Source organism: Corynebacterium sp. c25Ua_89 (assembly GCF_047459735.1).
GTDB lineage: Bacteria > Actinomycetota > Actinomycetes > Mycobacteriales > Mycobacteriaceae > Corynebacterium > Corynebacterium simulans.
The window spans coordinates 344,505-573,715 of sequence record NZ_JASBOD010000001.1 but is presented as its reverse complement, the minus strand read 5'-3'; the positions used below and the strand labels follow the sequence as shown (position 1 = coordinate 573,715).

Here is a 229,211-nt window from a genome sequence, read left to right as displayed (position 1 = left end):
TTGGCAGACGTCGAGCGCCGTGATGCCGCGGATTCTTCCCGCGCCACCTCGCCGCTGCGTCCAGCTGAAGACGCCACCCTCGTCGATACCTCTTTCATGAGCCTGGAAGAGGTCCTCGACGCTCTCACCGAAATTGTGAAGGAGTCTGCACATGTCTAAGGGTTTTGCAGGTCAAGAAGACAATAACGCCGCAGGCGACTTCGATACCCAGTTCCACTATCCAGTGGGAAAGCTCGAAGAAGAAGTAGCCCGTGACCCGCACGGCGGCTGGGCCCCGAGCGATTTCGATGCCGAAGAATTCGACTACGAATTCGACGAGTCGGAGCTCGAGAACGGTGAGTTTGATGATTCCGAGTTCGGCGACGCCGACTTCGGTGAAGACTATGAGTCTGACGGCGAAGAGCCAATGAGCGAGGAGGAGTGGGAAGAACTTTCCCGTGCCTTCGGCGTGCAGGATTCCCACACCGAGGAAAACCTCTGCACCGTGGCTGTTGTTGGTCGCCCAAACGTGGGCAAGTCCTCCCTCGTAAACCGTTTCTTGGGCCGCCGTGAGGCAGTGGTGGAGGATCACCCAGGCGTTACCCGTGACCGCGTTTCCTATATCGCGGACTGGAACGGCCAGCGCTTCCTCGTCCAGGACACTGGCGGCTGGGACCCGAACGTCAAGGGCATCCACGCTGCTATTGCTCGCCAGGCAGAGCAGGCCATGGCAACTGCAGATGTCATCGTCTTCGTGGTCGACACGAAGGTCGGCATCACCGAGACCGACTCTGTTATGGCACGCAAGCTGCAAAAGTCCGAGGTTCCGGTCATCTTGGTCTCCAACAAGTTCGATTCTGAGACCATGTACGCCGATATGGCCGAGTTCTACGCTTTGGGCTTGGGCGATCCTTGGCCGGTTTCTGCGCAGCATGGCCGCGGTGGCGCGGACGTTCTCGATGAGATCCTGCGTCTTTTCCCCGAGGAGCCGCGCCATTCTTCGATTACTTCCGGACCGCGTCGCGTGGCGCTGGTGGGTAAGCCGAACGTTGGTAAGTCCTCGCTGCTGAATAAGCTGACCTCCGAGGAACGCTCCGTCGTGGACAATGTGGCGGGTACTACGGTCGACCCAGTTGACTCACTGGTGCAGCTTGATCAGCGTCTCTGGAAGTTCATCGATACTGCTGGCCTGCGCAAGAAAGTCAAGAACGCGCAAGGGCACGAGTATTACGCTTCGCTGCGTACCCGCGGCGTAATTGACGCTGCTGAGGTGTGCATCATGCTTATCGACGCCTCCGAGGAGGTCTCTGAACAGGACCAGCGTGTGCTCAACATGGTTCTCGAATCCGGCAAGGCTCTAGTCATCGCGTTCAACAAGTGGGACCTGATGGACGAGGACCGCCGCTACTACCTGGATCGCGAGATCGACGAGCAGCTGCGCCACCTGCCATGGGTTACCCGCGTCAACATCTCCGCGCAGACCGGCCGCGCCCTGCAGCGCCTGGAGCCGGCGATGATCGAGGCCCTGGAGAGCTGGGATCAGCGTGTATCCACCGGCCAGCTTAACAACTGGCTGCGTGAGGCTATCGCTGCGAACCCGCCGCCGATGAAGAACAACCGCCTGCCGCGCGTGCTCTTTGCTACGCAGGCATCGACGCAGCCGCCAACAATAGTGCTGTTTACTACTGGCTTCTTGGACGCTGGTTATCGTCGCTATCTGGAGCGCAAGTTCCGCGAGCGTTTCGGCTTCCACGGTTCTCCGGTGCGCATCGCGGTGCGCGTACGCGAGCGCCGCGGAAAGAACTCAAAGCGCTAACGCGAACAAAAGGCGAGCTATTTTCCGCACCCGCTACGGCGGCCTCGGCTTGGACCTTATCTCCGGTATCGGCCTTATCATCATGGTCTTCGTCTTCGGCCTGGCTCCGGGCGAGCCACCGGTGGACGTGATGCTGACCATCATTGCCGTCATCGGCTGTGCGGCTACGCTGCAGCAGGCGAGGGGCCTCGAAGTGATGATGCAGTTCGCGGAGAAATTCCTGCGTGCGCATCCAGAGCGCATCACCATCTTGGCTCCGCTTACCACCTGGTTCCTGACCGTTCTGTGCGGTACCGGCCACGTGGTCTACACGATGTTTCCCATCATCGAGGACATCGCCCTGAAGAAGGGCATCCGCCCCGAATGAGGACGGTGAGTTGAAGGCCCTGTCGATGAACCTGGTCATTCAAATGGTCATGCTGGTCGCCGGTGCAATCTTCCTGATTTTCTGCGACGTCGACAACAAGAAGATCGCCTCCACGCCAGTGTTCAAGGCGGGCATGACTGCAGTGTTCTCGGTCTTCGGCGTGGCCTGGATGGCCGATACCTTCTTCGAAGCCCACATCGACTCTCTGGAATCTAATCTGGGCGGAATTGTGGAGACCGCTCCGTGGGCTTATGCCATCATCGTTGGCTTCTACGGTGCCGCCTATGGCTACTTTATCCTGCCGACCTACCCTTCGGACCTTGCCTGCATCGGGTTCGACCGCACCGGCACCACGCACATCGGCAAGTTCGTGGTAAACCATTCCTTCATCATCCCCGGCGCGATCTCGGTGTTTACCTCCTGCGCCGTGGGCTCCCTGCTGGCGACAGTACTTCTCTAGTTCTAGACTCTTCTGGTTCTAGTGTGCTCGGCACAGCAAGAAGGCATCCGTGCGATACGGAATGTCGATTGCCTGGCCGGGCGCAAAGCCCATGTGCTCGAAGAGGTACCAATTAAGGTTATAGGTCATGCGCTCATGGATCTTTTCTCCGTTGCGCAGCCAATAAGAGCGGGTATGCATCAATTGATGTAGCTGTTCCGGGGAGAGCGTATGCGCCCAGTTAAGCCGCAGTTCGTGCTCGATTTCCCAGGGGGAGGAAAGCTCCGGTAGGAAACCAGCGCGTTGAATATCGCCGGAGTGCATGATGCGGGCAAGCCGCAGGATCCAGGGGTTGGCGCCCACGTCGAGGGTGTTCCACACTAGAAGCACCTTGCCGCCTGGTCGCACGATGCGATCTAATTCTCTACAGGCTTTTTCCACATCGACCCAGTGCCAGGTCTGGGCGCAGGCAATGGCGTCCACGGAGGCGTCGGCAAGCGCAGTGCTCTCCGCCACCGCCCGCCAGGCTGGAATACCAAGCTGGGTGCGCAGCACGCGCGTCATGTCGGGGGAAGGGTCGCAGGCCAGAACGACGGGATTGTGCAGGGTCTGCGTGAGCTTGCCGGTGCCAGCGCCGATATCGACCACTGTGTGGGCATCCGCTATTAGTGCGGCTACTTCGGCAGGGTAGCTGGGGCGCACGTCATGGTAGTTATCGGCGCCCTGCACGAAAGCACGTGCGGAGGCTGTACGATGTTCCGCCCCCTTGAAGGTAGGGGTTTGCTTCTCCGAGGCCTTGCGGTAACTCGGAAAGTGCGCGGGGTTGGGCAGTTGAGAAGTCATATGGACTTATAACCTACCGTGTTAGGCGTTTCCGGAAAATTATCCTGGTTGAAATAGAATGGGTCACCATGTCGAGACTTCCCGTACCTCAGGATTCACGGTGGCTTTTAAAGACCGTGTTTTCTCGGCGCGAAAAGACGATCCCTGCGGCCGTATTGATGTCTGTTTCATTCTTGTGCAACGGCATGACCCCAGTTGTTGTAGGAAACGCTATCGATGGAGCGATTGCTAATCAGTCCTTTTCCTCTTTGCTGCGCTGGTTAGGGATTTTGCTCGCTATCTTTTGCGTTAATGCGTCGGTGGCATGGTGCGCGCGCGGAATGTTTTCCCGAGCCATGCTGGAGGTTGGCCATGACTTGCGCATGGCGGTGACGGATCGCATTCAGGATCCGCGGGGGATTACTGGCGTGAAACATACAGCGGGCGGGCTGTTGTCGATTGCCTCCTCAGATACCAAGCGCGTGTCTGATGCGGTCATCATGACTGTCTTTCCCGTGGCGGAAATCAGCGCCATTGTCTACGTCGCGGTGATGACTTCGCGCGTTAATTGGGCGCTGGGCATTGCCATTTTGCTCGGGGGACCGCTGGTGGTTTGGTTTTCTCTGCGTGCGGCGAAGCCTTTGCGGCGGCGCTCGGGCGCGCGCCAGGCTGCCCTGGCACAAGCTTCCGCGATGGCCACCGATGTGGTTCAGGGTCTACGCATTCTGAAAGGCCTAGGCGCTATCGCGACGGTGCGGGGCCGTTATTCGCAGGTATCGGACACAGCCTATACAAAGACGGTTTCTGCCAACGGCGCCCGCGCGCGGCTGAATGCCACGACCGAAGCTGTCGGTTCTATTTACGTCATTGTGGTGGCTCTGGCCGCCGGCGCGATGGCGGTAAAGGGCGCGATGAGCGTTGGACAACTCATCACAGTGGTCGGCCTAACGCAGTTCGTCATCACGCCGATGACGATGATGGGCAAGAATATTGCCTCGCGGTGGGCCGCGGCTCAAGCTAGTGGTCGCCGCATTGCGGCTGTGCTCAACGCGCCTTTCCGTGAGGCGGCGGATGCTAAAGATCCTGGCTGGCAGCCTGGCCTGCACGTCATCAAGGGAGTGGCGCCGCAAGAGCTGATTGACCTGCCGCGAGACCGCTTCCTTGTGGCCCCGCATGCGGCGGACCTTTTTGCAGGTTCCGTTGCGTCCAACATTGCTGCGGATACGGCTGCGGCGCAACGAGCGCTGCATGTCGCGGCGGCGGAGGATATTCCCGGCGGTCTGGAAAAGGAAGTCGGCGAAAACGGCGGTGCGCTGTCTGGTGGTCAGCGTCAGCGCGTTGCGTTGGCGCGCGCGATCGCTGCCGACGCCGAGGTGCTCATCCTTCAGGATCCGACCACTGCGCTCGACTCGGTGACGGAACAGGTCGTCGCTGAGCGCGTGCGTGACGCCCGCCGCGGGATGAGCACCGTGGTATATACCAATGCGCCGGCGTGGACCACAGTGGCCGATAGCGTGAGCGAGCATGCTGCAGCCGCGCGCGCGAGCGAAGGGGAGGACATCTAATGCGTTTTCCTACTGCAACCTGGCCGCAGGTCCGCCGCAAGGTGGGCGAACACGTGAAGGCGTTGCCGAATGCGGGCAAGGTCTGTTTCCTGGCGCTGGCATTGCTTACCGGTGGTGCGGTGGCCAATGTCTATATCCCGGTGCTGCTGGGCAAGATTGTCGATGCGGTGGTTGAGGGGAGCGGGCAGCTGCGCAGTCTCAGCGGCATTGGCATTGGGCTCATCGTGGTTGCGATTGCCTCGGCAGGGCTTTCTGCGGCCGGTTTTTATCTGCTTTCGCGCATTACTGAGCGAGTGATTGCGAACCTGCGCGAGGAGACTGTCGGCACGGCCTTGGGCCTGCCGGTCCACCGCGTGGAGGAGGCCGGATCGGGTGACTTGGTCTCCCGTTCCACGGATGACGTGGCTGAGCTTTCCTCGGCCGTAACGGAGACAGCGCCGGTCCTAACGAGCTCGCTGTTTGCCATCTGTACTACCGCCATCGCCCTGGTAACCCTGGACTGGCAGTTCCTGCTGGTGGTGGTTTGCGCAGCGCCAATCTATTTCTTTGCCGCGCGCGACTACCTGCGCCATGCGCCGCAGCGCTACGCCGACGAGCGCGCCTCCATGGCAGAGCGTGCGCGCCGCATCTTGGAGACGATCCACGGACGCGCCACGGTGCGCGCTTATCAGATGGAGCCGCAGATGCGAGGGCGTATTAGTGCCGCTTCCCGTGAGGTGGTTGAGCATGGCTTCGCCGCAAGGCGCACGATGATGGTCTTGCAGCTGTGGATCACCACTGTGGAGCTGGTGATGTTGAGCGTCGGCCTTTTGGTGGGCTTTTGGGTCACAACGCAGGGTGCGATGACGGTGGGTTCAGTAACGGCGGCGATGCTGATGCTTATCCGCCTGCGTGGCCCGCTGCTCGGGCTTATGCGCGTGCTGGATACGGTCCAGTCGGGCTATGCCTCTCTCGCACGCATCGTTGGCGTTACTACAGATCCGCCCGCGGCAATTCCGTCCGCAGGAGCTCCGGCTCCGCGTGGTGAGGTCGCGATGGAGGACGTTAGCTTTAGCTACGGCGATAACGCGTGGGCGGTGCGTGACGTCAACGTCCGGATTCAGCCCGGGCAGTCCATCGCACTGGTGGGTGCTTCCGGCGCGGGAAAGACTACAGTTGCGGCGCTGTTGGCTGGCCTGCGCGTGCCGAGTGCTGGCAGCGTCAAGGTTGATGGGGTAGAGGTCTCGCGGCTTTCCGACGCCGAACGAGTTACTCGCCTGGCCATGGTCTCCCAGGAAGTCCACGTCTTTTCCGGCACGCTGCGCGATGACCTGTCCCTGGGTAACCCCGATGCCAGTGACGAAGAGATTTGGCAGGCATTACGCGCAGTCCAGGCGCACTGGGTTGAGGACTTGGCCGATGGCCTTGATACAGTCGTGGGCGCTTGGGGCATTCAGCTAGACCCCGTTGCAGCGCAACAACTGGCGCTGGCTCGTATTATGTTGCTGGATCCGGCAATCGTGGTTCTCGATGAGGCAACTGCGGAGGCCGGTTCGCGTGGTGCGGGCGCACTCGACGCGGCTGCCGATGCCGTCACAAAAGGGCGCACGTCACTTATGGTTGCCCACCGTCTTGACCAAGCCGCCAAGGCTGATTGTGTGCTGGTTATGGAAGATGGCCGGGTAATTGAACAGGGCAGTCATGCGCAGCTGCTAGATTCTAAAGGCCGATATCAACAATTGTGGAACGCGTGGCAGAAAGGACGTGACTGAGAAGGTGTCCCTTAATGCTCGTTGTTCTAACTTGCGGTGGGCTTTTGCCGTCTCTACTCGGAGCAGCCTAAAGAAATCACTGCTTGTGCTGTTTTGTCTAAATTTGGCTTTTGCCACAGCTTGTTCGGCAACACCAACGCAGGAGCCTTCGCCAGAGTCCGGCAAGCTCTGGGATAAGGACTCTGATCTCGGCATCCCTGTCTCGGCGCCTTTGGATGGCCCGGAGCCAGGTCAAACCAAGCAGATTAATATGCCAAATGGCCGCAACTTCCTGCTGCACGTGCCGGAAGACTATGACGCGGATAAACGCTGGCCAGTGGTGATGGTCTTCCACGGTTGGGGCGAGAAGCCCAAGACCATTGAGGGCTATACGGAGTTCAATTCCGCGAAGGCCATTCTGGTTTATCCAGAAGGTGAGGATAATGCTTGGACGCCGGCGCCTTATGCGAAAACGAGCGAGGAGGAAGACCTTAAATTCGTTGCAGACATGGTTGATAGCTTGCGTGCTACCTATGCGGTAGATGATGACCGTATCTTTGCCGCGGGCCTATCCAACGGCGGTGGATTTGCTGCCTTTTTGGCGTGCCGTATGCCGGAGACTTTCCGCTCTATCGCAACGGTGTCTGCGGCCTATTATGAGGGCATTCACAAGGGCTGTTCGGAAGCCCCAGTCGGCCGTCTCGATATGCACGGCACCGATGACCCCGTGGTGGAGTACTACGGCGGAACCCGCCATGACACTAAGTACGATTCGGTAGCGGAAGTCATGGAGCAAAACCGGCGCCGGAATGAATGCACCACGCAAATCTCAACGACGCAGCTGGTTAACAACGCTCTGCAGCAAACGTGGATTGGATGTAAGGCTCCGCTGCAGCACATCCGTATCGGCGGCGGCTCGCATATCTGGCCGGGCGGGCTTGCCGACGACCGCGCGGAGGTGGGCAAGGGCTTTGCCACCGACCGCGTTCTCGACTTCTTCGGTATTCCAGGTCGCCCCGCAGGCACCATTGACCCAGAATCTGGCAAGAAAACGAAGTAGTCTTGCTAATCCTGCAGGACGTAGTGTGCAAACTTAGCGTTTGGTACGGCGGCGACGCGGGCGATGCAAATGTCTGCGACCGTTTTGTACCCCGCGGCAAAAGCAGGGCCTTTGCTATCGGTAGGCTGCGGCATCTGGACCAAGTGAAAGCTGCGGGAGCCGCCGTCGCTGTCGTTGAGTTCTAAGACCGCCTGGGCGGTAGTGCCGGATCCGGCGAAGAAATCAAGCACCACGGCGTCGGGACCGCCGGCGATGGCGATGAGGTGCTTGATAAGGCGCACTGGCTTCGGGAAATCGAAGACGCCCTGAACTCCCATGACGTCCTCCGCGTCGCGGCGTCCAGCGCGTGTCACGCCAAAGCGCTCACCGTCCAGGATGGAACGCGGCCGCGCGCCCTTTTTCTGATAGTTCTTCGTGTAGACAAAACCGCGTCGAAAGACCAATTGTTCATAGTTGGCCTCGACCTTGTCTTTGCCCCAGCGCCAGCGCGCGACCTTGTCTTTGCCGGCAGGCTGGTGGGGCCAGTATTCGCGGCCTTGGGGATCAGCGATGGGAAAGTCTAGGGAAGGAAGATAACCCAGTGTTTTGGAGTCCAGGCGGACTAGCGAATAGTTTCCCTTCTCGTCGCTGAAGTTGTACTTGGTCGTGGTATGCGCTTCAGAATCGGCGTTGAAACCTGGATTAGCTGGGGACTTGGCGTAAACCAAAATGTACTCGTGCTCGACTACAGCGTATTTGGAATCGTTCTTTCCGGTTCCGCCCTTTTTCCAGATCAATTGTCCGGCGAAACAGTTCTCACCGAATATTTCATCCAACACTTTGCGTACGTTGGCACTTTCATCTTCGCCGATGGAGACATAGATAAAACCGGTGTCTTTGAGGACTTGTCGCGCCAGGATGAGCCGGGGGAGCATCATAGACAGCCACTGCGCATGCCAGGCGCTATAGCTGCCCGAGTTCATTTTGCGGCGGCTGCGGTAATTGTCCTTATAAACAAAGTCTTTGCCGGTGTTATACGGAGGGTCGATGTAGATGACATCCGCAGCAAAGCCATCTGCCACCATCAGCTTGAGCGCGTCGAGGTTGTCGCCTTCGATGATGGAATTGGAACAAGTTGCCGGCGTTGATACTGCAATCTTTTGCTTGGTGGTCGCAATTCTTGCTTGTTCTGCTGCTTGCGCCTTGCCTGGCCAGACAAGGCCAAAGAATTCCTCTTGGAGTTGGGAATCGGCAGTTGGGGCGCTCGCGGGATCGCTGTGGGGTGAGGTCATGACTGAAAAGCGGATGAGTTTTGGTGGTGGGGGAAATGATGGGGCTGGGTCATCCTCCCATGCCTCGGCTATCATTTTTGCAAGTTTGCGCGAGTACCGATGGAATACGCCAGAAAACGACCGCCAGGATCATTTGAGTGATGTTCTGCTACGCTAGCATCCCCTAACTTTACTTAATTTATTGACTCTTATATTGCTGGAATTAATACTTAAAATCGGGGGTAGACTCGGGGGTGTTATCGCAGGTGAAACCTTAGAAATCTGAAAATTTTAAGGAACGGCGGATGGACTGCGATTGCCCGAAAATGGCGAGCCTATTCCCGTCTATAAAAAGTTCTTTATGGCATGAACCGGCAAATGTATGTAGCGTGGGAAACGCGTTCGCGATGAAGGGGTTTAGCCTTCATTCGGGAGTGCGGTGAAAGATATATCGAAAGTATTTTAGAAAGGTTGGGATGCTAAATGGGTATCTTCGACAAGGCAAAGGACGCACTGAACTCCGACAAGGGCGAGCAGATCTCCGATAAGGGCCTCGATAAGGCTGCTGAGGTGGCAGAGCAGAAGTTCGGCGAGGACAAGGCTGACAAGATTCAGCAGGGTCGCGACAAGCTCGATGACCAGATCGGCAACGCTGGCGCCTAAAGCTTATTGCTTGATTGGGACCTAGCCAGTGTCCCAATCTCGGTGAATTAGTCCAAAGCTCCCGGCAACTTGGTTTGCTGGGAGCTTTGCGGGTTTTAGGGCAGCACCTCCATCGGTTGGCAAAGCTCGGACATGTTGACTATGTCATATGTGGTCATATGTGTTTGCTTAATTGATGCTGAGCGCATGAATTTTCCCGGAACGGATACCTAGACCACAGTAGGGTGGATTGCGTGAAGACACCTGTAGATGCTCGCTTGGCTACGTGCTCGCCACGACAGTGCATGCTAGATCTGGCAGTTCGCGTCATTGCGCGCGCCGGACGCGATGCCGTTGCAGTGTGTACTATCGCCGAACAGACCGATGTTGAGGTCAATGAGGCGAAGCAGCTTTTTGCATCTGATGAGCAATTGGCTGATGAGGCTAAAGCTTACCTCGACAAACTGGTCATCCACTATCTAGATGAGCAAGAAAAGTACTTAAGCCCTGATGCCACAGCGCTCGATCGTATGCGCGCCATAGCTACTGGCTTTTTCGAGTTCGCTCAGAAGCATCCGGTCTATTTCGACGCCTTCACGTTTACACAAGCAGCTCCGAGCCTGCATTCTTTTGAGCTGAGCTTCGATGATTATCTCCAGCGCTCTGGCAAGCGCCCCACGCTGGATATTCTGCTCAACATCGCACGCGATTGCATAGAGGAAGCTGGCGGACCGCGCGATGCAGACTTGGTCCGTATCCAAGCCGTGAGCCTTTTGGTTGGTGTCCACGGTATCTCCCATCTGTGTACCACGGGCGTGCTGCGACATCTCTCGCCGACCGCGAAGAAACAGACTTTCAATGCCTGTTTGGACTACCTAAGTGCTGGGTTGGCAGTAGGTTTCGCGCACGGTGCTATCCCGCCGCAGGATCCAGTTGCGATGGGAGGTAGCCTCCCAGCTGATAAAAGAATTCGCGCCAAAGATTTGCCACGAGGCAACGACGGGGAAGTAGTTAGGGCTCTACTGCGCGGCGCGGTGGAGGACATCGTCGACTCCGGCCTTAGCAATATGCATCTCGGCACTGCCGCCGAACGTGCTGGTATCGATTTCGACCAGGCGACGCATTATATAGAAGGAGATCAAAAGCTCCTTTCCTTGTTGGAAAAGCATATCGATGCCATCGCACACGAGCATCTCCGCGAACAGATGCGTTACGCGGGCGGGAAGAGTCTCGGTTTTAGCACGATGAAGGCGTGTGCTTTCGGATATTTAGGCTTTGCGCACCATGACCCAGTCGGCTTCTTAGGCCTGACGATGATTACCTCAGGTTCCATCGTGCCCGCGTCTTTTGAACGCGGAGACCTAATCAATTCGCGTTTCGAGATGGGCGAGACCTTCGGCTATTTCATGATGATTGCGCGCGATGCCCTCGACGAGGCCGGTGGCCCTCGTACTCCATGGGCGCTGTACACGATGGTCATGTCGATGTGGTCCACCATCCACGGTTTCGCGCACCTGACAACCTTTGGCGCGCTGCGCGACCAACCCCGTGAATTCCTCTTTGACCTGGCCTCACGCATTTTCGACATCGAGCTTGTGGGCATCGCGGAGCACTTGGGAATTAAGGGCCAGATTCAAGGACTTTAGTGGTCGAAAAGAAGAAACCGGCTTTAAGCGGTAGGTGATTACTGCTTAAAGCCGGGTTCTTTTCCGGTTTGGTCGGACTAACAGGATTTGAACCTGCGACCCCTACACCCCCAGTGTAGTGCGCTACCAAACTGCGCCATAGTCCGCCGTCACATCTCGAGGATGCGACCTGACTAGATTACATCAGTAGTATTCACTGATTCCAATCGATGGTGTGAGCTGGGTATTGCTTAAAAATCGCCGGTGCTATATACCCACTGACTCTGTGTGCGCCGGAACTGGGAGCGCTCACGCTGGGAGCCTGCGGCCGCGCCTTTGTAGAAAGCTTCGAACTCCACGATTCCCGTATCATCGAGCGGGCCGCCGTCGACGGTATCGATGATGTCCAGGCGATAAAAGTGGATACCGTTGTCTTCCAGGTGTAGGCGCTCTGGCCGGGTTTCCGGGTCCCAGGTGCGCAGCAGGTAATCCTCATCGCCGGTCACGAAGGCCGAAAAGCGTGAGCGCATGAGGGCCTCTGCGGTCGGGGCGGGCTTGCCGCCGTGGTACTTGCCGCAGCATTCGCCGAAGCTAAGACCGAGCCCACAAGGGCAGCGGGCTTCGGGGCTCAAGGGGTTGAGCACGATCATGCTTCGACGTCCACGATTTGGGCGGCACCCAGCAACAGCTCAATAGGAGAGGACTTCGCGGCTTCGAGCAAGGTCGACTTCTGCTGCGCGGAAAGATCGCCCACAAGCTTTATGCGGCGCTCGAATGTCGTGTCCCCCATATGGGTAACGTTGACCTGGACGTCGTCGAGCTGCATGCCTTTGGAAGCTTCCTTGATTGTTTGCGTGGTCGATGCAGCCAGCGCGGACATCAGCAGGCCCTCCGCGGTGAAACCTTGGCCCTTTCCGCCCTGCTTCTTGGGGCGGTCAGCCGTGACGCTGCGCTCATTGTGGCGAACCACCACTCCGAACTTAGTGCCGACTGCAGGCTGCGCTTCAGCTGCGGTTTCATCGATGTGGGCTGGTACATTCTCCGGCACGATGAACTGCTCGAACCAAGCGCCAATGAGGTCTGCGGCGCGGGCAGCGGCACCCTGCTTGGTGACGAGGTGGTCTGCCTTGTCCAGGGTCACCAAGGACTTGGGGTAGCGCGTCTTTAAGAAGATGTTCTGGGCATTGTCGATGCCAACGGTTTGGTCGATCGGGGAGTGCAAGATCATCAGCGGCTTGCGCAGCAGGCGCAGGTAATCCTCTGGGTTGGTATCCGCCAAGTCTTCGAGGAAGTGGCGGGAGATGGTCAGCGCGCGACCGCCGAGGATGACCTCGACCTCGCCATTTGCGTCGACCTCACCAATCTTGTCGGCGTAGTGCAAAACAGAGTGGGCAGGATCAAATGGTGCGCCGATGGTTGCCACTGCCTTGAGTGAGCGAATACCGCTTGCCGCTGCCAGGGAGGCGGCGCCGCCCAAGGAGTGGCCCATCAGAAGCTGCGGAGCGGAGTAGTTTTCAGCCAGCCAGTTTGCTGCAGCCTGAATATCAGCAACATTTTGGCTGAAGTTGGTCTCGCCGAAATTGCCCTCGGACTGGCCGAGGCCCGGGAAATCGAAGCGCAGGGTAGCTAGGCCGAAATTGGTGAGCTGCTTAGATACGCGAGCCGCACCGGGAGTGTGGCGCGATCCAGCAAAGCAGTGCGCGAAGATCGCAAAGGCTTGTGGCGCGGAGTCAGGAAAGTCAATGGTACCCGCCATCATGGTTCCAGTGGAGGACGGGAGCTTCACGTTCACAGATTGCATAAAGACTAGAATATAGAGCCGTCGCTACATAGGCCACAGAGGGTTAGCTAGAGTCGGTAGAGTTAAAGATTTACTAAGAAACATTCAACAGTAACGGAGACGAACATGGGTGCATTTGGCTGGTTCTGGAAGGCCATGGGTGCGCAGAGCGAGCGGAACGATAAAAAGTCGAAAGCCATCGTGGATAGCTCCGGTGCTGCGACTGAGGAACTTTCCGCGCTTGACGACGCCGCCGTGGCACAAGCCGCCCGCGACTCTGTGCGTGAGGGTGAAATCGCAGATAAAGCGCGATTTTTGGCAGCCCTTGCCGTGGCCAGCGAGCGTACGCTTGGCATGCAACCTTTCCATGTCCAGTCCCAAGCGGTGTTGCGCCTACTTTCCGGAGACGTCATTCAGATGGCCACTGGTGAGGGCAAGACCCTCGTCGGAGCCATGGCCGCAACCGGCTTTGCGCTGACCGGTAAGCGCGTCCACCTTGTGACGGTAAACAATTACTTGGCCGATCGTGATGCTGAATGGATGCGCCCGCTGGTCGAATTTTTTGGCCTCACCGTAGACTCCGTGACGGAGAAGAAGGACGCCGCGCAGCGTCGCAAAGCGTATTCCAGCGACATTATTTATGCCCCAGTCAATGAGCTCGGCTTCGACGTGCTGCGCGATAACCAGATCACTAGTCGCGAGCAGACCGTGCAGGCACGAGCCGACGTCGCTTTGGTAGACGAGGCTGACTCTGTTTTGGTCGACGAAGCCCTGGTTCCGTTGGTACTGGCAGGAAACCGTCCAGGGGAGGCTCCCACGGGTCACATCACCAATGTGGTTTCGCGACTTCGCGAGGACTTGGACTATATCATCGCCGAAGATGGCCGTACCGTTGCTTTGACCGATGATGGCGCGGCACGCGTCGAGCGCGAGTTGGGCATTGACTCGCTGTATTCCGAGGACAACATCGGAACGATTCTGGTCAAAGTGAATCTGGCTTTGCACGCCAAGGCCTTGCTGATTCGCGATATCCACTACATCGTTGTAGATGGCAAGTTGCAGCTAATCGACGCCTCCCGCGGCCGCGTTGCTGACTTGCAGCGCTGGCCGGACGGCCTGCAGGCTGCGGTGGAAGCTAAGGAAGGCCTTGAAGTCTCCGAGGGTGGCCGCATCCTCGACACGATCACTCTGCAGGAGCTGATGCGCCGTTACCCAACGGTGTGCGGAATGACCGGCACCGCGGTTGAGGCGACTGACCAGTTGCGTCAGTTCTATGATCTGCGCGTTTCTGTAATCGAGCGCAATAAACAACTCCAGCGTTTCGACGAGGCCGACCGCATTTATGTCACGGTCGAGGAGAAATCGAAGGCTATTGTCGACGAAATCGTGGCCCTTAACGCTACTGGCCAGCCGGTTCTCGTGGGCACGCACGATGTCGCGGAGTCGGAGGATTTAGCCGAGGCACTTCGCGAACGCGGCGTCGAAGTCAGCGTGCTCAATGCCAAGAACGATGCTGAGGAAGCCCGCATCGTCGCCGAAGCCGGCGATATCGCACGCGTGACTGTCTCGACGCAGATGGCCGGCCGCGGTACAGACATCAAGCTGGGCGGTGCTACTGAGGCTGACCGCGAGAAGGTTGCGCAGCTGGGCGGTCTCGCCGTCATCGGTACTTCGCGCCATCGCACCTCCCGCCTGGATAATCAGCTGCGTGGGCGTGCTGGACGCCAAGGAGACCCAGGCCTGTCGTTGTTCTTCGTGTCTTTGGAAGACGACGTCGTCAAGCAAGGTGGGGAGGACGAAGCCCTCTCGGCGCAACCGGACGAAACTGGCCGTATTGAATCCAAGCGCGTGACAGACTTTGTGGCGCATTGTCAGCGCGTAACCGAAGGCCAGCTGCTGGAAATTCACGCACAGACATGGAAGTACAACCAGCTGCTGGCGGATCAACGCGTCATCATCGATGAACGCCGAGCGAAGCTGCTCGACACCGCACAGGCCTGGGAGGAATTAGCTGAGCGCGCTCCCGAACGTGCCGCGGAGCTTGCCGAACTTCCCGCAGAGGTAAAGGAAAAAGCTGCCCGCGAAATCATGCTCTACCATCTCGATCTGGCGTGGGCCGACCACCTAGAGCTGATGGACGATGTCCGCGAGTCGATACACCTGCGCGCGATCGCCCGTGAGACGCCGATTGACGAATATCACCGCATTGCGGTCCGCGAGTTCAAGGAATTGGCGCAACGCGCCGTGGAGGAGTCGGTGGCTACCTTCAAGTCGGTGGACATTGATGAAAAAGGTGCTCACATGGAAGATTTGGGGCTTGCGCGGCCGAGTGCCACTTGGACCTATATGGTCTCTGATAACCCCTTGTCTGGCGGAGGAAATTCCGTACTTAAAGGAATCGGTAATATCTTCCGTTAACGTAATTTATGAAACAAATCTGGTGAGGATGCTCGCGGAGGCGGGCGAGTCGCTAGTATGGAATAAGTCAACATTAATCCGACACTTCGGAGGTAAAAATGAGCGAGCATACCGGTACGCCGGAACCGCAGGTAGAAACCACTTCTGTATTCCGTGCAGACCTTCTCAAGGAGATGGAAAACGGCGCTGCCGCCGGTAATGACACCTCCGTTGCAGGTGCGGAAAACCTTTCCGAGGGCCAGGCTCTCCTCGTTGTAAAGCGTGGTCCGAATGCAGGTGCCCGCTTCTTGTTGGACCGCCCAACCACCACCGCGGGCCGTCATCCAGAGGCAGACATCTTCTTGGATGATGTCACCGTTTCCCGTCGCCACGCTGAGTTCCGCGTGAACGAGGGCGAGTTTGAGGTCGTCGATGTCGGATCCCTGAACGGCACATACGTTAACCGCGAGCCGCGTAACTCCCAGGTTCTTCACGTGGGTGACGAGATCCAGATCGGAAAGTTCCGTCTGGTCTTCATCGCCAATCAATAAACACGTTTCGAGTCTTTAGAGAAATTCAAGAGAAGTATAGTGAGCGCAGCACAGTCTAAGGCCGCGGCCCTGTGGAAAGGGGCCGCTAAGGCCAAAAAAGCCAAGACCATGTCGATCGGCGTCGTCCTGGAGCAACTGAATCAGCAGTTCCCAGACGTCACCGTGTCGAAGATTCGATTCCTTGAATCTGAAGGTCTAATCACGCCGCAGCGTACTGCCTCTGGTTATCGTCGTTTCACTCAGGAAGACGTTGACCGTCTTCTCTACATTCTCACCACTCAGCGTGACAACTACACCCCGCTGAAGGTCATCCGTGAGCAGCTGGAAGCTATGGATTCCGGCCAGGTCACTGCAATCGTTTCTGCTGGCAAGGCTGAAACGTTGCTGAGCCCGGACCAGTTCCGTGCTCCGGTTATTACGCGTCTTACTGACGCAGAGGTTGCTGAGCAAGCAGGCTCCACTGAGGCGGAGGTTGCCGGCCTCGTCAAAATTGGCCTGATTACCCCGGACGCATCGGGATTCTTCGATGCGGATGACGTCTCCGTAGTATCTGCCGCAGTGGCTCTTAAGGCATTCGGTTTTGAAGAGCGTCAGCTGAAGTCGCTGCGCAACAATGCCCGCCGCCAGGCAGATCTCATCGCGCAGGTTGCCTCCCCGGTGGCCAACTCCAACTCGGATACTGCCGTGCAGCAGGCCGAGGAATTGTCACAGCAGATGACCGCTCTGGTTGTCTCGCTGCACGCGACCATGGTCAAGACTGACCTGCGTCACGAATACAACTCCTAGATTTCCCGATTTCGCCGCTTGCGCCTGGTGCTAGCGGCCCACATTAAGCTCTCTGTCACCACGCAGCGGGCAAATGTGGGAGAGTGGAGAGCATGGGAAAAATTAGTCTTGAGTTCCATGGCATCCACGTTATGGAGCCGGAAAGCGAACTATGCGCTCTTATGCGCTGGGTAGAAGGAAACCGCATCCTTCCCGTTTGGCTCTCGCAACTAGAAGGCGCGCGCGTTATGCAGCGCCTCGACGGTTATAGCGAAACCCGCCCCACCACACACGACCTTCTTATCGAGCTCATTGAGCAACTCGGTGGCGTAGGCTCCATTGAGATTGTTAATTATTACGAAGGCACCTTTATGGTCGACATCGTCGATGCGGCGGGTGAGGCGCACGACGCAAAGCTTAGCGATGCTCTGGTGGTTTCGGAACACTTCAATGTGCCAATCACTGTAGAAAAGGAGCTGTTGTCTAAAGTTGCCGTCTTTGTCTCGGATGACGATATGGATGCTTACTTTGATTTCCATTTCGATCCGCCCGCCGACGATGCTGGTGAGGAAGTGGTGAAAACGTCCAGCTCAGATAGCTCCGCTTCGGGTAATCCGCAGGCAGATGCTGACTTCGAGGCGATGATGCGTTCGTTGGGTGTCTCTGAAGAGGACTTTTTTGAAACGGAAGATAAAAAAGATTCTAATGACACGCGTGTGACTAATGATGACAATGGGGACGAAGAAGTCTAAAGTAAAGCTAGAGAGTTTGGCCAAGCCTTAGCCTCTAGCCTTGACGGGGTTAGGGCCGTGGCCTTTAATTAAGCCTTAGAGGCTTCCAACAAACCCCATTGGAGTAATTACGTGAGCATCAACGAGAACCTAGACGAGTACAACGCCTCCCACGGAGCAGGCGAGGGCTACGTGCAAGAGTCACTCTTCGACGTCGGACCGGACGAGGAGCTCGGCTACCGTGTGCCAATTGCCTGCCAGGTAGCCGGCATTACCTATCGCCAGTTGGACTACTGGGCACGCACTAATCTGGTCAACCCGTCCATTCGCACCGCTCGTGGCTCCGGCTCCCAGCGTTTGTACTCCTTCAAGGACGTTCTGGTTCTCAAGATTGTCAAGCGTCTGCTCGATACCGGTATCTCCCTGCAGAACATTCGCCTGGCAGTTGAGTCTCTGCGTGACCGCGGCGTTAACGACCTTGCAGAGCTGACCCTCGTCTCCGACGGAACCACCGTTTACGAGTGCCGCTCCAACGATGAGGTCATTGACCTCCTGGCAGGCGGCCAGGGCGTTTTCGGCATCGCGGTCCCAGGCATCCTGAAGGAGCTTTCCGGCACTATCTCTTCTTTCCCGGCAGAGCGCTTGGACGAATTCAAGGACGAGACCGTCATTGGCATCGACGAGCTGGCTGCACGCCGCAACCGCAAGTCCTCCTAGGTTCTTGGCCGCGTAAAGCGGCCTTGCTACCGCGGGAACCCGCGGGTCAGTTTTAAAACGCTTACAGTCCCCAACTCGAGCTCACGTGAGTTGGGGACTGTAAGCGTTTTAGCGTTTTCACTTATCTGGAGAACGGGCTAGTAAAGCATTAGCTCTAGGCGCACCGCAGCCGGATTTCTAAATGGTGAGGACGCGACGTAAAAGCTGCGCTTAATGTATAGCGCTGATGTTGGTGTTGCGCGACCTCACCATTTGGACCTCACCATTTGCAGCGAAAGACGGAAACGCTACGGCGGAGAGGCCCCCCGAGGCGGCACAAGGCCAGCAGTGGCGATTAAACGCCTGCGGCTTGATTTAGGGCCTTCTCGAGGGCGGCCTGGTCGGCAGGGTCGGTGACTTCGGTGAAGGAATCGGCGGCGTCGTCAAGCACTGCGTCTTTTTCGTCAGGGCCAATATGCACGACGGAAAGCGAGACGTTGTCGCTCTTGGCATCGGCGAGAGCTTGTTGGAAAGTTGGATCATCCATGTCTTGGGCCGTACCGGTGGTAACGAGCAGAACCTTGGCCTTTTGCTCGGTGCCTGCGGCTTGGTCGGCTGCGTTTGCCACCGCTGCGGTCACGGCGCTGCGGGTCTGCGGAACGCCGCCGGTTCCAAACTGCTGCAGGGCGAAGGCCACGGGGCCGGCCTCCCCATAGCCGATGTTCTGGCGGTAGCCCACCGTCGCGGTCTCAGACAGTGGGGAAGAGTAGTTCCACAGGCCTACCAAACCAGACTTTTCGCCCAGTGCGTTGGCGGTGTTGCCCAAGGCCTGCGTTACCTGGTTGAAATACGGTGCCAGGCCCTCGGAGGTATCGAGGAGAACCAGGGTATTTTCGGCGAACGCGGCAGGCTTATTTTCCTCTGGTTGCTTCTCCGCGGAAGAAGGAGCGCTTTCTGAAGACTCAGGCGCAGAGCTTTCGGCGGCGCTGCTTTCAGCTTGCCCATCGCGGGCGGCAGCATCAGAAATTGCTGCGTCTGTTTCCTCGGCTGGCTCTACTGCGGAAGACGCTGCTGCAGTGGTGGTCGAGGCGTCATCGTTGCCGCGGAAAAGGAAATAGGCGCCGACGGCGAGAGCGAGGATCAATGCTGCCAGGAGGGCCAATACCCAGCCTGCCACTGCGAATGTGTTTTTGCCGTTGGAATGTCTTGCCACGAAAGTTCCTTCCACACTGGGGCGGTAATAGCCGTTCTCACAACCGGATATCGAGCCTTAAGGAGGCCACATTAATGGTTGCTAATTGTAGCCGCCATGGCTTCGTCAACGATGGCGACAAGCCGTTGGCGCAATGGTTTGGCTTTCTGGGCCAGCCCGCGCTGGCGCTCCACATATTCCGCCTTGCCTGCCGCGGTTTCGATTGGGACCACGCCGAAGCCCCACCCACGGCAATCATAAGGTGAGGCTTCCATGTCGAGAGTTCTGGCTTCGATGGCAAGTTCCAGCGTTTCGATGAACAGTTCGCCTGGAACCAGTGGGCCGAGTTTCCACGCCCACTTATAAAGGTCCATTGTGGCGTGGACGCAGCCGGCCTGGTCGCTGTCTGGCTGGCCCTCACGGGTCAAGACCGTGAGGTTGAGCGGGCGCGCAGGCTCCGTGAAAAAGCGGAAAGCATCATAATGCGTGCAGCGAATGCGATGGGATTCCACCACCTCGTTGGTGCGTTGGGCACCAAGGCGTAGCGGCAGGTCGTGGCGCGGTGAGTCCGTCTTGTATACCATGGCCCACTCATGCAGCCCGAAGCAATCGAACTGAGCCGGATTGGTGGTTGTTTTTGCCATCAGGTTGCGGATATAGGTGATGGAATCGCCCCGTCGTGCCCAGAAGGTTTCCAGGTCAAGGGTTACGCCTTGCTCTGTGCGATGGTAGTCCCGCCAATCCTCATGCGGGATCGTGCCCGGCGTGCCGGCGAGCGTGACGTTAAAGCCAGGGTGCCAACGGCGCAAATGCGAGGGACGCACCGGATAGTACTCGAAGAGGAAGTCATAAACCGGGTGATAGTCACCGGGATGGCGGAACTGGGATAGCAGCTCGTTGGCGCGGGCGACGTGGGCGTCATGACGTGGACGCCACTCCTGCTCAGTCAGCAGCATCAGCGCTGACCACCACCTCGGCGGCGAGAGCCACCTGGCTTTCCGTTGCGGGAGCGGTAGCCCTTGCCGTTGCCGGAGGCTCTGCGGTTGGTGGAGTTGCGGCCCGAGCCCTTCTTCGGCTGATTAGGCGTACCCTGCGAGCCATTCCGGGATCCGGCCGGCCTTTTCTTCCTGCCTTGCTGGGAAGATGCATTCTGATTCGGTGGAGGAAGGGGAGTACCGCTTGGCTTACGCGCGCCGGTGATCTTGGCTAGCTCTGGGGCACCGGCGGGGTTGCGGCGATCGCTGAGATCGAATTCTGCTGCCGCTACGCCGGCCTTCTTGATGAGCTTGGCAACTTCCTCACGCTGTTGGTCCATAACTAGTGTCACCACGGCACCTGATGCGCCGCCGCGCGCGGTACGACCAGCACGGTGCAGATAAGCCTTGTGCTCAGCTGGTGGGTCAACGTGGACGACGAGGGAAACGTTCGCGATGTCGATGCCGCGGGCAGCAATATCGGTAGCCACGAGCACCGGCACGGATCCGTCGGCGAAGCCCTCAATCGCCTTGGTGCGTGCGCCCTGGCCCTTATCGCCGTGCAGTGGCAATGCATTGATGCCCACACGGCGCAGCTTCTTGGCTTGGCGGTCGACGCCATGCTTGGTGCGCATGAACATGATGGTCTTGCCATCACGTGCGGCGATTCGCACGACGACGTCGTTGCGCGCGTCGCGGTCGCCCACGAATACGAGGTGGTGTTCCATCGTGTCCACGGCAGCCTCAACAGGCGCGGTGGAGTGTGTTACTGGGGAGTGCATGAACTGGCGCACCAGCTTGTCCACATCACCGTCGAGGGTGGCAGAAAACAGCAAGCGTTGGCCGTCGGCAGGCGTGAGCTTTAAGAGCTTGCGTACCTGCGGCAGGAAGCCCATGTCCGCCATGTGGTCAGCCTCATCGAGCGCTGTGACAGAGACATCCTCCAAGGAGAGCTTGCCCTGGTTAATGAGGTCCTGTGCACGGCCCGGCGTGGCAACCAAAAGGTCGACGGGACGTGCCAGCGAACGGATGTGATGATTGATGTTCACGCCGCCGACCACAGAAAGCACGCGCAGGCCCAAGGCATTAGCTGGGTCGTTGAGGCGCTCGTGGATCTGGGTGGCAAGCTCGCGGGTGGGCGCGAGCACTAGGCCGCGTGGCCGGCCAGGTTTCGAGGCGCCGGATTTAGCCAGGCGCGCGAGCATCGGCAGGCCAAAGGTGAAGGTCTTGCCGGAGCCTGTCGGGCCGCGGCCCAGCACGTCTTTGCCAGCGAGCGCGTCAGGGATAGCCGCCTGCTGGATGGGAAAAGGTTCCGTGATGCCCTGCTTGTTGAGGACACGCACGATTTCTTGAGGTAAGCCGAGTTCGGCGAAAGTAGTCATTGCCTTAAAGCTTAGTGGCCAACGCTTCTTAGACCGCAATCCAGGCAAAGCAAAAGCGCTAGGCGCCCTCCACGGAAGAAGAGAACCTAGCGCCTTGGAAGAAGGCTGAAAAAGCCTTTTTACATCTCAGTCAGGCTGCGGTCGCCGGACCACTCGATGTGGAAGGTGCCTTCCTTGTCTACGCGCTTGAAGGTGTGCGCACCGAAGAAGTCACGCTGACCCTGAATCAGAGCAGCCGGCAGGCGCTCAGCGCGCAGGCTGTCGTAGTAGGACAGGGAAGAGGCGAATACCGGCACCGGCAGGCCCATCTGGGTTGCGGCGACAACCACGCGGCGCCACGGCGCGATGAGTTCGGCGAGCTCGCCCTTGAAGTATGGGTCGAGGATGAGAGCAGGCAGCTGCGGGTTGGTGTCATAAGCCTCCCGGATGCGATCCAGGAACTTCGCGCGGATGATGCAACCGCCACGCCAGATGGTGGCGAGATCGCGCGGGTCAACGTCCCAACCGAACTGCTCGGAACCGGCCTTGATCTCATCGAAGCCCTGGGAGTAGGCGATGAGCTTGGAAGCATAGAGAGCGCGGCGTACGTCCTCAATGAACTCGTCTGGGTCGACTCCGCCGAAGTCGATGATGCCCGCGGGCAGGCCGCCTTCCTGAGCGGCGGCGCGCTGTGCGGTGGCGGAGGAGAGGCCACGGGCGAAGACTGCCTCTGCGATGGCGGTGACTGGTACGCCGAGCTCCAGGCCGTTGATGGCGGTCCAGCGGCCGGTGCCCTTTTGGCCAGCGGCGTCCAGGATGACGTCGACAAGCGGCTTGCCCGTTTCTGGATCGTTCTGTGCGAGCACCTCAGCGGTGATCTCAATCAGGTAGGAATCGAGGTCGCCGGAGTTCCACTCCTTGAAGACCTCTGCGATTTCTGCCGGCTCCAGGCCCGCGCCGTAGCGCAGCAGCTGGTATGCCTCGCCGATGACCTGCATGTCGGCGTACTCGATGCCGTTGTGGACCATCTTGACGAAGTGGCCAGCACCATCCGGGCCGATGTGGGTAACGCACGGGCTGCCGTCGACTTCAGCGGCGATGGACTCGAGAATTGGGCCCAGAGTCTCCCAAGATTCAGCCGGACCACCCGGCATAATGGACGGACCGTTGAGCGCGCCCTCTTCGCCGCCGGAGATGCCCGCGCCGACGAAATGCTTGCCCTTGGCAGCTACTTCCTTCTCACGGCGCATGGTGTCCGTGTAGAGGGCGTTGCCGCCGTCGATGATGATGTCGCCCTCATCCATCGCTTCTGCGAGCTGGTCGATGACTGCATCGGTAGCCTTGCCCGCCTGAACCATGATGATGGCCTTGCGTGGGCGCTCGAGAGAAGCGACGAAGTCCTCGATGGTCTCGGAAGGGATAAAGTTGCCTTCGGAGCCGTGCTCTTCGATGAGCTTGTGGGTCTTTTCCGGGCTGCGGTTGTAGACGGCTACGGTGTTGCCGTTGTGGGCAAAGTTGCGGGCCAGGTTGGAGCCCATAACAGCCAAGCCGACAACGCCGATGTGGGCGAGTTCAGTCTTTTCAGTCATGGGCTCTATCCTACGTCAGAGTTTGCAGCTACTCTGTCATGGCATGAGCGAAGAAAACTTAAACATCTACGAACTGATGAACAAGCTGGCACAGACTGCGCAGGAGCGTGCTTTAACTGCAGAAGAAGTCGCGCTTTTTAATAGCCATAACAGTGGCTTGGGCGCGCTGCTCGGTATCGAATTTACCGCGGTATCCAAGGACGAGGTGCGCGCGCAGCTTGAGGTAAAGCCTCAGCACCACCAGCCGTGGGGCGTGGCCAACGGTGGGCTGTATTGCTCTATCGGCGAGTCCGTAGGCTCGATCGCGTCATTCATCAACGCCGCCGCACTGGTCGTGGGCGTTAACAACAGCACGGATTTTCTCCGCCCAGTCTCAGAGGGGCTGATTGAGGCCGTGGCCACGCCGGTCCAGGTCGGCCGGCGTACCCATGTGTGGTGCATTGAAATGCACCACGCCGGAAAACTTGTCGCGCGCACCAATCTGCGCACGATGATTACTGGCTAACCAGGTTTAGAGCCAGTGGTTGCGGCGGAACCACCACCACATGACCGCGACCACGAGTACCATCAGGCCTAGCGCTATGAAGTAGCCGCCGGCCCAGTGCAGTTCCGGCATGACATCGAAGTTCATGCCGTAGATGCCGGCGACCAGGGTAGGAGCAGCCCACATGCCGACCACCGCGGAGATGGTGCGCATGTCGCTGTTTTGCTGCATGGTCACCTTGGCAACGGAGGCGTCGATAAGCGAGGTTAAGCGCTCGTCGAACCCCGCAACCTGGTCCTTGACCACGAGCTCGTGGTCGTTGACGTCGCGCAGGTAGGAACGGATCTGCTTGGAGATGAGATCCTTGTGGTCATTGGTCATGGCCTTTAGCGCTACCGAAAGCGGGTCAATGGCGTGCTTCATCTCCAAGATCTCACGCTTAAACATGTAGATCCTGTCGATGTTGAACTTGGTCTGTGGGGTAAAGACCTCTTCCTCGATCTCATCGATCTCTATTGCGATGAGGCGCACGATCTCGGAATAGCGGTCCACCAGCATATCCAGAATCTTCCAGGCCATGGCTACCGGGCCGAGCTCAACCAAGTCCTGCTCGTCCTGCACGGTGTAGGCGAGGTTGGGCAGCTTAGCCGAGTGGCGCACCGTAATGATGAAGTTATTGCCCAAAATCATCTGGACCTCACCAGTGGAGATGATCTGGCGCTTATCGGCAACCTCATCATGGTCGCGGTAGTTAACCGAGCGAGCGACAACGAAGAGCTGATCATCATAGCGCTCCAGCTTGGGGCGCTGGTGCGCCTGAACGGCGTCTTCCACAATCAGTTCGTGAATACCGAACTCGGAAGCGACCTTCGTCATCTGGGATTCATAAGGCTCATGCAGACCCACCCACACGAATCCGCGGCCGTATTCCTCAACGGTCTGGAGTGCGGAGTGCGGGGTGAACTCGCCCGGTAGAGCCTCGCCGTCGACGAAGACACGGCAGTGTTCGATGGCGCGCTCAGCTGGAACGGAGAAAGTGCGGGAGGAACTGGGAGGATCGTTTCTCTTGCGTGGCCTAAAGGGCGACGGGACAGACGGCATCGTTTCAGCCTCCTTCACTTCTAATGATGGGGCGCGCGCCAAAACAGGTTCGGCAGGCAATTTTTCTTAGCGGCTAAATCCTACACTGCTTAGGGGCATATACTAGTTTTCATGCCTACCTGGAAAGAAGTAACCGCAGCTAACCCTGCGCACTCGGAGAATTTTGCACGCAAATGGAAGATGCTTGCTGCACAGGGCAAAGACATCCACGGTGAAGCACGGCTTGCCGACGCCATGGTGGAGCGCGGATCCCGCATCCTCGACGCCGGCTGTGGCACCGGTCGCCTAGGCGGGGAGTTGGTGGGCCGCGGCCACACGGTGGTGGGCGTGGACGTGGACCCGATCCTGATTTCGCATGCCGAGCATGACTTTCCAGATGGCCAGTGGGTAGTCGGCGACTTGTCTGAAGACGAGATTCCCGAAGGCGACTTCGACCTAGCGGTATCTGCAGGTAACGTCATGACCTTCCTGGCAGTAGATGGCCGTGAGGCCGCCCTGCGCAATATCTACAACTCGCTGCATTCCGACGGCCGTTTTGTCGTCGGTTTTGGTGAGGGCCGCGGCTGGGCATTCGATGACTTCCTGACCTTGGCTAAGGAGGTGGGCTTCCGCGTTGACTTCCTTTTCTCCTCGTGGGATATGAAGGTCTTCAAGGAAAGCTCCACCTTTCTGGTGGCGGTTCTCACGCGCCCGGGCGCTGACCTTCTCTAAACGCGCTTGAGTAGCCGATACGAGCTGCTAGGAAAGCCCTGCGAGGCGTCGCAGCATATGGCCATGGTCCACTGGGCCGTGGCCTTTTCCTACGTTTAGGGCATCCGCATTGGCAATCGCCTCGTGCAGCCAAACGGTGGACCATTCCAGGGCATCTGCTAAATCTTCGCCGGCGCCTAATCGTGCTGCCAGTGCTGAAGACAGTGAGCAGCCGGTGCCGTGGGTGTTCTTGGTCTCCACGCGCGGGCTCGATACCTGCACTAAGACGCCGTCCGCGCTTACAGCAGCGTTTCCTGCATCGTCGGATGACAGGTGGCCGCCTTTGACGATGACGGCGGTGCCGGTAAAAGCAGCCCAGCGCTGGGCGATGTCCGTAGCCTCCTCGAAGGTCTGGGCCTGCGGAGTGTCGGTGAGCACCGCGAGCTCCTTCAAGTTCGGCGTAATCACGGTCGCCTTGCGGCACAGCTGCCGCACTGCGGCCTCAGCTTGTTCGTCCAAGAGGCGATCGCCACTCGTTGCGACCATGACTGGGTCGAGAACAACCGGCGTGGAAGGTGCTAGCTGGTCTAGAAACTTATCCACGGTGGCGGTGATTTCCGCATTGCCGAGCATACCGATCTTGACGGCGTCAACCGTGACGTCATCAAGCACTGCGTCCAACTGTGCCTGTAGGAACTCCAGCGGCGGCGTGTGCACCGAGCGCACGCCCTGCGTATTCTGCGCCACCAGCGCCGTTACCACGGACATGCCATAAGCCCCTGCGGCCATAAATGCTTTCAAGTCTGCCTGGACGCCGGCTCCACCGGTCGGATCGGTGCCCGCAATGGTCAATACGCGCGGCAAACTACCCCGTGGATGAGAATTCTCCACAACTATCCCTTCGCTAGTGCTAACTAAGTGCAGGTTCTAAGGGTCTAATCTCAGCCGCAGGCCTGCGGCACCCCTTGTTGTAGAAGTGAGATTAACAAAGACTTTGGTCCCGCGTTAAACAATTCTCTGAAGTCGCCGAGGTGAATACAAAATTCCCCCGTACACCAGCATGTATGTCAGGTGTACGGGGGGAATGACTGCAACCTAAAGAACAGCGGCTATTTAGGCTTACTTGTTCTTGTTGATGAAATTGCGAGCGATGCGCTGCTGCTCGGTGATTTCGAGGTTGCCGCGGTCGCGGGAGATCATGTTCTGGATCCAGTTCACCGCGACGGTGGTGCGGTTGCGGAAGCCAAGGACGTACATGATGTGCAGTCCCATCCAGGAAACCCAAGCCGGGAAGCCGTCGAACTCGGTCTTGCCCATCTTCACAACCGCGTTGAAACGGGAGATGACGGCCATGGAGCCCTTGTCGAAGTACTCGAATGCCTCGCGCTCGTTGGCGGTGGACTCCTCGTCGACCTTTGCCTTGATGAGCTTGGCCACGTGTGCGCCACCCTGGATCGCAACCTGTGCCACGCCAGGCAGGCGGTTTAGGGAGATCATGTCGCCGACCATGTAGACGTTGGAGTGCTGGCCCACGGTCAGATCATCATTAACGGAGACACGGCCAGCGCGGTCTGCTTCGACGCCTGCCTGGTCAGCAACCATCTTGCCCAGTGGGGAAGCGGCCACACCAGCGGACCAAATCTTGGTTGCGCCCTCAATGGTGACGACTTCGTCGTTCTTCATGTTCTTGTAAGTGACGGCGTCCTCGGTGACGTCAGTGACCATGGCGTTCAGACGCACATCGACGCCGAGACGCTCCAGGGTGCGCTGCGCCTTGCGGCCCAGGCGCTTGCCGAATGGTGGTAGAACCTGCGGTGCGCCATCAAGCAGGTAGATCTTGGCGCTAGTGATGCCGTAGTTGGAGTACTGGTCACGCAGAGTGCGGTTAGCCAGCTCGGCGATCTGGCCGGTCAACTCAACGCCGGTTGGGCCGGCGCCGACGATGACGAAGGTCAGGAGACGCTCGCGCTCAGCTGGGTCGTCAACGAACTCGGCCTTTTCGAAGGCGGAGACGATTCGGGAACGCAGCTCCAGTGCGTCATCCAGGGTCTTCATACCCGGAGCGAACTCAGCGAAGTGATCGTTGCCGAAGTAGGACTGTCCAGCGCCAGCGGCGACGACGAGGGAATCGTAGGCGAAGGTACGCTGGAAGCCCTCGAGCTCAGCGGTAACGGTCTGGCCTTCCAGGTTGATGTCGGTGACTTCGCCGTTGACGAAGTGAGCGTTGGCCTGGTTGCGCAGAAGCTGACGGGTGGAAGGAGCAATCTCGCCGGCGGAAATCATGCCGGTGGCTACCTGGTACAGCATCGGCTGGAAAAGGTGATGGTTCTTCTTATCAATCAGGGTGATCTCAACGTCAGCGTTCTTCAGCTGCTGAACTGCATTGAGGCCGCCGAAGCCGGCGCCGATGACGACTACATGGTGGCGTCCGCCTGCAGGGCGGTAAGGGGTTTCAGCCATAGTGGGGAGATACCTTCCTAAGAAAGCGAAAAATTTTGTACCGAATCAGTCTAAACCCTAGTCACCGTACATGCATACTTTATGTAGGTTAAACAGCTTCTTTTTCGGCATGGCGGCGCATCTAGGTGGGCTTTTCACACTAGGGTTAATTGGAAGCCTTTGTGCACGTAGACGTTTGCCAAGGAGATAACCGGACCAATGGGTGATTTTCCACATCTAGCCACCATCGATGCCAATCAGTGGCCGAGCGTAGCGACGCTTCCGGCGGTGAGCTTTGCACGTTTTAAAGCCCGGCGTGCGGAGGCGGAATTCGCCAAGGCCTGTGATCTCGCGGAGTTGGATCTGGATCCTGAATCTAAGGCTGAAGGCGGACCAGACCTTTCCGTGTTGCATGACGCCCTCTTCATTCGCATCGCAGCCACCGGCTGGCTTGGCTTTGCGGAGTCTTATCTGGCGGGCGAGTGGACCACCGCTGACTCTGACAAGCTGGTCAAGGTATTGCGTGGACTGCTGCGTGCGAATTATCGTCCGAAGGCGCGCGTGCTCGAGGTCGAGCATTCCACCCCGGGTGAGCTACCCGTGGAATTGGTGCGTCTTTATGCCGGTGATGGCTATACCCATTCGGGCGGCATCTTTGCCAGCGGCGTTCCCACGACAGTTCGGGAGGCTGTGCCTAGCTTTAGTCCACAGGCTGGCCGCAAGGAACCTAAGGAGCACTTCGTTGACGTCACGCACGTTAGTGAGCCGACTGCGGTGGACCGTACCGACCTAAAGGATGGCCAAAAGCGTGCTGCGCAATGGCTTCTCGACGCCACGCGCACCGGCGCCGGCACTCATCTGCTGGTTTATCCCGCAGCCGGAATGAATGTGGCTGTCGAAGCAGTCAACAGGCGGGCGACGGTGGATGTGCTGACTGCCGACGCCGAGCAAGTCGAGGACTTCAACGAAACCCTAGTGCTCGAGGGCGCAGCAGATTCGGTACAGATTCAGCAGATCGACGACACCGTGCCGCATCCGAAACAATGGCGTGGTCGCTACGACGCGATCGTAAGCGTGGAAAAGCTAGAACTGCTTACGCCCGCAGAGCGTAAGCGCTTCGTGGGGATGCTGGATCGCTCTCTGATCCCAGAGGGCAGGGTCGCGCTCGCCTCGACTTTCGCTACCGAGACGATGACCCCGGCTGCCCGTTCGGCGTTACAGGTACTGCGCGCCTATGTCTGGCCCGGACTGGATTACCCAACGCTCGAGGAAACGCACAAGCTCTTCGACCGCAACTCGAATCTGCGCATCGTCGCGCAGACGCACGTGGGCGGTCACTACGTGGAATCGCTACGCGAGCAGCGCAGCTACTTCGATGGTCATCTACGCGAAGCCGCGGCGGCAGGTTTCGATCCTGTGTTCCGCCGCCTGTGGACTTTCCAGTTTGCGCTGCGCCAGGCTTTGCTGGAGCTTGGCCAGGTGGATGCCGTGCAGCTCACGGCCACCCGCCGCCACCGTGGTGGCCGCCGTTAAGGGGTGACCACTGGGCGCGAAGCCCGCTCGAGCAGTACCGCGATTGAGTCGGATTGAGTCGTAGGCCTTGCCGGAGATCATCTCCAGGCCCATCTCACAGGCTTGCCCATAGAGTGCACGATCGGCAGGTGAGTGGCCACTCCATCGCGCAGCCATTCCACAACATCCATGATGCGCAGCTGATTCCACAGTTTTAGCTCGGCGTCGGAAAGCGCCTCTGGCACGTTGCCGAGCAAGCCATGAGTGCAGCTGGCGGCGTCGACAATGATCGGCAGCGCGCCTTCGTCGGACCACTGCCATAGATCGCGCACGATCTTGGTGGCTTGGTAGGCAAAACCTTCCTTATAGCTCTTGGATGACCACGGGGTCTGGCTTCAGCATTGGCGCTTCAGTTCTTTACGCCGGAGGCTGCGTTGCCTGGCGTCGTTGCTGCGGTGTGGTCGAACATTACTGGCGCTGTGTTCGCGGCGCTGGTTCGCCGCAAGCCTTTGGCGGGAGAAAGTGTGCTTGCCAGTAGGTGGGAGATTGGCCAGCCCTGTCCGAAATGACATAATGTACATTATCGGACAATTATCGATATAGTTAAACGGGATCGCCCGCCATTTTCGCGGTTGTCCGGCATGCACTTACGCCACCGTTTAAAGTAACTGTGACTTTAAACGGTGGTGCTTCCGTTACTGACGTTTGTATGCGTTAAACAATTGGAACCCCGTCAGACATCCCAATAAGACCGCAAGGCCGAGCAACAACCACATCTGTTGGATGCCGACGAATATGGCAAAGCCAATCAGCACTACGAGCCTGAACCAGATGATCGGAATCAGATGCTTGGAGTTCATCACTATCTGATTTTCTACTTCTCGAGCGTTACGCGGATATTAACTTCGCCTTCTTCGGCGATCTTTGCGGCGATTAGTTCTGGGGTCTCAATTCCATAATCCAGTCGGTTCACCGGAATGTTGCCGCCCAGGACAATCGTCTTGTCGTCACGGACAACGTCAAAGTCTTCGCTAACCTTCTTCGTCTTGTCCTTAATAGTAAGCTCGCCCGTCAGCTTCACCTTGGCCAACGAGCCGTCCTCAGGAACCTTCGACAAGTCAGCGGGCTCCGTCAGTTTGAAGCTGGCCTCCGGGTACTCGCGCGTGATGAAGAGCTTGTCCTTCATATTCTGGTCGCGGACCTTCTTATCCGTGGTCAGACTGGTCATATCGACACTGATTGTGCCTTCTTCAACCTTTTGGTCCTTGATTACTGCCTGTCCTTCAACTTCCTTGGTGGAACCCGAGGTGCGGGTTTTCTCAGCAGGTAGGATTTCGTCGATGCTGAAGCCAACTGAGGTGAAATTATGTGGCGTACCAGCTATAACGTGCCAATTGCCGTCTAGTTCAGTGCTTGCTGGCTTCGTATGTGCGGCGTCGACAGGCTTGGTCTCTACGCCACGGCCCATGTAGATCGAGTAAAACAGCGGGCCAAGCGCCACCAAGGTTGCAATGAGGATCAGCACCACGAAAATGGAGATGACCAGCTTGCGGTTACGTAGAAGTTTCTGCATTTGTCCTTACCTCAATTCCTCGAGCCGGCGTGCCAGAGTGACAAGCTCCGTGCACAGCTGTTGAAGCTCTTTAGCGTCCGCGCCTTCCTGTGCGGCAATCCCGATGTCCTCTGCGGAGCAACGCAGCTCAAACAGGCCGTCGCGAAGCGCGTCAGCGCGTTCGGGCGTCATGATGACAGCGTCTTTCGGAATCGAGGTTCCAGAGACGTTGTTGCGCTGCTCGTATGCTCGTTGTTTGCAAGATGGGCTGCAGAATTTACGAGGGCGTCCGCGCCCTCCTTGCGGGATCTCCTTGCCGCACCATTGGCATGTGGCTTGGGCGCGGTCGCGGGTAGCTTGACGGATCACCTGATACACCTTAGTCCATTTATTCCGGGGTGGGAACAAACCCGCGGAGCACTTCGTTATACTGTTAGTTTCTTGGGTGATGTATGTCTACCCTTCCAAGCACACTTTATGAAAAGGATGATGTTGCATGGCAGATCGCGTACTCCGTGGTAGCCGCATGGGCGCCGTCAGCTACGAGACGGACCGTGACCACGATCTCGCACCACGCCAGATGGTCAAGTACCGTACCGAAGACGGTGACATCTACGAAGTTCCTTTCGCAGATGATGCGGAAATTCCTGAGGAGTGGATGTGCAAGAACGGTAAGCTTGGCACCCTGATTGAGGGCGAAGGCGTTGAGTCCAAGCCAGCTAAGCCGCCACGCACACACTGGGATATGCTGCGTGAGCGCCGCTCCATTGAGGAGCTGGATGAGCTTCTCAGCGAGCGCATTGAGAACCTGCGCTCCCGTCGTCGTTCTGCCGCTCGCCTGCTCAAGGAACAGCAGGAGAACCAGGGCTAGTGCGGCCTTCCGCAGCGGATGAACGCAGCTAAATAAGATTAAGAAAGCGGCCTGTCAGCTCTCCTAGATGTTAAATCTAAGTGATAAAGGAGAAGCTCACAGGCCGCTTTTGCGGGCTTGGCCCGACGAAGTACTTGGTGTACTACTTGGAGTTGCCGAACTGGTGCTTAAGCAGAGACTTGATCTCGTCTGCGAAGTCACCGGTCCAGGCAAAGCCTTCCTTGACCTTGGCACCCAAGCCCGGGATGTTGCTGTGGCGGTAGGTGTAGGATGCGATGTTTCCTACCTCACCGGCAAAGTCCTTGACCTGCTCAGAGCGATGCGCGATGCCCCACTTGGTTACCTCCATCAGTGAATCCTTGACGAAGGAGCCGTCCAGCTTAGACTCGCCGTACTCGCGCTCGGTGAAGGTGATTGGCACCTCGCGTACATCCCAGCCGTCCTTGACGGCGCGGAAAGCAAGATCCACCTGGAAGATGTAGCCAGCCTTAGACAAGTCTTCGAAGTCGATGGACTCGAGCAGCTCGCGGCTGAATGCGCGGTAGCCTGCAGTCATATCAGACAGGCCTGCACCCAGAGCCACTGAGATGTAGATATTGCCTAGGCGAGACAGGTACTCGCGGGAAGCCGGCCAGTTGACGGTCTCGCCGCCTGGGATGTAGCGGGAGCCGATTACCAGATCAGCGCCCTTGTCGATCTCAGCGAGCAGCAGGTGCAGTTGCTCCGGTGCGTGAGAGCCGTCAGCGTCCATCTCACAGAGAACCTGGTAGTCGCGCTCTAGGCCCCACTTAAAGCCGGCGATATAGGCACCCAGCAGGCCGCCTTTGCCTTCACGGTGCAAGACGTGCAGCTTTTCGTCTTCAGCTGCGAGCTTATCTGCTGCTTCACCGGTGCCGTCGGGAGAATTATCGTCAACGATGAGGATGTTGACCTCTGGCGTTGCCTTGCGGACGCGTCCGGTGATTAGCGGAAGGTTTTCGATCTCGTTATAAGTCGGGATGATAACCAAGGTGGAAGCGTGGGTGTTGCTCACGTTTTTAAAGCTCCTCTTTGTTTGCTGCCGCTAAGACGGCAGAGTTTCTGTGTGGCGCGCCTAAACAAGGTTTCTTCCGCAATGAGCGAAGAGCCCACAACGCGCTGACTGTACCAATGATAACCATCAGCCATTGCAGGAGCGAACCAAACCTTACAGCGATCGTCGTCCCCTCGCGCAGCGGAAGCGTCTCAATCAGATACTTGGGCTCAAAAATTTCGCTCTGTTGGCTCACCGTGCCATCTGGGGCGACGATGGCGGAGACGCCGGAGGTCGCCGCCACCACAACCGCGCGGTCGGTCTCCATGGCGCGCAGGCGGCTCATGGCCAACTGCTGATAGGTCATGTCGGAGTATCCGAAGGTGGCGTTATTCGTCGGCGTCGTAAGAATCTGCGCCCCATTGCGAATCGAGCTGCGGAAGGCTTGGTCGAAAGAAACCTCGTAACAGGTAGCCACCCCAACCAATACATTGTTCATGTGGACCACGCCGGGGCCATCGCCGGCCTTGAAATCACCGGCCAAATCCACCAAGTCGGTGATCTTGCGGAAGAAAGTACGCATCGGCATGGTCTCGCCGAAAGGCTGCAGATACTTTTTGTAGTGGTGCTCTCCTACTTCCCCATCCGCCTTAAAGACCTGCATGGTATTACGCGAGCCCACTGCGTCCTCGGTCAGCGTGCCCACAAGAATGGGGGCCTTGATGGTGTGCACTGCGGCGTCGATAAGCGCGCTAGCTTGGGCGTCCTCAAATGGGTTTACGTCGGAAGAATTCTCCGGCCAAATAACCATGTCCACTGGTTTGCCTGCCGCGGCGGCCTCTTTCGTTACCCGCACGTGGTTTTCCAACACCGCACGACGCTGAGCGGCAAAGTCCAGCCCCATGCGCGGAACGTTGCCTTGGATCGCTGCAACGTTGACCTCACCTACTGTTTTGCTTGGGCGATTAACTAGACTGCCTGCAGCGAACCCAACGATAAGCGGAAGGATGACAGCAGCGGCAGCCCCCGCACGCAACTTACCGCGCGATCGAATCATTACTACGAGGCCGGACGCCGTTAGCACCGTGGCGAAGGTGATAAGCGCAGGCCCGCCTAGCGGTGCGAGGTTCGCAAGCGGCCCGTCGATCTGCCCCCAAGCCAGACGCACCCAGGAAAAACCGCCGAAGGGAACGCTCGAACGCAGCATCTCAACGGCGACGTAGAAGAACGCAAAGAAGATAAACCCAGTTTTATGTCGCGCTAACGCGGTGCCGCCCATGCCCAGCAGCAGGCTGTATAGTGCTAACCAAAACGCCAAGGCGACGTAGGGAAAACTGCCCACCAATTCGCCGATCCATGGCAGCGTGAGCAGATAGAGCACGAATCCATGTGCAAACGCGGTACTCGCGCCGACGCGCAAAGTAGGGGAATTACTCCCCCACGGCGTGAGCACGCCATAGAGCAACGCAATGCCTAGGATTCCCATTGGCCACCAGCCGAGTGGCTGGACGGCTAGAAAAGTAAGACCGCCCGACAGACAGGCTAGCGTCAGGCGGATTAAAAGGTGTTTCATTACTTCGCGGAATCCCCTGCAGAACCAGATCCACCGCCTGTGAAATCATCCGGACTGAGATTCTCGCTCCACTCACGGATTTCTTCCTCATCAAGGACCTCTGCCGAGCCGTCCTGGAAAGGACTCCGCACGTTAGAGCCACTATTTGTTTCGAAGCCATCGAATCCGCCGAAGCTGCCATAAGAATCGTGGTGCTGTGCCATGGGGCTAGCTTCGAAGATGCGGGTACCCATGTGCTCAATCTTGCGCACCATCGACGCTGCGAGGATAGTGCGCGCCAGGGAACGGGTAGGCGCGAAGATCAGCAACGCGCCCACAATGGTGGACACAAAGCCTGGCATCGATAAGAGCATGCCACCTGCCAGCGTGAGTCCCACGTTGCCTGCGGTCTTTCCCGCCTGCTTGCCGTCCATGTAATAGATGCCATCTTCGCCGCGGACCACCTGACGACGCATGATGCGGCGAACTTCCCATGCGGCAATGGTCATGCCGAAGAACATGGTGATAAAAAGCGCCAGCACCGCGCCCAAGATGCCTAGCCATTTAGCCACGGCCCAAAAGGCGACGGACTCGAGCAAAACAAAGGCGATAAACAGAACAAAAGGCATGGCTTCTACCCTACCTATCTGCAAACTTCGCGGGTGCGGCCAACACCCCTTGGCAGACGCGAATATTGGCGGTGGGGCGAGCAAAGTTAAGATCGCAGCCATGACTGATTTGCCCCACACCCCGCCCCAAGAATCACCGCAGGGCGCTCCTCATGGCGCGCCGCTGCTGCTTGACGACGCCACCTTCGGCACCATCGCACGCTTTGTTCCGGTCGCAGGCTCGACCACCGCGGCCGACTGGGTAGAGATTGCAGCCCTGGCTCAAGATTTGGCCGATGGGAATGTGTACTTGGCAGAAGGCGCCGCACTGGAGCTACGCGGCGTGCATGATCAGCAAGAGCTGTTGGCGCGCGTTAGCGCCCCGGGATTACTGGCAGGTACTCAGCCGGTGCTGGCCTCTCCTCTATCTGCCGCTGCTCGTGCCGTAGCACGCGATATCGCAGCAGTAGTAGAAAGCTTGGATGTTGCGGCAAACCTGCGCCTCGGCGTCGACGGCGGCTACGGCGACATCCTGCATGAGGGGCTGGACTTTGGTGCGATGCTGGAGGGCGATAATCGCGCGCGCCTGATTAAAGGCGGCGCACTAGATAAAGATGTTTTTAGCATCGAGGAGCTAGTGCCAGCCCTAGTCCAGGCGCTGGAAGAAAGCGATACCCTTTCAGCTACCGCGGCACATGGCTCCGGCGAGGCCCAACACGACCGTGGGGCTTTTGAAGGCGAGCGCCCGGCGCTGCCAATCGGTTGGCTGGCTGAGCATACTCGAGAAGGCATCGTGGACCTTGGCGCGGGTCTACACAAAGGAATCATTCCGGCAGAGTTTGCGGATCTGATTGGTCGTCTCGATGTCCCGATTACCGTCACCCCGTGGCAGGGACTTATCTTCCACGACATCGCGGAAGGCGATGCCGAAGTGGTCCTGCGCGTTCTTGCGCCACGCGGGTTCATCTTCGACATCAATTCGCCGCATCTCTACAGCTTTTAAGCGCGCCTATTGGCCACGCAGTGTAGCTTGGCTACAAGCTAAACTCGGCAGCGAATTCTTAACGCTGCGTCTAACGCGGCATATGCCGCCAGATAGGACGCGGTACAAGCCGCATGACCCATGCCAGAGCCTGCAGAGCGCGAGGAATCCAAAGCGTGCGGCTGCGGGGCATGCGGCCTTCATCTGCCGTGATGGAATCCACGACGGCGTCTGCCACGACGTCGGGAGTCACTGATAACGGTGCCGGCTTCATACCAGTGGTCATGGAGCCAATGACGAAGCCGGGGCGAGCAGTGATTAGCGCGAGCGGACCACCGTGCAAGCGATCTGCCAGTCCCTGGCAAAAGGCGTCTAGACCAGCCTTGGTGGAACCATAAACATAGTTTGCGCGGCGCGCGCGCCATCCGGCAATCGAAGAAAAAGCGACGATGTGTCCGGACTTCATCTCATCAGCTAAGACCGTAAGCATGGACACCTGAGCGGCATAGTCCACCAGTGCGATATCGAATGCGTGTGCTTCGTCATGCTCCGCGCGTTCTTGCTCGCCCAAGATGCCGAACGCGACTACCGCCGTTTTGAGTTCTTCGCCCTCGCCAAGGCAGCGCTGCGCCGCGTGTACGAGGTCGCGGTGCTTTTCTACCTGGGTGGCGTCGAAATCTAGCGTATGCACTTCGGTGGCACCCGCGGCGCGAAGCGTGGCGACGCGCTCGTCAAGGCCGTGCAGGCCACGGGCGGCCAGCACCAGTTCATTTCCCGGCGCAAGGCGCAGCGCAATCTCGCCGGCGATGTCGCTGCGACCGCCCAAGATCAAAACCCCTGCCATCTAGCGCAGCTCCCGCGGAGCCTTGTTCAGGGACTCGTAACCATCCGCAGTGGTGTAAACGATGTCCTCCAAGCGCATGCCCCACTTGCCCGGAATGTAGATGCCCGGCTCAATGGAAAAGGCCATGCCTTCCTCCAGCACGAGTTCGTTGCCTGCCATGATGAAAGGCTCCTCGTGAGTGGAAAGCCCAATGCCATGACCGGTGCGATGGGTGTAGTACTCGCCATAGCCCGCCTCTTCGATGATGGAGCGGGTGGCGCGGTCTACATCCTGCGCGGTGGCACCGGGCTTGGCTGCAGCGCGGCCGGCAGCCTGGGCACGCTCCAGCACTGAATAAGCTTTCTGGAAGTCCTGCGGTGCCGCGGTAACGTCGCCGCCGACGACGTAGGTGCGGGTGGTGTCGGAGTGGTAACCGGAAGGCAAGGTTCCTCCGATGTCGACGACCACCGGCTCGCCTTCGGCGAGCACGCGGTCGCCGTAGTCATAATGCGGGTTCGCGCCATTCGGGCCAGAACCAACGATGATGAAGTCGATCTCGACATGCTCGCGCAGGATCAGCTCACGCAGATCAGCAGCGACGTCGGCCTCGGTGCGGCCAGGCTTAAGCAGCTCCGGCACGGCGTTATGCACGGCGTCAATAGCGGAGCCCGCCTTAGCCAGCTCCTTGATCTCGGCGTCATCCTTGCGGGTGAAAAGCTCAGCCAATGCGTAGGTGGCCAGTACGTACTGCGGTTGCGCAGAAGAATTGGCGCGCAGCTCATCCTGCAAACGCAGCACATGATCGGCGGTCAGGGAGGCACCCAGCGTAATAGTGGGCGCCTCGTTCCCTTTGTCCCCTGTGCCCTCAGTGCCTTCCTGCTGCTGTGCAAAGGAATCGCAGGCCAGCTCATAAGGATTTTCGCCATCTTGCCAGCCGCGCAGTTCGATGCCCAGCTCCGCGACAGGAGAAGCATTCAGCGTCTCAATATCGGTTGCAGGGGCAACGATAAAAGGAGCAGCGTCCGGGCGCAAGACCAGTGCGGTCAGGCGTTCGTGGGAAGAAACCCACGAGCCGGTGAGGTAGGCAAAGTCTGCGCCGGTACCGAGAATAAGGAGGTCAATCCCCTTTTCTGCGGCAACTTCTTGCGCATGCTTAAGACGCTGCGCGTAGACCGAAACGGGAAAAGCGATTTGTGAATCAGACATGCCCTCGAGCCTACCTTTTTGGATTAAGCTCCGATTGCCACAACGCCGCGCTGGATCGCATCCATAGCCCTGCGGGCATTGCGGCAAATATCTTCCTCGTAGCCCGTCTTCGCAATCTGCTGGAGCATATCGACCACCTGGCGGCACCAGCGCACGAAATCACCTGGAGTAAGCTCCGCACCGGCCTCGTTGGCCGCTGCCATGCAGTAGCCCAGCGGTGCGCCCGCGGCCCACTGGTGGATGGCGAGCGCAAAACCGGCCTCAGGCTCGCGAGTGCGCGGCAGGTTGTGGCGCGCTTCGTCTGCGATGAGCTCAGTGTAGATGCGGTAGGTTGCCTCCATCGCATCGGCCATCGCTTCCGTTGCAGCCTCCGGCTCACCACGGGTCTCCTTGCGGTTTTCGAAGACACACAGCGAAGCCACGCCCGCGAGCTCCGCGGGATCCAACTCGTTCCAAATACCGCGCTTGAGGCACTGCGCGACTAGTAGGTCGGATTCGCTGTGGATTTGTGCAAGGCGCTCGCCCTCGTCGGTGATGACGGGGGTACGTTCCGCGCCAAGGCCTTCGAACTCCACATAGTCCATCTCTGAAAGTAGGTCTACGATGCGGCTGAAGGTCTTGCCCAAGGTGTCGGTGGCGCGCTCGATACGAGCGTTGACCTTCTCGAGGTCACGCTCACGGCGGGCAAGCTTCTGAGCCAGGCCTGCGAGCTGCTCGCGGTCCGTGGCCGGCCACGCATGCGCTGGGTGTTGGCGAATAGCGTCGCGCAACTGGCCGACCTTTTTATTTGGTCGGTTGCGCGGCTCCAAGCGCATCTTTTTCGGGCGGTCATAGTGGTTGCGCTTGAAGGAATCCTGCACGAACTTGGTGTTGCGACGGCGATTCTTCTGCACTGGGCGCGGCAGCTTCATGCGCCCGACCACAATCGGCGGGTTGTTGATCCCCGAGGCGTCGATGCGACCGGACCAGCCGGTTTCAGTAGTCACCCAAGGGCGCGGATCGGCAGCCTGGTTTGCCGGGGTGACCACCACGGCCAAGATTGGGCGCTTTTTGCCTGCGATAGCAATGACTTCACCGACCTGCAGGCGGGCGAGCACCACCGCGACTTCTTGGTTGCGTTGTGCGGTGTTGTTCGCGTGCGCGGCTTTTTCTTCTTCGGTGAGCTTGCGGCGCAAACGGATATAGTCCATGAGCACCTCAGCCGGATCCTCCCCGTCACGCGCCGGCGGTGCTAGAGCATCGATGGCGTCGTCAAGCTGTTTGCGCAGCTCGCGTACGCGGTGCTCTGCCTTTTCTACCTCGCGGGTCTCCTCCACCACTGAGCCGTCTGCCTGGAACTGTGCAAAGGACTTTTCCAGCAGGCGCAGCGATTCCTCGAAGCCCAGCATGCCGAGCAGGTTGATGGCCATGTTGTAGCCCGGCGTAAAGGTGGAGATGAGTGGGTAGGTACGCGTGGAGGCAAGACCTGCGACGGCGTGCGGATCCATCGCTGGCGCCCATTGCACCACCGCATTGCCGATGGTGTCGATGCCGCGACGGCCCGCGCGGCCGGTTAGCTGCGTGTACTGGCCCGGGGTGAGATCGACGTGCGCCTCGCCGTTGAATTTGATTAGTTTTTCTAGCACCACGGTACGGGCCGGCATGTTGATGCCCAGCGCCAGGGTTTCCGTGGCGAAGACCGCGCGCACGAGACCTTTAACGAAGAGCTCTTCAACGATGTGGCGGAAAGCCGGCAGCATGCCCGCATGGTGAGCGGCAAATCCTCGCGACAGCGCTTCGCGCCAGCGCTTGAAGTCAAGCACCTGGAGATCTTCTTCCGGAATGCCTTCTACGCCGGCATCGATGATCGCCTTGATCTCCTCTGACTCTTCCTGAGTGGTCAGAACCATGCGGCTGCGCAGGCATTGATAGAGCGCGCCGTCGCAGCCAGCACGGGAAAAGATGAAGGTAATTGCCGGCAGCATGTCCATTCCCTGGAGCACCTGAAGGGTTTCCGGTCTGCCGAGCGGACGATACCGGTCTTGGGATCGGGCATTGCCAGAGCGGCCGCGCTTATCGCGGCTTCCGCCGTGTCTGCCACCCTTGTGGCGCGCGCGGCTGCGAAAACCTGTCCGGTCGTTGCCAGCCGTCTTGCCATCGTCACTATCGCCGGCTTCAAGACGTCGGATGCGGCGCGCCAGTTCGGCGTTTACCTGTCCCCCAGTCTCTGGCTCGAAGAGCGGATAGACCTTGCGGCCAATCATCATCCATTGGTCGAGCGGAACCGGACGGTGCTCAGAGACGATGACGGTGGTGTCTCCGCGTACGGTAGACAGCCACTCACCGAACTCCTCGGAGTTAGAAACCGTGGCTGACAGACCGATGATGGATACGCTTTCATCAAGGTTGAGGATGACTTCTTCCCAGACCGCACCACGAGAGGCATCGGCCAGGAAGTGGATCTCATCCATGACAACGTGGCTAAGCCGCTCCAAGGCTCCAGACTCGGCGTAGATCATGTTGCGCAGAACTTCGGTGGTCATCACCAAGATTTCCGCGCCGGAATTGATGGAGACATCGCCAGTCAGAAGCCCCACAGCATCCTCGCCGTGGGCAGCTACGAGATCGTGGTATTTCTGATTGCTTAGTGCCTTAATCGGCGTGGTGTAGAAACAGCGAGTGCCGCGCGAAAGCGCCAGGGAAACTGCAAACTCACCGACGATGGTCTTACCCGCGCCAGTAGGCGCGCAGACCAGCACGCCGTGGCCATCTTCAACCGCACGGCAACCTTCCACCTGGAAGTCATCGAGGGGGTGGCTAAGTTCTGCGCGAAAGGTATCCAGGTGCATGGAAGTCATAAACACCAAGGCTACCTGTTGCTACAACACATCGTCGAAGAAGCTCGCGTTATTGTTCGGTGCCGGCTGAGAGTTAGGAATTGCTGGCTGTGAAGCCTGCGCGGGAGAAGTCTGCTGCGGTGTGGCAATCGGGGTCGGAGCCGCAACTGCGGAGGCGCCGCCAATGCCACTGGTCTGGTTATTAAGCGGTGAGGCTGTCTCTTCGTCCAAGTCCAACCACTCGGGGCGTTCGCGCTTGCGGCGCTTATCGTTGATGCGGCAGAACTGGAATGCAAGCTCTACGAGCAAGCACAGCGAGCCAGCGAGCACCAGCATCGAGAACGGATCCTGGCCAGGCGTCATAAACGCGGCAAAAATCATAATTACCACGATGATGATGCGGCGCTTGTTCTTAACGTGCTCGTAGCGCAGGATGCCCAACAGGTTCAAGGCAACAACGAGCAATGGGATTTCGAAGCTGACACCGAAGATAATGAGCAAACCGAGCAAGAAACGATAATAGTCCCCACCAGTCAACGCTGCGGTCTGGAATTCCTCACCAATGCCCATGAGGAACTCAAGGCCGACCGACAGAATGAGGTAAGCAAGAACTGCACCGGCAACGAAAAGAACCACCGCAATCGTGACGAAGCTAAAAGTAAAGCGGCGCTCATTCTTATGCAGGCCAGGGACAATGAAGGCCCAGATTTGGTAGAGCCACACCGGCGAAGACAGCACGGCACCCGCCAGGGCGCCCACCTTAACTCGCAGCATCAGCATCTCGAACGGGGTGGTTGCCAAAAGGCGGCACTCTCCGTCCGCGGTAAAGGACACGCGCTTTTCTTCTGGAAGCGAGCAATAAGGTCCGCGCAGAATCTCACCGAGCGGTGGCATGTTAAACGGTGCCTGTTGATACCAAATGAAACCGATGATGGTTCCAACCACCAGCGCAAGCAAGGAGATGACGATGCGGCGGCGCAACTCTTGCAGGTGCTGGACGAGCGTCATCTCCCCCAGCGGGTTCTTTTTTGCCTTGCGTTGCGCGCGCAAACGCGCAAGCGCGCTCGCGGGCTTCGCGGCATTCGCAGGAGAATTCTTCGGCATTGTCTAAAAGGATGCTTTCACATAAAAGGCGAACACCGAACCTCAGCTGAGGCTGGAGTTCGCCGTGGTTGCTAGGCCTAGTGATTAGTTAACGTTGCCGCCGTTTGGCTGGGCTTGGCCTGGCTGCGAAGAGGTACCGTTCCAGAACTCCTCGTCGGACTGCTTAGCGGCAGAGATCTGGTTTGGCTCCTGCTTTGGCTGGTTTTCCTGGTGCATCTCGTTTACTTCAGACTTGAAGATGCGCATGGAGCGGCCCATCGAACGCGCCAGCTCCGGCAGCTTAGTAGCGCCGAACAGGAGTAAAACGACAAGCAGAATAGCTAGAATTTCCCAAGGTCCCAGGCTCATGGGTTCCTCTTTCTCTTCAGATTATTGGTGTGGGGCGGCAGTTTTAAAAAGCAACCGCCTTCTGAACTTACGAACGGCTATTTAGTATAACTGCCCAGTGCCGCTAGACGGCGATCTGTAATCGCCTTCACGAGCGAATCCGGGCTGGTGACCCGCACTCTATCAGCTTGGCTTAACGCGAAACGAATAAACCACTCCTCCGAACCGATTGGCATCGTTGCAGCTACGTGGCCATTTTTTAACGTCTCGCCCAAGTCGATGTCGTGTTGTTCTGCTAACCATGTGAATTCTGGGTGAATCTCTAATGTCGCCTTTTTGGCGTGTCGCATGGCAAAGGGCTGCTCGGGATCGAAGTCAAGCTCCCGCAGGTGGGGGTAGGCCTTTTCAGCAAGCGTCTCGACCTCCTGAATGCGGTCCAAGCGAAAGGTGCGATGCGCTTTTAGCGATTCCTCCCACGCAACGAGGTATGGCTCGGATTCATAGATAAAGATGCGCGCAGGATCCACGGTGCGTTCTTTTTCCTGGTTGCTGGAGGCGGACCAGTATTTGAAGCGCACGCGGTGCCGCTTATCGACGGCGCTTGCTAGCGTGGCCTGGACTTGAGACTCATGTGGATCGGTATCCGCGAGAGAGTCATAGATAGCTGCTGTCTTTTCATCCATGATCTCCCGCAGCTTTGCGGCTGCTGACTTAACGGCCTCGGTATCGATGAGCCCAGGCATGGCCTCGAGGCTTTCGAGGGTGAGCAAAAGCGCACCGGCTTCCGTCGGAGTAAGCCGCAGCGCCTGCGTCAAGCCTTGGTCATTGTAGATTTGGATGCCGTCGCGATAGTCGAAGGAAAGGTCGATCAGGTCTTCGGTATGACGGCCTACGCCTGAGCAAAAGAGGCGATCCACCGCGTCTTTAAGCTCCGCCGGCGTCATACCGAGGTCGGTAGCGGCTTCCATCGGGGTTTGTCCCGGGTGATTGCGAAAGTACGGGATCAGGTTTAAAGAGCGTACTAGCGCTTGCAACTTCTGCGAACCATCAGCCATGGCTACTCCCCTCCTTCCAGTGCGGCTTCATCTGTGACGCCGAGTGGAGCACTCAGCAGCTTAATTATTGCCTCGCGTACCTCAGCAGGTTCCTTGACCTCCACCTCGGGCGCATAACTTGCTGCTATTCGCACGAGCCAATCCTTATCCACGCCGCGCATCTCCACGATTCCATCATCGTGTCGTACCCCTGCTGCTTCCAGCTCCCGGGCACCGCCTTCAGGGATCGCCACCAGCGCATCGACGCGCTGACCGCGCTTAAGCGTGTCTATCACCAGCTCTTGCAGTGGTTTGGGGGCAACAAGGTGGGTTGCCTCCTGCCGGGAACGTTTCACATTATCGATGCGAGTGGCGCGAAATACGCGAGGGGCTTGTCTGTCGACGTCCCAGCCCACGAGGTAAACGCGGCTGTCATGGTTGACCAATCCCCACGGATCCATAGTGCGCCGGACTACCGGCGCGGAAGGCCGCGCGTAGTAATCGAAGCTGATACGCAACCCCTTACGCACGGCCGTCAGCACTGCGGTGGTTACCTCAGGGCTAATGCGGGTGATGTCGTTAACCGCAACGTAGACCGGCGCGCCGCTGAGATCTCTTGAGGCGCCCGAGGCGGCAATCTTGGTCCAAGCAGACAGCGTGAAATCGCTGAGTCCGCCCGGCTTGCCGATGCCGCCGGCTACGCCCAACACCATCGCTTCCTCTGGGGTGAAGTGAACCGGAGGAAGTTGGTACTCCTCCTGGTTAAGACGATAGGTCGAGCCAAATTCACCACTGGTATGGACCACTGGCACGCCTGCGCGCTGCAGCGTGACGACGTCGCGCGCAAGCTGTTTTAGAAAGGCCTCGTCTCCGCGATCTTGGTAGCCTTCCACGTTCTTGCGGATCCAGGCCGCGCTGCGATCGGGGCTGCCACCGCCGTGGGCTGCGCCCTGCAGCGCAAAGGAAAGATTAGTCAACCTTTCAACGGCGGGGTCGCGTTTGCCTGGTTGAGGCTTCGCCATAGGCCCGTGTGCTCCTTAAAGGAAATAGGTGAATTTACGCGTTGTGCTCCATGTAGTCTAACAACGCTTGCAGCCTGGCATCCTCGAAGACAAACGGGTCTGAGAACTCCTCGGTGTGCGGTTCAGGTCGGTTTACCTTCAGACGCGTCCAATCCACGGTAACGTTGGCGCCCAAGCGGCGCGCCGTCTGCAGGAATTCTCCGCGCAGGCGCGCACGCGTAGTCTGCGGCGGAGTATCGACGCAGGCCGCGATAGCCGCGTCGGTGGTCCAACGCTCAACCATCTTGCGCGATTCCAGCACGTTAAACAGGCCGCGGCCAGGGCGAATATCGTGGTAGGTCAAGTCAATCTGCGCCAGCTTGGGGTGGGCCCAATCGCCACCGAGGCGCTCACGATAGCGATCCAGCAGGCTGCGCTTGATTACCCAATCGATCTCGCGGTCGACGCCGCTGAAATCTTGGGTGTCAATGGCATGCAGCGTGCGCTGCCAGAGGTCTACTACCTTGCGCATCTCGGCATTCGGAGTGCCCTCATCCGGGCGTTCCTCTAGCCAGCGTTGGGCGGCCTCGCACAGGGCGTACTGCACTTCCAATGCTGTGATGGTCGAGCCGTCCTTCAACCCTAATTCGGTACGGCCAGTGGTATCGCGGGCGATGTCACGGATGCGATGAATAGGATCAACGACATCGAAACGCGGTACGTCGAAGCCTGCCTCTAGCATTTCCAGCATCAACAACGTTGAACCGATCTTCAACGCCAGCGTGGTCTCCGACATGTTGGAATCGCCGACGATGACGTGCATGCGGCGGAAGCGTTTAGAGTCACCATGCGGCTCGTCACGGGTGTTGATGATAGGCCGCGAACGAGTCGTGGCCGAGGACACGCCTTCCCAAACTTGATCCGCGCGTTGGGAAAGCAAAAAGCGAGCAGGCTCGTTTGCCTTAGCCGGTTGAATCTTGCCGGCGCCGCAGATGAGTTGGCGGGTGATCATGAAAGGCAGCAAGGCCAGGCCTAAGTCTTTGAGCACCGCGTGACGGCTAATGAGGTAGTTCTCGTGGCAGCCATAAGAATTGCCTGCTGAGTCGACGTTATTTTTAAACAAGTAGACGGAAGCTGGGCGATTTTCGGCAGCCATCGTTCCTTCAGCCTTGCGGGCGAGCTCGTCTACGATGCGGTCACCCGCGCGCTCATAGTTGATGAGCTGGGTGAGGCTATCGCACTCGGCAGTGGCGATCTCCGGGTGTGAGCCCACGTCAAGGTAGAGCCTTGAGGCATTAGGGCTAAAAATATTCGAGGAAGAAAATTGCTCCACGACGGGCCGGAACAAGATGCGCGCCACTTCATCGGGCGTAAGCGCGCGCTGATTGCCATCGGCCCGTGAGGTCACGCCATATTCGGTCTCGATGCCCATGATGCGGCGGGCATAGACATGATCCGTGTGCGCCTCGCTCACGCCTATTCGCCGCCCTTTTGCACATATGCGCGTACGAATTCTTCAGCATTGTTTTCGAGCAGGCCGTCGATCTCATCAAGCAGATCATCCGTGCCCGTGCTATTGATGCTCACCTGGCCCGCGGAGAACTCCGCTGCCTCGTCACCGTTGCTACCGCCGTTGCCGGCGTTTACCTGGGATTGGTTTCCGCTCATCGTCTCTAAACCTTCTTTCTTTCCTACTATCTTTCTATCTTTTCGGCGAATTGCTTCCTAAAGATTCTTCGCGCTAACTGCGCCGAATCGCTACCCCGGCCTTATCGAGCTCAACGAGTAGGGTTTCGACGTCGTCAGCCCGCTCGATGAGCTCCGCAGCATCAGCTGCGCCTAGCTCTAGCGTGTCATCGAGAGTGACGGTCGCGATACCGGAACCACTGTGCAGGGAGACAGACTGCCAGCTGGCGGCAACGACTGCCTCACCGTATTTTTCTATGACTCGGCCGCGGAAGAATGCACGCGTATCCCGCGGCGGGTTCTGCGCTGCCCTGGCAATCTCCTCCTCACTGACGAGCACGCGCATGCGCCCCTTTCGCACCAACGCATGGTAAAGCGATTTGGCGGGATCGACGTCAGTGTATTGGAGATCGATAAGCGCCAGTTTGGGATCGTCGACGGCCACGCCGCGATCCATGTATCCCTTGAGCAACTGGTATTTGGCTACCCAGTCCACCAGATGTGCCGCGGAAAGCGGCTCTGCCGCGAGCAGGCCGACGACCTCGTCCCACGCCGCCAGGACCTTCTCATCCACGTCATTCGTCGGAGTGACCCTCTTGCGATATTCAGCTAGCAAATCAAGTGCTGAGAGCTCGCGGCCGTCCTTAAGCTTCAGCTTGTGCTGTAGCTGCAGGTCCCGGCTAACCAAGGAAACCTCGGCCACCGCATCGCGGAGCTGTAGGTCGCTGAAATCGACGCCCGCTTCAATGGCATCAAGCACCAAGGAGGTCATGCCAAGCTTCAACAGGTTTGCTGTCTGCGACATGTTGGCATCGCCAATGATGACGTGTAGGCGGCCAAAGTCCTCAGCTACCGCGTGCGGCTCGTCTCGAGTGTTGATGATGCCGCGGTTGAGCGTTGTCTCCAGCGAGATTTCCTGCTCGATGTAGTCGGCGCGCTGGGAGATCTGAAATCCTGGCTCTTCCCCTTCTTGTCCAAGGCCAACGCGGCCAGCGCCAACCACTACCTGGCGTGCCACGAAGAACGGGATGAGGCCCGCGGCAATCGCGGAAAATTCGGTAGAGCGTCGGTACTGGTAATTTTCGTGCGAACCGTAGGATGCTCCTTTGCCATCCACATTGTTCTTGTAGAACTTCAGTGGCGGGCACGGATCATGATTTGCCAGCACAGATGTGCCCTGCGCGGATAGGCGCGCTACCGCTTCGGCGGCTTGTCGCAAAACTACGTCACCGGCGGCGTCGTAAAGCATGGCGTCCCAAGCATTCGTGCATTCCGGGGAGGAATACTCCGGGTGCGCGTGATCGACGTAGAAGCGCGCACCGTTTGCGGTCACCACGTTGGCCACGCCGATTGCATTCGGATCGACCACGGGAACGGTTTGATAGCGCTTCAAATCAAAACCGCGAGAGTCACGCAGTGGATGTTCCTCGCGGAAGTCCCAGCGCGAACGCGCCAAAGTATGCAGCGCCGCATAAGCCACGACCGCATGGGTCGAGGTGACAATGGGCGAAAGCTCTGGACTCGTGGGAGTGGAAATCCCGTACTCAGTCTCTGTTCCTAGGACGCGTGCCATGAGGTACTCCTAAAGCCCATTAGCTCAACTCGGGTTACTTCTGCGCCAGCCTGGGTGCCGGCAACAATCTTGGTCCACTCCTCAGGGCTAGCCGAGGTTGGTACGTATTCTGACTCCGCCTGCTCCGCGGCAATGGCCTGGCGCAAGTGATCCGAAGTAATACCGTGCGTGCTCATCTCGCTATCAGCAAGCGCTTCCTTGATCGCAAGCTTCTTTGCACGCGCTACGATGTTGGCAATCATCGCGCCGGAGACAAAGTCGCGGTAGAACAACGTCTGCGGCTCATCATTGCGGTAATGCAGACGTACGAAGGGCCGCTCCGAATAGAGCTCTTCGACTGCTGAGTCAATGAGCCCCTCGAGGTCCGCCTGGTGCGGTACCTTCTGACCCAGATGCCGGCTAAAGATCTCGCGGGCGCCTTGCTTGCTGGGGCGATTGACGCGAATCTTGATGTCGAGCCGGCCCGGGCGCATGATGGCAGGATCGATGAGCTCCTCGCGGTTGGTGGCGCCGATGACGATGACGTTGCCCAGCTTTTCGACGCCATCGAGCTCCGTCAACAGCTGCGGAACCACCGTTGTCTCCATGTCTGAGGAAACTCCGGAACCACGGGTACGGAAGATGGATTCCATCTCGTCGAAGAAAACGATGACTGGGCGGCGCGAGTCCTGGGCTGCGAGTTCGCGAGCGCGTTCAAAGATAAGGCGAATGCGGCGCTCGGTCTCACCCACGTACTTGTTTAAGAGTTCAGGGCCCTTGACATTCAAAAAGAAGCTCGGGCCGCCGCTACCCATCTTGGTAGCAAGGGAGTTTGCCACGGCCTTAGCAATCAAGGTTTTGCCGCAGCCCGGCGGGCCATAGAGCAACACGCCCTTCGGCGGCTCCAAGTCATATTGCCGGTAAAGATCCGGATGAAGGAAAGGCAGCTCGACGGAATCGCGGATTTGGGAGATCTGAGCATCCAGACCGCCGATGTCGTCGTAGCTAAGCTCTGGGACCTCCTCCAACGAAAGTTGCGCCACCTCGGACTTTTCAATCTTTTCGAGCGCGACACCTGCCTTGCCATCGACAAGGACGGTATCACCAGCGCGAATGCCCTCGCGTAGACGCGCAGCCAAAAGCACCACCTGCTCCTCGCCGGAGGAGTTCGCCACGATGACGCGGGTGCTGCCTAAAGTCTCTTGCACGGTGGCAAGGCTTCCCATTTGCGGGTGTCCACAAGCTTCTACAACGACGAAGCCCTCGCCTAAACGCACGAGTTGACCGGCTTCAAGGCTGCCTGGCTCTAGGTTGGGCGAGACCTTCACCCGCATGGGGCGGCCGTTGGTATAGACCTCGGCGTCGCGCCGGGAATCATGCGGCTTTCCTGAGTATCCGAGGAATACACCATAGGTTGAGGCAGGCTCTGACAGTTCGTTGACCTCGGCCAACATCTGCTGCAGCTTGTTGCGGGAATCCTGCAGCAGCGAAGCGAGCTTGGTGTTGCGCTCGGCTAGCTGATCAATCTGCCTTTTGAGGGCGGCTGTGTGACTTGCGTCGGTCATAGCTACACACTAGCGCGTGAACCATGCCGACAAGTCAGGTTGGCCTAAAATCCCCCGCGGACTCTTTGGCTCCGCCTCGTTTTGGACTTACTTGCGGGCGCGGCGCTGTGGGCGGGGTGGAGTCACGCCGTCGGCAAGGCGGCGCGTCCAGATGAGGAACGCAGTGTGCGCGTTCATGCGGTGCTCTGGACGGGTGGCAAGGCCTTCCACCTTCCATTCACGCACGAGGGACTCCCAGGCCTTCGGCTCGGTAAAGCACTTCAGCTCGCGGATCCCCTCCATGACCTTCATCAGCTGCGGCACGGTAGCCACGTAGGTCATGAAAACGCCGCCCGGGATCAGGATGTCGCGAACCTTCTCCAGGTGCTCCCACGGCTCAAGCATGTCGAGGATGACGCGGTCAACCGGACCGCCGAGTTCTTCCACGGTGACGTCCGCCAAATCACCCAAGCGCGGGGTCCACCACTCAGGCTGCTCGCCGAAGTATTCCTTGACGTTGTCCACGGCGTACTCCAGGTGGTCATCGCGCACCTCGTAGGAGAAGACGTGTCCCTGCGGGCCAACGGCGCGCAGCAGCGTCATGGACAACGCACCGGAGCCGGCGCCAGCCTCCAGGACGCGTGCGCCCATGAAAATATCGCCTTCGACCAGGATCTGCGCGGAGTCCTTCGGGTAGATGACCGCCGCGCCACGCGGCATGGAAAGCACGTGGTCCACCATCAAGTGACGGAAGAGCAGGAAGTCGCTGCCCAGCGTGGAGCGCACCACGGAGCCCTCATCCAGACCGATGATTTCGTCGTGGCGGATGATGCCCTTGTGCGAGTGAAACTCGCCACCTTCCTCAAGTATCACCGTGTAGTGGCGGCGCTTAGCATCGGTCAGTTGGACGCGATCGCCATAGTGAAAAGGTCCGGAATAAGGCATGGTGTGTGCTTCCTATGCTTTCTCGTGGATTTAAAGGAGGTTTAATTAACCTAACAAGTATGCCTCAATGGCCTTGGCCATCCATACTTGGTCACGCTCGCCGACCATCTCGCGTGCGGAGTGCATAGAAAGCATCGGCACGCCGACGTCGACGGTGTCGATACCTAAGCGGGTCGCGGTGATGGGACCGATGGTGGAGCCACAGGGCACGTCGTTGTTGCCCACGAAGCGCTGGAAAGGAACCTTGGCCCGCTCGCATGCGCGCTCCCACAGGGAGACGGTCGTTGCGTCGGACGCGTAGCGCTGATTGCCGTTGATCTTGGTGACGGGGCCCTTACCGATAATCGGGTGATGCGTGGGATCGTGCTTGCCTGCGTAATTAGGGTGGACCGAATGCGCGGCGTCGGCCGACACGCAGCAAGAACGCGCATACATTTGATACCGCTCCTCTTCGTTGGCCCCCAGCGCGCGACCAGTGCGCCCCAGGACATCGGCGAGAATCGGGCCGGCAGCACCGAAACGAGAAGCCGAGCCCACCTCTTCGTGGTCGAAGGCAGCCATGACCAAAATGTCTTCGTGGCCATAGTCCTTCTGCTGGGCGGCATTGCGCATTGCGACGACGCTGGCAAACACGGAAGAAAGATTATCCATGCGGCCGGCCGCGATGAAGCGCTCACCGGTGCCGAATACGGCGCCCCGCTGGGCATCGGCAGTAATGAGATTGAATGCAGAGATCTCATCCTGAGCCACGCCGATGGACTCCGCTACCACGCGCAATACCGAGGCATCGGGAGTGCCCACGGAAAGCACCGGCTGCATGTTGTGCTGGCGATCCGGCTTGAACTCGTCCTTACGGTAGAGATGGATAGCTAGCGAAGGCAGGCGCAGAATCGGGCCGGTGTTGACCAAATGATGCGCGCCATCCTTCGTCACCACTTGACCGGCAACGGTCAGCTCACGGTCGAACCAGGTATGCAGCAACGGGCCGCCGTAAATTTCTACCGCGACCTGCTGCCAGCCCGCAGCATCAAAATCGGGGGTCGGCTTGAGCACAAGGCCTGGCGAATCTGTATGAGAACCGATGATCCTAAACGCGGAGTGTTTGCCCGCGCCCTCCGGCACGAACCAAGCCATGATGGCGCCGCCGCGAATCATGTAGTGGCCGCCTGGGGCTGCTGACCATTCCGCGGCCTCATCCTGGCGGACAAAGCCCACCTCTTTTAGCTGCCGCGCCACCTCATGGGCCGCGTGATAGGAAGAAGGAGAAGAGGCTATGAAATCAAGGAACTCATCCGAAATACTCATGCCTCCTACTTTGCCATGAATTGCACCGCGCTAGGCTAAAAGGACCATGGCTGATGCACGAAAACCTCGCCCGTTGGCGCTTTCGCCTTCTCGGGCCTCAGACTATAAACAGTGCCCACTTCTCTACCGCTTTCGGGCAATCGACAAGCTCCCCGAGCCGAAGACCGTAGCGCAGGTAAAAGGAACGCTGGTCCACGCAGTTTTAGAAAACACCCACAAGCTGCCGCGCGAAGAGCGTGACTACCCCGCTGCGGTGAAAATGATTAAGCCGGAATGGGCCAAGATGGTCGCTGCCGACGCCGCGCTTAAAGAGCTCGTGCCCGAGGAAGAAACCCTCGATTTCTTCGTAGCGGCCCGCGAATTGCTCAAGGGCTATTTCCAGATGGAAAACCCGCAGGGCTTCGATGCTAAAGAATGCGAGATGTACGTCAATACCGTCTTGCCAAACGGCGTGCCGGTCCGCGGCTTCATCGACCGCGTGGACGTTGCCCCAACCGGTGAGGTCCGCGTCGTGGACTATAAGACCGGCAAGAAGCCAATCCCCCGCTTTAGCCAAGACGCCCAGTTCCAGATGCGTTTCTACGCTCTTGTCTATTGGCGAATGCTGGGCGTCATCCCCGCCCAGCTGCGCCTGATGTATCTCAAGGTCATTGACTCGATGTTCCTTACCCCAACCCGCGAAGAGCTGGAGTACTTCGAGCGTGACCTAGGCGAGCTCTGGGCAAAGATCGAGGGCGATGGTAAGGAAGGTCTCTTCCGCCCGAAGACCTCGAAGCTTTGCAGCTGGTGCTCTTTCCAAGAGCTTTGTCCTGAATTCGGCGGAACCCCGCCCGAGTATCCGGGTTGGCCGGGCTCCGCCGCAGATAGCTAGAACAGGCCGGAAATGGTGCCGTCGGCGGCAACATCGATGTTGTTGGCCGCCGGTTTCTTTGGCAGACCCGGCATGGTCATGACGTCGCCAGTCAGCACCACGATGAAGCCCGCGCCAGTACGCGGCAGCAGCTCGCGCACGTGGAGGGTATGGCCCTCTGGAGCGCCCAAGGAAGCCGGGCTATCGGAGAAGGAGTACTGCGTCTTTGAGATGACCACTGGGAAGTTATCCCAGCCATTGTCCTTGATGTACTGCAGGTCCTTCTTGGCCTTCGGGCCGTACTCGATAGAGGTTGCGCGGTAGACCTCGGTGGCGATCTTTTCGATGGACTTTTCCACGCCCTCTGCTGGATCGTAGAGCTGATGTGCCTGACCCTCGGAGAGGTTTTCTAAGAGAGTTTCTGCCAACTCCTTGGCTCCTTCGCCGCCCTTTGCCCAGACATCTGCCTCAGCCAGGGCGACGCCAAAGTCCTTCGCCCAGGTCCGCATGAATTCGCGCTCGGCCTCGGTATCGCTGTAGAAGGAGTTGAGCGCAACTACTGGTTGCAGACCAAACTTGCGGATGTTTTCAACGTGGCGCTCGAGGTTGACGATACCCTTGCGCAGTGCATCAAGATTTTCCGTGGTCAGGTCCTCACGGGCCTGGCCGCCGTTGTACTTCTGGGAGCGGATGGTGGCAACGACCACAGCGCCCGCGACGTCGAGCTCGCCAAAGCGAGCCTTGATATCCATGAACTTCTCGCCGCCCAAGTCAGCGCCAAAGCCAGCCTCGGTGAGCACAATGTCGCCGAACTTCATCGCAGTCTGTGTTGCAAGCAAGGTGTTGCAGCCATGCGCAATGTTGGCAAAAGGTCCACCATGTACGAATGCCGGGGTGCCGCCCAGAGTCTGCACGAGGTTCGGGTTGAGGGCGTCGCGCATCAAAGCGGTTAGTGCGCCCTCAGCACCAAGCTCGCGTGCCGTGACTGGTTCTTGGTCGAAGGCATAGCCAACGGTGATATCACCCAAGCGCTTCTTAAGGTCTTCGAGGTCAGTAGCCAGGCCCAAGATAGCCATGATCTCAGAAGCTGCGGTGATGGTGAATCCAGTTTCCGCAGGCACTCCGTGTGCCGGGCCGCCGAGGCCGGTGACGACGCCGCGCAGCGCACGGTCATTGACATCGAGGCAGCGCTGCCAGGTCACGCGGCGCGGGTCGATGCCGAGCTGATTTCCTTGGTGGATGTGGTTATCGATGATGGCAGCCAAGGTGTTGGTGGCCGCTGCGATGGCATGGAAATCACCGGTGAAATGAAGGTTGATATCCTCCATCGGGACAATTTGGGAATAACCACCGCCGGCGGCACCACCCTTGATGCCCATGACTGGACCTTGGGAAGGCTCACGCAAAGCGACGATGGCCTTGTGCCCCAGTAGTGCCAAAGCATCGGTTAGGCCAATCAGCGTTGTGGACTTGCCTTCACCAGCCGGTGTTGGAGAAACACCAGTGACGAGCACCAGCTTGCCTTTAGTGGGAAGGTGCTCGAGCTTCGTGATATCGACCTTGGCTTTGGTGTTGCCATAAGGAATGAGCGCTTCCTCCGGGATTCCCGCACGAGAAGCAATATCGGTAATTGGCTCCAGTTTGTGAGCCTGTGCGATTTCGACGTCTGAGAGTTGGGTAGCCATGGCCTTATGCTACAGAGAAAAGCCGCCCGATCTGCCTGTTTCGGAGAAAAGGACAGTGGGCGGCTAAATTGTCAAATCGCGGGCTCTAGGCGATGACAGCACCGAGTGCGTAGCTCAGCAGAACAGCGACCACGATGGAGACCGTTCCTGGGATGAGGAATGGGTGGTTGAACACGGCCTTTCCGATGCGGGTGGAGCCGGTATCGTCCATCTCAACTGCGGCCAGCAAGGTTGGGTAGGTCGGGAGGATGAACAGAGCGGAAACGGCTGGGAATGCGGCCAGTGCGGTCAGCGGGCTTACGCCCAGGGCCAGTGCGGCTGGCAGCAGCGCCTTGGTGGTAGCAGCCTGGGAGTACAGCAGTGCGGCGGCGAAGAAAAGAACGACGGCCAGCATCCACGGAGCGGACTTGACGACGTCGCCCGCCATGGTCTGGATGTTGTCCATATAGTGGTTGATGAGCGTTGTGCCCAGCCAAGCGACGCCGAGAACACACATGGAAGCAGACATACCAGATTTGAATACCGGGGTGTTGAGGATGTCGGCGGCTGGAATCTTGGTGATCATGACGATGAGCGTTGCCGCGGTGAGCATGACCGTCATGATGGCCTCGTTGCGTGGCAGGGTCGGCTCGGTGATGAGGCCAACCTGCTCCGAGGTTAGCGTTGCCCAAATCATGACGATGATGATGGCAGCCAGGAAGATGTAGATGGAGGCCTTTGCGCCCTTTTGCGTGCTTTGGTCGGTGTGTCCCTTCGGCATTGCGACGAGGCCCTGTGCGAGGCGCTCCTGATAGACCGGATCGTCTTCTAGTTCCTTACCCGCGTGGTTTGCCAGCCAAGCAGCCGGGAAGATGCTGAGGAAGGTTGCTGGAATAAGAACGCCGAGCAGCTGGAGGTAACCGATGCCGGTTGGCTCCAGAAGCGAGGCCAGCAGGACCACAGCGGCGGAAATCGGCGAGGCACAGATTGCCATCTGGGAGGCTACAACGGCGATGGAAAGCGGACGCGATGGGCGGACCTTGCCTTCCTTTGCTACCTCGACGATGACGGGCAGCGTAGAGAATGCGGTGTGGCCAGTACCTGCTAGAACGGTCATCAGCCAGGTGACGATCGGTGCATAGTAGGTGATACGGCGCGGGTTCTTACGCAGGAAGCGCTCGGCCACCTGGACCAGGTAGTCCATACCGCCCGCGCGCTGCATGGCGGCGATGGCGGCAATAACGGTCATGATGATGCCGATGACGTCGAAAGGAATATCTTCACGGGTAACCGGCACGCCTGTTAGGCCCAGCAAGAGGACGCCGAGACCGCCAGCGACACCGATGCCGATTGAGCCAATGCGGGCACCTAAGTAAATCGCGGCGAGGACAATGAGGATATGGACTACAGCCATGGGAATCTCCACAAGGTCGAAAAATTAAATGGCTTCCTCAGCCGAAAATAAACGAGTCAGCCATGCTCTGTCCTCTCCATTGTCCCCCAAATCGTGTGGCTTTGGTTAATTAAAACGCCCGTTTGTGCTTGTTCCCACAAAATTAACCTATTGCATTACGGTTGGTTGATTGAAAACCAAAGAAATTCCTGCACAACAACAAAACGACGAAAGGCCATGTGGTAAAACCACATGGCCTAAAACCCGTACCTAATAGCTCGCGGGGGCGCTGATACATTTAGGGCTTAGGTCGGATTTAGTCCTCGTCGATGTAGAGCTGGCCGCGGAACTCTGGGTGCATCAGGTTCTCAACGGACAGAACCTTGGACAGGGTTGCCTCGTCCATAAGGCCCTTCTCCAGAACGAGTTCCTTGACGCCCTTGCCGGTCTTCAGGGACTCCTTAGCGATTTCGTCACCGTTGTGGTGACCGATGAACGGGTTCAGGTAGGTGACGATACCGATGGAGTTTTCAACGTATGCGCGGCAGACATCAGCGTTGGCGGTGATGCCGGTGACGCACTTCTCGCGCAGGGTGTCAACAGCGTTGCCCATGATACGGATGGACTGGAACAGTGCCTCACCGATGACCGGCTCCATGACGTTGAGCTGGAGCTGGCCAGCTTCAGCAGCCATGGTGACAACGTGGTCATTGCCGAAGATCTTGAAGCAGACCTGGTTGACAACCTCTGGGATAACCGGGTTGACCTTACCCGGCATGATGGAGGAACCAGCCTGGCGAGCAGGCAGGTTGATCTCGCCCAGGCCAGCGCGTGGGCCGGAAGCCAGCAGGCGCAGATCGTTACAGATCTTGGCCAACTTCATAGCGGTGCGCTTGATGACGGAGTGCAGCAGAACGTATGCGCCGCAGTCGGAGGTTGCTTCGATGAGGTCGCGAGCGGTCTTGATCTCCAGGCCAGTGACCTCGGATAGAGCTGCGGTGACCTGGTGGCGGTAGCCAGCTGGGGTGTTAACGCCGGTACCGATTGCGGTGGCACCGAGGTTGATCTCCAGCAGGCGCTTCTGAGCGTCGCGCAGTACAGCCTGCTCCTCAGCCAGGTTATGAGCGAATGCCTTGAACTCATCACCCAGGGTCATAGGAACAGCGTCCTGCAGCTGGGTGCGGCCCATCTTCAGGATGTCCTGGAACTCGTTGCCCTTGTCGTGGAAAGCGTTCTGCAGGGAATCGATACGCTCGATCAGGGTGTCCAGGGAGTAGTACAGACCCAGGCGGAAACCGGTTGGGTATGCGTCGTTGGTGGACTGGGACATGTTGACATCATCGTTCGGGTTGATGATGTCGTATGCGCCCTTTTCCTCGCCGAGGTACTCAAGAGCGAGGTTGGCAACAACCTCGTTGGTGTTCATATTTAGCGAGGTGCCCGCGCCGCCCTGGAAGACGTCGAGCGGGAATTGGTCCATGCAGCGACCCTCGTCCAGGATCTGGTCACATGCCCAGATGATTGCCTCTGCCTTCTGCTTAGGCAGAACGTGCAGACGACGGTTGGCCATTGCGGTGGCCTTCTTGACCATCACCATGCCGCGGATGAAGTCTGGAATGGTGTTGATAGTGACGTAGGAGATCTGGAAGTTGTCGATGGCGCGCAGGGTGTGGACACCGTAGTACGCGTCATTCGGGATCTCCATGGAGCCGAGAAGGTCGGTCTCGGTGCGAGACTTCTTAGAAGAAGACTTCTTAGCCTTGGCAGCGTCCTTGGCCTCGTTAGCAGAAGGTTTTACGCCCTCCTGCTTAGCGTCGATTTCTGCATCCTTCTTAGTGGTCTTAGCCATTTGGCGGGACTCCTTAAGTGGTCAATACTCGCTGAAAAATCCACGAGCATTTCGAACGATGATTGTTTGAGTAAACTCAATGCCCATCGTAACTAGAGCAGACATTCCGGCGTTCAATCTCCGCAAGATCTCTAAAATTTACCCCTAAAAGCGGGCGATCCGTAGCTCTGATGCCAGGATAGCTTCCGCTCCCAACGCCGAAAGGTGGTCCATAATTCGATTCGCATCCTGCCGTGGGACCATCGCGCGCACCGCTACCCAATTGTCCCTTGCGAGAGGGGCAACCGTGGGCCCGGTAAGCCCCGGTGTTACTGCCGAAGCCGCCTCCAAGTCTTCTTTGGCCACGTTGTAATCGAGCATCAAATAGTTACGCGCATTTAGGATGCCCTGGATGCGTTGGAGGACTACTTGCTCTTCATCGCTCAATCCCACGCCAGCGCGCTTGACGAGGACCGCCGTGGACTCGGTGATGGCTTCCCCAAACGGTGCAAGCCCCTGCTGACGCAGCGTCGCACCGGTAGAGACCACGTCTGCGATCGCATCGGCAACGCCTAAGTGGATGGAAATTTCCACCGCACCATCGAGGCGGATAACTTCAGCTTCAATCCCTCGCTGCCGCAGATCCGCGCGCACGAGATTGGGATAAGAAGTAGCGATCTTTTTGCCCTGCAGCTTCTCAATGGTCCAGTCTTCACCTTGGCGGGCGGCGTAGCGGAAAGTGGATGCGCCAAAGCCTAGATCTAGAACCTCGTTGAATGATGCGCGGGAGTCACGCGCGAGATCGCGGCCAGTAATGCCTAAGTCCAAGACGCCTTGGGCGACGTAGATGGCGATGTCTTTGGGGCGCAAAAAGAAAAACTCGACACCGTTAGCCTCGTCAACGATGTTGAGTGCCTTGGAGTGCCCGCGGCCTTTGTAGCCGGCTTCTGCCAAGATGCTAAGGGCAGCCTCGGACAATGATCCCTTGTTGGGAACGGCAACTTTAATCATCTTAAGGCTCCTTCCCTTTAGAGATACTTGTAGATATCTTCTGGCCTAAGGCCCCGCTTTAGCATCATGACCTGTAGCCAGTAGATAAGTTGCGACATTTCCTCGGCGAGCTCTTCGTCGGATTGATACTCGGCAGCAATCCAGACCTCACCGGCTTCCTCGATGATCTTCTTGCCAAGATGATGAGCGCCCTTATCGAATGCAGCCACGGTTCCAGAGCCCGTCGCACGGGCCTGAACCTTCTCGGACAATTCTGCAAAAAGGGACTCGAAATTCTTCACGGATTCTATTGTTGCATAGAAACTCGGCTCCGAGGGCTAAAATTGATAACTAAATAGATTTGGACGAATTAGAGCTGATCTCGCCAAACCACGCATAGACATCTGCCGCGTTAACGCCGTCTAAGTGACGCGCAGGCCGTAGCGTAGAAATTTCAGTTACTTCCGCTGGAACCTCTACCCTGTCATCCTCCGGTAGGCCAATGACGTGGCAGCCGGCGTCGACAGCCGCACGCATGCCCGCAGCAGAATCCTCAAAGACCAAGCAATCAGCGGGATGAAGATCGAGGCGACGTGCTGCCTCCAAGTACATATCGGGTGCAGGCTTTCCGGCTGGTACTTCGTCACCGCAGATTGTATCGACGAAGAATTCTTCGCCTATCTCCGGAATTGCCGAAGAAGCGACATAGCGCTCCGTATTCGTGGTGACCATCATCGGCACACCATCCGCATGCAGTTCACGCAGAAGTTCCGGGATACCTGGGAAGATTTCTAGGTTGCCGTGGAAGAGATTTTTGACGTAGTCAAAAGTAACCTCCTGGTAACGCTGATAGTCACCGGGCATAAGCTCGACTCCAGCCAACTCAGCGCAGACTGAAAGAGTCTTTTCAAAAGTGCCGCCAACCGTAGCAAGCCGCTCCTTCGGGGTCATTGAATGGCCCATAAGGCTAGACAGATGCAATGTGGCTTGGGTCCACAAGGGCTCAGAGTTGGTCAGCGTGCCGTCCATGTCCCAAAAGATGGCTGCGGGCCGTTTGGGTATAGCTTGACTGGATGCGGAACTTGCAGATTCGAAAGATGAGCTCATCAAAAGATAAGGGGGTTACGTTTAGAAGTCGAGCTCAGGCAGTTGTGCCAAGGCTTCGTCATCGGCGCCGGTGGCTGCGGAGGCATTGTAGATAAGCTCAGAGAGCTCTTCCTTTTCCTCCGGCTCCAAAACTGCATCCGCGTTCTTGCGGTTGAACGCAGCCAGCTTCTCTACTGACTTGTTCACGCTCGCGGCAAGAGATTGCCCGTCTGGATCATCAGGGAGTGCATCAAGATCGTCAAGAAGCTTTTCCACAATGGAACGCAGCTCTGGAAGAACGCCGGCGTCGAAGGGCGCCTCCCAGAATTCTTTCTCTTCTTCTTTGAGGTAGCTGCCGGTGGCAAAAGACTCGAGATTGCTGATGAACTCATCGACGGTGGGCTGAAAATCTGCGCGAATGCTCATGAAGTGAATTCTGCCTGATATTTCTTAAACGCGCACGCCAAGTAGCGAATAAAAAGCGGTACGCAGCAATTCGGCCGCCTGCTCGTCATCTGCGCCGCGCTCGCCCGCTGCCCACTCGTCGACAGCCTGAAAAGCTGCCGGCGTATCCAGGTCATTGGAAAGCGCGAGACGCATTGCGTCGACAAGCGCCTGTGCGGCCTCTACGCTGCCCGGATTCTCCAGAGCCTTACGCCAGTTTGCCAGGCGTTCGTTGGCCGCATGCAGAACCTCATCGGACCAATCGCGCTCGCTGCGGTAGTGGCCTGCGAAGACGCCCAGGCGAATGGCGGAGGGATCAACGCCCGCCTCAACCAGCTTGTGCACGAAAACGAGGTTGCCCAGAGACTTCGACATCTTGACGCCGTCGAGGCCAATCATGCCGGTGTGCACGTAAACCTGCGCCATACGCTCCACACCCAAGGCTGCCTCCGCATGCGCTGCTGAGAACTCGTGGTGTGGGAACTTAAGATCGCTGCCGCCGCCCTGGATATCAAACGAGGCGCCCAGGCGATTGGTGGCGATAGCAGAACACTCAATGTGCCAACCAGGTCGGCCCGGGCCAAATGGAGAATCCCATGCCGGCTCGCCTTCACGGTGAGCGCGCCAAATCAAGGCATCCAGCGGGTTGCGCTTTCCTGGACGCTCAGGGTCCCCACCGCGTTCGGCGAAGAACTCCTCCATCTCCGCTGCGGAGTAGTTGGACTCGTAGCCGAAGGCTTCCGTGGCTTCGATGGAAGCATAGACGTCGGGGAATTCGGGGTCGTCAACGATGTAGGCGGCGCCGGCATCGAGAAGCTTGCCCACCATCTCGGTGACCTCATCGATGGCTTCCATCGCGCCCACGTAATCCTGGGGTGGCAAAACAGAGAGCAGCTCCATATCGGAGCGGAAAAGATCAATCTGGGAGGTGCCGAGCTCACGCCAATCGACGCCGTCGCGCTCTGCACGCTCAAAGAGCGGGTCATCCACATCGGTGATGTTTTGGACGTAATGAACCTTGTAGCCGTTATCCAGGAGCTGGCGATAGGCCAGGTCAAAGGTCAAATATGTTGCCGCGTGGCCCAGGTGGGTCGAATCATAGGGAGTAATACCGCACACGTACATGGTGGCGGTGTCCCCCGTTACCTCTACCTTCCGGATCTGCTGATCCGCGGAGTCGTAGAGATGGAGTGCGTGGGGTTTCCCTGGAACTAATTCAACATGGGGTTCAGGCCAAGAATGCATGCGGCCTATCGTAGCGCCCTTTTCATGCCTAATGCACTTTGTGCAGCATTAGGCATCAGGCAGGACTCAGGCAGGGCTAATGGCCAGTTATGAGAAAGCTGGCCTAAGGCTGAAGGTAGCCGAAAGCGATGAGCGCCATGATGATAATGCCCACTGGGATGCGGTATGCGGCAAACCATTCGAAGGAATGGTTGCCCACGAACTTCAGCAGCCATGCAATGGAGGCATAGCCAATCGCAAAGGCGATGAGGGTGCCCACCAGCAGCTGCGCGCCGGTTGCGGACTGGCCGACAGTCGGGCCGAAGGCATCCCCCAAAGAAAACAACCCGGACGCCAGCACGGCTGGGATTGCGAGCAAGAAGCTAAAACGAGTTGCTACCTCGCGGTCGAGGCCCAAGAAGAGACCACCAGAGATCGTACCGCCGGAACGAGAAACGCCAGGCACCAGCGCCAAGCACTGGCATAGGCCCATGACGATGGCATCCTTCATGTTCAATTCTTCGAAGCCGCGCTCTTTTTTGCCGGTGCGCTCAGCCGCGATGAAGACAAAAGAGAAAAGGATGAGCATCGCAGCGGTAATCCACAGGTTGCGCAGATTGTCACGGATGAAATCCTTGCCCAGCACACCCAAGATGCCAATCGGAATGGAACCGACAATGACCATCCAGCCCATTCGATAGTCTTGACCGCGCTTTTCCTTATTGAAAAGACCGGAAAACCAGCCTTTAAGGATCTGCCAAATCATTCCGGCGAAGTAGACCAATACGGCTGCTTCCGTACCAAGCTGAATCACGGCAGTAAAGGAAGCACCAGCGTCTTGGCCCCAAAAAAGCTCGGAGACGATCCGCAGGTGGCCGGAAGAGCTAACCGGCAGAAACTCGGTGAGGCCTTGGACAATGGATAGGACGATGACCTGAAGCCAGGACATTGCGTCTGTTGCTGCTGCAGTATTCACTTGGGTGAGCATACATAGTCTGGCGCGCTTCGGGATCTACCCACGCTGGCTGCTAGGATAAACAACCGTGAAACCACTGGCCAGAACAAAGATATTGATGCCACTGACGCTTCTTGCAAGCGCCCTAGCACTTAGTGCATGCCAGCCGGAGGTAGGCGTTGGCGGTGATCCAGATTCAGCCCTGAAGGTAAACGCCACGCCTGCTCCTACCTCCAACGATGGGGTAAAGCCTGCAGGCAAGGTCGCGAAATTTGCGGAGAAGGTAACGGACCTCGCGGCCCACGGCAATACCATCGCCGTCCGCACCAAGGACGCACTCTACGTCGGTCAGCAGAGCGAGTTCCTCGGCGGCGACGCAAAGAAGATAGACATCGACGAAAAGTGCGGCGATTTGAACGCCTCTGAGCAGGGCTTCGTACTTGCTTGCGGCGATAAGGTCTATCTCATTGACCCAACCAAGCCCGATGCCCCGACCGAGGTAGCCATGGAGGAAGAAGGTCCGGTCACCGTCGCCACGCAACTTTCTAGCGGCGAGATCTTCGCAGGCTCCATGGACTCGCGCACGGTTGGCATCTATGAGGACGGCAAGCGCGACCGCGACATTGAGGTCGAGGAAGGCTCCGATCAGCTCCTGGCTGTGCCTAACGACGCCGGTGCCGACAACGTCGTGCGCATCCTGCGCGCTGATTCCACGATCCAGAACATCGATTGGCAAAACGATCGCGCCGGCGGCCGCCTTCGCGCAGGTCAAGGCATCGGCCAGATCTCTGTTGGTGACGGCGCCCTCGTCCTCGCCTCCGATACCTCTGGCGAGCGTCTTGCGGTATATACCGCCGACGACGTAATCCGTCTGCACCAATACGGCAACGTCGACGGCTCGCCATGGGGCGTGGCATGGGACCCACAGCGCCAGCTGGCATGGGTTACGACCACCGACAACGGCAAGGCACATGCCTTTTCCATCGCCTCGGGCGTCCCAGAGAACAAAGGTAGTGTTGACACGGTCGCAGATGCTCAAAATATCGCCGTGCTTGACGACGCCACCGTGGTCACCGCCTCTGCGAGTGGCAGCGGCATCCAGTTTATTTCCGAACCGAATCTGAAGTAAGGGCCCTTTAAAACCATGCAAGAAACTCGCGTCGACGCACTGCGCAAAAACGCCTATCAATTAGCGCTCAAAGGCATGTTTAAGCTCGCGCCCGAGCGCATTCACCTCATTATGATGGGCGCTTTATCCGGCTTGCAGAAAGCACCCCTGCTGCACCGCGGCCTACACAAGGTGGTGCCAGTCAATGATTCAGTACTGGAGCAAGAGGTATTCGGTGTAAAGTTCCCGCGCCCGCTGGGACTTGCAGCTGGTTTTGATAAGAATGCCGCAGCCGCCGATACTTGGTCTGCTGTTGGCTTTGGCTATGCGGAACTGGGCACCGTCACGGCAAAGGCGCAACCGGGAAACCCTGCCCCACGCCTTTTCCGCTTGAAGGCGGATCGCGCAATCTTAAACCGCATGGGCTTTAACAACGAGGGCGCAGCCGCTGCAGCCCGCAACCTGCGGGCACGTCGGACTTCCGACGTCATCGGCATCAACATTGGCAAGACTAAAGTCACCCCTGCCGAAGAAGCGGTCCAGGACTACCGCCAGTCAGCTTCGGTTTTGGGCGACCTAGCTGACTACCTCGTAGTTAACGTCTCCTCGCCAAACACCCCGGGCTTGCGTGACCTCCAAGCCGTTGAGTCCCTGCGCCCGATCATGGCCGCTGTGCAGGAATCCACCAGCTCTCCAGTCCTGGTCAAGATCGCTCCAGATCTCTCTGACGAGGACGTTGACGCCGTTGCCGATATGGCGGTCGAGCTGGGCCTTGCGGGCATCGTGGCCACCAACACCACTATTTCACGGGAGGGACTCAAGACCCCCGCCGACGAGGTTACTGCAATGGGCGCTGGTGGAATTTCGGGCGCACCGGTTGCGGCGCGCTCCTTGGAGGTCCTCCACCGCCTCCACGCACGGGTGGGTGACAAGCTTGTACTCATCTCCGTTGGTGGCATCGAAACCCCGGAGCAGGCGTGGGAGCGCATTGCTGCAGGAGCCAGCCTCCTGCAGGGCTACACGGGCCTGATTTACGGCGGCCCGGACTGGATTCGCGATATTCACCGCGGCATCGCCGAGCAAATTCGTGCTCACGGCCTTCGCAGCATCTCTGAGGCTGTAGGCTCCGGCCTTCCTTGGAAGTAGAAAGCTGCCAAGACAAAACCACGAAACGCCCGTCCCACCACCTCAACCTACAAGGTGGTGGGACGGGCGTTTTAACACGTCTTTAACGAGCCTTAGGTGGTCTCGTACCAACCCCAAGTGATCGCACGCCCCAGGGCGTGGAAATGAAGATTAAAGCCTAGGACAGTCGGCGTGGATTCTGGGTCGATGTCGAGCTTTTCCACATCTACCGCATGCACTACGTAGAGGTAACGGTGCGGGGCATGCTCTGCGGGCGGATTCGGGCCGTAGTAGGTCTTCTTGCCGGAATCCCCGCGCAAGCTAACCACGCCTTCGATGCCTAGGTCCTCAGCCGAACCTGCGCCGGTTGGAAGTTCTGTAACGGTGGCTGGGATGTTAAAGGCCGCCCAGTGCCAGAAACCCGATGCCGTAGGCGCGTCTGGGTCGAAGCAGGTAACCGCATAGGATTTCGTGCCTGCGGGCGCACCGCTCCACTTCAGCTGTGGAGAGACATCAGAGGGAGCGCGGAAACGCTCAGCGATCTCCTCGCCCTCTACAATGTCTGCGGAGGCCAGCTCGAAGCTCGGCAGATCCTTTAGCGGCGCATACGGATCGTGGCCGGGGAAACGGGAATCTTGTGCATATGAAGTCATATTTCAGTTGTACCTGAGGCCACACCATGCTGTCGATGAGTCTGGCATCTCAATTGGCAGGCCCCACGCCATACCGCAGGCATAACTGCCAACTTACAACGATGTACTTATACGCGCTTTAAAGACCTCAAAACTAGGCCATTTTCCGCCACTACCTGCTGATTTGTTTAATCTACGCGTTTCGCGCTACAGTATTCGAGTGCCCAGCCGAGAGGCTGAAAACACCCAGCCCGGGTGGCGGAATGGCAGACGCGCTAGCTTGAGGTGCTAGTGTCCTATTAACGGACGTGGGGGTTCAAGTCCCCCCTCGGGCACAAATCGAAAGTCTCGGGACATCGTTCACACGGTGGCCCGAGACTTTTTCCGTATTATCTATTGCCCTCCCTGCCTCGAGCTAAGATGAGGGCAATTATCCACATGGTAAAACAAGGCGCACAACTCTCGCCTGCCTCGGAAGCGCGACCGCTGCCAAGGTAGCCGCCTAGACCACAGCCTCAGAACCCTTAAGCTTTTTCGCTTTACGGCGTTCGATGAAGTACTTGATAATGATAGGTAGTACCGAAAGGAAGATGATGAGCAACATGATCTTCTCAATCGAGTCCGCGATACCCGGAATATTGCCTAGGAAGACGCCCACCAGATTCATCGACACTACCCACGCGATGGCGCCAGAGACATTCCACCCCACGAAGTTCTTATAAGGCATCTTCGCTGTACCAGCGGCAACCGGGATGTAGGTACGAACAATCGGTACGAAGCGGCCGAGCACAAGCGCAACCGGGCCATGCTTGGCAAAGAATTCTTCTGCCGCGACGAGGTGCTCAGTCTTCAAGATGCGTGCATCATCTTTGAATAGGCGGCGGCCGAAGCGATGGCCCAGGTAGTAACCAACTTGATCGCCCAGCACTGCAGCCACAATACCCACGCCGAGAAGCGTCCAGATATTCACGTGCAGCTGGTCGCGCAAGATCGCCGCTGTAACCAGCAGCGAGTCACCCGGCAGGAACGGGAACAAAACGCCCGACTCAATGAATACAACGACGGCAATGCCGGCGATTACCCATGGCCCAAATGATTCCAATAGGGTCGCAGCGTCCATGTAGGACAAAAGGTTAGAAATTGCGTCCACTCGATACTCCAAAAAATTCTTAAAGCGCCTCAACCAAAAGGAGGCGCAGGTGATTGCATTTAAGTATCTCCCCTGTCTTGCCACTTAGTACAGCTCGACATGGCCTTTCACGGCAAATTGTCGCGATCGACACAGCATACGTTCAGCCACCGCGATTCCACATCCAAAGATTGGCCCACTACTGTTTTATCCATGACTCGACTTCTTGGATGGCTGCGTAGCTTGGGCGGCTTCGCAAAAGACGTCTGTGCCTCTGCAGTCGCCGCCGTGCAAGGTTGGTCAGCCACGCGATGGTTGGTCGTCCTCACTACGGCCATTTGCCTAGGCGTTGCCGCAGCGCTTGTCGATGTCCCCGACATCACCGCCCTTCGCTCCTGGGCCGAGAATATGGGCACCTGGTTCATCATCGCCTTCTTTCTAGGTTATGTCATATTTACGCAGTTTCCGCTGCCCCGCACCTTTTGGACCGTGGCTGCCGGCATCCTCTTCGGCCCTTGGCTCGGTCTTAGCATCTCTCTTGCGGCATTGACTGCATCTGCAGTGCTTTCGCTTTTCATCGTTCGTCTTCTCCTCGGCGACTGGATTCGCCCGCACTTAACCCACCCTGCGGTCTTCAAAATCAACACGAGGTTAGAAAGGCGCGGGTGGCTTGCCATCGCAAGCTTGCGAATGGTGGCAGGCGTGCCCTTTTCCCTCCTCAATTATGTCGCCGCGCTCACCCCTATCCCAGTCGGCCAATTCACCGTGGCCACACTTGTGGGCTCCATTCCCACTACCGCCATCGGCGTATTCTTCGGTGATACCCTGACCGGCCAATCCGAGCCTTGGATCTTCGTCGCCATCGCCGTCCTCGCGGCCATAGGCGTCGCAGGCTTGGTTCTCGACGCCAAGTTGCCGATGCGCCCCTAGTTAAACCCTCAAACGCCATGAAAGCCAAAGACCAGCGAGTCAAGTTTCATCTATAGACTTTATGGGCGCTATGCTGATTAGCACTTCGCTTTGAATATTCTTCGCCCCTAGGAGGAACAATGCTCGCTGTACACGCACGTTATCGCGGCCGTTCGGTACGCCGCGCGGAACTGGTGCAGCGATCCGCCACCGCCCTTTCCACGCTCGACGGAGTCGGTGAGTTCCACGTTCTGGGTGTCGAGGACATCTGCGCGGTGGCGCACTCTGCGTCCTCCGTGTGTGACGTTGTCATGGCGCTGCTTGCCGACGGTGACTGGGCCATCGGCATCGGCGTATCCCCCGGAGCAAGCGGCGACGAAGACGCTGCCCGCCAGGTGGCCACTGCCGCGCTGAAAGGCTCGGCGCGCGCGGGCCAGGTATACGCCAAGATCAGCAAGCGAGGGCGCGCTTCGGAAGCTAACGATATCGCCGCCACCTTTGCCTTGCTTGGATTCGTGCTCCACAAGCGCACGATTGAGGGCCGCGAGGCAACCTCGCTAGTGCGCGCTGGCCTAAATCAGAATGAGGCAGCCGAGGAACTCGGCATCTCCAAGCAGGCAATGTCGCAGCGTCTGCAGGCCGCTGGTTGGGCCGCCGAGATGGCGGGTTGGCAGCTGGCGGTCAACATCATTGAACGCGCCGATACCCTTTAATATCCGAGGTCAGCTTTCGAAAGCTCGGGCGTGGTCACGAAATCGACCAGCCTTTCCACCGCTCCAATCAGCGTCGGATCTAAATCCCGGAACGTTTTGACGGCGGTATAAACTCGGCTCCAGCCTTCCTTCGGGTCAGACCAACCCACGCGCTTAGCGATTCCCGTCTTCCAATCCTCACCGTATGGCACCTCCGGCCATTCGCGAAGACCTAAACGCTCGGGCTTTACTGCCGCCCAAATATCGATAAAAGGATGGCCCGTTACCAGCACGTGCTCGCCCACACTCTGGGTAAGGCGGGTTTCCTTAGAACCTTCGACTAGATGGTCTGCCAGAACGCCGACGCGCCTGCCGGGGCCAGGCTGGAACTCAGCGAGACGTTCTTCCAAGTTGTCTAGACCCTCCAGGTATTCCACGACGACGCCCTCAACGCGCAGGTCATGACCCCAGACCTTCTCCACAATCGCGGCGTCGTGAATGCCCTCAACCCAGATGCGCGAGGGTGCCGCAACCTTTGCTTCAACATTGGCCACCCGCCGCGAACCGGAGTTGGACTTCTGCGGGGCCTGCTTTTCGACGTAGCGCGTCAGGGTGACCGGCTGCCCCTCCAGCAGGAAGCCACCTTCCACCAAGTTGAAAACACGCTCATTTCCGTAACGATCCTCGAGGCGGACTACTTGACCAAACACGGTCTTGTCCACGCCCATCACTGCGCCGACAAAGTCATCGCCACGTACCTCAACAACCATTCCAGGTTCTGCTGGAACCTTTGGGTACTCCTTCTTCTGTGCGCGCTTATGGCCTGCAAAGATGTCGCCGCCGTATGGATCGATACTCATGGGCCAAAAGTCTATCTACTAAACTTTACCGTCATGGATATGCGCGCCGAGGTTTGGTCTCCTTTACAAAACACCGCAGTCTGGCTGGGCGCCTGGCTGTGGGGACACGAATCCACGGACGATCTCTTGGATGCGATGCAGGAGCTCGGTGGGTTGCAGGTGATGGAGGATGAAGCACCCTTTGTGGATTTGCTAGCTTACCTGCGGGCAGAAACTTCCGAGATTGTGCAAAACGGCGAGCGCGAACCTGTGCTGCGTCTTGTCCTTTCCGGGCCGGGCGAGTCCCCGTTATTGCCGGCAGGCTCGAAGTCTTGGAAGGCGGCGGCCGCAAGCGATGCGGGCGCAATCGTTGTGCGCACCAATAATCGCATCCGTCACTTAGTGCTCGTGCCCCACTATGGAAACTCCAGTACCACTTGGCGCGTGTTCGAGGAGGAACTGCCCTTGCCTGCACCTGCGTGGCTGAGCCCGGGCGAGGCTGACGAGCTGCTCAGCAAGGCAACCAACCAAGCCGCACTACTCATCGAAGCTGCGGGCTATAAATCGGATGCTTTGCATAATCCACGGTTAACCGTAGGCAGTCTCAGTGATTTTTATGACACTCCGGGACTTCCACGATCCGTATTACCGCGGGCCGCAAAGCTTTTCGCCCGTGCAGACCGCGTGGGCGCAATTATCGAAACCGTGACGGAAAGAATGAACGATCACAGCCTCGATCATCACCTTTTAGGGCTGTGGCGACATATCCGTCAAGCGCGTATGGCGGGCGTTGCACACGCGCTTTCGGATTTCAGCCGCTAAGCGCCATTATTTACGCAGCGACCAAATATCGCAGCAGCCCTCAGCACAGGGGTCGCCGTTAGTAGTACAGCCTTGAACGGTGACGTTGCCAAGGCTCTCCCACTGCTTATCGTGCTCGAGCTCCTCGATAAGATCCACGATCATCGATGCAAAGGAATCGGTCGGGCCAGCGGTACGGGTACGTTCAACGAGCACGCCCATCTCATCGGCCGCTTTTTTAAGTTCCGTATCAAGGTCCCATACAACCTCCATATGATCGGAGATGAAGCCGATCGGGCAAACGACGACCGCCTCAACGCCATCCTTGTCATGAATTTCGGTGGTGTGGTCGACGATATCGGGCTCGAGCCATGGGGTCTTTGGGTTGCCGGAGCGCGACTGCCAGACCAAGTCATAGTCAGCTACACCTGCGGCTTCTGCCACGAGACGGGAGGCTTCGGCGACCTGGCGGGAGTAGATATTTTTATCGCCTTCGCCGCCACAGACGTTATCGTGCGCGGTAGGTACGGAGTGCGCAGTAAAGAGCATGCGTGCCTGCTTGCCCTCGGGGATCTTGGCATAGGCATCCTTTACCGCCTGTGTCATCTCTGCGATGAACTTCGGGTGATCGTAGAACTGACGGATCTTGGTGAACTCAATCTCAGGCAGGCCTTTTTCCGCGAGATGCTCGCGCAGCTGGCGAATATCCTCGTCGTACTGGCGGCAGGCAGAGTAACCGCCCCACGCAGAGGTTGCGAGAACGGCGGCGTTACGCACGCCGTCGGCAGCCATCTGCTCCACTGTCTCGGTGCCGAATGGGTGCCAACTACGGTTACCGAAGTAGACAGGTAGATTATGTCCGCGTTTTTTCAGCTCCTGCTCGACGTGGTCGATGATTTCGCGGTTGAGCTTGTTTAGCGGGCTTACGCCGCCGAAATGGAAATAGTGCTCGCCCACTACCTCAAGGCGCTCACGTGGAATGCCGCGCCCGCGGGTAACGTTCTCCAAAAACGGAACGACCTCCTCGTTTCCTTCCGGGCCACCGAAAGAAAGAACGAGGAGGGCGTCGTAATTGCGGGCAAGCTGTTGTGCGTCAGTCATACCGCAATTTTACCAACCAAAGGTTGGGGCTTAGAGGAGGCGCACGACATTAGGCGTCATTCCAGACCAACGGACTGGAGAAATCTGAACGTTAGATCCAGACTGAGGGGCCTCAATCATAGTGCCGTCGCCAAGATAGATAGCTACGTGCTCGCTTGCGCCGGGCCCGTAGAAGATAAGGTCGCCGCGCTGCATCTCGCTAGCTGGGACCTGAGTACCCTTCTGGTACTGGTAGCCGGTGTAGTGCGGCAAGGAGATGCCGGCACCGGCAAAGGCGTACATCGTAAGGCCAGAGCAGTCGAACCCGACCTTGTTGTAGTCGCCGAAGGAGTCAGCCACGCCGCCGTCGCGGATGCCCTTGGTGGGGCCGTTCGCGTTGCCACCGCCCCATGCATAGGGCATGCCGATCTGGGACTTTGCGCGGGCAATGACCGCTTCAATCTTCGCGCTGCGGTCGGCATCGCCAAGCGCGTTCGTTGCTTCTTCCGTGACATCATCCGTGGTGTCCAACTCGCCCAGGACGTCAGAGACCTCATTGGTCAATTCATCATCCTCGGTGTTGCTGGTGGTGCTGCCGCCCTGGAGTGCTGCGAGCTGCGAGGAACCCTGCGCCAGCGAGTCCAGTTCCTCCTGTGTCAAGCCCGTATGATTTGGTTGGGCCGCACCAACAATCGCGGCAGCCGCACCGATTGCGGTGCCCGCGAGCGCCAGCGTCGAGGAGTCGACGGAAGAACCCTGCATGCCGAAACCTTCGGAGGAAAGCTTTTGCACGTTCGGATCCGAAGACAGCTCCTGGGCCGCCTCCGCTGCCTTCTGGACGTCGCTCGCGCTAAGCTGCGAGCCAGACTTATCCGCACGGAAGTCCCGGGTTACGGAATCCGGCTCGCCGCCCTGCATCATCGAATCAGACTCGGTAGCAGATGTAGATGACTCCGCCGCGGAAGCGCCAGAAGCAGTCGCCGCTTCGCCACCGTTGGCATTAGCATTCGCAGAAGCGCTTTCCGACGCCGACTGCGTTGCGCCCGCAGCAGTGCTTGCCGCCGCGTTAGCGGTGTTGGATGCGGACGCGTCCTGCTCAGTGGAAGCCGCCGCGGACTCCTGGGAGCCTGCCGCCGGCGCCTGCGAAGTAGCCGCGCTATCGGTCTGAGCTTCCTTCTTTGTCAAGTCATTTGACTTGACGTTTGAATCAGGCGCTTCAGTCTTAGATCCTTTTGAATCTAGCCCCTTGGCTTGATTTAGCACATCTTGCACCTGGGAGCGCTGCTTTAGCAAGCTCTCGCGCTCGGAGGAAAACTCGGCCACGTTCGACTGGCTTTCTTCCAGGGTTTGACGCGCTTGAGCCTCAGCCTCGGTAGCTTTCTCCTCGCGCAGCTGTGCCAACTCCTGGGTCTTGCGAAGCTGCGATTCCTTGTTCGCCTTCTCGGTGCGCTCTCGCTCCAACCGATCCAAAACCGCCTGCTGATCCTTAGCTTGCGTATGCAGATAGGTCTGGCGCTCCAGCATGTCGCCGCGCGCATCATTTCCCGCAGCCGTGGAGACGGCGTCAGAAGTATTGGCACGGCGGTAAGCAGTACGCGAAAGCTCATTGAGCTTCTTCTGAGCCTTTTCGACTTCCGACTGTGCAGAATCGAGTTCATCACGCGCCGCAGTGGTGCCACGGCGAGCCTGAGCGGCTTCCGTACGCGCGTCCTGGAGGTCGACCAAGGCACGGTTTACTGCCTCACGTCGCATTCCAATTTCTCCCTCGAGCTTCGCAATCTGCTCTTCAATGGTGGCAATGGCGCCAGCAAGGTCAGCGACAGATGCATCTTCCGAGGAAAGCAAGGACTGGATGTTGACCGGTTCTTCCGCCTGGGCGGCAACCGGAGCAAGGGTGGAAACGGTAGATAGCGTCGCGGTGGTTGCGACGGTGGCTAGCAGCGTCTTCAGACGCCGGGAGCCGTACTTAAAGATGGTGGCCACGAGAAGTATCTCCTAGACACCCACACTTCGCCGAATCGTTTCACTGCATGCAAAAGCCCATCCCTACACAATCGGCCTCAATCAGCCCAGCCAAACCCGATGGCAGCTACGAGAGCCCTCACCTTCGACCAGCGAGGTAGACATCGAGCATCTACCTCGGCACAAGATACAGATGTGCCTGTCAGAGAACTGGCTGGCAGAAAGCTAGCGGGTTTGCACTGTTGATTTAGATATAGGAATGCCCGGGGCTTAACTTAAGCCAGCTTAAAAGCGCATGGCTTAACTAGCGCACCCCTTTAAACTCTTTTGCCTAACCGCACAATGGCAAAAGCTAGGGGCACGTTACCCGGCACCAGGCCGCCTGGAATAGGTGCAGATATACGCGTTAGATACGTACACCGCCCTGACAGTACGACCTTTAGGCAGGTTGTGCCTACGGTGAAAATGCGTGACGTTTATGCGCCAATTACGGGCGCGGGAGAAGCAATGCTTTGTTGAACTCGCGTCTTAACCCCCGTATGAACCGCTCTAAAATCCGTGGCCTGCTGACGCCGCAATACCGTTGCGCTTGCGCGCGACCGGGAGGGCGGAAAGCAAAATCCACGAACCTTGAACGGGCCGCACGAAGCTAGCCCTACGAGTAACTCGCTATGCGGATCGCATTGCCATCCCCTCACCGAGAACCCGCAGTAGCTTCTCGCCCAGAAGGCTGAAGTTGCACCGGCACCCGGTGAGGCGACGACAAGACCATCCGGCTTGCTTGTCCCCAATCGGAATGTGGGTGTGTCAATTCTTAAAAAATTCGAACACTGGAATCGGCTTCAACGAATCGTTCTTGGGGTGCCAGGTGTGTTCGAAATAAGCCAGCGCTGCTTTACGACGCCGCCGCCTCTGACACACAACAGAGTTAAAGGCTCGCGCCTTAATGCATTGTGCGTCAGGGCTTCAAACAATTAGGCCCCATCCCATCTGCTCATCGTGAGCCAGGCGGCGAACCTCAATCCCGCGATTTCCACTCGTGGCGTGCTTCCCCACATACCCGTGTGTCATCTCGATTGAGAGTCAAGGCTTGGCCCATGAACGTATGGAACAAGAGTCAACCCGTGAGTCGATATTCGAACCATACGTCACCGACACACCGTCGCGCACACTTTTCTCAAAGTTCACTCCAGTCAAGTCGCGCCACATGACGTTACAAAGGCATCCAACCTGCAATGATTTTGTTACCGTCTCGTGATTGTGCGCTTCGTCACACTACTGGCGAAATCTCCATACAAACCCCCTTTTGCAGCCCCTCCCCCACCGCTTGTCAAGCCAGGGTGGTTGACTAAATCCCCTACCCCGCTCTTGGAATTTGGCACTCGATAGCTCAATTTCGACGGCCGTCGGCACCCAGATGCCCATAATCTCACAGCCGCCAGATGGGCATGGATTGGTTTCCGCTTTAACTAAAGGGCGCAAAATGATCGCCTCGCCCAGCGTTAAATGGGAGGCAAATTCCCAACGGATTGAGGTCTGAATCCGCGCGAGATCGATGACTCGGGTGTAGCCAGATCGGCAAATTTGATGGCCAACTTTCGGGTTGATGGCAACCGCGCGGTTACCCTCATACGGCACCCGGTGACCTCAACGGTTCACCCAGGTTCTGGGGATAGTTTTTCGAACAAACCTAATTCTAAGAGTTTCCAAAACGCTGAAAACGAGAGAAATCTTCGAGCTTCGGTTGAACCGAGTCTCGGCGGGCAATCGTCCCGCCGTTGGGCCTAGCCCATTTTCCCGGAACGCGTTTCACGCTTTGATGCGGACCTGAAAGCTATCCAAGCAACGGCGAGTGCGAGCACCATCATCAAGGCGGTGAGAATCACCGAATGGACGTCAAACCGATCTATGCCGTCATAAAAGCGTTCAAGGAGTTCAACCTGATCGATGCCCCTAGGAATCTGGCGTTGCACTGCTTCGAGTTCCGCACGCGTCAGCGAGCCACTCACGGCAGAGACATGCGAAGGCACTTGAACAATGACGGTGTCTAATCCCGTGGCATTTTGAAGATCGACGGCAAGGTTGCGGCTTTCTGCCGCAGTGGCGGTGTAGTCATCCACAACAGCAACGCCATGGCCGGCATGCAACGCCGCAGAAATGGAGTCCTGGACGGATTGATCGTGGGCCAGGTCCGTATTAGTAAAGGCGGAGCCATCCGCGCGTAACTGCGCGGCGAGGTCAGCGATATCAATCACCGGAGACTCAGTACTTTCCACACTCATTGCTCCCCTCCTCCACTTCGGTTGCTAATGCTGCCTTGCCGTAACCCACCCTATAAATAGCAACCCATGGGCACCCGTGAGCGAGCAGCTTCGATTCATAAAGTATCGCTGCCATCATCGGGATCGCCTATGTGACGCGCGGAACTTTCCAAAAAGATGAAACAGAACGCTCGTACTATTATAGTTGACACGGTCGTCGGTCGAAACCATTAGACTGGTTTCCGAACCTTCGCGTTCTTCTTGTTTCCAGCACCTTAGCCTTAGAAGCAAGCGCCTTATTCCTCATATATATAAACAAGGAAAGTGGCGGCTTACTTTTAAGGCGGTAGAGCTGGAAACCATGAACTTTTGTTCTAACAAACAAGGAATGGAGCTCCCTGTGACTGAAAGCCTAAACTCCTTCGGTGCCAAGAAGACTCTTGACGTCAACGGCAAGTCCTATGACTACTTTGACATCAACGCAGTCGCTGGCCTGGAGAAGCTGCCTTACTCCCTGAAGGTGCTTGCTGAGAACCAGCTGCGCTACGAGGACGGCAAGAATGTAACCAAGGATCACATCAACGCACTTGCTAACTGGGATCCGTCCGCTGAGCCGGACACCGAGATCCAGTTCACTCCGGCACGTGTTCTGATGCAGGACTTCACCGGTGTTCCGTGTGTAGTCGACCTCGCCACCATGCGTGAGGCAATCTCCGCTCTGGGCGGCAAGCCAGAGCAGGTTAACCCGCTGAACCCGGCAGAGATGGTCATCGACCACTCCGTTATCGTTGAGGCCTTCGGTTCCGCAGAAGCGCTCGAGAAGAACGTTGAAATTGAGTACGAGCGCAACCAGGAGCGCTACCAGTTCCTGCGTTGGGGTGCTGAGAACTTCTCCAACTTCCGCGTTGTCCCACCGGGAACCGGCATTGTCCACCAGGTCAACATCGAGTACCTGTCCCGCGTCGTCTTCGACAACGACGGTGTCGCATACCCAGATACCTGTATCGGTACCGACTCCCACACCACCATGGAAAACGGCCTGGGCATCCTGGGCTGGGGTGTTGGCGGCATCGAGGCTGAGGCTGCAATGCTCGGCCAGCCGGTCTCCATGCTTATCCCGCGCGTTGTCGGCTTCAAGCTGACCGGCGAGATCCCAGTCGGCGTTACTGCAACCGACGTCGTTCTAACCATCACCGAGATGCTCCGCGAACACGGTGTTGTCCAGAAGTTCGTTGAGTTCTACGGCAATGGCGTTAAGTCCATTCCGCTGGCTAACCGCGCCACCATCGGCAACATGTCCCCAGAGTTCGGCTCCACCGCCGCAATCTTCCCGATTGACGAGGAAACCATCAAGTACCTCGAGCTCACCGGTCGCCCAATGGAGCAGATCGAGCGCGTCGAGGCTTACGCAAAGGCACAGGGCATGTGGCTCGAGCAGGACGCTCCAGAAGCAGAGTACTCCGAGTACCTCGAGCTGGACCTGTCCACCGTTGTTCCTTCCATCGCTGGTCCGAAGCGCCCACAGGATCGCATCCTGCTGTCCGAGGCTAAGGAGCAGTTCCGTAAGGATCTGCCTACCTACGCAACTGGCGACGTCGTCGTTGACGAGTCCTCCCTTGAGGCAAAGCGCATGACCTCCGAGGGCGACGCTGACGAGTCCTTCGTTGACGTCACCGGCGGTCTGAACAACTCCCGTGAGGGTCACGGCGAGTCCGCAGCTAAGGGTGGCTCCGGCCGTCAGTCCAACCCAGTTACCGTCACCTCCCCTAACGGCGGCGAGTACACCCTGGACCACGGCATGGTTGCAATCGCTTCTATCACCTCTTGCACCAACACCTCTAACCCATCCGTCATGGTTGGCGCTGGCCTCATCGCCCGCAAGGCTGCTGAAAAGGGCCTGACCTCCAAGCCATGGGTTAAGACCATCTGTGCACCGGGTTCCCAGGTTGTTGACGGTTACTTCCAGCGTGCAGACCTCTGGAAGGACCTTGAAGCTCTGGGCTTCTACCTCTCCGGCTTCGGCTGCACCTCCTGTATCGGCAACTCCGGTCCGCTGCCGGAGGAGATCTCCGCTGCCATCAACGAGCATGACTTGGCTGCAACCGCAGTCCTGTCCGGTAACCGTAACTTCGAGGGACGTATCTCCCCGGACGTCAAGATGAACTACTTGGCTTCCCCAATCATGGTTATCGCTTATGCTATTGCCGGCACCATGGACTTCGACTTCGACACCCAGGCTCTGGGTCAGGATCAGGACGGCAATGATGTCTTCCTGAAGGACATCTGGCCTTCCTCCGAGGAGATCGAGGACACCATCCAGAAGGCAATCTCCCGCGAGCTCTACGAGGCTGACTACGCTGACGTCTTCAAGGGCGACGATGCATGGCGCTCCCTCGATGTGCCAGAGGGCGAGACCTTCGACTGGAACGACGACTCCACCTACATCCGCAAGGCACCGTACTTCGACGGCATGCCGGCAGAGCCGACCCCAGTCGAGGACATCAAGGGCGCTCGCGTTCTTGCCAAGCTGGGCGATTCCGTCACCACCGACCACATCTCCCCTGCTTCCTCCATTAAGCCGGGCACCCCTGCTGCTCAGTACCTGGATGAAAACGGCGTTGAGCGTCAGGACTACAACTCCCTCGGTTCCCGTCGTGGTAACCACGAGGTCATGATGCGTGGTACCTTCGCCAACATCCGTCTGCAGAACCAGCTGGTCGACGTTGCTGGTGGCTACACCCGCGACTTCACCCAGGAAGGCGCACCGCAGTCCTTCATCTTCGACGCTTGCGAGAACTACAAGGCAGCTGGCATTCCGCTGGTTGTTATCGCTGGCAAGGAGTACGGCACCGGTTCTTCCCGTGACTGGGCTGCTAAGGGCACCAACCTGCTTGGTGTCAAGGCTGTCATTACCGAGTCCTTCGAGCGTATTCACCGCTCCAACCTCATCGGTATGGGCGTTATCCCGCTGCAGTTCCCGGAGGGCGAGTCCCACGAGTCCCTCGGCCTGGATGGCACCGAGACCTTCGACATCGAAGGCATCTCTGCTCTCAACGAGGGTGGCATCCCGAAGTCGGTTCACGTGACCGCTACCAAGGAGTCTGGCGAGACCGTCGAGTTCGACGCTAAGGTCCGCATCGATACCCCGGGTGAAGCCGACTACTACCGCCACGGCGGCATCCTGCAGTACGTGCTGCGCCAGATGGTTAAGGCTTAAGGTCTTCACACCATCTAATTCCTAGGTAAAACCCTAGGTAGAGCGGGGACCGCAAGATAACTTGCGGTCCCCCTTTTAGACTTGACCGGGGAATCCAAGCTCCGGTTAGAACTAAATATTTCTAACTTGCAATCTAGAAGAAACGGATTTTCTATGCCCATCGTGAGTGATGCTGAGCTCAACCGACGTCGACATGACATCCTCGTCGGTGCACGCAAGTGTTTTGCCGAGCATGGCTACGAGGGAGCCACTGTCCGCCTTCTAGAAGAGGCCACGGGCAAGTCCCGCGGCGCCATCTTCCACCACTTCGGCGACAAAGAGTCATTGTTCTTGGCGCTGGCGCGTGAAGACGCTGCCCGCCAAGCGGAGGTCGTTGCGAATAACGGCTTGGTCGAAGTAATGAGTGAGATGCTCCGCCACCCAGAGCGCCACGATTGGCTGGCTACTCGGTTGGAGATCTCATCACTGCTGCGGACCGATCCTTCGTTCCGCGCGCGGTGGGTGGACCAACAATCGGTGCTTTCCGACGCAGTCCGTGCCCGCCTACAGTCCAACGCTGAGGAAGGTCGCATGCGCGACGACGTCAGCGTGGACACGTTGGTGCTCTACCTCGAGACCTTCATGGATGGCTTCATCTCCCGCCTAGCTCTCGGTGACCACGCTGGTCTTAGCGCTGTGCTAGACCTCGTAGAGCAAACCATCCGTAAAGATAAAGCGGGTGCCTAGCCGGCTTAAATACTGCTGACTGGATTCTCGCCATCGATGAAAGCCAACGGGCTAGCCGGAAGGCTCTCGCGACCAACAACTTCAGTAATCACCTCGGCAACCAGCTCACGGCTAGTCTGGCCGTGAGGATTCGTATCCTCGATTACCTCGATGCCGCCCGCTGGCTCTTCCGTAAGCGCAGATGGGCCGAGGATGACATAGTTCAGTTCAGAAGAATTCAGGCGGTTGTCTACTGCCTTCTTCGACTCAACGTAGGCGTACCAAGACTCATCATTGGGATCGGTCTCGTTGTGCGTTGCGCCAACGTAGGAGATCATCACGTAATCAGGTACCTTTTTGCCCTCTGCTTTGAGCAGCTCCAGGGCGTCGATAGTTGCCATTGCGCCATCGCGATCTACAGCCCAGGTAAGGTCCGCGCCGCCACGGCCGCCGTTACCGGCACCCCACACCACGGCGTCGAAGTCCGCGAAAAGCTCAGCCCATTCTTGGGCGCTGGTTTTTGTGATGTCCTTCAGCACTGCGGTAGCGCCTAGGTTTTCGATCTCTTCCACTTGGGACTCGGAGCGGATCAGCGAATGAACGCTGTGGCCCGCTTTGACCATCTTCGGGGTGGCAAGCAGACCGACCTTTCCGTGTCCGCCAATGTAAAGTACTTTCTTTTTCGTCAAAGTCATGGCCCCACCGTACGTGAAAGGCGATAGAATTTAATCCATGATTGCCATCATGACTGTTACCGGTGCGGATAGCACCGGAATTATCGCTTCTGTTACAACCAGTCTCGCTGAACTTGGAGTCAACATCGTGGACGTCTCCCAGACCTTGATGTCTGGCTTCTTCACGATGATTCTGCGCGTGGAATTCGATGAATCGCAGGTTACGATTCAGCAGATTCAGGAGGCCATGAACAAGGTGGGTGAAGACATCAACCAGTCCATCCGCGTTCAATCCGAGGCGCTGTTTACAGCAATGAACGAGATCTAAATATGCTCAATCGATTCAATACTGCAAGCATCCTCGACACGATCGAGATGATCGATAAGTACCGTCTCGATATCCGTACCGTCACCATGGGTATCTCGCTGCTTAGCTGCACGCGCTCTTCTATGGACGCTACAGCACAGGCTGTCTATGACTTGGTCACCGAGCGTGCCAAGCACTTGGTGGAAGTCTGCGAAGGCATCGAGCAAGAGCTCGGCATCCCGATCGTGAACAAGCGCATCTCGGTGACCCCGGTCAGCCTGATCGTTGCTGGGGTCGACGGCAACCCGGTCGAGGTAGCCAAGGCGCTCGATCGCGCAGCGGCTGAGACCGGTGTGAACTTCGTCGGTGGTTACTCTGCTCTCGTGGAAAAGGGCGCTACCACTGCGGAAAAGCGCCTTATCAATTCCATTCCCGAGGCGCTTTCCACGACTGAGTTGGTCTGTTCTTCGGTGAATATTGCCTCCTCCCGCGCGGGCATCAACATGAATGCCGCCAAGCACATGGGCGAGGTCATCAAGGAGGCTGCAGAGCTGACCAAGTATCAGTCGGCTATCGCCTGCGCCAAGCTGGTGGTCTTTGCAAACTCCGTGGGCGACAACCCGTTCATGGCGGGTGCCTTCCACGGCATCGAGGAACCGGATTGCGTGGTTTCCGTGGGCGTTTCCGGCCCCGGCGTGGTTGACCGTGCGTTGGGCAACCTCGAGGGCGCCACCCTGGATCAGGTTGCCGAGGAGGTCAAGAAGGCCGCTTTTAAGATCACGCGTGCTGGCCAGCTCGTGGGCAACATGGCCTCCGAGCGCCTTGGCGTTCCCTTCGGCATCATTGACCTTTCCCTGGCGCCAACCGCCGAGCTCGGCGATTCCGTGGCACACATTCTGGAGCACATGGGCCTGGATCAGGTAGGCACGCACGGTACTACCGCCGCGCTGGCGCTGCTTAACGACGCCGTGAAGAAGGGCGGCATGATGGCATGCTCGCGCGTCGGCGGCCTTTCGGGTTCCTTCATCCCGGTCTCCGAGGACAAGGGCATGATCGACGCAGTGCGTTCCGGTGCCATCACCATGGACAAGCTAGAAGCCATGACCGCAATCTGCTCGGTCGGCTTCGACATGATTGCGCTTCCTGGCGATACCTCTGCGGCAACGATTGCCGGCATGATCGCTGATGAAGCCGCCATCGGTGTGATGAACCATAAGACCACCGCGGTCCGCGTTATTCCAGTACCGGGTGCCAAGATTGGCGACGAAGTCAACTTCGGCGGCCTGCTCGGATACGCTCCGGTCATCCCGGTCAACACCGTGGGCAACTCCACGTTTGTCAACCGCGGCGGCTTCATCCCCGCCCCGGTCCACGGCTTCCGCAATTAATGGCGTGTGAGTAACGGTGAAGGTTTCACCCTTCACCGTTGCCCGTGCTCCACGGGTTCTCATCCTTGAGTTTTTGGGCGCCGCGTCAGTTCGCTAGATTTATTTCGTCTATCTTTGCGTAGGAGGCGACCTCGGCCACGAACGCGGGATCGTGGCAGGTCAATACTATTGACGCCGATGCGGAGAGCGCATTGTGAATGAGGCGATGGACCATCACTCTGCCACGGGCGTCGAGAAGCGTGTCCGGCTCATCAAGGATGAGAATATCGCGGCGCAGTGCCACCGCGTGCGCTACCTGCGCGACCCGCAATTGCGACGCCGAGACGTCCAGAGGGTGCTCTTCTAGAGGCAGGTCAGGTATGAGATCTGGCTCCTGCACCCACGCTCCAATGGTGGGTTCGAGCACTTGGTCCATGGGCGATTGCAGCGCCATCGCGATGCTGGGATGGGCGGGTTCATTGCTGTCAAGGCCAGCGGCTGCGCGCAGCAACGTGGTCTTGCCTGAACCGTTTCCGCCACGCAGCCACAGCACTCCCCCGGGCCGCAGTTTCAAGTCCACCGGGCCAACCTCGAAAGAGCTGGATTCCGGAGCTTTGAGGTGCCACCAGCGTCTGGGTTTCGCACCGCGCGTGGCGCGCAACTGGGATAAAGTGACGCTTTCCGGAGTCGGAGCCACGCGGGCAAGGTCTAGAATGCCGTCTGCGCTGGTGTCATGCTCGACGAGGATGACCGCGGTTTCCTTTAGTGTTCCGAGAAAGCTGGCGATGCGCTCGCGTGAATCGGGATCGAGGCCTGCCCACGGCTCGACCACGATGAGCACGGGTGGCTCGGCTATCGCGACCTGCGCGAGCGCAAGCCGGCGTGTTTGACCACCAGACAGGCCCGAGGGTTTGCGCGTGCCGTCGAGGGCGATGTCGCAAAGTGCCTGCTCTACTCTGGATTCCATGTCCTGCGGATCCATCCCAAGGTGTTCCAACGCAAGCGCGAGTTCTTCCCTGACTGTCTCGCGCAGGAGAGATACGTGTGCTGCCGCATCGGCGCCGATTACCGTGTCAACACCCAAAGTCTCTGCGAGTTGATGCGCAACATCGTCGGCATTTTCGCTAAAGCCCACGCGGATGGTCTTGCTTGTTCCTGGGACTAGATCCATAGCAGTACTCCAAAAACGCTGATGATGGGCAGCGCCCACCGTACGATGCGCTGAGCCAGACTGTCCGGAACGGGGACCAAAACTGTGCGCCGGCCTGGTCTGTCGAATCCGATCGCGGCTAAGGCTTGGCCCCGTTGCGCACCCTGGGTGAGCAGGCGTGCGATGACCGGGAAGATTACGCGGGAGGCAACGTTGCGTATGGAAACCTGCACGCCGCTGAGGCGGTTGGCGTCGCGTACCGCGGCGATGGCGCGCGCACCCTCGGGCAGGGATTGAAGGGAGGCACCCACCACGTAGGCGGCTTTGTGGCCGAGGCGGGAGGCTTGGAGCCACTTGGCGACGTCGCTGACCTTGACCATGGAGGCAGCCGCCACGATACAGCCCATCAAGGCGGCGAAACGTAGGGAGAGGTGGCCTGAAAGAAGCAGGCCATCACTGGTGAGCAAAGGGAAGAAACGGTCAGTGCCGTAGGGCGCGTGAATAAGCACCATCGATGCCGCGGCGGGAAGTGCAAGGACCGTGGTGGTGGCGACCACCGCTATCGAGCGTGATGCGATGGTGCCTAGTATGAGCCACATGATGAGCACAGCCGCATTGAGTAGGGGTGAGTTGACTGCCACAATGAGAAACCAGGTGGAGGCTGCGGCGCTAAAAACAGTGGCTGGGTGAATCATTAACGCGGGCGCAGGCTTTCGAGGGTGCGCTTCGGCAGTGCCTTGATTGCTGCCCACACGATGAGGAAGACGATGGCCTTATCGAGCGGATCGGAAATGAAGGACTGCAGGGTCACCGAAGCGATAAGCGAGTTTCCGAGCTCGCGGAAAAGCGAGACAACGGCGCCTGTTCCCAGGCCAGCGGTGCCGCCGTAAACGAATGCTGCGACGGGCGCGGCCAGCATGCCGGAGATGATTCCGATGATGGCGCCGGAAAGGATGACGGACCACCACTTCTTGAAGGCACCCTTGTTGATCGCCCACCCCGCAAGGAAACCGGTCGCAGCCGATGCAGCCGCAAATGGCAGGGCTGCCGGGTTGAGAAGACCCCACACCACGGAGGATAAAGTACCCGTAGCCAGGCCAGCGATAGGGCCGGCAATGGCGGCGACGAGGATGGTACCCACGGAGTCGATGTAGAGCGGTACACCAATGGAACCGATGATCTCGCCGACGACGATGTTGAGGACCAACGCGACAGGGATGATTGCGATGGTCCGGGCGGGAAGCGCTGGCAGCGCGCCTGCAAGCAGCAAGGCGGCACCGAGCAAGTAGCCGACCAAGGTGATGAGTGCTTCAGTGGAGCCCGCGACGGATTCCCAGGAAGTCGGACGGACCAAAACGAGATAGATCCAGGTGGCTACGACGATGAGCGCACCGGCGATTACCAGGCCTTTGCGGGCTGGCGTTAAAGAGATCTGTGACATGAAACTTTCACTTTGGGAAGTAGTAGATGTACAAAGTGTTGGCAAAATTCTGCCCTATGTCACCTCGGGCAGCCCATCAATAATAAGCGCACTAGACGCGACGAGCCAAAATCCTGGCAGCACGGGTGAGCTCCGCGTGCGCGCCTAAGATATCTACGGCGGTCACCACGTGTGCGTTGGCCGGCGCATCCCAATGTCCCCGTAGATCCGCCACGGATGTTCCGCGCAGCAACTGTGACTCAGCCTCCACATCCACGGTGGTGGTGTGCTTAAGGAAGTCCACCTTGCCAAGCGCGATCATGCAGGTGAGCAGGTCATGGATTTGAGCCTGGTAGCCCTCCCCTTGCTCTTGATGGAACTCGAAATAGAAGCGCAGGATCTCTGGAAGATGGCGGGCCACCGGATGCTCGCCAAGCTCCGCGATGAGTCGCTCCAAGCGCGGCGGCGCGATGAGAAACTGCTCGGTCACTTCCAGTGAGCACAGTGTCGCTTGGCTGTCGCTTTCGTGCAAGGCGCCAAAGACCTGCTTTGCGGCATGCGGGTCGACCCAGAAGTTCCATTCTGCAGTGGGCGTGGTGTTGCCGCGGTAGTTCACTGCGCCGCCCATCACCGTCACCTGGCTTAACTTGCTCACCCCGGCTAACGCTGCATTGGTGAGCGGACCGGTGACGATGAGCTGCGCGCCCTGTTCAGCGGCGTTGTTCCACAGGTCCCGCCAGTTGTGATCGGGGTGCCAGTCCGGGGCCGTGACGAAGCCCAGGCCAGCTGCACCATGGGTTTCCGGGGTCGTTACCAGTGGAACCTCCAAGGGTACTGGGTGGCCGGGTGCCACGGGGATCTCCCCTAGCCCGCATTCGCTGAGAATGAACGCCGCGTTGCGAGCAGTGGTGTCGACGTCGATATTGCCGGCCGTCGTGGTGACACCAACGAGTTCAATCTCGCCGGCGTGGTGAAGCGCCGCGAGATAGATAAGGGCAAGGGCGTCATCAATTCCGGGATCGCAATCAAGCAGGATGCGGGGCGTGGTCATCGACTAAAGGCTCCTAAAAGACGAGGGTATCGAGGAATTTCTGGGCGCGCTCCGTCTGCGGGTTGTCAAAGAACGCATTGGGCTCGCCGGTCTCTACGATACGTCCTGCGTCCATGAACACAATCTGGTCCGACACTGCAATGTTTAGGCCAGCTCAACAATCTCTAAGTATTCGTCGTTCCATAGATCCTCATCGCCATCAGGCATGATGATGACGCGCTCGGGCTTGAGTGCTTTCACTGCTCCCGGATCGTGGGTGACCAATACGACTGCTCCGGTGTAGGACCCCAGAGCGTCGAGGACCTGCTCACGCGATTGCGGGTCGAGGTTGTTGGTCGGCTCATCGAGGAGCAGTACGTTTGCGCGTGAGGAAACTAGAGCGGCAATGGAAAGTCGGGTCTTTTCACCACCGGAGAGCGTGCCTGCCGGTTGCTCCAGCTTGTCGCCGGAGAACATAAAGGCACCGAGGAGGCCACGGAGATCCTGCTGGCCTGCGTCCGGGCAGGCTTCAATGGTGTTCTCCCACACGGTCTTGTTCGGGTCGATGTTGTCGTGCTCCTGCGCGAAGTAGCCGATACGCAGACCATGGCCGGAAACAATTCCGCCCTCACCGTCGGTGCGTTCTACTCCCGCAAGCAGCTTCAGCAACGTGGTCTTACCGGCACCGTTGTAACCGAGAACAACCACGCGGGAACCCTTGTCGATGGCGAGATCGACGCCGGCAAAGACTTCCAAGGAACCGTACATCTTGGTAAGACCCTTAGCGTTCATCGGGGTCTTGCCGCACGGCGCGGGCTCAGGGAACTTAATGTGCGCGACCTTGTCAGCCACGCGCACTTCGTCCAGTTGGTTCATCATGCGGTCCGCGCGGGCAAGCATCTGCTTGGCAGCGGCCGCCTTGGTAGCCTTCGCACCGAGCTTGGCAGCCTGCTTCTGCAGGGCCGAAGCTTTCTTCTCCGCATTGGCACGCTCACGGCGGCGACGTGCCTCATCGGTAGCGCGCGCATCCAGGTACTTCTTAAAGCCCATGTTGTAGACGTCTGCTTCGGCGCGCACCGCGTCAAGGAACCATACCTTGTTGCACACGGCCTCAAGGAGGTCCACATCGTGGGAGATCATGATGAGACCGCCCTCGTGCTTGGACAAAAAGCTGCGCAGCCACGTAATGGAGTCAGCATCCAAGTGGTTGGTTGGCTCGTCCAGCAGCAGGGTGGTCTGGGATTTGCCCGAGCCAGCCGACGCTGCAAAGAGGATCTGTGCAAGCTCCACGCGGCGGCGCTGACCGCCGGAGAGAGTCTTCAATTGCTGGTCAAGGATGCGCTGCGGCAAGCCTAAGTTGTCGCAAATCTGCGCACACTCGGCGTCGGCCTCGTATCCGCCAAGAGCGTGGTACTCCTCCTCCAGGCGGGAATACTTGCGGATGGCTTTGTCGCGGAACTTCTCATCCGTGGCAGTCTCCATCAGCTCCTGCTGCTTTGCCATACGGCGCTTGATCTCGTCCAAACCGCGGGCGGAGAGAACTCGCTCACGAGCGGTGATCTCGATATTGCCTTCGCGGGAGTCCTGTGGCAGGTAACCAATGGGGCCGGAACGCGTGACAGAGCCGCCATAGGGCTCGGTCTCCCCTGCCAGGATGCGCATCGTGGTGGTTTTGCCGGCACCGTTGCGTCCGACCAGCCCGATGCGGTCGCCCGGCTGCACACGCAGGTGCTGGCCAGGGGCGTCGAGAAGCGTACGTGCGCCCACGCGCACCTCGAAATCATTGGTCACAATCACGAGGGATCAGTCTATCAACCGGCGCTAACAGGTCATAGCTGAGCCAAAACCAGAAAACAAGATAAGTCCCGCGGCCATTCGGCGGCGGGACTTATCAAGATGTGGAAGTTTAAGTTGCTCGCCTAGACTGCGAAGCCTAGGGCCTGCAGCATTTCGCGGCCTTCCTCGGTGATCATGTTCGGGCCCCATGGCGGCATCCAGACCCAGTTGATCTGGACGGCGTCGGCAAGCTTATTGCCCACAACAGCCGCCTCGACCTGCTCGCCGATGACATCGGTCAGCGGGCACGCCGGCGAGGTCAGCGTCATGTTGATCTTGGCGGTCTCCTTGCCGTCGACGTCCTCGAGCCAGACATCATAGACCAAGCCCAAGTCCACGACGTTGATGCCCAGCTCTGGGTCAATCACGTCGCGCATGTACTCGGTGATATCAAACGCCTTGGCAATCTGCTCCTCGGTCTGCGGTGGACGCTCGCCGCTGCCGGAAAAATTGGCGTTGGAATCCTGATATGGATCTACTGGTTCAGACATTTATTTCTCCAGTTCATTGAGTGCTTCCATGGATGCGGCCTGAAAGGCCTTCCATCCGAGCAAAGCGCATTTGACGCGGGCGGGGAACTTGGCGACGCCGCCGAAAGCAACACCGTCTCCAATGATCTCATCGTCGCCCTCGATTTCTCCGCGGGAGGTGACCATCTTTTCGAACTCGTCGAGCTTCGCGCGCGCTTCATCCAAAGACTTGCCCACGATCTCCTCCGCCATGACGGAGGTGGAGGCCTGCGAGATGGAGCAGCCCTCGGCATCGTAGGAAACATCCTTTACGGTCTTGCCGTCCTCCGAAAGCTTCACGCGCAAGGTGATCTCGTCACCGCAGGATGGGTTGACGTGGTGAACCTCGGCCTGGCCTTCACGCAAGCCCGCGAATTTCGGGTTCTTATAGTGGTCCAGGATGACGTCCTGATACATCGAATCTAGATTCATTACTCCACTCCAAAGAATTCGCGTGCTGCCTTGACGGCCTCGATGAGCTTATCTACTTCTTCCTCCGTGTTGTAGAGGTAGAAGCTGGCGCGCGCAGTCGAATTGACGTTGCCTGCACGGTGCAGCGGCCACGCGCAGTGATGGCCGGTGCGGATCGCGACGCCGTGGGAATCCAGGACCTGTCCCAGATCGTGCGGGTGCACGCCATCGACGACGAACGAGACCGCACCACCGCGGCTTTCGGTATCCTTCGGACCCACGATGTGCAGGCCAGGGATCTGCTGCAGGCCGTCCAGAGCGCGGGCGGTGAGTTTTTGCTCATGCGCATGGATATTGTCCATGCCGATTTCAGACAAAAACTTTACTGCTGCACCCAAGCCAACTACCTGGCTGGTCATCTGAGTGCCCGCCTCAAAGCGAGTCGGCGGCGCGGCGAAGGTGGTCTCATCCATCTTCACGATTTCGATCATCGAGCCACCCGTTAGGAAAGGCGGGAGCTTTTCCAGTAGCTCAGCCTTTCCGTACAGGGCACCGATGCCGGTCGGACCACACATCTTGTGGCCTGAGAACGCAGCGAAGTCGACGTCGAGCGCGTGAAAATCCACTGCCATGTGTGGCACGGACTGGCAGGCGTCGAGGACGACCAACGCGCCGACCTCACGGGCGCGGCGCACCAGCTCGTCGACGTCGGCCACCGCGCCGGTGACGTTGGACTGATGGGTGAAAGCCACTACCTTGACGGAATCATCGAGCTCGAGGGAGTCGAGATCGATGCGCCCGTCTTCGGTCATGGAATACCACTTCAGCTGCGCACCGGTGCGCTGACACAGTTCCTGCCATGGCACAAGATTCGCATGGTGCTCCAGCTCGGTAATGACCACGGTGTCGCTCTCGCCTACGTAGAGATCGCCTGCGCGTTCGTCGGAAAGCACGTAGGCAACCTCGTTGAGAGCCTCAGTTGCGTTCTTGGTGAAAGCAATCTCATCACGATCAGCGCCCACGAAAGCCGCGATGGCTTGGCGAGCGGACTCGTAAGCGTCGTCAGCCTCCTCCGCCAGCTGATAGGAACCGCGGTGGACCGGAGCATTCGTGCCCAGTACGAACTCCTCCTCCGCCTTCCACACTGGCAGCGGACGCTGGGACGTAGCTCCCGAATCGAGGTACACCAGCGGCTTATCGTCGCGCACGGTGCGGCTCAGGATCGGGAATTGCTCCCTGATGGCAGAAACGTCGAAGTTAGACATTGTCCTTCTTACTTAACGAATTGGTCGTAACCGGACTCTTCAAGCTGGTCAGCCAGCTCAGCGCCGCCGGTCTTGATGACCTGGCCGTTGGCGAAGACGTGGACGAAGTCCGGCTTCACGTAATTGAGGATGCGCTTGTAGTGGGTAATCATCAAGATGCCGCCGTTGGTCTCCTCTTGGAAGCGGTTGATGCCCTCGGAAACAACGCGCAGAGCATCGACGTCCAGGCCGGAGTCGGTCTCATCCATGATTGCGAACTTTGGCTTGAGCAGATCGAGCTGCATAACCTCGTGGCGCTTCTTCTCGCCACCAGAGAAGCCCTCGTTGACGGCACGGTGTGCGAAGGACTTATCGATGGAAAGCTTCTCACGTGCCTCGCTAAGCTCCTTGTTCCATTCGCGCAGCTTCGGAGCCTCGCCGCGCACAGCAGTGACGGCAGAGCGCATGAACTGCGCCATCTTCACGCCCGGAACCTCGGTTGGGTACTGCATGGCCAGGAAGAGGCCAGCGCGTGCGCGCTCATCGACTTCCATCTCGAGGACGTTTTCGCCATCGAGCAGGATCGCGCCCTCGGTTACTTCGTACTTCGGGTGGCCAGCGATGACGTAGGACAAGGTGGACTTGCCGGAGCCATTCGGGCCCATGACGGCGTGGGTCTCACCGGACTTGATGGTCAGGTTGACGCCCTTGAGGATTTCTTTGGCCTCGCCATCCTCCTCGTTCGGGAGGACCTGCGCGTGGAGATTCTTGATTTCCAGGGTAGACATTGAGTTAGACCTGCTTTCGGGGATTGTTTCTAGGCGTTGATTTTTTCGAGCTCGTCAATGACGCGGGTTTCTAGATCCTCGCGCAAGGACTCAACTGGAATGCGGGAGATGACCTCGGAGAAGAAGCCGCGGATGATAAGGCGGCGTGCCTCTGCAGCCGGGATACCGCGGGACATCAGGTAGAACAGCTCGAGGTCGTCGAAGCGGCCAACGGTTGCGGCGTGGCCAGCGCCCACGATTTCGCCGGTCTGGATCTCCAGGTTCGGGATCGCATCGGCGCGAGCACCCTCAGTCAGGATGAGGTTGTTGTTGGTCTCATAGGTATCGGTGTTGGTGGCGTCCTTGCGGATCAGTACGTCGCCAACCCAGCAGGTGCGCGCCTCAGCACGGCCAGACTCGGCGGAACCGTCAGCATGGGTTTCACCCTGCAGTGCACCCTTGTAGAACACGCGGGAGCGGCAGTTCGGTACCGAGTGGTCAACGAGCAGGCGGTTCTCGAAGTACTGGCCTGCATCGGCGAAGTATACGCCGAGCATCTCTGCGTCGCCGCCTGGAGCGGTAAAGGCAACGCGTGGAACGATTCGCACGATTTCGCCGCCGAAGATGGCGGTGTTGTGGCGCAGAACAGAATCTCGACCCATGGAGGCAACCTGGTGGCCCAGGTGTACCGCGTTGTCTTCCCAGTCAGCGTCGACAACAACGGTGACGTTGGCGCCGTCGCCGACGATGAACTCAACGTTGTCAGCGTGGGTGCCGGAACCGACATACTTGAGCACGACGGTGGCCTCTGCGTGGTGGCCCACCTGGATGGAGGTTGCACCGAAGGAGGTCACGCCCTCACCCGCGCCAGTGATGGTGATTTCCACTGGCTTATCCAGCTGAGCCTCAGCGTCGATGGTGACCAACTGCGCCTCTGGCATGGAAGACCATGCCTGGGCTGCAACGCGGTCTGCAGGAGCACCCGCCTTGCCTAGGCGGGAATCGTCGGCAGCGACGGTCTCGGAGCTAACGCCTTCCGGTGCGCTGACAGCAATCTTCTGCGCTACCGCCGGAGCGAACTCGCCGTTGTGCAAGCCACGCAAGTTACGCAGGGCGATAAAACGCCAAACCTCGTCGCGACCGTGCGGTACTGGGAAGTCCTCCACATTGAAAGACGTGAACTGATCGCCCTTGGTGACGTCAGCCGGATTGAATTCGTTAGATGCGACCACTTAGCCCACCGATCCTTCCATCTGCAGTTCAATAAGGCGGTTGAGCTCGAGGGCGTACTCCATCGGAAGCTCCTTCGCGATTGGCTCCACGAAGCCGCGCACGATCATCGCCATTGCTTCCTCTTCCGCGATGCCGCGGGACATGAGGTAGAACAGCTGCTCTTCGGAAACCTGGGACACCGTTGCCTCGTGGCCCAAGGTCACGTGGTCATTACGGATGTCGTTATACGGGTATGTATCGGAACGCGAATTGTTGTCCACGAGCAATGCGTCGCACTCGACGTTCGCGGTGGAGTTGGATGCGTTCGCGTTGACCTGCACCAGGCCGCGGTAAGCCGCGCGGCCACCGTTACGGGCGACGGATTTAGACACGATGTTGGAGGAGGTACGCGGAGCCATGTGCAGCATCTTGGAACCGGTGTCCTGGACCTGATCCTCGCCAGCGAAAGCCAGAGAGAGAACTTCGCCCTTGGCATGCTCGCCGGTCAGCCAACAAGACGGGTACTTCATGGTGACCTTGGAACCGATGTTGCCATCGACCCATTCCATGGTGCCGCCCTCTTCCACCTTTGCGCGCTGGGTAACCAGGTTGTAGACGTTGGTGGACCAGTTCTGGATCGTGGTGTAGCGGCAACGGCCGCCTTTCTTCACGACGATCTCGATAACGCCGGTGTGCAAAGAATCGGAGTTGTAGATAGGAGCGGTACAACCCTCGATGTAGTGAACATAAGCGTCCTCCTCAACGACGATGAGGGTGCGCTCGAACTGGCCCATGTTCTCGGTGTTGATGCGGAAGTATGCCTGCAGCGGAATATCCACGTGCACGCCCTTTGGAACATAGACAAAGGAGCCGCCGGACCAGCAGGCATTGTTCAGCGCGGAGAACTTATTATCGCCAGCAGGAATGACGGTGCCGAAGTACTCCTGGAGAATTTCCGGGTACTCGCGCACTGCGGTATCGGTATCGACGAAGATAACGCCTTGGGCCTCCAGGTCCTCGCGAATCTTGTGGTAGACAACCTCAGACTCGTACTGCGCAGCAACGCCGGAGACCAGGCGCTTCTTTTCTGCATCCGGAATACCCAGCTTGTCGTAGGTCTCCTTGATATCAGAAGGAAGATCGTCCCAGGTCTGCGCCTGCTTTTCAGTGGAGCGGACGAAGTACTTGATGTTGTCGAAGTCAATAGCGGAGAGATCCGGGCCCCACGTTGGAACCGGCTTCTTGTTAAAGATGCGCAGCGCCTTCAGACGGGATTCCAGCATCCACTCCGGCTCGTTCTTCTTCTCAGAGATATCGCGGACGACGTCCTCGCTGAGTCCTCGGTGAGCTGCCTGGCCCGCTTCGTCGGAATCGTGCCAGCCGTACTCGTAACCACCGATGGAAGAGATGATTTCGTCATCACTCATCTTGGTCTCGAGGCCCGGCGCCGGTTGTGCCTGAGTCATAACCCGCTCCTTTCGTCTAATGCTTTGTTTTCCGGTCTTTGTTAACCGGTGTCAAGGGGATGTTTGTGGTGCAGATTCCATGGCCATCTGCAATAGAAGCCAAGGGCTGCACGTGTTTACCTAACAGGGCAGAAAAGACTTCCTGTTCAGCCTCACATAGTTCCGGGTGCTCTGCAGCCACATGGGCGACTGGGCAATGGTGCTGGCAAATCTGCACACCAAAGCCGGCACTGTTGACGGTCGCGGCATAGCCATGTTCGTCCAAGACAGCAGCCAACCTTTGGGCCACTTCCTCTACGGACTCATCTTCCCCGATAAGCGGGTGCACGTCCTCAAGGAGCTTTTCAAAGCGGGCTTTTGCAAAATTGCGCACGGCCTCGGCTCCACCTGCCGCCCTAAGGGCGTTCAGGGCATCGGAAGCCAGTGCGTCGTAGGCATGCCCGAATTGTGCACGCCCGCGGTCTGTGAGACGGAAATGCTTGGCGGGGCGGCCGCGGCCAGCCGCGAGCGACTTACGCTGGACCACCTCCGTGAGCTCTTCTTCCACCAGAATGTCTAAGTGCCGGCGGATACCGGCGGCCGAAAGACCTAGGCGCTCACCAAGATAAGAGGCCGTGACCGGCCCATCCTTAAGGAGGAGAAGCATGACCTGGCGGCGGGTATCGCCTTCAGTGGTTCTGGTCTCCTTTTCTGGGACCATCTGCTACACCTCCCGTCTTGAATGCGAACGACTATTTTTAGACAACACTAGTGTTCCCTAATTCATTCCCAATTTCCACCAACGCAGGTACCCGGCGTGGCGAGCCCTCACCCCCAACCCAATTGGCGGCCCGCTAGAGTAAACATCTATGAAACAACGCCTCACTGCTTTCCTCACGGGTATCCGCCAGGATCTCCCGCGACTTGGCAGTGCGGGATCGCGTTCCGCGCAGCTGCATGCCGATGGAAATAGCGAAGATGCGGCCGGTTCCCTGCCCGGCGCACTCTACGATCTCCTGCCAGATGAAGACGCCGCTCGCCCGCGTACCACCATCGCCCAGCTGCGCGCCTTCTTCGTGCTGCGATGGATGGGCACGCTGGGCGCCATCCTCATCGCCGTCGGCGGCCTTGGGGCCGGCGCACTACCCGTAGTAGGCAACCCCTATGACAACGTGCCCTTCGGCTCATTGATGTCGCGCATGTTGCAATCGGCTTCTGCTCTCGTCTTCTGCGGCGTAGGCCTGATGGTCACCGCATGGGTGCTCATGGCCCCGTTTGTTGGAACGCCTCTGCGCAACACCGAAAGCAATGGCGAGCATTCGCGGCCGCGCCGATTGGTTACTGAAAGCCAGCTCTGGCGTACCTGGGCCGGTTGGGTTATCCCACTTGTTTTCACTGCGCCCCTTTTTACTCAGGACATCTATTCCTATCTGGCCAACGGCTCCATCGTCACCCAGGGCCTCGATCCATACTCTGGTGGCCCGGTGGAGCTTCTCGGTTCAGCCGATCCTTTGGCGCGCTCGGTCCCCTTCATCTGGGCTAACTCGCCCTCGCCTTATGGCCCCGTCGCACTCGGGTTGGCCGGGATAGTCAGCGTGCTCACCGGCAATTCGATCATCTTGGGGGTTATTGCACACCGGCTGCTTTCGCTAGCCGGCATCGTCGCCGCCGGCTGGGCCATCTCGCAGTTGGCTATCCGTTGCCGAGTCTCGCCCGAGTCCGCACTGTGGTTGGGCATCCTCAACCCGCTGACTACGTTGCACCTGGTAGGCGGCATCCACAATGAATCGGTCATGTTGGGATTGGCCTTGGTCGGCGTCGAGCTTGGACTGCGCGGCGTCGACCGCCTAGGCGGCGCTCCGGCGTGGTTGTACTTTTTATGCTCGGGATTGCTCATTTCATGCGCCGGAATGGTCAAGGTTACGGGCTTCATCGGGCTGGGATTCATCGGAATGGCGCTTGCCCGCGTGCTGCTCATCCGCCGCGGATACTCCACCCCACGCGCCATCGGTAGCGCCGTCGCCCTGCAGTTTTTCATCCTGATGGCCGCAATTGCCCTTGTCACGCTGACTTCCGGAATCGGGCTTGGCTGGATAACCGGGCAAGGCGGCGCGGCATCCATCCGCTCGTGGTTGTCCTCTAGTACTGCAGTCGGCGTCAGTGCTGGCTTCCTCGGAATGCTCTTAGGTTTGGGCGATCACACCGACGCCATCCTCACTTTCACCCGTACCATCGGCGTCATCATCGCAGCCGGTTTTATGCTGCGTATGTTGCTAGCCACCTATCGTGGCAGCATCCACCCGGTAGGCGGCCTCGGCACCGCCACCTTGGTACTGGTCATCTTCTTCCCAGTGGTCCACCCGTGGTACATCCTGTGGGCCGTGCTGCCCTTGGCGGCGTGGGCCAACCGTCTCATCTTCCGGATCACGGTGGTCATATATTCTGCGGCGATGAGTTTCTTCGTGCTCCCTCGCGGCCTTGGCCTACCGCCCGGCACAATCGTGGTCATTTATACCGCAGCTATCGTCACTTATCTCGTGGTCATGGGACTGTGGATGGTGCTATTACGCCGTTCGCGAATCAGTGTCCTAAACTAGGCACTCGTGAATGCAACTTTCGATGGGGCACCAGCGCTAGAGCTCAGCAACGTGGTCAAGTCCTACGGCGATAAACGGGCCGTCGACGGGCTCAGCTTCCGCGTAGAACGTGGCGAGATGCTGTGCCTGCTTGGACCTAACGGCGCCGGCAAAACCACCACCATCGAGATGTGTGAGGGCTTTAAGAAGCCGACGTCAGGAAGCATCCGCGTCTTAGGCCTTAATCCCAGCACCGACCCCGATGCCGTGCGCGAGCGCATCGGCATCATGCTCCAAGGCGGCGGTTCCTACTCTGGCATCCGTGTACGCGAGATGCTGCAGCTCAGCGCCAAGTACAGTGCAAACCCGCTCGATCCCGACTGGCTGATTGAACAGCTGGGGCTAAAAGGAGTGGAGAAAAACACTTATCGACGCCTCTCCGGTGGCCAGCAACAGCGCCTGTCCCTAGCGCTGGCTATCATCGGCCGCCCGGAGTTGGTCTTCCTCGATGAACCAACTGCAGGGCTCGACGCCCAATCCCGCTTGGCTGTGTGGGATCTCATCCGCGCGCTCCGCAATGACGGAGTAACCACCGTTCTGACCACGCACCTGATGGACGAGGCCGAGGCTTTGGCTGACCACGTTGTCATCGTGGACCACGGGCACATGGTAGCGCAGGGTACAACGGCAGAACTCATGGAATCCACGGGCTCACCACTCATCACTTTCGAGACAGCCACCGAGGTGGACCTTAACGCGCTCAACGCGGCAGGGCTGCCCACTGAGGCCACCCGCCCACTGCATTACCGCGTGGAAACCCCGGCTACCCCAGACGTCATCGCCCGCCTGGCCCAGGAGCTTGCCCAGCAAGGCGTTACCTTGCGCAACCTGGACACCACCCACCGCAACCTTGAGGACGTCTTCCTCGACATCACCGGCCGCGAGCTGCGCAGCTAAGGAGTAATCATGACGCGTTTCGAACCGGGAACCTTTCAGCCGCACCCGCAGCGTGCCAGCGTCTGGACCATGGCACGAGCTCAGGGCCTAATCGAGTCCAAACTCATGCTGCGCCACGGTGAGCAGCAACTGCTCAGCATCGTCATTCCCCTGGCCATGTTGATTGGCGCGGCACGGATGGAGCACATCACCGGCCACGGCCTGAAGGAAATATTCCCCATGGTCTTGGCGGTGGCGGCCACAAGCTCCGGCTTTACCGGCCAAGCCATCGCGCTGGCCTTTGACCGCCGATACGGCGCACTGAAGCGAACCGGCGCCTCCGGCGTCCCGGCCTGGACCATCATCGTGGGCAAGATTGCCGCCGTCTTCTCAATGGTCGCGGTCCAAGTCCTCGTCCTCGGCGGCGTTGCCTTCCTGCTTGGCCTGCGGGTTAGCCTTGGCGGCATCTTGCTTGGGTTTATCACCCTCATCCTGGGCGTGTGCGCCTTCACCGCGCTCGGCCTGCTGCTCGGCGGCACTTTAAGTTCCGAGGTAGTCCTCGCGGTTGCGAACCTCATCTGGTTCATTCTGATGGGAGTCGTGGGCTGGGCCATGTACACCCAGGGCTTGAGCAATGACGGCATCCTTACCGTGGTGCCCACCGTCGCGATGGCAAGCGCGCTTGCCGACGCCCTCAACCACACCTTCCCCTGGCAGGAACTACTCGTGCTCCTCGCCTGGGCCGGCGCCGCCTCCTTCGCAGCGGTGCGCTGGTTCCGCTTCGAGGGCTAGTCGCGCACCTGACCGCACTACGCGGGCTTGAACCGTTTGATGAGGGCTCATATCTGCAAATGGTGAGGTCACCCCGTAACAGCTGTGACCCGAGTATTGCGCTGAGACTGGTGTAGCCTCACCTCACCAAGTCGACCTCACCATTTGGAAACTTCGAAATGCAGCCGCGAAAAAGTTCCATTCCAGCAGCAAATGTGACTTTTATCTTTTTCGCTCCCGCAGGCATTCAGGGTTTCGTTCCGACCCTGTCCGAGCGGTAGTCTTTTTAACGTGAATTCCGGTAACAAAGTATCTACGTTTTTCCGCGAGGCGACGCCCGCCATCAAGACGCAGCGTCTCATCGCGATGATTCTGCTCGTCTGCCAAGGCGGCATTACCGTATCCGGCGCCATTGTGCGTGTTACGGGTTCCGGCCTTGGCTGCATCACTTGGCCCGAGTGCCACCCGGGCTCGCTGGTTCCTCTCTCCGGTGCGGCACCGTGGATCCACCAACTCATCGAGTTCGGTAACCGCCTGCTTACCTTCGTCGTCACGGCCGCCGCGGTGGCCGCAATCATGGCGATGCATATGGCGCGCCGCCGCACTGAGTTGAAGGTTTACGCGTGGTTGAACTTGGCCGGCATCGTGGTTCAGGCAATCATCGGCGCCATCTCTGTTTTCTTGAAGCTCAACTGGTGGGCCGTGGCGCTGCACTTCCTGCCATCGATGATTCTCGTTTGGTTGGCTGCAATGCTTTACTCCCGCATCCTTGAGCCTGACGACGGCGTGCGTACCCAGATCTTCCCGCAGGCTATCCGCGTGTTGGCCGCGATGGCATCCATTGCCCTCGCCGTGGTCCTCACCACCGGCACCATGGTCACCGGCTCTGGTGTCCACTCTGGCGACGATGGCGTCGGCATGGAAGGCCGCCTCAACGTCGATACCGAGATGATGGCCGTGGCTCATGCGATGTGCATGTACGCCTACCTGATCCTCACCGTCATTGTGATCTTCATGCTTTATCGTGTTCATGCACCGGAATTCGTCAAGAAGGCCGCCTGGGTCCTCATCGCCTGCATTCTCATCCAATGGGGTATCGGCGTCGCCCAGTTCTACATGCACATCCCGCGCTGGACGGTGCCAATCCACATCGGCATGTCTTCCGTAGTCACCGCATTCACCGCTCTCCTATGGGCGCATGGTGTTCGCCGCGTCAACGGCACAGAGGGCCTAAAAACTGGCTCCCCAGCAGCCGAAGAAAAGTTCGCTGCGCGGCAAGCAGCACTGGCGAAGTAAAAACTTAAACTAGGTTGTAGACTCCCGAGACTTAAAAGTCTTCGGCGAAACCGCTCCACCTCTTAGAACTGGCCTTGGTGCCGTTCGGTGGAGCGGTTTTCCTGCATGTATGCGAGTAGCTGCGATAGCCTTGAAACATGTACGCAATTCAGGTCAACCACAAGGGTGGCCCAGAGGTCCTCGAGTATGTAGAGACTTCGGCACCCACCCCTACCGAGGATCAGCTGCTTGTCGACGTAATCGTGGCCGGTGTCAACTACATCGACACCTATTACCGCGAAGGCATCTACAGCGCTACGCCTCCTTTCATCCTCGGCCTCGAGGGCACTGGCCGCGTTGTCCACGATCCAAAGGGCGAAATCGCCGAAGGCACCATGGTGGCTTGGGACCACGCTTTCGGCTCCTATGCGGAGCAAGTATGCGTGCCGCGCGACCGCATCGTTGCGGTCCCCGATGACTTCCCGCCTGAGGTAGCTGGTTCCATGCTCCTGCAAGGAATGACCGCTCATTACCTAGCGAATGGCGTATACCAGCTCGGCGAGGGCGCCTCCTGCCTTATCACCGCAGGCGCAGGAGGCGTGGGCCTTACCCTTACCCAAATGGCAAAAGCAGCCGGTGCCACGGTCTACACGGTGGTCTCCACCGATGAAAAAGAAGCCCTGTCATACGAGGCTGGCGCTGACCAAGTGTTCCGCTACGGAGAAGGTCTTGCTGAGCAGGTTCGCCGCTTCAACGGTGGTTTCGGTGTGGACGTTGTCTACGACGGCGTCGGCAAGGATACCTTCATGGAGTCGCTCGAAGTGGTGCGCCCACGCGGCACCGTGGCACTGTTTGGTGCGGCCTCCGGTCCGGTTCCTCCGATGGATCCACAGCTACTCAACAAGCATGGCTCGATCTTTTTGACTCGGCCTTCTCTGGGTGCATGGACCTCCCAAGAAGGCGAGTTCCAAATGCGCGCCCAAGCAGTCGTTCAGGCGATCACTGAAGGCGACGTAGTCTTCAACGTCTCAGCGTCCTACCCGCTCGCAGACGCCGCGCAAGCTCATCGCGATCTCCACGAGCGCAAGACCACCGGTTCTATCGTCTTAAGAGTGCGCGAGGACAACTAGGCTAGGTTTTATTGCCGCTTGTTCGATTTCACCTTCAGGCCCACCAAGTTGGCTGATTGTGTTAGAACCAGGCCGTCGACCAGCCAAGCATGCTGCCGATGGATTCCCAGCCCAGCACGGCGTCGATAGATAGGCCGATGAACAAGACCGACAGGTAGTTGTTGGAGTAGATGAACAAGCGCATGGGCTTGACCTTTTCGCCCTGTTTGACGCCGCGGTGGAGTGCAATAGCAATCCACAAGAAGACGGCGCCGGAACCAACTGCAGCCACCAAGTAGATCCACGAGGCGGCAGGGATGATCAGGAAGGTCACGATGAGCGTACCGACTGTGTACCAGACAATCTGGCGGGTTACCTCGACCTCAGGGGCGACTACCGGCAGCATCGGAACGCCTGCCTTGCGGTAGTCCTCCTTGTACTTCATTGCCAGTGCCCACGTATGCGGCGGTGTCCAAAAGAAGATAATAAGGAACAGCACGATGGCCTGCCACCACTTATCGGGCTCACCAGCAGGGGCATTGTCACGGATTACTGCCCAACCCACCATCGCCGGCATACAGCCAGCGAGGCCGCCCCAGACGATGTTTTGGGAATTGCGCATCTTCAAAAACTTCGTATAGACGAAGACATAGAAGAAGTTAGTCAGGATGACGAAGAACGCTGCCAGCCAGGAGTGCGCCAGAACGCCCAGCCAGAAGACCGAAAGCGCCAACATCACCCACGCAAAGATGGCAGCATTGCGGCGCGTGATACTCGCACGCACGAGCGGCCTAGCGCGTGTGCGCTGCATTTTCTGGTCAATCTCATAGTCCACCACGTTGTTGAAGGTGTGGGCAGCCGCAGCGCCCATCCAGCCGCCGAAAATGGTGGAAAGGATTAGCCAGAAGTTATCCGTGACGGATTCAACACCACGCTGCGCTTGGAGCATCGCCGGAATTGCGGCGACTAGCAAAAGCTCAATGATCCTCGGCTTCGTCAGCGCAAAATAGGCCTTTAACGTCTCCAAGGAATATTCCTCCAGTATCTGGCACGGGGTAACTTTTTGTGGCCGCCTGGTTATGGCCGCAAATTAGTTGTCGGCTTCGGGGGTTAGAAAGTTCCCCCGCCTTTAACCAAGGCTTCTTAACCATGCCAGCCTACAGTTTCTTGGACCGTTTTAGATAATCCACCACAATCCGTGACAATCCACCACCCGTTAATCAAAACATCTAGACTTGAGGGGTCAATAATCAACCGATCCACAAAGTAAGGGGCGTCCCCAGTGTCGCAAGAAAAGCTGACCCCAGAATTGCAAGCCATGGTCGAGCGCCGTTATCCGGCTGACTGGACTGATGTGGATACTCGCGCGGTCGACACCGTCCGCGTTCTCGCAGCAGATGCTGTCCAAAAGTGCGGCTCCGGGCACCCAGGCACCGCGATGTCCCTGGCACCGTTGGCTTATACCCTGTACCAGCGCGTCATCAATCATGACCCGAACGATGTTAAGTGGGCCGGCCGCGACCGTTTCGTTCTTTCTGTTGGTCACTCCTCGCTGACGCAGTACATCCAGCTTTACTTGGGCGGCTTCGGTTTGGAGCTGGACGACCTCAAATCCCTACGTACCTGGGGTTCGCTGACGCCAGGCCACCCAGAGGTCAACCACACCGACGGCGTGGAGATTACCACCGGCCCGCTCGGCCAGGGTTTGGCCTCCGCAGTCGGCATGGCCATGGCGGCCCGCAAGGAACGTGGGCTTTTCGACGCCGCAGCCCCGGCCGGCGAGTCCCCGTTCGATCATTTCGTTTACGTCATCTCCTCTGACGGCGACCTACAAGAAGGCGTTACCGCCGAGGCTTCCTCGCTGGCGGGCACCCAGAAGCTGGGCAACCTCATCGTGTTCTGGGATGACAACCGCATCTCCATCGAGGACGATACGAACATCGCCTTCAACGAGGACGTCGTAGCGCGCTACGAGGCCTACGGCTGGCACGTCCAGACCGTCGAGTCCGGTGAAGACGTCGTAGCACTCGAAGCCGCTGCACAGGCCGCCCGCGAGGAAACCGAGCGCCCATCTTTCATCCGCGTCAAGACCGTCATCGGTTATCCGGCACCAAACAAAATGAACACCGGCGGCGTGCACGGCGCTGCGCTGGGTGATGAAGAGGTTGCCGCCACCAAGGAAGTTCTGGGCTTCGATCCAGAAAAGACTTTCGAGGTCTCCGACGAGGTAATAGCCCACACCCGCAAGCTGCGTGAGCGCGGCGCCGAGGCGCACGCTAAGTGGCAGGAAAAGTTCGACGCTTGGGCTGCCGCAAACCCAGAGGGCAAGGCGCTCTTCGACCGCATGCAGGCACGTAAGCTGCCGGAGAACTTCGCAGCAGAATTACCGGAATGGGATGAGGGCGATTCCATCGCTACCCGAAAGGCCTCTGAGGCCACCATCCAGGCATTGGCTGCTGCAGTTCCGGAGATGTGGGGCGGTTCCGCCGACCTGGCTGGTTCCAACAACACCGTCATCAAGGGCGCCCACTCCTTCGGCCCTGAGTCCATCACCACCGGAGCTTGGGATGCTAAGCCTTACGGCCGCAACCTCCACTTCGGTATTCGCGAGCACGCGATGTCCGCAATCATGAACGGCATCGCGCTGCACGGCAACACCCGCGTTTACGGCGGCACCTTCCTGATCTTCTCCGAGTATCAGTACCCGGCCGTCCGTCTCGGTGCCTTGATGTCCACCGATACCTACTACGTCTGGACCCACGACTCCATCGGCTTGGGCGAGGATGGCCCAACCCACCAGCCGGTCGAGACCTTGACTGCCCTTCGTGCTATCCCGAATCTCTCGGTCATCCGCCCAGCTGACGCCAACGAGACTGCGCAGGCTTGGGCCGCCGCCTTCGAGTACAAGGCAGCTCCAAAGGGCCTTGCGCTTTCCCGCCAGAACCTGCCGGTGCTTGCCGGAACCAAGGAAAAGGCAGCCGAGGGCGTACGTCGTGGCGCCTACGTCTTGGTAGAAGCATCCAAGGAAACCCCAGACGTCATCCTGCTGGCCACCGGCTCCGAGGTGCAGCTGGCTGTCGAGGCCGCGAAGCAGCTCGAAGCAGAAGGCACCGCCACCCGAGTTGTCTCTGCGCCATGCCTGGAATGGTTCGACGAACAGGACGATGCCTACCGCGAGTCCGTGCTGCCTTCCGCAGTCCGCGCCCGCGTCTCCGTCGAGGCTGCTCTCGCAATGCCTTGGTATAAGTACACCGGTACCTTCGGCCGCAATGTCTCCCTCGAGCACTTCGGCGCTTCTGCCCCAGCCGGCGAGCTCTTCGAGAAGTTTGGCATCACCACCGAAGCCGTAGTCAACGCCGCCCACGAATCCATCACCGCTAGCAAATAAGGAAACCATGTCGCATATTGATGAACTTGCTCAACTCGGTACCTCTACCTGGTTGGACGATCTTTCCCGCGAGCGCCTAGACTCCGGCAACCTCGAGGAGATCATCTCCTCCAAGTCCATCGTGGGTGTCACCACAAACCCGGCCATCTTCGCCGCTGCGATGTCCAAAGGCACCGCTTACGATGCCGCGATTGCGCAGCTTAAGGAAGAGGGAGCAAAGGCTGACGACGCCGTCTACGCCCTTGCCATCGAGGATGTCGCCCGCGCATGCGATATGTTCGCAGGAATCTACGAGGCATCTTTAGGTCGCGACGGGCGCGTTTCCATCGAGGTCGATCCCCGCATTTCTGCCGATGCCGAGGCCACCATCCAGCAGGCACGTGAGCTGTGGGCGCGCGTTAACCGTCCGAACCTGATGATCAAGATTCCGGCCACCGAGGGTTCCCTTCCGGCCATCGCTGACGCGCTTGCCGACGGCATCTCCGTCAACGTCACCTTGATCTTCTCCGTCGAGCGCTACGGTGAAGTCATCGACACCTTCAAGAAGGGCCTGCACCGCGCCGAGGAGGCCGGCCACGACGTTTCCAAGATTCACTCCGTGGCTTCCTTCTTCGTCTCCCGTTTGGACAGCGAAGTCGACAAGCGCCTCGAGGCAATCGGAAGCGATGCTGCCTTGGCAGCGCGCGGCAAGGCGGGCGTCGCCAATGCCCAGCGCGCCTACGCCCTATTCAAGAAGGAGCTGCTGGAGGCAGGCGATCTTCCCGCAGGCGCGAATGTGCAGCGCCCGCTGTGGGCGTCGACGGGCGTTAAAAACCCCGACTACCCCGCTACCTTGTACGTTTCCGAGTTGGCTGGCCCGCACACGGTCAACACCATGCCGGAAAAAACTATCGACGCAGTGCTAGCAGAAGGCAACTTGCACGGTGATACCCTAAGCGATTCCGCCGAGCAGGCAGAAGCCGTCTTCGCCGAGCTAGCAGAACTCGGTATCGACTTCGACGATGTCTTCGCGCTCCTGGAAAAAGAGGGCGTCGATAAGTTCGTCGCCGCTTGGGAAGAACTTCTGGAATCGATGGCAGCTCGCCTGTAGCTGCGGCCGCCTATTTGGCCGCGCGCCCCGCTGACTAACCTCGGCGGGGCGCTTGTCGCTAGAATGTGTCGCTGGAGAATTAAGTTGGGAAAGGAACCCCCTGTGACGGAATCGAGCGCCTGGGTAAATCCACTGCGCAACGCGAAGGACAAGCGCTTACCGCGCATCGCCGGCCCCTCGGGCATGGTGATTTTCGGTGTAACCGGTGACCTCGCTTATAAGAAACTGCTACCCGCCATCTACGACCTTGCGCACCGCGGCCTCCTTCCCGCTGGTTTCACCTTGGTGGGCTATGGCCGCCGTGACTGGAACAAACAAGAGTTCTGCGACTACGTGATGGGCGCAGTCAAGGCAGGCGCCCGTACCAAGTTCAACGAGCACGTCTGGCAGCACCTGGCGCAGGGCATCGAGTTCGTGCACGGTGCTTTTGATGACGCCGGCTTCGACGCCCTGTCCGCACGATTGGCGGAGCTAGATTCCTCCCGCGGTACAGGCGGCAACTGGGCTTATTACCTTTCTGTTCCACCCGAGTTCTTCTCCAGCATCTGCCACCAGCTTGAGCGCGTTGGCATGGCCAACAGCGCTGACGATTCTTGGCGCCGCGTCATCATTGAAAAGCCTTTCGGCCACGACCAAGCATCTGCTCGTGAGCTCAATGAGATTGTCAACGCGGTCTTTCCGGAGTCTTCCGTCTTCCGCATTGACCACTACCTTGGCAAGGAAACCGTCCAGAACATTATGGCGCTGCGCTTTGCCAACCAGATCTTCGAGCCGATGTGGAATGCGCACTACATCGACCATGTGCAGATCACTATGGCAGAGGACATCGGCTTGGGAGGCCGCGCCGGCTACTACGACGGCATCGGCGCCGCCCGCGATGTTATCCAGAACCACCTGTTGCAGCTGCTCGCCCTCGTAGCTATGGAAGAGCCTTCTTCCTTTGAACCGGAGGCACTACAGGCGGAAAAGATCAAGGTCTTGCGCGCGACCCAGGCGGTTCACCCGTTGAACAAGACCACCGCCCGCGGCCAGTATTCTGCAGGTTGGCAGGGCTCCGAGTACGTGCGGGGCCTGCGTGAGGAGGACGGATTCGATCCTGCTTCTACCACTGAGACCTATGCGGCCTGCACCCTTGAGGTCAACTCCCGTCGCTGGGCCGGTGTGCCTTTCTACCTGCGCACCGGCAAGCGCCTCGGCCGCCGCGTCACCGAGATCGCACTGGTATTCAAGACCGCCCCGCACCAGCCGTTCAACAACGGTCAGGCAGAGGCTCTCGGCCAGAATGCCGTGGTCATTCGCGTCCAACCAGACGAGGGCGTAACAATGCGCTTCGGTTCAAAGGTGCCGGGTTCCACCATGGAAGTCCGCGATGTCAACATGGACTTCGCCTACGCAGAGGCCTTCACCGAGGAATCTCCTGAGGCTTATGAGCGCCTCATCCTCGATGCTTTGCTCGACGAGTCCTCACTTTTCCCGACCAACGAGGAAGTCGAGCTCTCCTGGTCCATCCTCGACCCAATTCTTGACTATTGGGCCAAGGCCGGGCAGCCGGAAGAATACCCAGCGGGCACTTGGGGCCCTGAATCCGCCAACACGATGCTGCGCCGCCGGGGCCATACCTGGCGTCGCCCTTAAGGAGGCCACAGCGATGATTATTCCATTGCCTGATACCACGACCCGCGAGATCTCCAAGAAGCTCGTTGAGGCGCAGGAGCACTACACGCTGACCACTGGCCGCGTGCTCACGCTTATTGTTGCCGCTAACGAGGGCGACGATATCGAGGGAATCCTAGCCTCCATTCGCGACGCTTCGCACGAGCACCCCTCCCGCGTGCTCGTCGTCATCGCCGGCTCCGGCGACAAGGAAACCCACCTCGATGCCGAGCTGCGCGTCGGCGGTGAGGCTGGCGCCTCGGAGATCGTCGTCATGCACCTGCACGGCGACCTAGCTGAGCAGTCCGAGTCCGTGGTTATCCCACTGCTGCTTCCGGATACGCCACTGGTTGCTTGGTGGCCCACCAAGTGCCCAGCTAATCCAGCGCAGAGCCCAATCGGCAAGCTGGCGCAGCGCCGGATCACCAACGTGGCCTACGGGGATGGGGCGAGCCATGAGGAGCTCATGCAGCTCTCCCGCGGCTATACCCCGGGGGACTCGGATATGTCTTGGGCAGCCATTACCTTGTGGCGCGGCATCGTAGCATCGGCGCTTGACCGCCACCCACATGAGCCGGTCGAGTCCGTGGAGATCTGCGGAGCGGCAGAAAGCCCTGCCGCTGACTTTGCTGCGGGCTGGCTTGTCGACGCCCTGGGTGTTCCGGTAACCAGGAAAACAACGGCGGCTCCAGAGCCGGGGGCGTTTCCTATCCACTCCCTGCTCTTTAACCGCGTATCCTCACACGTAACAGTCGACGTCGTCGACGCTAGCACCGTCCGCGTACAGGTTCCGGGTTCCCCGGATTCCCTGGTCTCGTTGAGCGTGCGTTCGCAGGCAGAAATCCTCTCCGAGGACCTGCGCCACCTCGACTCTGACAAGACATATGCGCACTCGCTTCGCGCACTGTCGCGCGTGGACTACAGTTAGTCGTACATCTTTATTTTTTACACCCCTTTTAAGGATCAAACACACATGGTCACTCTTCACCGCGTAAGCGATGTAGACGAACTCATATCCTCTGCCGCCCGCAAATTCATCGACGTAGTCACGTCGGTCCAGGCCCCGGGCGGCGGCCTTCACGAAGACGGCGTGGCGCGCGTTGTTCTCACCGGCGGTGGTGCCGGCATCGGAACTCTGCACGAGCTAGCTCGCCTCGATGCCGCTGCGAAGCAGCAGAGTGAGGATTACCCAGCCTTGGCCATCGATTGGACCCGCGTGCACGTCTTCTTTGGTGATGAGCGCAATGTTCCAGTCTCCGATCCTGACTCCAACGAGGGCCAAGCCCGTGCGGCACTCCTGCACGCAGCGGGCGTTCCGGAAGAACACATTCACGGTCTCGACTTGGGCGCTATCGCCATGGAGCATGCGGCGAAGGCCTATGCGGGCGAGATTTCGGAGTTCGCACCTAACGGCTTCGACCTTCACCTGCTCGGCATGGGCGGCGAGGGCCACATCAACTCCATGTTCCCGCGTTCTGAGGCAGTAATGGAACAAGAAGACCTCGTTGTAGCAGTCCCCGACTCTCCCAAGCCACCAGCAGAGCGCGTCACGCTGACGCTACCTGCGGTTAACCGCTCCGAGCGTGTGTGGTTCTTGGTCTCCGGTGAGGAAAAGGCTGAGGCGGCCTCCCACATCGTGGCCGGCTCCCCCGCCATCGAATGGCCTGCAGCCGGTGCGCATGGCACTAGCGAAACCATTCTTTTCTTAAGCGACGACGCCGCGACGGTAATCGAAGAATAAGAAACGAATAAAAAGCAGAAAAGTAAAAGGCCGCGCTTCCTTAAAAGTAAAGGAAGCGCGGCCTTTCTTTAAGCCTGCTTAGGCTTTAAACGGCGTATGCCTGGATCAGGTTGAGCGCTACGATGCAGGCCAACCAGATGATAACCATCACGATGGTGTAGCGGTCCAAGTTCTTCTCCACGACGGTGGAGCCAGAAAGGTTGGACTGGACGCCGCCGCCGAAGAGGCTGGAAAGTCCGCCGCCCTTGCCCTTGTGCAGCAACACGAAGATGGACATGAGGATCGCGGCAATCACCAAGATGATTTCCAGTGCCAAGATCATAGGATCGTTCCTCTCAGAATTTATTAATTAACTCCGGACTACTCTACACCACGAAGTGGGCCGAAGAATACTTCGACCCACGTGCGTAGCGCTGGTTATCCAGTACCTATTCCTTGACCCGGTGCTTAGGCAACGGTGGATGCGTTTGCAGCGAGCTTGGCAAATTCGTCGCCTACCAAGGAAGCTCCGCCGACTAGCCCGCCATCGACGTCGGGCTTGCACACGATCTCGGCGACGGAGTCAACCTTGACGGAACCGCCGTAAAGAATACGAATGCCTTCCGCCACCTCTTCGCCCGCAAGTTCGCGCACGAGAGCACGGATTGCAGCGCAAACCTCCTGGGCGTCGTCAGCGGAAGCAACCTTGCCGGTGCCGATGGCCCAGACAGGCTCATAGGCAACGACGGTCTTAGACAAGTCCTCAGCGGACAGGCCTGCGAGGGAATTGCGGGTCTGGTTGACCACGTAGTCAACGTGGGTGCCGGACTCGCGAACGTCGAGGGGCTCGCCGACGCAGACGATCGGGCTCAGGCCGTGCTTAAGTGCTGCAGCAGCCTTTTCCGATACGAGCTCGTCGGTCTCGCCGTGGTACTCGCGGCGCTCAGAGTGGCCAACTACGGCCCACTTGCAGCCCAAGGATGCGAGCATCTTGCCTGAGACCTCACCGGTGTAGGCGCCAGAATCGTGCTTGGAGATGTCCTGTGCGCCGTAGGTCAAAAGCAGCTTGTCGCCCTCGGAGAGGGTCTGCATGGTGCGCAAGTCAGTAAACGGCACCATGAAGGCGACGTCGACCTTGTCGTAGTAGTCCTTCGGCAGAGAGAAGTCGAACTTCTGGATGGAGGCGATTGCTTCCTTGTGGTCCAGGTTCATCTTCCAGTTACCGGCAATCAGTGGTTTACGTGCCATGGAAAATTTTCCTTTCAGGTTTTATTGTGCGTTGGCCTGTGTAACCGCGGCGCTTATGCCTGCAGAACAGATACGCCCGGCAGTTCCTTACCCTCGAGGAACTCAAGGGATGCGCCACCGCCGGTGGAGATGTGGGAAAAGCCCTCTTCATTCAGACCAAGCAAGCGAACCGAAGCAGCGGAGTCGCCACCGCCGACGACGGTGAAGGATCCGTTGTTTTCGGTGGCAGAGATGATGGACTTAGCCACGCCTTCGGTGCCCTTGGAGAATGCCTCCATCTCGAATACGCCCATCGGACCATTCCAGAATACGGTCTTAGAGGATGCAATAACCTCGTCGAATACCTTGACGGACTCAGGTCCAATGTCCAGGGACATCCAGCCCTCTGGGATGCCGTCGAGGGCGACAACCTTGCTTTCCGCATCAGCGTTGAACTCGGTAGCAGCGATGAGGTCTACCGGCAGAACGAGCTTGTCACCGAAGCGCTCGAGCAAGTCCTTGCAGTTGTCGATCTGGTCTTCCTGCAGCAGAGAGTTCTGAACGTTGTAGCCCTTTGCCGCGAGCAGGGTGTAGCACATGCCTCCACCAATGATGACCTTGTCAGCCTTATCTGCCAGCGCTTCGATGACGCCGAGCTTGTCAGAGACCTTCGCGCCGCCGAGGACAACCACGTATGGGTGCTCTGGCTTTTCAGCGACAGCTGCGAGAGTCTCGACTTCCTTCTGCACAAGTTTGCCTGCAAACGCCGGCAGGCGCTTAGCGACGTCGTATACGGAAGCCTGCGCGCGGTGGACAACGCCAAAACCGTCGGAGACGAAGGCGCCGTTATCCGCAGCCAAGGCAGCGAGCTCATCAGCGAAAGCGCCGCGCTCAGCCTCATCCTTGGAGGTCTCGCGAGCATCGAAACGCACGTTCTCGATCAGCATGACGTCACCGTCGTTAAGACCGTTTGCGCGCTCGTGTGCGTCCTCACCGGTTACGTCGCCAGCAAGCGCTACGTATTGACCCAGTGCCTCAGAAAGAGCCTCTGCTACCGGTGCCAGGGAGTACTTCTCGTTTACCTCGCCCTTTGGACGGCCCAAGTGTGCGGAAAGGATGATCTTGGCGCCGCCTTCAACGAGTGCCTTGATGGTTGGCAGGGATGCGGTGATACGTCCGGAGTCAGTAATGTTGCCTTCCTCGTCGAGCGGCACATTGAAGTCGGAACGTACGAGGACGTGGCGGGACTCCACACCCTCTGCGATGAGGTCATCAAGGGTCTTGAAAGCCATTGGATTCTCCTTCATTGAAATTTTTAAAAGCGTTCTATACAAGACTACCGGCCCACGCATGACCCTTGGGCGGGAAATTACGTGAGCCGGTAGAACATCTAAGCCAAGCCTCTAGTTAGGACTTGCAAGCGCCGAGCTTAAAGCTTGGAAGCGACCAAGGAGGTGGTGCGCACGAGCTGGTTGGTGTAGCCCCACTCGTTGTCGTACCAGCCAAGGACCTTGACGAGGTTGCCGTTGGAGACCTTGGTCATGCCGGCGTCGAAGATGCAACCGTGTGGGTCGGTGATGATGTCGGTGGAAACGATTGGGTCTTCGGTGTATGCGAGGGTCTCGCCGAACTCGCCAACAGCAGCTTCCTTGATTGCAGCGTTGATTTCCTCAACGGTGACGTCGCGGGAAGCGGTGAAAGTCAGGTCGGTTGCGGAACCGGTGATGGTCGGAACGCGCATTGCGTAGCCGTCCAGCTTGCCTTTAAGCTCCGGAAGAACCAGTGCAACTGCCTTTGCAGCGCCGGTGGAGGTCGGAACCATGTTGACCGCTGCAGCGCGTGCACGGCGTGGGTCCTTGTGTGGTGCATCCTGGATGCGCTGGTCACCGGTGTAGGAGTGAACGGTGGTCATTAGGCCCTTTTCGATGCCGAACTTGTCATTGAGGACCTTTGCCATCGGTGCCAGGCAGTTGGTTGTGCAGGATGCTGCGGAAATAACGTTGTGCTTTGCAGCGTCGTATTCGTCGGAGTTGACGCCGTAGACGAAGGTGCCGTCAACGTTCTTGCCCGGTGCAGAAATGATGACCTTCTTGGCGCCAGCCTCGATGTGAGCCTTTGCTGCCTCGCCATCGGTAAAGAAGCCGGTGGACTCGATAACGATGTCAACGTTGTGCTCGGACCAGTTCAAGTTCTTTGGATCGCGCTCAGCAGAAACTGCGATGCGGTGGCCGTTGACGGTGATGGACTCGTCATCATGAGTGATCTCGCCGTCGAAGCGGCCGAGAACGGAATCGTACTTGAGAAGATTTGCCAGGCTGCCGTTGTCGGTGAGGTCGTTGACTGCAACCACCTCGAGGTCGGAGTCGCCCTGGGCAACTGCACGGAAGAAGTTGCGGCCAATGCGGCCAAAGCCATTGATGCCTACGCGGATGGTCACTGTTTTTCTCCTCTATAAAATCGAGTAAAAGTTATGTGGGCTCCGAGGCATCTCCTCTAGTTCGTCTTTGGTGCGAAGAACCTCGGTGAGTTTTCCCAACACGGCCGATACTACCGAGCAAACACCAAGCATGCAGCGGCCAAAGGGCCACCCCGAGGCTTTCTATAACCAGGTAGTGACGTACGGTAAAAACAGGCGTACAATTTTTCGCCCACATGACTAATCCGCACCGAAAATACCCTGCACTACTCCCGAGTTTGTCTGTATGTGTTGGTTTATGTTGCCTGGGGTGGGATATATCACTCCCCCCAGCTCAGCGCAGATTACCAAACATATCCAGCAGGTACCAGACGCAGCAATACTCGGCGTTAAGTATCCGCCTACTCCCGAATGTGCCTGTTTTGCCCGAACAAAACCGCCCCGTCCGATCGGACAAGGCGGCTGGCGGCTAAGGCTTTGATCGAAGTCTTAAAAATCAGAAACTTTTTAACGTAGAAAGTCTACGACTCGTCAAAAAGATCCTCTGTGATCGAATCGTTGGTGTCCGGAATATCAAGCTCCTCGGCGCGCTTATCTGCCATGGAAAGCAAGCGCCGGATACGTCCGGCAACAGCATCCTTAGTCATTGGAGGATCCGCCAAGCGGCCTAGCTCCTCCAAGGAGGCCTCGCGATACTGGACGCGCAGGCGACCCGCATCTGCGAGGTGCTCGGGCACGTCGTCACCCAAAATTTCCATCGCGCGCTCAACACGGGCGGCGGCAGTTACCGCAGCACGCGCGGAACGACGCAAATTAGCATCATCGAAGTTATCTAGGCGCTTCGAGGTATCGTGCGCCTCGCGCTTGACGCGCTTCTTCTCCCACGTCAAGCGGGTTTCCTGAGCGCCCATGCGGGTCAACAACGCGCCAATAGCATCGCCATCGCGCACAACGACGCGATCAGCGCCACGGGTTTCCTTGGTTTTTGCAGAGATTCCCAGGCGGCGTGCACAGCCCACCAAAGCCAGCGCTGCCTCTTGGCAAGGGCACAGCACCTCGAGGGTAGAAGAACGGCCCGGCTCGGTCAGCGTCCCTTGAGCAAGGAATGCGCCCCTCCATGCGGCCTCGTTGTCAGCGATAGAGCCCGAGATTACCTGCGGCGGCAGCCCCACCACCGGATGGCCTGAACGAGTAACCAACCCTAGGCGACGCGTTAGCTCCTTTGCGCCCGAGGCAATGCGCAGCTGAACGCGAGACTTCTTCTGGGAACCGGCCGGCCCTACAACATGCGAGGTAGCCTTCACGCTGTAGAGTTCATCGAGGGCTTCGATGAGCCGCTCGGCAATGCGCAGATTGTCCACTTCGATTTCGTAGGCCATCTGATCCCCGCTTACGGTCAGCTCGCCGGCAAAGCGCAACATGGCGGAAATTTCCGCGGCACGAGCGGACTGGCGTGGAACGGAGACTACTGTGAGTTCATCCTTGACCTGTTCGGTCAATGAAGCAGACAAAGTCCTTGCCCCTTTCTCAATGATTCTTGCTGTACAGACCGAGCATCATCCAACCAGGCCTGCGCAGACGCGGTATGCCCTATCAGGCACGGAATGCCTTATACAGACATAGAGAAACACTAGTCTAGCCTGCACGATAAATCTTTGGCCGCACCAGGCTAGCTTTGCTCGAGCAATCCCTTCAGCGCAGCAGAAAGCTTGTGTGGATCATGCTTGTTTAGACGCACGCCGTTTTCATCACGCAGGCTAACGTCAGCGAATACCGCTTGGGCGCCCAGTACGTTGGCGGCGCGCTGCAAATAGCTGCGCTCACTCTCACTCGGGATAGCGTTGGAATCCACCAAGACTCGGTCGATGCGCAGTTCCGGCGCATGCTGGGCCAACACGTGGAGATGCCGCTCCGCAGAAAAGCCCTGAGTCTCGCCTGGTTCTGCCGAAAGATTCAGCACAACCACGCGCATCGCGGAAGAGCTCTTCACAGTGTTCACGATTTCCGGCACCAGCACGTGCGGTAGCACCGAGCTAAACCAAGAGCCGGGGCCGATGGTGATGAGGTCGGCGTCGGAAAGCGCGGCCAAAGCGTTCGGATTGGCCTGTGGATGCGCCGGAAGGATGCGTACCCGACGTACCTGACCCGGCGTGGAAGCCACCGCCACTTGGCCGCGTACGGCCCGCATGATGCGGGGATCCTCGTCAAGTCCGGCGACCTCCGCCTCGATGTCCAGCGGATGATTGACCACCGGCAGCACGCGGCCGCGGGAATTGGTCAACTGGGCTACCTTATCCAGGGCCGCCTGATAATCGCCCAGCACCTCAGTCAGGCCAGCGATGAGCAAATTACCCACGGCGTGCCCTGCCATCGCACCGTTGCCCCGGAAACGATGTTGCAACGTCTCTGCCCACATTTGGCCTGTTTCCGTGTCATCGGAAAGCGCGGCCAGCGCCATGCGCAGATCTCCGGGTGGAATGATTTCCAGCTCACGGCGCAGACGCCCTGAAGAGCCACCGTCATCGGCGACGGTAACGATGGCTGAGATCCGCTCCACGCCCGTCATCTGGGCAGCAAGAAGGGTTTGATAAAGACCATGGCCGCCACCGAGGCAAGCCATGTGGGTTTGTCGAGTCATTAGTGGATTTATAAGCTTTCCGGGTCAATTGTGCAAGGAAATAGGAAAAACTAGCCGCGTTGAATATCGCGGTGCAGAGCGTTTACCTCGAGGTCCCCACGCTGACGCAGGCGCCGGGTCAATTCCTCGGCAACGGCAACGGAACGGTGGTGGCCGCCCGTACAGCCAACGCCGACTGTGATGAAGTTCTTGCCCTCGTGACGATAGCCCTCGAGCATGGTGCCGAACAAGTCTAGGAAGTGCTCAATGAACTTCTCGGCGGCAGGATGGGCCAAGACATAGTCCGAAACCGGCTCATCGGTACCGCGGTAGCCGCGCAGCTCCGGAACCCAATAAGGATTGGGCAAGAATCGCACGTCAAGCACAAGGTCTGCATCGCGAGGCGAGCCATTTTTGAAGCCAAAGGACTCGACGGTGACGTGCTGGACGTCTTTGCGCATATCACCGAAAGCGGCCTCCATCGCACGCCGCAGATCATGGATGGAGAGGTTGGTGGTATCGATGATGATGTCAGCACGCTCGCGGGCATGCGCGATGGCTTTTCGCTCCCTCTGAATGCCTGCCTTCAACGTGTCGCCGCCCTGTAGGGGGTGGGTACGGCGCACGGAATCGAAACGACGAATCAAAACGTCATCGCGTGCATCGAGAAACAGTACCGTTGGCTTCATGCCGAGTTCGGTAACTTCATCGATGGTCTCCAGCAGCGAACCTGGAAACATGCGGGAACGCACGTCAGTTACCGCTGCGACCTTCTTAACTTTGGTCTCCTCCATCGCGCACAGCTTAAGAAGATCAATGATGGCCTTCGGCGGGATGTTGTGGGCGACGTAGTAGCCTTTGTCCTCCAAGACTTTGGCTGCGGAAGTCAAGCCACCACCCGACATACCGGTGATGAAGATGGGCGGGGATTCTAAGTGCGTCATGCAGCCCATCTTAACCCGCGAAGACTTATAGAACGCTGAATTTCTTTAACCATGCAGGTGTTCATAGACCACACCGGCGAGTTTCGGGCCAAAGCCCTTGACCGCTGCGATCTCCTCCGCCGAGGCTTCCTTGAGCTTTTTCACCGAGCCAAAGTGCTTGACCAAATCGGTGCGGCGCTGCGGCCCCAAGCCCGGCACCGAATCCAGTACCGAAGAACGCATGCGCTTGGAACGCTGCTGGCGGTGATAAGTAATAGCAAAGCGATGTGCCTCGTCGCGGATCTGCTGTAGCAAGTACAGCGCCTGCGAGTTACGCGGGAGAATAACCGGTTCATCATCACCCGGGACCCAGATTTCCTCCAAGCGCTTTGCAAGGCCGACGAGGGTCACGTCCACGATGCCGAGCTCATCAAATACCTCTTGCGCTGCCGCAACCTGCGGAGCGCCACCGTCCACGATGAATAGCTGCGGCGGGTAGGCAAAACGACGTCCCGCTTCTGCGGATTCTTCCTGCACATTCTCGTCGTCGAAGGTGGACTCCTCGACTTCCTCGTCTGGGTTGGCGAGCTTGTCCTCGTTGTGGCGCTTGAAACGGCGGCGGGTTACCTCGGCGATGGAGCCAACGTCATCGGAGCGACCGTCACCAGCCGCCTCCTTGATGCGGTAACGCCTGTAATCAGCCTTGCGTGGCAGACCGTCCTCAAAGACCACGAGGGAAGCAACCACATCGGTGCCTTGAATATGGGAGATATCGGTGCACTCGATGCGCAGCGGCGCCTGGTCCATCCCCAAGGCTTCCTGGATGTCCTGCAGGGCCGCCGAACGCGCGGTGAGATCTCCGACACGCTTGAGCTTGTGCTGGCGCAGCTGCTCCTTAGCGTTGCGCTCGACGGTCTTCATCAGGGAATGCTTATCACCGCGCTGCGGTACTCGCATATTCACCTGCGCCCCACGCAAATCCTCGAGCAGGGAGATGACTTCAGCCGACTCGTCCGGCATGGCCTGCACCAAGATCTCCCGCGGAATCACGTTGCCGCGGCGGGTCTCGGTATGCGATTCCTGGTCCACACCGCGCCTACTAAGGGCAGCGTCTTCCTCCATCTCTTGCTGCTCGCGGTCTGCGGCATCCGAATAGAACTGGATCAGGAAGTTTTGCATCAACGCCGGCAAAGCCGGATCGCTTTCGCCTTCTTCCCACGGCCCCGCCGGAGCTTGGTCGCCTGAGCGTTCTACGACCCAGCCGCGCTGGCCACGGATGCGGCCGTCACGCACATGGAAGATCTGCACAGCGGCCTCCAGCTCATCAGAGCTAAAGGCAATGAGATCCGCATCAGTTCCGTCATTGAACACGACGGCCTGCTGCTCCATAATCTTGTTGATTGCGCCTAAGTCATCGCGCAGGCGCGCAGCAAGCTCAAACTCGAGGTTTTCCGCGGCTTGCTCCATGCGCTGGGTTAGTTCACGAGTCACGGCCGAGGTATTGCCATTCATAAAGGAAACCAGCGAATTTACGGTCTCCCTATGATCTGCCTTCGATACCGCACCGGTGCACGGCGCCGAACATTTGCCGATATATCCCAAAAGACACGGACGGCCCAAGCGCTCGTGCCGGTTGTAGACGCCCTTGGAACAGGTGCGCATGGGGAACACGCGCGTGAGCAGGTCCAAGGTTTCGCGCACCGCCCACGCATGGGAATACGGACCAAAATAACGCACGCCCTTCCGCCGCGGGCCACGGTAAAAGAAGGCGCGTGGGACGATCTCTCCTACCGATACCGCGAGCATCGGATAGGTCTTATCGTCGCGGTACATGACATTAAACCGCGGGTCGAAGCGCTTAATCCAGGTATATTCCAGTTGCAGCGCTTCCACCTCGCTGGCAACCACGGTCCATTCCACAGACGCAGCGGTAAGCACCATCTGGCGCGTGCGCGGATGCAACTGCGTGATGTCCTGGAAATAGTTGGACAAACGTGCGCGCAGGTTCTTGGCCTTGCCTACGTAAATTACCCGGCGGTTTTCATCGCGAAACTTATAAACGCCAGGCTCTGTTGGAATAGTGCCTGGCGCTGGTCGGTAGGTAGCGGGATCTGCCACTTTTTAATCCTGCGGCATGTACTTAGCTTCAAGGTCGCGGAAAGCGCGAACCTTCGGAATAACGGCGGTCTTATCGCCAGCCTGCAGTGCCCAAACCGGCACATACTCGAAGTCGGGCAACTCGATGCGCGCCATCCGCTCGCCCTCTGGGAAGGATAGTCCGTAGATGACCTGCCAAGGATAAAAACGGGTACCTACGATGTTACGCACCTCGACGCCGTCTTCATTCGCACGCAAGCGCGGGCGCGTCAGGGCCAGCCACGACAGAACCGAGATAAGCAGGCCCACGCCGGGGAAGGCGAACTTATCGATAGTGGTGACGGCAGCACCGGTGAAGGAGATATCCAAGGTAAGGCCCATGAAAATATGGATAGCCATGACGAGGATGACCCATCCGATTGCCACCTTGCGCAAAAATTGCGACTTAGCCTCATAAATCCACGGCTTCGTCGAAGTCTGCGCGAACGGATCCGCACTGGTGTAGGCCAGAATCTCGGCGTCGGTAAGCTGCGTGCGTGTCGACGTCTCGCGGGCCCCAGATTCTTGTGCGTCAGTCATTAGTTCCTTCTTCGTGGTTTACAGGCTGGCCTAGCCTGCCAGCCCATCTAGTGTACGCAATTTCAATACCGTGTCTAAAGCCGCCACCATCGACTCCGCGCCCTTGTCTTCATCTGAGGTGGCAAAGCCTGCGCGATCGACTGCCTGTGAATACTCGTTCACGGTGAGCACGCCGTTGCCCACCGGAGTGGACTCGTCTAAAGCGATGCGGGTTAGGCCCTGCGTCACGGAGTCACACACGTAATCGAAGTGCGGGGTGCCGCCCTTTACCACGCAGCCCAGCGCAACCACGGCATCGTGGGTCCGAGCCGCCGCCTGCACCACGACGGGAAGTTCGAGCGCCCCGACCACGCGGGTCTCGGTCACCTGCGCGCCACACGCACGAGCAGTCTCTACAGCGCGCCTGTGCAGCTGGTCGCAGATTTCGGCGTTCCACGTCGCGGTTACGACAGCCACGCGGATCCCCTCGGCGGGGACCAATTCAATTTCAGGCAAGCCTTCTTTAGCCATCGGAAACCTTTCTTAGTGCTTAGTTGCGGTGGTCTTCATGATTCGCGTCGCGGGCACCACCTGCTGGATGCTGCATATCCCAGTGTTCAACCTGCGGCAGGTCATGGCCCATGCGGTCACGCTTGGTGCGCAGGTAGGTGATGTTGTCCTCGTTTGCTTCCACAGCAAGCGTAGTGTGCTGAGAAGCATCGACACCAAAGCCGGCCAAACCCTCACCCTTGTGCGGATTATTAGTCATGAGGACAACGGAAGCAATGCCAAGGTCCCGCAGAATCTGACCCGCCACGGAATACTCGCGCGCGTCTTCAGGCAGGCCCTGCTCGAGATTGGCATCGACGGTGTCAAGGCCTTTGTCTTGCAAACGATAGGCCTTCAGCTTGTTCACCAAGCCAATGCCGCGGCCTTCTTGGCCACGCAGATAAATCACCACGCCACGTCCGGCTTCCTGAACCGCCTTGAGCGAAGCGTTGAGCTGCGGGCCACAATCACAGCGACGGGATCCAAACACGTCACCCGTGAGGCACTCAGAGTGCACGCGCACCAGCACGTCTTCCGCGCCGCGAAGCTCCTCGACGTCGCCTGCAACCAGCGCGATGTGCTCGTTGCCGTCGATGTCATGGGTGTATCCCAGCACATTGAACAGGCCGTGATCGGTGGGCAGGCGCGTTGCCACCGAACGGTGAATCTGGGTTTCCTTATGGCGGCGCCAATCAATGAGCTGCTCGATGGAGATCATGGTCAACCTATGGGTATCGGCAAAGCGTCGCAGTTCCGGCGAGCGCGCCATATCGGTGGGGTCTTCCTCGGAGACGATCTCGCACAAAACGCCGGCCGGCCGCAGCCCCGCCAAGCGCGCGAGATCAACCGCAGCTTCCGTGTGTCCATCACGCTCCAGAACGCCGCCTGGGCGTGCGCTCAAAGGCACCACGTGACCCGGACGGGTGAAGTCAGAGACCGTGGTGGTCGGATCAGCCAAGCGCCGGATGGTCTCCGCTCGGGAGCCCGCGGAGATTCCCGTGGTGCCCGTCGCTGCATCCACTGTCACCGTGTAAGCGGTAGAGCGCACGTCCTCGTTAAGTGCCATCATCGGCGGCAGGTTCAGTCGCGCGCAATCTTCTGGCAACAGCGGCGCACAAATATAGCCGGAGGTGTAGCGGACCATGAAGGCCACGAGTTCTGGGGTTGCCAGCTCCGCGGCGAAGATGAGGTCGCCTTCGTTTTCTCGGTCTTCGTTGTCAACCACAACCACCGCTTTGCCGGCCGCAATATCAGCAATGGCCTGTTCAACAGTGTCGAGTTTGACGGAAGATTCTGCTGCGGTCATAAGGATTTACTTTAGCCCCTGTGGTTTGCGTCCTGCGCGTTAGGCCCGTACATCTTCTCAACGTACTTGGCCAACACATCTACTTCTAGGTTTACGGCAGCACCGACCTCCATCGTGCCAAAGATTGTGTCGCGCAGGGTGGTTGGAATCAGCGACACCTCAAACCAGTCCGCTCCAATTGCGCTTACGGTCAACGAGGTGCCGCTAACTGCGATTGAGCCCTTCTCGACGACGTATCGTGCAAGGGCTTGGGGAAGGCTAAAGCGCAACACTTTCCAATTCTGCGAAGGGGTACGCGATAATAGTTCTGCGGTGCCGTCCACGTGGCCTTGCATGATGTGTCCGCCCAAACGCGTGGTGGGCAAAAGCGCCCGCTCCACGTTGACGACGGAGCCCTCGCGCAACTGCCCCAGCGCCGAGCGTCGCAACGACTCGGCCATGACGTCGGCGACGAAAGCATCGCCATCCAGCGCTGCCACCGTAAGACAGACTCCGTTGACCGCAATCGAGTCACCGAGCGCGGCGTCGCTAAGCACGTGAGGCGCCCTTATCCCCAGCCGAATCGCATCGCCCTGCTCCTCAATGGAGCAGACGGTGGCTAGTTCCTCTACGAGTCCTGTAAACAAGCAAATTCCTTCTATTTATGATTTGTTGACTCTGTGTGTCTAACTCTGTGCGTCTAACTCGGCGAATTAAGCACGTACTCAATTAAGACATCATCGCCCAAGACCTTGGTGGCACTGCGGCGGAAACGCTTAGCGTCGCTCAAGGTCTGGGCCACCGGATGCGCCAATACGCCACGGCCTTCGCCCAAAAGAACCGGGGCAATATAAGCCTGCACGGCATCGACGTAGCCTGCGTTGAGAAAAGAGCTAGCAAGACCTGCCCCGCCTTCCACCAAAATATCGCGTGCGCCATCCGCATAGAGCTCGCGCAAGGCTTGGTCGATGTCCTCAAACTGCAGGTAGCCGAGCTCGCGCAAGTTGCCGGCCGCCGCGCCCGCGTCCTCCAAGTTGCGGCGACCAATCACCACGCGGCGCGGCTGCTGCTCAAAAAGGCTGCCGTCTGGGCGGCGGGCGGTAAGCGACGGGTTATCGGCCAAAGCCGTGCCCGTGCCGATCAAGATAGCGTCGCGTTGTGAGCGGTCAACGTGCACCCAGGCGCGGGCATGCTCGCCAGTAATCCACTGGCTGGTGCCGTCTACTGCGGCGGTAAACCCGTCGAGGGTCTGCGCAAATTTGAGGGTGACGTGTGGCCTGCCCATTTCGATGGCACGCAACCACGGCAAGAGCGCGTCGGGAACATCCTTGTCAACGGGTGCCGCAACCTGTGCAACTTCAATCCCAGCTGCTTGCAGGGTGCTCGCTCCCCCAGCTGCTTCCTGGTTTGGATCGCCATGCAGGAAAAAGACCCGCGAAACCCCAGCATCAATAAGCGCCTGCGCGCACGGACCGGTGCGCCCGGTGTGGTTGCACGGTTCAAGGGTGACCACCGCAGTGCCATTGCGCGCAGCCTCCCCGGCTTCGTTGAGAGCCATTACTTCCGCGTGCGCACCTCCTGCCGGCTGGGTGGCACCAGTACCAACCAATTCGCCCTGAGCATCTAAAATGACGGCACCCACAGGCGGATTGGGGCTAGTGGTACCGCGGACAGACTGGCCAGCCTCCATTGCACGCAGCAGGGCCGCTTCTAAGTCAAGCTTCATGAAAATTCTTTCAGGCTTTTGCGAGCTTCCGATTCGAAGCTCTATTCACGGTCTTCTACAGGGTGGCGAGCTCGCGCAATTCCGCGACTGCGCCAGCTTTATCCTCCTGCTTATAAATTGCAGAGCCGGCAACGAAAGCATGGCAGCCAGCCATTGCTGATTCACGGATGGTCTCCGCCGAAATGCCACCGTCGATCTCGATGAGAGTTGCCAGCCCTTCATCATCAATGACTGCACGCAAGGCTCGCACCTTTTCGAGCATCTCCGGCATAAACTTCTGGCCGCCGAAGCCCGGCTCCACGGACATCACGAGCACCAAATCAAAGCTGGCGAGCTTGTCCAACCACGGCTCGATTGCGGTATCCGGCTTGACCGAGATACCTGCGCGCACGCCCAGCCCGCGGATCTTTTCCGCCAAGGCAAGGCTGGCTGCCACATCCGCAACAGCTTCCGCGTGGAAAATGATGCAGTCGGCGCCGGCTGCAGCATAGGTCTCCACCCATTTTTCTGGCTCCTCAATCATCAGATGCACATCAAGCACCTGGTCCGTGACTGCGTCAACGGTCTTAGTGATGTCTGGGCCAAAGGAAAGGTTGGGGACGAAGTGTCCATCCATGATGTCGACGTGGATCCAATCAGCGTTGGATACGGCGCGCACTTCTTCGCCCAAGCGGGAAAAGTCAGCGGCGAGGATGGACGGGGAAATAATCGGAGCAGACATGCCCCATAGTCTAGACCTACCCTGCGACGCCTCGCCGCGAAACCGGCTCGGCGCCTAGTTCGTGCGCCGCAAAGCTGCGAAGAACATCGCATCCGTGCCATGACGGTGCGGCCACATCTGGACCGACTTGTGGCGGCCCACATCCCCCATGTCTGGGATTAGTGTGTGCGCGTCGAGTTCCTCTGCGCCCAGCTTGGCGACGGCGCGGTCCACAATATCGCGCGTTTCCCTAAGGTCCGGCGAACAGGTGGAATAAACCACCACGCCGCCAGGACGGACGAGCCGCAGCGCAGATTCGAGCAGCTCAAATTGCAGCTCATTGAGGTCAGCAATGTCGCTTTCGGCCTTCCGCCAACGCGCCTCTGGACGGCGGCGCAAAGCACCCAGGCCGGAGCACGGTGCGTCGACCAGCACGCGATCGAAGCCCGGCTCCAGGCCAGGTTCGCGGCCATCGCCCACGTGCACGCGCACTGGGAGATCCGCCACGGTCTTTTTGATGAGCTCCGCGCGGTGCGGTGAGACCTCGACTGCATCAACGGTGGCCTGCTCAATACGCGCCAGCGCACCCATCAGCGCCGCCTTACCGCCAGGGCCGGCGCACAGATCCAGCCAACGTCCGGAATCCTCCCCTTCCAGCGGCGCCTCCGCTACGGCGCGGGCGATAAGCTGCGAGCCCTCGTCCTGCACTGCGGCAAGTCCCTGCTTGACCGGTTCCAGATCGCCTGGATCACCGGCAGACATGTACACCGCATAAGGCGAATACTTGCCCGCCTCGTTGCCGGTCATAAGGGCCAGCTCCTCCGCGCTGATTTCACCAGGGCGTGCCACCAAGTGCACGATCGGGCGCTGCGAATCCCCTTCCAAGGCGGCCTCCAGCTCGCCCAAGCCGACGACGCGGGCGAAGGATTCCGCAATCCAGGTAGGGTGCGCATGCTTGAAGGCAAGCGCTGCTACCTCGCCACTCGGCGCGAGCTTGTCCAACCACTTCTCGGAAGGCGTGCGCGTTACCGTACGCATAATGCCGTTAGCAAAGCCCTTCGCCTTCTCGAAGCCGGCGGCCTCCACCAAGCGCACGGTGGTATCAACCGCAGCGTGAGCCTCAACGCGGGTGAAAAGCACCTGATAGGTACCCAAACGCAAAGCGTCGAGCACCTCTGGTGCGATGGCATCGAGCCCACGGGAAGAGCACTTTTCGATGACGGCATCGAGCACGCCCTCACTGCGTAACGCACCGTAGGTCAGCTCAGTGCAGAAAGCTGCGTCCCGGGCCTCCAACTTGTGTACGCGCAGCGCCTTCGGCAGGGTGAGATTCGCAAAAGCATCATCACTGTGCACGCGGCGCAGCACCTCGTAGGCAACCGCGCGCGGGACATCGATGCCCGCGCGGCGCGCTGCTTTCACGAAGGATGGGTTCTCTTTCCTGCCGCGCGCATTGTTGCGCACCGGCCGCTTATTACCTTTATTAGGTTTGCCAGACTGACCGCGCCCCTTATTCTGGGACGTTTCCTTAGGCTTGTCTCCAGACTTGGAACGAGAACGGAATCCGCCGCTCATGAAAACCTCACTTCTTTAGCGCCGCCGAGACCGCGTGCCCAGTCTGCAGCGTTCATCATCTTCTTTCCTGGGGGTTGCAGGCGATCAAGCTTGACAATCCCCTCGCCCGTTCCAACGTATACGGCCTTCTTCGTGATGTGCGCCTGACCTGGTTCGAGCACGACGTCGGCAAGCGCCGCGCCAGCCTCAGCATCCTTGACAAGGCTTAGCGGGGAAAGCTTCACGCGCTGAGAATCCAGCAGCGTCCAAGCGCCTGGCCCCGGAGTATGCGCGCGGATGTGTCGATCCACCACGGTAGCCGGTGCCGTCCAATCCACTTGGGCGTCCTCCACCGCAATCTTGGAGGCGTACGTGGCCTCGCCTTCCTGCGGGCGCGGTGTGATGCTGCCGGCTGCCAAACCGTCCATTGTCTCAACCAGCAGATCTGCTCCCTTAAAAGCCAGGCGGGTCAGCAAGTCATCGGCGGTGTCGGTCTCCGAGATATCTGACTCCACGACTCCGAGAATCTCACCGGTATCGAGGCCTTCATCGATGCGGAAGGTGGTAGCGCCCGTGCGCACATCGCCCGCCGCAATCGCTGCCTGGACCGGCGCCGCCCCTCGCCATGCCGGGAGCAAAGAAAAGTGCAGGTTTACCCAACCGTGCTCGGGTACATCCAGCAGGTCCGGTGTAATCAGATTGCCATACGCCACCACCGGAATCGCGGCCGGTTCGAGCTCATGCAGGCGCTCACGCAGCGCCTTTCCATCCTCGGTATCCGGCTTCAGCGAGGTAGGAGTTAACACCTCTATGCCGTGCTTTTGCGCCAGCTCTTTCACCGGGCTCGGATGCAGGCTGCGCCCACGCCCCTTGCGAGCATCCGGCCGGGTAAGTACGGCGACGACTTCGTGTTCAGAGGCAATCAGCTTTTCCAGTGCCACGACCGCCGGTTCCGGCGTTCCAGCGAAGATGATTTTCATGCTGTGGCGTCTCCTTTATAAGTATGCTTTGAAAAATACTAGGTAGTTTTTTAAGAATTAAACCAGTCAGAATTGCGGATTACCTGCATGGCCTGCTTGCGCCTTTCCTTAGTCAACCGGTCCAGGAACAACACGCCATCGAGATGATCGGTCTCGTGTTGGATACAGCGCGCCATGAGCCCGGAGGCGACCATAGAAATGGCGTTACCGCGGATATCGCGGCCGCTTAAAACCACGGTTTCGTAACGCTCCGTATTTTCAGAAATTCCAGGGATGGAAAGACAGCCCTCAGGGCCATCCTGCGTCGCCTGTCCGATGGGCTCCCACACGGGATTGATGATTGCGCCGCGCAAACCCGTTTGCACGTGCGAGCAATCGTAGACAAAGATGCGCTTGGTCAAGCCAATCTGATTCGCCGCAAGTCCTACTCCGCCTGCCTCGTCCATAGTCTCCAGCATGTCTGCCGCTAGCGCTGCAAGTGAAGCATCGAATTTCTCAATCTCCACCGCACGGGAGGTGAGAACTGGGTCGCCGTACATGCGGATTGCTCTTAGTGCCATTTAATAGGAGCCTTCCTCGCCTCATCCACGTAGGTTCTTCATTTATTTGCTGCACTCGACAATAGTGGAACAATCCCCCGGCACCGCCTACCGGGGTATGGAAGGACTAGCCGATGTGGATGGGATCGACTTGGATGCGCAACGGAAGCTCGTCCTTGCGCGCGCTGCGGGCGGCATTGGCCTTACGCAAGGCGTTGCCCAATTGGGCACGCGGGCCCAACGGGGTCCTAATCAGTACGCGTTGCGGCGGCCCAAATCGCTGCTCGTCATATTCGCCGGGCAGGCTCAGCCCCGGCGGCAACGGTACGGGGCCCAAAACCTCCACGTTTTCCGGTAGCTCCGCAATAGACATGAAGTGATCCAGGCTGGCATCGGCACCGTCGACCGCAGCCATGTGCACTGCTGGCGGGAAACGCACTTCCCGACGCCCCGCCAGCTCACGGCGTGCGGCACCAACCATGTCCCAATTCAGCAAGGACTGAATGACCGGCAGTTCACCGTCAGCGGCGATGACCACTTCACCGCCCTTGTTGTGCGAACAGACCAAGGTAGCTGCAGACGCCCACTTAGAGAGAGCTTCCTCCGTGGCGCGCAAATCCTGGCGGTTGAGCAGCGTGCCTGCATCCAACAGCAAAGCTGCGCCGTAGTGCCCGCCGTGGGCGACGGCCGGTTCTGCGCCCGGCGTTGCGATGACCAGTGCCGCCTCATCTGCGACCTCGTCTACGACCTTGTTGCCGCCCGAGACAACGATGCGTGTACTCGGAAACGCCCGTCCCAGCTCTTCCGCCGTGCGCTCAGAGCCCAGTACGATAGCCCGCAACCGCGGCGAGCCGCATTCGACACAGCGGAATTTCGACTCGATGCGGCCACACCACCGACACGTGGGCAAGGAGGCATGGTGCGTATCTCCCCCGCGTCTATCGGCGGCAAGGCCCAAGGGGCCGTTACAGTGGCGGCAGCGTGCGGGGGCTCGGCAATTGCCGCAAGCCAGAATTGGTGCGTAGCCCTTCCGCGGGACCTGCACGAGCACCGGCTGTGCACGGTCCAACGCACGCTTCGCAGCTTGGAAGGCAGGCCCTGTAACCGAGGTCGTTCCGCCCTGCAGATCACGCGCAACCTGCATGCCAAACGCCCCTACCGCAGTCATTGCAGGACGCCGTGTTTCCAGCGTGGATTCACTAGCGAGCAGGTCATGCGCCCACCCAGATTCGACCAGCAGCTGGGTCTCTGCGCTGCGGGCATGCCCCGCCAGAATCAGACTGCAGCCTTCCTTAGCCGAGCGCGTGGTCAGCACCTCGCGGGCGTGGACATAGGGTTTTAGGTTATCGACGAGGTTGTCGTTGCCATCATCGAAAATGAGCGCCAGGCGTAGGTTCTTCACCGGCGCAAAGGCCGCCGATCGGGTGCCCAGCACAATGCGCGCCTGCCCCACCAAAGCGGAAAGATATCGGCGGTAGCGTGCCTGCGGGCCCGTGGCGTTGCCCAAGACGGTGATCTGCTTGGCTGCGACCACTTTTCGCAAAGCCTTTTCCAGTTTGTCGACGCCGCGTTGGTCCGGCACCACGAGTAAGACGCCGCCGCCGCCGAGTGCCACTTTCGCGGCCAATGCCGCGACGGCACTCGCCCAGTCATCACCCGGCGCAATCTGCCATGCGGCGCGGGCCAGCCCACCAGCCAATACCGAGTCCACAAAGGACTCACCATGCTGATATGCCGACCACCCCGAAAGATCTGGTTCTTCTGCTTCGCCCATCTCCTCCCACGGGGTCGCGAGGTCGGATTCTTCTGCCTTGGCATGCCGCGGCGGAATCGCGGAGCGAATAATGTCTGAGCGCACCGCCCCATAACGGGCCGCGAGGGACTCGATAAGTTCGGCAAGCTCAGCTGAGTAGACCGCATAGGGCGAAATCACGCGGTCGAGGTAGCGCAGCTGGCCGTCGAACTCGCTGTCATTGCGGCGCTCCAAAACGATAGCGTCTGTCAGCCGGCCATTGAAGCGGATGCGCACGCGCACTCCGGGCTTAGCAGCAGCCGACTGCGATTCGTCGACTTGATAATCGAAGCCACGGTCTAAGTGAGCGACGCCTAATAGAGGCAACACCCGCGCGACCGGTTTATGGGCGGCGGGTGTTCTAACTGGCATAGGCTCTGATACTACAGGCCGGCAGCCTCACGCAGTGCGGCGGCACGGTCGGTGGACTCCCATGGCAGCTCAATGTCGGTGCGGCCGAAGTGGCCGTAGGCTGCGGTCTGGCGGTAAATGGGACGCAGCAAGTCGAGATCGCGGATAATAGCGGCCGGGCGCAAATCGAAGACCTTGTTAACGGCGGCCTGAATCGTGGCGTCGTCAAGCCCATGCTTCGCAGTGCCGAAGGTCTCGACGTACAGGCCCACCGGCTTCGCGCGGCCGATGGCGTAGGCGACCTGGACCTCAGCCTTGTCTGCCAAGTCCGCAGCGACGATGTTCTTGGCTACCCAGCGCATGGCGTAGGCCGCGGAGCGGTCCACCTTGCTCGGGTCTTTGCCGGAGAACGCGCCACCGCCGTGGCGAGCCATGCCGCCGTAGGTATCGACGATGATCTTGCGGCCGGTGAGGCCAGCATCGCCCATCGGACCACCCAAGATGAAGGAGCCGGAAGGGTTGACCAGCAGCGTGGTGTCCTCGCCGTAGAAGTGCTCGAGCTTGGCGTCCTTGATGACCCATTCCACGACGTGCTCGCGCAGTTGCTCCATGAGCCATTCCTGGGAAACCTCGGGATCGTGCTGGGTGGAGATAACCACGGTGTCCAGGTGGGAAGGTTGGTTATCGTCGGTGTAGGCGAAGGTCACCTGGGTCTTGCCGTCTGGGCGCAGGTAATCGACGATGCCCTGCTTGCGAACCTCGGTCAAGCGGCGCGAAAGGCGATGTGCCAGTGCGATAGGCAGAGGCATGAACTCATCGGTCTCGTTGGTGGCGTAGCCGAACATCAGGCCTTGGTCACCGGCACCGGCGGTATCGTTTTCCTCGTCGTAGTCATCGGAACGATCGCGGGCCTCCGTAGAGGTATCGACGCCAGCGCCAATTTCCTGGGACTGCTCGCCGATGGCGACGTTAACGCCGCAGGTGTGGCCATCGAATCCGACGTCGGAGGAGGTAAAGCCGATATCCGTCAAGGTCTTGCGGACCAACTGCGGGATTTCTACGTAGCCGGTGGTGCGAACCTCGCCGACAACGTGAACCTGGCCGGTGGTCACGAGGGTTTCCACTGCCACGCGCGCCTTCGGATCCTTTTCCAACAGCGCATCCAAAATGGTGTCGGATATAGCGTCACAGATCTTGTCCGGGTGGCCCTCAGTCACAGATTCGCTGGTGAACAAACGGGTAGCCGGTGCAGGGTTTAAAGTCACAGATATTCCTTAGTGCAGACAGAAAAGCTTAACTAGCGAAAGCTCTTTTAGCGTTCGATGCATGGTTCTGGCCCCAAGCTTTAACAACTAGCCAGCATAGACCAAGCGGTCTATTAAATCAATTAGGCCTTAACTTAGTTGCTTACTATCTCTTGTACTGCGTCGAGGATTTGGGACGCGACCACATGCTTTGAGCCGTGAGCAACCACTTGTGGCGCCGCATCGCGGCTTAAAATCCAGCCCTCGCTATCGGACTGCCCAAAAACCTTACCCTCGCCAACCTCGTTGGCCATCAAGAGGTCACAGCCCTTCTTTAAAAACTTTTCCTTGGCAAAATCGAGCGCGGAACGGGTGGCATCGCCGGTCTCTGCGGCAAAGCCCACGATGACGGCATTGGGGTTAAGCTCGCCTGCATCACGCTTGGCGACGATCCCTTTGAGTACATCAGGGTTCTCCACTAACTGGATGCTAGAAAGCTCGGCATCTGCTTGACCTTTCTTCATCTTTGACTCTGCAATGTGTGCCGGGCGGTAATCGGCAACGGCAGCGGCCATGATGACCACATCTGCATCGCGCGCCTCTTCCTCCATCGCCGCCTGTAGCTCCGCCGTCGAAACAACGTTGCGAACCTTTGCCCCAGACGGAACAGGCAGCTTCTCCGTGTTACCGGCGACTAAGGTGACGTTCGCGCCGCGTTGTGCGGCAATCTCGGCAAGCGCGAAGCCCTGCCGGCCGGAGGAACGGTTGCCCAAGTAACGCACTGGATCGAGATTTTCCTGCGTACCGCCTGCAGAAATGACGATCTTTTTGCCTGCAAGCCCCTGGCCCATACGGTAGCCCGCCAACTCGGTGCGCACGAGCTCGGCAATCTGCTCTGGTTCGGGCAAACGCCCCGGGCCCGAATCGCGGCCGGTGAGGCGGCCATGTGCTGGCTCCATGACGGTGATTCCGCGGCGCCGCAAGGTGGCAACGTTATCCACCGTGGCCGGGTTCTGCCACATCTCGGTATGCATTGCAGGGACAACGATGACAGGGCAGGTAGCCACCAGCACCGTGGCCGTCAGCAAGTCATCGGCACGGCCAGCGGCGATGCGGGCGATAACATCGGCCGTGGCGGGAGCTACAACAACGGCGTCTGCGTGCTGACCAATATTGACGTGCTGGACTGAATCCACATCATCGAAAACCGTGGTGCTCACGGGGTTGCCAGAAAGCGCCTCAAAGGTAGCCACGCCAACAAAATGCAGTGCCGCCTGAGTGGGCACAACGCGGACGTTATCTCCATGTTCTTTGAAGTCACGGACTAAATGGCAAGCTTTGTATGCGGCGATACCACCGGCTACTCCCACCACGATATTGCGCGGCCGAGCGGATGCTTCTGATGCAGTAGAAGGTGCGGAAGAATGAAGGTTCGCTTGATTCACCCGGCCAATTCTACAGCCCGGAAACTTTTCGCGGCTGCAAGAAGCCAAAAGGCCCAGGCTCCCCCGCCAAGATGGCGGCAGGATACCTGGGCCCGACAAAGCTATTTGAAAGCTTTTACTTTCCTTCCTCGTGATCGAGGAGACCAGCTTCAATCTCACGCAGAGCGATGGAAAGCGGCTTCTCGCCCGCCTCAGGGGTTACCAGAGGACCGACAAACTCGAAGACACCCTCATCCTGCTCTTGGTAGTAGCTGTTGATCTGACGCGCGCGCTTAGCGGCGAAGATCACCAGAGCGTATTTGGACGAGACCTTATCGAGGAGCTCGTCGATCGGCGGAGCAGTAATGCCCACTGGCGGATCGAACACTGGCTCTGGCTTCGGGGCCTCAGCATTAGCAGGGGTGGTCACGTTAGTCACATGCACCTTTACTTCACTTGGAAATGGTCAAAATCTAGTTCTATCCCTGCAGGATAGCACTAATAGCTGCCACGGCGTCATCAAGATTCTCATTGACAACGACGTGCTCAAACTCGTCTTGTGCGGCAAGTTCAGCGTGTGCGGTCTTAAGCCTACGGTCGATGACGTCCTGCGGCTCGGTGCCACGGCCGGTCAGGCGCTCAACGAGCACCTCCCATGACGGCGGCGCCAAGAACACGGTCTTAGCTTCCGGCAGTGCGGCCTTGACATTGCGAGCGCCTTCCAGGTCCACCTCTACGAGGACGGGGCGGCCTGCCTCCATTGCTTCCTTAACGGGCTGTGCAGGAGTGCCGGAGCGCTGGAGCCCGCCATGAATATCTGCCCATTCGAGCATTTCACCGGCGTCAATGCGCTGCTGGAAAGCTTCAGGAGTAACGAAGAAATAGTCAACCCCGTCCTGTTCACCAGGTCGGGGTTGACGCGTCGTCATTGAGACGCTGAAGTACAGCTGATCGACGTCATCGCGCAGACGCGAAACCACAGTGGACTTACCCACGGCGGAAGGCCCAGCCAGAACGACCAGGTTACCGCGTGCAGTTGCGTCAGACATCGCGAATCTTATTCGCCGTAGCCGAAGCGCTCGAGCAGGGCACGGCGCTGACGATCGCCGAGGCCGCGCAGACGACGGGTCTGAGCAATCTCGAGATCTTCCATGATTTCCTTAGCTTTGACCTTGCCAACCTTCGGCAGAGCCTCGAGGAGAGCGGAGACCTTGGTCTTACCGATGATCTCGTCAGTCTCAGCCTTGTCCAGAACGTCCTTCAGGTTGGTTTCGCCGCGCTTCAGCGCAGCCTTGAGCTCGGCGCGAGCCTTGCGGGCCTCAGCGGCCTTTGCGAGAGCTTCCTTGCGCTGCTCATCAGTCAACTTTGGAAGGGCCACGGGTTTCCTCCGATTTCATTAGATTGATAATTTCCGTCCAGTAAGTCTTACCAGAATCCGGTCGCGATAACGGGAATCAAAATCCCGCAGTGCCGAGCAAAACGACTAAAACCACTAGTCACAGGCTCGGCGCGAACCGACTTCAGGCAATCCTAGCACTGGTGATTACGCGATGACATTATTTGGGTCCGTATTGTGCGGAATTCCTGCACGTCATCGCGGTGCGTTTCTCAAAATACCAGGTAAATGGCGGGCCTTATAATCGGCCGCGCCATAACCTTAAAAAGCGGTCTCTTCGGTGGCCTCTGCCAGGGCAGATTTCACTGCTTCACGCAGGTCAACAACCTGCGGGCCTGCGGAAAGAACCGAACGGGAAACGTTGGCGAAACCCAACTGCGGGGCCGCCGCAGTGATTACTTTCACGTCCTGCGCAGTAGCTCCTTGGGCACCGACGCCCGGCAGCAAAACCGGGCCGTTCAGCTCATCCAGGACAGGCGGCTGCGCAAGCGTGGCACCCACTACGACGCCGACGTTGCCCGGACGTTCTGCGGCCTTGTACGCGGCATTGAGCGCGGCACACTGGTTGACCACGCCCTGCGCCAGCGTCACGCCTTCTTCGTCCGTGATGGACTGGAACGCCACAGCCTCCGGGTTGGAAGTTGCAGCCAGAACGAAGACTCCCCTGCCCTTTTCTTCCGCCAGGTCAAACACCGGCTGGAGCGAACCGACTCCTAGATATGGAGAGACGGTCACTGCATCCGCGGACAACGGCGAATCATCGCTAAGCCATGCAGCGGCATAGCCGGCCATTGTGGAGCCGATGTCGCCGCGCTTGGCGTCGGCAAGCGTCAAGCAACCTGCTTCACGCAAGTCCCGCAAGGTCTCTTCCAGCACCGCAAAGCCCGCAGACCCAAAGCGTTCGAAGAAGGCCACCTGCGGCTTAACCACTGCGACGGTCTCGGCGAATGCCTCCACGCAAGTACGTGCGAATCTCCGCAGTCCATCGACGTCGTCATTCAAGCCCCAAGCACGCAGCAGATGCGCATGCGGGTCGATCCCCACGCACAGCCTGCCGCGCTCGGCACCGGCAGAGACGAGCCGCTCACCGAAGGTGCTACTGCTTTGCGTCATGCTCAAGCTCCTGCAGTGCACGTACCTCAACGTTGCCGATGCGCAGCGCCTCGATGCCCTGGACCGCAGCGGTAACGCCCTGGACAGTGGTAACAAGCGGAACGCCCACGGAAACAGCCGCCGCGCGGATGTCGTAACCGTCGTGGCGTGCATTGTCTGAACCAGCCGGGGTATTGAGGATGAGGTCGACCTTGCCGGCAAGAATCTGGTCAACAATGGACTCCTGGCCGTCCTGCGCCTCGGAGACCTTGACCGCTACTTCGCACTCCACGCCGTTGCGGCGCAGCATCTGCGCGGTGCCTGCGGTAGCCACGATGTTGTAGCCCATGTAGGCCAGACGCTGGATTGGGAAGATGAGGGTGCGCTTGTCGCGGTTAGCCACGGAGACGAAGACCGTGCCCTCAGTCGGCAAGTGGCCGAAGGCAGCGATTTCGCCCTTGGCAAAAGCCGCACCGAAGTTGCTTGCTAGGCCCATAACCTCGCCCGTGGACTTCATCTCTGGAGAGAGCAAAGTATCAAGCAACGTACCATCTGGGCGGCGGAAGCGGTTGAAAGGCAGCACAGCTTCCTTGACCGCAATCGGGTGCTCCAGCGGCAAGGAACCACCATCAACCTCGGTAGGCAGCATGCCTTCTGCACGCAGATTAGCGATGGACTCGCCCATCATAACGCGAGCTGCAGCCTTAGCCAGCGGCACGCCGGTGGCCTTGGAAACAAAAGGCACGGTGCGCGATGCGCGCGGGTTCGCCTCGATGACATACAGCGTGTCATCCTTCAACGCGTACTGCACGTTCATCAGGCCCTGCACACCGATGCCCTTAGCTAGCGCACGGGTGGAACGGCGAACGTTGTCGATGTCCTCAGGGCCCAAGGTCATCGGTGGCAGTGCACAGGAGGAGTCACCGGAGTGAATGCCGGCCTCCTCGATGTGCTCCATGACGCCGGCCAAGTAGACCTCTTCGCCATCGCAGAGAGCATCCACGTCAATCTCGATTGCGTTGTCGAGGAAGCGGTCCACCAATACCGGGTGGTCGGAGGTGATTTCCGTTGCGCGGTCGATGTAGTCACGCAGGGAGGCCTCATCGTAGACAATCTCCATGCCACGGCCGCCGAGCACGTAGGAAGGACGAACCAGGACTGGGTAGCCGATGTCGCGGGCTACAGAACGTGCCTCCTCGAAGGAGGTTGCGGTGCCGAAATCTGGCGCTGGAAGCTTTGCTTCTGCCAGTACCTTGCCGAACTCGCCGCGGTCCTCAGCCAAGTCGATTGCCGCAGCGGAGGTACCGACGACTGGAACACCCGCCGCAGTAAGTCGCTCTGCAAGGCCCAGCGGAGTCTGGCCGCCTAGCTGAACGATGACGCCGGCAACCGGGCCGGACTGGGCCTCAGCGTGGTAGACCTCCATAACGTCCTCGAAGGTCAACGGCTCGAAGTACAGGCGGTCAGCGGTGTCGTAGTCAGTAGAGACCGTCTCCGGGTTGCAGTTGACCATGACGGTCTCGTAGCCGCGCTCGGACAGCTCCAACGCTGCGTGGACGCAGGAGTAGTCGAACTCGATGCCCTGGCCGATGCGGTTCGGGCCAGAGCCCAAGATGATGACTTTGCCCAACTTATCGGCAGGCATCGGCTTGACCTCGGACTCTGCGTCTGGGTCCAGCTCGTAGGAGCTGTAATGGTACGGGGTCTGCGCCTCGAACTCGCCAGCGCAAGTATCGACCGTCTTGTAGACCGGGCGAATACCCAGCGACCAGCGCAGGGAACGCACGCCATCTTCGCCAGCGAACTCGGTACGCAGGGCGGCAATCTGGGCGTCGGAAAGCCCATAGAACTTCGCCTCACGCAACAGCTGCTCATCCAGAACCGGCGCATTCAGTAGCTCCTCGCGGAAGTCAACCAAGGCCTTGAGCTCAGCAAGGAACCATGGGTCGATCTGGGAGTGCTCGTAGAGCTGCTCGACGCTAGCGCCAAGGCGGAAAGCCAGTTCTACGTCGTACATGCGGCCCTCGGTCGGACGCTCCAGGTCCTTGAGCACTGCATCCCGGTCCGTCGCCCGCTCGCCGGCGAAGTACTCATCCGGGCGGGTCCAGAAACCATGCTGCTTGGACTCCAAGGAACGCATGACCTTGTTGAGACCTGCGATGTAGTTGCGGCCGATGCCCATGGCCTCGCCAACGGACTTCATCGTGGTAGTCAGGGTGTCATCAGCGCCCGGGAACTTCTCAAATGCAAAGCGTGGTGCCTTGACGATGACGTAGTCCAAAGTCGGCTCGAATGCCGCAGGGGTAACGCCGGTGATGTCGTTTTGTACCTCGTCAAGGGTGTAGCCGATTGCCAACTTGGCGGCCAACTTCGCGATTGGGAAGCCAGTGGCCTTGGAAGCCAGCGCGGAGGAACGAGACACGCGCGGGTTCATCTCAATAACGATGATGCGGCCATCAACCGGGTTGACGGCGAACTGGATGTTGCAGCCGCCGGTGTCAACGCCGACCTCGCGAATAATCGCAATGCCGAGGTCACGCATCTTCTGGTACTCGCGGTCGGTCAAGGTCAGAGCCGGAGCAACGGTGACGGAATCACCGGTGTGCACGCCCAGGGCATCGACGTTTTCGATGGAGGCGATGACCACGACGTTATCGTCGCCGTCGCGCATGAGCTCCAGCTCGAATTCCTTCCAGCCGAGGATGGATTCCTCGATGAGCACGTTGGCCTCGGGCGAAGCAGCCAGACCGCCGCCTGCGATGCGGTCGAGATCTTCCTGGTTATAAGCCAGGCCAGAGCCCAAGCCGCCCATGGTGAAGGACGGACGCACGACTACCGGCAGGCCGAGCTCGGCGACGGTCGCGTGCACCTCGTCCATGTTGTGACACACGCGGGAACGCGCGGACTCGCCGCCGACCGACTCGACGATGTCTTTGAACTTCTGGCGGTCCTCACCGCGCTCAATCGCCTCAATGTCGGCGCCGATGAGCTCGATGCCATACTTGTCCAAGATGCCTGCGCGGTCCAGCTGCACCGCAGCATTCAGTGCGGTCTGGCCGCCCAGGGTTGCAAGCACCGCATCGATCTTGTGGCCTTCTTGTTGTTCCTTAACAATGATCTTTTCGATGAACTCAGGGTCAATCGGCTCCACGTAGGTGTGGTCCGCGAATTCTGGGTCCGTCATGATGGTTGCCGGGTTGGAGTTGACCAGCGTGACACGCAGGCCTTCTTCCTTCAGCACGCGGCAAGCCTGGGTGCCGGAATAATCGAACTCGCAGGCCTGGCCGATAACAATTGGGCCAGAACCAATAACCAGGACGTGGTTTACATCGTTGCGCTTTGGCATAAGCTTCTAATCCTCTTCCTGGTGCCTACTTGTTAGGGGTCTTTTCGGTCATTAGCTCAACGAACTGATCAAACAGCGGGTTTGCGTCATGCGGGCCCGCAGCTGACTCTGGGTGATACTGAACGGAGAAAGCCATTCCGTCCTTGAGCGCTACGCCCTCAATCGTGTTGTCGTTGAGACAGGTATGGGTGACGATGCCGCGGCCGAAGTCAGTATCGAATTCCTCGCCAGCTGGGTTCTCCTGGCCGGACGGGCTAGCGATGGCAAAGCCATGGTTTTGCGCAGTGATGTCGATCTTGCCGGTCAAGACGTTACGTACCGGCACGTTGATGCCACGGTGACCGAACTTCATCTTGAAGGTGTCTAGGCCCAGCGCGCGGCCTAAAATCTGGTTGCCAAAGCAGATGCCGAAGAAGGGAATGCGGGCATCCAGGATGTCGCGGACGATGGCCACCATTTTGTCGGCGGTAGCTGGGTCACCAGGGCCATTCGAGACAAAGACGCCATCCGGGTTGTACTGCTTAATCTCAGCATAAGGAGTATTAGCCGGAACCACGATGGTCTCGATGCCGCGCTTGGCAAAATTGCCCGGCGTAGCGGTCTTAACACCCATGTCGTAGGCCACGACGGTGAACTTCTTCTCGCCTTCTGCCGCCACGGTATATGGCTTTTCGGTAGCGACCTGCTCAGATAGATCCAGGCCCTCCATCGACGGCTGGTCCTTGACCTCCTCAAGCAGCTCCTCTACCGGGCGCTGCGCGTCCTCACCGGAGAACACACCGGCGGCGATGGAGCCATAGTTGCGCAGGTGACGAACCAAGGTGCGGGTATCGATTCCGCGGATGCCGATGATGCCCTGGGCTTCCATCTCATCCGAAAGGGAGCGCTCCGCGCGCCAGTTAGATACGCGCTGTGCGAGGTCACGAATAACCAAGCCAGCAACCCAAATCTGGTTGCCATGGGACTCGTTGTCTTCGTCGTTCCAACCGGTGTTACCAATGTGCGGCGCTGCAGAAACGACGATCTGGCGGTGGTAGGAAGGGTCGGTCAAAGTTTCCTGGTAACCAGTCATTGCAGTGCTGAACACTGCCTCACCGAGTGTGGTGCCCGTGGCGCCAAAGCCGTATCCGCGGAAAGTGCGGCCATCAGCCAGCACGAGAATTGCCGGGATTCTTGCTGGTTTGATCTCAGTCACAATGTGGTCTTTCTGTGGCTTGGTGGGTCTATAGGGTGCAAGGCTATTTGCCTTCGGCTTCGTCTGCGGCCAGTTCGTAGGTCACGGTGCCGCGCAGAATAGTGTGGGTGACGCGTGCGCCGAACTCCTCGCCCTCATAAGGATTATTCTCAGACTTCGAAGCCAGCTTGGTGGAATCGGAGACCCACTTGTGCTCGGGGTTCACGATGGTGAGGTTGGCGGGCTCGCCCACTGCAATCGGACGGCCGTGGTCCGGAAGCTTGGTGATCTCTGCCGGGCGCTCCGACATCACACGGGCGACGAAGCGCCAGTCTGCGAGACCGGAGGCCACGAAAATCTTGGCGATAATCGCCAGCGAGGACTCAAGGCCCAGCATGCCTGGCTTTGCGTTTTCGAACTCAACGCACTTGTCTTCGGAACCATGCGGTGCGTGGTCGGTTGCCACGACGTCGATGACGCCGTCGAGCAGCGCCTGGCGCAGAGCCAAGGTGTCGCGCTCCTCGCGCAGCGGCGGATTCACGCGAAAGACGCCGTCATAGCTCACCAGTTTTTCATCAGTAAGCAGCAGGTGATGCGGGGTAACCTCCGCAGTCAGTGGAATGTTCTGGCCCTTTGCCCACTTCAACAGCTCGACGGTGCCCTCGGTGGAAGCGTGGCAGATGTGCATGCGGTTGCCGTAGTCACGCGCCAGCAGTGCATCGCGGGCGACAATGGACTCTTCCGCCACACGCGGCCAGCCGCGCAGGCCCAGCTTCGCTGCGGTCTCGCCCTCGTGGGCGGATGCGCCTTCGGTCATGCGGTGGTCTTCTGCGTGCTGGGCAAGCAGGACGTCCAAGCCTTTGGCGTATTCCAACGCGCGGCGCATCAACTGCGGGTCCTGCACGCACTTGCCATCGTCGGAGAACATGCGCACCTTCGCATCCGAACGCGCCATCATGCCGAACTCGGTGAGGGTCTTCCCCTCCAGGCCCTTGGTAATAGAACCCACCGGGTGAACGTCGCACAGGCCGAGCGCCTGTGCCTTAGCCCAAACGGACTCGGCGATAATCGGCTGGTCCGTCACCGGGTTGGTGTTGGCCATGGTAAATACTGCGGTAAAGCCGCCCTTGGCAGCAGCGCGGGAACCGGTTTCGATGGTCTCAGTGTCCTCGCGGCCTGGCTCGCGCAGGTGTACGTGCATATCGACCAAGCCCGGCAGCAGCACGTTGCCTTCGGCGTCGATTGTCTCATCGAACTGCGCGCTTGACTCAAGGTCAGCACCCATATCCGCAATGACACCGTCAGAGATGAGCACCTGTACCGGCTCACCCTCGCCATATGGGCGCACGTTCTTAATCAGCAATCGCTTTTCCGCAGCGGCAGAAAGACGGCCGGTTTCTGGATAGTTAGTCATGGTCTCTTACTCTCTTCCCTTTTCTTAATTCCGGCTGAATTAGATTCCGGCGTGTTCGCCATTGGTCAACAGCGTGAACAGCACCGCCATGCGGGCGTATACGCCATTGTTTACCTGCTGCAGAACTGCCGCCTTGTCGTAGTCGGCGACGGCATAATTGATTTCCATACCACGCAGCATTGGGCCCGGGTGCATCACGATTGCGTCCTTCTTCATGGCTGCGGCGCGCGCCTTGGACAGGCCATAAAGGTTCGCGTACTCGCGGTGCGATGGGAAGAAGCCGCCGTTCATGCGTTCTGCCTGAACGCGCAGCATCATGACGATGTCTGCGTCGGCCAGCTCGGAATCAAAGTCATAGGAAACCTTGACCGGCCAGGTATCGACGCCGAATGGGAGAAGAGTAGGCGGAGCCACCAGGGTGACTTCCGCACCGAGGGCGTTAAGAAGGTCAACGTTCGAGCGAACCACGCGGGAGTGCAGGCAGTCACCCACAATCTTGACCTTGAGCCCGGAGAAGTTGCCGCCCTTGATGCCAAGGCGCTGGCGCATAGTCACGGCGTCGAGAAGCGCCTGCGTTGGGTGCTGATGTGCACCATCGCCGGCGTTAATAACGGAAGGGCCATCGCCGTTAGGCGCTACCCAACCCGCCAACTGCTGCGGCGCACCAGACGATGCATGGCGAATGATGATGGCGTCCGCACCGACAGCGCTAAGCGTGAGGCCGGTGTCCCTCAAGGACTCGCCCTTTTTCACTGACGACGTCGAGGTCGACAGGTTGATGACGTCTGCGGACATCCACTTACCCGCCGTCTCAAAAGAAGAGCGGGTACGAGTGGAGTTTTCATAGAACAAGGTAAAGACGGTGCGTCCGCGAAGGGTCGGAAGCTTCTTCACTTCCCGGCCTTCAAGCGCTTCGTGGAAACGGTCTGCCTCATCGAGCAGGCCAACGATTTCGTCTTTGTTGAGATCAGCGATGGAAAGTAGGTGCTTCATTTTAAGCCTCCGCGGTCTTGCGGGTCAGGACTACCGCGTCCCGGCCATCAATTTCGGCGTTGTAGACGATGACATCTTCATCGCGTGCCGTTGGAATGTTTTTGCCGACGTAGTCTGCGCGAATCGGCAGCTGGCGATGGCCGCGGTCCACGAGGACTGCGAGCTGAATGATTTCCGGACGGCCAACTTCGGCCAGCGCATCAAGTGCAGCGCGAATGGAGCGGCCGGAATATAGGACGTCATCGACCAGGATGACGGTCGCGCCATTGATACCACCGTTCGGAATTTTGGTGGGCTGCAATGCGCGGTGCGGCTTGTTGTGGAGATCGTCGCGATAGAGCGTGATGTCTAGGGATCCCCATGGGATTTCTACGCCGGAAAATTCCGCAATTTTTTGTGCAAGACGCTGAGCCAATGGCACGCCACCAGAGGGAATGCCAAGGAGTACGACCCGAGTTGCGTTCTCAGAGTCAAGCGCTATCTTTTCAATAATCTGGTGCGCGATGCGTGCGACAGTGCGCGCGACGTCATCAGAGCTCAACAGCTCGTTAGACTCCGCGTTGGTGTCAATTCCACTCATCGTGACCTCCTTCCCCGCCTCACAGTGCGGTCTTTAAAGGATGCCGGTAGATGGGAATGAAGTAATTTTACGCCCGCCGTGGGCGGAAGATTGCCTCAAACGTCCGAGCAACGTGGTTGCTCACATGGACAACGATCATTTTAGCATCAACCTATAGTTCCTCGAAACCGTTTCATTTGGCTACTACCCCCACACGTAACAACGATCTCACTTTCGCCAACCTTTTCGCTCGCATATAACGGCGATCAGTGCAGCCTACTCAACCCCGCTCGCAGGTGTGCACCTGCACACTAGTTCCGTTCGAACTGCGGCGGTTCTCGCCCAATTGCTAACGTTTAGGGAATAAAAAGTATTTGGGCTCCCTACGAGTCCGCCGTACCGGCACCTAAATCCGCTGAAATCTTGTCCCGTACAGTCGGCATCAATATCCTGCGTGATCGGCACAGATATAAGGAGAGGAAGACCTAAACCACGTGAGCTTTTCGGTCAAACACCAAGTTCCAGCCCCACGCGAGCAGGTATGGCAATGGCATACCCGTCGCGGCGCACTAGCGCGCCTTACTCCTCCTTTTACTTTCATGACCCCGTTAAAGCAGGCAGAGTCCTTGGCTGATGGCACGTCGATCCTGGGCCTGCCAGGTGGTCTTAAGTGGGTTGCCCGACACGACCTTTCGCGCTTTCAAATCAACGTCAGCTTCAGCGACGTTTGCCTCAACGCGCCCATGCGCTCCTGGGCCACGTGGCGTCACCATCACCTTTTCGCTGATACCGATGCTGATGCCAATGACATCGGCGCCGCCACTCAGATCACCGACACCGTCGACACCCGCATTCCGTCATGGGCTGTTAACTCTGTCTTCGCCTATCGCCAACACCAGCTAATCGAGGACTTCCAGTTTTTGAACCGTATGCGCGAACTTGGCATCCACGCCACGGCACCGGCCGTCGATTCTTCGAGCAATGTCCGCCCGTTGGTTTTCGCCATCACTGGCTCCCGTGGCGGTGTGGGACGAAAGCTCACTGCTCAACTAACCACGGCAGGACACCAGGTTATCCAGCTTGTGCGCAATAGCCCCAAACCGGGCCAGCGCCAATGGCGTCCGAACCTGCCGGCGCCGAATCTCTTGGAGGGCGTCGACGTCCTTATCCATCTAGCCGGCGAACCAATCTTCGGCCGCTTCAATGCCGCCCACAAGGCAGATATCCGAGATTCGCGAGTGCGTCCGACACAACTGCTGGCAGAGGTCGCCGGCGCAACATCAGAGTTAAAAGCGATGGTCTGTGCATCGGCAATCGGCATCTACGGCGCCGACCAGGGCGATACCGAGCTGACTGAAGAGTCCAGCCGCGGTGACGGCTTCCTTGCTGACGTGGTCAGTGATTGGGAGGCCGCCTGCACACCTGCCCGCGAGGCCGGAAAGCGCGTGGTCAATGTGCGAACGGGAATCGCTCTCTCCAGCAATTCCGGCTTGCTACCGCTTTTACGGGCGCTGTTTTCGACAGGCCTCGGCGGCGCGTTTGGCAGGGGCGAATTCTGGTACAGCTGGGTCGCCATGGATGACCTGACTGATATCTACTTCCGCGCGGCGGTTGATTCGCAGCTTGTAGGCCCGGTCAACGCCACCTCGCCTACCCCGGTTTTAAACAAAGAATCTGTCCATGCACTCGGTGAGGAACTCAAGCGCCCAGCGATGGTCCCCATCCCAACCTTCGGCCCGGCACTGCTCTTAGGCAAGGAGGGCGCAAGCGAGCTCGCCCTGGCTAACCAGAAGGTTATCCCGGCCCGCCTGAACAAACTCGGCCATACCTTCCGCTACTCCACAGTCGCAGCCGCGCTTGCACACGAACTAGGTGGCGAGGAGTTGTGGACTCCCGCCACGCGGGCGGCCGACTAGCAGGCACGCGTCCCGACTCCGGTAGCCTTGATCAAGATTCCGATTTATTCACCATGTAAACGACGTGAGGATTAATTTCAGTGACTGATCAAGCCGATGGTCAACCAACCATCTTGCCCGATACTCCTATCGAGCCTGTGACGCTCGAGCGCATTGCGGAAATCTTCGACTCTGAGAAGTTGGAGTACCGCATCGAAGAACAGCTAGTTTCTGAAGAAAAGACCGTCAAGATACTGCGTACTGGTTTCTCGAACGCAGCTATCGCATTCCAGCTGCGCGAGAACGCCATGACCGCTGATTCCGTGTGGCGCGGCACCATTCCGGCATCTGAGGGCCCGAACCTTCTGATGCAGATTAATCAGTGGAACCAGAACCACTTCGCGCCGACCTTCCGATTCTTCGAAGGTCCGGAAAACACCCTAGCGGTCTCCGGCGTGCGCGTGCTGGACACCACTCACGGCGCTTCCCGCAACCAGCTGGGCGCTTTCGTTATGTCCACCTTGGACGCCATCCTGCAGTCCTTCGCTTGGATTGAGCAGCAGTACCCGCAACTCGTCACCTGGGAGGAACACGAAAATGACTAATCAAGCTTATGCTCAGCCGCAGGTCACGCTCGACCGCATCATTAGCGCAATGCAGACCTTCGACATCGAGTTGACCAAGGTCGAAGGCCGCGTTGATGCCGCTACCGCTAACTTGAACGGCCTGCCTTGCGTGTTCGCGGTTCTGGATTCCGTCGTCATCGTGCGCTGCGATGTGCCAACCGACGCCGTCTACTCCCAGGCCGATGCCGGTCTGTTTCTGGCTGCAAACCAGATCAACTCCGCTGCATTCGGCGCACGTGCCGTTATCTCCGAGCACGAGAACCTGCTTGTGGTACGTACCGAGCGCGATATTCCCTGCGCCGCTGGCCTGTCCGATGATCAGCTGACCGCTGCTTTAAAGGGGGCAGTCGACGGTGTCATTGGTGCCCAGGACGCAATGGTTGCCTCCGCCGACGAAATGGCCAAGCTCGGTTCCGAAACCGCAGCCCAGGCTGGCGAGGCCAGCCCCGCCAGCGAATAGCGCTCCTTGTACCCGCGAAACACCTCTAGAAAGAGTCCGTTGTGACCAACCAGTCCATAGCTGAAGTCAACATTCACCGGCTCGCAGAGCTCTTCGAGCAGCTCGAGGCCGATTACGTCCTACTCGACAAAATCGAAGACTCCGCCCCGGAGGACGCTGCCGCTGACAGCGATGCCGCAGAAGTTGGCGTCGGCGAAGGCTTGGTGCTGCAGACTGGTTTGCCACACATCACCATCCACTTCGACATCGAGAATGACACTTTGAGTGCCTTCGCGGTGTGGGAAGGTCGCCTCCCGGCAAGCGCGGAAGAGAAGGTCGGCAGATTCATCGCAGAGTTCAACTGGAACATGTCCGCGCCGACCTTAAGTTATGACTTCCGTCCGAAAGGCACTGGCGCAGGAGCCAAGCAGGAGGAAGAAGAGATCGCCATCTGCGCCAACCGTGCAATGGGTATTGGCGTTGGCCTTAGCTCGAACCAGCTAGGCAGCTTCGTCTTGAGCGCCTTCGACAGCTTCGGCATGGCTTTCGACGCCGTTGCCGAAGCCTTCCCGCAGGCAGCTAAGTGGAACGATAAGGCAGCAAACAAGAAAGGTCGCAGCTAACAATGGCTACCCCGAACGCATTTCCTTTTGATTTGTTTAGCCAGCCTGATTTTCCTGCAGTAACGCTAAAGCGCGTGCGAGAGCAGCTCAGCACGCCGGAGATGAACATGTCTCCGGAGGATAACCCGGACTATCCAGATTCTTTGAGTGCTCACCTTAATAACTTGAAGTGGGTCATCAGCGCGGCGGAAGATTTGGTGAAGCTGGAGTGCCTCCTGCCCACCACCCTTTCCTACGAGGATGTCTCCCCCGTCTTCCACGTCATCGCCAACGAGCACAACGCTTCTGCTTTCGACGGCCGCGCACTCGTGGGCCGCAGCGAAGAAGACACCGTGGAACTGCGTGGCGACGCCACCTTCGTCACCACCGCGGGCATGAACGACGAACAGCTTTTCCACGCGTTGAACCTCGCGGTCATCGCCGCCCAAGACGCGCTTCTTAGCACCCTGGACCGCTTCAACGAGTTGGCTCACGCGGTCCAGGAATCGTAAAGCTAAGGGAGGCTGAGGGGCCTCTGTCCACGTTTAGAGGCTAATCAGGCCACGAATCAAAGCGCTGACTGCGCCAAGGGAAGCCACGGTCAAAGAAAGAATGCGTGCCTTCTCGCGCGGCACGTGGCGCGCAATACGTGTGCCCGTGGCGATGCCGAGGAACATGCCAATGACGCCGGCTGGCCAAATTAGCCACGTCACATCACCGAATCCGCCCGCCCCCACGGCCAACTTGGTGCTCACTGAGAATAGACCGCCCACGATGAAACAAGGCTGCAACGTAGCGGCATAGACCGCCTGCGGCCAGCGCGCTGCCTGCGCATAAACGGTAATAACAGGGCCGGCTACACCAGCTAGCGTGTTTGTGAAACCGCCGAGCACACCCGCTGACAGGGAGGGGCCAAGGCCGTGCATTTCCGGCACGAAGCGCTTACCAAAGGTCACCACGCCCAGTGCGATGAGCAGGGCCGCGCCCACCAGGACCAGCAAGGCGGCCGAGTCGATATTAGCCACCAGCAAGGCCGCCGGGATTGCGCCCAGCACCATCACCGGCGCAATACGCAAGAACTTGCCCCAGTCCACGTTGGCACGCATCGAATATGTAGTCAGCATCGCGTTGACCACCGCCAGCACGTTGATGACCATGATGCCCTGGACTGGGCCCAGAAGCAACGTCAAAATAGGTCCGCCGACGAGTCCCAGCCCCATGCCGGAGACTCGTTGCAGGCAAGAACCCAACGTCACGGTCAGTAGGATCGCAAGTGGGATTGCAATCATTGGGCGTACTTCTCCACCACCGCGCGTCCCACGTGCGCTGGGAACATGCCCGTGACGTCCCCACCAAACTTGGCCACCTGCTTGCACAACGAGGAGCTAATGTAGCCGTACTTTTCATCGGTGAGCAAGAAGACCGTATCGATGCCGGAAAGGCGACGGTTCATTTGCGCCATCGGCAGCTCGTATTCGTAGTCCAAGGAAGAGCGCAGCCCCTTGACCAGTGTGTCCACGCCGTGTTCCGTGGTGTAGTCCACGAGCAGGCCGGACCAGTAATCGACCTTTATGTGCTCATCGAAAGTCTCACGAATAAACTGCACGCGCTCTTCGACGCTAAATAGGCCGGAAGGCTTATCCGGGTTGCCGGTGACCAACACGGTTACTTCGTCGAACATCGCCGCCGCTCGGTTGATGATGTCCACGTGGCCCAAGGTAATAGGGTCGAAAGAACCCGGGCATACTGCTTTTGTCGGCATAGGTTTTCCTTTACTCCCCGCTTGCATCCGGACGGTGGTAGATGGCCATATCAAAGCGCGCGATACCGAAGGTGCGCTTCTTGAGCTTCTGGCCGGTGGGCTCAAAACCTTCGGGCCACTGCGGCTCTGGGCTATCTACGTGACGCTCGATGACGACAATCGCTGCATCATCAAGCACGGGCTCAATGGCCTCCAGCAGGCCCTGCACATCGTCGAAAGCATAAGGTGGGTCTGCCAACACCATGTCAAAGTAACCGCGCGGTGCGGTGGCCAGGTACGTAGAGGCCTTCATCTCGCGTACGTCCACGCGCGGGTGCTTGACGACGCCCACGTTGTGCTTGATCACCTTCACTGCCGCCGGGTTGGATTCCACCAAAACGACTTCCTCCGCGCCGCGGCTAGCTGCCTCCAGGCCCAAGGCACCGGAGCCGGCGAACAAATCCAGCACGCGGCTATCAGCAAACCCCCAGCGCACATTCAACGAGGAAAACAGACCCTCGCGTGCACGGTCCGCGGTAGGGCGCGTGCCGGACTCTGGCACCTTGATGCTGCGCCCGCGGGCTTCTCCGGCGATAATTCTGGTCATCGTGCCTCTCCAATAATCGCTAGTACGTCACCGCCATAGACTGCGGCAAAGTCTTCAGTACACAATTTATCCACCACTCCACGTCCCGGGACCACGACGGGAGCTTCGAGTTTGGTGGCCTCCACGGTAGCGATGGCATCTCCCGCAGAGACCTCTTGGCCCACGCTCACGTGAAAACGCACAGTGCCGGCAAAAGGTGCGCAAATGTTCATGGGCTCTAGGTTAGTTCTTTTCTAGGTATTCCTGCTCGCTCTCGGTCATGTTCCGGGTTAATTCCAGCGCCAATTCTGGATTGCGCTGCACTAAACGGAACGCATCATCGTGCGTGCGCTCAATGATGTCGCGATCATATGCCAAGTCCAGCAGGCGCAGCGAGCGCTGGGTTCCCGATTGCAGGGTGCCCAGGATGTCGCCCTCGTGGCGCTGTTGCAGGTCAATCTCCGCCAACTCGAAGCCTGAGGTGGTATCCGCAATCTGCATGATGCGTTTAAAGGAGCCCGTGTTTTCTGCTGCGGTGGTGTGGAACAGGCAGATGGAAGCATTGCCGCCGCGGCCAACGCGGCCCCGCAGCTGATGCAACTGCGAGACACCAAAGTTCTCGGACTCGCGAATGAGCATCACCGTGGCATTGGGCACGTCAACGCCGACCTCGATGACGGTCGTAGAGACCAACACGTCTGTTTCACCCCGTGCAAAGCGCGACATGACCTCATCTTTATCGTTCATGCGACCATGCAGAACGTCGAGTTTAAGGTCACGTAGCGGTCCGGCCTGGAGTTGGGCCGCCACCTCGAGTACGCCGCCTTCTCCCTCGATGCGCGGGCAGACGATATAGGCCTGGTGGCCAGCCTGCACCTCCTCGCGGATGCGCGCTAAAGCACGCTGCACCCAGGCTGGTGCCCATTCCGGAACCACGCTGGATTGGATGGGCTTGCGCCCGCCAGGCAGCTCGCGCAGGGTAGATACCGCCAAGTCACCGAAGACAGTCATGGCGATGGTGCGCGGAATCGGCGTTGCCGTCATGACCAGCATGTGTGGGCTCGTGCCCTCTCGAGTTTTCGAGCGCAGGCTATCGCGCTGCTCCACGCCGAAGCGATGCTGCTCGTCTACTACCACGAGGCCTAGGTCGAAGAACTCTACAGAGTCCTGGATAATGGCGTGCGTGCCGATGACGATATCCGCCTCGCCGGAGACAATGTCCAGCAATGCCTGGCGCTTTTCCGCAGTGCGCTGGGAACCGGTCAGGACGGCGACCTTGACACCATCGGGCACACTCGCGCTAATCGACGCCCCGTGCTGCGCCGCCAGCACCTCAGTCGGTGCGAGCAGTGCCGCCTGTTTGCCTGCATCGACCGCCTGCAACATCGCACACGTAGCCACCATGGTTTTGCCGGAACCAACCTCGCCCTGCAGCAGGCGCATCATGGGCAGTGTGCCACAGAGGTCTTCGTCGATTTCCGCAATGACCTTACGCTGCCCTGCCGTTAGTTCGAAGGGCAGGTTGCTCAACAGCCCATCACGGTAGCCGTCCAAGATGGAAGGCATCGCCACGGCGGTACGCGCCTTGAAGTCGCGTTGGCGCAGGGCCATGACGAGGCCAATGGACAAAGCCTCGTTGTACTTCAAACGCTGAATAGCTCTTTCCGGGCCAGCCGCTGTGGGCTCGTGGACTTCACGGATAGCTTGGTCAAGTTCCACCATCATCCGGTAGTCCAGCGGCTCGGGGATCGTCGGAGTATTCTCCAGCACCATATGGATAGCGCCCATGATGTACCACGAGGTCACCTTGCCGCTGGCGGGATAAATAGGAATCCACTCGCGCTCAAGCAAAGATTCCAGTTGCCCGAACTGCGAGAGGTTACGCAGCGAGCCTGTAGCCGTAACCTTGCCGCCGCTGCCTCCGGAAGGCGCTGCGTCGTACAGCGCGTTGCTCGCGCTACCCGCACCGCCTGCATCGATAACCACGAAGTCAGGATGTTGAAGCTGCGGCTGCCCGCGGTAGAACTTCAGCTTGCCGCTTAGCATCAAGCGCATGCCTTGGCGCAGCACGCGGGTGAGATAGTGCGCATTGAAGAAAGTGGCGGTGATCCCGTTATCCATCGATAATGTGAGCAAGAAGGTCTTGGCTGTGTTCCGCTGCTGGAGACGCACCACCTGGCCGGTGACGGTGACATAATCGCCTTCGTTGGCACCGCCCAGGCCTACTTCTTTGTTGTGGCGGATGTAGTCACGCGGATAGTGGCTGAGCAACTCACCGCAGGTGGTGTACCCAAATGCCTTTTTGATTTTGGTGGCGTCTTTGGCCGGCAAGATCTCTTTCAACTCCCGCTCGTCCCGCCATCCCAGCATGCTTACTCCACTCCGATCTCAGTCTTGATTCCCTCAACATGGATGGCAACGACCTCCACTTCGAGTGCCTCAGACAGGTAATCATCATCCAGCTTAAGGCTGGTGAGGACGGTGACTTGCTCTCCCCCGGCAGCCAACATCTCACGGCTTTTGACCAAGATAGAGTCAGCGTCTTCATGCGCAGGTTTATCCACGCGCATGGAACGCGCGGCATCCCTCATAACCGAAACCATGGAATCGGTGTCAGGATTATCCGGCTCATAGACGGAGATTGCCGCCAGGCCTGCAACCAAAGACTCAGTGGGCACCACGCGGGCCTCCCCGGCATCGCCCTCAAAGCCGTTGGGCAGGTAAATATCCTGCGGCTGCGAAACCGTGACTTGCTCGCCTGGGCGAACAATCTTGGCGCCTACGGTTTCAAAAAGTGCTGCGACCGGGCCTGCCGGCGCTACCGCAAAGATGCGCCGGGATGACTCATCCGCTACGGGTTCGTCTGCTTGCTCCGGCAGTACTTCCAAGCGCAGGTTGCTTACCACGCCGGAGCCGAAGGCCATCTCGATGACAGGGCCGGCCTCACGGGTATGAATGTGTACCGAGCCGGAGTTCTCAGTGGCGCGGGCAATGACGAGGCTATTGCCATGCTCACCTATCTTTTCACCAAGTGCGTCCAGATCCCCTTCGAAGAAGAAGACCACCTCGAGCTCGGCCTCAACCTCGTCTTCGTGTTCGGCCTCGCGCACCGCGCCGCCCTCGATCTCAGCCAGCAAGGCCTCAAGCAGGATGACGAACCCGGTACCGCCAGCATCGACCACACCGGCCTCTCGCAGTACAGCAAGCTGCGAAGGGGTCTTGGACAATGCAGTGCGGGCGGCAGTGATAGTTTCGACCACGATGTCGTGGAATTGCTTGCCAGGCTGCTCAGCAGACGCGGAAGCCGCTGCTGCCGCCGCACGCAAGACCGAAATGACCGTGCCCTCCACCGGACGCGCAATGGCGCGTTCCACCAGCTGCACTGCGAGGCTCAAAGCAGACGCAAAAGTCTGGCCATCCACGCGGGAATCAACCGTGGTATCCGCGATGCCGCGCAGCACCTGGGATAACACCATGCCGGAGTTGCCACGGGCGCCGCGCACGGAACCGATGGCAAGTGCCTCGGCTACGTCGCCTCCCTTTTCCACCTGCTCGAGTGCAGCCTCCATGGTGTGGGCCATGTTGGAGCCGGTATCGGAATCTGGAACCGGGAATACGTTAAGCGCATTGATTTCAGCGCGTCGGTGGGAAAGTTCACCAACAGTTCGGATCGCCCAGTTATGAAGACCACGGGCATCTAACGAACTCGGATATGACATGCCGAATAGTTTACAAGTGCCAGTCGACATCCGGCGCGCCCTGGTCGCGCAAAAGCTCATTAGCGCGCGAAAAAGGCCGTGAGCCAAAGAATCCTCGGCGTGCGGAAAGAGGCGAAGGATGCGCCGAAGAGATAATCGGCACGTCCGGCAAGAACTTCGCGCAGGCCTTGGCATCATTGCCCCATAAAATGGCCACCATCGGCTGCCGATTGAGCGCCCGGATTGCAGCCTCCGTGATGGCCTGCCAGCCGAGCTTACGATGCGAGCCTGCCTCACCCGGTGCCACCGTGAGCACGCGATTTAAAAGCATGACTCCCTGGGACTCCCAAGCGCGCAAGTCACCGTCTTCGCGCGGGTTAACGCCTACGTCCTCGCATAACTCTTTGTAGATGTTGTGCAAGGAACGCGGCGGTTTAACCCCAGGTGCCGTGGCAAAAGACCGACCTACCGCATGTCCTGGCGTAGGATAAGGGTCCTGCCCCACGATGAGCACGCGCATTTCGGGCAAAGGCACGCGAAAGGCAGCAAAGACATTTTCGCCCGCTGGCAGGAATCCACCTTCCGGCAGCTGCTGCAATTGCTGCTCGATGGACGGCAGGTGCTCTTCTAGTACCGGCGCCAAGACCGGCAACCACGAGCTATCGATTACCGAGGTATCAAAAAGTTGCGAGTACGGCGCAGTCATCATTTCCTCCCCTGAAAATTCCTCGCTGGTTTAAAAGCTCTGCCAGCCAGCGTCATACATCGGCTTCTTACCATCCACGGTCAGCCCAGTGCCGCGGTTGACGGTGCCGATGACGCGGAACCCCGACGGCGCTTCCTTGTTGGTGGTAGCCACCAAGGTATGGTCCTCGCCGCCTGTGAGCACCCATTCCCATGGGTCAACGCCCAAGACCACGCCAGCTTCGGTGAGCAAAGCGTCAGGAGCGATGGCGGTGGAGTGCAAGTCGATGTGCACGTTGGAGCGCTTTGCCACACCCGCGATATCTGGCACGAGGCCATCCGAGTTATCCGTCATGGCGGTAGCCCCCGTGGCGCGGGCGATTACGCCGCGGCCTGGTTTGAGCGAAGGATTGCAGTGGGCGTCGATAAGCGGCCATAGCTCCGAAAGCTCCGGCGGTAAATCGCGCCCATGTTCCTGCAGCAACGCAAGCCCCGCCGCGGAGTAACCAATCTTGCCGTGGCTGACCAGCTTCTGTCCCGCTCGTGCCCCATCCAGAGTCAATGGGGGTTGGCTTCCGCCCAACGTGCCAATTGCGGTAACGGTGATAACCAGCTGTGAACCGCGCGTGAGGTCACCGCCGACCAGCTCTGCGTTATAAAGGGCGCAACGCTGGGCGATACCTTCCGCAATACCGCGCACGAAGGACACGTGGGTCTCCGCAGGCGCCGCAATCGCGAGCAACGCTGCAGTGGGACGCGCGCCCATCGCCTCGATATCGGCAAAGTTGCGCAGAATCGCTTTCTGGCCCACCTCCATCGGAGTGGACCAGTCACGGCGGAAATGCCTGCCCTCCACCATCATGTCGGTGCAAGCCACCGTGCGTGAGTTCGGCGGATCCGGGAACATGACGGCGGCGTCATCGCCGTTTAGCGCGCTGGGCGCCGCGGCTACGATTTCACCGATGACATGTTGCTCGCCTGCTTGCCCGAGGGTATGCGACAAATGCACAATGGCCTTTCTCAACGGGAGGTTAATGCTGACATTGCTTAACGCGTTAGGATAAACGCTTATGACCAACCAATTTAACCGCACCGCCGTATTTATCTCACTTGGACTATCCATTGTTATGGTATTCGCGGTTATTTTTGGCGCGAAGTTCTACTTCGAAAACACGGCCAAAACCCCAGTTGCGCTGTCCCCCATTCAATCAGACGACGCTAACTCCGCGGAGTGTAAGGCCGTCGTCGCGGCAGCGCCCGAGGAGTTCATGGGCCAGCCCCGGGCCGAAATCGCCGAGCCGGTTCCGGCAGGCGCCGCTGCGTGGGCAAAACTTTCCTCCGAGTCAGTCAGCTTGCGCTGCGGCGCCAACCTGCCTTATCAGTACACCGCCTACTCCCAGACCGAGGACATCGACGGCGATGCTTGGCTCAAGGTCAAAGACATGACCCCAGGCTCCAACCTCACCACGTGGTACAACACCGATCGCAGCCCCGTGGTAGCGGTAACCACCTTCAACGACGAGCGTCCCACCGGTTTGGATAAGACGCTCGAGCCGCTGCGCAAGAAGCACCACGAGCCCCGCCCGGCACCGCTTTCGCAGCTTGCCGACGGCCCGGACAAGATGTGTGCCCCTTTGGAAAAGGCACTGCCGGAGAACATCGCAGATGGCTACACCCGCCGCAGCGACATCGAGGACAAAAACACCTACGTCTGGAGCGCGGAAGGCCGAGAAGACATCGTGGTGCGCTGCGGCGTCGGCGAACCCGAAAACTACAAACCGGGCGTACAGCTCCAGCAAGTAAACGATGTGCCTTGGTTCGAAGACACCACCTTGGCCGAGGGAACTACCGGCGGAACCTGGTTCGCCCTGGGCCGCGCGAACGACTTAGCCTTGTTCGCGCCCCAGGACGTTGCCAACTCTGCGCTGGTGCGCATGAGCGACACTTTGGCCAAGCACACCCCTGGCCAATAGCGAGGATTATTTCGCGCGGGCGAGAGCGTTATCTACCAAGGCGTCGAGAAGCGCGGCGTAATCGACGCCCGTGGCGGCTAATACCTGCGGATACATGGAGATCGGGGTAAAGCCCGGGAAGGTGTTGATCTCGTTGATGTAGAAGGCATCTTCGGTGATGAAAAAGTCCACGCGGCTAATGCCCTCGCAGCCCAGTGCACGGAAAGCCGCGATGGCGGTCTCTCGCAAAGTCTTGGTTAGGTCTTCTGCAAGCGGGGCCGGAATCTGTGCGCTCACGCCCTCATCGATGTACTTGGCATCGAAGCCATAGAAGCCTTCGTCGGCCTCCTCGATGCCATTGAGCTGTGCTGGAACCGAGGCAATGATGGAGCCATCCGCATACTCCAGTACACCGATTTCTACCTCAGCGCCCACGATTTCAGGCTCGACGAGCACCTTGCCATCGCTTTCGAAGGCCACCTCGGCTGCGTGCGGGAAATCTGCCCAATCCCTGACCTTGGAAACGCCGATGGAAGAGCCACCACGTGCAGGTTTTACAAAGACCGGCAGCCCCAGTTCCTGCTTTTCTTCCTCGGTCAACTCGGTGCGCTCCTTGAGCACCACCTCGGGCGCTACCGGCAGGCCCTCTGCCTTGAGCAGCTTCTTGGTAAATTCCTTGTCCATGCCGGCCGAAGAAGCCAGTACGCCGGTGCCCACATAAGGAATATCGGAAAGCTCAAAAAGCCCCTGTACGGTGCCGTCTTCGCCATATGGTCCGTGCAGAACCGGGATGATGACATCGACTTGCGCATAGTGGTTGTGCTGAGTGACGTTGTGGAAACGGCCCTTGGTGGCTGGGTTTAGGGACAACGCCAATTCATCGCCCAAAGTCACCTCCGGCATAACGCCATCGATGATTTCTAGGCCCTCGGTGGTTCCCGGCGTCCACTGGCCTTGCTTAGTAATTCCGATAGGCACTACCTCGTACTTCGCAGGGTCAAGGTGATTCATGATCGCGCCTGCGGAAATACAAGAGACAGAATGCTCGGAACTACGACCGCCATATACAACGGCTACACGGATCTTTTCGCTCATAACGGCAAACTTTACCCTCGCACTATTCCGACTTCTTTGAACGCCCCATCAACGCGACGATCATGTCTTCGACGTCGACGCCGCGGTGGCAAACTCCGTAGACCGCTTGGGTAATAGGCATCTCGACTCCCACCTGCTGAGCCAGCCGGAAAATCGAATCCGAGGAGATAACGCCTTCTGCCACTTGGCCATTCGTCGCAGCCTTGGCTTCTTCCAACGTGCCGCCCTGGCCCAAGCGGTAACCAAAGGTGCGGTTACGCGAGAGGGTCGAGCTACAGGTGGCCACGAGGTCACCCATGCCAGCAAGTCCAGAGAAAGTAAACGGGTCAGCACCCAAAGCCACGCCGAGGCGAGTGATCTCCGCAAGACCGCGGGTGATGATCGTGGCCAGAGTGTTATTGCCCAGGCCACGACCAGAGGCCATTCCGCAGGCGAGGGCGATGACGTTCTTGCAGGCACCACCGATCTCGGCACCAATGACATCGGTGTTGGTATATGGGCGCAGATACGGAGCGGCTGCAGCATGCTGGACAGCCTTCGCGCGCTCCTCGTCGGTGCACGCGATGACGGTGGCCGCCGGCTGCTCCTCCGCTACCTCTTTAGCCAGGTTCGGGCCGGAAAGTACTGCGATGCGCGATTCATCGACACCGGTTGCATCAGCGATGACCTCGCTCATGCGCTTTAGAGTTGCTGCCTCCACGCCCTTCGAGATGGACACCAAGGTGGAATCAGCAGGCAGCAAGGGCGCCCATTTTTCCAAGTTGCTGCGCAAGGTCTGCGAGGGCACACCGAAAATCACGATGTCGGAACCGTCCAGCGCCGCTGCGGCATCCGACGTCGCGATAAGGCCCGAGGGCAGCTCGAGGCCCGGCAAGTAATCAGGGTTGATATGCGTCGTATTAATAGCCTCAGCCAGCTCGGGGCGGCGCGCCCACAAGTGGACCTCGCTTCCCGCATCAGCGAAGACTTTCGCCAAGGTGGTTCCCCAAGAACCCGCGCCCATTACTGCAACCTTTTGCATTAGCTCTCCCCTTTGCGTATCTCGTGCAACATACCTAGATTAGCCCAACCGACCCGCACAAAAGACAAGCTTTTTCAGCTTGCGGGCCAACTGGGGGTAAGTGAAATAATACTCAGCTAACCGAACGCGAAGAACCGGCGCGTGCGGATGCAAAGCGCGCCCAAAGAGCGCAAGATAGTTAAAAATAAGCTGCGCAGCCATCTGTTAAGGAGCGAAATGCCCAAGGCAAAAAACATGCATGAGACAGACAAAGACGCAAAGTCTGAGGTCTTCATCTCGGGCCGTCATCAGGAAATTCCTACCGATCCCGCCAAAGAATTCAAGCGCACGACCTTGGCAGCCGGCGCCGTGCTGTGGCGTGGCAATCCGCAGGATCCCGAGGTAGCGGTAATCCACCGCCCCCACTACGACGATTGGTCTTTGCCTAAGGGCAAGGTCGATCCAGGTGAGTCCCTACCCACCACTGCGGCGCGCGAGATCCTTGAAGAGACTGGCTATGACGTCAAGCTTGGCAAGCTCATCGGCAAGGTCACCTATCCAGTCCAAGGCCGCACGAAGGTGGTCTACTACTGGTTGGCCCAGTATCTTAAAGGCAGCTTCGGAGACAATAGCGAAACCGATGAGCTGCGCTGGCTGCCCATCGATGAGGCCTGCGAGCTGCTTACCTATGACGTCGATACTGACGTTTTAACTAAGGCCAAGAAGCGCCTGCGCTTGGCTCCCACCACCCGCGTCCTCTATGTGCGCCATGCACGCGCCCATCAGCGTCGTAACTGGGAGGGTGACGATAATCTGCGCCCGTTGGATAAAAAGGGGCGTCGCCAAGCAGAAATGCTCGTTCCGATGCTTTCGCCCTACCACCCCACCGCCATTTACTCGGCGAGCCCACAGCGCTGCCAGCAAACCGCAGCGCCGCTTGCCGATGAACTCGGGCTCGACATTGCTGTCAACAAGGACTTCGGGGACGAGGGCTGGCAAAAGTCCCCCGCAGCTGCCGAGCAAGCCTTCCAACGGGTGGTGGCGAAGGGCGGCGTGCCGGTCATCGTCAGCCAAGGTGAAACCATCCCCGGCATTCTCGAAAGCCTAAAGCCACAGTTCCTCAAGACCGACTTCGAAAACCTTCGCTTCAAGAAGGGCTCGGTGTGGGTGCTCTCCTTCAACAACGGCGTGCTCACCGGCGCTGACTACCTCGCTAGCGCGCTGCCAGTTCGCTAGCAAAACGTATTGAACTCGGATCCTATTTTAGGAATCCGAGTTCTTTAGGTTTTCGCCGTTTTATACCCAACGGTGAACCGGGCGGCCAGTGGCATGACGATAGAAGATCATCATGATGAATGCCTGGATGCCAAGCGCGAACGGATAGCCAACGACTGGGATGGATCCCAACAGGCTAACGAGCAATCCGCCCAGAATGATGCAAAGAAGGGACTGGCCAACGTTATTCTTGGTCAGATTGAAGGAGGTGCGGAAAGTTTCACCGAGGCTCATCTCTGGATTATCCGCCTTGATGAACGGAACGAAGTAGAGCAAGAACCCAACGATCAGACCTGGGATAATCAGCAGGATAAGGCCCACAAACACGATGATTTGTACCACGAGGTAGTGCCACAGCACGCCAAAGGTATTTCCGCCTTTAAAGAAGTCTCCGAAGCTAGCAGGTTTGCCGTCCGCTTCCTTCGCCGCAGCACAGTAGCTATTCGCAGCCACCCAGAATGAATAGAGAACCAACAGGACGACGCAAGCGATCATCGCAACTGGACCCCAGACGTTTACAGGATCATCAGGAGCGGAATTGCTAGGCGAAAGGGCCAGGATAATTCCGAACGGCACCAAAAGAACCAGCAACATGATGCCGAAATGCGCAAGCGGCGCCAGGATCCACGGTCCAGGATTGCGGAAGAAGCCCTTAAACCCCTGTCCGATGGCGTCGCCGGCATCTAACCTTGGCGGCGGCCCCTGCAACTGACCAGTCATCTGGTTGCCATTAGGGGCGTTGCCAGCACCGGCATAACCCGCGCCGCCCTGTGCGCCGTACTCGCCGTACTCGCCATATGGAGGCAGGCCCGGATTAGGCTGTCCGCCCTGAACAGGTTGGCCAGACTGCCCGAAGGGATTGTTCGGGTCGTTCTGGTTAGCGTTCGGGTAGTTACCGTTAGCGTTAAAACCGTTATTGTTTCCAGATTCTTGAGTCACGACTCACAGACTATTCTGACGCGTGCAAGGTTTCTAGAGAAAAATCAGTCCTGTTACCGATTGTTAACGCAACAGGGGTAAGTGACTGGCAATTATCAAAAAGAAGCAACAGAAGGTTTAAAAGTTGGACGCCGGTCTTCGTAGTCTGTGATCGCGTCTTCGTTGCGCAGCGTCAGCCCTACGTCATCGAGTCCCTCCATGAGGCGCCAGCGCGTGTAGTCATCAATCTCGAAGGAATACTGATTGCCGCCAACGCTTAAGCGTCGCGCCGCCAGGTCCACCGTCACGGAAGTCTCGTTTTGTTCCAGCTGCTTCCATATCAGCTCAATGTCTTCCTGCGCCATGATGCCAGTGAGCAGCCCCGCCTTGCCGGAGTTGCCGCGGAAGATATCCGCAAAGCGCGAGGAAAATACTGCCTTGAAACCGAATTCCCGCAGCGCCCACACCGCATGCTCGCGCGATGAACCGGTACCGAAGTCGGGGCCTGCGAAAAGCACCGAGCCGTTGCAGAAAGGCTCACGGTTAAGCACGAAGTTTTCATCCGCGCGCCAATTTGAAAAAAGTCCCTCGGCAAAGCCCGTGCGCTTGACGGACTTTAGGTAGCGGGCCGGAATAATTTGATCAGTATCGACATTGGAAGCGCGCAGCGGCACGCCGATGCCGGTATGGGTAGAAAATTTCTCCATGGTGGTTGCCTTCTTTGCTTAATAGGGTTTGATGTTGGTACCGAATCTAGAGACGGGTGGATTGGCCTAGCTAAGGTCTGCTGGGCTGGCCAGGTGCCCTAAGATCGCAGTCGCCGCGGCCACGGCGGGAGAAACCAGGTGGGTGCGCCCGCCTGGGCCCTGCCGGCCTTCGAAGTTGCGGTTTGAGGTCGAAGCAGAGCGCTCCCCCGGCTTTAGCTGATCCGGATTCATGCCCAAACACATGGAGCAGCCCGCCGTACGCCACTGCGCGCCAAAGTCCTTGAAAATCGTGTCGAGGCCTTCTTTTTCAGCTTGGGCTTTGACCAAGGCAGAGGAGGGCACCACGAGCATGTTTGTCTCGGGATAGATGCGTTTTCCTTTAACCACCGCGGCGGCCGCGCGCAAATCCTCGATTCGCGCATTCGTGCATGAGCCCAAGAAGACGGTGTCGATCTTGATGTCTCGCAGCGGCATGCCGGGCTCAAGATCCATATAGGCCAGAGCCTTTTGCGCTGCGGCCTTAAGGTTCTCATCACCAATATCCTCTGGGTCTGGCACATTTGCACTCAATGGCAAGCCTTGGCCCGGGTTGGTGCCCCAGGTGACAAATGGAGACAGCTCGGAAGCATCGATTTCCACGACCGCATCAAAATGCGCGCCCTCATCGGTAGGAAGGGTCTTCCAATAGGCCACGGCAGCTTCCCAGTCCCTGCCCTTCGGGGCAAACTCGCGGCCACGCACATACTCAAATGTGGTCTCGTCCGGAGCGACCATTCCCGCACGCGCGCCCGCCTCGATAGACATATTGCAGATGGTCATCCTCGCTTCCATCGACATGTTGCGAATCGCCTCGCCGCGATATTCAATGATGTAGCCTTGGCCGCCGCCGGTACCAATCTTGGCAATGATGGCCAAAATCAGGTCCTTCGCGCTCACGCCTTCCGGCAGGTCGCCGTTTACCTCTACAGCCATGGTTTTGAATGGCTTTAAAGAAAGCGTCTGCGTTGCCATAACGTGCTCAACTTCGGAGGTACCGATGCCCATGGCGATGGATCCAAAAGCACCGTGCGTCGAGGTATGCGAGTCGCCGCAGACGATGGTCATACCCGGCTGCGTAATTCCAAGTTGCGGGCCCACGGTGTGAACGATCCCCTGCTGCTCCTCGCCCATTGAATGCAGCCGCACCCCAAACTCTTCGCAATTTTCTCGGAGGGTCTTGACCTGCGTACGTGAGACCTCGTCCTTAATCTCCAGCAGATTTCCCGTGGTAATCCCACGGGTTGGAACGTTATGGTCCTCCGTTGCCAGATGCAGCTCTGGGTGGCGAAGAGGACGGCCAGTCAAACGCAGCCCATCGAAGGCCTGCGGGCTGGTAACTTCGTGAAGGAGCTGAAAGTCGATATAGATGAGGTCTGGTGCGCCATCGCTTCCCTTTTGGACTGCGTGATCACGCCAGACTTTCTCAGCCAAAGTCAGTTTTTCCGACATATTCATCACTCCGCTTGAAATCTCATGAATTGGAACGTAAATTTCATTATATGGGAGAGTATAGCGAAATATCCGGGATTAAGGTTTTAGATCGCGCCGTCGCCATCATGATGGCAGCCGCCAACCGTCCGTCCAACCTCAACGAGCTCTGTGAAACCACCGGCCTGCCTAGGGCAACCACGCACCGCCTCGCCACCGCGCTTGAGGCTCACCGCATCTTGACCCGCACCCCGGATGGCAAATGGGGCGCCGGGCCCGCACTCCCGGGCAATCGGGATCATCTCATCGAAGCAGCCGGCCCCATCATGGACAAGCTGCTCGCAGACACTGGCGAATCCGTGCAGCTCTATCAGCTCTCGGGCAATTCTCGTACCTGCATTGCCACCCGTGAGCCCGAGTCCGGCCTGCACAACGTGGTTCCCGTGGGCCGCCAGCTCCCTCTTACTTCCGGCTCGGCCGCCCGCATCTTCGCCGCCTTCGAAGATATCGATATCGAAAACGCGACCTTCAGTGTCGAGGACGTCGAAAGGGCCCGCAGCAACGGTTACTCCGAATCCATCGAAGAGCGCGAAGCAGGTCTTGCCTCCATCTCTGCACCAGTCTTCGACCCGTCCGGCACACTCGTCGCGGTAATTTCCGTGTCCGGTTCCGCCGAGCGCTTCCGCCCTTCCCCCTCCGAGAAGTACGCCCCGCTGCTTGCCGACGCCGCGCAGAAACTCACTGCCCGCCTATAAGACATGAATCTATAAAACTTCGAATAAGCCGCCACCTCAGAAAAGGTGACGGCTTATTTCTTTTAAAGGGCAGGCTTTCTACCTCAGCCGCCTACACCCGGTTGCCTAGATAATGATTCCGTAGTTATTTGCAATGCCGCGGATCGCATCGATACCAAAGCCCTCGCTACTGGTGGTTGCCAGCCCTTCAGCTTGATCACCCACCTTGCGGAGCTCAACCCCCGGCACCTCTACGATGTTGCGCGGCGGTGCGATGTTGGGGCGGCGCGGCACGAAGCCTTGGTGCGGCAGGCCAGCCAACTCGTTGGCATAAGGCATGCGCGCATAGTTTGTAAAGGAGGCCTGCTTGCCGTTGCGGCTGACCACGGTTCCGCCCTGGTAGATTCCAACGACGCCCGAACGGCCCGGCATGAACACGCCAGAACCGCTGTCACCGTTTACCTTGGGCAGGTTCGTGGCGTAGTGCATGCCGTCGAAGTCCTTCGGGCCGTCGATCGCCTGCGCGCAATCATTGCCGCTGAGACGACCGGTTACACAGACCTGCTCGCCGGCACGCGGAACCGGATTGATGCCGTCGCCACTGAGCGGATTACCTTCGCTGTAGGTGCCGGCCGCAAACTGCACATAGGCCAAGTCGTGTTCTGCTGCACCGGAAGGTTTAAACCACCGCAGGGTACCCAGGTGCTGGCCATACTCGTTGTAGACCTGCTGCCCCGAAAGACCACAGTGCGCGGAGGTCCAAGCACGCGAACCTTCCACGTATCCAACAGTGCAAGCAGTGCCTTCGGCAGTAAGAATTACTTGCCCTTGCTTCACACCAACCCCCGGATTGGCATGGGCCACGGCCTGGCCGCCCAGCAGGGCAAGCGTTGCGCCAGCAACGGCAGCAAACCCCTTCATTAGTCGCATAGATCCCTTCCTCCCTTGCATCACTTCCTCAACATAGCGTGCCGAGAGCGTTTTTTCATACCTCGCCCACACCCCGCGCGTCACTAAAGAAAAAGTTTTGAAAAACTTTGGCCGCCTTATTGAAATCGAAATGAAAACACTGTTTAATGGAAACAGATTGAAAACGCGGAGCAACCGCACAACCCACAAAGAGTAGAAACCATGACACACACCATCCACGAAGACCACGCACACACCCACGGCGAGGGCTGCGGCCACGTCGCATTCCCACACGGCGACCACACCGACTACCTCCACGATGGCCACATCCACCGTGAGCACGAAGGCCACTGGGACGAGTGCGAGAGCACTGAACATCACGAGCATGCGGACCACGACCACCAGCACGGTGAAGGCTGCGGCCACGTTGCGGTTCCCCACGGCGACCATGTTGACTACCTGCACGATGGCCACCGCCACGCCGCCCACGAAGGCCACTGGGATGACCACTAATCGGTAGCGAACTATAACCGTTACCTCAACCGTCACCTCTTTCTTAGAGGTGACGGTTTTAATCTTTTCGAACATACGCCACACGATCCGCGTTAGGCTTAGGGCATGTTTGCTTCACGACGCCTTCCGCTAACGCTCGCCACCATCGCACTCGCCGGCGGGTTTACTGCGGCTTGCAGCCCCGCTCCGAGCGATCACCCCACCCCGGCTGAGCCGAGCTTCAACAACAGCTTTGAAGAGTTAAAGGCCCTTCAGCAAACCAACGGCGCTTCCGTCCCCGATGCCCCGCAGCCCACGCTGGACCCCAACGCACCACAAACAGTGGCGCAGCAGGCAACCCCGCAAGGTGGTGGCCAGGAAAACGCTAACAACCACGTCACCGACCAAAACGCACGCCAGAATCTCATCGACTCCCTCGGCGTACAGGCAGGAGACGCTCCAGGAACGAAGGTGATGGTTAACGGCACTCCATCCGAGATGTGCATGATGGGTGACGGTTACCGCATCAACTTCCTCATGGCGGGCCCCAACACCAGCTGCGACTTTGCCAAGGAAACCACCAGCGCGCTTATCAATGCCACCCCAAGCCCCGAAGACGACCTGCGCGGGTATATCCCCGGCTCCTTAAACGTTGCTAGCCCAGTAACCGGCAAGACTTACCAGATGAGCTGTACCGTGGCCGAAAACGCGCTGATCACTTGCAAGGGCGGCAACAACGCCACGGTTTTCATCGTCTAGGGCGTTAAGCCAAAAGCGCCAGCGATCGGTACGCGCGAGTTTTAAACCATAAGCAAAAATCTCGAAACACTAACCACCTGGAAAGTGTTTCGAGATTTTCTATTTGTACCCCGTACGGGATTTGAACCCGTGTTACCGGCGTGAGAGGCCGGCGTCCTAGGCCGCTAGACGAACGGGGCTCGCTTAGCTGTCCGTTGCGGACTTGTTAAGAGTAAACGATGCGTAAACAATTAAACAAATCGCCTGCTAGCAATAGAAAATCCCGAACCCTTTGGCGCTTTTCTTGCGTGGTTAGCAGCTTGCTTTCTCTTAGGCTGGGCGCGGATCGAATCAGTGGTTATTCCGCTTGCAATCTGTTGATAGACAGAGCCTGGAAATTTAGCGTGCCAACTCGGGTTCGGGATGACGCTTAACGTCTAACAGCATTCGCTTTAGGCTCCTACTTCTACGAGAGTTGGTTTAAAAGGAAGTTATGGATTCTAGCGATGCTGCCTAGTCGAAGGCGTTAGAGTAGCGTCGGTGAAAATGATGCGTTTCAATATCCGCCATCTACTCTCCTTTCATCCGGTAACTGCTTATATCTGCAGTCTAGGCACCGAATATCAGCCGCGGAAGCACTTTGGAGAACTTCCCAGTGGTCCCTCCCCTGGTACTTAAGCCTAAGACAAGAAGTGCTCGAGATTTAGCGCGCTGGTATGGGGTAAACAAGGACCGGTTCGCGCCGCCAACATAAGAAAAATCTCGAAACACAATCTTTAACGAAAGTGTTTCGAGATTTTTAATTTGTACCCCGTACGGGATTTGAACCCGTGTTACCGGCGTGAGAGGCCGGCGTCCTAGGCCGCTAGACGAACGGGGCGTAGAACTGTGATACGACTTCAAGCAGTATCACCGCTGGCCTACCAGGACTCGAACCTAGAATGACGGTACCAGAAACCGTTGTGTTGCCAATTACACCATAGGCCATCATCACTTTGAGCTTTTAACCACCTTGGAGGCGAACCCCGCGGTGTTGCTCGCTGCAACGGTTTACTACTATAGCCACCGTTTCGGTTTTCACACAAATCGCCACGTCATCGCAGCTTTTTGAACTTTAAAAGGTGCGTTTTAGCGCTTTCTAATTACAACGTTGCGCTTTGCGCCAGCCGCCGCTTCCGACTGTCCAAAACGGACGCGGCCCCACTCCCAACGCATTGCGGGAATGGGGCCACGAGAAGCGCTTAGCTAGTAGCTACAGCTTTGCCACTACTGCTGCGCGGGCGCCTGGAACGGCGTGACAGCCAGAGCGGCACGCAAGCGATTGAGGGTGGACTCTTTGCCCAGGAGCTCCATGGACTCAAACAGTGGCGGGGAGACCTGCTGGCCGGAGATAGCTACGCGCAAAGCTCCATAGGCCTTGCGCGGCTTCAGCTCAAGCTCCTCAATGAGGGCCTTGGACAGTACAGACTCAATGGCCTCCGTCTTCCACTCCTCCAGCTCCTCCAAGCGCGCAATGGAGACCTCCAGCGGCTGCACCGCATCTTCCTTGAGGTTCTTCTTTGCGGACTTCTCGTCGAGCTCCAGCTCGGCATCCGGAGTAACCAGGAAGCTCATGAGGCCATAGGCGTCGCCAAGCATCTTGATGCGGGTCTGCACCAGGTCTGCCACGAAGGCGAACTTCTGATCGTCATAATCTGCCGGGAAATCGGTGTACTCGGTCAGGTAATCACGCAGACGCTGCGCGAAGACCTCGGGCTCCAGCAGGCGAATGTGATCGGCGTTGATGGCCTCCAATTTCTTCTGGTCAAAGCGAGCCGGGTTACCCAGAACGTCTTCCACATCGAAGTTCGCAACGAGTTCGTCCATGGAGAAAATGTCCTGATCCGCAGACAGGGACCAGCCCAGCAGGGACAGGTAGTTGAGCATGCCCTCCGGAATGATGCCGGCGTCGCGGTGGTTAAAGAGGTTGGACTGCGGGTCGCGCTTGGAAAGCTTCTTGTTCCCCTCGCCCATAACGAACGGCAGGTGGCCAAATTCCGGGGTCTGCTTGGCGATGCCGAGTTCCTTCAGCGCCTCGTACAGCGCCAGCTGACGCGGAGTGGAGGAAAGAAGGTCCTCGCCGCGCAGAACATGCGTGATGCCCATCAGTGCGTCATCGACCGGGTTAACCAGAGTGTAAAGCGGCGCGCCGTTGGAACGTGCAACGACGTAGTCCGGCTGGGTCTCAGACTTGAAGGTCAGCTCACCACGAACGAGGTCCTTCCAGGTCCAATCCTGCTCCGGCATGCGCAGGCGCCACACTGGCTTGCGGCCTTCGGCCTCGAATGCAGCGATCTGCTCATCAGTGAGATCGCGGTCGTAATTGTCGTAGCCCAGCTTCGGGTCACGGCCGGCCGCCTTGTGACGCTCTTCCACTTCCTCGGCAGTGGAATAAGCCGGGTAGACGTAGCCACCTTCCTTCAGCTTCTCCAGGACATCGGCATAGATGTCCATGCGCTGGGACTGGCGGTAAGGCTCGTGCGGACCGCCCGTCACAACCCCCTCGTCCCAGTCCATGCCCAGCCACTTCAGGGAGTCAATGATGGCCTGATAAGACTCTTCAGAGTCACGTGCAGCGTCGGTGTCTTCGATGCGGAAAACCAGCTTGCCACCAGTATGGCGCGCGTATGCCCAGTTAAAAAGCGCAGTACGAACCATGCCCACGTGCGGGGTGCCGGTGGGCGATGGGCAGAAACGTACGCGTACGTCAGAAGTAGTTTCAGTCATGCCCACCATGGTAATGCAGGCCCTTTAGGCCTGTGCCACCACCCAACTCCCGCCGCTTCCACGGCTTCACCCAAAATAGGGTAAATGGAAATAGAATTCAATAGTGTCTGCCAGCGGTTTCACAATCGACATCAGACCGCTTAAACAAAATGGAAACTATTTTCTATAGTGAAGGCCTTGGATCAGAATTGAAGAAAGGTCTCCACGCTGTGGCACAAACGCGCACCCGCTTTCTAGCCATACTTACTACTCTCTCGCTTATCGCCCCGGCACCGGCCTTCGCCGGACCCGACGACGGAAAGACAGTCGCCACACAGGGGCACGTCGATTCCCCCAAAACATTTTGGGAAGACGATAACTTCACGCTCAAATCTGAGCATAACTCCACCACCACAGACCTAGCAGACACCGTCGCGTGGATCGGTAAGGGCTGGAATATCGACGGAAGAAACCAATACCAATTCACTCTGCCAGACAACGGCGCTTTCGACTTCATCGGTCAGGCAGACAAGACCTACTACACAGCACCAGCCAACATCTTGGGCAGCGCCGATCCAATCTGGCTTGGCTTCGGCGCGGATTCCGGGCTGCCTGAAGATGACTTCCGCGATAACTTCGCCTCGCTCGACATCCTCTCGGTAGACGGTCCTGGCGATTTCGAGCTTTTCAGGTATCGCGACTCCGAGGGCGGCCTCGACCGCTTCATCGGCACCACGTCGAACTCCGCGTATTCTTCGATGCTGCACGCAGGCTCCCACACCCATAACTACACGCTTTTCACCAAGCCTGGCCGCTACGAGGTCACCTACCGCACCACCGCGCGTAAGAAGGACGGCACGCTCGTCGCCTCGGAGCCGACCACCACTTCCCTACAGGTAGGAGGCAAGAAGCCTGCCGATAACCCGACTCCTTCCTTGCGGGAGCGCTACGACGCCGCGACTGACGGCGATGCCTCTGCGGCAGGCTACAAGCTCGACATTGCTCCGAAGTCCAATCCTAAGAAGGACGGCGACGAGAACCTGTCCACTATCAGCTTCAATGCAGAAAACAAGGCTTCAGGCACGCTGACGCTGCTTATCGACGGCTATTTCCTCACCGATCTGCCTGTAACCGACGGCCAGGCCGAGTGGGACGAATTCCTGGGCCCTGAAAAGTCCAACATCCAGGCAGTCTTTACTCCGGAAGGCTCGGAACCACGATGGATCTCGGAGCAGGTTGAATACGCTCCAGGCACAACAAATTCGACGGATTCGACCAAGTCTGCCGATGCGTGGGAAGAAACCCACAACGTGCGCAAGCTTGCGCCGCAGGAGGAGATGACTCCAACGAGCAAGAAGTTTCACGCCAAGATCGAGTCAGTCGGCGAGTCTGCATCCAAGGTCGTCGTCGATACTGAGGACAAGGACTTCAATGGTTTTATCAGCGGCGGCTTCTACGAAGCCGACAGCGATATCGCCACTCTTGATTTCACGGGCGCTGTTACCAACGGCCACGGCGAGTTCCTTGTGGACGAAGCGGCCTTTTATGACGACTACAAGCTCAAGTTGACGCTGAACCCGCATCCGACGGTCAAAGCGGAGTCCGGCTCGGTCGTCGTCGCTGATTCCTATGCCTTCGGTAAGACCTTCGAAAAGGACGGTGCTCTGGGTACTTCCCCACAGCACCAGGACGCCGACAAGCGTGAGGAAGGCGAGAAGGAAGAAGGCGCTGCCGATCCTTCAACCACGTGCAACGAAAAGCTCGTCCTGAACCGCGGCCACATCGACATCATGGCCACTCGAAAGGACGATCACTTCGATCTGCGTCTCAAAGACGAAACCAACATCGGTGCAAACAAGATGGTGATGCGCCGGCTTGACGACGTCGTGATTGCCGTGCGCGACAACGCCCTGATAAAGCGCCCCAAAAATTATGGAGGTGCTGAGTACGACTTCATGAACCCAGTCGGCGAAAAGACTTATGTCTTGCCGCAAACGCAGAACCGCGACATCATCTGGCCGGGCTACAACACTGAGAAGCTTGATTATTCGCAGTTCAAGGACGGTACGGTGCACCTGAACCTGCAGCCAAAGGAGGTGCCGGAAGGCGCCACCTTTGGTATGTGGACCACCGGCAACGAAATCCGCGACAACAAGGTGCTGATGGATTCGAACAAGGACGACTTCACCATCGATACCGTCTTCGCATCACACGCCCACACCAACTGGGCCTTCAGCAAGCCAGGCGTCTACAAGTTCGACGTGACCTACACCGCCACCACCACCGACGGCAAGAAGGTCGAATCTGAGCCACAAGAGCTCCTATTCACCATCGGCGACGAGGCCACCAACAACTGCGCTAAAGACAAGCCAGAACCGAAGCCAGAGAAGGAGGGTTCTTCTGCTGAAGGTTCTTCCTTCAACCCGTGGAGTCTGGTGCTCCCGCTCGTGCTGGCGACCATCTTCCAGGCGGCGCTGAACTTCATCCACGATCACCGCTCGGAGATTGATTACTGGGTGAAGGGAATCACTGGTCGCTAAATGGGCCCTGACCGTTCCTAAACCGCATTTGTTAATTGCAGAGGACTTAAATAGTTATGGACACACTCTCTCCTATGCCGTCCCGGGTCGTACCTCGGCCTGCGCTTTACCGTCGCACGCTGAGCTGGTTGTTTACGGCGATGCTCGTAGTCTTTTCGATGCCGCTTGCTGCGGCGCAGGCCCAAGAGACGGAATTTGATTCCGGTCACGTCGACGCCTTCTACGTCACTGCGCCGGATGGCCAGCTCTCACTGTCGATGAAGGAAGACATCACCGGCTCAGAGGTCGAGCGTCCCGGCGATGACGTAGTGTTGCGGGTCAACGAAAACGCGTGGTCTGATGCCACCGAGAGCGTGGACGGCATCGGCACGCCCACGTACTTTCTGCCGCAGACCCAGAAGTCGGACATCATCTGGCCAGGCTGGGATACCCAGAAGGCACAGCAAGCAGGCTACAAGGACGTTGACTTCAACTTCGTGGATGTTAGTGGGCCCGGTGCGGTCTACATCTTCGAGACAACGGGCTTCGGTGACATCGAATCTGTTACTGACTCCGGTGACTTGGAGCTGCGCAGCAGCGAGGTCATCAATCAGCCCTACCCTGCTCATCGCCACGTCAACTGGGCGTTTAGCGAGCCAGGAACTTACACCATGACCGTGCAGGCTTCTTCTAATGGCGATACCAGTAACAAGGTCACCTATACCTGGTCCGTAGGTGATGGTGAAGCCGCAGGCGAAGAAGATGGAGAATACGTTGAAGACGAGGACTTCGACGACGTCGAAGGCGAATCCGATTCCACTGATTCGGATGCCGAGTCCGACGGGCATTCTGCTCCGGCAGGTTCCCTGTCTTCTGCTGGTGGAGCACTAGGCAGTGGCAATGCAAGCGGCAATCGTGCGGCCTCAGGTAATCACTCTTCGGACGCAAAGTCTTCGGGCAAGCCCGGCCGCGAAAAGTCGCGCAAGCATGTGCGTCGCGGCCACAAGTCGCACTCGGGTGCGCAGGAAGATGGCTCGGATGTGGCTTTGCAATCGGCGGGCGACGACTTCGTTGAAACCCCCAACTACCTGCCGTGGGGCTTGGGGTTGCTCGGCGTTGGCATGTTGATGCTGGGCCTTGGTGTTATGCGCTGGGTACTGGCGAAGGTCCAGGACTAATGCTGCACCGAGACAATCGTTGGGCTGTCGCGTCGTCGCTAAGCGCCGTGGCTCTCGTGGCCGGCTGTGCAGCCCCAAGTGTCGGGCAGGCTCCGGAGGGCCTGAATGTCGTGGCGACGACGCCGATTCTCGCGGACGTCGTTAGCCACGTTGCAGGCGAAGACGCCAACGTCACCGCCCTTATCCCTGCAGGTAAAGACCCGCATACCTTTGAGCCTTCGCTGCGCACCATCCGTAACGCGGCGAACGCGGACGTCGCGTTCGCAAACGGCTATCTGCTTGAGCCGCAAGGGCTCATGGATACCTTGCGTGAGACCACACATGTCCCGGTTATCGAGGTCGCAGACCAGGCTTCCACCCGCGGCGCGAAGCTCGTTCCGCTCGTGGAAAACACTGCCCTCGATACCGTGTGGCTGGGACTGCGCATCCAGGATGCCCCGGCCAACTCGCACGCGGTGGAGCTCAGCATGGTCTCTGCCGAGGGTCCCGGTGATGTGGCAGCTTACGTGGTCTCCACCTTCGGTACGCCGGAGGTGCTGTTCAACAGCGCAGACGGCATCAACGATCATGAGGACACCGCCCGCTTGCCCGCTAACGCGCACACGCATGTCTCGTGGGGCTTTTCCAAACCCGGTATCTATCGCATTGGGTTTAAGGCCCACTCTGAAGACGGCGATACCGCGGTGCAAAATATCACCGTCGCCGTGGGCGTTAATCCCCCAGAAGGAATGAGCACACACGATGAGGGGCACGTGGACATCACCGCGAATATCGCAGCGGGGTCCATTGATCTGCAGGACAACGGCACCCGCTTCGATCCCAACACCACTGCGGTGGCTTTGCCTTCTTCGACATTGCAGCCGATTCCGCCGAATCCGGCGTATCGCTTCTTGGGCCGTCCGGGCAGCGAGACCTATCTCCTGCCACAAGCCGTGCTGGGCAAGCACATCCATGGCGAGGTTGACCCACACCTGTGGCACAACGTCGACAATGTCATCGCAGAAACCGAGGTGGTGGCCGATAACCTCGCGCTGGCAGACCCTACCCATGGTGCGGCCTACCGCGAGCGCGCGGCGTCGTATATCGAGCAGCTGAAGGAGACCGACGCTTTCGTTGCCGAGCAAATAGCCTCCATCCCGCAGGCCCAGCGCCATCTGGTCACGCCGCATCACGGCTATGCCTACCTGGACCAGGGCTACGGCATGCAGGTCGCAGGCTTTATCACCCCGAATCCTGCCATCGAGCCCTCCCCGCGCGATGTCATTGCGCTGCGCAGGACGTTGGAGAACCTGCACCTGCCGGCCGTTTTTGTAGAGCCAACACAGCAAGCAAGCACGGCAACGCTCACCGAGGCAGCCGCGCAACAAGGAATCCGCGTCTGCACCATCTACGGCGACACGTTGGATGAAAAGGCTCCGACGTACATCGACATGATGCGTGTCAATGCGCAGACGCTCCACCGCTGCCTTAGCCCTTCGCCCTAACCAGTCACACCTAAAGAAAATCTCTGAGAAACAAGGAATCCACAAATGAATTCAACTTCCGCGAAAGCCACTGGGCCGCTAGGTCGCATCCTCGCGAGTGCGACGGTGGTCTATGCGTGCTTGGCCGTTCTCGCTGCGGTCTTGGTAACTGCCGCCATCCCGGCGCCTAGTGCATGGGCTGGTGACCTCGCCCAGGTGGTCAAAGACGACGAGGAATTCGCCCCGTCAGGCACCGAAGCAATCATCGACCATGGCCACGTGGACGTCGGCGCGCAGTTTACAGGCGAAGGCGCGCACTTCCTCGCGCGCGACGATTCCGCAGCCACACCCGTATGGCGCGAGCTTGACGACGTCGTGTTCAAAGTAGGCGACGAAGCCCAACTCGCGCTCCCAGACGATGAGCAATTCGGCTTCGTCGGCGGCAATGCCGGCGAGAACGTCTGGGTCATCCCGCAGACAGAGCAAGCAGGCGTTCCCTGGGTGGGCTGGAATACCCAGGCACCCTCGCTTATCGATGCCGCCGACCGCGGCGTGAACATGGAGTTCCTCGGCCACGCCGGCCCGGGCGAGTTTTCGCTCTTCCTCCAAAATGGCGGCTTCGAAGCACCCCAGGTGCTCTGGTCCACCGCTAAGAACCAGCGCGAGGATTTCTGGGTAGACCTCAACACCCATACCCACGCCAACTGGGTTTTCACTGAGCCGGGCATCCACCAGGTGGGTATCCGCCTTAAGGGAAAGACCAAAAATGGAGAAGACTTCAGCACCGACGGCATTTTGACCTTCGCGGTTGGAGCAGAGACCGACGTGACTGAGGCCAACGCCACCGAGTGGGATCCAGAGGCTGCTCAAGAAGGCTCCTCTTCCTCCATCGCTGGTTGGATTTGGGTATTGCTCGGAGTCGGCGCAGTCGTGCTTATTGTCTCGGCTTTCCTTCTTATCCTTGCAGCGCGCAAGAAAGGCAAGCATGCCGACCAAGACTAAGGAAGCGCTGATAGATCTAGAACACGTGCGCGTGACCTTGAGCGGGCGCCGCGTTATCAACGATGCATCGCTGCGCGTATACCCTGGCGAATTCATCGGTCTTTTGGGACCCAACGGCGCCGGCAAGACGACGTTGATGCGCTCAATCCTGGGCTTGGTTCCTGCCAGCGGGCACATTCAATGCGCGGCGTCGGTGGGTTATGTGCCACAGCGTCACGACGTAGAGTGGGATTTTCCCATCAACGTCTATCAGGCGGCGTTGAACGGGCGCACGGGATTGATTGGGTGGTTCCGCAGGCCCCGCGCCAAAGACCACGCGGCGACCAAGCGCGCGCTGGAGCTGACGAACCTCACGCACTTGGCAAAGCGGCCCATCGCTGAGCTTTCCGGTGGCCAACGCCAGCGCGTGCTCATCGCGCGCGCTTTAGCCACACATCCGCAGGTGCTCCTGCTTGATGAGCCTTTCACGGGTCTCGATGCCCCCAATACGGAAGCATTGCTCTACCTTTTCGACGAGCTCTGTGCAGGTGGCACGAGCATCATCATGTCCACTCACAATCTGGCGGAGGCTGCGCACACGTGCCAGCGCTTGGTGCTATTCAATAAGGAAATCACTGCGGATGGCCCTGCTGAGCAAGTGCTTGGCGACGCCGCCGCCTGGACCGCCGCCTTCGGCGTCAGCACCGATTCCCCGCTCCTTTCCGCGATTGGGGTGGCCGCATGATCGAGGTCTCCCTGTTTGATTTCTTTAGCGATCTGACTAACCCGCAGCTAGACTTCCTCGCTCGCGCGGTGGGTATCTCGATGCTGTCTGCGGTGGTCTGTGCCGTGGTGGGCTGCTACGTGGTCCTGCGCGGTATGGCTTTCATCGGCGATGCTGTCTCCCACGCGGTGTTCCCGGGCCTGGCGGTTGCTTTTGCCCTGCAGGGATCCATCCTGCTGGGCGGGGCGGTTGCCGGCACGGTCGTAGCATTGCTCATCGCTTGCTTTTCGCAGCGCCGCAGCGTGCGCGCCGACTCCGTCATCGGAATCTTCTTCGCGGCTTCCTTTGCCCTTGGCATGGTGATCATCTCTCGGACTGAGGGCTACACCGCATCGCTGACGAGCTTTCTCTTCGGCACCTTGACCGGCGTATCGAAAGCGGACCTCTACACCGCCGCTGCAGTCACCGTGATCATCGTGGGCCTCATCGCATTGCTTAGCCCACAACTTACGGCCAACTGCCTGGACAAAGAAACGGCACGCGCGATGGGCCTTCCCGTCTTCGCCCTCGACATCGTGCTCTACCTCTGCGTAACCGGCGCGGTGGTCATCTCGGTGGGAACCATCGGCAACATCCTGGTGCTGGCACTGCTTATCACTCCCGCGGCTACTGCCCGCCTGCTAACCAACTCGCTGGGCACGATGATGCTCACTTCCAGTGCCATAGGCATCTTCGCGAGCTTCACCGGCATCTACTTGGCGTGGGCCATCGACCTACCAGCGGGCGCCACCATCGTGCTCGTGCTTACCGCCCTCTTCCTAGTGGCATGGGCAATCTCCCCGATTCTTCAGAAGAAGACTTCCGAATCCAAGACCAACTCATAGAGAGGACTACCCCACATGATTTTCTCGCACTCCCGCGTACCACGCACCGTCGTGGCCCTCGGCGCTGCCACCTTCCTCGGCCTTTCCGCACCACAGGCTTTCGCGGAGGATACCTGCGCCGTGATGGATAGCTACCACATCAAAAACGGCCACCAGGATGTCGCAGTGCGCGACGACGACGGCCAGCTGCGCTTTACCGTGGACGACGACAGCACCGGTGAGAACGTCGAGCGTGACTCCCGCGATTTCGTCGTGGTAGTCGACGACAACATGAAGTATTCTCTCGACCAGCTAGGCTTCCCCGGCATTTCTGGCGATGCATGGCAGCTTCCCCAAGGCCAGGATCCTTCCCGCCCGTGGTTCGGTTTCTCGCTTCTGCACCTTTCGAACATGACTGAGGATGAAACCGCTCAGCTATCCATGGAGCTTCACGACGCACCTGAGGGCGGCCGCGTCGTCGCTTGGCTAAAGCCCCCCTTAAGCGATCCAGAGCTAACACTCGATAGCGAAGACCCGAGCATGACATGGGATTACCCACGCTCCCATACCCACGTCAATTTCGGCTTCACCCAGCCAGGCGCTTACGCCGTCACTTTTACCTTCACCCTCCCGGACGGCTCTGAGCACTCACTCGACGCCCCGTTCCTCGTGGGCAATTCAACCGATGAATCAGAGCTCTGTGAGCTCGATTGGGGCGACAGCTCCGCAGGCAACTCTGGCCCAAAGAGCAAGGCTGGACAGTTGACCTCTGACATCAACGACACCGCAAAGGCCATCGGCACCCTCGACAAGGCCCTCGATAAGACCCTCGACGAGGCCGACAAGATGGTTGCCACGGAGGCGCCTAAAGCCAAGTCCGACAAAAGCAAGACTGAAAGCAAGAACAAGACCGAGCAAAAAGACAAAGACAAGGCCAAGGACAAGTCCAAGGCCAAGGACACCACCAAGGCCCAAACCGAAAAGAAGGCTGCTAACCCACAGCCACAATCGACGCCAGGCGGCACGGTTATGGGCAGCAAGCCAGCAGTCCGCTCGGCTAATACGGCAGGACCCACTAACGCAGGAACCAAGTCAGCACCGTCGAAGTCCGAACAAAAGGAAACAGAGAAAAAGAAGAAGGCGTCGGCAAGCGCACATCGCCCCGGACATGGAAATAGCCTTGCCGCCGAAGACGGACAAGGCTATGTAGAAACGGATGCGCAAGAATTAAGCTATGGCGTCCCGATGCTCAACTTCTGGGCCGGCGTTCTCTCCGGTATCGGTGCATTCGCATTGCTTTTGGGCACTGGGCTGTTTATCTGGGCCCAATTCTTCCGAAAGCCAAAGCACAATCAGTCACAGGAACTAGGCCAAACCCAGCAGATCCTTTAGTTACTTGCGCTTATCAGAAAGGAAGTTCCACACCTCGTTAGAGGTGTCCGGCTCGTACCACCAGGTGTGGTCGCCCTTGACCTTGAGGAGCTCAACGCTCTTCAGGCAGTTGTTAAAGCGCAGGCGCTCAGCCATTGGGCCGTTCTGCTCAGCCTGGAAAGTCATATCGCAACGGTTGCGTTTGAGGTAGCCGCCAAGAACCTCACGAACCGGTAGGTAGCCGGCCTCATGGCGGATGCCGCCCTCGTACTGCATCATGCGGTCATTCACTCCGTGCATGATGAGGGTGTGCATCGGGGCGTCCACACAGTTTTCCTCGACTGGGTTATAGAAAGCGCCGGAGACTGTTGCGACAGCAGCGAAGGTCTCCTGCGCGTGGCAGCCCAGAACAGAAGTAAAGCCGCCGCCATTGGACATTCCCATCGCATAAACGCGGGAGCGGTCAACGCGGTAATCCTTGTCGACGTCGTCCAAGATGCGCTGAATGAAGCGAATATCCTCGCCGTCGTGAGTCTTTGCATACGGCGCAGCCTCCCAAGCGCGCTCGAAGCCCTCAGGGTAAACGATGATCGCTTCCTTAGTGGCGCCAGTATTTCCCATGCGGTTGTAGCTGGAGAAGTTCTCTGGGGAATCCTCCCAACCGCCGAAGCCATAGAGTACCGGTGCAGCTACGTCTGGGTTGTAGTTGTTCGGGATACGCAGCAGGTAGCGGCGAGTCTTGCCCTCGTGCTCCATGTTGATAGAACGCATCTGGCCGTTTGGAATCGGCTGAACTGGGTTCACAGTCGGGTCCGCTGGGACTACCGGCTCAGCTGGTGCGGCAGGATTAACATTTTCTGGCGGCAGCTGCGGCTGAGTCGCCTGCTCAGGCGATACAGCCGGGGTCGATTCCTTAACACCTTCAGGAATCAGATGAGAGCCATCAGCCGTAGGTGCAGGTGCTGATACCGGGGCTGGCGCAGAAGCAGGAGCGGGGGCTGGAGCTGGTGCAGGGGCCGGAACGGGTGCTGGAGCTGGTGCCGGAGCAGGCGCTTCCTGAGCGGCGGCGAAACCAGGCGCGCTGACGACGATGGCTGCGGCGGCGAGGGATACCGCTGAGCGTTTAAGCTTATTCATCCAGTTTTGGGCGCTAAGCACCTGGGGACTCCTTTGGTAGGGAAAAGATCACTGTTGACACAGTAATCACGCTTTTCACACAGACCTCATTCAACACACGGGATTCTGTCAAATTTCTCTAAGGAAGTAAGCTTGATTCTCATGCACGAGAACAGACCAGCCACCGCACCTGACTTTTTGCTCTCCCGAGCCACGGGATCGGTACGCACACAGGGTTCTCAACGCACCTTTACCGACGTCGAGAAAGCAATCGCCGCACTGCGTGATAAGTCCGCGGAGATGATTGTCGGCGCGCTGCCATTCAACACGGATGAGCCAGCCGCACTCACCGAGCCTGCTTCCATCATTCGCGAGGACGGCCCGCTTGAACCGCCGGCCTACTATCGCCAGGGCACGCTCAACGCACGGGTTACCGGATTCGACCCGGAACCAGAAGAACACCTGCGCCGCGTCGACGCCGCAATTGCCACGATTCAAACCTCCAAGCTTGACAAGGTGGTCTTAGCGCGCGCCGTCGACCTCGAATTCACCGAAGCGGTCGATCCACGACTCGTGGCCGCAAGGCTTATCGATCTGTCCGCGAACCGTGACGGCTTCATCGCCGATCTCACCCCGGCGGGCCGCGAGGGCGCCACGCTGGTCGGCGCCTCCCCAGAGGTTCTAGTCAAGAAGCAGGGCTCGACTGTCACCGCTTTCCCTTTGGCGGGCTCCGCGCCACGCCAAGCTGACAAAGCCCGCGACCATCTTGCGGGACAGGACCTGCTGCGTTCAGCAAAGGATCTCCACGAGCATGCCTTCGTGGTCGATCACCTGCGCCGCACCCTCAGTCCGCTGTGCACCACTCTCGACGCACCGAGCACCCCGGAACTGATCAACACCAATGAGATGTGGCACTTGGGCACGCCTATCGCCGGCACCTTGAAGGAACCCGAGCTAACCGCACTGGAGCTTGCCATGCTGGTTCACCCCACCCCGGCAATCTGTGGTACACCCACCGAGGCCGCCCAGGCACTCATCGAAACCGCAGAAACCGATCGCGGCTTCTACGCGGGCACCGTGGGTTGGTGCGACAACAACGGCGACGGCGAGTACATGGTGGCCATCCGTTGCGCCGAAGTAGCCGGCAACGGCCTTAGCGCCCGCGCGTGGGCCGGCGGCGGAATTGTCGAGTCCTCTAATTCGCAGGAGGAACTGGCTGAGACCACCGCAAAGCTACGCACCATTCTGCGGGCGTTGGGCCTTTAAAACCACGTCCGCGTTGTGAGTAATGCTCCTCGAATTCCTCGCGAGTAGGCAACGAAGGCTTTAAGTTTTAAGCCTTTTCAATCGGGTTCTTAAGCGTGCCAAGTCCCGGAATCTCGATCTCAATCGTATCGCCAGGGAACATCGGTGCGGTACCTGCCGGAGATCCGGTTGTGATGACATCACCAGGCAGCAAAGTATAGGAGGCGGAGATTTCCTCGAGAATTCCGCCCATCTTCACAATCATCTGGTCAGTGTTGGAGTCCTGCTTCTGCTCGCGCTTACCATCATGAGTCAGGTAAGCATTGATCTTCTGATCATCCAGATTCAATGAGTCCAAGTCGGTTTCAATCCATGGACCCAACGGGCAGAAGGTATCGATACCCTTCGCACGCGCCCATTGACCATCCTTGAACTGCAGATCACGGGAAGAGACGTCATTGCAGATGACGTAGCCCAAGACGTGATCCTTCCAGTTCTCAGCCTTGATATTCTTCGAAACCTTGGAGATCACAACGGCCAACTCACCCTCGAACTCCACCTTGGTGGCAAAGTCCGGGATCTTGATTGGCACGTTCGGGCCGACGACTGCGGTGGAAGGCTTGATGAAGATTGTCGGCGGGAGGTGCTCGGCGGACTCGTTGAAGACCTCCGCGACATGGTCTGCATAATTTCGGCCAAGCGCTACAACCTTGGTTGGCAGGGTCGGAGCTAGCAGGCGAACTTCGCTCAGCTTCCACTCGCGGCCAGTCGGTTCTGGAGTGGTAAATGGAGTACCGGCTATCTCCTTTGCTGTTAGTTCCTCGAGTGGGGCATCCTTTGGCCCGTCAATGATGGCAAAGCAGATTCCTTCTGGGTGAGCTATTCGTCCTAAACGCATAACGGCCATGCTACCAATTTGCGTTCTTCACTCGTTAGCTAAGGGTGCGTGTGAATTCTTTTCACACCCGAGCTTAGGCTAGCGCGGCCGCAATCCTGTCGCCGACTTCTGCGGTATGGATCGTTTCATTGCCTCGCTTGGCGACGTCGTCTTCCACAGCGGCTTCAATCCGCACCGCGTTTACATCGTCTCCGAGATGCCGCAGGAGCATCGCCGCGGACAAAATGGCCGCAGTCGGGTCGGCGACCCCCTTACCCGCAATGTCCGGCGCCGAGCCATGCACCGGCTCAAACATGGAAGGATTCACGCCTGAGGCGTCGATGTTTCCAGAGGCTGCGAGCCCGATACCGCCCGTGATGGCACCGGCCAAATCTGTGAGGATATCGCCGAAGAGGTTATCGGTAACAATGACGTCAAAGCGCGAAGGATCCGTCACCATAAAAATGGTCGCAGCATCGATGTGCTGATAATCCACGGTTACTTCGGGATACTCCGCGGATAGCTCGTCGACGGTGCGCTGCCACAGCCCACCCGCGTTGACCAAGACGTTGGTCTTGTGCACCAGAGTCAAATGCTTACGGCGGCTCGCCGCCCGCTCGAATGCGTCACGCACAACGCGCTCGACACCAAAGCGGGTGTTTTGGGAAACCTCCGAAGCCACCTCATATTTGGTGCCTTCCCGCAAAGTTCCACCGTTGCCGCAATAGAGACCTTCGGTACCCTCGCGGACCACCACGAAGTCAATCTCTCCCGGGTTTGCCAAAGGCGAGGTTGCCGTGGGATGGAGCTTGGCAGGGCGCAGATTGACGTGATGGTCAAGCTCGAAGCGCAGCTTTAACAGCAGGCCCCGCTCCAAGATGCCGGGCGCAACCTTATCGGGCGCGCCGATGGCACCGAGCAAAATCGCATCATGCTCACGCAGCGACTCAAGGTCGGCAGCAGTGAGAAGCTCGCCATTGCGCAGGTAACGGCAGCTACCGAGGTCAAATTCGGTCACCTCGATATCGTCACGCACGGCACGCAACACCTTGAGCGCTTCCGCAGTGACCTCTGGCCCGATGCCGTCTCCACCAATAACCGCCAGTTTCATGATGCGGAATTCCTTTCTCACATAATGGCTATGAGAATCAGGTTAGCAGACCCTTCAACGCTATTTCTCGAATTTCCACCTCCCTCTTTAAGCGTCGAGATCCAGCTGCACGCACTCCGCACCGAGAGCCGCCTTAATGTCTTCAACCATCTCGTCTGGCACCTCTTGCTCGACGCGGAGAATGAGAACGGCGTCGCTTGGCGTCTTGCCCTGCGTCAGTGCAGCCGCCACGATGTTGATCCCGGCGGCCCCCAGCTTGGTGCCCACCGTGCCGAGCGCACCGGGGGCATCATCGTAGCTAAAGAAGAGGTTGCGGCCCGTCGCCCGCATGTCGACGCCACGAGCGTTGATGCGGATGATCTTCTCCACGCCGTCGATGCCCGTGATGGCGCCAGTCAGCTGGGAGGTCGAGCCATCCGCGCCAATCACCATCACCACGAGTGAGGAACGCTGCCCCTTCGATTCAGCCTGGGTCCGCACGTCCACGTCGACACCGCGCGCATGTGCAATCTGCATGGCGTTAACAAAGGTCACAGGCTCGTCGACGACGCCACTGAACAAGCCGCGCACAGCCGAAAGGCCCAGCGCCGAGACGTCCTCGTTAGCGAGTTCGCCGCGCGCCTCTACCTCGATGGCAACCGGTGCCTGGCCCAGCAACTTTCCTGCGGCAAGCCCCAGCTTTCGTGCGAGATCCAGCCAACCGGCCACTTCCTCGCCCACGTGTCCCGCAGACACGTTAACTGCATCGGCAACGAATTCGCCGGAGAGCGCCTTTAGAACAGAGGCCGCCACATCCGTACCCGCCCGGTCTTGCGCTTCCACCGTCGAGGCGCCTAGGTGCGGCGAAGCGGTCACCTGCGGCAGCTGAAATAATGGCGAATCAGTGCACGGCTCGGTTTCGAAGACATCGAATCCTGCTCCCCTATGCCTGCCCGCCTTAATGGATTCCGCCAGCGCAGCCTCATCTACCAAGCCGCCGCGTGCGGCGTTGATAAGGATTTGGCCCTCCTTCGCCTTAGCAAGCAGCTCCGCGTCGAACATCCCCGCGGTCTCTTTCGTCTTAGGCAAGTGAATGGTCACGAAGTCAGCGCGCGCCATAAGCTCCTCAAGCTCCACGAGCTCGACTCCCAAAGCGGCAGCACGCGCTGGATTGGCATAAGGATCATGGGCGATGATGGTGGTTTCAAAAGCCTTCAAGCGCTGGGCAAACAGTTGGCCAATGTGGCCAAAGCCGACGATCCCGACGGTCTTGCCATAGATCTCCACACCCTTGAACGAGGAGCGCTTCCATTCGCCGTCGCGCAAGGACTTATCGGCTAAAGGAATTTGCCGGGCGGTAGCAAGCAGCAGGGCAATCGCCTGCTCGCAGGCGCTGTGAATATTGCTGGTTGGCGCGTTGACCACCATGACGCCACGGTCGGTGGCAGCAGGGATATCAACGTTGTCGAGCCCCACGCCCGCACGCCCGACAATCTTGAGGCGCCGAGCTGCGGCGAGCACCTCGGCGTCGACTTGCGTGGCGGAACGCACGAGCAAGGCATCCGCTTCCGGCACCGCAGCGAGCAGCTCGGCGCGGTTTGGCCCATCGACCCAGCGGACTTCCACCCCATCTCCCAATGCTGCAACGGTGGACTGGGCAAGCTTATCGGCGATTAATACGACCGGCTTCGACATGACTTCCTTAGTTAGGCTGTGTTGGGCAAACGCATGCACCGTGCATACGTTGCAAGGAAGTGTAGTTTATCCCTGCCAGCCTTGAGCGATTTTCTCGCTAAATTCTTTCGGTTGACCGAATTCGGGGCCGAGGGCCACTACCGGCCCGTTTTCGAGACCGATAACCATGGCCGCGCCCACCTTGGTTGCCGTGGGATCTGGGTCCGGCATCATCAGAATGGTTCCGCCATATGCGTTGGCGTTGGCAACATTGACCAGCGGAGTCTGCACCGTGGCAACGATGTTCGGCGCCATCTGCCCGTCCCTGCGGGTCTGGCCAGGAATAGCCGGCATCTTCTCGTGGGTTATCTCCTGCGGCAGCGGCTGCCATGCCGCCTTCAGCTCGAAGCGGTCGTTTGCATCCAGCCTCGCTACTTCCTCGACCATGCGTGCAGGATCCGCGATCACCTTCGAGGTAAATGAATAGGCTGTGTATTCTCCCAGCGCCTTAGTGTTTCCCGGGTCATGAACAAATTGATGTTCGTGCTCATGGCCCGGATGGAAAGTATCGGCGAAGGGAACACCTCCCACCGTAACCACGAGGCCCGCACCGATGTCATCGACCAAGCGCAGAATCTCACTGCGGTTGGAATCGTCGTAGACCACCATCGGCGCACGTTGCGCGATAGCAATTGATGCCGCGCGCAGTTTTGCCGCGTCGGAATTTTCCGCCACGAACAAGGTATGCGACTTATTAAAGAAAAGCCGCGCTGATTCGATGCCCCATTCGTCCTGGACCACCGTCACTTTATCGACGAACTTCGGGTCGATGAGCCGGTTCGTGTTCTCCGCATGAGCGCGGGTTAGATCGATGTCCTCTTCAGCCATTCCCGCCAACGCAGGCGTGACAAGCTTTTCCCCACGCCCGATGTCAGAGCATGCATAAAGCGTGGGAAGCATAAGCGCGGTTAACGACGCCGCGAGGACCTTCTTAACGCCCAAAAGCTCGCGGGCCTTCCTCACCGCCAGAGAGGTTGGCTTCATCAACGTCGCGGATTACCTCCTTGTCGAGCGCATATTCAACGATGCCGACGAAGCGTTCACGTCGATCCACGAAGAATTGCTCGGCCTTGGTCGAACGGAAAAGGTCGATGTTGAGCTCGTGCGAGGAAAGTACGGCGTCGAACTCGGCATCTTCCATTATCGACTTGGACTGTACACGCGGCAGGTAGCGCTCCGGCGCATAGCCATCCAGAACCACCTCGGTGCGCTTGCCCATCGGCGTGCGGTTCAAAACGGAGTTGGCAAGAACGTCACTGATGCCATGGCGCTTGCACCAGTTCAGCGGGAAGACCGGATAAAAGCCCGGCTTCAGCTCCTCGAAAGTCTTGCGGCTAAATTCGGTACCCGTGCGCCAATCGCGTGCACCGCGAGCCATGAGCAGTGCATAGAGACCATGCCAAACTCCGTCGTGCTCGCCCACCGAAAGCAGGCGGGACTCGCGGAAGGAAGCATCTTTCACGGTCTTCGGCATCTCCTCGGTATCGCCAGCAACCCAGGCGGTGACCTCGTCGACGTCGCGTGCCGCGCGCAGCATAACTGCTGAAGAGCCATAAAGCTCACCAAATACGCCACTCCAGAACCAACGGTTTAAACGGTCCCAGGACTTCTTATCCGCCAAGACGCCACGACGACCGGCCAAGCGAGCCAGAATTACGGCCAACGGAATGATCTGCTCGTTATAAGGCACCTGCTCCAGGCTCAAGATGCAGCGATCCGCCAAGAACTCTGCGACCTCGCGGAAGGTGATCCGCAATGTCGCCGAGGCATTCTTATACTCGTCCAGTGACAGCTGCAGGATATCCTCACGCTGCCCGCCGGCTGCTCCCTTCTGCCCGGAAACATATAGCGAGACCGCAGAAAGGAACTCTGTGCGCCCGATTCCGTCAAGCGCCGCGCACTTGCGCAGATCGGCCTCGACCAGCGCCCAATCATCCGCCAAATGGAACTTTGGATCCTCAGAGGCAAAGACTGCGGTGAGCAAATCGAATACGTCCATCTGTAGGCCAGCGGAGTTTGCCTGCGCAAAGATTGAGCCGATGCCCGCCTGCGCAGTCTCGCGGGAAAGACGAATCATCGGAACGTTATAGCCAGAAAGCGGACGCAGGATGCGGTTGTTAAAGGCCGCGACAACCTCCCGGTTGACGCCGTCGCCGACTGCAGCCAGCTCGAAGAGCATGCTGGTGCCCTCTTCGCTCAGCAACGCCGATACCGGAATACAGCAAGCACCTAGCGCAGATTCACGGTCCACGATGGTGCCATCGATAGCCGGCGCAAAGTGGGAGCAAACCTCACCGCGCTCATCGACGGCGAAGACCGCTTCATCCGGCATAACTTCATGCGAGATGGCCTTGCGCAAGTCCAGATAGAAGGTGCGGGTGACCTTCTTCGAACGGAAGTCGGTAGTGGCAACCGAGCCGTTGCCGCGGAAGCAATGATAGAGCGTGGTCAGACGCTGTTGACCATCCAACAATAAAAGTCCCGGGTTGACGCCGGTATCGGGAGCGCCCGCAAGCGCCCGGGGCTGGAAGCGCATGGGTTCGTTGCGCGTATCCAGCGCCATGAGCGCGCCTATGGGATATCCACGCAACACCGTGACGATGAGGGAACGGATGCGATCCTCGTCCCAGGAATATGAGCGCTGAAAGTCAGGAAGCTGAATATCGCCGCGGTCAATGCGTGCGAAGAGGTCGTTGAGGTCGTAGCTTGGCGTCGTAAAACCCATAACTTCGACAGTACCCTCGCTCACACGGCATTGCCCGTCCAGAAATATATCTCACATATTCGCAATCATTCAGACATCAAAGCCACACCGATGGCGTTCTAGAACCCGCTCTGCGCCGGCGTCTGCACCCAGCTCATGAGCTCACGCAGCTTCGTGCCGGTCTCCTCCACCGGGTGCTGGGCAACCTTGGCACGCATATCTTCCAGTTCCTTGTTGCCACCTTCAACGTTCGCGACCAAGCGTCGCACAAAGGTGCCGTTCTGAATGTCAGTCAGCACACCCTTCATGCGCGCCTTCACGGAAGCGTCGATGATGCGAGGACCCGCCAGGTAACCGCCAAACTCAGCCGTATCAGAAATGGAGTGATTCATGGCGCTCAGGCCGCCTTCGTAAATGAGGTCCACGATGAGCTTGATCTCGTGCAGGACTTCAAAATAAGCCATTTCCGGCTCGTAGCCCGCCTCGGTCAACGTCTCGAAGCCATACATGATTAACTGCTCGAGGGAGCCACAAAGAACCGCCTGCTCGCCGAAGAGATCGGTTTCGGTCTCGGCCTTAAACGTCGTTGGAATGACGCCGGCACGAGCACCGCCAATAGCTGCAGCGTAGGAAAGCGTCAGATCGCGGCCTTCCCCACGCGGATCCTGCTGGGTTGCAGTCAAGCAAGGCACGCCCTTGCCGTCGATAAACTGGCGGCGCACCAGATGGCCCGGCCCCTTCGGCGCAACCATGCCGACCGTGATGGACTCATCCGGCTTGATGAGACCGAAGTGAATATTGAGTCCGTGACCGAAGAAGATCGCGTTGCCAGGCTCCAGGTTGGGTGCAATATCCTCGGCAAAAATCTGCGCTTGCGAGGTATCCGGAGCAAGCAGCATGACGATGTCGGCCCACCTAGCAGCCTCAGCGTTGCTCATGACCTGGAAGCCAGCTTCTTCCGCCTGCACTCGGGATGCGGACTCCTCGCGCAGGCCGATAACAACCTCCACGCCGGAGTCGCGCAGGTTCTGCGCATGCGCATGGCCTTGAGAGCCATAACCAATGACGGCAACTTTTCGATTCTGGATAATGGACAGGTCAGCGTCGGCTTCGTAAAAAGTCTCGATTGCCATTTCTTTAATTCCTTACTGTGTCAATGGTGGGTGTGGAACCTAAGTCCACTTGTACCACACTGTGAGATTGAATGTTCGTGTTGTGAGATTCTTATTTGGAGGGGGCCAGCGTCTTAGGCCCACGCCCCAGCGCCACGTGGCCAGACTGCGCTAGTTCCCGGATACCGAACGGCTCCAAGACGTCGAGCAATGCTCGTAGCTTACCCGGCGTACCGGTTGCCTCGATGACAACTGACTCTTGCGCGACGTCGACTATGCGGGCCCTAAAAATATTCACTGCATCCACAACCTGCGGGCGGTTCGTGTTGTCAGCATTGACCTTCACCAGCATGATCGCGCGGGCGATGCTTGCCTCTTCTTCCAGCTCCACCACCTTGAGAACCGGCACGATCTTATTCAGCTGCTTGGTCACCTGCTCGATAACGACGTCGCAGGCATCGACCACGATGGTAAGCCGGTTAATCCCCTCCACTTCGGTGCGCGCCGAGACGAGGGAAACTAAGCTGTAGCCGCGCCTCGTGAACATACCGGTCACGCGCGAGACTATTCCCTCAATGTCCTGGACCAATACCGACAGGGTATGGCGAGTAACTTCATTCGTTGCTACCTGACTCACTTTTCTTCCCCGGCTTTCTCAAACAATGGGCGCAGACCCCGCGCGTATTCAATTTGTTCATTGGAAGCGCCACCGCCAATCATGGGCCACACTTGTGCATCGTGCCCCACGATGAAGTCGATAACCACCGGTCGGTCAGTTATCTCCCGCGCCCTGCGTATGGCAGGTGCCACCTCTTCCGGAGTGGTCACCCGAATCGCTTCGCATCCAAGAGCCTTGGCCAGTTGGACAAAGTCCGGCAGATACTCGTCAGGCTCGCGCAGCTTGGTGTGCGAGTAATTCCGGTCATAGAAAAGGGTCTGCCATTGGCGCACCATACCCAGGTTGCCGTTGTTGATGACGGCCACCTTAAATGGCAGCCCCTCGATGGCGGCAGTGACCAATTCCTGGTTGGTCATCTGAAAGCATCCATCACCATCAATTGCCCACACCTCTTTATCTGGACAGGCAGCCTTTGCCCCCAGCGCCGCGGGGACGGAATAGCCCATCGTTCCCGCGCCACCAGAATTCAGCCACGTACGTGGATGCTCAAAGTCAATAAACTGAGCCGACCACATCTGATGCTGACCAACTCCCGAGCAGTAAATGGCTTCAGGCCCAACAAGTTCGCTGAGTCGCTCAATCACATATTGCGGATTCATCAACCCATCCGGGGTCGGCTCGTAGCCACGCGGGAATTGCTCGCGCAGCCCCGCCAGATAACTCATCCACTCCCCAATCTCGGGCACGGCCAATTGATCGTCCCGAACGAAAGCCTTCCGCAACTGGATCAGCACCTCTTTGGCATCGCCAACGATGGGCACCTCGGCCGCACGAATCTTGCCTATTTCGGCTGGATCAATATCAGCGTGGATCACCTGCGCACGCGGAGCAAAGGTTGCCACTTCTCCCGTAACTCGATCATCAAAGCGCGCACCGACCGCTATCAGAAGATCCGCTCGTTGCAGGGCGGCAACCGCAGATACAGTTCCGTGCATACCGGGCATACCGAAAAATTGCGGGTGCGTAGACGGGAATGCTCCCAAGGCCATGAGGGTAGTAACCACGGGGATACCAGTAAGCTCCGCAAACTCCCTTAGCTCCTGCGCAGCATTGGCCTTGATTACACCACCGCCGACGTACAGCACCGGCGCCTTCGCCGAAGCAATCAGCTGGGCGGCCTGCGCAATCTGCCGCGGGTGTGGAATGATGTTGGGCTTGTATCCTGGCAGATCAATTTCCGGCGGAAACTTGTACGCCACCCGCGCATTTTGCACGTCCTTAGGGATATCAACCAGCACCGGACCAGGCCGGCCTGTGGACGCCAAATGAAAGGCCGCAGCAATGGCAGTGGGGATCTCCTGCGGATCGGTGACGATGAAGTTGTGCTTGGTAATCGGCATCGTCACGCCCCTGATATCCGCTTCCTGAAAGGCGTCGGTGCCAAGGAGCCCAGTGCCCACCTGCCCCGTAATGGCCACCACCGGCACGGAGTCAAGGTTGGCGTCGGCAAGCGGCGTCACCAAGTTAGTCGCCCCAGGGCCAGACGTTGCAATCATGACGCCCACCTTCCCTGAAGCTTGTGCATATCCCTCAGCGGCATGACCCGCGCCCTGTTCATGACGCGTGAGCACGTGCCGCAGCTTCGCAGAGCGGTTCAGCGCATCGTAGAGTGGCAGAACTGCGCCGCCTGGGATACCAAAAACGATCTCAGTACCAAGATCCTCTAGGGTCCGAACAATGGCCTCAGCGCCACTTAGCGTTTCCGGCTTCCCCTGCATTGCAGAAGCTACCGTTGCCGGTGTCGGCATTTTTGTAGTCGCCACTTCTAAAGCGCTCCTTTTACTTGGTCTCGGTATCTACTTTGCGTTTTCTCCCCAATGGGTGGCGAGGAGTCCTTAAGCTTTCGGCGCCCAGGGTGCGGCGACGAGGCTTTCAAGCTGACCAGAAATAACAAAAGCCCCCGTTCCAACTACCTGGTAGCTAGTTGACGAGGGCGTTTGCTTTTCGACGTCGCTAAAGAAGTTGCTCGGCGACTCGATGCGGCAAACGCCGCGCCGGTACTACTAGCTGAAGTCGAATAATGATCATGGCAATTACTATACACATACAGGTATCAAAAATTTGGCGAATACCCCCATTTTTGGGATGCGCTTCCCATAAAATGGGATTGTCTTGGTGAGGCGGTTTACACAGCACTGTCTGTGTGAATTAGCATAGGCAGCTATGACGCCATCTCACCCACGGAAAGCTGACTCCGCATCTACCGCGGACGCCCAGGCCACCCACGCCCAGGCAAAGGTATTCACACCCGCCCGCGACCACATCTTAGGAATTATCTTCCTCTCCGCCATCGCTTTGCTCAGCATCGGTTGGGCCCCAAAATACCTGGGATGGCTGCTCATCATCCCCATCCTCGGAATCTGGTGGGTTCTCAAGTCTCGCACCCGCGTGAGCGAAAAAGGCATCGCCATTAGCTACGCGTTCAAAGGCTCCAAGACCATCCCTTGGGAAGAGTTCTCTGGTATCGGCTTCCAGCGTGCACACGCCTTTGCGCGCACGAAGTCGGGTAAGCAGTACTCCCTTCCCGGCATCACCTTCAATTCTCTACCTGAGCTCTCTAAGGCCTCGCGTGGCCGCATTCCCGACGCCCTGACTGCCGGGCGCGAGGCGGCCGACGAGAAAGTCGTGGTGGTCCACCGCGACGGCCAACAAGTCTTGATGAGCAAAGAAGAGTACGCCCGCCATCTAGCAAAGCACCCGGAGCTCAGGAAAGACGCTGGTCGCACTAAGAAGTAAGGATGACCCACTCCCCATGTATCCGCTGCGCTCTAAAGTTACAACCGTAGGCAGGCAAGCCTCTGGCGCCAGAGCGCTCTGGCGCGCAACCGGCACCCAAGAACATGAGTTCGGCAAACCCATCGTGGCGATCGCAAACTCCTATACACAGTTTGTGCCCGGGCACGTCCACCTTAAAAATGTCGGCGATATCGTAGCGGATGCAATCCGCGCCGCTGGTGGCGTGCCCAAGGAATTCAACACGATCGCGGTCGATGACGGCATCGCCATGGGCCACGGAGGCATGCTCTACTCCCTACCTTCGCGCGAGATCATCTCCGATTCCATCGAGTACATGGCCAACGCACATACTGCCGACGCCTTGGTGTGCATCTCCAATTGCGACAAAATCACCCCGGGCATGCTCAATGCCGCGCTTCGTCTCAATATCCCCACCATCTTCGTCTCCGGTGGCCCCATGGAGGCAGGCAAAGCAGTCGTCGTCGATGGCATTGCGCACGCACCGACGGATCTCATTACCGCCATCACCGCCTCGGCATCCGAGGCAGTTTCAGACTCCGACCTACGCACCATCGAGGAATCCGCGTGCCCGACGTGTGGCTCATGCTCTGGCATGTTCACCGCCAACTCGATGAATTGCCTTACCGAGGCTTTAGGTCTAGCGCTGCCCGGAAATGGCACCACTCTGGCAACCCACACCGCGCGCAAAGAGCTTTTCACAAAGGCAGGCACCACCATCGTCGACATGTGTCGCCGTTACTACGGTGAAGAGGACGATTCCGTACTGCCGCGCGCCATCGCAACGAAGGAAGCCTTCAGCAACGCCATGGCATTGGACATGGCGATGGGCGGGTCCACCAACACCATCCTCCACACCTTGGCCGCAGCGCAGGAGGGCGAGGTGGACTTCACTTTGGAGGACATCAACGAGATCTCCTACCGCGTACCGTGCCTATCAAAGGTGGCGCCCAACGGCACCTACCACATCGAGGACGTCCACCGTGCCGGCGGCATCCCCGCCATCCTTGGTGAGCTGCGTCGCGCTGGCCACCTCAGCCTGAAGGTGCACACCGCGCTCTACGACAACGCTGAACAGTGGTTGGACGACTGGGACATCCGTAACGACAAGGCTCTGGACAAGGCCCGCGAGCTCTTCTACGCCGCACCGGGTGGCGTGCGCACCACCGAACCTTTCTCCCAATCCAACCGCTGGGAGTCGCTGGATACCGACCAAGCCAATGGCTGCATCCATGATGCAGAGCACGCTTACTCCTCCGACGGTGGCCTCGTGGTCCTGCGCGGCAACCTCGCTCCGAATGGCGCCATCGTTAAGGCAGCGGGTGTCGAGGAAGAACTGTGGAAGTTCTCCGGCCCGGCCCGCGTGGTGGAGTCCCAAGAAGAAGCCGTCTCTATCATCCTGCGCCGCGAGATCAAGGCTGGCGATGTCATCGTCATCCGCTACGAAGGCCCCTCCGGTGGCCCCGGCATGCAGGAGATGCTGCACCCGACGTCCTTCCTCAAGGGCTCGGGTCTCGGCAAGGCATGCGCGCTGATTACCGACGGTCGTTTTTCTGGCGGCACCTCCGGACTCTCCATCGGACACATCTCCCCGGAGGCCGCGCACGGTGGACTCATCGGCTTGGTCGAAGATGGCGATCAGATTTCCATCGACATCCACGCGCGCAAGCTCACCCTGGACATTGATGAGGCAGAAATTGAGCGCCGTCGCCAAGCGCAGCTGTCCCGCGAAAAGCCCTGGACGCCTATCTCCCGCAATCGCCCCGTCACCAAGGCACTGCGCGCCTACGCGGCGATGGCCACCTCGGCCGACCGCGGCGCAGTCCGCGTGGTCGATGGACACGTGAATTAGCCCAAATCATCACACTAACTTCGCCCATGCGCCACGTCCTACGCAGCGCATGGGCGAAAGTGTCCTATTGTTGATTCCGATGAAATCCGCGAATACTACGACTGCATCGGCGGCCAAATGGGCGCTGACCCTCTTCGGACTAATTGCCGGAACCATTGGAATGGTCAAGCACACGCGTATGACCGACTTCCCCATCGACATGGTGATCTACCGCGAAGGCGTCAAGGCATACATCGAGGGACGTTCGCTCTACTCCGAGCCAATGATGGCCGGTGACATTGCGCTGCCTTTTATCTACCCACCTTTCGGCGCGCTCGCGATGGTCCCGCTTACTGCGCCCGACTGGATCACCCACGATCTAGCCGGCGACATCATGAACATCCTGTCAGACCTGCTGCTTCTGGTCTGCCTCTATTTTGTATTCCGCGCGATTTTAAAGCGTCAAGACCTGTTACTTCCCGTCGTTGCGCTGTGTTGGGCGGCTACCCTGGCCTTTGAGCCGATTCGCCTCAACAATGGCTTTGCCCAGGTCAACATCGTGGTGATGGCATTGGTCGTCCTCGATCTGGTACCGCGCAAGCGTTTTCTGCCGCAGGGCATCCTCATCGGCTTGGCTGCCGCCATCAAGATTACTCCGCTGGCGATGCTCCTTTATTTCTTGCTGCGCAAAGAACTGAAGCCGATCTTCGTTGCGATCGGCACAGCAACCGCGGCCACCCTCATCGCCGGCGCAGTACGCTGGCAGGCCTTCGAGGAGTTTTTCACCTCCAAGCTGCTCGACATGGGCTCTGGCGCGGATTTCGGCGTGGCCACGGATTATCAGTCCAATAGCTCGCTCAAGGCGGTGGTCCAGCGCCTTTATACCTCCACGGAGGCAATGGAAAACAACAGCACCCTGATCAACCTCATCTGGTTGGTCGGCTCCCTCGCGGTGGTTGTGATTGGCGCACGCCTTATCCTGGCGCTTATAAAACGCAACATGCTTGTCGACGCCCAGTTGGTCACCGCCCTCGTCATGCTGCTGATTTCCCCCGTCTCGTGGTCACACCACTGGGTCTGGCTGGCGCTTATCGTCCCGGTCTTTACCTACCGCGCATGGACTTGGCGCAACCACACCTGGGTTGCGGGCTTTCTCCTCGCGGTAATGACGGCGTGGATCGCCATGGTTGTATCCGTCCCACCGAAGTGGTGGTTCGGCGATTCCATCGACGTTCACAGCCAGCCCTACTATCAGAAGTTCTTGATCGACGACTTCGTCTGGCTCACCTTCATGGCCGTAGCACTCTTTGCCTACTGCCTGCGCTACGTTGCGGCCTCGCCTGCCATCTCGCGCAGAGCCGCCAAATGATTTGCAAAGGCCTCGCGGCCTTCGGTAGTCAGCATCACCCACACGGTGTCCTTCGACCGCGAGGAACCATATTCTCTAAAGCGGCTGACCAACCCTGCCTCCTCTAGCGTATTCAACTGCTTGGACAGCGTGGCGTCGGAAAGCCCCGTCTCATCACGCAGCGAGGAAAAGCGCATCTCGATGCGCATCGTGGCATCCGCCGCGCCATAAGCATTGAGCGTGGCGCAAATCTTGAAGCGGTTAATCGGGTGAATAACGGGGTTAAGCTCAGGCATTGCCCACTGCTCGCTTCTGCAGATCAAGCGCATCGCTTTGCAGTGCCCAAAAGGCTCCGCACGCCCAGACCGCGGCCACAACGACCACCGCAACGACATTGCCCTTAATAAACGGGTTGAAAAGAATCGGGCTTAGCATAATGAACATGCCCAACCAATAGCGCTTGTCCGCCTTGGGCTGGTTAAAGGGATCTTGGCGCAGAGCGGGGCGCGTCTTCTTTTTACGCTCCACAACAATCGCAATGGCGCATATTACAACCCAAAAGACCACTAAAAAGGCTGTCGAGGGCGCTCCTTTGGGGAGAAGATTCATCGCGACGATCGAACTGGCTCCAAAAATCGCAATCAGAAAATAGAGAAAAGTTTGTTTGCGGCTCGCCCGCTCGTTTATCTGCGCTTCGAAGTTCAATGCTTCGAGCACATCATCCGAGGTCTGTTTGTTTTCCATATAAGAAACTATGACACTTTCCATTATGGAAATCAAGGGGATCTAAAAAATCCGCCAGCCCAATGCGAGCCAGCGGATTCCTAAACTAAAGAGCGATTTAGGCCAGTGGATTAACAGCGGCGCCGAACCACCACAGCGCTACCAGCACGGCGATACCGATGACCACGAAGATCCACGAGGTAGCCAGTGGGCGGCGCGCCCAAGAACGCTTTGCGTCGAAGGAGATAAAGCCCGGGCCAGTAAACTGCAGAGCCACCGCAATAACGAACAGCACCAGCGACAGCCAGACGGAATCCGGCCAGTTGAAGATGTCTAGGCCAGCGCCGGAGGAAGCCAGCTCGTGCAGCGCCATAAAGCCAGTAACGACGAGGCCAATCATTGCAGCAAAAGGAGTCACTAGGCCGAGCAGCAAGAAGGCGCCAGCGATAAGCTGCATCGTCGGAACCGCGATAGCCAGCGGGGATGCGAAAGCGTAATCAGCAAAATCCGCTTCCAGGCCGGAAAGCCCCTCGCCGCCACCGAGCTTGAAGAAGGTGGTTGCACCGGCGATAAGCAAGTAAGCGCTCAGCGCGATACGCACGAAGAGCAGACCAAAGTCAATGGTTCCGCGGCGCCCATACTCGCGGTAGCCATCACGGCGCACCTGCTCGTCTTCGTTGGTCTCGACAGCAGCCTCACCGACCGCTTCTTCATCCTCATCGAGGTCAGCCGCACTAACCGGCATCGCAGTGGTAGCAAAGTCCTCGTCATCGTAGGCAGGCTCTGGCACCTTTTCTACCTTCTCCACCTTCTCCGTCTTTGGGTCCTCCGCACGCGGCGTCTCAAACTGCCGGGTTTCAGTAGCCTCTTCCTCCTCAAGGGCCGCCTCTGGCACAGTCTGCGCGTTCGGCTTAATCTCCTGCGGCTCAGCGCGGCCGGCACGTTTGAACAAGCGGGACCGGGTGGGCTCTTCTTCAGCCTTCGCGTCTGCGTTATAGGTCGGGATATCGAGATCGTCTTCGAAGCTCGTTGCTTTATCGGGCACGTTCTTATCGCTCATACTTCAAACTTAGGGCAGCACCCAGCGCAAATGTTGCACATCACACGGCGCGGCGCGGGCTAGCCATAGATTTTTATCGCCGTCTTGGCCACTTCCATTTAAGGATGTACCATCGAGAAATAGACTTTGTTGACACGTATACAAAACTTAGCAGACCACTGGAGGGCCACTCGAAATGAGCACCAATTCAAAAGCCGACTGGGCCGGCGACGCTAAAAATGCCTCACCCGACGGCGAATTTATCCGCGATACCAACTACATCGAAGACAGGATCTCCGGCCGGGTTAGCGAGGTAACCGCCCAAGAAAACGGCACCTTCCACTGGCCATTAGAGTCCGGACGATACCGCCTGATTGCCGCTCGCGCCTGCCCATGGGCACACCGCGCCGTCATTACCCGCCGCCTCATGGGGCTCGAGGATGCCATCTCCCTAGGCCTGGCCGGCCCCACCCATGACATCCGCTCCTGGACCTTCGACCTTGATCCGGGCGAAGTAGATCCGGTCCTCGGCATCGCGCGCCTTCAGGAGGCATACTTCAACCGCTACCCCGACTACCCACGTGGAATCACGGTCCCTGCGCTCGTCGAAGAGTCAACGAAGCGAGTGGTCACCAATGACTATTCTTCCATGGTGCGCGACTTCATCAAGGAGTGGACGCCATTCCAGCGCGCCGGTGCGCCGAATCTTTACCCTGACGAGCACGCTGCCGAAATTGAAGAGCTAAACGACTATATCTTCCACAACATCAACAACGGCGTGTACCGTTGCGGTTTCGCCGGCTCCCAGGATGCCTACGAAAAGGCATACGCAGACCTCTGGGAGGCGCTCGATTGGGTTGAAAAGCGCTTGGGCACCCAGCGCTACATGGTCGCAGACCACATCACCGAGACCGATATCCGCCTTTTCGTCACGCTGATCCGATTTGATCCCGTCTACTACTCCCATTTCAAGTGCTCGCGGGCGAAGACGGCGGAAATGCCCAACATCCGCGGCTACCTGCAAGAGCTCTTCCAGCTTCCGGGCTTCGGTGATACCACCGACTTCACCGAGATCAAGCAGCACTATTTCATGGTCCACACCGAGATCAACCCCACGAAGATTGTCCCGATTGGCCCCAATATGGACTGGCTCATGCAGCCACATGACCGCGAGCGCTTTGGCGGTCAGCCTTTTGCTGCAGGCACCCAGCTTCCAGGACCACTCCCTGCTGGCGAGGAGATTAAGAATCCTGAGCCCTTCCAGCAGGCACTTGCCGCAAAACACTAGAGGCAGCAATCACTGTCTCGGTGAGATGCTCGAGCATTTCTGACTCCAGGCGCCAGCGCTGCCAGTAGAGATCGATGTCCATCGGCTTATCATCTAAGACCTTAAGCTCCCCGGCGTCGATAAGCGGCCGCGCCTGCAGCTCACTGACTAGGCCCCACCCCAAGCCGTAACGCACAGCGTCGAGATAGCCCTCGGAAGAAGGAATCTGTGAGACCCGCGCGCGGATGACATGCGAATCAATAAATCGCTCCCGCATCGCATCGTCCAAAATCTGATCGTTGGGGCCAAATCCCACCAGCGGCATTGTCTCCCATGACTCAAACCCTTCAGCCAGGCTCGGGGCCGCCACCGCGAAATAGCGCAGCGAGCCCAAGTAGGTCGACTCGCAGCCAGAGACCGGCGCATGCTCACGGGTGATCGCGCCCAGCACGTCGCCGCGATGCAGCATGGCCAGGCTGCGCGCTTCATCTTCAATGCGGATGCGCAGCGCCACCTCTCCGCGCTTGGCGACGTCGCGCACCACCTGCTTGAACCACGTGGCCAAGGAATCTGAATTGACCGCTACGGTAAGCGGTACGCGAGCCAGCCGGGCCTGCAGACGGGCGTCTGTCTCCGCCTGCAACAACGCCATGCGCCGGGCCGACTGCAGCAAAATCTCCCCCGCCTCGGTTGCCGTAACAGGCGTGGAGCGATGCAGAAGAATGCGGCCCGTCTTCTGCTCAAGCGCCTTGATGCGCTGACTAACCGCCGAAGGGGTGATTCCCAACACTGCGGCCGCAACTTCAAAGCTGCCCTCTTCTAAAATCACCAGCAAAGTTTCCAAATGCACCGGGTTCATGAAGCTATTCTAAACCAGCTTTAGAATCATTAACTAGACTTCAAAGCACTGCTCAGGCACACTAAATCTCATGTCAATTCTGCTCGCAGGCTTCCTTCTCGGCCTATCTCTGATCATCGCCATTGGCCCCCAAAATGCGTACATCATCAAGATGGGTGTCAAACGCGATCACATTGGCGCCATCATCCTCGCCTGCTTGCTTAGCGACGTCATCCTGATCAATGCCGGTGTCGGCGGCATGGGCGTCCTCGTGGAGAAGTTCCCTACCGGCCTAGTCATCATGAAGTACCTAGGTGCGGCCTACCTGCTTTACTTTGGCTTTAGCTGCTTCCGCGATGCCTTCAAGAAGGAACAAGAGGCACTCGTCGTCGAAAACACTCAGCCCACGGTACAGCCACAGCCAGTCCACGGCTCTACTGCCGTCATAACCGCGCCCCGCCTTAAGTCACGCATCTGGCTAAAGCCCGTTATGGGAGCGATGGCACTGACCTGGCTCAACCCCCTGGCATACGTTGACGTATTGGTCATGCTTGGCGGCATTGCACAGCAATATGGCCAGCAGCGCTGGCTTTTTGCCGCCGGCGCGCTGCTGGCCAGTGCCGTGTGGTTCCCCACCCTGGGCTATGGAGCATTCAAGCTTTCGCCTGTGCTTGCAAAGCCCACCACATGGCGTTATGTGAACTTCGCTATCGGTTGCGTGATGATGATTCTGACAGCGAAACTACTTCTTCATTAGCGAGTATTTTTACTTGCTGTTTGGCGTGAAAGGCTTGGCCTCACCAGATTCGGCAGGAAGCTCCTCGTCCTCTTCTGGGTCACCGGTAGCGCCGGTTTCCTCAATCCACGCCTTGATTTCTTCTTCAGAACGGTCAGTCTCGACTGCATCGCGCTCGGTGTAGTAGGTCGCTTCGTTGCGGTTTTCTTCCCACTCGTCCTTATTGAAGTCGACCTCCTCGTCACCGTCCAGGCTCTCTGCGACTTCGGTCGCGAGATCCTCGTACAGTGCCTCGTCCTCCATGTTGGAGTCAACGATGTGTTGGCCGATTTCGTCATCGTAACGAGCAGCGTCGTATTCCTTATCTGGGTGCAGCTTCAGGTGCATCAGGGCGCGGATGCGCTCGCGGCGCATGCCCTCATCCTTGATCTGGCCCAGGGAACGCAGCCACGCGACAGCCAAGATGACCACCAGAATGAAGCCAATATAGCCCAGAACCGGGTAAACATACTGCATCAAGGTCTTAAAGCCGGCGAAAGAAACCGCAAAGCCTGCCAGGCAGCCCGCCAGGAAGATCGGGCGGTAACGGTCTTCATGGCCAGCGGACAGACGCTTACCCAGCGCGTAGAACATGCCGATAGCGGTATTGAAGATCATCAGGTAAATGATAATTGCCATGATGACGCCCAGTACTGGGTGGATGGAGTCAACCAAGGTCAGCATCGGAATATCAGAGTCACCGAGCATATCGGTGTTCATCAGCAGCGTAAAGCCTGCGATTCCCATCAGGACCGCATAGAGAGAGCCGCCGACAACGCCGCCCCAGCCTGCTTCGCGCGGGCTGATGTTATCGCCACCGATAACCAGGGACATGGACACCGCGAGAATCAGAGCTAGGCCGTTGTAGTTGAGCGCTGAAACCAACCAGTTGGAGATCGGAGACTCGATCTCAGCAGAAGCTGCGATAGCGGCACCCGGATCAGCGGGCATGTTCATCAACGTGTAGATGCCGACTCCCAAAACCGCGATGATGATGGTTGGCGTGAGCATACCGATGACCTGCGAGACCTTGTTGACGTCAAGCATGCCCGCACCCATGACCATGACGAGCATGAGCAGTGAGCCCACCCAAGCCGGCCAGCCGAACTGCTGCTCTAGGTTGGAACCTGCGCCTGCCAACATCACGAAGCCGACCGCAAACAAGGTTAAGATAACGGCCACATCGAGGAACTTGGAAACGATTGGGTGGGTGACCTCACGGAATACCTGGTTGTGCTCTGAGGCATGGAAGTAGCTACCCAACTGCAGGAAGACCGTGCCGGCCAGCGTCATTACGATGCCAGCAACGATGATTCCCCACACGCCAGATAGGCCAAAGGACGTGAAGTACTGCACGACTTCCTGGCCGGTTGCAAAGCCGGCGCCGACGAGCAGTCCCACGAAGGACAAAGAAATGGACAGAATATTTTTGGTAGACACGTGTGTCTGATTGCCTTACTTATTAGACGATTTAATAGACGATAGCCTCGATCAAGAATACGCAACCATAGCCCGCAAATCACAAACGCCCGGGCGCCAATCCTTTAAAACCTGAAAACTAGGCTCGATAGAAAAGCGCCCGGACCTGTGGAAACCCGAGAAGTATTTAGTTATTAAACGATTCGGTATCAATTACGAATCGGAACTTGACGTCACCTTCGACCACGCGATCGTAAGCTGCGTCAACCTCGTCTACGTTCACCTTCTCGATGACTGCACTCAAACCATGCTCCGCACAGAAGTCGAGCATCTCCTGAGTCTCGCCGATGCCACCGATGTTGTTGCCCGTAAGGACCTTACCGCCGCCAACAATTCGGCTGAGCTTCAGCGACATTGCCTCCGGAGGCAGGCCAACCACGGACATAATGCCGCGTGGCTTCAGCAGCCCAAGGTAGCCCTCAAGATCGTACTGCGCCGAAATCGTGGAGAGGATGAAATCGAACTCACCACGGTGGTTCTTGAAGAAGTCCTCTTCCTCAGAGGTTGCGAGCGTGCGGTGTGCGCCAAGCTTCTTCGCTTCCTCCGCCTTGCGTGAGGTACGGGAGAGCACGGTGACGTCTGCGCCCTTTGCCGCAGCAATCTGGACGCCCATGTGGCCCAGGCCGCCGAGACCGACGATGGCCACTTTATCCCCCTCCTTGACGTTCCAGCGTGCCAGGGGCGAGTAGGTGGTGATGCCTGCACACAGCAGCGGTGCGGCAACGTCGAAGTCGAGTCCGTCTGGAATGCGCAGAACAAAATTCTCGTTAACAACGACCTTTTGCGCGTAGCCACCCTGCGTGATGGTTCCGTCGACGTCTTTAGAGTTATAGGTGCCAACGTTGCCGTTCAAGCAGTTCTGCTCCATACCGGCCTGGCACTGCTCGCACTCTCCGCAGGAGTTGACGAGGCAACCGACGCCGACGCGGTCACCAACCTTAAACTGGGTGACGTTCTCGCCCACCGCGGAGACAACTCCGGCAATCTCGTGGCCGACGGTCAGCGGGAAGTGAGCCTCTCCCCACTCATTACGAATGGTGTGGATGTCGGAGTGGCAGATACCCGCGGCCTTGATGTCGATAACTACGTCATCCTCGCGCGGGTCGCGGCGCTCGATTTCCACGACCTTGAACGGTGCATCGGGAGAGGTCTTCTGAAGTGCTTTAGTCTTAATTGGCATGGGAACCACCCTACGCTTGTTTTCATTACCGGCGCCTAATAAAAATGGCTCCCAAAACTCAATTAACCCTGCAGTTTCTCCGCAATCAGCTTGTTAACCTGCGCTGGGTCTGCCTTGCCGCGGGTGGCCTTCATGACGGCACCCACGATGGCGCCGGTGACCTTCGTGTTGCCAGCCTTGTACTTCTCTACGATGTCCGGGTTAGCGGCAAGAGCCTCGTCAACAGCAGCTTCAATCGCGCCGTCGTCACGCACAACCTCGAGCCCGCGCTTAGCGACGACCTCATCAACGTCACCCTCGCCCGCCAACACGCCGTCGACAGCCTGGCGCGCCAACTTGTTGGTCAGCTTGCCCTCGTTGATCAATGCGATAACGCGCGCGACCTGCTCCGGGCTGATATCGAGAGCGCTAAGCTCCACGCCGGCCTCGTTTGCCTTACCTGCCAGGTAAGAAACCCACCAGGAACGTGCCTCATCCGGCTTCGCGCCAGCTTCAGCGGTAGCGACAATGAGATCAAGCGCGCCAGCATTGACGAGGTCACGCATTTCTTCATCCTTCAAGCCCCACTCTTCCTGGATGCGAGCGCGGCGGATCCATGGCATCTCCGGCAAGGTCTTGCGGATCTCTTCCACCCACTCGCGGGAAACGATAACCGGCGGCAGATCCGGGTCGTTGAAGTAGCGGTAATCCTCAGCGGTCTCCTTTGGACGTCCCTTGGAGGTAGAACCGTCAGCCTCCTGGTAGTGGCGGGTCTCCTGGACGATCTCGCCGCCATCTGTGATGACCTGGGCCTGGCGCTGCATTTCGAAGCGCACTGCCTGCTCCACGGACTTCAGAGAGTTAATATTCTTGGTCTCGGTACGGGTACCAAACTCCTCCTGGCCCACCGGGCGCAGGGAGAGGTTGGAGTCAACGCGCATAGAGCCCTGGTCCATGCGAGCATCAGAAACGCCGAGGGCTGCAACCAGCTCACGCAAAGCGGAAACATACGCCTTGGCAACCTCAGGAGCGCGCTCGCCAGCGCCGATGATCGGCTTGGTAACGATCTCGATGAGCGGGATGCCGGCGCGGTTACAGTCCACCAGGGAGCTCGTCGCACCATGGATACGGCCGGTAGCGCCACCGATGTGAGTCAGCTTGCCGGTGTCTTCCTCCATGTGTGCTCGCTCGATCTCAACGCGCCACTCGGTGCCATCCTCCAGAACGACATCCAGGTAACCGTCGTACGCGATCGGCTCGTCGTACTGAGAGATCTGGTAGTTCTTCGGCTGGTCTGGGTAGAAGTAGTTCTTGCGCGCGAACCGAGAAGACTCAGCAATCTTGCAGTTGAGCGCAAGACCAATCTTGATTGCACCCTCGACGCCGGCAGAGTTGACTACCGGCAGTGCGCCTGGCAGGCCCAAGGACACTGGGTCGACGTTCGAGTTCGGCGCTGCGTTGAAGTTCGTCGGCGATGTGGAAAACATCTTGGTTTGGGTATTGAGCTCGACGTGAACTTCCATACCCATTACTGGTTCGAACTTCTCTAGGACCTCGTCGTAGTCCATCAGGTCATAAATCGCAGCAGTCATGGGTGCCATCTTAGTATGAAGCCACGAACGCGCATGCATTCCCCTATGATGGCCGATAAGCTGCCCGCGCACTACCTCGCGTCCACTTGGGTGGCACAGGACGACAACGGCCTTCAGGCCTATACTTTGGGCATGCCCATGCTCGGCCACCCAGAACTCCAGATCCGCGACTTCCAGGGCAGCCCCGACGAGCTGTACTCCATGCTTGCCAACATTGCTGACTACGCTCAACAAGGCGCGACCTTAAAGGATGGCGACACCATGGCCTTCGCGGAGGGCGAACCCCCGATTCGCATCACTGCGGAGCCGTGGATTGTCGACGCCGACGTGCCCGCCCTTCGCATCCATTTCTAGGCAAAACGAAAAATGTCACCTCACAGGCGAGGTGACATTTTTTATATGCGTCCTATCTAGCCAAACAACGCTTGGGCGTTGGCATAACGCTTCGGCGGAACAACCTTCAGCTTGCCCACGGCTTCTTCCAGCGGAACCAGGTCGATGCTCTCGCCATGCAGCGCCACGCACATGCCCGACTTGCCATCGTGAGCGGCGCGAACGGCATGGACTCCGTAGCGCGTTGCAAGCACACGGTCATAAGCAGTCGGCGTACCGCCACGCTGGATGTGCCCTAGCACCGTGGTACGCACGTCGTAGCCGGTGCGCTTCTTAATCTCGTCACCGATAACCTGGCCAATACCGTTGAAGGTCTGGTGACCGAACTGATCAACTCCGCCCTCTTCAAAGTCCATGGTGCCTTCCTTCGGCAACGCCCCCTCAGCCACACAGATGATTCCGTACTTCTCGCCCATCTGGAAACGGCGTTCCATCGCCTTGGTGATGTCGGCGATATCGAAAGGCACCTCGGGAATGACCGTATAGTGCGCGCCACCAGCCATGCCCGCGTGCAGTGCAATCCAGCCCACGTGACGGCCCATGACCTCCACGATGAGGATGCGGTCATGGGACTCAGCAGTGGTGTGCAGGCGGTCGATAGCGTCAGTAGCCACGGATACTGCGGTATCGAAACCGAAGGTGTAGTCGGTGGCGTTAACATCGTTGTCAATAGTCTTAGGTACACCAATGACCGGAATGCCATTGTCGGACAGCCACTTCGCGCCCTTTAGCGTGCCCTCGCCACCGATGGCAATGAGCGCATCAACGCCGGCGTCTTCCATATTTGCCTTGATGGTATCCAGGCCAGCCTTGAACTTATCTGGGTGCAGACGGCCGGTACCCAGAATGGTTCCGCCACGCAACAGGATGCGATCGATCTCGGCGTCGTCATAAAGATCTCGCCGGCGATCTTCCATCAGGCCTACCCAACCGTCTTCGTAGCCCACGACAGTGGAACCGAATTCGTTGGAAGCGGTGCGAACAACCGCGCGGATAACAGCATTCAGGCCGGGGCAATCGCCGCCGGAGGTAAGTACAGCAAGGCGCATGAGTTCCAACTTACCCGCTCATAATTTCGCTCGCACCGTGCAGGGTGTCCCGAAAGCTTAAGGAAGCCAGCCCACCGACTACAAGCACCGCTATGATGACGAACAGTGCTGCAGAGATACCCGCCACCTGAAGTGCGGCCGAGACTGCCGCGACGCCGAGGACCGAGCCCACCTGGCGCGAGGTGTTGTACACGCCCGAAGCAGCCCCCATTAGCTCTGGCGGTACGTCGCGCATAGTGGTCGCTGCATTCGAGCCCCAGATGAAGGATTGCCCGCAGCCCAGCACAGCAATCGGCGCGCACATCCACCACGCGCCGAAATCTAGGTTAATCACCACAAGCGCCGCGCTAAACGACGCCGCCATAATCACGAAACCGGTAATCGCCAACCGCCGCGGGTCCAAGCGATCCGCCAAGATCCCAGCCACCGGTGAAATCAGTAAAGACACCAGTGCCATCGGCGCCACGATGACTCCCGCAGTTGCCGCCCCAACCCCCTTGTCCTGCTGTAGCCACAACATGATGGGCAGCATCATCGACGCGGCCATAAAGCCCATAGCAACGATTGCGAAGCTGCCCGCGGAGTAATTGCGGTCGTCGAAAAGCCGCAGCGGCACCAAAGCCTCGCTGCCAGCTCGAGATTGCAGCCACACAAAGGCTCCCAGGCCTGCGAGTCCTACGGCCAACAGTGCCCAAATCCAGCCATCCCAGCCAGTCTCAGGGCCTTGCTGAATGCCGAACACGAGGGCGCTCAAAGCAATAAAGGACACCGCCACCGAAACGCCGTCGACCTTGCGCGCTGTGGTCTTAAGCGCCGGAACCCACATGGCCGAAAGCACCACTGCCGCAACCACGAAAGGAACGTGCGCCCAAAACACTGCCGGCCAGCCAAAGCCACCAACAAGGAATCCGCCCAGCAAAGGTCCCAAAAGTGAAGCCACCGAACCAATAACTCCCCACACGCCAAGCGCACGTCCCCGCCGCTCGCGGGCAAAGACGCGATTGATGACAGCCATCGACTGCGGCATCTGCAACGAGGCGCCGACGCCCTGCACCGCTCGGGCGGCGATCAGAACCGAAATATTGGGCGCTAAAGCACAGGCCAGCGCACCCAAACCGAATACACTCACGCCCAGTTGGAACATTCGCTTTTGCCCGAAAATGTCTCCCAGGCGGCCCGTGCACAGCAATGGAACGACCACGCCCAACAAATAAATAGCCGAGACCCACAGCACCCCGTTGATAGAGGCACCTAGCCCTTTCTGGATACTGGGCAAAGCAACTGCGATCATTGACTGATCGAGCAATGACACGAAAAAGCCCAGAGACAAGGCGAACATCGCCCGCCACGCCTGCCGCTCTGGTGGTAATCCTTCAGCTTCAAAAGTGGGCACATTCATGACTGCGAAGTCTAGCGACAGCCACGGACACGGGCCTAAACTGGCCGACATGGCAATGATCGATATCAAGAAACCACAGCAAGTATCCACTGCTACCACCGTGGCCTTTGGCCTCATCGGTGGCTGGCTCAGCGCCAAGGAGACCGGCATTCGCCCGCTGGGCGGCGTCATCCTCGGTGCAGCGGGAATCTGGGCCGGCCGCAGCTGGTTGGCAAAGACCAACCCAGCTACCACCGCTGCCCTGTCCGCGCTCTATGTAGGCGCATTCGGCGCCTCGCACCCGCTGGCCAAGAAGATTGGCGCGTGGCCCGCCGTGCTGAGCGTAACGGCGGCCTCCGCGGGTGCTTCCTACGTCCTCTCAGACGCGAAGTAAAAGCTAGCTACTTACGGCCAGCTTCGTAGGCAGCGCCGACCTTGTACAGGCGGTCATCTGCGAAGGCCGGGGCCATGATCTGCAGGCCCGTCGGCAGGTTGGTATCAGATGCCATGCCGGCGGGCACGGACATGCCGCACACACCCGCGAGGTTCAATGGCAGCGTGCACAGGTCGAAGTTGTACATCGCCATCGGATCCTCAACCTTCTCGCCCAGCTTGAATGCGGTGGTCGGGGTGGTCGGGGAAACCAAGACATCGGCCTTCTCGAAGGCCTTCTCAAAGTCCTGCGCAATCAGCGTACGCACGCGCTGTGCCTGCAGGTAGTACGCATCGTAGTAGCCCACGGACAACGCATAAGTGCCCAGCATAATGCGGCGCTTGACCTCAGGACCAAAGCCCGCCGCACGGGACAAAGACATAACCTCTTCTGCGGAGTGCGATCCATCGTCGCCCTCGCGCAGGCCATAGCGCATGCCGTCGAAGCGCGCTAGGTTAGAAGAAACCTCACACGGCATAATCAGGTAGTAGGCGGCCAGCGCATCATCAAAGTGCGGGCAGTCCACCTCGACAATCTCCGCGCCCTGTTCTTTAAGCTGCTCTACCGCTGCGTGGTAAGCCTCCATGACGCCCGGCTGCCAGCCGTCGCGCTCAAATTGCTTAATGAGGCCGACCTTGACGCCAGTAAGATCGCCCTTTGCTCCTTCGCGAGCAGCCTCCACGACCGGCGCGACCGGCTTATCCACGGAGGTTGCATCGAATGCGTCGTGGCCAGCGATAACCTCATGCAGCAGCGCAGTATCCAGAACCGTGCGGGCGGTGGGGCCAGCCTGATCCAAAGAAGAAGCAGCAGCGATGAGGCCATAACGAGAAACGGTGCCGTAGGTCGGCTTCACGCCGACGGTATTGGTCAGCGCTGCCGGCTGACGGATCGATCCGCCAGTATCGGTACCGATGCCCAACGGCGCCTGGCCTGCCGCAAGAGCTGCAGCAGTACCGCCACCGGAGCCACCCGGGGTGCGCTCGGTGTCGTACGGGTTATGTGCCGGGCCATACGCGGAGTTCTCATTGGAGGAACCCATTGCAAACTCGTCCAAGTTGGTCTTGCCCAGAATCGGGATGCCCGCCTCACGTAGCTTGGTGACCAAGGTTGCGTCATAAGGTGACATCCAGCCTTCCAGCATCTTGGAAGCTGCGGTAGTCGGGGCGTCGGTAGTAACCAGCAGGTCCTTCAGAGCCAGAGGAACGCCAGCCAGTGCGGAGGCCGGCTTTTCGCCCGCATCGAGCGCCTTATCGACGGCGTCGGCAGTAGCCAGCGCCTGCTCCGCACCGACGTAGAGGAATGCGTTGAGCTCGTCGTTGGTCTCCGCGATGCGATCCAAGAATGCCTGCGTCACCTCGCGGGAGGTCAGCTCACGAGAATGGATCTTATCCGCCAGCTCCGCAGCGGAAAGGCTTAAAATTCCTTCTTCAGGTGCAATGAAAGTCGACATTATTCTTCTCCTCCACCCAAAATCTGCGGTACTACGAAACGATCATCCTCGGCAGCCGGAGCCTGATCCAAGGCCTGCTCGGCGGTCAGGGTGCGCACGATGATGTCCTCACGCATCGGAGCGACCACAGAGTGCGGGTGGGACATCGGCTCGACGCCCTCGGCGTCGACCTTGCCCACGGCAGACACGGAATCAACAATTTTGTCGATCTGCGTCGCAAACTGCTCCAGCTCTTCGTCGCTTAGCGCAAGGCGCGACAGCTTAGCCAGGTGCGCGACCTCTTCACGCGAAATCTCAGACACGCGTTCTCCATCCTTTAATACACAGACGTGATTGGTTACATTCTTGTAGCTATCGCACCATGGTACTGCACGAACAGGTTCCAACACAGCACCGGTCCCCGATCACCTACGCGCGAATTTAATTCCGGTTTTCCAGAAAATTTCTATTGAACACTGTGGAATTGGGCTTGTACGATAGTGAAAACTATTCTTACGACCGAAAGTTAAAAATGTCCTTCCTCGTCCGTGTCCTCCTTCCCGATACCCCCGGTAGCTTAGGCAAGTTAGCGGACGCTTTAGGCAACGTCAACGCCAATATCGAATCCGTCGACATCGTGGAAAACTTCCCCGATGGTTCAGTCATGGATGACATCGTGATTGAGCTACCCAAGGGCGCAATGGCCGATGAAATCATCACCGCCGCCCAAGGCGTCGACGGTGTCGATATCGATTCGATCCGCCCCTTCAGCGGCCGCGTCGACCGCCGCGGCCAGATTAGCTTGCTTGCCGACGTCGCTTCCAAGAAGAACGTCACCGCCGCTATGCAGGAAGTATGCGCCGCAATCCCAAAGTCACTTACCTCTAACTGGGCCATCGTCATTAACAACGAATCCCCGATTAGCCGCCTCGCCAGCTCCGATGCTGCTCCCGCCGACGACGGCACCATCCCCGAAAGCATTGACGTCGACACTGCCCGAATCTTGAACCCAGACCGCGAGGAGTGGATCCCCGAGTCTTGGTCACTTCTCGATTCCGCACTCGCCGCAGCCCCACTGGTTGGCACCAACTACGTCATCGTCATGGGCCGCGTGGGCGGGCCGGACTACCTCGCTTCCGAGGTAGACCACTTGGGCAATCTCGGCACGATTTTGGGTGCTTTCCTTAGGAAGTAGCCAACAGCTCCTTAAAGCCCTCCTCATCCAAGATGGTCAGGCCCAAATCCCTCGCCTTCGTCTCCTTCGAGCCGGCGTTCTCACCAACCACGACGTAGTCAGTCTTCTTAGACACCGAGCCAGAAGCCTTTCCTCCCCTTGCGATGATGGCCTCCTTCGCCGAGTCGCGGGAGAAGTCCTCCAAGGTGCCAGTCACGACGATGGTAAGCCCCTCGAGCGTCTGCTCTAGTTTTTCGGTGACCGTATCTTCCATAGTCACGCCAGCATTCGCCCACTTTTCCACGATGTTGCGGTGCCAGTCGATTTCGAACCACGCCTTAAACGACGCCGCGATAATCCCGCCCACACCATCGGTGTCCGCCAGCTCGCTTTCCGACGCCGCGCGCAGCGCCTCCATAGACCCGAACCTCGTCACCAATGCACGCGCGGCAATCGGGCCAACGTGGCGGATCGAAAGGCTCACCAGCACGCGCCAAAAGTCAGCCTGCCGCGCGCTTTCCAAGTTCTTCAACAGCTTTTTGCCTTGCGCATTGAGCTTTCCAGCTTTAGTCGTATAGGCAGAAGACTGCAGCAGCTTTTCCTCATCCAAATCGAAGAGTTCCGCTTCGTCGACAAGCACGCCCGACTCGATGAGATCCACCGCGGCCTTTTCGCCCAAGGCCTCAATGTCCATGCCTTTGCGGGAAGCCAAATACTCCAGGCGGGCGGCAAGCTGCGCCGGGCAGCTGCGCGTATTGGGACAACGCCAGTCTTGATCGCCGTCTTTTTGCGGTGCCAGCTTGGTGCCGCAGGAAGGACAATTCTCTGGGAAGACCCACTCATGCACGCTATCGTCGCGCAGTTCAAGAACGGGCCCCAGCACCTCAGGGATGATCTCGCCGGCCTTGCGGATGACGATGGTATCGCCAATCATCACGCCCTTGTTCTTGACCTCGAACTGGTTGTGGAGGGTCGCCTTCGACACCGTCGAACCAGAAACGAATACCGGTTCCATCACTGCAAACGGCGTAATCCTGCCGGTACGTCCCACGCCGACCTCGATGTCCAGCAGCTTCGTGGTCACTTCCTCCGGCGGGTACTTGTACGCGATGGCCCAGCGCGGCGCACGCGACGTCGCGCCCAGCGCCCTTTGTGAAGCCAAGTCATCGACCTTGACCACGAGACCATCCATCTCGAAGTAAGCATCATGGCGATGCTCCGCCCAATACTTCACTTCCTTTTGCACGGCTGCAGCCGAGCTGACCTTCTTTGTATATGGCGAAACCGGTAAATCCCAGGCTTCCAGCGCCTTGTACGCATCATGCTGGGAGGTCGGCTCAAAACCCTCACGGGCACCGATGCCATGGCAGACCATGTGCAGGCGACGCTTCTTGACCTCGTTCGGGTCCTTCATGCGCAAGCCACCTGCCGCTGCATTGCGCGGATTGGCAAACGTCGGCTTGCCGTCTTCGCGGCGTGCCGCGTTAATCTCCGCAAACTCGTCAGGGCGCATGTACACCTCGCCGCGAATTTCCACCAGCTCCGGAACGGGATATTCATCGCTGCCGCTGAGTTCATGCGGGATATCCGGAATAACCCGCGCATTCGCAGTGATATCTTCGCCGATGCGGCCGTCGCCACGCGTTGCAGCCGTAACAAGCTTGCCGCCGCGGTAAACCAAGTCAATAGAAAGCCCATCGATCTTCAACTCAGTCAGATAAGACTTCGCCGGAGTCCTATCCAGCCAATCCTGCATCTCTGCCTCATCGAAGACATTGTCCAAGCTGTAGAGGCGCTCCAAGTGCTCAATATCCGCGCCCTCGGCTGGGGTCGCGCCGACCTGCTGGGTCGGAGAATCCGGAACCGCCAACTCCGGATGCTCTGCCTCTAGCTGCAGAAGCTTTTGGAAAAGCTTGTCGAAATCTGCATCTGGAATCGCGGGTTCACCGTTGTAATACAGCTCCCGGTGCTTGCGCACTTCCTGCGCTAGTTCGGACCATTCGCGTTGGATATCTACTGGATTAGTCACAGTGAAACAGTCTAGCCAGACTCCATGTCTGGCCGAAGCGCTAGAGTGTTCCACATGAACTTCGACGCCAGCCGCATGCTCTCCTTCGACCTCGAGACCACCTCCGTAAACCCAAAAGAAGCACGAATCGTCACCTCCGCATTGGTCCGTATTGATGGCCGTGAAGTGGACAAACGCGAAATGCTCGCCGACCCAGGCGTTGAAATCCCTGAGGCCGCTGCAAAGGTCCACGGCATCACCACTGAGAAGGCCCGCGCCGAGGGCCAACCGCATGACGAAGTCCTCGAAGAGACCGTCCGCTCCATCAAGCAGGCGTGGGAAGATGGCCTCACCCTCATCGTCTACAACGCCGCCTACGATCTCTCCGTCCTGCGCGCGCTCACCGGTGACTTCACCGTCACCGGCCCTGTTTTCGATCCTTTCGTAGTTGATCGCGTCAAGGACAAGTGGCGCAAGGGCAAGCGAACGCTTGGCGACGTCTCTGCACACTACGGCGTCACCCTCGAAAACGCTCACGAGGCGACCTCGGACGCACTCGCCGCAGCCCGCATCGCGTGGATGCAGGTCCGCCAGCGCTACCCCGAGCTATCCCAAATGAGCACCGACGAGCTTATGGAGTACCAGGCCGTCGAGTGGTACAAGGACCGTGAATCCTTCAAGAAGTACTTGGAAGGTCAAGGTAAGGACGCAAGCGACGTCTCCACTGCGTGGCCGATGATTAGCTAAACATTGCAGATTTTTTAAAATTCTGGAATTCTAGAAATATGAATTCCAGTACCTCTTCGAACCTTCTTGAGCAGCGACTCGCATCTCTTGAACAGCGAGTCGCCACTCTTGAAGGCAATACGCATGTAGAAACACAATCCGATTCCCGCTACTGGCTCGTCGAGGCCCTCGAAGAAGGGCCCGGCATTCCCGACGGCTCCGTCATCTTTGGCGGCGACGTCACCATCGGCAATCGCGAGTACAAATACCAATGGCAGCGCCCCACCCAATTCGTCACCGACGAGTCTTGGGAAGAAAACATCAAACGTCTTACCGCCATCGCACATCCCACCCGCGCGGAGATCCTGCGTCGCCTCCTGTGTGCACCCGCCAGCGCCAGCGACCTTGTACAGGAGAGGCTGGCTAGCTCCACAGGAACCGCATATCACCACCTCAACGAACTCAGCAGCGCCGGGTGGATCGCCAAATCCAAGTCCGGCACCTTCGAAATCCGGCCGACCCGCGTCATCCCCCTCATGACAATCATCACCGCGACGGAGGCGCACTAATGAACTTTTCCATTGGCAAACTCGCAATCGGATTCCTGGTCACTGCTCTCGTAGCATCCGGCCTTGTCCTGGTAGGCCCTCACCGCATTGCCCTGGCAACCGAGGCCACTGGCTCGACCGACCTAGCCCAGAAGCTGCGTGACAATGCGCAGCGCGGACACCACAATCTGACGACCTTTACACTGGCGAACGGCGAGACCTCCTTCGCAGGCCTTGGTGCCGACGAACATACCGAGGTCGAAATCGGTTCGGTAACCAAGATGTTCACCGCGGAACTCATCCGCCAAGAGGTCTCTGAAGGCAACCTCAAATACGACGCTAGGGTTGGTCAGTTTCTTGATACCGGCGATTCCCCTATCAGCGATGTGCGCATCGAAGAGCTAATGGAGCACACATCTGGGCTACCAAGACTCGCTGCAACTAATCCCTTTACCGGAATCTCCACCATGCTCACAGGAGGCAACCCCTACGCGAAAGAAACTAAAGAGCAACTCATCGATGCCGCCACTTCCTCCGACCTCGCAGGTCGCGGCGAAGAGAATTATTCCAACCTCGGCTACGGACTCCTCGGGCTCATCTTGGAAGAGGCTTCCGGTAAGCCTTTCGAACAACTGCTACAAGAGAAAATCTTTGCACCGATTGGAATGCACGAGACTTACCTCATGACCCCAGGCAGCGTTCCTTCCGATGCCCCGCGTGGCTACACCGGTCGCGGACAAAAGGCTCAACCCTGGGAATTTCCAGCAAGTGGCGCCGCCGGCGGTATTCGGTCAACACCCAAAGACATGAGCTTGTTCGCCAATTGGCTCATCGAACATGGCGACTTCCAGCATGGCTGGCAAGAAAACGAGGCCCCAGTTCCCGCTGGTTACTGGCACAACGGAGGCACTTACGGATATTCGACAATGCTCATTATCGATCCGCAGAGTTCAAAAGTAGCCTTCGTCTCAAACGACACCGAAAAGGGCACTGAAGAACTCGCTCGCACTATTTTTGGGGAGCTACATTGATGTTTTCACTTGTAGTAATTATCGGTCTTCTGCTGAACATTGCATGGCACCTCGTGAGAACTAAAACAGTATCCACAATTCGCATAGTCGACGTTTGCATAACCTGCATTGTCGTTGCTCTCCTTGGGCGAACCCTGCCTTGGAACTCCGAACTCAGCATGTTCTGGTGGTACGCTTTGGTAGCCATGACGGCACTTTATGCTGGAAAAGTGGCCTTTCGTAGAAAGTCTCCCAAATCTCCGGCCGCCAAAAAGTCTCCCAAATCTCCCAAATCTCCTTGTTTGAGGTAGCCTTGCCGTCTATGAGCATCCGCAGTAATCCTTTTCGCCCAACCTTCGGAGTTCCGCCTCTTTATTGGGTGGGCCGTACTGCTGTGCTCGATGCATTCCGCAATGCCCTGCAGTCCCCAGCCGGCGCCTCCGCTCGCACGATGATCGTCAGCGGTGCACGCGGTATCGGGAAGACGGTTCTGCTCAATGAACTGGAAGATTCTGCGAAAACACAAGGCTGGATATGCATTCGGGCTTCTGGGCGCACCAACATGGTCGAGGAGCTCGTCGAGACCACCATTCCGCGGTTGATCGAGCAACTCGCGCCCCGAGATAAGCGGAAAATCAACCGAATCGGAATCGGCGGGGTCGGCTCAATCGGCCTGGAGCACAACACGGATGAGCCTTATAAGCCCACGTTGAATACCCGCCTCCGCGATCTCCTCGCCCAACTATCCGGGGTCGGAATTCTGCTCAGCATCGACGAAGTGCAAGACGCCTCAGTAGAAGATCTCACTTCTATCGCAGTGGCCTACCAGGATCTCTTGCGCGATGAGCTCGACATTTCCTTTGTCGCCGCTGGATTGCCGCAAGGCGTCAACCGCCTGCTCGATCTCCCAGGCGTTACTTTCCTGCGCCGCGCCCAAAGATTCGTTCTAGGTCCGCTTTCTGCAGGCAACGCTGCCGAAGCCTTTACTGCCACCGCAGCTGACTCGGGGCTTAATTTCTCAGAGGAGGCCATCAGCAAGGCCGTCGAGCTGTCGAAGGGCTACCCATACCTCGTGCAGCTGGTGGGTTCCTTGGCTTGGGAGCGCGCAAACGCACGCGACGAGACCAAGATTGAAGCTTCAGACGTAGACAGCATCGCCGACGAGGCCATTTCCATTCTGTGCACCCAAGTGCACTTGCCTGCCGCGTCCTCGCTGCCTCCTGCTCAGCGCCAGTTCCTTGACTCGATGTCTAGTGCTTCCGTTGATGGCATCGCCACGATTACGGAGATTGCAGAAAGCCAAGGCCGCACGGTCCGCTCGCTTTCGGCAACGCGCCAAAGACTCATAGACGCTGACCTCATCGAGCCCGCCGCCCACGGCGAGCTGCAATTCGTCATCCCCTACATGGAGCGCTTCTTCAACTCCACCGACAAGCTCGGCAGGGTCGACTAGCTAGAGATCACCGGCGTCGCGCACCAACATGCCCGCCGTCTCCACGACCGAGCGCAGCGTGCTTGCCGACGTCTCCCTTGGCACCACGTCCACCGCATCCACCAGGAGCTGCCGTGACATTCCCATGCGGTCAAAGTGCCGGGCCACAGCCACGGCTTCTGCCCGCGCATCGACGCCTGCAATTGCGAAACCGATTCGCTTGCCTTCGCTTAAGAACTCGCCAAGTCCATCGATGTTTTGCGCGGTGCCCAGTCCTGCAGAATCAGTCACAAAAGTCTTCGCCGCGCCCGCTACTTCCCAATGCGGCCCCGCGACTAGGTACTCCGCGCCCAGCTCCTTTAGCTTCTCCCGAGCAACTTCCGCTGGGACCGCGCGAATCTCGTCAAAGTCGGTGGTGCCGGGAACCTTGCCGGCGAGGACGTCGCCAAGCAATGGCTCGTCCACCTGCACCCGCACCTCACCGTGGAAGCGACGCACCAGCTTCTTCACGTGCTCCCCGATGCCCATCTGCAGGGCTTCATGCAGATCGCGGGTAGCACCGGCGTCGGAAAGCACGCGGTGTCCATTCGCAAGCTCTACCGCCGCTGCTAAGCTCCACGGCCCCAAAACCTGCATCTTAAATACGGGGACAGACTCGCCCCATACCTCTTGGATGGCGTCCAAATCACGCTCCCACAGATCCCAGGTGCGTCGCATCATCAGCTGTGGGCGCTGGGTCATCTGCCACGCGCGTGGGCCGCGGTCAACGTTGATCGCTTCTAAAAGCGCGGCCGTAGAACCCACGGCATCCGCACCGAGCCCGCGCTCGGGAAGCTGCGGAATCGCCGGCAGATGTCCAGACTCGCCCATCACGATGTCGGCGGCCTCCGTCATGGAAACCCCACGCATCGGCCCCAGCGAAAATCCCGTCACTATGCCGTCCCGCAGATGGTGCCGGAACCGAGGACGATATCCCCCAGCTCATCGGGGCTTGGCAGGTACAGCACTGCGGCCTGGCCGCGTGCCACACCGGAGAGTGGTTCTTTTAGCTCCAGCGTCATCTTGTCGCCATCGCGGTCCACGTATGCCTTGCAAGGCACAACCGACCCGTGCGCGCGAACCTGAACCTCGCACTCCAGCTCGCCGTCCATGGCCGGGTGCAGATACTTCAAGCGATCTGCCTGAATGCTCGTCACCGCCAAGTCCTCGCGCGAACCCACGGTCACGGTGCCGCTCGCTGCATCGATGTCGGTGACATAGCGCGGGCGTCCGTCTGCCGTCGGCTCCTTGATGTCAAGGCCCTTGCGCTGACCGATGGTGTAGTTCCATGCACCGTCATGTTGCTTGAGCTCCTGGCCCTCCTGGTCCACGATCATGCCTGGACGCAAACCAATTCGCGAGCCCAAAAATGCCTGCGTATTGCCATCCGGAATAAAGCAAATGTCATAGGAGTCAGGCTTTTTGGCCGTGGAAAAGCCATGACGGGCCGCTTCCTCGCGAATCTGCGGCTTTGGGGTATCGCCGATCGGGAAATAACAATGCTCTAGTTCCTCCGCGGAAATAACGCCCAGAACATAGGACTGATCCTTGTTTTCATCCTTGGAACGGCGCATATAGCCGGCGTCGTCAAGCGTGGCGTAATGGCCCGTTGCTACGGCGTCGAAGCCCAACGCCATACCTTTTTGGAGTAGCGCGCGAAACTTGATCTTCTCGTTGCAGCGCAGGCACGGATTCGGAGTCTCGCCGCGGGCATAAGAATCCACGAAGTCCCCGATGACCTCTTCCTTAAACTGCTCGGAAAAATCCCAAACGTAGAAAGGAATACCCAGCTTGTCACAAATGCGACGCGCGTCTGCAGAATCCTCCAAGGAACAGCAACCCCTGGCCTTTTCGCGGGTTTGTTGTGCATCTTTGTGCAGTGCCAAATGCACTCCCACCACATCGTGGCCTGCTTCCACGGCGCGGGCTGCGGCCACAGAGGAATCGACTCCGCCAGACATCGCTACGAGAACTCGCACTTAAACTCCTTATTCTTCGGCGGCCAAGCTTACTCTTCCAACCCATTAAGCTTAAATGCATGCGCAAAAAGGACGATCTCGTTGGCACCTACGAAATTTCTACGGGCACCGCGGAGGTGGTGGCGGACGAGTACCACGATAGCGGATACACACTCATGGTCAATGGAGTTCCTTCAAGCCACATCGTGTTGGGTGCGCCGGAAATCCTCGAGTTTGAGTACATGCGCTGGATTGCCGCCGCAGTCGAAACGCTTCTGCCAGTGGCACCCGATGCCCTCCGCATGACGCATCTGGGTGGTGCAGGCTGCTCGCTCCCTCGCTATTTCGCCAGCATTTGGCCCAAGTCCCGCCATACCGTAGTGGAACTCGATGCCAAGCTCGGCGAATTAGTACGCACGCTTTTCGACGTCCCCCGTTCCCCCACCGTCAAAATCCGCGCCGGCGAAGCTCGCGCGGTCACCGATGGCTTCGCACCCGCTAGCCGCGACGTCATTATTCGCGATGTCTTCGCTGGCGATAAGACCCCGCATCCGCTTACTACCCGCGAGTTCTTTCAATCGGTCCACCGCGCCTTGGCGCCTGGAGGACTCTACGTTGCCAATTGCGGAGATCACCGAAATCTCAAAATCGCAAAGTCGGAATTGGCCGGAATGAAGGAGGTATTCGAGCACGTGGCCGTAATCGCGGATCCCCCGATGCTCAAGGGACGGCGTTACGGCAACATCGTTCTTCTCGCCTCAGATCGCGAAATGCCAGCTGCCGGCTCCGTGGAAGCCGCACAACTGGCAAAATCACTGTTATCGGGCGCGGTCCCTGCACACTATAAAGACGAAGCATGGACCGCGAACTCCTCGCAAGGTGCTACTGCGCTAGTTGATTAACCGCGTCCTGCGCTTGCTCGACCTGGTTCGGATTGGCGCCGTTGGCGGTGGCAACGTGGCCAGCGTTGTCTAGAAGGATTGCAAGGTCACCGACGGTGAAGTCACCGGAGGCCATGCCAACCAGGTCCTCAATCGGCAAGGAACCATTCTTGGTCAGCTGCTTCACGAAGTCCGTGAAGACGCTCGCAGAGTTGCCGTCCAAGCCAGCCTGCTGTGCGGCGTCGATAAGCTGCGGGCTCGCAATGATGCCCGCTGCCAATGCGAGGATCGCGCCGATCAGCGGTGCGCTGTTGGAGCTCAGGTCTGGCGCGTCGTCGCCAAGCACAAGCCCCTCGAGGATGCCACCGATGTCCAGGTAGTTGCCGTTACTGAAGGAATCCAGCTGGCCCTCGTTGCCGTTGAAGACGTTCATATCGACCGGACCGGTAATGCCGTTGACGCGGCCAGAGCCGGAGCGCTGCCAGAAGGAAATCTTATTCCAGCCACCGACTGGATCCGGCGCCTCATCCTGGTAGGCCGCGAGCCAAAGCGGCATGTCGGAGAACTCCGTGGTGTTCCCCATCTGCCCCATCCAGAAATATTTATAGGTATAGATCATCGGGGTACGGCCGGTTAGCGTGCGCAGCTCCGTGGTGAAATCACGGATCCACTGCTCGAGCTGTGCCGAAGAAAGACCTTCATCAACCTCAATATCAAGCACGGGCGGCAGCGTTTGATTCGGAACCAGCGCAAGCTGTGCAGCGAAGTGTGCAGCCTGACGCGTGGCTGACGACGCCGGGCGCGCGTAGTGGTAAGCACCAACCTTCAGACCGCTCGCTGCGGCAGCGTTCGAGTCGGTGATGAAGTGGGGATTCGTCCAGTCGGAGCCCTCGGTCGCCTTAACGAACGCAAAGGACTGGTCGTCGGACTTTACTTCGCCCCAGTTGATCGGAGCCCCGCCCGGGTGCTGATGGTTTGCGATATCGATACCCGTGGTCGCACCGGAGGTCCAGGCGCCGGCTGTCATCGTGCCTGCGACAGCAAGCGCCACAGAACCAACAACGGCGACGATAGCCTTGCGCATTCCCTTAGATGAAGTCATGCGCGCTACTGTACCGACGAAACAACACAATCCCCTTTAGTAACACGCGTATCTTTGCTTTTATTTTTGCCCAGTTTTCCCGTCCCTTATCAATCGTACATATTTTCGATTTTCTGTTGATTGGGTTCGGTGGGCTGGATATAATGAGGGCATGAAGATTTCAAGGCAGTTTATTCCAACGGGGGTATGGAAAATTGGAAGCATATTACCTTGTAAATGACCCTTCCAGCACATTAGCAACCTCAGCCCGCAACATCCGTAAGCTCGAGTTCGAACAATGGGAAAATAACCTCCCCGATCTCGATTCTGACATCGAACTAGTTATCCATAGTTTGGCCACACATACCGGCCTTGGGAAAACCAAAACTAAAAACATCGCCTTCGCGCTCTATCGCCTACGCGAACTTCCACGCCTGCGTACGATGCAGCTCGATTCCTACTTCCTCGATATGACACGCCTGTGCACTATCGACTCCGCCCTTAACAAGCTAGGCGCACCCACTCCCGAGATTCTCCAACGCGTCGATGAAGCCCTTTGTGAGTTCTTCACTCCCACCAGCCCAGCAGAAGTCTTGCCCTCTAGCCGTGCCATCCGCACCTTTATCCATGACCTCATCAAACTCCTCGCTCCAGAAGTAGATCCTGAAAAGGGCGAGGAAGAAGCCAACAACTCTTACTCCACTTACCCTGTGCCCGGTGGAAAAGAAGCCATTAGCGCCGAATACGAACCAGCAACTGCCTATGAGCTCGACCAACGCATAAAGGACACCGCCGAGAAACTGGAGATAACTCCTGCAGAAGCGCTCGAAAAACTCATCCGTGGAGAGGCTAACTCCGAGACCATCGTCATCCTGAATATGTACCGCGCCTCGGATATTCCCAATGCACCCGCTTTCATCCAGGGTGTCGGCTGGGTCTCCCCCGAGATCGCAGATTCCTTCGAGCCAAAGATCGTACGTGACATGGCCAAGGCCGCTACCGCGGAGCGCCCTAGCTACACCACACCTTCTACCATCGGCGCTTTCGTCGAAGGCCGCGATGGCACTTGCCGCATGCCACACTGCGACAGACCCGCGCAGGACTGCCAGAAGGATCACCGCATCAACTTTGCCGAAGGCGGACCGACCGCAGGCTCGAATCTCGCGAGCCTCTGCCAGCACCATCACAACATCAAGACCGATGGCCGAGCCAACTACATCATGGACCCGCTCACCGGGGACATCGTCTGGCTCTTCGACGATGGGCGCTGGGAGTATGACGAACCAACCGGCCCGCTAGCGCCCAAGAAGCGCAACTGGGTACAAACGTTTGCCCAAGCCATTGAATCCCGGCGAAGGGAGGCGCACGCTAAGTGTTTGAATGACGAAGTGCCTTAAGCGCCTCGGTGGCCTTCAGATTCGGAAGGTAAGCATGGACCACCGCGAGGCCAATCGCTGGGAGGGATAACTCATCCTCATAACACAGGAACCACTTGTGCTCCTCCGGCTGGAACTTGCGCTTGCTTGCGGCTAAAGACCGAAAGCCGTAAAGCGGTTCCATCTGCTCGCCGAGTTTCATCAGCAGTGAATCTAAGGTCGAAGGATTCTCGGTCGTCCCTGCCAACGGAGCGCCCGAAAGCGAAATCCAATCACAGCCCTCACCCGCCGCGATAACGAGCGCCTCAGAAATCAACAGCTCCATGACCCCTTTGAAACCTCGCTCATTACGGCGCATCACATCGAGGGTGTAGCCCACCAACTGCCCATCTCGCCGCACCGGCAGCCAGCTGGTCATGCCGTGCACCAGACCATCATCGTCTAGAGCCAAAAGGAGACGAGTACCTGAAACCTGCATCTCGTCGATACCTCCCAGAGTAAAGCCCATCTCTGGAAGGGCCTTCTCGCCGACCCATTCTTCGCTCAGCGTGACCAAAGCGGCGGCAACAGGAACATCGAGTTGATCCCACGTGGTCCACACTGTGGTCACGCCTTCTTTTGCTGCCTTATTTCGCGCAGTGCGGATATTCTGGAACTTCTTGCCCTTGAACTCCTTGTTTTCACAGCTCAACACCGCCTCGTCCGCGACCTGAAGCCGCTTCAATCCAGGATGAGAAACCGCGAAATCGCTTGCCACCGAATACCACGCAGGAGTTAGTCCCTGAGATTTGACGAACTCCTCGAACTCTCGAGAGATGTCATCGCCAACCGGTCCACCCAATGTCAAAGCAACGCCATTGGAAGCGCGATATGCCACGAAGGAATCGCCGGCGAAGAAATATCTGTTCCCCTCCCACAAGGTCATGAAGGATAGGTGATCGCCAGTTCGGCGCTGCAGGATTTCCCGTGCCCGCGAGCGGTCCGATTCCCGTTGCGGGTCCGAGGGCGAGGAGAAGCACCGCCACAGCGCCCAAATAACGCACAGCCACCACACGTTGCCGACCCACGAATAAACAAACCAGCCAAATCCACTTGCCGGCACCAATTCATGGGGAGAGACGAGCGTTATTACTACAGGCAAGAAGCGCAACGGCCACTCCGCCAACGCTGCGCTTAGCGACGCCCCGCCCAGAAAGGCAGACTTCACCAACAATGTAGAAAGCAACCAGGTGGCAGAACAAATAAGGAATACCCCACCCAGCCAGGCCGCGTGCTTTTTAATAATCTGCGGCGCTTCACGAACTTGGAAGAGCCGGCGAGAGTACATGAGCACAGCGAGGCAGAACAACCAGGGCAACAGGGCCTCGAATAGGTTAAGCCCGTAGATGAAGAAACCGTCTTGGTCTAGGTCCCACAGCTGAACGAGCAGGAAGGCCAAGGAAGCAACTTGGATGAGGCACGAAAGTACCCACGCAGCATGGCGGCCACGCACGAGCCCGAAACACAATACGAGTTGGATAAGCAGCGGCATGAGGTTGGCAAGCAAGGGACCGACACCATGCATGCGTGCGACGTCGGCCGCGGATATACAGTCCCTGGACGTTTCGTCGAGGGTGCAGAGAACCTCAACCGCGACGTCGGAAAGCGCAGGCCCCCACATCAGCTCGGTGAGGAGGGAAAACGGGCCTTCGGCGATTGGATTGATAGCAACCAGCACCGGACTAATGGCAACCGCGATGAGGATGAAAGCGACGAGCACGCGCCGCTCGCGCAACGAGGGCTTTGCGGTCTCCCGCGGATGACGCCACAGGCCTAAAAAGAGGCCGAATACCGCGGCGGTAAGTCCCAAGATGTCGGCCATCGAGCCAGCATAAAAGACGTTCGTGAACGCAAGAACGAGGATGATAACCCGAAAACGGCGCTTCCACAGGCGCGGCATCTTCGCGGAGGCATACATCGCAGAGCCGAAAATCCAGCCTATTGGTGTAAAGAGGTAGCTGTTGAGGAGATCGTCGCCCCATCGGTTCAGGCCCGATACTTCGACGCCTCGCGCGATGAAAAAGGCAATCGGTAACGAAAGAAACTGAAGGAAAAGGCCAACGACGAGGTATTTCCTGCTGCCCAAGACTCGCTCGGCAGGGCCACCGAAAAGAATGGCGAAGAAGGTTACAACGACGGATCCGCCAATTGTGACGGTGGTCAAACCGGTTGCCTCAACCCAATCATTGTCCACGAAGTGGAGAACCCACATGACCACAATCAGGAGCAAAGTTACGGGAAATTGCTTAAGTATGAACATCGTTGTCCTCGATTCCATGGAATGGGTCATGGATGGCTGTAAGTCCCCCGCGGCGCGCAGCAAAAGCGAAGGATTGACGCAGTGCTGGGCGCCACACCCCGAAGGAGTGGCCACCGCTTAGAGCACCGACATAAGTCTTTCCGCCTGCCCCGCGAACGAGCTCAGCAAGTTGGTTTTGAGCAGCAATCGCGGGCTTGTCCTTGTCGCCTGCAAAGAAGACGACACTGAGCCCGGGATAGCGATTTTTCTTCAGCAAGAAGGCCGGATTTTGCGCCTGGAAGGCTTGCTCATTTCCGCCAAAGAACTTCTGGACGGTATCGGCATGCTTGCCGATGGTCGGCTCCGCCTCACCGGAGAAGTCCAAATACGTTCCGAAGGCCTCGGGATGGTTGGTGGCAACCTGCAAAGTACAGGTACCTCCGTAGGAAAGGCCGCCGAGAGTCCAATGCGACTGGTCTTCGTCAACGCGCAATTGCTTTTTGATCTGGGCTGGAACATCTTTGGTCAGATAGGTCATTACCTTGGCGGATTGAGAGTCCGCGCAAACAGGGTTAGCGGTTTCAGAACCGGTGGCGTCAACTGCTACGACGATGGGCGATACTCCCCCGTTTGCCTTCTGAAATTCATCGGCGGTCTGTGCGGCTTCGCCAGTTCCAAACCACTGGGTTGGGCCACCGGGATTGCCATGGAGCAAAACGAGCACCGGCAGGCGCTTTCCGCTCCAATAGGCTGGCGGCAAATAGGCGGTAGCTTCGCGGGCTTTGAATCCTTGGCTTGGTAAGTCGAGATGAACCAGACCGGCGGAATTGCCCGTGTGCGAGGCTAGTTCGGAGGCGGGAATGGTTTGGGCCACCGGTCGCGGATCGAGGGAAGCGACCGTGGGATAGGTCTGGTACTCGAGGTTGACTAGCGCGACGACTGCAACGAGTGATGCGATGCCCGCGAGCGTCGTGGAAAGTTTCGGCTTACGCAGCAGTGCGGCGAGGCAGATACCAGAGGCGACGAAGACATGTGCAGGGATATCCCAATGCCGGAGGAAATACCAGGCACCAATCGACATAAACAAAGCCAAAACAACAGGCACAATCTTGCGCGCCCATGCAACAACTATCGCGGAAAGAACCACGATGACCGCATATATCGCCCCATTTACGGGTTCGGCCAGCGGCAGGCCAAGGAGGAAATTCACTCCTAAATCATAGGCCTGCGCTGGCCAAATAGGCTGTTAAGTACCTGGGAGGTCGGTACTTATACGCTGCGGGCGCGCTTGACGACGTCGGGAAGCTGCGCCAGGACGTACTCGACGTCGGCAGGCGTTGTGTTCCTACCAAGGGTAAAACGCAGCGAACCGATTCCATCAGATTCGGACACATTCATCGCTTCGAGGACATGTGACATGCGGTTGACACCGGAGTGGCAGGCGCTGCCGGTCGAGGCCTCGATACCCAATGAATCGAGCAACATGATGAGGCTGTCGCCGTCGGTTCCGGGGAAGGACACATGCAGGTGCGAAGCCAACATCGGTTCCTCACAGTTGAGGATGACGTTGTCGATGCTGGAGAGAATGCCGGCACGTAGTTGGTCACGAAGCGCACCTACGCGCTTGGTCTCGGAATCGATCTCGGAGACAGACTCCTCGAGCGCAGCCGCAAGAGCAGAAGCACTGGCGACGTCAACGGTGCCAGGGCGGATGCCTCTTTCTTGGCCGCCTCCGAAGGCGATGGGCTGCGGGGCTGGGCTGCGTTTTGCAAGCAGCAAGCCGATGCCACGTGGGCCGCCGAACTTGTGGGCGCTCGCCGCGAGCGTGGTAGCACCGAGCTCGTGGAAGTCGATGGGCAGCTTGCCTGTGACCTGCACTGCGTCGATGTGAACTGGGGTGCCAACTAAGTTTGCGCGGCGCACGATCTCGGCAACTGGCTGGATGGCACCGGTCTCGTTGTTTGCCCACATGCAGGTGGCAACGTCGGCAGTCGTATCTAGTGCGGAGAAGTCACTGACGTGGGAATAACGATCGACGGGCAGAAGATCGACCTGTGCATCCGGCAGCTGGGCAACGCTATCGCGCACGGCTGGGTGCTCGATAGGAGTCGAAACCACGCGGTTGGTGGAGCCCAGACGGTACAAGCCTTGGATGGCGATGTTGTCAGCTTCGGTGCCGGAAGAGGTGAAGATGACCTCGATCGGCTCGCAGCCAAGAATATCCGCGATTTTCTCGCGGGCGTCGTCGAGCACGGAACGGGCTTTTCGGCCCGAGGCATACTGCGCGCCGGAGTTTACCGCGCCAGCGGCGGCCACCCACGCATCGATGGCCACCTGGCGCATCGGCTGAGTAGCCGCATAGTCAAAGTAGTGCGACATTACTTGCGAGACTCCAGCTCAGCGACCAAAGCCGGGGAAATCTCATGGACGTCACCGACGACGCCGAGGTCAGCGATCTGGAAGAAAGGCTCGTCCTGATCCTGGTTAACCACGACGATGGTGCCGGAGGTCTGCATGCCGGAGGTGTGCTGGATAGCACCGGAGATGCCAAGCGCGATGTACAAATCCGGAGAAACCGTGACGCCGGTCTGGCCCACCTGGTGTGCAGGGTCGTAGAAGCCCTGATCGACTGCATCGCGGGTGGCACCGACGGCGCCGCCGAGGGCGTCGGCAAGCGGCTCCACGATGGTGGAGAAGTTGTCGTCGACGCCGCGGCCACCAGAGACAACTACCTTCGCGGCAGTCAGCTCCGGACGAGCCGACTTCTCATGAGGGGTAAAGGAGGTGACAGTGACGTCCTTGGCAGTTGCGGCCGGCAGGGGCATCGGCGCCGGGGCGACGGCCACCGGCTGTGGATCCGCGGCGACTGCGCCTGGGCGCAGGGTATAGATCGGGCTCGCGCCAGACGCTGTAGCAGTGGTCTCGTAGGAACCGCCGAAGATGGTCAAGTGCGCGGAGCCATCGGCGTTAATCTCGTCGACGTTGACGAGGGCGCCGGAAGCCAGACGCGCGGAAAGGCGGCCGGCAATCTCGTTGTTGGTCGGGGTCGCAGCTAGCACGATTGGGGCTGGGTTCGCGGCGGCGAGGGCGTGCAGGGCATCGACCTCGGGCAGGATGATGCGGCGCTCGTAGTCCTCAGCGCTTGCCTGCACGATCTGTGCGGCGCCAAGGGCTGCCAGCTCGGAATCGAAGGCATCTGCTTGCTTGCCGACGACGACTGCGGAAACGGTACCCAGCGCACGCGCTGCGGTAATCAGCTCACCGGTAACAGGGCTAAGGGCGTTATCTTCGTGCTCTACAAGTACGTATACGTGAGACATTTTCGGCTCCTAGATAAGGTTCTTCGCGGCGAGGAAGTCGGCAATCTGCTTTGCGGCTTCCTGCGGATTCGGCTCGGTGATGACCTCACCCGCGGTGCGGGCAGGACGCTGGGCGGCGGCTGTCACCGTGGTGGTTGGTGCCACGGCATCGATGCCAAGGGAGGCCACGTCGAGGGTGGTGATCTCGGCTTTCTTGGCCGCCATGAGTCCCTTGAAGTTCGGGAAGCGCGGCTTATCGGCCTTATCGGTGAAGGTCGCGATGGCTGGCAGGGCTGCCTCCAGCTCCCAGTGGCCGTGAGCGTCCTCGCGCACACCGCGCAGGACGCCGCCTTCGAGGCTCAGGGACTTCAGCTCGGTCATCGCCGGGACCTGGCGGTACTCAGCAAGCAGGCCAGCCAGCAGGCCGGTGGAAGCATCAGAGGAGTAGTTGCCCAGGGTGATGATCTGGACGTCCTCGATGGTGTTGATGGCCGCGTTGAGCGTCCAGGCGGTAGAGAGTGCATCGGCGCCGGAAAGAGCGTCGTCAAGCACGTGTACTGCGTCGTCTGCGCCCATCGCGAGGGCCTTGCGCAAAGCTTCGTCAGCGCCGGCAGGGCCCATGGTCACTGCGACGACGCGGAAGTCTGGGTTTGCTTCCTTGATGCGCAGTGCCTGCTCGACGGAATACTCGTTGACCTCGTCGATGACGTTGTCGACGCTCGTGCGGTCGAGGGTGTGGTCTTCCTCGAGGGACTTGGTGGACCAGGTATCCGGTACGTGTTTGACCAGAGCCACGATTGCGGGCATTGGACACTTCCCTTTCCGATAGATTTATGTTGCGTAATTATCCTCGGACGATACTACTCGTGGTCCGCACAGCAACGCGATTCCCTTAGTTCCGATGCGTGTCATGATGACCGCCATGGAACGGCTTCCTTTGAGCTTAAGCTTCTTCCGCAGCTGATCGGGGTCGATGTCTAGACCGCGGACCAGTATCTCGAGGGAGCCAGCATCGTGTGACTGCAGTGCGGCTTTGAGTTTCTTGACTGGCACCGCCTCGATGAATTCAAATCCAGAGCAGCCGCGCGGGATTCGCTCGCCTGTCAGATATGCGATACGTGGGTCCAGCTGGTGGAGGCCTTCGCGCTTGGCGTAATGGCGCACAAGCCCCGCGCGTACAACCGCGCCGTCTGGGTCCATGATGTAGGTGCCAATGTCGCCGGCTTCGGGCAGGTCGGCCTCGTCGAAGTCGGCGCTGAAGAGAACATCAGCCTTTCCACCTTTGATCATGACTGCGCTGCGGCCAACGCCCAGGCCAGGTGTATACAGGCAGGCCTCTTTGACGTTGCCGTCGACGCTGGCGATGGATACCAAACCTTGCCAATCTGAAAAGTCGAGGCCGGGGGCACACTTGACGGCGAGTTCGCACTCGTGTGCCGCCAGAAGATCGGGCAACGGCGGCAGGAGCTTTGCGGGATCGGTAATGCGTTTGCCGCCGCTTCGGCGCGCTGGGTCGGCGATGATAACGGGTGCCGTTGAGCTCTGCGTCAAAGCGTCCGCGCAGAAGAAGGGATGCGGGGTGTTGTGCTGCGCCATCTTGATGCGCGAACGGTCGAGGTCAGAGCCTACATATTTTCCTGGAGCCCACGCAGCCCCCTCGGTACCGATGGAACAGGTGACATCGTGGACGAGTTCGACACCCAGGTTTGTCAAGAAAGCGCCACGATGTTTGGCTACTTCGAGCGGGGTGGCCTGCTGCACGGAATCGGAGTCCATAAGCCAGTCGCTGGGCAGCTTTTTACTGTTTCGGGCTTTGATGAGTTCGGCTACGGCGCGGGCGTGCTCACCGAATTGTTGCTGGAGCTTGGCGACGTCGCCTAATTGGGAGGCCTTGCTGAATTCAAGGTCAAGGCCCGCTATCTCCGGTTGGTGCTGGACTAAGAAGTCGATCTCGGCGAGGGTATAACTCATATTCTGTCTACGGGTTGAGTGCTGAAGAATTCGCGGTAGCGCGAGTCGTGCTCGGGGTCGCCGATGATGGGGCGAAGGTCGGAGAAGGAGGCGTCGTCAAGCGCTTCTCGCACCGTGGAGTAATTGCTCAGGCGCAGCATTTGCGCCCAGGTGGGAAGGGCCAGGCGGACAAGCCCGGCGCGCCACCCGTCAAGGACGAGGCGGGGCGGGAACCATCCGGCGTCGTCTGCCTCCGTGGTATCGCCGTCGGGCTCTTGGCCTTCCGGTAGAACGGCGATGAAGAAGAAGGTATCGAACCATTGTCCGCAGTCTTCGCCCGCCCACCGAGACCACGGCATGAGCATGTCGGCGTCGGCGCGCATGCCGTTGTTCATGAGGAATTCGGTAAAGGAAATCTCGTGGGTCTCCAGCATGACGCGTTCGCGGTGAAAGCGCGAGGCGTCGGAGACGATTCCGTCATCGCGAATGGCAAGCAAGGTGCCGGATTCCTCGAAGAGTTCCCGGATGGCGGCGAAGACCAAGGCGTGGGTCTTGTATTTGGTAACGCCCATGCGACGGGCCAAGGAAATAACGGAGCGGCCCGCCCAGAGATCGCCGGAACTCCACATTCTTGGCGGGAAATCGCGGGGGTCTACTCCCCCGCCCGGAAACACTGCGTGCCCCGGGTAATTGCGCATCGTGGAGACCCGTTCCTGGAGCCAAACCTCGAGCCCTTCTTGGCCGTCGCGCAGCAGCAGGACGGTAGCGGCCAAGCGTCCACCGTTAAAACCGGTGGTTTCGCTGTGGTCGATCGCGTCAAGGCTCTCGTGAATGGGTCGAGTCATGCAAAGTTCCGTTTAGCGTATGCGGCGAGCGAAGTAACGTTCACCGATTCGATCCACCTGAATTGGTTGGTGGAAAGCCTGCGTAAGGTTTTCTGAGGTAAGGACCGTATTGATTAGTCCCTTCGCCACGACCTTACCCTCATCGAGGATCATCGCATGGGTAAATCCATAAGGGATTTCCTCGACGTGGTGGGTAATCATGACGATTGCTGGTGCATCGGCATCCATTGCCAGATCGCCCAAGTAGCCCACGAGATCCTCGCGGCCTCCTAGGTCCATGCCGGCGGAAGGCTCGTCGAGGATGAGTAGCTCAGGGTTGGACATGAGGGCACGAGCCAAGATGACACGCTTCTTCTCGCCCTCCGATAGGGTTCCCCAGGTGCGCTCGGCCAAGTGGCGGGCACCCACCTGATCAAGGATTTCGAAGGCGCGGCTAAAGTCCATGTCTTGGTACTCCTCGCGGAAGCGTCCCAAGACTGCATAGCCGGCGGAGATAACGAGGTCGTCGACTCGCTCGCCGTCGGGAATGCGGTGCTGCACTGCGGCGGAAGAAATGCCGATGGCGGCACGCAGATCGCGCATGTCGGTCTTGCCGATCTGCTCGCCCATCAAAAAAGCGGTTCCTTTAGAAGGAAACTCTTCCGCAGAAGCCATGCGGACCAAGCTGGTCTTACCCGCGCCGTTTGGGCCGATGATGACCCAACGCTCGTCGAGCTCAACTTGCCAATCGACTGGACCCACCAAGGTTTTTCCGCCACGGCGCAGCTCGACGCCGCGAAAGTCGATGAGCCAATCTTCGTCGGTTACGGGCATTGTTTCGTTATTCACAGCATTCACGTCTTATATTGTGGCGGAAATTCTGGTTGCCCGGTGAAACTGACACAGCTGCACTACTCTAAAGGGCATGACTACACGCCTCGCCATCGATGATGTCCGTCCTAGCTTCTCTCCCACTAAGGCCGTGGTTAATGAGGTGGTTCCGGTAACCGCGTTGGTCTGGCGGGAAGGCCATGATGCGGTGTCGGCAACCCTTTCAGTGTGGAATACCGAATCCCCTTCGGTTTCCTCGGTCACCATGGACCAAGACCCAATTGACCCTGACCGTGTGCATGGTGTGTTTACTCCGCTTACCTGTGGGCGCTGGTTCTTCCGTATCGATGCGTGGTCAGACCCGATGGCAACGTGGCGCAATGCGGTGGAAAAGAAGATGGCTGCGGGGCAGACGGCCGCCGAGCTTTCCAACGATCTCCTCCACGGCGCAGAGCTTTTTGAGCGGGCGGGAATGCCCGATGTTGCTAAGTCGCTAGCGAATGAGTCTTTGGACCTGGCCTCGCGCGTCGAGGCAGCGCTTTCCGACGCCGTGGCAAAGAAACTGCATGCGCACCCCTTGCGGGATCTGCTCGTAGAAGGCGAGGTCCACGAGGTGCTGGTCGAGCGCCGAGAAGCGCTTTATAACTCTTGGTATGAGCTCTTCCCGCGCTCTACGGGCGGTTGGGATGAAGAAGGCAACCCGGTCCACGGAACCTTCAAGACCACAGCAAAGGCGTTGGAGCGAGTCGCAGACATGGGTTTCGACACAGTGTATTTCCCGCCGATCCACCCCATCGGAAAGGTTCATCGCAAGGGCAAGAACAACTCGGTGATGGCTGAACCGGGCGACGTCGGCTCGCCGTGGGCAATTCAAGATCATTCCACCACTCACCCAGACTTGGGCACGATGGACGATTTCAAAAAGCTGGTTTCCCGCGCGCAGGAGCTGGGGCTCGAAGTAGCGCTGGACCTGGCGCTCCAGGCCGCACCGGATCATCCGTGGGCTAAAACGAACCCAGAGTTTTTCACGGTCTTGGCTGACGGCACCATCGCTTATGCGGAGAATCCGCCGAAAAAGTACCAGGACATCTATCCCCTGAACTTCGACAACGACCCAGACGCGATCTACAACGAGATCTTCCGCATCGTAATGATCTGGATCGAGGCGGGCGTAACCACCTTCCGCGTGGATAACCCGCATACCAAGCCAGCAAACTTTTGGACCTGGCTCATCGACAAGGTGCACGTGACCCATCCGGAGGTCATCTTCCTGGCGGAAGCCTTTACCCGCGCGCCACGGCTGTTCGGCTTGGCAAAGGCAGGCTTTACCCAGTCCTATACCTATTTCACCTGGCAAACCTCGAAGCACGAGCTGACCGAGTTTGCCAAGATGCACGTGGAGCAGGCGGATATTTGCCGCCCCAACCTCTTTGTGAATACGCCTGACATCCTGCACGAGTCTTTGCAGACCGGCGGGCGGGCCATGTTCGCTATCCGCGCGGCTTTGGCCGCGACTCTGTCTCCGCTATGGGGCGTGTACTCCGGCTATGAGCTTTATGAGCACGAGGCAGTGGCGCCGGGCAGCGAGGAGTACATGGACTCTGAGAAGTACGAGCTGCGCCCGCGCGACTTCCAGGAGGCGGCTACCCGTGGCGCATCGTTGGAATCCTATATTCGCCTGCTCAATCTCATTCGCCGTGAGAACCCCGCGCTGCAGCAGCTGCGCAACCTCAAATTCCACGACGTCGATAACGAAAAAATCATTGCCTACTCCAAGGCAGATCCTGCGACGGGCAACGTGATCCTGGCCGTGATCAACCTGGATCCGCGCAATGCCCAAGAAGCCACCGTTACCGTAGATATGGAAGCGATCGGCAGGGCCGACGGTGACGTCTACACCGTCCACGATGCCATTACCGGCGCCGCCTATAACTGGTCCAACCGCAACTTCGTGCGACTCGAACCGATGCGCGACGTCGCCCATCTCTTCGTGCTGCCGCAGGCTGACCCGCATTCCTTGGACCGCCTTGCCTGGCGCGACGTCAACGATTATCGACCTTAAGTCCTGTCTCCTTCGATTTAGGTAACGTGAACTCATGAACATTCCGGAAGCAGATCTCGCCCGCCTCAACGAGTGTCGCCACCATGCCCCACATGACTTTTATGGCTGGCACGACGGCACGGTCTTAACTCGTCGCCCTGGCGCCGAGAAGGTGGAGCTGGTCACCGAAACTGCCGTGCACGAGATGAATGCTGTAGGCCACGACCTGTGGGAGAGCGCACTAGACCAGGAGCAGGATTACCGTTTCCGGGTGACTTACCCAGGCCAGGCTCCGGTCGAGGTGGCCGACGGCTACCGGTTCTTGCCCACTGCAAGCACGTTCGATCTACATCTGATTTCGGAAGGTCGCCACGAGCGGCTTTGGGAGGTACTTGGCGCGAATCTGCACAGCTACGACACGCATTTGGGCCGGGTTGGAGGTGTTTCGTTTGCGGTGTGGGCGCCGAATGCCAAAGGCGTTGCCGTAGTAGGCGACTTCAACGGCTGGAATCCCGCGCAGTCGCCGATGCGCTGTTTGGGCGCAACCGGGGTCTGGGAGCTCTTCGTCCCCGGCATCGGCCCCGGCGAGCGCTATAAGTTCGCGATTCAAACCGCGGACGGCCGGCGCATCGATAAGGCTGATCCGATGGCGAAGCAAACGATTGCTCCGCCGGAGACAGTCTCGGTAGTCATGGCAAACGATTACGAGTGGAATGACTCCGCATGGATGGATGCTCGTAACGGCAATCTCGATGTGCCGATGAGCATCTACGAGCTGCATGTGGGTTCCTGGAAACAAGGCGCCGACTACAACAGGCTGCGCGCTGAGCTCATCGATTACGTCCTCGAGCATGGCTTCACCCACGTCGAGCTGCTTCCGGTGGCCGAGCACCCCTTCGGCGGTTCTTGGGGCTACCAAGTCTCGGGCTACTACGCGCCGTCGGCGCGCTGGGGGTCGCCGGATGAGTTGCGTGCGCTTATCGACGCCCTGCATAACGCCGGCATCGGCGTCCTCATCGACTGGGTCCCGGCGCACTTTCCCAAAGACGAATTTGCACTGGGACGCTTTGACGGCCAGGCACTCTACGAGCACCCCGATCCCCGCCGCGGCGAGCAGGCCGACTGGGGAACCTACGTCTTTGACTTTGGCCGCAACGAGGTGCGCAACTTCTTGGTAGCAAACGCGCTGTATTGGGCCGAAGAATTCCACGTCGACGGCCTGCGCGTGGATGCGGTGGCCTCGATGCTCTACTTGGACTACTCACGTGAAGTTTGGCTGCCCAACCAGTACGGCGGACGCGAAAACCTGGAAGCGGTACAGTTCTTGCAGGAGACGAACGCTACCCTGCAGCGCCTGCATCCCGGCGTGCTGACCATTGCCGAGGAATCGACCTCTTGGCCGGGCGTTACTGCTCCCACCTCGGAAGGCGGCCTCGGATTTTCCCTGAAATGGAATATGGGCTGGATGAATGACACCCTCGAGTACTTCACACATGAGCCCATCTACCGCCAGCACCATCACGGCGAGCTGACCTTCTCTATGGTCTATGCCTATTCAGAACGCTACGTGCTGCCGTTTAGCCACGATGAGGTGGTCCATGGCAAGGGCTCGCTGTGGACGCGCATGCCTGGCGACGAGTGGAACAAGGCCGCAGGCTTGCGTGCACTCTACGGCTACATGTTCTCACATCCGGGCAAGAACCTGCTGTTTATGGGGCAAGAGTTTGGCCAGGTCGCAGAGTGGAACGAATCCAGTTCTGTGGACTGGGCCAATCTCGAAGGCTGGGGCGGTGAGTGGCATCGCGGCATCAAGCGCTTAGTGCGCGATATCAATATCGTTTACAAAGACACCCCTGCCCTGTGGTCCCAGGACTTTACGCAGGATGGTTTCCAGTGGGTCAAGGCTGATGACTCGAACAATAACGTCTTGGGTTACGTGCGCTACGGCAACGATGGCTCGGCGCTGCTCGCCGTGTGCAATTTCTCAGGCAACTCCATTCCGAACTACCACATGTGGCTGCCCCGCGACGGCGCGTGGGAGTTGCTGCTCAACACCGACGACGCCGTCTACGAGGGCGCGGGCAATGACTTGGCACATAAGGTGCACTCCACGTCGAATTCCGCGGATCTACACCTCCCGGCCAACTCCGTGCAGTGGTACCGCTTTGTGGGCTAGCTGACCCAGGTGTCGACCTTGGCGTAAATCTCCGGCATCCGGGCGTCGACCCGCTTGCCGGCGATAAACGCCACCAGTGCGTGGACGATAGCCGGCACGGCAAGGCTCAAGATGACACCGACTACTAGCAACGAAGCCTTGTCTTGGGTAACGGCGATGCCTAGGCAAACAAGACCTGGGGCCACGGCAATCCAGCCGAAGATGAGTCCGAAGAGGCTGGCCACAAAGGCGGGTGCGGAGTAGCCAGACTTATCAGTCCACGCATTGGTACCAGGCGCGGAGACGGGATAAGGGTTATAGACTGACAAAGCTAGTGAACAGGCGCTGACCGAAAGCAGCATTCCTATTGCAGCACAACCAAAGGCCAATACCTTCAGGCGTTCAGGGCTGATGATGAGCGCCAGGATGACGCAAAGGATGATGACAATTGCAGCGGGCGTCACGTGCGCGCGATGGCGGGCCAGCAGAAACTTGCTTGGTGCACAAGGTGCCATCATCTTCAGCCAGCCGGAGGGGCCATCGTAGCCATAGTCGTTGACGCCGAGTAGGCCGCCCACGAGACCGAGCATCACGAGCACGCCTAAACCAGCGGTCAAGTTGCCGTTAAAGATGTGGTAGAGACAGAATCCTGCGAGCACCGGCAAGGAGATCAAGGTATTTACTAGGCGCATATCGCGGACGATATAAAGCAACGAGCGCGAGTACTCCATCATGGCGGGACTGCGATAGGCCAAGCCCATCAGGCGGAGGCGGGATACGCCGTGCTGCTTTGTCTTTGTGGCTGGCGCAGGCCGGGCGTGCTGCTGGCTTTGGGCGAATTCTGTTTTGATTAAGTGCCGCCAGACCGCGAAGAGCCCCACTGCGGTGACAATTGCGATTAGAAGCTGCGCGAGTGCTTCCATGTAAGAGCCGTTGGCAAGCGCGGTGGCCCAACCGGTCGCTGCGGTAAATGGCGTCCATGCGGCATATTTGCCGATGGTGCCGAGCGGCACTGTATCTTCAATCTGGCCGTTTAAGAGAATGACGCAGAGCATCAATACGGTGCCGAGAATGCCGCCGATGAACTTGCTGCGATCACTTTCCAAGCTGACCACGTTGCTGGCAACGCTCATCAGGCACTCCGACAAACAGATAGTGATAAACCACGAAAGCGCCATGCCGAGCACGAATGCGGGTACGGCAATGACGTTGAAGTCACCGATGCTCACGAGCATGATCGCACCGACGATTGCCCAGATAATGCTAAAACCTGCAGAAAGCCCGACGCGGGAGGTAAGGAAAGAAATGCGCAGCATGGCGGGCCGGACCTCTTCTAAAGAAAGCGGCAGGCCCTTCAAAGTATCCGGGTAAAGCTGCTTTTCACCGGCGGGCATCACCATCGCGAGCATGAGGTAAATCGCTACGCCGAGGAGGTTGACTGTGGTGAGAGCGTGAGCATTGCGCGTGCCTTCACTCAGATCTAAGCCGGCCATAAGCCCAGTGTTCGCGAGGCCGATCAGGCCATAGATGACGAAGAGGAGCACCATCATCCACTGCGCGGTGTTTTCTTTGAAGGTCCTGCTCCATAGTGTGCGGTGTAGCTTGACGAGGGTTTTGCTGGTGTCCATCACGGCCTAGTTTCTACCCAACCACTGGAAGGCGTTGGAATCGAGATCGGCGCCACCGACGAGTTCAATGAAGACGTCAGTGAGGCTCTTGTCACCGCGGACCTCATCGACGGTGCCGGAGGTGAGCACCTGGCCCTCGTTGATGATTGCCACGGAGGTACAAAGTCCTTCGACTAGGGACATGACGTGGGAGGAAATCACCACGGTGCCGCCGCGGGAGGCAAAGTTCACGAGAAGGTTTTGGATTAGGCGGCCAGATACTGGATCGACTGCCTCGAGCGGCTCATCGAGGATGAGCACCTCAGG

General features: G+C 58.7%; 208 protein-coding genes, 5 tRNA genes, 2 pseudogenes and 1 riboswitch (2 of these 216 cut by a window edge). Of the genes and pseudogenes, 74 read left to right on the top strand and 141 right to left on the bottom strand.

The window, feature by feature from the left end; genetic code table 11:
- The 3 genes and pseudogenes from cmk to QKB66_RS02690 form a co-directional block, all read left to right on the top strand.
- A protein-coding gene (cmk, locus tag QKB66_RS02700; RefSeq protein ID WP_070455594.1) for a (d)CMP kinase crosses the window boundary here: on the top strand, positions 1-159 show its final stretch. Its footprint begins 537 nt before the window's first position; only the last 159 of its 696 coding nucleotides appear in the window; its start codon lies off the left edge, out of view; it ends in the stop codon at positions 157-159.
- Positions 152-1,795 (top strand): ribosome biogenesis GTPase Der, encoded by a 1,644-nt coding sequence (gene der, locus QKB66_RS02695; protein WP_070455587.1) that lies wholly within the window; start codon positions 152-154, stop codon positions 1,793-1,795. Before cmk ends, der begins: the two co-directional genes overlap by 8 nt.
- 19 nt (positions 1,796-1,814) lie before the next feature.
- A pseudogene (locus QKB66_RS02690) lies at positions 1,815-2,622 on the top strand (anaerobic C4-dicarboxylate transporter family protein); the annotation flags it as partial.
- An 18-nt stretch (positions 2,623-2,640) separates the two neighbouring features.
- Here the strand turns inward: QKB66_RS02690 and QKB66_RS02685 are convergent.
- Positions 2,641-3,444, bottom strand: a complete 804-nt coding sequence (locus tag QKB66_RS02685) for a class I SAM-dependent methyltransferase (RefSeq protein WP_414252629.1) — start codon at positions 3,442-3,444, stop codon at positions 2,641-2,643.
- A gap of 68 nt (positions 3,445-3,512) precedes the next feature.
- Between QKB66_RS02685 and QKB66_RS02680 the strand changes: the two genes are divergently transcribed.
- The 3 genes from QKB66_RS02680 to QKB66_RS02670 all read left to right on the top strand — a co-directional run bounded on the left by QKB66_RS02680 (position 3,513) and on the right by QKB66_RS02670 (position 7,778).
- Positions 3,513-4,988, top strand: a complete 1,476-nt coding sequence (locus QKB66_RS02680; RefSeq protein ID WP_414252628.1) for an ABC transporter transmembrane domain-containing protein — start codon at positions 3,513-3,515, stop codon at positions 4,986-4,988.
- Complete coding sequence (locus tag QKB66_RS02675) at positions 4,988-6,739, top strand: ABC transporter ATP-binding protein (protein ID WP_248090151.1); 1,752 nt, start codon at positions 4,988-4,990, stop codon at positions 6,737-6,739. The genes QKB66_RS02680 and QKB66_RS02675 overlap by 1 nt, the downstream gene beginning before the upstream one ends.
- A 103-nt stretch (positions 6,740-6,842) precedes the next feature.
- Positions 6,843-7,778 carry an alpha/beta hydrolase family esterase gene (locus QKB66_RS02670; protein ID WP_248090153.1) on the top strand — a complete coding sequence of 312 codons (936 nt, stop codon included), beginning with the start codon at positions 6,843-6,845 and terminating at the stop codon, positions 7,776-7,778.
- A gap of 5 nt (positions 7,779-7,783) precedes the next feature.
- On the opposite strand, the gene QKB66_RS02665 is transcribed toward QKB66_RS02670, so the two are convergent.
- Entirely contained in the window at positions 7,784-9,049 is a 1,266-nt protein-coding gene (locus QKB66_RS02665; protein WP_248090156.1) for a site-specific DNA-methyltransferase, read from the bottom strand.
- A gap of 462 nt (positions 9,050-9,511) precedes the next feature.
- Between QKB66_RS02665 and QKB66_RS02660 the strand changes: the two genes are divergently transcribed.
- Together QKB66_RS02660 and QKB66_RS02655 are read left to right on the top strand one after the other, a co-directional pair.
- Positions 9,512-9,691 carry an antitoxin gene (locus tag QKB66_RS02660; protein WP_061926171.1) on the top strand — a complete coding sequence of 60 codons (180 nt, stop codon included), beginning with the start codon at positions 9,512-9,514 and terminating at the stop codon, positions 9,689-9,691.
- A 233-nt stretch (positions 9,692-9,924) separates the two neighbouring features.
- Entirely contained in the window at positions 9,925-11,316 is a 1,392-nt protein-coding gene (locus QKB66_RS02655) for a TetR-like C-terminal domain-containing protein (RefSeq protein ID WP_414252627.1), read from the top strand.
- A gap of 69 nt (positions 11,317-11,385) precedes the next feature.
- Here QKB66_RS02655 and QKB66_RS02650 read toward each other — a convergent pair.
- The 3 genes from QKB66_RS02650 to QKB66_RS02640 form a co-directional block, all read right to left on the bottom strand.
- Positions 11,386-11,462: transfer RNA gene (locus tag QKB66_RS02650), tRNA-Pro, on the bottom strand.
- Positions 11,463-11,546: 84 nt separating this feature from the next.
- Positions 11,547-11,945 carry a YchJ family protein gene (locus tag QKB66_RS02645; RefSeq protein ID WP_248090161.1) on the bottom strand — a complete coding sequence of 133 codons (399 nt, stop codon included), beginning with the start codon at positions 11,943-11,945 and terminating at the stop codon, positions 11,547-11,549.
- The gene (locus tag QKB66_RS02640; RefSeq protein WP_414252626.1) at positions 11,942-13,096 is read right to left on the bottom strand and encodes an alpha/beta fold hydrolase; all 1,155 of its coding nucleotides are present in this window, start codon (positions 13,094-13,096) and stop codon (positions 11,942-11,944) included. The genes QKB66_RS02645 and QKB66_RS02640 overlap by 4 nt, the downstream gene beginning before the upstream one ends.
- A gap of 105 nt (positions 13,097-13,201) precedes the next feature.
- Here QKB66_RS02640 and secA2 point away from each other — a divergent pair, with 105 nt between their 5' ends.
- The 5 genes from secA2 to QKB66_RS02615 all read left to right on the top strand — a co-directional run bounded on the left by secA2 (position 13,202) and on the right by QKB66_RS02615 (position 18,236).
- On the top strand, positions 13,202-15,493 hold the full coding sequence (gene secA2, locus QKB66_RS02635; protein ID WP_414252625.1) for an accessory Sec system translocase SecA2: 2,292 nt from the start codon (positions 13,202-13,204) through the stop codon (positions 15,491-15,493).
- A 98-nt stretch (positions 15,494-15,591) separates the two neighbouring features.
- Complete coding sequence (gene odhI, locus QKB66_RS02630; protein ID WP_062034986.1) at positions 15,592-16,023, top strand: oxoglutarate dehydrogenase inhibitor Odhl; 432 nt, start codon at positions 15,592-15,594, stop codon at positions 16,021-16,023.
- 39 nt (positions 16,024-16,062) lie between these two features.
- Entirely contained in the window at positions 16,063-16,809 is a 747-nt protein-coding gene (locus QKB66_RS02625) for a MerR family transcriptional regulator (protein WP_248090171.1), read from the top strand.
- 92 nt (positions 16,810-16,901) lie between these two features.
- Complete coding sequence (locus QKB66_RS02620) at positions 16,902-17,540, top strand: bifunctional nuclease family protein (RefSeq protein ID WP_070455643.1); 639 nt, start codon at positions 16,902-16,904, stop codon at positions 17,538-17,540.
- 117 nt (positions 17,541-17,657) lie between these two features.
- Positions 17,658-18,236: a MerR family transcriptional regulator gene (locus QKB66_RS02615; RefSeq protein ID WP_311518393.1), complete on the top strand. Its 579-nt coding sequence runs from the start codon at positions 17,658-17,660 to the stop codon at positions 18,234-18,236.
- A 334-nt stretch (positions 18,237-18,570) separates the two neighbouring features.
- On the opposite strand, the gene QKB66_RS02610 is transcribed toward QKB66_RS02615, so the two are convergent.
- The 4 genes from QKB66_RS02610 to gndA all read right to left on the bottom strand — a co-directional run bounded on the left by QKB66_RS02610 (position 18,571) and on the right by gndA (position 23,331).
- The gene (locus tag QKB66_RS02610) at positions 18,571-19,428 is read right to left on the bottom strand and encodes a VWA domain-containing protein (protein WP_414252624.1); all 858 of its coding nucleotides are present in this window, start codon (positions 19,426-19,428) and stop codon (positions 18,571-18,573) included.
- A 71-nt stretch (positions 19,429-19,499) separates the two neighbouring features.
- Positions 19,500-20,363: a 3-methyladenine DNA glycosylase gene (locus QKB66_RS02605; RefSeq protein ID WP_248090180.1), complete on the bottom strand. Its 864-nt coding sequence runs from the start codon at positions 20,361-20,363 to the stop codon at positions 19,500-19,502.
- Positions 20,363-21,763, bottom strand: a complete 1,401-nt coding sequence (locus QKB66_RS02600) for a DEAD/DEAH box helicase (protein WP_414252623.1) — start codon at positions 21,761-21,763, stop codon at positions 20,363-20,365. Before QKB66_RS02600 ends, QKB66_RS02605 begins: the two co-directional genes overlap by 1 nt.
- 119 nt (positions 21,764-21,882) lie before the next feature.
- Complete coding sequence (gene gndA / locus QKB66_RS02595; protein ID WP_311518379.1) at positions 21,883-23,331, bottom strand: NADP-dependent phosphogluconate dehydrogenase; 1,449 nt, start codon at positions 23,329-23,331, stop codon at positions 21,883-21,885.
- Between the two features lie 43 nt (positions 23,332-23,374).
- Between gndA and QKB66_RS02590 the strand changes: the two genes are divergently transcribed.
- Positions 23,375-23,836 carry a PaaI family thioesterase gene (locus QKB66_RS02590; RefSeq protein WP_248090187.1) on the top strand — a complete coding sequence of 154 codons (462 nt, stop codon included), beginning with the start codon at positions 23,375-23,377 and terminating at the stop codon, positions 23,834-23,836.
- Between the two features lie 6 nt (positions 23,837-23,842).
- Here QKB66_RS02590 and corA read toward each other — a convergent pair whose 3' ends face one another.
- Positions 23,843-24,916: a magnesium/cobalt transporter CorA gene (gene corA / locus QKB66_RS02585; protein WP_248090190.1), complete on the bottom strand. Its 1,074-nt coding sequence runs from the start codon at positions 24,914-24,916 to the stop codon at positions 23,843-23,845.
- Positions 24,917-25,027: 111 nt separating this feature from the next.
- Between corA and QKB66_RS02580 the strand changes: the two genes are divergently transcribed.
- Positions 25,028-25,627: a class I SAM-dependent DNA methyltransferase gene (locus tag QKB66_RS02580; protein WP_061922544.1), complete on the top strand. Its 600-nt coding sequence runs from the start codon at positions 25,028-25,030 to the stop codon at positions 25,625-25,627.
- A gap of 27 nt (positions 25,628-25,654) precedes the next feature.
- Here QKB66_RS02580 and thiD read toward each other — a convergent pair whose 3' ends face one another.
- A complete protein-coding gene (gene thiD / locus QKB66_RS02575) occupies positions 25,655-26,497 on the bottom strand; it encodes a bifunctional hydroxymethylpyrimidine kinase/phosphomethylpyrimidine kinase (protein WP_248090193.1) in 843 nt (280 codons plus the stop codon).
- Positions 26,485-26,582: riboswitch (TPP riboswitch) on the bottom strand. It overlaps the preceding gene by 13 nt.
- 143 nt (positions 26,583-26,725) lie before the next feature.
- Positions 26,726-28,066 carry an NAD(P)/FAD-dependent oxidoreductase gene (locus QKB66_RS02570; RefSeq protein ID WP_248090196.1) on the bottom strand — a complete coding sequence of 447 codons (1,341 nt, stop codon included), beginning with the start codon at positions 28,064-28,066 and terminating at the stop codon, positions 26,726-26,728.
- Positions 28,067-28,264: 198 nt separating this feature from the next.
- On the opposite strand from QKB66_RS02570, the gene QKB66_RS02565 reads away from it, so the two are divergent.
- Positions 28,265-29,578 (top strand): class I SAM-dependent methyltransferase, encoded by a 1,314-nt coding sequence (locus tag QKB66_RS02565; RefSeq protein ID WP_248090199.1) that lies wholly within the window; start codon positions 28,265-28,267, stop codon positions 29,576-29,578.
- 77 nt (positions 29,579-29,655) lie between these two features.
- Here QKB66_RS02565 and QKB66_RS02560 read toward each other — a convergent pair whose 3' ends face one another.
- Entirely contained in the window at positions 29,656-29,889 is a 234-nt protein-coding gene (locus QKB66_RS02560; protein ID WP_414252622.1) for a hypothetical protein, read from the bottom strand.
- A gap of 54 nt (positions 29,890-29,943) precedes the next feature.
- Between QKB66_RS02560 and QKB66_RS02555 the strand changes: the two are divergent.
- Positions 29,944-30,126, top strand: a pseudogene (locus QKB66_RS02555) (bile acid:sodium symporter family protein); the annotation flags it as partial.
- A 305-nt stretch (positions 30,127-30,431) separates the two neighbouring features.
- Here the strand turns inward: QKB66_RS02555 and QKB66_RS02550 are convergent.
- Together QKB66_RS02550 and QKB66_RS02545 are read right to left on the bottom strand one after the other, a co-directional pair.
- Positions 30,432-31,130, bottom strand: a complete 699-nt coding sequence (locus QKB66_RS02550) for a YceI family protein (RefSeq protein ID WP_414252621.1) — start codon at positions 31,128-31,130, stop codon at positions 30,432-30,434.
- Between the two features lie 6 nt (positions 31,131-31,136).
- Positions 31,137-31,478 carry a hypothetical protein gene (locus QKB66_RS02545; protein ID WP_235591278.1) on the bottom strand — a complete coding sequence of 114 codons (342 nt, stop codon included), beginning with the start codon at positions 31,476-31,478 and terminating at the stop codon, positions 31,137-31,139.
- A 127-nt stretch (positions 31,479-31,605) separates the two neighbouring features.
- Here QKB66_RS02545 and QKB66_RS02540 point away from each other — a divergent pair, with 127 nt between their 5' ends.
- Positions 31,606-31,980 (top strand): RNA polymerase-binding protein RbpA, encoded by a 375-nt coding sequence (locus QKB66_RS02540; RefSeq protein WP_061922522.1) that lies wholly within the window; start codon positions 31,606-31,608, stop codon positions 31,978-31,980.
- Between the two features lie 142 nt (positions 31,981-32,122).
- Here QKB66_RS02540 and QKB66_RS02535 read toward each other — a convergent pair whose 3' ends face one another.
- The 3 genes from QKB66_RS02535 to QKB66_RS02525 are packed head-to-tail and all read right to left on the bottom strand — an operon-like array spanning position 32,123 to position 35,173.
- Positions 32,123-33,013, bottom strand: a complete 891-nt coding sequence (locus QKB66_RS02535; RefSeq protein ID WP_062040765.1) for a polyprenol monophosphomannose synthase — start codon at positions 33,011-33,013, stop codon at positions 32,123-32,125.
- A gap of 4 nt (positions 33,014-33,017) precedes the next feature.
- On the bottom strand, positions 33,018-34,565 hold the full coding sequence (lnt, locus tag QKB66_RS02530) for an apolipoprotein N-acyltransferase (RefSeq protein ID WP_414252620.1): 1,548 nt from the start codon (positions 34,563-34,565) through the stop codon (positions 33,018-33,020).
- A complete protein-coding gene (locus tag QKB66_RS02525) occupies positions 34,565-35,173 on the bottom strand; it encodes an FxsA family protein (RefSeq protein ID WP_414252619.1) in 609 nt (202 codons plus the stop codon). Before QKB66_RS02525 ends, lnt begins: the two co-directional genes overlap by 1 nt.
- Before the next feature lie 100 nt (positions 35,174-35,273).
- Here QKB66_RS02525 and QKB66_RS02520 point away from each other — a divergent pair, with 100 nt between their 5' ends.
- On the top strand, positions 35,274-36,155 hold the full coding sequence (locus QKB66_RS02520; RefSeq protein ID WP_248090216.1) for a hypothetical protein: 882 nt from the start codon (positions 35,274-35,276) through the stop codon (positions 36,153-36,155).
- Positions 36,156-36,225: 70 nt separating this feature from the next.
- Here QKB66_RS02520 and QKB66_RS02515 read toward each other — a convergent pair whose 3' ends face one another.
- The 13 genes from QKB66_RS02515 to QKB66_RS02455 form a co-directional block, all read right to left on the bottom strand.
- Positions 36,226-36,978: an SDR family oxidoreductase gene (locus QKB66_RS02515; RefSeq protein WP_096336305.1), complete on the bottom strand. Its 753-nt coding sequence runs from the start codon at positions 36,976-36,978 to the stop codon at positions 36,226-36,228.
- Positions 36,979-38,163 (bottom strand): M24 family metallopeptidase, encoded by a 1,185-nt coding sequence (locus QKB66_RS02510; protein WP_414252618.1) that lies wholly within the window; start codon positions 38,161-38,163, stop codon positions 36,979-36,981.
- Between the two features lie 23 nt (positions 38,164-38,186).
- The gene (locus tag QKB66_RS02505) at positions 38,187-41,000 is read right to left on the bottom strand and encodes a DEAD/DEAH box helicase (protein WP_414252617.1); all 2,814 of its coding nucleotides are present in this window, start codon (positions 40,998-41,000) and stop codon (positions 38,187-38,189) included.
- A gap of 21 nt (positions 41,001-41,021) precedes the next feature.
- Positions 41,022-42,083 (bottom strand): twin-arginine translocase subunit TatC, encoded by a 1,062-nt coding sequence (tatC, locus tag QKB66_RS02500; protein ID WP_399530982.1) that lies wholly within the window; start codon positions 42,081-42,083, stop codon positions 41,022-41,024.
- A gap of 84 nt (positions 42,084-42,167) precedes the next feature.
- A complete protein-coding gene (tatA, locus tag QKB66_RS02495; RefSeq protein ID WP_096336302.1) occupies positions 42,168-42,431 on the bottom strand; it encodes a Sec-independent protein translocase subunit TatA in 264 nt (87 codons plus the stop codon).
- A gap of 77 nt (positions 42,432-42,508) precedes the next feature.
- The gene (locus tag QKB66_RS02490; protein WP_414252616.1) at positions 42,509-43,465 is read right to left on the bottom strand and encodes a helix-turn-helix transcriptional regulator; all 957 of its coding nucleotides are present in this window, start codon (positions 43,463-43,465) and stop codon (positions 42,509-42,511) included.
- Positions 43,466-43,467: 2 nt separating this feature from the next.
- Positions 43,468-44,466, bottom strand: a complete 999-nt coding sequence (locus QKB66_RS02485; protein ID WP_096336300.1) for a helix-turn-helix transcriptional regulator — start codon at positions 44,464-44,466, stop codon at positions 43,468-43,470.
- Positions 44,467-44,500: 34 nt separating this feature from the next.
- Positions 44,501-45,877, bottom strand: a complete 1,377-nt coding sequence (gene pafA / locus QKB66_RS02480; protein WP_414252640.1) for a Pup--protein ligase — start codon at positions 45,875-45,877, stop codon at positions 44,501-44,503.
- Positions 45,878-45,921: 44 nt separating this feature from the next.
- The gene (locus QKB66_RS02475) at positions 45,922-46,113 is read right to left on the bottom strand and encodes a ubiquitin-like protein Pup (RefSeq protein ID WP_248090226.1); all 192 of its coding nucleotides are present in this window, start codon (positions 46,111-46,113) and stop codon (positions 45,922-45,924) included.
- Between the two features lie 73 nt (positions 46,114-46,186).
- The gene (gene dop / locus QKB66_RS02470) at positions 46,187-47,704 is read right to left on the bottom strand and encodes a depupylase/deamidase Dop (protein WP_248090228.1); all 1,518 of its coding nucleotides are present in this window, start codon (positions 47,702-47,704) and stop codon (positions 46,187-46,189) included.
- Complete coding sequence (arc, locus tag QKB66_RS02465) at positions 47,689-49,248, bottom strand: proteasome ATPase (RefSeq protein ID WP_414252615.1); 1,560 nt, start codon at positions 49,246-49,248, stop codon at positions 47,689-47,691. The genes dop and arc overlap by 16 nt, the downstream gene beginning before the upstream one ends.
- 87 nt (positions 49,249-49,335) lie before the next feature.
- A complete protein-coding gene (locus QKB66_RS02460) occupies positions 49,336-50,172 on the bottom strand; it encodes a tRNA (adenine-N1)-methyltransferase (protein ID WP_414252614.1) in 837 nt (278 codons plus the stop codon).
- Positions 50,173-50,217: 45 nt separating this feature from the next.
- Entirely contained in the window at positions 50,218-51,477 is a 1,260-nt protein-coding gene (locus QKB66_RS02455) for a M18 family aminopeptidase (protein WP_414252613.1), read from the bottom strand.
- Positions 51,478-51,523: 46 nt separating this feature from the next.
- Between QKB66_RS02455 and QKB66_RS02450 the strand changes: the two genes are divergently transcribed.
- Positions 51,524-52,348 (top strand): RecB family exonuclease, encoded by an 825-nt coding sequence (locus QKB66_RS02450; RefSeq protein ID WP_414252612.1) that lies wholly within the window; start codon positions 51,524-51,526, stop codon positions 52,346-52,348.
- On the opposite strand, the gene QKB66_RS02445 is transcribed toward QKB66_RS02450, so the two are convergent.
- The 9 genes from QKB66_RS02445 to QKB66_RS02405 all read right to left on the bottom strand — a co-directional run bounded on the left by QKB66_RS02445 (position 52,345) and on the right by QKB66_RS02405 (position 61,905).
- Entirely contained in the window at positions 52,345-54,012 is a 1,668-nt protein-coding gene (locus tag QKB66_RS02445; protein WP_311518389.1) for a formate--tetrahydrofolate ligase, read from the bottom strand. The two genes, QKB66_RS02450 and QKB66_RS02445, sit on opposite strands and share 4 nt — an antisense overlap.
- An 85-nt stretch (positions 54,013-54,097) precedes the next feature.
- A complete protein-coding gene (locus QKB66_RS02440; RefSeq protein WP_414252611.1) occupies positions 54,098-55,405 on the bottom strand; it encodes an anaerobic C4-dicarboxylate transporter in 1,308 nt (435 codons plus the stop codon).
- 295 nt (positions 55,406-55,700) lie between these two features.
- Positions 55,701-57,233: an aspartate ammonia-lyase gene (aspA, locus tag QKB66_RS02435; protein WP_061922458.1), complete on the bottom strand. Its 1,533-nt coding sequence runs from the start codon at positions 57,231-57,233 to the stop codon at positions 55,701-55,703.
- A gap of 144 nt (positions 57,234-57,377) precedes the next feature.
- Entirely contained in the window at positions 57,378-58,223 is an 846-nt protein-coding gene (gene hisG, locus QKB66_RS02430) for an ATP phosphoribosyltransferase (RefSeq protein WP_248090244.1), read from the bottom strand.
- A gap of 17 nt (positions 58,224-58,240) precedes the next feature.
- Positions 58,241-58,504, bottom strand: a complete 264-nt coding sequence (locus tag QKB66_RS02425; RefSeq protein ID WP_248090247.1) for a phosphoribosyl-ATP diphosphatase — start codon at positions 58,502-58,504, stop codon at positions 58,241-58,243.
- 49 nt (positions 58,505-58,553) lie between these two features.
- Positions 58,554-59,309 (bottom strand): HAD family hydrolase, encoded by a 756-nt coding sequence (locus tag QKB66_RS02420; RefSeq protein WP_414252610.1) that lies wholly within the window; start codon positions 59,307-59,309, stop codon positions 58,554-58,556.
- 21 nt (positions 59,310-59,330) lie between these two features.
- Complete coding sequence (locus tag QKB66_RS02415) at positions 59,331-59,714, bottom strand: hypothetical protein (protein ID WP_062035040.1); 384 nt, start codon at positions 59,712-59,714, stop codon at positions 59,331-59,333.
- Between the two features lie 24 nt (positions 59,715-59,738).
- Positions 59,739-60,977: a cysteine--1-D-myo-inosityl 2-amino-2-deoxy-alpha-D-glucopyranoside ligase gene (gene mshC, locus QKB66_RS02410; protein ID WP_414252609.1), complete on the bottom strand. Its 1,239-nt coding sequence runs from the start codon at positions 60,975-60,977 to the stop codon at positions 59,739-59,741.
- Between the two features lie 103 nt (positions 60,978-61,080).
- On the bottom strand, positions 61,081-61,905 hold the full coding sequence (locus QKB66_RS02405; protein ID WP_248091251.1) for an undecaprenyl-diphosphate phosphatase: 825 nt from the start codon (positions 61,903-61,905) through the stop codon (positions 61,081-61,083).
- Between the two features lie 124 nt (positions 61,906-62,029).
- Here QKB66_RS02405 and QKB66_RS02400 point away from each other — a divergent pair, with 124 nt between their 5' ends.
- Positions 62,030-63,040 carry a hypothetical protein gene (locus QKB66_RS02400; protein WP_414252608.1) on the top strand — a complete coding sequence of 337 codons (1,011 nt, stop codon included), beginning with the start codon at positions 62,030-62,032 and terminating at the stop codon, positions 63,038-63,040.
- Positions 63,041-63,055: 15 nt separating this feature from the next.
- Positions 63,056-64,165 carry a quinone-dependent dihydroorotate dehydrogenase gene (locus QKB66_RS02395; protein WP_414252607.1) on the top strand — a complete coding sequence of 370 codons (1,110 nt, stop codon included), beginning with the start codon at positions 63,056-63,058 and terminating at the stop codon, positions 64,163-64,165.
- 92 nt (positions 64,166-64,257) lie between these two features.
- Here QKB66_RS02395 and QKB66_RS02390 read toward each other — a convergent pair whose 3' ends face one another.
- Positions 64,258-64,797, bottom strand: coding sequence for a YbhB/YbcL family Raf kinase inhibitor-like protein (locus QKB66_RS02390; protein ID WP_248090262.1), 540 nt, complete (start codon positions 64,795-64,797; stop codon positions 64,258-64,260).
- A gap of 228 nt (positions 64,798-65,025) precedes the next feature.
- Here QKB66_RS02390 and QKB66_RS02385 point away from each other — a divergent pair.
- Positions 65,026-65,111 (top strand) — tRNA-Leu (locus tag QKB66_RS02385).
- A 167-nt stretch (positions 65,112-65,278) separates the two neighbouring features.
- Here QKB66_RS02385 and QKB66_RS02380 read toward each other — a convergent pair.
- Positions 65,279-65,896 carry a DedA family protein gene (locus QKB66_RS02380; RefSeq protein WP_248091254.1) on the bottom strand — a complete coding sequence of 206 codons (618 nt, stop codon included), beginning with the start codon at positions 65,894-65,896 and terminating at the stop codon, positions 65,279-65,281.
- Positions 65,897-66,118: 222 nt separating this feature from the next.
- On the opposite strand from QKB66_RS02380, the gene QKB66_RS02375 reads away from it, so the two are divergent.
- Positions 66,119-66,835 (top strand): TVP38/TMEM64 family protein, encoded by a 717-nt coding sequence (locus QKB66_RS02375; protein WP_248090264.1) that lies wholly within the window; start codon positions 66,119-66,121, stop codon positions 66,833-66,835.
- A gap of 119 nt (positions 66,836-66,954) precedes the next feature.
- Entirely contained in the window at positions 66,955-67,527 is a 573-nt protein-coding gene (locus QKB66_RS02370; RefSeq protein ID WP_062035052.1) for a hypothetical protein, read from the top strand.
- Here the strand turns inward: QKB66_RS02370 and QKB66_RS02365 are convergent.
- Complete coding sequence (locus QKB66_RS02365) at positions 67,524-68,366, bottom strand: DUF3097 domain-containing protein (RefSeq protein ID WP_248090267.1); 843 nt, start codon at positions 68,364-68,366, stop codon at positions 67,524-67,526. The two genes, QKB66_RS02370 and QKB66_RS02365, sit on opposite strands and share 4 nt — an antisense overlap.
- Positions 68,367-68,399: 33 nt before the next feature.
- Here QKB66_RS02365 and QKB66_RS02360 point away from each other — a divergent pair, with 33 nt between their 5' ends.
- Positions 68,400-69,167 (top strand): hypothetical protein, encoded by a 768-nt coding sequence (locus QKB66_RS02360; RefSeq protein ID WP_414252606.1) that lies wholly within the window; start codon positions 68,400-68,402, stop codon positions 69,165-69,167.
- A 6-nt stretch (positions 69,168-69,173) separates the two neighbouring features.
- Here QKB66_RS02360 and QKB66_RS02355 read toward each other — a convergent pair whose 3' ends face one another.
- The 3 genes from QKB66_RS02355 to QKB66_RS02345 form a co-directional block, all read right to left on the bottom strand.
- On the bottom strand, positions 69,174-70,247 hold the full coding sequence (locus QKB66_RS02355) for a ferrochelatase (RefSeq protein WP_414252605.1): 1,074 nt from the start codon (positions 70,245-70,247) through the stop codon (positions 69,174-69,176).
- 30 nt (positions 70,248-70,277) lie between these two features.
- Positions 70,278-72,209: a DIP1281 family NlpC/P60 protein gene (locus QKB66_RS02350; protein ID WP_414252604.1), complete on the bottom strand. Its 1,932-nt coding sequence runs from the start codon at positions 72,207-72,209 to the stop codon at positions 70,278-70,280.
- A 1,763-nt stretch (positions 72,210-73,972) separates the two neighbouring features.
- The gene (locus tag QKB66_RS02345) at positions 73,973-74,470 is read right to left on the bottom strand and encodes a DUF6676 family protein (RefSeq protein ID WP_414252603.1); all 498 of its coding nucleotides are present in this window, start codon (positions 74,468-74,470) and stop codon (positions 73,973-73,975) included.
- A gap of 379 nt (positions 74,471-74,849) precedes the next feature.
- Here QKB66_RS02345 and can point away from each other — a divergent pair, with 379 nt between their 5' ends.
- The gene (gene can / locus QKB66_RS02340; protein ID WP_248090282.1) at positions 74,850-77,666 is read left to right on the top strand and encodes an aconitate hydratase; all 2,817 of its coding nucleotides are present in this window, start codon (positions 74,850-74,852) and stop codon (positions 77,664-77,666) included.
- A gap of 153 nt (positions 77,667-77,819) precedes the next feature.
- On the top strand, positions 77,820-78,392 hold the full coding sequence (locus QKB66_RS02335) for a TetR/AcrR family transcriptional regulator (RefSeq protein ID WP_062035063.1): 573 nt from the start codon (positions 77,820-77,822) through the stop codon (positions 78,390-78,392).
- A 5-nt stretch (positions 78,393-78,397) separates the two neighbouring features.
- On the opposite strand, the gene QKB66_RS02330 is transcribed toward QKB66_RS02335, so the two are convergent.
- Positions 78,398-79,066, bottom strand: coding sequence for an NAD(P)-binding oxidoreductase (locus QKB66_RS02330; RefSeq protein WP_248090285.1), 669 nt, complete (start codon positions 79,064-79,066; stop codon positions 78,398-78,400).
- Positions 79,067-79,103: 37 nt separating this feature from the next.
- Between QKB66_RS02330 and QKB66_RS02325 the strand changes: the two genes are divergently transcribed.
- Both QKB66_RS02325 and QKB66_RS02320 read left to right on the top strand, forming a co-directional pair.
- Complete coding sequence (locus QKB66_RS02325; protein WP_062035067.1) at positions 79,104-79,373, top strand: ACT domain-containing protein; 270 nt, start codon at positions 79,104-79,106, stop codon at positions 79,371-79,373.
- A gap of 2 nt (positions 79,374-79,375) precedes the next feature.
- The gene (locus QKB66_RS02320) at positions 79,376-80,740 is read left to right on the top strand and encodes a PFL family protein (RefSeq protein WP_248090288.1); all 1,365 of its coding nucleotides are present in this window, start codon (positions 79,376-79,378) and stop codon (positions 80,738-80,740) included.
- A gap of 85 nt (positions 80,741-80,825) precedes the next feature.
- Here QKB66_RS02320 and QKB66_RS02315 read toward each other — a convergent pair whose 3' ends face one another.
- The 12 genes from QKB66_RS02315 to QKB66_RS02260 form a co-directional block, all read right to left on the bottom strand.
- Entirely contained in the window at positions 80,826-81,890 is a 1,065-nt protein-coding gene (locus QKB66_RS02315) for an ATP-binding cassette domain-containing protein (protein WP_096337292.1), read from the bottom strand.
- On the bottom strand, positions 81,881-82,564 hold the full coding sequence (locus QKB66_RS02310; RefSeq protein WP_096337293.1) for an energy-coupling factor transporter transmembrane component T: 684 nt from the start codon (positions 82,562-82,564) through the stop codon (positions 81,881-81,883). Before QKB66_RS02310 ends, QKB66_RS02315 begins: the two co-directional genes overlap by 10 nt.
- Positions 82,564-83,310 carry a glycosyl transferase family 9 gene (locus QKB66_RS02305; protein ID WP_096337294.1) on the bottom strand — a complete coding sequence of 249 codons (747 nt, stop codon included), beginning with the start codon at positions 83,308-83,310 and terminating at the stop codon, positions 82,564-82,566. Before QKB66_RS02305 ends, QKB66_RS02310 begins: the two co-directional genes overlap by 1 nt.
- Before the next feature lie 91 nt (positions 83,311-83,401).
- The gene (locus tag QKB66_RS02300; protein WP_096337295.1) at positions 83,402-84,340 is read right to left on the bottom strand and encodes a nucleoside hydrolase; all 939 of its coding nucleotides are present in this window, start codon (positions 84,338-84,340) and stop codon (positions 83,402-83,404) included.
- Positions 84,341-84,484: 144 nt separating this feature from the next.
- Positions 84,485-86,116, bottom strand: coding sequence for an ABC-F family ATP-binding cassette domain-containing protein (locus QKB66_RS02295; protein ID WP_096337296.1), 1,632 nt, complete (start codon positions 86,114-86,116; stop codon positions 84,485-84,487).
- A 122-nt stretch (positions 86,117-86,238) separates the two neighbouring features.
- Entirely contained in the window at positions 86,239-86,646 is a 408-nt protein-coding gene (locus QKB66_RS02290; RefSeq protein WP_061922383.1) for a metal-sulfur cluster assembly factor, read from the bottom strand.
- Complete coding sequence (gene sufU, locus QKB66_RS02285; RefSeq protein ID WP_061922380.1) at positions 86,647-87,096, bottom strand: Fe-S cluster assembly sulfur transfer protein SufU; 450 nt, start codon at positions 87,094-87,096, stop codon at positions 86,647-86,649.
- A complete protein-coding gene (locus tag QKB66_RS02280) occupies positions 87,096-88,340 on the bottom strand; it encodes a cysteine desulfurase (RefSeq protein WP_311518341.1) in 1,245 nt (414 codons plus the stop codon). Before QKB66_RS02280 ends, sufU begins: the two co-directional genes overlap by 1 nt.
- An 8-nt stretch (positions 88,341-88,348) precedes the next feature.
- Complete coding sequence (gene sufC / locus QKB66_RS02275; RefSeq protein WP_414252602.1) at positions 88,349-89,107, bottom strand: Fe-S cluster assembly ATPase SufC; 759 nt, start codon at positions 89,105-89,107, stop codon at positions 88,349-88,351.
- A 29-nt stretch (positions 89,108-89,136) separates the two neighbouring features.
- Positions 89,137-90,318, bottom strand: a complete 1,182-nt coding sequence (gene sufD, locus QKB66_RS02270; protein ID WP_061922369.1) for a Fe-S cluster assembly protein SufD — start codon at positions 90,316-90,318, stop codon at positions 89,137-89,139.
- Positions 90,319-91,764, bottom strand: coding sequence for a Fe-S cluster assembly protein SufB (sufB, locus tag QKB66_RS02265; RefSeq protein ID WP_061922366.1), 1,446 nt, complete (start codon positions 91,762-91,764; stop codon positions 90,319-90,321).
- A gap of 16 nt (positions 91,765-91,780) precedes the next feature.
- Positions 91,781-92,464, bottom strand: a complete 684-nt coding sequence (locus QKB66_RS02260; RefSeq protein WP_248090311.1) for a helix-turn-helix transcriptional regulator — start codon at positions 92,462-92,464, stop codon at positions 91,781-91,783.
- Between the two features lie 148 nt (positions 92,465-92,612).
- Between QKB66_RS02260 and mptB the strand changes: the two genes are divergently transcribed.
- The 5 genes from mptB to QKB66_RS02235 all read left to right on the top strand — a co-directional run bounded on the left by mptB (position 92,613) and on the right by QKB66_RS02235 (position 98,431).
- A complete protein-coding gene (mptB, locus tag QKB66_RS02255; protein ID WP_414252601.1) occupies positions 92,613-94,340 on the top strand; it encodes a polyprenol phosphomannose-dependent alpha 1,6 mannosyltransferase MptB in 1,728 nt (575 codons plus the stop codon).
- 6 nt (positions 94,341-94,346) lie between these two features.
- Positions 94,347-95,276: an ABC transporter ATP-binding protein gene (locus QKB66_RS02250; RefSeq protein ID WP_061922357.1), complete on the top strand. Its 930-nt coding sequence runs from the start codon at positions 94,347-94,349 to the stop codon at positions 95,274-95,276.
- Between the two features lie 9 nt (positions 95,277-95,285).
- Positions 95,286-96,047: an ABC transporter permease gene (locus tag QKB66_RS02245; protein WP_414252600.1), complete on the top strand. Its 762-nt coding sequence runs from the start codon at positions 95,286-95,288 to the stop codon at positions 96,045-96,047.
- A gap of 270 nt (positions 96,048-96,317) precedes the next feature.
- Positions 96,318-97,322: a COX15/CtaA family protein gene (locus QKB66_RS02240; protein ID WP_248090320.1), complete on the top strand. Its 1,005-nt coding sequence runs from the start codon at positions 96,318-96,320 to the stop codon at positions 97,320-97,322.
- A 137-nt stretch (positions 97,323-97,459) separates the two neighbouring features.
- On the top strand, positions 97,460-98,431 hold the full coding sequence (locus tag QKB66_RS02235; RefSeq protein ID WP_414252599.1) for a quinone oxidoreductase family protein: 972 nt from the start codon (positions 97,460-97,462) through the stop codon (positions 98,429-98,431).
- 61 nt (positions 98,432-98,492) lie between these two features.
- On the opposite strand, the gene QKB66_RS02230 is transcribed toward QKB66_RS02235, so the two are convergent.
- Entirely contained in the window at positions 98,493-99,437 is a 945-nt protein-coding gene (locus QKB66_RS02230; protein ID WP_248090325.1) for a heme o synthase, read from the bottom strand.
- Between the two features lie 291 nt (positions 99,438-99,728).
- Between QKB66_RS02230 and tkt the strand changes: the two genes are divergently transcribed.
- From tkt to pgl, 5 genes are all read left to right on the top strand, one after another.
- Positions 99,729-101,798, top strand: coding sequence for a transketolase (gene tkt / locus QKB66_RS02225; protein ID WP_311518359.1), 2,070 nt, complete (start codon positions 99,729-99,731; stop codon positions 101,796-101,798).
- A gap of 7 nt (positions 101,799-101,805) precedes the next feature.
- Positions 101,806-102,888 (top strand): transaldolase, encoded by a 1,083-nt coding sequence (tal, locus tag QKB66_RS02220; RefSeq protein ID WP_311518344.1) that lies wholly within the window; start codon positions 101,806-101,808, stop codon positions 102,886-102,888.
- Positions 102,889-102,990: 102 nt separating this feature from the next.
- Positions 102,991-104,523, top strand: coding sequence for a glucose-6-phosphate dehydrogenase (gene zwf / locus QKB66_RS02215; RefSeq protein WP_414252598.1), 1,533 nt, complete (start codon positions 102,991-102,993; stop codon positions 104,521-104,523).
- A gap of 13 nt (positions 104,524-104,536) precedes the next feature.
- On the top strand, positions 104,537-105,469 hold the full coding sequence (locus tag QKB66_RS02210) for a glucose-6-phosphate dehydrogenase assembly protein OpcA (RefSeq protein ID WP_248090342.1): 933 nt from the start codon (positions 104,537-104,539) through the stop codon (positions 105,467-105,469).
- A 45-nt stretch (positions 105,470-105,514) separates the two neighbouring features.
- Positions 105,515-106,282: a 6-phosphogluconolactonase gene (gene pgl / locus QKB66_RS02205; protein WP_414252597.1), complete on the top strand. Its 768-nt coding sequence runs from the start codon at positions 105,515-105,517 to the stop codon at positions 106,280-106,282.
- Positions 106,283-106,367: 85 nt separating this feature from the next.
- On the opposite strand, the gene secG is transcribed toward pgl, so the two are convergent.
- The 29 genes from secG to pyrR all read right to left on the bottom strand — a co-directional run bounded on the left by secG (position 106,368) and on the right by pyrR (position 138,238).
- A complete protein-coding gene (gene secG, locus QKB66_RS02200; protein ID WP_061922327.1) occupies positions 106,368-106,604 on the bottom strand; it encodes a preprotein translocase subunit SecG in 237 nt (78 codons plus the stop codon).
- A gap of 125 nt (positions 106,605-106,729) precedes the next feature.
- Entirely contained in the window at positions 106,730-107,509 is a 780-nt protein-coding gene (tpiA, locus tag QKB66_RS02195; RefSeq protein ID WP_414252596.1) for a triose-phosphate isomerase, read from the bottom strand.
- Between the two features lie 53 nt (positions 107,510-107,562).
- Positions 107,563-108,780 (bottom strand): phosphoglycerate kinase, encoded by a 1,218-nt coding sequence (locus tag QKB66_RS02190; protein WP_248090357.1) that lies wholly within the window; start codon positions 108,778-108,780, stop codon positions 107,563-107,565.
- A gap of 137 nt (positions 108,781-108,917) precedes the next feature.
- Positions 108,918-109,925 (bottom strand): type I glyceraldehyde-3-phosphate dehydrogenase, encoded by a 1,008-nt coding sequence (gene gap / locus QKB66_RS02185; protein WP_248090360.1) that lies wholly within the window; start codon positions 109,923-109,925, stop codon positions 108,918-108,920.
- Positions 109,926-110,425: 500 nt separating this feature from the next.
- Positions 110,426-111,415, bottom strand: a complete 990-nt coding sequence (whiA, locus tag QKB66_RS02180) for a DNA-binding protein WhiA (RefSeq protein WP_311518346.1) — start codon at positions 111,413-111,415, stop codon at positions 110,426-110,428.
- Between the two features lie 158 nt (positions 111,416-111,573).
- Positions 111,574-112,542: a gluconeogenesis factor YvcK family protein gene (locus tag QKB66_RS02175; protein WP_248090365.1), complete on the bottom strand. Its 969-nt coding sequence runs from the start codon at positions 112,540-112,542 to the stop codon at positions 111,574-111,576.
- A gap of 50 nt (positions 112,543-112,592) precedes the next feature.
- Positions 112,593-113,465 carry an RNase adapter RapZ gene (gene rapZ, locus QKB66_RS02170; RefSeq protein WP_096337366.1) on the bottom strand — a complete coding sequence of 291 codons (873 nt, stop codon included), beginning with the start codon at positions 113,463-113,465 and terminating at the stop codon, positions 112,593-112,595.
- Between the two features lie 45 nt (positions 113,466-113,510).
- Positions 113,511-115,562 carry an excinuclease ABC subunit UvrC gene (gene uvrC, locus QKB66_RS02165; protein ID WP_414252595.1) on the bottom strand — a complete coding sequence of 684 codons (2,052 nt, stop codon included), beginning with the start codon at positions 115,560-115,562 and terminating at the stop codon, positions 113,511-113,513.
- Positions 115,563-115,565: 3 nt separating this feature from the next.
- Positions 115,566-116,120, bottom strand: a complete 555-nt coding sequence (locus QKB66_RS02160; protein WP_414252594.1) for a PH domain-containing protein — start codon at positions 116,118-116,120, stop codon at positions 115,566-115,568.
- A 30-nt stretch (positions 116,121-116,150) separates the two neighbouring features.
- Positions 116,151-116,630, bottom strand: coding sequence for a 6,7-dimethyl-8-ribityllumazine synthase (gene ribH / locus QKB66_RS02155; protein ID WP_414252593.1), 480 nt, complete (start codon positions 116,628-116,630; stop codon positions 116,151-116,153).
- Between the two features lie 19 nt (positions 116,631-116,649).
- On the bottom strand, positions 116,650-117,954 hold the full coding sequence (locus QKB66_RS02150) for a bifunctional 3,4-dihydroxy-2-butanone-4-phosphate synthase/GTP cyclohydrolase II (protein WP_414252592.1): 1,305 nt from the start codon (positions 117,952-117,954) through the stop codon (positions 116,650-116,652).
- Positions 117,955-117,965: 11 nt separating this feature from the next.
- Positions 117,966-118,580 (bottom strand): riboflavin synthase, encoded by a 615-nt coding sequence (locus QKB66_RS02145; RefSeq protein WP_414252591.1) that lies wholly within the window; start codon positions 118,578-118,580, stop codon positions 117,966-117,968.
- A gap of 53 nt (positions 118,581-118,633) precedes the next feature.
- Positions 118,634-119,659 (bottom strand): bifunctional diaminohydroxyphosphoribosylaminopyrimidine deaminase/5-amino-6-(5-phosphoribosylamino)uracil reductase RibD, encoded by a 1,026-nt coding sequence (gene ribD / locus QKB66_RS02140; protein WP_414252590.1) that lies wholly within the window; start codon positions 119,657-119,659, stop codon positions 118,634-118,636.
- 55 nt (positions 119,660-119,714) lie between these two features.
- Positions 119,715-120,380, bottom strand: coding sequence for a ribulose-phosphate 3-epimerase (gene rpe / locus QKB66_RS02135; RefSeq protein WP_239238952.1), 666 nt, complete (start codon positions 120,378-120,380; stop codon positions 119,715-119,717).
- A 54-nt stretch (positions 120,381-120,434) separates the two neighbouring features.
- Positions 120,435-121,934 carry an RsmB/NOP family class I SAM-dependent RNA methyltransferase gene (locus QKB66_RS02130; protein WP_414252589.1) on the bottom strand — a complete coding sequence of 500 codons (1,500 nt, stop codon included), beginning with the start codon at positions 121,932-121,934 and terminating at the stop codon, positions 120,435-120,437.
- The gene (fmt, locus tag QKB66_RS02125) at positions 121,931-122,893 is read right to left on the bottom strand and encodes a methionyl-tRNA formyltransferase (RefSeq protein ID WP_414252588.1); all 963 of its coding nucleotides are present in this window, start codon (positions 122,891-122,893) and stop codon (positions 121,931-121,933) included. Before fmt ends, QKB66_RS02130 begins: the two co-directional genes overlap by 4 nt.
- Before the next feature lie 50 nt (positions 122,894-122,943).
- Positions 122,944-123,453 carry a peptide deformylase gene (def, locus tag QKB66_RS02120; protein ID WP_414252587.1) on the bottom strand — a complete coding sequence of 170 codons (510 nt, stop codon included), beginning with the start codon at positions 123,451-123,453 and terminating at the stop codon, positions 122,944-122,946.
- A gap of 106 nt (positions 123,454-123,559) precedes the next feature.
- Positions 123,560-125,596: a primosomal protein N' gene (locus QKB66_RS02115; RefSeq protein WP_414252586.1), complete on the bottom strand. Its 2,037-nt coding sequence runs from the start codon at positions 125,594-125,596 to the stop codon at positions 123,560-123,562.
- 11 nt (positions 125,597-125,607) lie between these two features.
- Positions 125,608-126,840 carry a methionine adenosyltransferase gene (gene metK, locus QKB66_RS02110; RefSeq protein WP_248090403.1) on the bottom strand — a complete coding sequence of 411 codons (1,233 nt, stop codon included), beginning with the start codon at positions 126,838-126,840 and terminating at the stop codon, positions 125,608-125,610.
- Positions 126,841-126,974: 134 nt separating this feature from the next.
- On the bottom strand, positions 126,975-128,192 hold the full coding sequence (coaBC, locus tag QKB66_RS02105; protein WP_248091260.1) for a bifunctional phosphopantothenoylcysteine decarboxylase/phosphopantothenate--cysteine ligase CoaBC: 1,218 nt from the start codon (positions 128,190-128,192) through the stop codon (positions 126,975-126,977).
- A 187-nt stretch (positions 128,193-128,379) separates the two neighbouring features.
- Positions 128,380-128,682 (bottom strand): DNA-directed RNA polymerase subunit omega, encoded by a 303-nt coding sequence (gene rpoZ / locus QKB66_RS02100; RefSeq protein WP_061922276.1) that lies wholly within the window; start codon positions 128,680-128,682, stop codon positions 128,380-128,382.
- A 40-nt stretch (positions 128,683-128,722) separates the two neighbouring features.
- Positions 128,723-129,292 carry a guanylate kinase gene (gmk, locus tag QKB66_RS02095; RefSeq protein WP_061922273.1) on the bottom strand — a complete coding sequence of 190 codons (570 nt, stop codon included), beginning with the start codon at positions 129,290-129,292 and terminating at the stop codon, positions 128,723-128,725.
- Between the two features lie 8 nt (positions 129,293-129,300).
- Positions 129,301-129,621 carry an integration host factor, actinobacterial type gene (gene mihF / locus QKB66_RS02090; protein WP_005531652.1) on the bottom strand — a complete coding sequence of 107 codons (321 nt, stop codon included), beginning with the start codon at positions 129,619-129,621 and terminating at the stop codon, positions 129,301-129,303.
- Between the two features lie 279 nt (positions 129,622-129,900).
- The gene (pyrF, locus tag QKB66_RS02085; protein ID WP_248090406.1) at positions 129,901-130,752 is read right to left on the bottom strand and encodes an orotidine-5'-phosphate decarboxylase; all 852 of its coding nucleotides are present in this window, start codon (positions 130,750-130,752) and stop codon (positions 129,901-129,903) included.
- Positions 130,736-134,077, bottom strand: a complete 3,342-nt coding sequence (gene carB / locus QKB66_RS02080; protein WP_414252585.1) for a carbamoyl-phosphate synthase large subunit — start codon at positions 134,075-134,077, stop codon at positions 130,736-130,738. The genes pyrF and carB overlap by 17 nt, the downstream gene beginning before the upstream one ends.
- 25 nt (positions 134,078-134,102) lie before the next feature.
- Positions 134,103-135,263 (bottom strand): glutamine-hydrolyzing carbamoyl-phosphate synthase small subunit, encoded by a 1,161-nt coding sequence (gene carA / locus QKB66_RS02075; protein ID WP_414252639.1) that lies wholly within the window; start codon positions 135,261-135,263, stop codon positions 134,103-134,105.
- Between the two features lie 52 nt (positions 135,264-135,315).
- A complete protein-coding gene (locus QKB66_RS02070) occupies positions 135,316-136,665 on the bottom strand; it encodes a dihydroorotase (protein ID WP_414252584.1) in 1,350 nt (449 codons plus the stop codon).
- A 39-nt stretch (positions 136,666-136,704) separates the two neighbouring features.
- Positions 136,705-137,658, bottom strand: coding sequence for an aspartate carbamoyltransferase catalytic subunit (locus QKB66_RS02065; protein WP_070455610.1), 954 nt, complete (start codon positions 137,656-137,658; stop codon positions 136,705-136,707).
- 1 nt (position 137,659) lies between these two features.
- Positions 137,660-138,238 carry a bifunctional pyr operon transcriptional regulator/uracil phosphoribosyltransferase PyrR gene (pyrR, locus tag QKB66_RS02060; RefSeq protein ID WP_248090427.1) on the bottom strand — a complete coding sequence of 193 codons (579 nt, stop codon included), beginning with the start codon at positions 138,236-138,238 and terminating at the stop codon, positions 137,660-137,662.
- 473 nt (positions 138,239-138,711) lie between these two features.
- Between pyrR and QKB66_RS02055 the strand changes: the two genes are divergently transcribed.
- The 5 genes from QKB66_RS02055 (at position 138,712) to QKB66_RS02035 (ending at position 142,291) form a co-directional block, all read left to right on the top strand.
- Positions 138,712-140,133 carry a TIGR01777 family oxidoreductase gene (locus QKB66_RS02055; protein ID WP_414252583.1) on the top strand — a complete coding sequence of 474 codons (1,422 nt, stop codon included), beginning with the start codon at positions 138,712-138,714 and terminating at the stop codon, positions 140,131-140,133.
- Between the two features lie 80 nt (positions 140,134-140,213).
- A complete protein-coding gene (locus QKB66_RS02050) occupies positions 140,214-140,717 on the top strand; it encodes a YbjN domain-containing protein (protein WP_248090433.1) in 504 nt (167 codons plus the stop codon).
- A complete protein-coding gene (locus QKB66_RS02045) occupies positions 140,710-141,198 on the top strand; it encodes a YbjN domain-containing protein (RefSeq protein WP_414252582.1) in 489 nt (162 codons plus the stop codon). Before QKB66_RS02050 ends, QKB66_RS02045 begins: the two co-directional genes overlap by 8 nt.
- 41 nt (positions 141,199-141,239) lie before the next feature.
- Positions 141,240-141,800: a hypothetical protein gene (locus QKB66_RS02040; RefSeq protein ID WP_248090438.1), complete on the top strand. Its 561-nt coding sequence runs from the start codon at positions 141,240-141,242 to the stop codon at positions 141,798-141,800.
- A gap of 2 nt (positions 141,801-141,802) precedes the next feature.
- A complete protein-coding gene (locus QKB66_RS02035; RefSeq protein WP_248090441.1) occupies positions 141,803-142,291 on the top strand; it encodes a hypothetical protein in 489 nt (162 codons plus the stop codon).
- A gap of 33 nt (positions 142,292-142,324) precedes the next feature.
- Here the strand turns inward: QKB66_RS02035 and QKB66_RS02030 are convergent, their stop codons facing one another.
- Genes QKB66_RS02030 through QKB66_RS01995 form a run of 8 tightly spaced genes read right to left on the bottom strand, consistent with a single transcriptional unit; the run spans position 142,325 to position 149,611 of the window.
- A complete protein-coding gene (locus tag QKB66_RS02030; protein ID WP_062035154.1) occupies positions 142,325-143,068 on the bottom strand; it encodes a sulfite exporter TauE/SafE family protein in 744 nt (247 codons plus the stop codon).
- On the bottom strand, positions 143,065-143,541 hold the full coding sequence (coaD, locus tag QKB66_RS02025) for a pantetheine-phosphate adenylyltransferase (protein WP_062040971.1): 477 nt from the start codon (positions 143,539-143,541) through the stop codon (positions 143,065-143,067). Before coaD ends, QKB66_RS02030 begins: the two co-directional genes overlap by 4 nt.
- Before the next feature lie 10 nt (positions 143,542-143,551).
- Complete coding sequence (gene rsmD, locus QKB66_RS02020) at positions 143,552-144,127, bottom strand: 16S rRNA (guanine(966)-N(2))-methyltransferase RsmD (RefSeq protein ID WP_061922233.1); 576 nt, start codon at positions 144,125-144,127, stop codon at positions 143,552-143,554.
- Positions 144,124-144,339: a biotin/lipoyl-containing protein gene (locus QKB66_RS02015; RefSeq protein ID WP_061922230.1), complete on the bottom strand. Its 216-nt coding sequence runs from the start codon at positions 144,337-144,339 to the stop codon at positions 144,124-144,126. The genes rsmD and QKB66_RS02015 overlap by 4 nt, the downstream gene beginning before the upstream one ends.
- Before the next feature lie 10 nt (positions 144,340-144,349).
- Entirely contained in the window at positions 144,350-146,476 is a 2,127-nt protein-coding gene (locus QKB66_RS02010) for an ATP-dependent DNA helicase RecG (RefSeq protein ID WP_248090444.1), read from the bottom strand.
- Between the two features lie 2 nt (positions 146,477-146,478).
- On the bottom strand, positions 146,479-147,825 hold the full coding sequence (locus QKB66_RS02005; protein ID WP_248090448.1) for a DAK2 domain-containing protein: 1,347 nt from the start codon (positions 147,823-147,825) through the stop codon (positions 146,479-146,481).
- A gap of 10 nt (positions 147,826-147,835) precedes the next feature.
- On the bottom strand, positions 147,836-148,510 hold the full coding sequence (locus QKB66_RS02000; RefSeq protein WP_414252581.1) for a uracil-DNA glycosylase: 675 nt from the start codon (positions 148,508-148,510) through the stop codon (positions 147,836-147,838).
- Positions 148,511-148,540: 30 nt separating this feature from the next.
- Positions 148,541-149,611 carry a thiamine-phosphate kinase gene (locus QKB66_RS01995; RefSeq protein WP_070432956.1) on the bottom strand — a complete coding sequence of 357 codons (1,071 nt, stop codon included), beginning with the start codon at positions 149,609-149,611 and terminating at the stop codon, positions 148,541-148,543.
- Between QKB66_RS01995 and QKB66_RS01990 the strand changes: the two genes are divergently transcribed.
- Positions 149,559-150,461 (top strand): DUF3515 domain-containing protein, encoded by a 903-nt coding sequence (locus QKB66_RS01990; protein ID WP_414252580.1) that lies wholly within the window; start codon positions 149,559-149,561, stop codon positions 150,459-150,461. The genes QKB66_RS01995 and QKB66_RS01990 overlap by 53 nt on opposite strands.
- Before the next feature lie 6 nt (positions 150,462-150,467).
- Here QKB66_RS01990 and QKB66_RS01985 read toward each other — a convergent pair whose 3' ends face one another.
- Entirely contained in the window at positions 150,468-151,535 is a 1,068-nt protein-coding gene (locus QKB66_RS01985) for a D-alanine--D-alanine ligase family protein (RefSeq protein WP_248090457.1), read from the bottom strand.
- Positions 151,536-151,557: 22 nt separating this feature from the next.
- The gene (locus QKB66_RS01980; protein WP_062040993.1) at positions 151,558-152,556 is read right to left on the bottom strand and encodes an NAD(P)H-dependent glycerol-3-phosphate dehydrogenase; all 999 of its coding nucleotides are present in this window, start codon (positions 152,554-152,556) and stop codon (positions 151,558-151,560) included.
- Positions 152,557-152,772: 216 nt separating this feature from the next.
- On the opposite strand from QKB66_RS01980, the gene QKB66_RS01975 reads away from it, so the two are divergent.
- Positions 152,773-153,771: a bifunctional NUDIX hydrolase/histidine phosphatase family protein gene (locus QKB66_RS01975; RefSeq protein WP_414252579.1), complete on the top strand. Its 999-nt coding sequence runs from the start codon at positions 152,773-152,775 to the stop codon at positions 153,769-153,771.
- A gap of 60 nt (positions 153,772-153,831) precedes the next feature.
- On the opposite strand, the gene QKB66_RS01970 is transcribed toward QKB66_RS01975, so the two are convergent.
- The 3 genes from QKB66_RS01970 to leuC all read right to left on the bottom strand — a co-directional run bounded on the left by QKB66_RS01970 (position 153,832) and on the right by leuC (position 156,923).
- Positions 153,832-154,749 carry a hypothetical protein gene (locus QKB66_RS01970; protein ID WP_414252578.1) on the bottom strand — a complete coding sequence of 306 codons (918 nt, stop codon included), beginning with the start codon at positions 154,747-154,749 and terminating at the stop codon, positions 153,832-153,834.
- Positions 154,750-154,844: 95 nt separating this feature from the next.
- A complete protein-coding gene (gene leuD / locus QKB66_RS01965; protein WP_062035172.1) occupies positions 154,845-155,435 on the bottom strand; it encodes a 3-isopropylmalate dehydratase small subunit in 591 nt (196 codons plus the stop codon).
- Positions 155,436-155,501: 66 nt separating this feature from the next.
- On the bottom strand, positions 155,502-156,923 hold the full coding sequence (leuC, locus tag QKB66_RS01960) for a 3-isopropylmalate dehydratase large subunit (protein ID WP_414252577.1): 1,422 nt from the start codon (positions 156,921-156,923) through the stop codon (positions 155,502-155,504).
- Positions 156,924-156,973: 50 nt separating this feature from the next.
- Here leuC and QKB66_RS01955 point away from each other — a divergent pair, with 50 nt between their 5' ends.
- Positions 156,974-157,657, top strand: coding sequence for an IclR family transcriptional regulator (locus tag QKB66_RS01955; RefSeq protein ID WP_062035176.1), 684 nt, complete (start codon positions 156,974-156,976; stop codon positions 157,655-157,657).
- Positions 157,658-157,762: 105 nt separating this feature from the next.
- On the opposite strand, the gene QKB66_RS01950 is transcribed toward QKB66_RS01955, so the two are convergent.
- Positions 157,763-158,566 carry a S1 family peptidase gene (locus tag QKB66_RS01950; RefSeq protein WP_248090466.1) on the bottom strand — a complete coding sequence of 268 codons (804 nt, stop codon included), beginning with the start codon at positions 158,564-158,566 and terminating at the stop codon, positions 157,763-157,765.
- Between the two features lie 201 nt (positions 158,567-158,767).
- Here QKB66_RS01950 and QKB66_RS01945 point away from each other — a divergent pair, with 201 nt between their 5' ends.
- On the top strand, positions 158,768-159,058 hold the full coding sequence (locus QKB66_RS01945; RefSeq protein WP_083306118.1) for a hypothetical protein: 291 nt from the start codon (positions 158,768-158,770) through the stop codon (positions 159,056-159,058).
- 105 nt (positions 159,059-159,163) lie between these two features.
- On the top strand, positions 159,164-159,796 hold the full coding sequence (locus QKB66_RS01940) for a hypothetical protein (protein ID WP_414252576.1): 633 nt from the start codon (positions 159,164-159,166) through the stop codon (positions 159,794-159,796).
- A 106-nt stretch (positions 159,797-159,902) separates the two neighbouring features.
- On the opposite strand, the gene QKB66_RS01935 is transcribed toward QKB66_RS01940, so the two are convergent.
- The 4 genes from QKB66_RS01935 to gltX all read right to left on the bottom strand — a co-directional run bounded on the left by QKB66_RS01935 (position 159,903) and on the right by gltX (position 162,550).
- A tRNA-Glu gene (locus QKB66_RS01935) sits at positions 159,903-159,975 on the bottom strand.
- Between the two features lie 607 nt (positions 159,976-160,582).
- A tRNA-Glu gene (locus tag QKB66_RS01930) sits at positions 160,583-160,655 on the bottom strand.
- A 35-nt stretch (positions 160,656-160,690) separates the two neighbouring features.
- Positions 160,691-160,762, bottom strand: a tRNA-Gln gene (locus QKB66_RS01925).
- A 279-nt stretch (positions 160,763-161,041) separates the two neighbouring features.
- Entirely contained in the window at positions 161,042-162,550 is a 1,509-nt protein-coding gene (gltX, locus tag QKB66_RS01920; RefSeq protein ID WP_414252575.1) for a glutamate--tRNA ligase, read from the bottom strand.
- 200 nt (positions 162,551-162,750) lie between these two features.
- Between gltX and QKB66_RS01915 the strand changes: the two genes are divergently transcribed.
- From QKB66_RS01915 to QKB66_RS01885, 7 genes are read left to right on the top strand one after another with little or no spacing between them, the layout of a single operon-like run.
- A complete protein-coding gene (locus tag QKB66_RS01915; RefSeq protein WP_414252574.1) occupies positions 162,751-165,060 on the top strand; it encodes a choice-of-anchor M domain-containing protein in 2,310 nt (769 codons plus the stop codon).
- 56 nt (positions 165,061-165,116) lie between these two features.
- Complete coding sequence (locus QKB66_RS01910; RefSeq protein WP_414252573.1) at positions 165,117-166,217, top strand: choice-of-anchor M domain-containing protein; 1,101 nt, start codon at positions 165,117-165,119, stop codon at positions 166,215-166,217.
- A complete protein-coding gene (locus QKB66_RS01905; RefSeq protein WP_414252572.1) occupies positions 166,217-167,701 on the top strand; it encodes an anchored repeat ABC transporter, substrate-binding protein in 1,485 nt (494 codons plus the stop codon). Before QKB66_RS01910 ends, QKB66_RS01905 begins: the two co-directional genes overlap by 1 nt.
- A 45-nt stretch (positions 167,702-167,746) precedes the next feature.
- Positions 167,747-168,682 (top strand): choice-of-anchor M domain-containing protein, encoded by a 936-nt coding sequence (locus QKB66_RS01900; RefSeq protein WP_414252571.1) that lies wholly within the window; start codon positions 167,747-167,749, stop codon positions 168,680-168,682.
- Positions 168,666-169,406 (top strand): anchored repeat-type ABC transporter ATP-binding subunit, encoded by a 741-nt coding sequence (locus QKB66_RS01895; protein WP_414252570.1) that lies wholly within the window; start codon positions 168,666-168,668, stop codon positions 169,404-169,406. The genes QKB66_RS01900 and QKB66_RS01895 overlap by 17 nt, the downstream gene beginning before the upstream one ends.
- A complete protein-coding gene (locus tag QKB66_RS01890; protein ID WP_414252569.1) occupies positions 169,403-170,269 on the top strand; it encodes an anchored repeat-type ABC transporter permease subunit in 867 nt (288 codons plus the stop codon). The genes QKB66_RS01895 and QKB66_RS01890 overlap by 4 nt, the downstream gene beginning before the upstream one ends.
- Positions 170,270-170,284: 15 nt before the next feature.
- Positions 170,285-171,640, top strand: coding sequence for a choice-of-anchor M domain-containing protein (locus QKB66_RS01885; RefSeq protein ID WP_414252568.1), 1,356 nt, complete (start codon positions 170,285-170,287; stop codon positions 171,638-171,640).
- Here the strand turns inward: QKB66_RS01885 and QKB66_RS01880 are convergent, their stop codons facing one another.
- The gene (locus tag QKB66_RS01880; RefSeq protein WP_311518013.1) at positions 171,641-172,777 is read right to left on the bottom strand and encodes an alpha/beta hydrolase family esterase; all 1,137 of its coding nucleotides are present in this window, start codon (positions 172,775-172,777) and stop codon (positions 171,641-171,643) included.
- 120 nt (positions 172,778-172,897) lie between these two features.
- Between QKB66_RS01880 and QKB66_RS01875 the strand changes: the two genes are divergently transcribed.
- On the top strand, positions 172,898-174,001 hold the full coding sequence (locus tag QKB66_RS01875; protein ID WP_414252567.1) for an isochorismate synthase: 1,104 nt from the start codon (positions 172,898-172,900) through the stop codon (positions 173,999-174,001).
- 67 nt (positions 174,002-174,068) lie between these two features.
- Here the strand turns inward: QKB66_RS01875 and QKB66_RS01870 are convergent, their stop codons facing one another.
- The 8 genes from QKB66_RS01870 to QKB66_RS01835 form a co-directional block, all read right to left on the bottom strand.
- Positions 174,069-174,878 carry a fumarylacetoacetate hydrolase family protein gene (locus tag QKB66_RS01870; RefSeq protein ID WP_201040690.1) on the bottom strand — a complete coding sequence of 270 codons (810 nt, stop codon included), beginning with the start codon at positions 174,876-174,878 and terminating at the stop codon, positions 174,069-174,071.
- A 73-nt stretch (positions 174,879-174,951) separates the two neighbouring features.
- Positions 174,952-175,968, bottom strand: a complete 1,017-nt coding sequence (locus tag QKB66_RS01865; protein WP_414252566.1) for a 3-isopropylmalate dehydrogenase — start codon at positions 175,966-175,968, stop codon at positions 174,952-174,954.
- Between the two features lie 87 nt (positions 175,969-176,055).
- A complete protein-coding gene (gene serA, locus QKB66_RS01860; RefSeq protein ID WP_414252565.1) occupies positions 176,056-177,642 on the bottom strand; it encodes a phosphoglycerate dehydrogenase in 1,587 nt (528 codons plus the stop codon).
- A 66-nt stretch (positions 177,643-177,708) separates the two neighbouring features.
- On the bottom strand, positions 177,709-178,665 hold the full coding sequence (locus QKB66_RS01855; RefSeq protein ID WP_414252564.1) for a hypothetical protein: 957 nt from the start codon (positions 178,663-178,665) through the stop codon (positions 177,709-177,711).
- Positions 178,613-180,406, bottom strand: coding sequence for a DUF262 domain-containing protein (locus QKB66_RS01850; RefSeq protein ID WP_414252563.1), 1,794 nt, complete (start codon positions 180,404-180,406; stop codon positions 178,613-178,615). Before QKB66_RS01850 ends, QKB66_RS01855 begins: the two co-directional genes overlap by 53 nt.
- 98 nt (positions 180,407-180,504) lie before the next feature.
- The gene (gene ilvC / locus QKB66_RS01845) at positions 180,505-181,518 is read right to left on the bottom strand and encodes a ketol-acid reductoisomerase (RefSeq protein ID WP_414252562.1); all 1,014 of its coding nucleotides are present in this window, start codon (positions 181,516-181,518) and stop codon (positions 180,505-180,507) included.
- Between the two features lie 91 nt (positions 181,519-181,609).
- On the bottom strand, positions 181,610-182,134 hold the full coding sequence (ilvN, locus tag QKB66_RS01840; protein WP_248090512.1) for an acetolactate synthase small subunit: 525 nt from the start codon (positions 182,132-182,134) through the stop codon (positions 181,610-181,612).
- Entirely contained in the window at positions 182,131-183,924 is a 1,794-nt protein-coding gene (locus tag QKB66_RS01835) for an acetolactate synthase large subunit (protein WP_248091269.1), read from the bottom strand. The genes ilvN and QKB66_RS01835 overlap by 4 nt, the downstream gene beginning before the upstream one ends.
- 415 nt (positions 183,925-184,339) lie before the next feature.
- Between QKB66_RS01835 and QKB66_RS01830 the strand changes: the two genes are divergently transcribed.
- The 3 genes from QKB66_RS01830 to QKB66_RS01820 all read left to right on the top strand — a co-directional run bounded on the left by QKB66_RS01830 (position 184,340) and on the right by QKB66_RS01820 (position 188,130).
- Complete coding sequence (locus tag QKB66_RS01830; protein WP_248090515.1) at positions 184,340-184,912, top strand: PH domain-containing protein; 573 nt, start codon at positions 184,340-184,342, stop codon at positions 184,910-184,912.
- 16 nt (positions 184,913-184,928) lie between these two features.
- Positions 184,929-186,782 (top strand): dihydroxy-acid dehydratase, encoded by a 1,854-nt coding sequence (gene ilvD / locus QKB66_RS01825; protein WP_248090517.1) that lies wholly within the window; start codon positions 184,929-184,931, stop codon positions 186,780-186,782.
- 79 nt (positions 186,783-186,861) lie between these two features.
- A complete protein-coding gene (locus QKB66_RS01820; protein ID WP_414252561.1) occupies positions 186,862-188,130 on the top strand; it encodes a glycosyltransferase family 87 protein in 1,269 nt (422 codons plus the stop codon).
- Here QKB66_RS01820 and QKB66_RS01815 read toward each other — a convergent pair.
- From QKB66_RS01815 to QKB66_RS01805, 3 genes are all read right to left on the bottom strand, one after another.
- Entirely contained in the window at positions 188,085-188,405 is a 321-nt protein-coding gene (locus tag QKB66_RS01815) for a transcriptional regulator (protein ID WP_414252560.1), read from the bottom strand. The two genes, QKB66_RS01820 and QKB66_RS01815, sit on opposite strands and share 46 nt — an antisense overlap.
- On the bottom strand, positions 188,398-188,853 hold the full coding sequence (locus QKB66_RS01810) for a hypothetical protein (RefSeq protein ID WP_414252559.1): 456 nt from the start codon (positions 188,851-188,853) through the stop codon (positions 188,398-188,400). The genes QKB66_RS01815 and QKB66_RS01810 overlap by 8 nt, the downstream gene beginning before the upstream one ends.
- Before the next feature lie 97 nt (positions 188,854-188,950).
- Entirely contained in the window at positions 188,951-189,892 is a 942-nt protein-coding gene (locus tag QKB66_RS01805) for a DoxX family protein (protein WP_414252558.1), read from the bottom strand.
- 175 nt (positions 189,893-190,067) lie between these two features.
- On the opposite strand from QKB66_RS01805, the gene QKB66_RS01800 reads away from it, so the two are divergent.
- A complete protein-coding gene (locus tag QKB66_RS01800) occupies positions 190,068-191,159 on the top strand; it encodes a glutathione S-transferase family protein (protein WP_414252557.1) in 1,092 nt (363 codons plus the stop codon).
- On the opposite strand, the gene QKB66_RS01795 is transcribed toward QKB66_RS01800, so the two are convergent.
- On the bottom strand, positions 191,113-191,997 hold the full coding sequence (locus QKB66_RS01795) for a LysR family transcriptional regulator ArgP (RefSeq protein WP_248090532.1): 885 nt from the start codon (positions 191,995-191,997) through the stop codon (positions 191,113-191,115). The two genes, QKB66_RS01800 and QKB66_RS01795, sit on opposite strands and share 47 nt — an antisense overlap.
- 70 nt (positions 191,998-192,067) lie before the next feature.
- On the opposite strand from QKB66_RS01795, the gene QKB66_RS01790 reads away from it, so the two are divergent.
- A complete protein-coding gene (locus QKB66_RS01790) occupies positions 192,068-192,733 on the top strand; it encodes a LysE/ArgO family amino acid transporter (protein ID WP_414252556.1) in 666 nt (221 codons plus the stop codon).
- A 9-nt stretch (positions 192,734-192,742) separates the two neighbouring features.
- Here QKB66_RS01790 and QKB66_RS01785 read toward each other — a convergent pair whose 3' ends face one another.
- From QKB66_RS01785 to gatB, 3 genes are all read right to left on the bottom strand, one after another.
- Entirely contained in the window at positions 192,743-194,191 is a 1,449-nt protein-coding gene (locus QKB66_RS01785) for a hypothetical protein (protein WP_248090537.1), read from the bottom strand.
- Between the two features lie 166 nt (positions 194,192-194,357).
- On the bottom strand, positions 194,358-195,410 hold the full coding sequence (locus QKB66_RS01780; protein WP_414252555.1) for an NAD(P)-dependent alcohol dehydrogenase: 1,053 nt from the start codon (positions 195,408-195,410) through the stop codon (positions 194,358-194,360).
- Positions 195,411-195,472: 62 nt separating this feature from the next.
- The gene (gene gatB, locus QKB66_RS01775; RefSeq protein WP_061922090.1) at positions 195,473-196,981 is read right to left on the bottom strand and encodes an Asp-tRNA(Asn)/Glu-tRNA(Gln) amidotransferase subunit GatB; all 1,509 of its coding nucleotides are present in this window, start codon (positions 196,979-196,981) and stop codon (positions 195,473-195,475) included.
- A gap of 33 nt (positions 196,982-197,014) precedes the next feature.
- On the opposite strand from gatB, the gene QKB66_RS01770 reads away from it, so the two are divergent.
- Positions 197,015-197,335 carry a DUF4261 domain-containing protein gene (locus QKB66_RS01770; protein ID WP_179294375.1) on the top strand — a complete coding sequence of 107 codons (321 nt, stop codon included), beginning with the start codon at positions 197,015-197,017 and terminating at the stop codon, positions 197,333-197,335.
- Positions 197,336-197,391: 56 nt separating this feature from the next.
- Here the strand turns inward: QKB66_RS01770 and QKB66_RS01765 are convergent, their stop codons facing one another.
- Together QKB66_RS01765 and QKB66_RS01760 are read right to left on the bottom strand one after the other, a co-directional pair.
- Entirely contained in the window at positions 197,392-198,423 is a 1,032-nt protein-coding gene (locus tag QKB66_RS01765) for an ATP-dependent 6-phosphofructokinase (RefSeq protein WP_414252554.1), read from the bottom strand.
- A 10-nt stretch (positions 198,424-198,433) separates the two neighbouring features.
- Positions 198,434-199,822 (bottom strand): DHA2 family efflux MFS transporter permease subunit, encoded by a 1,389-nt coding sequence (locus QKB66_RS01760; RefSeq protein ID WP_414252553.1) that lies wholly within the window; start codon positions 199,820-199,822, stop codon positions 198,434-198,436.
- 49 nt (positions 199,823-199,871) lie between these two features.
- On the opposite strand from QKB66_RS01760, the gene QKB66_RS01755 reads away from it, so the two are divergent.
- The gene (locus QKB66_RS01755) at positions 199,872-200,195 is read left to right on the top strand and encodes a hypothetical protein (protein ID WP_061922175.1); all 324 of its coding nucleotides are present in this window, start codon (positions 199,872-199,874) and stop codon (positions 200,193-200,195) included.
- A gap of 7 nt (positions 200,196-200,202) precedes the next feature.
- Here QKB66_RS01755 and gatA read toward each other — a convergent pair whose 3' ends face one another.
- Positions 200,203-201,687: an Asp-tRNA(Asn)/Glu-tRNA(Gln) amidotransferase subunit GatA gene (gene gatA, locus QKB66_RS01750; protein WP_414252552.1), complete on the bottom strand. Its 1,485-nt coding sequence runs from the start codon at positions 201,685-201,687 to the stop codon at positions 200,203-200,205.
- Entirely contained in the window at positions 201,687-201,989 is a 303-nt protein-coding gene (gene gatC / locus QKB66_RS01745) for an Asp-tRNA(Asn)/Glu-tRNA(Gln) amidotransferase subunit GatC (RefSeq protein WP_414252551.1), read from the bottom strand. The genes gatA and gatC overlap by 1 nt, the downstream gene beginning before the upstream one ends.
- 209 nt (positions 201,990-202,198) lie before the next feature.
- Between gatC and QKB66_RS01740 the strand changes: the two genes are divergently transcribed.
- Positions 202,199-202,861: an amino acid-binding ACT domain protein gene (locus tag QKB66_RS01740; protein WP_062044258.1), complete on the top strand. Its 663-nt coding sequence runs from the start codon at positions 202,199-202,201 to the stop codon at positions 202,859-202,861.
- Here the strand turns inward: QKB66_RS01740 and ligA are convergent.
- Positions 202,851-204,869, bottom strand: a complete 2,019-nt coding sequence (gene ligA / locus QKB66_RS01735) for an NAD-dependent DNA ligase LigA (protein WP_414252550.1) — start codon at positions 204,867-204,869, stop codon at positions 202,851-202,853. The genes QKB66_RS01740 and ligA overlap by 11 nt on opposite strands.
- A gap of 54 nt (positions 204,870-204,923) precedes the next feature.
- Here ligA and QKB66_RS01730 point away from each other — a divergent pair, with 54 nt between their 5' ends.
- The 4 genes from QKB66_RS01730 (at position 204,924) to QKB66_RS01715 (ending at position 208,585) form a co-directional block, all read left to right on the top strand.
- Positions 204,924-205,595: a 3'-5' exonuclease gene (locus tag QKB66_RS01730; protein WP_096337348.1), complete on the top strand. Its 672-nt coding sequence runs from the start codon at positions 204,924-204,926 to the stop codon at positions 205,593-205,595.
- Positions 205,596-205,633: 38 nt separating this feature from the next.
- Positions 205,634-206,143, top strand: coding sequence for an ArsR/SmtB family transcription factor (locus QKB66_RS01725; RefSeq protein WP_061922059.1), 510 nt, complete (start codon positions 205,634-205,636; stop codon positions 206,141-206,143).
- Positions 206,143-207,153: a serine hydrolase domain-containing protein gene (locus tag QKB66_RS01720; RefSeq protein ID WP_414252549.1), complete on the top strand. Its 1,011-nt coding sequence runs from the start codon at positions 206,143-206,145 to the stop codon at positions 207,151-207,153. Before QKB66_RS01725 ends, QKB66_RS01720 begins: the two co-directional genes overlap by 1 nt.
- A 301-nt stretch (positions 207,154-207,454) precedes the next feature.
- Positions 207,455-208,585 carry an AAA family ATPase gene (locus tag QKB66_RS01715; RefSeq protein ID WP_414252548.1) on the top strand — a complete coding sequence of 377 codons (1,131 nt, stop codon included), beginning with the start codon at positions 207,455-207,457 and terminating at the stop codon, positions 208,583-208,585.
- Here the strand turns inward: QKB66_RS01715 and QKB66_RS01710 are convergent, their stop codons facing one another.
- Together QKB66_RS01710 and mnmA are read right to left on the bottom strand one after the other, a co-directional pair.
- On the bottom strand, positions 208,586-209,497 hold the full coding sequence (locus QKB66_RS01710) for a methionine synthase (protein WP_414252547.1): 912 nt from the start codon (positions 209,495-209,497) through the stop codon (positions 208,586-208,588). It abuts the gene before it with no gap.
- The gene (mnmA, locus tag QKB66_RS01705) at positions 209,497-210,582 is read right to left on the bottom strand and encodes a tRNA 2-thiouridine(34) synthase MnmA (RefSeq protein WP_414252546.1); all 1,086 of its coding nucleotides are present in this window, start codon (positions 210,580-210,582) and stop codon (positions 209,497-209,499) included. Before mnmA ends, QKB66_RS01710 begins: the two co-directional genes overlap by 1 nt.
- Before the next feature lie 59 nt (positions 210,583-210,641).
- On the opposite strand from mnmA, the gene QKB66_RS01700 reads away from it, so the two are divergent.
- The gene (locus QKB66_RS01700; RefSeq protein ID WP_414252545.1) at positions 210,642-211,463 is read left to right on the top strand and encodes a spermidine synthase; all 822 of its coding nucleotides are present in this window, start codon (positions 210,642-210,644) and stop codon (positions 211,461-211,463) included.
- Here the strand turns inward: QKB66_RS01700 and QKB66_RS01695 are convergent.
- Positions 211,444-212,544, bottom strand: coding sequence for a glycoside hydrolase family 25 protein (locus QKB66_RS01695; protein ID WP_414252544.1), 1,101 nt, complete (start codon positions 212,542-212,544; stop codon positions 211,444-211,446). The genes QKB66_RS01700 and QKB66_RS01695 overlap by 20 nt on opposite strands.
- 194 nt (positions 212,545-212,738) lie before the next feature.
- Here QKB66_RS01695 and QKB66_RS01690 point away from each other — a divergent pair, with 194 nt between their 5' ends.
- Positions 212,739-213,920: an HNH endonuclease signature motif containing protein gene (locus QKB66_RS01690; protein WP_414252543.1), complete on the top strand. Its 1,182-nt coding sequence runs from the start codon at positions 212,739-212,741 to the stop codon at positions 213,918-213,920.
- Here QKB66_RS01690 and QKB66_RS01685 read toward each other — a convergent pair.
- From QKB66_RS01685 to QKB66_RS01650, 8 genes are read right to left on the bottom strand one after another with little or no spacing between them, the layout of a single operon-like run.
- Complete coding sequence (locus tag QKB66_RS01685; RefSeq protein ID WP_414252542.1) at positions 213,892-216,198, bottom strand: bifunctional lysylphosphatidylglycerol flippase/synthetase MprF; 2,307 nt, start codon at positions 216,196-216,198, stop codon at positions 213,892-213,894. The two genes, QKB66_RS01690 and QKB66_RS01685, sit on opposite strands and share 29 nt — an antisense overlap.
- Positions 216,185-217,387 (bottom strand): alpha/beta hydrolase, encoded by a 1,203-nt coding sequence (locus tag QKB66_RS01680; RefSeq protein ID WP_248090577.1) that lies wholly within the window; start codon positions 217,385-217,387, stop codon positions 216,185-216,187. Before QKB66_RS01680 ends, QKB66_RS01685 begins: the two co-directional genes overlap by 14 nt.
- 59 nt (positions 217,388-217,446) lie before the next feature.
- Positions 217,447-218,556, bottom strand: coding sequence for a cysteine desulfurase family protein (locus QKB66_RS01675; RefSeq protein WP_414252541.1), 1,110 nt, complete (start codon positions 218,554-218,556; stop codon positions 217,447-217,449).
- The gene (locus QKB66_RS01670; protein WP_062041104.1) at positions 218,556-219,497 is read right to left on the bottom strand and encodes an electron transfer flavoprotein subunit alpha/FixB family protein; all 942 of its coding nucleotides are present in this window, start codon (positions 219,495-219,497) and stop codon (positions 218,556-218,558) included. Before QKB66_RS01670 ends, QKB66_RS01675 begins: the two co-directional genes overlap by 1 nt.
- A 9-nt stretch (positions 219,498-219,506) precedes the next feature.
- Entirely contained in the window at positions 219,507-220,283 is a 777-nt protein-coding gene (locus QKB66_RS01665) for an electron transfer flavoprotein subunit beta/FixA family protein (RefSeq protein WP_414252540.1), read from the bottom strand.
- 24 nt (positions 220,284-220,307) lie between these two features.
- A complete protein-coding gene (locus tag QKB66_RS01660) occupies positions 220,308-221,447 on the bottom strand; it encodes a THUMP-like domain-containing protein (RefSeq protein WP_414252539.1) in 1,140 nt (379 codons plus the stop codon).
- Positions 221,444-222,271, bottom strand: coding sequence for an NUDIX hydrolase (locus tag QKB66_RS01655; protein WP_311517990.1), 828 nt, complete (start codon positions 222,269-222,271; stop codon positions 221,444-221,446). Before QKB66_RS01655 ends, QKB66_RS01660 begins: the two co-directional genes overlap by 4 nt.
- 12 nt (positions 222,272-222,283) lie before the next feature.
- Complete coding sequence (locus QKB66_RS01650; protein ID WP_062041113.1) at positions 222,284-223,084, bottom strand: ABC transporter ATP-binding protein; 801 nt, start codon at positions 223,082-223,084, stop codon at positions 222,284-222,286.
- Between the two features lie 91 nt (positions 223,085-223,175).
- On the opposite strand from QKB66_RS01650, the gene QKB66_RS01645 reads away from it, so the two are divergent.
- Together QKB66_RS01645 and glgB are read left to right on the top strand one after the other, a co-directional pair.
- Complete coding sequence (locus QKB66_RS01645; protein WP_414252538.1) at positions 223,176-225,143, top strand: maltotransferase domain-containing protein; 1,968 nt, start codon at positions 223,176-223,178, stop codon at positions 225,141-225,143.
- Between the two features lie 34 nt (positions 225,144-225,177).
- Entirely contained in the window at positions 225,178-227,298 is a 2,121-nt protein-coding gene (gene glgB / locus QKB66_RS01640) for a 1,4-alpha-glucan branching protein GlgB (protein ID WP_414252537.1), read from the top strand.
- On the opposite strand, the gene QKB66_RS01635 is transcribed toward glgB, so the two are convergent.
- A complete protein-coding gene (locus tag QKB66_RS01635; RefSeq protein WP_414252536.1) occupies positions 227,295-228,905 on the bottom strand; it encodes a hypothetical protein in 1,611 nt (536 codons plus the stop codon). The genes glgB and QKB66_RS01635 overlap by 4 nt on opposite strands.
- Positions 228,906-228,911: 6 nt before the next feature.
- Positions 228,912-229,211, bottom strand: partial view of an ABC transporter ATP-binding protein gene (locus tag QKB66_RS01630; RefSeq protein ID WP_248090599.1) — the 3' portion only. 498 nt of this gene lie beyond the right edge of the window; only the last 300 of its 798 coding nucleotides appear in the window; its start codon lies off the right edge, out of view; its stop codon occupies positions 228,912-228,914.

What these genes read in the sequence shown, in the direction of transcription:
- der (WP_070455587.1), top strand. Translation starts at nt 152, where the DNA reads ATGTCTAAGGGTTTTGCAGGTCAAGAAGACAATAACGCCGCAGGCGAC.
- QKB66_RS02685 (WP_414252629.1), bottom strand. Translation starts at nt 3,444, where the DNA reads ATGACTTCTCAACTGCCCAACCCCGCGCACTTTCCGAGTTACCGCAAG.
- QKB66_RS02680 (WP_414252628.1), top strand. Translation starts at nt 3,513, where the DNA reads ATGTCGAGACTTCCCGTACCTCAGGATTCACGGTGGCTTTTAAAGACC.
- QKB66_RS02675 (WP_248090151.1), top strand. Translation starts at nt 4,988, where the DNA reads ATGCGTTTTCCTACTGCAACCTGGCCGCAGGTCCGCCGCAAGGTGGGC.
- QKB66_RS02665 (WP_248090156.1), bottom strand. Translation starts at nt 9,049, where the DNA reads ATGACCTCACCCCACAGCGATCCCGCGAGCGCCCCAACTGCCGATTCC.
- QKB66_RS02660 (WP_061926171.1), top strand. Translation starts at nt 9,512, where the DNA reads ATGGGTATCTTCGACAAGGCAAAGGACGCACTGAACTCCGACAAGGGC.
- QKB66_RS02645 (WP_248090161.1), bottom strand. Translation starts at nt 11,945, where the DNA reads ATGATCGTGCTCAACCCCTTGAGCCCCGAAGCCCGCTGCCCTTGTGGG.
- QKB66_RS02640 (WP_414252626.1), bottom strand. Translation starts at nt 13,096, where the DNA reads ATGCAATCTGTGAACGTGAAGCTCCCGTCCTCCACTGGAACCATGATG.
- secA2 (WP_414252625.1), top strand. Translation starts at nt 13,202, where the DNA reads ATGGGTGCATTTGGCTGGTTCTGGAAGGCCATGGGTGCGCAGAGCGAG.
- odhI (WP_062034986.1), top strand. Translation starts at nt 15,592, where the DNA reads ATGAGCGAGCATACCGGTACGCCGGAACCGCAGGTAGAAACCACTTCT.
- QKB66_RS02620 (WP_070455643.1), top strand. Translation starts at nt 16,902, where the DNA reads ATGGGAAAAATTAGTCTTGAGTTCCATGGCATCCACGTTATGGAGCCG.
- QKB66_RS02605 (WP_248090180.1), bottom strand. Translation starts at nt 20,363, where the DNA reads ATGCTGCTGACTGAGCAGGAGTGGCGTCCACGTCATGACGCCCACGTC.
- QKB66_RS02600 (WP_414252623.1), bottom strand. Translation starts at nt 21,763, where the DNA reads ATGACTACTTTCGCCGAACTCGGCTTACCTCAAGAAATCGTGCGTGTC.
- gndA (WP_311518379.1), bottom strand. Translation starts at nt 23,331, where the DNA reads ATGACTGAAAAGACTGAACTCGCCCACATCGGCGTTGTCGGCTTGGCT.
- QKB66_RS02590 (WP_248090187.1), top strand. Translation starts at nt 23,375, where the DNA reads ATGAGCGAAGAAAACTTAAACATCTACGAACTGATGAACAAGCTGGCA.
- corA (WP_248090190.1), bottom strand. Translation starts at nt 24,916, where the DNA reads ATGCCGTCTGTCCCGTCGCCCTTTAGGCCACGCAAGAGAAACGATCCT.
- QKB66_RS02580 (WP_061922544.1), top strand. Translation starts at nt 25,028, where the DNA reads ATGCCTACCTGGAAAGAAGTAACCGCAGCTAACCCTGCGCACTCGGAG.
- QKB66_RS02570 (WP_248090196.1), bottom strand. Translation starts at nt 28,066, where the DNA reads ATGGCTGAAACCCCTTACCGCCCTGCAGGCGGACGCCACCATGTAGTC.
- QKB66_RS02565 (WP_248090199.1), top strand. Translation starts at nt 28,265, where the DNA reads ATGGGTGATTTTCCACATCTAGCCACCATCGATGCCAATCAGTGGCCG.
- QKB66_RS02550 (WP_414252621.1), bottom strand. Translation starts at nt 31,130, where the DNA reads ATGCAGAAACTTCTACGTAACCGCAAGCTGGTCATCTCCATTTTCGTG.
- QKB66_RS02540 (WP_061922522.1), top strand. Translation starts at nt 31,606, where the DNA reads ATGGCAGATCGCGTACTCCGTGGTAGCCGCATGGGCGCCGTCAGCTAC.
- lnt (WP_414252620.1), bottom strand. Translation starts at nt 34,565, where the DNA reads ATGAAACACCTTTTAATCCGCCTGACGCTAGCCTGTCTGTCGGGCGGT.
- QKB66_RS02525 (WP_414252619.1), bottom strand. Translation starts at nt 35,173, where the DNA reads ATGCCTTTTGTTCTGTTTATCGCCTTTGTTTTGCTCGAGTCCGTCGCC.
- QKB66_RS02520 (WP_248090216.1), top strand. Translation starts at nt 35,274, where the DNA reads ATGACTGATTTGCCCCACACCCCGCCCCAAGAATCACCGCAGGGCGCT.
- QKB66_RS02515 (WP_096336305.1), bottom strand. Translation starts at nt 36,978, where the DNA reads ATGGCAGGGGTTTTGATCTTGGGCGGTCGCAGCGACATCGCCGGCGAG.
- QKB66_RS02510 (WP_414252618.1), bottom strand. Translation starts at nt 38,163, where the DNA reads ATGTCTGATTCACAAATCGCTTTTCCCGTTTCGGTCTACGCGCAGCGT.
- QKB66_RS02505 (WP_414252617.1), bottom strand. Translation starts at nt 41,000, where the DNA reads ATGACTTCCATGCACCTGGATACCTTTCGCGCAGAACTTAGCCACCCC.
- tatC (WP_399530982.1), bottom strand. Translation starts at nt 42,083, where the DNA reads ATGCCGAAGAATTCTCCTGCGAATGCCGCGAAGCCCGCGAGCGCGCTT.
- tatA (WP_096336302.1), bottom strand. Translation starts at nt 42,431, where the DNA reads ATGAGCCTGGGACCTTGGGAAATTCTAGCTATTCTGCTTGTCGTTTTA.
- QKB66_RS02490 (WP_414252616.1), bottom strand. Translation starts at nt 43,465, where the DNA reads ATGGCTGATGGTTCGCAGAAGTTGCAAGCGCTAGTACGCTCTTTAAAC.
- QKB66_RS02485 (WP_096336300.1), bottom strand. Translation starts at nt 44,466, where the DNA reads ATGGCGAAGCCTCAACCAGGCAAACGCGACCCCGCCGTTGAAAGGTTG.
- pafA (WP_414252640.1), bottom strand. Translation starts at nt 45,877, where the DNA reads ATGGGCATCGAGACCGAATATGGCGTGACCTCACGGGCCGATGGCAAT.
- QKB66_RS02475 (WP_248090226.1), bottom strand. Translation starts at nt 46,113, where the DNA reads ATGAGCGGAAACCAATCCCAGGTAAACGCCGGCAACGGCGGTAGCAAC.
- dop (WP_248090228.1), bottom strand. Translation starts at nt 47,704, where the DNA reads ATGGCACGCGTCCTAGGAACAGAGACTGAGTACGGGATTTCCACTCCC.
- arc (WP_414252615.1), bottom strand. Translation starts at nt 49,248, where the DNA reads ATGACCGACGCAAGTCACACAGCCGCCCTCAAAAGGCAGATTGATCAG.
- QKB66_RS02460 (WP_414252614.1), bottom strand. Translation starts at nt 50,172, where the DNA reads ATGCCTTATTCCGGACCTTTTCACTATGGCGATCGCGTCCAACTGACC.
- QKB66_RS02455 (WP_414252613.1), bottom strand. Translation starts at nt 51,477, where the DNA reads ATGAGTATTTCGGATGAGTTCCTTGATTTCATAGCCTCTTCTCCTTCT.
- QKB66_RS02450 (WP_414252612.1), top strand. Translation starts at nt 51,524, where the DNA reads ATGGCTGATGCACGAAAACCTCGCCCGTTGGCGCTTTCGCCTTCTCGG.
- QKB66_RS02445 (WP_311518389.1), bottom strand. Translation starts at nt 54,012, where the DNA reads ATGGCTACCCAACTCTCAGACGTCGAAATCGCACAGGCTCACAAACTG.
- QKB66_RS02440 (WP_414252611.1), bottom strand. Translation starts at nt 55,405, where the DNA reads ATGGCTGTAGTCCATATCCTCATTGTCCTCGCCGCGATTTACTTAGGT.
- aspA (WP_061922458.1), bottom strand. Translation starts at nt 57,233, where the DNA reads ATGGCTAAGACCACTAAGAAGGATGCAGAAATCGACGCTAAGCAGGAG.
- hisG (WP_248090244.1), bottom strand. Translation starts at nt 58,223, where the DNA reads ATGATTAAAGTTGCCGTTCCCAACAAGGGATCATTGTCCGAGGCTGCC.
- QKB66_RS02420 (WP_414252610.1), bottom strand. Translation starts at nt 59,309, where the DNA reads ATGAGCTCATCTTTCGAATCTGCAAGTTCCGCATCCAGTCAAGCTATA.
- QKB66_RS02415 (WP_062035040.1), bottom strand. Translation starts at nt 59,714, where the DNA reads ATGAGCATTCGCGCAGATTTTCAGCCCACCGTCGATGAGTTCATCAGC.
- mshC (WP_414252609.1), bottom strand. Translation starts at nt 60,977, where the DNA reads ATGCATTCTTGGCCTGAACCCCATGTTGAATTAGTTCCAGGGAAACCC.
- QKB66_RS02405 (WP_248091251.1), bottom strand. Translation starts at nt 61,905, where the DNA reads ATGTCCTGGCTTCAGGTCATCGTCCTATCCATTGTCCAAGGCCTCACC.
- QKB66_RS02400 (WP_414252608.1), top strand. Translation starts at nt 62,030, where the DNA reads ATGCCACTGACGCTTCTTGCAAGCGCCCTAGCACTTAGTGCATGCCAG.
- QKB66_RS02395 (WP_414252607.1), top strand. Translation starts at nt 63,056, where the DNA reads ATGCAAGAAACTCGCGTCGACGCACTGCGCAAAAACGCCTATCAATTA.
- QKB66_RS02390 (WP_248090262.1), bottom strand. Translation starts at nt 64,797, where the DNA reads ATGACTTCATATGCACAAGATTCCCGTTTCCCCGGCCACGATCCGTAT.
- QKB66_RS02380 (WP_248091254.1), bottom strand. Translation starts at nt 65,896, where the DNA reads ATGGACGCTGCGACCCTATTGGAATCATTTGGGCCATGGGTAATCGCC.
- QKB66_RS02375 (WP_248090264.1), top strand. Translation starts at nt 66,119, where the DNA reads ATGACTCGACTTCTTGGATGGCTGCGTAGCTTGGGCGGCTTCGCAAAA.
- QKB66_RS02370 (WP_062035052.1), top strand. Translation starts at nt 66,955, where the DNA reads ATGCTCGCTGTACACGCACGTTATCGCGGCCGTTCGGTACGCCGCGCG.
- QKB66_RS02365 (WP_248090267.1), bottom strand. Translation starts at nt 68,366, where the DNA reads ATGAGTATCGATCCATACGGCGGCGACATCTTTGCAGGCCATAAGCGC.
- QKB66_RS02360 (WP_414252606.1), top strand. Translation starts at nt 68,400, where the DNA reads ATGGATATGCGCGCCGAGGTTTGGTCTCCTTTACAAAACACCGCAGTC.
- QKB66_RS02355 (WP_414252605.1), bottom strand. Translation starts at nt 70,247, where the DNA reads ATGACTGACGCACAACAGCTTGCCCGCAATTACGACGCCCTCCTCGTT.
- QKB66_RS02345 (WP_414252603.1), bottom strand. Translation starts at nt 74,470, where the DNA reads ATGAGTGTGGAAAGTACTGAGTCTCCGGTGATTGATATCGCTGACCTC.
- QKB66_RS02335 (WP_062035063.1), top strand. Translation starts at nt 77,820, where the DNA reads ATGCCCATCGTGAGTGATGCTGAGCTCAACCGACGTCGACATGACATC.
- QKB66_RS02330 (WP_248090285.1), bottom strand. Translation starts at nt 79,066, where the DNA reads ATGACTTTGACGAAAAAGAAAGTACTTTACATTGGCGGACACGGAAAG.
- QKB66_RS02325 (WP_062035067.1), top strand. Translation starts at nt 79,104, where the DNA reads ATGATTGCCATCATGACTGTTACCGGTGCGGATAGCACCGGAATTATC.
- QKB66_RS02320 (WP_248090288.1), top strand. Translation starts at nt 79,376, where the DNA reads ATGCTCAATCGATTCAATACTGCAAGCATCCTCGACACGATCGAGATG.
- QKB66_RS02315 (WP_096337292.1), bottom strand. Translation starts at nt 81,890, where the DNA reads ATGGATCTAGTCCCAGGAACAAGCAAGACCATCCGCGTGGGCTTTAGC.
- QKB66_RS02310 (WP_096337293.1), bottom strand. Translation starts at nt 82,564, where the DNA reads ATGATTCACCCAGCCACTGTTTTTAGCGCCGCAGCCTCCACCTGGTTT.
- QKB66_RS02305 (WP_096337294.1), bottom strand. Translation starts at nt 83,310, where the DNA reads ATGTCACAGATCTCTTTAACGCCAGCCCGCAAAGGCCTGGTAATCGCC.
- QKB66_RS02300 (WP_096337295.1), bottom strand. Translation starts at nt 84,340, where the DNA reads ATGACCACGCCCCGCATCCTGCTTGATTGCGATCCCGGAATTGATGAC.
- QKB66_RS02290 (WP_061922383.1), bottom strand. Translation starts at nt 86,646, where the DNA reads ATGTCTGAACCAGTAGATCCATATCAGGATTCCAACGCCAATTTTTCC.
- sufU (WP_061922380.1), bottom strand. Translation starts at nt 87,096, where the DNA reads ATGAATCTAGATTCGATGTATCAGGACGTCATCCTGGACCACTATAAG.
- QKB66_RS02280 (WP_311518341.1), bottom strand. Translation starts at nt 88,340, where the DNA reads ATGTCTAACTTCGACGTTTCTGCCATCAGGGAGCAATTCCCGATCCTG.
- sufC (WP_414252602.1), bottom strand. Translation starts at nt 89,107, where the DNA reads ATGTCTACCCTGGAAATCAAGAATCTCCACGCGCAGGTCCTCCCGAAC.
- sufB (WP_061922366.1), bottom strand. Translation starts at nt 91,764, where the DNA reads ATGACTCAGGCACAACCGGCGCCGGGCCTCGAGACCAAGATGAGTGAT.
- QKB66_RS02260 (WP_248090311.1), bottom strand. Translation starts at nt 92,464, where the DNA reads ATGGTCCCAGAAAAGGAGACCAGAACCACTGAAGGCGATACCCGCCGC.
- mptB (WP_414252601.1), top strand. Translation starts at nt 92,613, where the DNA reads ATGAAACAACGCCTCACTGCTTTCCTCACGGGTATCCGCCAGGATCTC.
- QKB66_RS02245 (WP_414252600.1), top strand. Translation starts at nt 95,286, where the DNA reads ATGACGCGTTTCGAACCGGGAACCTTTCAGCCGCACCCGCAGCGTGCC.
- QKB66_RS02235 (WP_414252599.1), top strand. Translation starts at nt 97,460, where the DNA reads ATGTACGCAATTCAGGTCAACCACAAGGGTGGCCCAGAGGTCCTCGAG.
- tkt (WP_311518359.1), top strand. Translation starts at nt 99,729, where the DNA reads ATGGTCGAGCGCCGTTATCCGGCTGACTGGACTGATGTGGATACTCGC.
- tal (WP_311518344.1), top strand. Translation starts at nt 101,806, where the DNA reads ATGTCGCATATTGATGAACTTGCTCAACTCGGTACCTCTACCTGGTTG.
- QKB66_RS02210 (WP_248090342.1), top strand. Translation starts at nt 104,537, where the DNA reads ATGATTATTCCATTGCCTGATACCACGACCCGCGAGATCTCCAAGAAG.
- pgl (WP_414252597.1), top strand. Translation starts at nt 105,515, where the DNA reads ATGGTCACTCTTCACCGCGTAAGCGATGTAGACGAACTCATATCCTCT.
- secG (WP_061922327.1), bottom strand. Translation starts at nt 106,604, where the DNA reads ATGATCTTGGCACTGGAAATCATCTTGGTGATTGCCGCGATCCTCATG.
- tpiA (WP_414252596.1), bottom strand. Translation starts at nt 107,509, where the DNA reads ATGGCACGTAAACCACTGATTGCCGGTAACTGGAAGATGAACCTGGAC.
- QKB66_RS02190 (WP_248090357.1), bottom strand. Translation starts at nt 108,780, where the DNA reads ATGGCTTTCAAGACCCTTGATGACCTCATCGCAGAGGGTGTGGAGTCC.
- QKB66_RS02175 (WP_248090365.1), bottom strand. Translation starts at nt 112,542, where the DNA reads ATGACTCGACAAACCCACATGGCTTGCCTCGGTGGCGGCCATGGTCTT.
- rapZ (WP_096337366.1), bottom strand. Translation starts at nt 113,465, where the DNA reads ATGACGCACTTAGAATCCCCGCCCATCTTCATCACCGGTATGTCGGGT.
- QKB66_RS02160 (WP_414252594.1), bottom strand. Translation starts at nt 116,120, where the DNA reads ATGACTGACGCACAAGAATCTGGGGCCCGCGAGACGTCGACACGCACG.
- ribH (WP_414252593.1), bottom strand. Translation starts at nt 116,630, where the DNA reads ATGGCTAAAGAAGGCTTGCCTGAAATTGAATTGGTCCCCGCCGAGGGG.
- QKB66_RS02150 (WP_414252592.1), bottom strand. Translation starts at nt 117,954, where the DNA reads ATGACCGCAGCAGAATCTTCCGTCAAACTCGACACTGTTGAACAGGCC.
- ribD (WP_414252590.1), bottom strand. Translation starts at nt 119,659, where the DNA reads ATGAAGCTTGACTTAGAAGCGGCCCTGCTGCGTGCAATGGAGGCTGGC.
- rpe (WP_239238952.1), bottom strand. Translation starts at nt 120,380, where the DNA reads ATGTCTGCTCCGATTATTTCCCCGTCCATCCTCGCCGCTGACTTTTCC.
- QKB66_RS02130 (WP_414252589.1), bottom strand. Translation starts at nt 121,934, where the DNA reads ATGAGCGGCGGATTCCGTTCTCGTTCCAAGTCTGGAGACAAGCCTAAG.
- fmt (WP_414252588.1), bottom strand. Translation starts at nt 122,893, where the DNA reads ATGAAAATCATCTTCGCTGGAACGCCGGAACCGGCGGTCGTGGCACTG.
- def (WP_414252587.1), bottom strand. Translation starts at nt 123,453, where the DNA reads ATGGCACTAAGAGCAATCCGCATGTACGGCGACCCAGTTCTCACCTCC.
- QKB66_RS02115 (WP_414252586.1), bottom strand. Translation starts at nt 125,596, where the DNA reads ATGCCAGTTAGAACACCCGCCGCCCATAAACCGGTCGCGCGGGTGTTG.
- gmk (WP_061922273.1), bottom strand. Translation starts at nt 129,292, where the DNA reads ATGTCTGACGCAACTGCACGCGGTAACCTGGTCGTTCTGGCTGGGCCT.
- pyrF (WP_248090406.1), bottom strand. Translation starts at nt 130,752, where the DNA reads ATGACGCAAAGCAGTAGCACCTTCGGTGAGCGGCTCGTCTCTGCCGGT.
- carB (WP_414252585.1), bottom strand. Translation starts at nt 134,077, where the DNA reads ATGCCAAAGCGCAACGATGTAAACCACGTCCTGGTTATTGGTTCTGGC.
- QKB66_RS02070 (WP_414252584.1), bottom strand. Translation starts at nt 136,665, where the DNA reads ATGACTAACTATCCAGAAACCGGCCGTCTTTCTGCCGCTGCGGAAAAG.
- QKB66_RS02065 (WP_070455610.1), bottom strand. Translation starts at nt 137,658, where the DNA reads ATGAAGCACCTACTTTCCATCGCTGATCTCAACAAAGACGAAATCGTT.
- pyrR (WP_248090427.1), bottom strand. Translation starts at nt 138,238, where the DNA reads ATGAGTGGAATTGACACCAACGCGGAGTCTAACGAGCTGTTGAGCTCT.
- QKB66_RS02045 (WP_414252582.1), top strand. Translation starts at nt 140,710, where the DNA reads ATGACTAATCAAGCTTATGCTCAGCCGCAGGTCACGCTCGACCGCATC.
- QKB66_RS02035 (WP_248090441.1), top strand. Translation starts at nt 141,803, where the DNA reads ATGGCTACCCCGAACGCATTTCCTTTTGATTTGTTTAGCCAGCCTGAT.
- QKB66_RS02030 (WP_062035154.1), bottom strand. Translation starts at nt 143,068, where the DNA reads ATGATTGCAATCCCACTTGCGATCCTACTGACCGTGACGTTGGGTTCT.
- coaD (WP_062040971.1), bottom strand. Translation starts at nt 143,541, where the DNA reads ATGCCGACAAAAGCAGTATGCCCGGGTTCTTTCGACCCTATTACCTTG.
- rsmD (WP_061922233.1), bottom strand. Translation starts at nt 144,127, where the DNA reads ATGACCAGAATTATCGCCGGAGAAGCCCGCGGGCGCAGCATCAAGGTG.
- QKB66_RS02015 (WP_061922230.1), bottom strand. Translation starts at nt 144,339, where the DNA reads ATGAACATTTGCGCACCTTTTGCCGGCACTGTGCGTTTTCACGTGAGC.
- QKB66_RS02010 (WP_248090444.1), bottom strand. Translation starts at nt 146,476, where the DNA reads ATGCTGGGATGGCGGGACGAGCGGGAGTTGAAAGAGATCTTGCCGGCC.
- QKB66_RS02005 (WP_248090448.1), bottom strand. Translation starts at nt 147,825, where the DNA reads ATGTCATATCCGAGTTCGTTAGATGCCCGTGGTCTTCATAACTGGGCG.
- QKB66_RS02000 (WP_414252581.1), bottom strand. Translation starts at nt 148,510, where the DNA reads ATGACTGCGCCGTACTCGCAACTTTTTGATACCTCGGTAATCGATAGC.
- QKB66_RS01990 (WP_414252580.1), top strand. Translation starts at nt 149,559, where the DNA reads ATGACCAACCAATTTAACCGCACCGCCGTATTTATCTCACTTGGACTA.
- QKB66_RS01995 (WP_070432956.1), bottom strand. Translation starts at nt 149,611, where the DNA reads ATGGATAGTCCAAGTGAGATAAATACGGCGGTGCGGTTAAATTGGTTG.
- QKB66_RS01985 (WP_248090457.1), bottom strand. Translation starts at nt 151,535, where the DNA reads ATGAGCGAAAAGATCCGTGTAGCCGTTGTATATGGCGGTCGTAGTTCC.
- QKB66_RS01980 (WP_062040993.1), bottom strand. Translation starts at nt 152,556, where the DNA reads ATGCAAAAGGTTGCAGTAATGGGCGCGGGTTCTTGGGGAACCACCTTG.
- QKB66_RS01975 (WP_414252579.1), top strand. Translation starts at nt 152,773, where the DNA reads ATGCCCAAGGCAAAAAACATGCATGAGACAGACAAAGACGCAAAGTCT.
- leuD (WP_062035172.1), bottom strand. Translation starts at nt 155,435, where the DNA reads ATGGAGAAATTTTCTACCCATACCGGCATCGGCGTGCCGCTGCGCGCT.
- leuC (WP_414252577.1), bottom strand. Translation starts at nt 156,923, where the DNA reads ATGTCGGAAAAACTGACTTTGGCTGAGAAAGTCTGGCGTGATCACGCA.
- QKB66_RS01955 (WP_062035176.1), top strand. Translation starts at nt 156,974, where the DNA reads ATGGGAGAGTATAGCGAAATATCCGGGATTAAGGTTTTAGATCGCGCC.
- QKB66_RS01950 (WP_248090466.1), bottom strand. Translation starts at nt 158,566, where the DNA reads ATGCGACTAATGAAGGGGTTTGCTGCCGTTGCTGGCGCAACGCTTGCC.
- QKB66_RS01945 (WP_083306118.1), top strand. Translation starts at nt 158,768, where the DNA reads ATGACACACACCATCCACGAAGACCACGCACACACCCACGGCGAGGGC.
- QKB66_RS01940 (WP_414252576.1), top strand. Translation starts at nt 159,164, where the DNA reads ATGTTTGCTTCACGACGCCTTCCGCTAACGCTCGCCACCATCGCACTC.
- gltX (WP_414252575.1), bottom strand. Translation starts at nt 162,550, where the DNA reads ATGGTGGGCATGACTGAAACTACTTCTGACGTACGCGTACGTTTCTGC.
- QKB66_RS01910 (WP_414252573.1), top strand. Translation starts at nt 165,117, where the DNA reads ATGGACACACTCTCTCCTATGCCGTCCCGGGTCGTACCTCGGCCTGCG.
- QKB66_RS01905 (WP_414252572.1), top strand. Translation starts at nt 166,217, where the DNA reads ATGCTGCACCGAGACAATCGTTGGGCTGTCGCGTCGTCGCTAAGCGCC.
- QKB66_RS01900 (WP_414252571.1), top strand. Translation starts at nt 167,747, where the DNA reads ATGAATTCAACTTCCGCGAAAGCCACTGGGCCGCTAGGTCGCATCCTC.
- QKB66_RS01895 (WP_414252570.1), top strand. Translation starts at nt 168,666, where the DNA reads ATGCCGACCAAGACTAAGGAAGCGCTGATAGATCTAGAACACGTGCGC.
- QKB66_RS01890 (WP_414252569.1), top strand. Translation starts at nt 169,403, where the DNA reads ATGATCGAGGTCTCCCTGTTTGATTTCTTTAGCGATCTGACTAACCCG.
- QKB66_RS01885 (WP_414252568.1), top strand. Translation starts at nt 170,285, where the DNA reads ATGATTTTCTCGCACTCCCGCGTACCACGCACCGTCGTGGCCCTCGGC.
- QKB66_RS01875 (WP_414252567.1), top strand. Translation starts at nt 172,898, where the DNA reads ATGCACGAGAACAGACCAGCCACCGCACCTGACTTTTTGCTCTCCCGA.
- QKB66_RS01870 (WP_201040690.1), bottom strand. Translation starts at nt 174,878, where the DNA reads ATGCGTTTAGGACGAATAGCTCACCCAGAAGGAATCTGCTTTGCCATC.
- QKB66_RS01865 (WP_414252566.1), bottom strand. Translation starts at nt 175,968, where the DNA reads ATGAAACTGGCGGTTATTGGTGGAGACGGCATCGGGCCAGAGGTCACT.
- serA (WP_414252565.1), bottom strand. Translation starts at nt 177,642, where the DNA reads ATGTCGAAGCCGGTCGTATTAATCGCCGATAAGCTTGCCCAGTCCACC.
- QKB66_RS01855 (WP_414252564.1), bottom strand. Translation starts at nt 178,665, where the DNA reads ATGAAGCCAACCTCTCTGGCGGTGAGGAAGGCCCGCGAGCTTTTGGGC.
- QKB66_RS01850 (WP_414252563.1), bottom strand. Translation starts at nt 180,406, where the DNA reads ATGGGTTTTACGACGCCAAGCTACGACCTCAACGACCTCTTCGCACGC.
- ilvC (WP_414252562.1), bottom strand. Translation starts at nt 181,518, where the DNA reads ATGGCAATCGAGACTTTTTACGAAGCCGACGCTGACCTGTCCATTATC.
- QKB66_RS01835 (WP_248091269.1), bottom strand. Translation starts at nt 183,924, where the DNA reads ATGCCGACACCGGCAACGGTAGCTTCTGCAATGCAGGGGAAGCCGGAA.
- QKB66_RS01830 (WP_248090515.1), top strand. Translation starts at nt 184,340, where the DNA reads ATGACGCCATCTCACCCACGGAAAGCTGACTCCGCATCTACCGCGGAC.
- ilvD (WP_248090517.1), top strand. Translation starts at nt 184,929, where the DNA reads ATGTATCCGCTGCGCTCTAAAGTTACAACCGTAGGCAGGCAAGCCTCT.
- QKB66_RS01820 (WP_414252561.1), top strand. Translation starts at nt 186,862, where the DNA reads ATGAAATCCGCGAATACTACGACTGCATCGGCGGCCAAATGGGCGCTG.
- QKB66_RS01815 (WP_414252560.1), bottom strand. Translation starts at nt 188,405, where the DNA reads ATGCCTGAGCTTAACCCCGTTATTCACCCGATTAACCGCTTCAAGATT.
- QKB66_RS01810 (WP_414252559.1), bottom strand. Translation starts at nt 188,853, where the DNA reads ATGGAAAACAAACAGACCTCGGATGATGTGCTCGAAGCATTGAACTTC.
- QKB66_RS01805 (WP_414252558.1), bottom strand. Translation starts at nt 189,892, where the DNA reads ATGAGCGATAAGAACGTGCCCGATAAAGCAACGAGCTTCGAAGACGAT.
- QKB66_RS01800 (WP_414252557.1), top strand. Translation starts at nt 190,068, where the DNA reads ATGAGCACCAATTCAAAAGCCGACTGGGCCGGCGACGCTAAAAATGCC.
- QKB66_RS01795 (WP_248090532.1), bottom strand. Translation starts at nt 191,997, where the DNA reads ATGAACCCGGTGCATTTGGAAACTTTGCTGGTGATTTTAGAAGAGGGC.
- QKB66_RS01790 (WP_414252556.1), top strand. Translation starts at nt 192,068, where the DNA reads ATGTCAATTCTGCTCGCAGGCTTCCTTCTCGGCCTATCTCTGATCATC.
- QKB66_RS01780 (WP_414252555.1), bottom strand. Translation starts at nt 195,410, where the DNA reads ATGCCAATTAAGACTAAAGCACTTCAGAAGACCTCTCCCGATGCACCG.
- gatB (WP_061922090.1), bottom strand. Translation starts at nt 196,981, where the DNA reads ATGACTGCTGCGATTTATGACCTGATGGACTACGACGAGGTCCTAGAG.
- QKB66_RS01770 (WP_179294375.1), top strand. Translation starts at nt 197,015, where the DNA reads ATGCATTCCCCTATGATGGCCGATAAGCTGCCCGCGCACTACCTCGCG.
- QKB66_RS01765 (WP_414252554.1), bottom strand. Translation starts at nt 198,423, where the DNA reads ATGCGCCTTGCTGTACTTACCTCCGGCGGCGATTGCCCCGGCCTGAAT.
- QKB66_RS01760 (WP_414252553.1), bottom strand. Translation starts at nt 199,822, where the DNA reads ATGAATGTGCCCACTTTTGAAGCTGAAGGATTACCACCAGAGCGGCAG.
- QKB66_RS01755 (WP_061922175.1), top strand. Translation starts at nt 199,872, where the DNA reads ATGGCAATGATCGATATCAAGAAACCACAGCAAGTATCCACTGCTACC.
- gatA (WP_414252552.1), bottom strand. Translation starts at nt 201,687, where the DNA reads ATGTCGACTTTCATTGCACCTGAAGAAGGAATTTTAAGCCTTTCCGCT.
- QKB66_RS01740 (WP_062044258.1), top strand. Translation starts at nt 202,199, where the DNA reads ATGTCCTTCCTCGTCCGTGTCCTCCTTCCCGATACCCCCGGTAGCTTA.
- QKB66_RS01730 (WP_096337348.1), top strand. Translation starts at nt 204,924, where the DNA reads ATGAACTTCGACGCCAGCCGCATGCTCTCCTTCGACCTCGAGACCACC.
- QKB66_RS01725 (WP_061922059.1), top strand. Translation starts at nt 205,634, where the DNA reads ATGAATTCCAGTACCTCTTCGAACCTTCTTGAGCAGCGACTCGCATCT.
- QKB66_RS01720 (WP_414252549.1), top strand. Translation starts at nt 206,143, where the DNA reads ATGAACTTTTCCATTGGCAAACTCGCAATCGGATTCCTGGTCACTGCT.
- QKB66_RS01715 (WP_414252548.1), top strand. Translation starts at nt 207,455, where the DNA reads ATGAGCATCCGCAGTAATCCTTTTCGCCCAACCTTCGGAGTTCCGCCT.
- QKB66_RS01700 (WP_414252545.1), top strand. Translation starts at nt 210,642, where the DNA reads ATGCGCAAAAAGGACGATCTCGTTGGCACCTACGAAATTTCTACGGGC.
- QKB66_RS01695 (WP_414252544.1), bottom strand. Translation starts at nt 212,544, where the DNA reads ATGACTTCATCTAAGGGAATGCGCAAGGCTATCGTCGCCGTTGTTGGT.
- QKB66_RS01685 (WP_414252542.1), bottom strand. Translation starts at nt 216,198, where the DNA reads ATGTTCATACTTAAGCAATTTCCCGTAACTTTGCTCCTGATTGTGGTC.
- QKB66_RS01675 (WP_414252541.1), bottom strand. Translation starts at nt 218,556, where the DNA reads ATGTCGCACTACTTTGACTATGCGGCTACTCAGCCGATGCGCCAGGTG.
- QKB66_RS01670 (WP_062041104.1), bottom strand. Translation starts at nt 219,497, where the DNA reads ATGTCTCACGTATACGTACTTGTAGAGCACGAAGATAACGCCCTTAGC.
- QKB66_RS01665 (WP_414252540.1), bottom strand. Translation starts at nt 220,283, where the DNA reads ATGCCCGCAATCGTGGCTCTGGTCAAACACGTACCGGATACCTGGTCC.
- QKB66_RS01660 (WP_414252539.1), bottom strand. Translation starts at nt 221,447, where the DNA reads ATGAGTTATACCCTCGCCGAGATCGACTTCTTAGTCCAGCACCAACCG.
- QKB66_RS01655 (WP_311517990.1), bottom strand. Translation starts at nt 222,271, where the DNA reads ATGACTCGACCCATTCACGAGAGCCTTGACGCGATCGACCACAGCGAA.
- QKB66_RS01650 (WP_062041113.1), bottom strand. Translation starts at nt 223,084, where the DNA reads ATGCCCGTAACCGACGAAGATTGGCTCATCGACTTTCGCGGCGTCGAG.
- QKB66_RS01645 (WP_414252538.1), top strand. Translation starts at nt 223,176, where the DNA reads ATGACTACACGCCTCGCCATCGATGATGTCCGTCCTAGCTTCTCTCCC.
- glgB (WP_414252537.1), top strand. Translation starts at nt 225,178, where the DNA reads ATGAACATTCCGGAAGCAGATCTCGCCCGCCTCAACGAGTGTCGCCAC.
- QKB66_RS01635 (WP_414252536.1), bottom strand. Translation starts at nt 228,905, where the DNA reads ATGGACACCAGCAAAACCCTCGTCAAGCTACACCGCACACTATGGAGC.